The 176467-nt window shown below is 60.6% G+C and carries 172 protein-coding genes and 1 pseudogene; 106 read left to right on the plus strand and 67 right to left on the minus strand.

Annotation, left to right across the window (positions count from 1 at the left end; all coding sequences use genetic code 11):
- A partial coding sequence (locus tag ACODSV_RS07635; RefSeq protein WP_489045879.1) for a response regulator transcription factor occupies window positions 1-334 on the plus strand: 334 nt, incomplete at its 5' end.
- Between the two features lie 73 nt (window positions 335-407).
- On the opposite strand, the gene ACODSV_RS07640 is transcribed toward ACODSV_RS07635, so the two are convergent.
- The 8 genes and pseudogenes from ACODSV_RS07640 to metG all read right to left on the minus strand — a co-directional run bounded on the left by ACODSV_RS07640 (window position 408) and on the right by metG (window position 7062).
- Window positions 408-590 carry a PA3496 family putative envelope integrity protein gene (locus ACODSV_RS07640; protein ID WP_024073719.1) on the minus strand — a complete coding sequence of 61 codons (183 nt, stop codon included), beginning with the start codon at window positions 588-590 and terminating at the stop codon, window positions 408-410.
- Window positions 591-697: 107 nt separating this feature from the next.
- Complete coding sequence (nth, locus tag ACODSV_RS07645; RefSeq protein ID WP_024073720.1) at window positions 698-1336, minus strand: endonuclease III; 639 nt, start codon at window positions 1334-1336, stop codon at window positions 698-700.
- A 25-nt stretch (window positions 1337-1361) separates the two neighbouring features.
- Window positions 1362-1856, minus strand: a complete 495-nt coding sequence (locus tag ACODSV_RS07650) for an Rnf-Nqr domain containing protein (RefSeq protein ID WP_024073721.1) — start codon at window positions 1854-1856, stop codon at window positions 1362-1364.
- Entirely contained in the window at window positions 1849-2433 is a 585-nt protein-coding gene (locus tag ACODSV_RS07655; RefSeq protein ID WP_150054020.1) for an RnfABCDGE type electron transport complex subunit G, read from the minus strand. The genes ACODSV_RS07650 and ACODSV_RS07655 overlap by 8 nt, the downstream gene beginning before the upstream one ends.
- Window positions 2430-3389: an RnfABCDGE type electron transport complex subunit D gene (locus ACODSV_RS07660; protein WP_081329155.1), complete on the minus strand. Its 960-nt coding sequence runs from the start codon at window positions 3387-3389 to the stop codon at window positions 2430-2432. The genes ACODSV_RS07655 and ACODSV_RS07660 overlap by 4 nt, the downstream gene beginning before the upstream one ends.
- 556 nt (window positions 3390-3945) lie before the next feature.
- Window positions 3946-4317: pseudogene (gene rsxB, locus ACODSV_RS07665) on the minus strand (electron transport complex subunit RsxB); the annotation flags it as partial.
- 17 nt (window positions 4318-4334) lie between these two features.
- A complete protein-coding gene (locus ACODSV_RS07670) occupies window positions 4335-4907 on the minus strand; it encodes an Rnf-Nqr domain containing protein (RefSeq protein WP_150054023.1) in 573 nt (190 codons plus the stop codon).
- Window positions 4908-5010: 103 nt separating this feature from the next.
- Window positions 5011-7062, minus strand: a complete 2052-nt coding sequence (gene metG / locus ACODSV_RS07675; protein WP_069075357.1) for a methionine--tRNA ligase — start codon at window positions 7060-7062, stop codon at window positions 5011-5013.
- 172 nt (window positions 7063-7234) lie between these two features.
- On the opposite strand from metG, the gene apbC reads away from it, so the two are divergent.
- Window positions 7235-8329, plus strand: a complete 1095-nt coding sequence (apbC, locus tag ACODSV_RS07680) for an iron-sulfur cluster carrier protein ApbC (RefSeq protein WP_024073727.1) — start codon at window positions 7235-7237, stop codon at window positions 8327-8329.
- Between the two features lie 465 nt (window positions 8330-8794).
- Here apbC and fdxA read toward each other — a convergent pair whose 3' ends face one another.
- Together fdxA and mutS are read right to left on the minus strand one after the other, a co-directional pair.
- Window positions 8795-9118 carry a ferredoxin FdxA gene (fdxA, locus tag ACODSV_RS07685; protein WP_024073728.1) on the minus strand — a complete coding sequence of 108 codons (324 nt, stop codon included), beginning with the start codon at window positions 9116-9118 and terminating at the stop codon, window positions 8795-8797.
- 142 nt (window positions 9119-9260) lie between these two features.
- On the minus strand, window positions 9261-11852 hold the full coding sequence (gene mutS, locus ACODSV_RS07690) for a DNA mismatch repair protein MutS (protein ID WP_150054024.1): 2592 nt from the start codon (window positions 11850-11852) through the stop codon (window positions 9261-9263).
- Window positions 11853-12050: 198 nt separating this feature from the next.
- Here mutS and ACODSV_RS07695 point away from each other — a divergent pair, with 198 nt between their 5' ends.
- The 23 genes from ACODSV_RS07695 to recX all read left to right on the plus strand — a co-directional run bounded on the left by ACODSV_RS07695 (window position 12051) and on the right by recX (window position 27968).
- Window positions 12051-12785 carry a LexA family transcriptional regulator gene (locus ACODSV_RS07695; RefSeq protein WP_024073730.1) on the plus strand — a complete coding sequence of 245 codons (735 nt, stop codon included), beginning with the start codon at window positions 12051-12053 and terminating at the stop codon, window positions 12783-12785.
- 594 nt (window positions 12786-13379) lie between these two features.
- Window positions 13380-13724, plus strand: coding sequence for a phage holin family protein (locus ACODSV_RS07700; protein ID WP_024073732.1), 345 nt, complete (start codon window positions 13380-13382; stop codon window positions 13722-13724).
- A gap of 21 nt (window positions 13725-13745) precedes the next feature.
- On the plus strand, window positions 13746-14261 hold the full coding sequence (locus ACODSV_RS07705) for a hypothetical protein (protein WP_024073733.1): 516 nt from the start codon (window positions 13746-13748) through the stop codon (window positions 14259-14261).
- A gap of 3 nt (window positions 14262-14264) precedes the next feature.
- Entirely contained in the window at window positions 14265-14876 is a 612-nt protein-coding gene (locus tag ACODSV_RS07710; protein WP_024073734.1) for a phage baseplate assembly protein V, read from the plus strand.
- 9 nt (window positions 14877-14885) lie between these two features.
- Window positions 14886-15218 carry a phage baseplate protein gene (locus tag ACODSV_RS07715; protein WP_024073735.1) on the plus strand — a complete coding sequence of 111 codons (333 nt, stop codon included), beginning with the start codon at window positions 14886-14888 and terminating at the stop codon, window positions 15216-15218.
- Window positions 15215-16210: a baseplate J/gp47 family protein gene (locus ACODSV_RS07720; RefSeq protein ID WP_150054025.1), complete on the plus strand. Its 996-nt coding sequence runs from the start codon at window positions 15215-15217 to the stop codon at window positions 16208-16210. Before ACODSV_RS07715 ends, ACODSV_RS07720 begins: the two co-directional genes overlap by 4 nt.
- Window positions 16207-16836: a phage tail protein I gene (locus tag ACODSV_RS07725; protein ID WP_102624420.1), complete on the plus strand. Its 630-nt coding sequence runs from the start codon at window positions 16207-16209 to the stop codon at window positions 16834-16836. The genes ACODSV_RS07720 and ACODSV_RS07725 overlap by 4 nt, the downstream gene beginning before the upstream one ends.
- Window positions 16837-18783, plus strand: coding sequence for a phage tail protein (locus ACODSV_RS07730; RefSeq protein ID WP_150054026.1), 1947 nt, complete (start codon window positions 16837-16839; stop codon window positions 18781-18783).
- Between the two features lie 15 nt (window positions 18784-18798).
- Window positions 18799-19224 (plus strand): phage tail assembly chaperone, encoded by a 426-nt coding sequence (locus ACODSV_RS07735; RefSeq protein WP_102624418.1) that lies wholly within the window; start codon window positions 18799-18801, stop codon window positions 19222-19224.
- Window positions 19225-19320: 96 nt separating this feature from the next.
- Window positions 19321-19521 carry a hypothetical protein gene (locus ACODSV_RS07740; RefSeq protein ID WP_102624417.1) on the plus strand — a complete coding sequence of 67 codons (201 nt, stop codon included), beginning with the start codon at window positions 19321-19323 and terminating at the stop codon, window positions 19519-19521.
- 2 nt (window positions 19522-19523) lie between these two features.
- Window positions 19524-20690 carry a phage tail sheath protein gene (locus ACODSV_RS07745; protein WP_024073741.1) on the plus strand — a complete coding sequence of 389 codons (1167 nt, stop codon included), beginning with the start codon at window positions 19524-19526 and terminating at the stop codon, window positions 20688-20690.
- Window positions 20690-21196, plus strand: a complete 507-nt coding sequence (locus ACODSV_RS07750; RefSeq protein WP_024073742.1) for a phage major tail tube protein — start codon at window positions 20690-20692, stop codon at window positions 21194-21196. The genes ACODSV_RS07745 and ACODSV_RS07750 overlap by 1 nt, the downstream gene beginning before the upstream one ends.
- A gap of 49 nt (window positions 21197-21245) precedes the next feature.
- Window positions 21246-21818: a phage tail assembly protein gene (locus ACODSV_RS07755; RefSeq protein WP_150054027.1), complete on the plus strand. Its 573-nt coding sequence runs from the start codon at window positions 21246-21248 to the stop codon at window positions 21816-21818.
- Window positions 21815-21940, plus strand: a complete 126-nt coding sequence (locus tag ACODSV_RS07760) for a hypothetical protein (RefSeq protein WP_024073744.1) — start codon at window positions 21815-21817, stop codon at window positions 21938-21940. Before ACODSV_RS07755 ends, ACODSV_RS07760 begins: the two co-directional genes overlap by 4 nt.
- 6 nt (window positions 21941-21946) lie before the next feature.
- Window positions 21947-23092 (plus strand): hypothetical protein, encoded by a 1146-nt coding sequence (locus ACODSV_RS07765; protein WP_150054028.1) that lies wholly within the window; start codon window positions 21947-21949, stop codon window positions 23090-23092.
- Window positions 23092-23475, plus strand: a complete 384-nt coding sequence (locus ACODSV_RS07770; RefSeq protein ID WP_024073746.1) for a phage tail protein — start codon at window positions 23092-23094, stop codon at window positions 23473-23475. Before ACODSV_RS07765 ends, ACODSV_RS07770 begins: the two co-directional genes overlap by 1 nt.
- Window positions 23468-23680 (plus strand): tail protein X, encoded by a 213-nt coding sequence (locus tag ACODSV_RS07775; protein WP_024073747.1) that lies wholly within the window; start codon window positions 23468-23470, stop codon window positions 23678-23680. The genes ACODSV_RS07770 and ACODSV_RS07775 overlap by 8 nt, the downstream gene beginning before the upstream one ends.
- A 9-nt stretch (window positions 23681-23689) precedes the next feature.
- Window positions 23690-24700: a contractile injection system protein, VgrG/Pvc8 family gene (locus ACODSV_RS07780; RefSeq protein WP_069075368.1), complete on the plus strand. Its 1011-nt coding sequence runs from the start codon at window positions 23690-23692 to the stop codon at window positions 24698-24700.
- A 22-nt stretch (window positions 24701-24722) separates the two neighbouring features.
- Window positions 24723-25280 carry a glycoside hydrolase family 19 protein gene (locus ACODSV_RS07785; protein WP_024073749.1) on the plus strand — a complete coding sequence of 186 codons (558 nt, stop codon included), beginning with the start codon at window positions 24723-24725 and terminating at the stop codon, window positions 25278-25280.
- On the plus strand, window positions 25268-25768 hold the full coding sequence (locus tag ACODSV_RS07790) for a lysis system i-spanin subunit Rz (protein ID WP_069075370.1): 501 nt from the start codon (window positions 25268-25270) through the stop codon (window positions 25766-25768). The genes ACODSV_RS07785 and ACODSV_RS07790 overlap by 13 nt, the downstream gene beginning before the upstream one ends.
- Window positions 25769-25849: 81 nt before the next feature.
- Window positions 25850-26350, plus strand: a complete 501-nt coding sequence (locus ACODSV_RS07795) for a CinA family protein (RefSeq protein ID WP_024073751.1) — start codon at window positions 25850-25852, stop codon at window positions 26348-26350.
- Window positions 26351-26433: 83 nt separating this feature from the next.
- Entirely contained in the window at window positions 26434-27492 is a 1059-nt protein-coding gene (gene recA / locus ACODSV_RS07800) for a recombinase RecA (RefSeq protein ID WP_024073752.1), read from the plus strand.
- 8 nt (window positions 27493-27500) lie between these two features.
- Complete coding sequence (gene recX, locus ACODSV_RS07805) at window positions 27501-27968, plus strand: recombination regulator RecX (protein WP_024073753.1); 468 nt, start codon at window positions 27501-27503, stop codon at window positions 27966-27968.
- 191 nt (window positions 27969-28159) lie between these two features.
- Here recX and ACODSV_RS07810 read toward each other — a convergent pair whose 3' ends face one another.
- Window positions 28160-29272, minus strand: coding sequence for an LOG family protein (locus ACODSV_RS07810; protein ID WP_024073754.1), 1113 nt, complete (start codon window positions 29270-29272; stop codon window positions 28160-28162).
- 78 nt (window positions 29273-29350) lie between these two features.
- Between ACODSV_RS07810 and ACODSV_RS07815 the strand changes: the two genes are divergently transcribed.
- A complete protein-coding gene (locus tag ACODSV_RS07815; RefSeq protein ID WP_155766381.1) occupies window positions 29351-29515 on the plus strand; it encodes a hypothetical protein in 165 nt (54 codons plus the stop codon).
- Between the two features lie 135 nt (window positions 29516-29650).
- Here the strand turns inward: ACODSV_RS07815 and ACODSV_RS07820 are convergent, their stop codons facing one another.
- Window positions 29651-30091: a PA3611 family quorum-sensing-regulated virulence factor gene (locus tag ACODSV_RS07820; protein ID WP_024073755.1), complete on the minus strand. Its 441-nt coding sequence runs from the start codon at window positions 30089-30091 to the stop codon at window positions 29651-29653.
- 198 nt (window positions 30092-30289) lie between these two features.
- On the opposite strand from ACODSV_RS07820, the gene ACODSV_RS07825 reads away from it, so the two are divergent.
- The 3 genes from ACODSV_RS07825 to ACODSV_RS07835 all read left to right on the plus strand — a co-directional run bounded on the left by ACODSV_RS07825 (window position 30290) and on the right by ACODSV_RS07835 (window position 32349).
- Window positions 30290-31009 carry a tRNA-uridine aminocarboxypropyltransferase gene (locus tag ACODSV_RS07825; protein WP_024073756.1) on the plus strand — a complete coding sequence of 240 codons (720 nt, stop codon included), beginning with the start codon at window positions 30290-30292 and terminating at the stop codon, window positions 31007-31009.
- Between the two features lie 251 nt (window positions 31010-31260).
- A complete protein-coding gene (gene erdR / locus ACODSV_RS07830) occupies window positions 31261-31911 on the plus strand; it encodes a response regulator transcription factor ErdR (RefSeq protein ID WP_024073758.1) in 651 nt (216 codons plus the stop codon).
- Window positions 31912-31986: 75 nt separating this feature from the next.
- A complete protein-coding gene (locus tag ACODSV_RS07835; protein ID WP_017137081.1) occupies window positions 31987-32349 on the plus strand; it encodes a diacylglycerol kinase in 363 nt (120 codons plus the stop codon).
- A gap of 3 nt (window positions 32350-32352) precedes the next feature.
- Here ACODSV_RS07835 and ACODSV_RS07840 read toward each other — a convergent pair whose 3' ends face one another.
- A complete protein-coding gene (locus ACODSV_RS07840) occupies window positions 32353-33279 on the minus strand; it encodes a LysR family transcriptional regulator (RefSeq protein ID WP_024073759.1) in 927 nt (308 codons plus the stop codon).
- Between the two features lie 124 nt (window positions 33280-33403).
- Between ACODSV_RS07840 and fpr the strand changes: the two genes are divergently transcribed.
- Window positions 33404-34183, plus strand: a complete 780-nt coding sequence (gene fpr, locus ACODSV_RS07845) for a ferredoxin-NADP reductase (RefSeq protein ID WP_024073760.1) — start codon at window positions 33404-33406, stop codon at window positions 34181-34183.
- 120 nt (window positions 34184-34303) lie between these two features.
- Here the strand turns inward: fpr and tsaA are convergent, their stop codons facing one another.
- From tsaA to rimO, 5 genes are all read right to left on the minus strand, one after another.
- Window positions 34304-34999: a tRNA (N6-threonylcarbamoyladenosine(37)-N6)-methyltransferase TrmO gene (tsaA, locus tag ACODSV_RS07850; RefSeq protein WP_150054277.1), complete on the minus strand. Its 696-nt coding sequence runs from the start codon at window positions 34997-34999 to the stop codon at window positions 34304-34306.
- Window positions 35000-35002: 3 nt separating this feature from the next.
- On the minus strand, window positions 35003-35464 hold the full coding sequence (locus tag ACODSV_RS07855; protein WP_024073762.1) for a YehS family protein: 462 nt from the start codon (window positions 35462-35464) through the stop codon (window positions 35003-35005).
- A gap of 68 nt (window positions 35465-35532) precedes the next feature.
- Window positions 35533-36243, minus strand: coding sequence for an rRNA pseudouridine synthase (locus ACODSV_RS07860; protein ID WP_024073763.1), 711 nt, complete (start codon window positions 36241-36243; stop codon window positions 35533-35535).
- 71 nt (window positions 36244-36314) lie between these two features.
- Window positions 36315-36788 (minus strand): GNAT family N-acetyltransferase, encoded by a 474-nt coding sequence (locus ACODSV_RS07865; protein ID WP_150054278.1) that lies wholly within the window; start codon window positions 36786-36788, stop codon window positions 36315-36317.
- A gap of 113 nt (window positions 36789-36901) precedes the next feature.
- Entirely contained in the window at window positions 36902-38242 is a 1341-nt protein-coding gene (rimO, locus tag ACODSV_RS07870) for a 30S ribosomal protein S12 methylthiotransferase RimO (protein ID WP_024073765.1), read from the minus strand.
- Between the two features lie 288 nt (window positions 38243-38530).
- Here rimO and ACODSV_RS07875 point away from each other — a divergent pair, with 288 nt between their 5' ends.
- The 3 genes from ACODSV_RS07875 to ACODSV_RS07885 all read left to right on the plus strand — a co-directional run bounded on the left by ACODSV_RS07875 (window position 38531) and on the right by ACODSV_RS07885 (window position 42219).
- The gene (locus ACODSV_RS07875; RefSeq protein ID WP_024073766.1) at window positions 38531-40432 is read left to right on the plus strand and encodes a potassium transporter Kup; all 1902 of its coding nucleotides are present in this window, start codon (window positions 38531-38533) and stop codon (window positions 40430-40432) included.
- Between the two features lie 224 nt (window positions 40433-40656).
- Window positions 40657-41763, plus strand: a complete 1107-nt coding sequence (locus tag ACODSV_RS07880; RefSeq protein ID WP_024073767.1) for an NADH:flavin oxidoreductase/NADH oxidase — start codon at window positions 40657-40659, stop codon at window positions 41761-41763.
- 270 nt (window positions 41764-42033) lie between these two features.
- Entirely contained in the window at window positions 42034-42219 is a 186-nt protein-coding gene (locus tag ACODSV_RS07885) for a hypothetical protein (protein WP_150054280.1), read from the plus strand.
- Between the two features lie 89 nt (window positions 42220-42308).
- Here ACODSV_RS07885 and ACODSV_RS07890 read toward each other — a convergent pair whose 3' ends face one another.
- The 8 genes from ACODSV_RS07890 to ACODSV_RS07925 form a co-directional block, all read right to left on the minus strand.
- Complete coding sequence (locus ACODSV_RS07890; RefSeq protein WP_150054281.1) at window positions 42309-43934, minus strand: glucan biosynthesis protein D; 1626 nt, start codon at window positions 43932-43934, stop codon at window positions 42309-42311.
- A gap of 538 nt (window positions 43935-44472) precedes the next feature.
- The gene (locus tag ACODSV_RS07895; protein WP_024073771.1) at window positions 44473-45897 is read right to left on the minus strand and encodes a gamma-aminobutyraldehyde dehydrogenase; all 1425 of its coding nucleotides are present in this window, start codon (window positions 45895-45897) and stop codon (window positions 44473-44475) included.
- A 169-nt stretch (window positions 45898-46066) separates the two neighbouring features.
- A complete protein-coding gene (locus ACODSV_RS07900) occupies window positions 46067-46876 on the minus strand; it encodes an ABC transporter permease (protein ID WP_024073772.1) in 810 nt (269 codons plus the stop codon).
- The gene (locus ACODSV_RS07905; RefSeq protein WP_150055122.1) at window positions 46866-47795 is read right to left on the minus strand and encodes an ABC transporter permease; all 930 of its coding nucleotides are present in this window, start codon (window positions 47793-47795) and stop codon (window positions 46866-46868) included. The genes ACODSV_RS07900 and ACODSV_RS07905 overlap by 11 nt, the downstream gene beginning before the upstream one ends.
- Before the next feature lies 1 nt (window position 47796).
- On the minus strand, window positions 47797-48831 hold the full coding sequence (locus ACODSV_RS07910; protein ID WP_024073774.1) for an ABC transporter ATP-binding protein: 1035 nt from the start codon (window positions 48829-48831) through the stop codon (window positions 47797-47799).
- Between the two features lie 199 nt (window positions 48832-49030).
- A complete protein-coding gene (ydcS, locus tag ACODSV_RS07915; RefSeq protein ID WP_150055042.1) occupies window positions 49031-50182 on the minus strand; it encodes a putative ABC transporter substrate-binding protein YdcS in 1152 nt (383 codons plus the stop codon).
- Between the two features lie 73 nt (window positions 50183-50255).
- Window positions 50256-51713 (minus strand): gamma-aminobutyraldehyde dehydrogenase, encoded by a 1458-nt coding sequence (locus ACODSV_RS07920; RefSeq protein WP_190300960.1) that lies wholly within the window; start codon window positions 51711-51713, stop codon window positions 50256-50258.
- 133 nt (window positions 51714-51846) lie between these two features.
- A complete protein-coding gene (locus ACODSV_RS07925) occupies window positions 51847-52758 on the minus strand; it encodes a LysR family transcriptional regulator (RefSeq protein ID WP_024073777.1) in 912 nt (303 codons plus the stop codon).
- A gap of 191 nt (window positions 52759-52949) precedes the next feature.
- On the opposite strand from ACODSV_RS07925, the gene ACODSV_RS07930 reads away from it, so the two are divergent.
- The gene (locus ACODSV_RS07930) at window positions 52950-53657 is read left to right on the plus strand and encodes a tellurite resistance TerB family protein (RefSeq protein WP_150055044.1); all 708 of its coding nucleotides are present in this window, start codon (window positions 52950-52952) and stop codon (window positions 53655-53657) included.
- 295 nt (window positions 53658-53952) lie between these two features.
- Here the strand turns inward: ACODSV_RS07930 and ACODSV_RS07935 are convergent, their stop codons facing one another.
- Both ACODSV_RS07935 and ACODSV_RS07940 read right to left on the minus strand, forming a co-directional pair.
- The gene (locus ACODSV_RS07935) at window positions 53953-54564 is read right to left on the minus strand and encodes a hypothetical protein (protein WP_150055046.1); all 612 of its coding nucleotides are present in this window, start codon (window positions 54562-54564) and stop codon (window positions 53953-53955) included.
- Window positions 54561-56024 carry a PAAR domain-containing protein gene (locus tag ACODSV_RS07940; RefSeq protein WP_150055047.1) on the minus strand — a complete coding sequence of 488 codons (1464 nt, stop codon included), beginning with the start codon at window positions 56022-56024 and terminating at the stop codon, window positions 54561-54563. The genes ACODSV_RS07935 and ACODSV_RS07940 overlap by 4 nt, the downstream gene beginning before the upstream one ends.
- A 217-nt stretch (window positions 56025-56241) precedes the next feature.
- On the opposite strand from ACODSV_RS07940, the gene ACODSV_RS07945 reads away from it, so the two are divergent.
- From ACODSV_RS07945 to ACODSV_RS08015, 15 genes are all read left to right on the plus strand, one after another.
- Complete coding sequence (locus ACODSV_RS07945) at window positions 56242-57864, plus strand: methyl-accepting chemotaxis protein (RefSeq protein WP_024073779.1); 1623 nt, start codon at window positions 56242-56244, stop codon at window positions 57862-57864.
- A complete protein-coding gene (locus ACODSV_RS07950; RefSeq protein WP_024073780.1) occupies window positions 57864-58376 on the plus strand; it encodes a chemotaxis protein CheW in 513 nt (170 codons plus the stop codon). Before ACODSV_RS07945 ends, ACODSV_RS07950 begins: the two co-directional genes overlap by 1 nt.
- Complete coding sequence (locus ACODSV_RS07955) at window positions 58373-59632, plus strand: CheR family methyltransferase (RefSeq protein ID WP_150055183.1); 1260 nt, start codon at window positions 58373-58375, stop codon at window positions 59630-59632. Before ACODSV_RS07950 ends, ACODSV_RS07955 begins: the two co-directional genes overlap by 4 nt.
- Window positions 59629-60327 (plus strand): chemotaxis protein CheW, encoded by a 699-nt coding sequence (locus ACODSV_RS07960; protein WP_024073782.1) that lies wholly within the window; start codon window positions 59629-59631, stop codon window positions 60325-60327. Before ACODSV_RS07955 ends, ACODSV_RS07960 begins: the two co-directional genes overlap by 4 nt.
- Window positions 60324-62603, plus strand: coding sequence for a hybrid sensor histidine kinase/response regulator (locus tag ACODSV_RS07965; RefSeq protein WP_150055185.1), 2280 nt, complete (start codon window positions 60324-60326; stop codon window positions 62601-62603). Before ACODSV_RS07960 ends, ACODSV_RS07965 begins: the two co-directional genes overlap by 4 nt.
- Entirely contained in the window at window positions 62600-63610 is a 1011-nt protein-coding gene (locus ACODSV_RS07970; protein ID WP_150055186.1) for a chemotaxis response regulator protein-glutamate methylesterase, read from the plus strand. The genes ACODSV_RS07965 and ACODSV_RS07970 overlap by 4 nt, the downstream gene beginning before the upstream one ends.
- A 49-nt stretch (window positions 63611-63659) precedes the next feature.
- Window positions 63660-64661 (plus strand): response regulator, encoded by a 1002-nt coding sequence (locus ACODSV_RS07975; RefSeq protein ID WP_150055187.1) that lies wholly within the window; start codon window positions 63660-63662, stop codon window positions 64659-64661.
- Between the two features lie 156 nt (window positions 64662-64817).
- Window positions 64818-65913 (plus strand): peptide chain release factor 2 gene (gene prfB, locus ACODSV_RS07980; protein WP_102625207.1). Its coding sequence is split into 2 segments (ribosomal slippage): window positions 64818-64889 and window positions 64891-65913, totalling 1095 coding nucleotides; the frame shifts between segments, so codons are not numbered across the junction.
- A gap of 70 nt (window positions 65914-65983) precedes the next feature.
- The gene (gene lysS, locus ACODSV_RS07985) at window positions 65984-67486 is read left to right on the plus strand and encodes a lysine--tRNA ligase (RefSeq protein WP_150055188.1); all 1503 of its coding nucleotides are present in this window, start codon (window positions 65984-65986) and stop codon (window positions 67484-67486) included.
- A gap of 107 nt (window positions 67487-67593) precedes the next feature.
- On the plus strand, window positions 67594-68310 hold the full coding sequence (locus tag ACODSV_RS07990; RefSeq protein ID WP_024073788.1) for a TetR/AcrR family transcriptional regulator: 717 nt from the start codon (window positions 67594-67596) through the stop codon (window positions 68308-68310).
- Window positions 68311-68326: 16 nt separating this feature from the next.
- Window positions 68327-68875, plus strand: a complete 549-nt coding sequence (locus tag ACODSV_RS07995) for a hypothetical protein (RefSeq protein WP_150055189.1) — start codon at window positions 68327-68329, stop codon at window positions 68873-68875.
- A gap of 21 nt (window positions 68876-68896) precedes the next feature.
- Window positions 68897-70174: a flavohemoglobin expression-modulating QEGLA motif protein gene (locus ACODSV_RS08000; protein ID WP_024073790.1), complete on the plus strand. Its 1278-nt coding sequence runs from the start codon at window positions 68897-68899 to the stop codon at window positions 70172-70174.
- Between the two features lie 77 nt (window positions 70175-70251).
- Entirely contained in the window at window positions 70252-71157 is a 906-nt protein-coding gene (locus tag ACODSV_RS08005; RefSeq protein WP_150055190.1) for an alpha/beta hydrolase, read from the plus strand.
- Window positions 71154-71480, plus strand: a complete 327-nt coding sequence (locus tag ACODSV_RS08010) for a PA3694 family proteiin (RefSeq protein ID WP_024073792.1) — start codon at window positions 71154-71156, stop codon at window positions 71478-71480. The genes ACODSV_RS08005 and ACODSV_RS08010 overlap by 4 nt, the downstream gene beginning before the upstream one ends.
- A gap of 199 nt (window positions 71481-71679) precedes the next feature.
- Window positions 71680-72006, plus strand: coding sequence for a hypothetical protein (locus ACODSV_RS08015; RefSeq protein ID WP_150055191.1), 327 nt, complete (start codon window positions 71680-71682; stop codon window positions 72004-72006).
- Window positions 72007-72067: 61 nt separating this feature from the next.
- On the opposite strand, the gene lptF is transcribed toward ACODSV_RS08015, so the two are convergent.
- The 3 genes from lptF to ACODSV_RS08030 form a co-directional block, all read right to left on the minus strand.
- Window positions 72068-72853, minus strand: a complete 786-nt coding sequence (lptF, locus tag ACODSV_RS08020) for a lipotoxin F family OmpA-related lipoprotein LptF (RefSeq protein ID WP_024073794.1) — start codon at window positions 72851-72853, stop codon at window positions 72068-72070.
- Window positions 72854-72908: 55 nt separating this feature from the next.
- Entirely contained in the window at window positions 72909-73334 is a 426-nt protein-coding gene (locus tag ACODSV_RS08025; protein ID WP_041160854.1) for a DUF4398 domain-containing protein, read from the minus strand.
- A 285-nt stretch (window positions 73335-73619) separates the two neighbouring features.
- The gene (locus ACODSV_RS08030; protein WP_024073796.1) at window positions 73620-73964 is read right to left on the minus strand and encodes a hypothetical protein; all 345 of its coding nucleotides are present in this window, start codon (window positions 73962-73964) and stop codon (window positions 73620-73622) included.
- A gap of 183 nt (window positions 73965-74147) precedes the next feature.
- Here ACODSV_RS08030 and ppc point away from each other — a divergent pair, with 183 nt between their 5' ends.
- The 6 genes from ppc to ACODSV_RS08060 all read left to right on the plus strand — a co-directional run bounded on the left by ppc (window position 74148) and on the right by ACODSV_RS08060 (window position 80690).
- Window positions 74148-76793 carry a phosphoenolpyruvate carboxylase gene (ppc, locus tag ACODSV_RS08035; RefSeq protein WP_024073797.1) on the plus strand — a complete coding sequence of 882 codons (2646 nt, stop codon included), beginning with the start codon at window positions 74148-74150 and terminating at the stop codon, window positions 76791-76793.
- 294 nt (window positions 76794-77087) lie between these two features.
- A complete protein-coding gene (adk, locus tag ACODSV_RS08040) occupies window positions 77088-77735 on the plus strand; it encodes an adenylate kinase (RefSeq protein ID WP_024073798.1) in 648 nt (215 codons plus the stop codon).
- Window positions 77736-77825: 90 nt separating this feature from the next.
- Window positions 77826-78512 (plus strand): tRNA (adenosine(37)-N6)-threonylcarbamoyltransferase complex dimerization subunit type 1 TsaB, encoded by a 687-nt coding sequence (tsaB, locus tag ACODSV_RS08045; protein WP_150055192.1) that lies wholly within the window; start codon window positions 77826-77828, stop codon window positions 78510-78512.
- Window positions 78513-78672: 160 nt separating this feature from the next.
- A complete protein-coding gene (locus tag ACODSV_RS08050; protein ID WP_024073800.1) occupies window positions 78673-78975 on the plus strand; it encodes a hypothetical protein in 303 nt (100 codons plus the stop codon).
- On the plus strand, window positions 78975-79835 hold the full coding sequence (locus ACODSV_RS08055) for a DUF72 domain-containing protein (RefSeq protein WP_024073801.1): 861 nt from the start codon (window positions 78975-78977) through the stop codon (window positions 79833-79835). Before ACODSV_RS08050 ends, ACODSV_RS08055 begins: the two co-directional genes overlap by 1 nt.
- Window positions 79836-79862: 27 nt before the next feature.
- A complete protein-coding gene (locus ACODSV_RS08060) occupies window positions 79863-80690 on the plus strand; it encodes an isocitrate lyase/PEP mutase family protein (protein ID WP_102625206.1) in 828 nt (275 codons plus the stop codon).
- Window positions 80691-80753: 63 nt separating this feature from the next.
- On the opposite strand, the gene ACODSV_RS08065 is transcribed toward ACODSV_RS08060, so the two are convergent.
- Complete coding sequence (locus ACODSV_RS08065; protein WP_024073803.1) at window positions 80754-81374, minus strand: hypothetical protein; 621 nt, start codon at window positions 81372-81374, stop codon at window positions 80754-80756.
- Window positions 81375-81470: 96 nt separating this feature from the next.
- Here ACODSV_RS08065 and ACODSV_RS08070 point away from each other — a divergent pair, with 96 nt between their 5' ends.
- Window positions 81471-82253: a class I SAM-dependent methyltransferase gene (locus tag ACODSV_RS08070; RefSeq protein ID WP_024073804.1), complete on the plus strand. Its 783-nt coding sequence runs from the start codon at window positions 81471-81473 to the stop codon at window positions 82251-82253.
- Window positions 82254-82441: 188 nt separating this feature from the next.
- Here ACODSV_RS08070 and ACODSV_RS08075 read toward each other — a convergent pair whose 3' ends face one another.
- Window positions 82442-83077, minus strand: coding sequence for a TetR/AcrR family transcriptional regulator (locus ACODSV_RS08075; RefSeq protein WP_024073805.1), 636 nt, complete (start codon window positions 83075-83077; stop codon window positions 82442-82444).
- A 93-nt stretch (window positions 83078-83170) separates the two neighbouring features.
- Here ACODSV_RS08075 and ACODSV_RS08080 point away from each other — a divergent pair, with 93 nt between their 5' ends.
- Genes ACODSV_RS08080 through ACODSV_RS08090 form a run of 3 tightly spaced genes read left to right on the plus strand, consistent with a single transcriptional unit; the run spans window position 83171 to window position 87942 of the window.
- Window positions 83171-84274: an efflux RND transporter periplasmic adaptor subunit gene (locus ACODSV_RS08080; RefSeq protein WP_102625511.1), complete on the plus strand. Its 1104-nt coding sequence runs from the start codon at window positions 83171-83173 to the stop codon at window positions 84272-84274.
- A 6-nt stretch (window positions 84275-84280) separates the two neighbouring features.
- Window positions 84281-87346, plus strand: a complete 3066-nt coding sequence (locus ACODSV_RS08085; protein ID WP_024073807.1) for an efflux RND transporter permease subunit — start codon at window positions 84281-84283, stop codon at window positions 87344-87346.
- A gap of 2 nt (window positions 87347-87348) precedes the next feature.
- The gene (locus ACODSV_RS08090; protein WP_024073808.1) at window positions 87349-87942 is read left to right on the plus strand and encodes a LysE family translocator; all 594 of its coding nucleotides are present in this window, start codon (window positions 87349-87351) and stop codon (window positions 87940-87942) included.
- Window positions 87943-87979: 37 nt separating this feature from the next.
- Here the strand turns inward: ACODSV_RS08090 and ACODSV_RS08095 are convergent, their stop codons facing one another.
- From ACODSV_RS08095 to plsB, 3 genes are read right to left on the minus strand one after another with little or no spacing between them, the layout of a single operon-like run.
- Complete coding sequence (locus ACODSV_RS08095; RefSeq protein WP_024073809.1) at window positions 87980-88669, minus strand: DUF4197 domain-containing protein; 690 nt, start codon at window positions 88667-88669, stop codon at window positions 87980-87982.
- 25 nt (window positions 88670-88694) lie between these two features.
- On the minus strand, window positions 88695-89096 hold the full coding sequence (locus tag ACODSV_RS08100) for a YbaY family lipoprotein (protein WP_150095526.1): 402 nt from the start codon (window positions 89094-89096) through the stop codon (window positions 88695-88697).
- Window positions 89097-89147: 51 nt separating this feature from the next.
- Window positions 89148-91667, minus strand: a complete 2520-nt coding sequence (gene plsB / locus ACODSV_RS08105) for a glycerol-3-phosphate 1-O-acyltransferase PlsB (protein ID WP_150054448.1) — start codon at window positions 91665-91667, stop codon at window positions 89148-89150.
- A 180-nt stretch (window positions 91668-91847) separates the two neighbouring features.
- Here plsB and ACODSV_RS08110 point away from each other — a divergent pair, with 180 nt between their 5' ends.
- A complete protein-coding gene (locus ACODSV_RS08110; RefSeq protein ID WP_024073812.1) occupies window positions 91848-92057 on the plus strand; it encodes a cold-shock protein in 210 nt (69 codons plus the stop codon).
- 143 nt (window positions 92058-92200) lie between these two features.
- Here the strand turns inward: ACODSV_RS08110 and ACODSV_RS08115 are convergent, their stop codons facing one another.
- From ACODSV_RS08115 to ACODSV_RS08130, 4 genes are all read right to left on the minus strand, one after another.
- Window positions 92201-92578, minus strand: a complete 378-nt coding sequence (locus tag ACODSV_RS08115) for a hypothetical protein (RefSeq protein ID WP_024073813.1) — start codon at window positions 92576-92578, stop codon at window positions 92201-92203.
- A 74-nt stretch (window positions 92579-92652) separates the two neighbouring features.
- Entirely contained in the window at window positions 92653-93462 is an 810-nt protein-coding gene (locus ACODSV_RS08120; protein ID WP_024073814.1) for a putative RNA methyltransferase, read from the minus strand.
- Complete coding sequence (dapE, locus tag ACODSV_RS08125; RefSeq protein ID WP_024073815.1) at window positions 93462-94613, minus strand: succinyl-diaminopimelate desuccinylase; 1152 nt, start codon at window positions 94611-94613, stop codon at window positions 93462-93464. The genes ACODSV_RS08120 and dapE overlap by 1 nt, the downstream gene beginning before the upstream one ends.
- Before the next feature lie 240 nt (window positions 94614-94853).
- Window positions 94854-97445, minus strand: coding sequence for a glycosyltransferase (locus ACODSV_RS08130; RefSeq protein WP_024073816.1), 2592 nt, complete (start codon window positions 97443-97445; stop codon window positions 94854-94856).
- A gap of 218 nt (window positions 97446-97663) precedes the next feature.
- Here ACODSV_RS08130 and tcdA point away from each other — a divergent pair, with 218 nt between their 5' ends.
- Window positions 97664-98473, plus strand: coding sequence for a tRNA cyclic N6-threonylcarbamoyladenosine(37) synthase TcdA (tcdA, locus tag ACODSV_RS08135; protein ID WP_411736730.1), 810 nt, complete (start codon window positions 97664-97666; stop codon window positions 98471-98473).
- Window positions 98474-98528: 55 nt separating this feature from the next.
- Here tcdA and ACODSV_RS08140 read toward each other — a convergent pair whose 3' ends face one another.
- The 4 genes from ACODSV_RS08140 to ACODSV_RS08155 all read right to left on the minus strand — a co-directional run bounded on the left by ACODSV_RS08140 (window position 98529) and on the right by ACODSV_RS08155 (window position 101588).
- A complete protein-coding gene (locus tag ACODSV_RS08140; RefSeq protein WP_150055961.1) occupies window positions 98529-98942 on the minus strand; it encodes a SufE family protein in 414 nt (137 codons plus the stop codon).
- Window positions 98939-100144, minus strand: coding sequence for an aminotransferase class V-fold PLP-dependent enzyme (locus ACODSV_RS08145; RefSeq protein WP_150055960.1), 1206 nt, complete (start codon window positions 100142-100144; stop codon window positions 98939-98941). The genes ACODSV_RS08140 and ACODSV_RS08145 overlap by 4 nt, the downstream gene beginning before the upstream one ends.
- A 68-nt stretch (window positions 100145-100212) precedes the next feature.
- Entirely contained in the window at window positions 100213-101247 is a 1035-nt protein-coding gene (gene dapD / locus ACODSV_RS08150; protein WP_024073820.1) for a 2,3,4,5-tetrahydropyridine-2,6-dicarboxylate N-succinyltransferase, read from the minus strand.
- Between the two features lie 32 nt (window positions 101248-101279).
- Window positions 101280-101588 carry an arsenate reductase gene (locus ACODSV_RS08155; protein WP_229999207.1) on the minus strand — a complete coding sequence of 103 codons (309 nt, stop codon included), beginning with the start codon at window positions 101586-101588 and terminating at the stop codon, window positions 101280-101282.
- A gap of 267 nt (window positions 101589-101855) precedes the next feature.
- On the opposite strand from ACODSV_RS08155, the gene ACODSV_RS08160 reads away from it, so the two are divergent.
- Window positions 101856-103499 carry a Na+/H+ antiporter gene (locus tag ACODSV_RS08160; protein WP_041160857.1) on the plus strand — a complete coding sequence of 548 codons (1644 nt, stop codon included), beginning with the start codon at window positions 101856-101858 and terminating at the stop codon, window positions 103497-103499.
- Window positions 103500-103511: 12 nt separating this feature from the next.
- Here the strand turns inward: ACODSV_RS08160 and dapC are convergent, their stop codons facing one another.
- From dapC to map, 3 genes are all read right to left on the minus strand, one after another.
- Complete coding sequence (gene dapC, locus ACODSV_RS08165; protein ID WP_150055958.1) at window positions 103512-104711, minus strand: succinyldiaminopimelate transaminase; 1200 nt, start codon at window positions 104709-104711, stop codon at window positions 103512-103514.
- Between the two features lie 44 nt (window positions 104712-104755).
- Window positions 104756-107458 carry a [protein-PII] uridylyltransferase gene (locus ACODSV_RS08170; protein WP_150055957.1) on the minus strand — a complete coding sequence of 901 codons (2703 nt, stop codon included), beginning with the start codon at window positions 107456-107458 and terminating at the stop codon, window positions 104756-104758.
- Window positions 107459-107522: 64 nt separating this feature from the next.
- Window positions 107523-108317, minus strand: coding sequence for a type I methionyl aminopeptidase (gene map / locus ACODSV_RS08175; RefSeq protein ID WP_024073824.1), 795 nt, complete (start codon window positions 108315-108317; stop codon window positions 107523-107525).
- Between the two features lie 386 nt (window positions 108318-108703).
- Between map and rpsB the strand changes: the two genes are divergently transcribed.
- The 23 genes from rpsB to ispD all read left to right on the plus strand — a co-directional run bounded on the left by rpsB (window position 108704) and on the right by ispD (window position 134876).
- Window positions 108704-109441: a 30S ribosomal protein S2 gene (gene rpsB, locus ACODSV_RS08180; RefSeq protein WP_003219330.1), complete on the plus strand. Its 738-nt coding sequence runs from the start codon at window positions 108704-108706 to the stop codon at window positions 109439-109441.
- Window positions 109442-109632: 191 nt separating this feature from the next.
- The gene (tsf, locus tag ACODSV_RS08185; RefSeq protein ID WP_150055956.1) at window positions 109633-110496 is read left to right on the plus strand and encodes a translation elongation factor Ts; all 864 of its coding nucleotides are present in this window, start codon (window positions 109633-109635) and stop codon (window positions 110494-110496) included.
- Window positions 110497-110707: 211 nt separating this feature from the next.
- Complete coding sequence (gene pyrH, locus ACODSV_RS08190; RefSeq protein ID WP_003189161.1) at window positions 110708-111451, plus strand: UMP kinase; 744 nt, start codon at window positions 110708-110710, stop codon at window positions 111449-111451.
- Entirely contained in the window at window positions 111448-112005 is a 558-nt protein-coding gene (frr, locus tag ACODSV_RS08195) for a ribosome recycling factor (protein WP_150055834.1), read from the plus strand. The genes pyrH and frr overlap by 4 nt, the downstream gene beginning before the upstream one ends.
- A 17-nt stretch (window positions 112006-112022) precedes the next feature.
- On the plus strand, window positions 112023-112778 hold the full coding sequence (uppS, locus tag ACODSV_RS08200; RefSeq protein ID WP_024073827.1) for a polyprenyl diphosphate synthase: 756 nt from the start codon (window positions 112023-112025) through the stop codon (window positions 112776-112778).
- Complete coding sequence (locus tag ACODSV_RS08205; RefSeq protein WP_024073828.1) at window positions 112779-113585, plus strand: phosphatidate cytidylyltransferase; 807 nt, start codon at window positions 112779-112781, stop codon at window positions 113583-113585.
- Window positions 113582-114772, plus strand: coding sequence for a 1-deoxy-D-xylulose-5-phosphate reductoisomerase (gene ispC / locus ACODSV_RS08210; RefSeq protein WP_150055835.1), 1191 nt, complete (start codon window positions 113582-113584; stop codon window positions 114770-114772). Before ACODSV_RS08205 ends, ispC begins: the two co-directional genes overlap by 4 nt.
- 53 nt (window positions 114773-114825) lie before the next feature.
- Window positions 114826-116178, plus strand: coding sequence for a sigma E protease regulator RseP (gene rseP / locus ACODSV_RS08215; protein ID WP_024073830.1), 1353 nt, complete (start codon window positions 114826-114828; stop codon window positions 116176-116178).
- Between the two features lie 74 nt (window positions 116179-116252).
- On the plus strand, window positions 116253-118640 hold the full coding sequence (gene bamA / locus ACODSV_RS08220) for an outer membrane protein assembly factor BamA (RefSeq protein WP_102624160.1): 2388 nt from the start codon (window positions 116253-116255) through the stop codon (window positions 118638-118640).
- Between the two features lie 45 nt (window positions 118641-118685).
- Complete coding sequence (locus tag ACODSV_RS08225) at window positions 118686-119189, plus strand: OmpH/Skp family outer membrane protein (protein WP_003219314.1); 504 nt, start codon at window positions 118686-118688, stop codon at window positions 119187-119189.
- Between the two features lie 3 nt (window positions 119190-119192).
- Window positions 119193-120248, plus strand: a complete 1056-nt coding sequence (gene lpxD / locus ACODSV_RS08230; protein ID WP_150053703.1) for a UDP-3-O-(3-hydroxymyristoyl)glucosamine N-acyltransferase — start codon at window positions 119193-119195, stop codon at window positions 120246-120248.
- 111 nt (window positions 120249-120359) lie between these two features.
- Complete coding sequence (gene fabZ, locus ACODSV_RS08235) at window positions 120360-120800, plus strand: 3-hydroxyacyl-ACP dehydratase FabZ (RefSeq protein WP_016976866.1); 441 nt, start codon at window positions 120360-120362, stop codon at window positions 120798-120800.
- Window positions 120797-121573: an acyl-ACP--UDP-N-acetylglucosamine O-acyltransferase gene (gene lpxA, locus ACODSV_RS08240; RefSeq protein WP_024073833.1), complete on the plus strand. Its 777-nt coding sequence runs from the start codon at window positions 120797-120799 to the stop codon at window positions 121571-121573. Before fabZ ends, lpxA begins: the two co-directional genes overlap by 4 nt.
- Window positions 121574-121575: 2 nt before the next feature.
- Entirely contained in the window at window positions 121576-122715 is a 1140-nt protein-coding gene (lpxB, locus tag ACODSV_RS08245) for a lipid-A-disaccharide synthase (RefSeq protein ID WP_150053704.1), read from the plus strand.
- The gene (gene rnhB, locus ACODSV_RS08250; RefSeq protein ID WP_024073835.1) at window positions 122712-123344 is read left to right on the plus strand and encodes a ribonuclease HII; all 633 of its coding nucleotides are present in this window, start codon (window positions 122712-122714) and stop codon (window positions 123342-123344) included. Before lpxB ends, rnhB begins: the two co-directional genes overlap by 4 nt.
- 77 nt (window positions 123345-123421) lie before the next feature.
- The gene (gene dnaE, locus ACODSV_RS08255; protein ID WP_069075391.1) at window positions 123422-126943 is read left to right on the plus strand and encodes a DNA polymerase III subunit alpha; all 3522 of its coding nucleotides are present in this window, start codon (window positions 123422-123424) and stop codon (window positions 126941-126943) included.
- 148 nt (window positions 126944-127091) lie between these two features.
- Window positions 127092-128039 (plus strand): acetyl-CoA carboxylase carboxyl transferase subunit alpha, encoded by a 948-nt coding sequence (accA, locus tag ACODSV_RS08260; RefSeq protein ID WP_024073837.1) that lies wholly within the window; start codon window positions 127092-127094, stop codon window positions 128037-128039.
- A 162-nt stretch (window positions 128040-128201) separates the two neighbouring features.
- Window positions 128202-129521 (plus strand): tRNA lysidine(34) synthetase TilS, encoded by a 1320-nt coding sequence (tilS, locus tag ACODSV_RS08265; protein ID WP_150053707.1) that lies wholly within the window; start codon window positions 128202-128204, stop codon window positions 129519-129521.
- 273 nt (window positions 129522-129794) lie between these two features.
- Window positions 129795-131426 carry a CTP synthase gene (gene pyrG / locus ACODSV_RS08270; protein WP_024073839.1) on the plus strand — a complete coding sequence of 544 codons (1632 nt, stop codon included), beginning with the start codon at window positions 129795-129797 and terminating at the stop codon, window positions 131424-131426.
- 5 nt (window positions 131427-131431) lie between these two features.
- Complete coding sequence (kdsA, locus tag ACODSV_RS08275; protein ID WP_024073840.1) at window positions 131432-132277, plus strand: 3-deoxy-8-phosphooctulonate synthase; 846 nt, start codon at window positions 131432-131434, stop codon at window positions 132275-132277.
- 152 nt (window positions 132278-132429) lie between these two features.
- The gene (gene eno / locus ACODSV_RS08280) at window positions 132430-133719 is read left to right on the plus strand and encodes a phosphopyruvate hydratase (protein ID WP_024073841.1); all 1290 of its coding nucleotides are present in this window, start codon (window positions 132430-132432) and stop codon (window positions 133717-133719) included.
- Between the two features lie 171 nt (window positions 133720-133890).
- The gene (ftsB, locus tag ACODSV_RS08285) at window positions 133891-134169 is read left to right on the plus strand and encodes a cell division protein FtsB (RefSeq protein WP_003172294.1); all 279 of its coding nucleotides are present in this window, start codon (window positions 133891-133893) and stop codon (window positions 134167-134169) included.
- On the plus strand, window positions 134166-134876 hold the full coding sequence (ispD, locus tag ACODSV_RS08290; RefSeq protein ID WP_150053708.1) for a 2-C-methyl-D-erythritol 4-phosphate cytidylyltransferase: 711 nt from the start codon (window positions 134166-134168) through the stop codon (window positions 134874-134876). The genes ftsB and ispD overlap by 4 nt, the downstream gene beginning before the upstream one ends.
- A gap of 103 nt (window positions 134877-134979) precedes the next feature.
- Here the strand turns inward: ispD and ACODSV_RS08295 are convergent, their stop codons facing one another.
- Entirely contained in the window at window positions 134980-135882 is a 903-nt protein-coding gene (locus tag ACODSV_RS08295; protein WP_069075389.1) for a LysR family transcriptional regulator, read from the minus strand.
- Between the two features lie 109 nt (window positions 135883-135991).
- On the opposite strand from ACODSV_RS08295, the gene ACODSV_RS08300 reads away from it, so the two are divergent.
- The 8 genes from ACODSV_RS08300 (at window position 135992) to rpoS (ending at window position 143111) form a co-directional block, all read left to right on the plus strand.
- Complete coding sequence (locus ACODSV_RS08300; RefSeq protein ID WP_017137160.1) at window positions 135992-137104, plus strand: S-(hydroxymethyl)glutathione dehydrogenase/class III alcohol dehydrogenase; 1113 nt, start codon at window positions 135992-135994, stop codon at window positions 137102-137104.
- An 8-nt stretch (window positions 137105-137112) separates the two neighbouring features.
- On the plus strand, window positions 137113-137958 hold the full coding sequence (fghA, locus tag ACODSV_RS08305) for an S-formylglutathione hydrolase (protein WP_150054407.1): 846 nt from the start codon (window positions 137113-137115) through the stop codon (window positions 137956-137958).
- A 54-nt stretch (window positions 137959-138012) separates the two neighbouring features.
- Window positions 138013-138486, plus strand: coding sequence for a 2-C-methyl-D-erythritol 2,4-cyclodiphosphate synthase (ispF, locus tag ACODSV_RS08310; RefSeq protein WP_024073845.1), 474 nt, complete (start codon window positions 138013-138015; stop codon window positions 138484-138486).
- Window positions 138483-139541, plus strand: a complete 1059-nt coding sequence (gene truD / locus ACODSV_RS08315; protein ID WP_150054408.1) for a tRNA pseudouridine(13) synthase TruD — start codon at window positions 138483-138485, stop codon at window positions 139539-139541. The genes ispF and truD overlap by 4 nt, the downstream gene beginning before the upstream one ends.
- Complete coding sequence (gene surE / locus ACODSV_RS08320) at window positions 139529-140278, plus strand: 5'/3'-nucleotidase SurE (protein ID WP_024073847.1); 750 nt, start codon at window positions 139529-139531, stop codon at window positions 140276-140278. The genes truD and surE overlap by 13 nt, the downstream gene beginning before the upstream one ends.
- 41 nt (window positions 140279-140319) lie before the next feature.
- Complete coding sequence (locus ACODSV_RS08325; protein WP_169850588.1) at window positions 140320-140955, plus strand: protein-L-isoaspartate(D-aspartate) O-methyltransferase; 636 nt, start codon at window positions 140320-140322, stop codon at window positions 140953-140955.
- A 208-nt stretch (window positions 140956-141163) separates the two neighbouring features.
- The gene (locus tag ACODSV_RS08330; protein ID WP_024073848.1) at window positions 141164-142000 is read left to right on the plus strand and encodes a peptidoglycan DD-metalloendopeptidase family protein; all 837 of its coding nucleotides are present in this window, start codon (window positions 141164-141166) and stop codon (window positions 141998-142000) included.
- A gap of 106 nt (window positions 142001-142106) precedes the next feature.
- Window positions 142107-143111 (plus strand): RNA polymerase sigma factor RpoS, encoded by a 1005-nt coding sequence (gene rpoS / locus ACODSV_RS08335; RefSeq protein ID WP_024073849.1) that lies wholly within the window; start codon window positions 142107-142109, stop codon window positions 143109-143111.
- 234 nt (window positions 143112-143345) lie between these two features.
- Here the strand turns inward: rpoS and ACODSV_RS08340 are convergent, their stop codons facing one another.
- Window positions 143346-143555 carry a cold-shock protein gene (locus ACODSV_RS08340; protein WP_002554837.1) on the minus strand — a complete coding sequence of 70 codons (210 nt, stop codon included), beginning with the start codon at window positions 143553-143555 and terminating at the stop codon, window positions 143346-143348.
- Window positions 143556-143943: 388 nt separating this feature from the next.
- On the opposite strand from ACODSV_RS08340, the gene dcd reads away from it, so the two are divergent.
- Both dcd and ACODSV_RS08350 read left to right on the plus strand, forming a co-directional pair.
- Complete coding sequence (gene dcd, locus ACODSV_RS08345) at window positions 143944-144510, plus strand: dCTP deaminase (protein ID WP_003189215.1); 567 nt, start codon at window positions 143944-143946, stop codon at window positions 144508-144510.
- Window positions 144511-144617: 107 nt separating this feature from the next.
- A complete protein-coding gene (locus tag ACODSV_RS08350) occupies window positions 144618-144815 on the plus strand; it encodes a hypothetical protein (RefSeq protein ID WP_024073850.1) in 198 nt (65 codons plus the stop codon).
- Between the two features lie 3 nt (window positions 144816-144818).
- Here the strand turns inward: ACODSV_RS08350 and pdeM are convergent, their stop codons facing one another.
- The 10 genes from pdeM to ACODSV_RS08400 form a co-directional block, all read right to left on the minus strand.
- Window positions 144819-145469, minus strand: a complete 651-nt coding sequence (gene pdeM / locus ACODSV_RS08355; RefSeq protein ID WP_024073851.1) for a ligase-associated DNA damage response endonuclease PdeM — start codon at window positions 145467-145469, stop codon at window positions 144819-144821.
- The gene (locus tag ACODSV_RS08360; protein ID WP_150055018.1) at window positions 145469-147949 is read right to left on the minus strand and encodes a ligase-associated DNA damage response DEXH box helicase; all 2481 of its coding nucleotides are present in this window, start codon (window positions 147947-147949) and stop codon (window positions 145469-145471) included. The genes pdeM and ACODSV_RS08360 overlap by 1 nt, the downstream gene beginning before the upstream one ends.
- Before the next feature lie 58 nt (window positions 147950-148007).
- The gene (locus tag ACODSV_RS08365; protein WP_454843884.1) at window positions 148008-148772 is read right to left on the minus strand and encodes an ABC transporter ATP-binding protein; all 765 of its coding nucleotides are present in this window, start codon (window positions 148770-148772) and stop codon (window positions 148008-148010) included.
- 13 nt (window positions 148773-148785) lie between these two features.
- Entirely contained in the window at window positions 148786-149904 is a 1119-nt protein-coding gene (locus ACODSV_RS08370) for a succinylglutamate desuccinylase/aspartoacylase family protein (RefSeq protein ID WP_069075385.1), read from the minus strand.
- A 9-nt stretch (window positions 149905-149913) separates the two neighbouring features.
- Window positions 149914-150624, minus strand: a complete 711-nt coding sequence (locus tag ACODSV_RS08375) for an ABC transporter permease (RefSeq protein ID WP_024073855.1) — start codon at window positions 150622-150624, stop codon at window positions 149914-149916.
- On the minus strand, window positions 150621-151349 hold the full coding sequence (locus ACODSV_RS08380; RefSeq protein WP_024073856.1) for an ABC transporter permease: 729 nt from the start codon (window positions 151347-151349) through the stop codon (window positions 150621-150623). The genes ACODSV_RS08375 and ACODSV_RS08380 overlap by 4 nt, the downstream gene beginning before the upstream one ends.
- Before the next feature lie 57 nt (window positions 151350-151406).
- Window positions 151407-152186 (minus strand): transporter substrate-binding domain-containing protein, encoded by a 780-nt coding sequence (locus ACODSV_RS08385; protein ID WP_024073857.1) that lies wholly within the window; start codon window positions 152184-152186, stop codon window positions 151407-151409.
- A 245-nt stretch (window positions 152187-152431) separates the two neighbouring features.
- Window positions 152432-154066: an ATP-dependent DNA ligase gene (locus ACODSV_RS08390; RefSeq protein WP_024073858.1), complete on the minus strand. Its 1635-nt coding sequence runs from the start codon at window positions 154064-154066 to the stop codon at window positions 152432-152434.
- The gene (locus tag ACODSV_RS08395) at window positions 154063-155067 is read right to left on the minus strand and encodes a ligase-associated DNA damage response exonuclease (protein ID WP_024073859.1); all 1005 of its coding nucleotides are present in this window, start codon (window positions 155065-155067) and stop codon (window positions 154063-154065) included. The genes ACODSV_RS08390 and ACODSV_RS08395 overlap by 4 nt, the downstream gene beginning before the upstream one ends.
- A gap of 135 nt (window positions 155068-155202) precedes the next feature.
- On the minus strand, window positions 155203-157644 hold the full coding sequence (locus ACODSV_RS08400; protein WP_150095552.1) for a penicillin acylase family protein: 2442 nt from the start codon (window positions 157642-157644) through the stop codon (window positions 155203-155205).
- A 602-nt stretch (window positions 157645-158246) separates the two neighbouring features.
- On the opposite strand from ACODSV_RS08400, the gene ACODSV_RS08405 reads away from it, so the two are divergent.
- Together ACODSV_RS08405 and ACODSV_RS08410 are read left to right on the plus strand one after the other, a co-directional pair.
- The gene (locus ACODSV_RS08405) at window positions 158247-158786 is read left to right on the plus strand and encodes a kinase inhibitor (protein WP_150054374.1); all 540 of its coding nucleotides are present in this window, start codon (window positions 158247-158249) and stop codon (window positions 158784-158786) included.
- Window positions 158787-158791: 5 nt separating this feature from the next.
- Window positions 158792-159610 carry a helix-turn-helix transcriptional regulator gene (locus ACODSV_RS08410; protein ID WP_024073862.1) on the plus strand — a complete coding sequence of 273 codons (819 nt, stop codon included), beginning with the start codon at window positions 158792-158794 and terminating at the stop codon, window positions 159608-159610.
- A gap of 226 nt (window positions 159611-159836) precedes the next feature.
- Here the strand turns inward: ACODSV_RS08410 and ACODSV_RS08415 are convergent, their stop codons facing one another.
- The 5 genes from ACODSV_RS08415 to ACODSV_RS08435 all read right to left on the minus strand — a co-directional run bounded on the left by ACODSV_RS08415 (window position 159837) and on the right by ACODSV_RS08435 (window position 162515).
- Window positions 159837-160481 (minus strand): glutathione S-transferase N-terminal domain-containing protein, encoded by a 645-nt coding sequence (locus tag ACODSV_RS08415; protein WP_489046057.1) that lies wholly within the window; start codon window positions 160479-160481, stop codon window positions 159837-159839.
- Between the two features lie 361 nt (window positions 160482-160842).
- Window positions 160843-161043: an SEC-C metal-binding domain-containing protein gene (locus tag ACODSV_RS08420; RefSeq protein ID WP_003189235.1), complete on the minus strand. Its 201-nt coding sequence runs from the start codon at window positions 161041-161043 to the stop codon at window positions 160843-160845.
- On the minus strand, window positions 161040-161522 hold the full coding sequence (locus ACODSV_RS08425) for an LEA/WHy family protein (RefSeq protein WP_024073865.1): 483 nt from the start codon (window positions 161520-161522) through the stop codon (window positions 161040-161042). The genes ACODSV_RS08420 and ACODSV_RS08425 overlap by 4 nt, the downstream gene beginning before the upstream one ends.
- A gap of 20 nt (window positions 161523-161542) precedes the next feature.
- Window positions 161543-162013 carry a YchJ family protein gene (locus tag ACODSV_RS08430; RefSeq protein WP_024073866.1) on the minus strand — a complete coding sequence of 157 codons (471 nt, stop codon included), beginning with the start codon at window positions 162011-162013 and terminating at the stop codon, window positions 161543-161545.
- Window positions 162014-162017: 4 nt separating this feature from the next.
- Window positions 162018-162515, minus strand: a complete 498-nt coding sequence (locus tag ACODSV_RS08435) for a DUF6231 family protein (protein ID WP_024073867.1) — start codon at window positions 162513-162515, stop codon at window positions 162018-162020.
- Window positions 162516-162704: 189 nt separating this feature from the next.
- Here ACODSV_RS08435 and ACODSV_RS08440 point away from each other — a divergent pair, with 189 nt between their 5' ends.
- Together ACODSV_RS08440 and ACODSV_RS08445 are read left to right on the plus strand one after the other, a co-directional pair.
- Entirely contained in the window at window positions 162705-163400 is a 696-nt protein-coding gene (locus ACODSV_RS08440) for a PA1041 family peptidoglycan-binding anchor lipoprotein (protein WP_024073868.1), read from the plus strand.
- Window positions 163401-163557: 157 nt separating this feature from the next.
- Window positions 163558-164316 (plus strand): hypothetical protein, encoded by a 759-nt coding sequence (locus ACODSV_RS08445; RefSeq protein WP_041160858.1) that lies wholly within the window; start codon window positions 163558-163560, stop codon window positions 164314-164316.
- A gap of 68 nt (window positions 164317-164384) precedes the next feature.
- Here the strand turns inward: ACODSV_RS08445 and ACODSV_RS08450 are convergent, their stop codons facing one another.
- Window positions 164385-164849, minus strand: a complete 465-nt coding sequence (locus ACODSV_RS08450) for a CopD family protein (RefSeq protein WP_150054373.1) — start codon at window positions 164847-164849, stop codon at window positions 164385-164387.
- A 99-nt stretch (window positions 164850-164948) separates the two neighbouring features.
- Between ACODSV_RS08450 and dinG the strand changes: the two genes are divergently transcribed.
- The 5 genes from dinG (at window position 164949) to pdxH (ending at window position 172693) form a co-directional block, all read left to right on the plus strand.
- Window positions 164949-167093, plus strand: coding sequence for an ATP-dependent DNA helicase DinG (dinG, locus tag ACODSV_RS08455; RefSeq protein WP_024073871.1), 2145 nt, complete (start codon window positions 164949-164951; stop codon window positions 167091-167093).
- Between the two features lie 98 nt (window positions 167094-167191).
- Window positions 167192-169486: a beta-galactosidase gene (locus ACODSV_RS08460; RefSeq protein ID WP_024073872.1), complete on the plus strand. Its 2295-nt coding sequence runs from the start codon at window positions 167192-167194 to the stop codon at window positions 169484-169486.
- Window positions 169487-169568: 82 nt separating this feature from the next.
- Window positions 169569-170714, plus strand: coding sequence for an EstA family serine hydrolase (locus ACODSV_RS08465; protein WP_024073873.1), 1146 nt, complete (start codon window positions 169569-169571; stop codon window positions 170712-170714).
- 143 nt (window positions 170715-170857) lie between these two features.
- Window positions 170858-172018 (plus strand): OmpA family protein, encoded by a 1161-nt coding sequence (locus tag ACODSV_RS08470; protein ID WP_150054371.1) that lies wholly within the window; start codon window positions 170858-170860, stop codon window positions 172016-172018.
- A 27-nt stretch (window positions 172019-172045) separates the two neighbouring features.
- Window positions 172046-172693, plus strand: a complete 648-nt coding sequence (gene pdxH, locus ACODSV_RS08475; RefSeq protein WP_024073875.1) for a pyridoxamine 5'-phosphate oxidase — start codon at window positions 172046-172048, stop codon at window positions 172691-172693.
- A gap of 62 nt (window positions 172694-172755) precedes the next feature.
- Here the strand turns inward: pdxH and ACODSV_RS08480 are convergent, their stop codons facing one another.
- Entirely contained in the window at window positions 172756-172998 is a 243-nt protein-coding gene (locus tag ACODSV_RS08480; protein ID WP_024073876.1) for a hypothetical protein, read from the minus strand.
- A gap of 157 nt (window positions 172999-173155) precedes the next feature.
- On the opposite strand from ACODSV_RS08480, the gene ACODSV_RS08485 reads away from it, so the two are divergent.
- Window positions 173156-173620 (plus strand): outer membrane lipoprotein, encoded by a 465-nt coding sequence (locus ACODSV_RS08485; protein ID WP_003189251.1) that lies wholly within the window; start codon window positions 173156-173158, stop codon window positions 173618-173620.
- Window positions 173621-173779: 159 nt separating this feature from the next.
- Here the strand turns inward: ACODSV_RS08485 and nhaA are convergent, their stop codons facing one another.
- Window positions 173780-174955 carry a Na+/H+ antiporter NhaA gene (gene nhaA, locus ACODSV_RS08490; protein ID WP_024073877.1) on the minus strand — a complete coding sequence of 392 codons (1176 nt, stop codon included), beginning with the start codon at window positions 174953-174955 and terminating at the stop codon, window positions 173780-173782.
- 217 nt (window positions 174956-175172) lie between these two features.
- Here nhaA and ACODSV_RS08495 point away from each other — a divergent pair, with 217 nt between their 5' ends.
- Entirely contained in the window at window positions 175173-176267 is a 1095-nt protein-coding gene (locus tag ACODSV_RS08495) for a PLP-dependent cysteine synthase family protein (protein ID WP_150054367.1), read from the plus strand.
- Window positions 176268-176467: the final 200 nt, after the last annotated feature.

Below are 176467 nucleotides of genomic sequence, written 5' to 3' on the forward strand. Positions count from 1 at the left end.
CCACTTTAAAACGCAAAACCCCACCAGCGGGAGGTGGGGTTTATGGAGCGCTTACGTGCTCTCCGGCTACAGTTACTTCCCGAATCAGGCGCTGAACTCGGTACGTTCCACCATGGGCAACGCCAGTGAGGCGGACATGGTCGAGCGTCTCTCCGGCCGGGAGATGATGGTATTGCAGCAATTGGCGCGTGGTAAAACCAACAAGGAGATTGCCGATGGCATGTTCCTCAGCAACAAGACCGTGAGTACTTACAAAACGCGCTTGCTGCTCAAGCTCAATGCACGCTCCCTGGTCGACTTGATCGAGTTGGCCCAGCGCAACGGGCTGGTATAGGGGAGGGCGTCATCAAGGTAGATCGGCAGAAAAAAGCCTCCGCAAGGGAGGCTTCCGGCCGTCATCGGCTCTATCAGAGGTCGAAATCGTAGTCGGCCAGCTGTTTTTGCAAGCGTCGCTCTTCCAGGAGATTGTCGATAGTGCGGCGTTTGCTTAGATTGGTCTTGGCCACCTCTACTACAGGTGTTTCTGCCCCGTCGTCATCCGACTCAACGAGGTCGTCATCCACTTCCAGTTGTTCTTTGCCAGTGCTCATAAGGTTAACTCCGGGCTAAGACTGCCGTTGGCGCTCCTTATAACGATAATCGATGGATGGGTAAAAAAGATTTTTTCAATCGACTGATCGTAAAAATCAATGATTCCTCAATCGTCGGAGGTTTTTTCCTTGTACTCGCACAGGTCCTCGATGCGACAGCTGCCGCAGCGTGGCTTGCGCGCCTGGCAGACATAACGCCCGTGCAGGATCAGCCAATGATGCGAATCGAGCAGATAGGGCTTGGGAACAAACTTCATCAGCTGCTTTTCCACTTCCACCACATTCTTCCCACGTGCAATGCCGGTGCGGTTGCTGACACGAAAAATATGTGTGTCCACGGCCATTGTCAGCTGGCGAAACGCCGTATTGAGCACCACATTGGCCGTCTTGCGGCCCACGCCGGGCAGCGCTTCCAAGGCTTCGCGTGTTTGCGGTACTTCACCGCCATGCCGCTCCACCAGCAGGCGGCAGGTCTCGATGACATTCTTGGCCTTGCTGTTGTACAGGCCGATGGTCTTGATGTACTCGGACAAACCCTCAACGCCCAGGGCATAAATCGCCGCGGGTGTGTTCGCCACAGGAAATAGCTTGGCCGTGGCCTTGTTGACGCCCACATCGGTCGATTGGGCCGAGAGAATCACGGCAATCAGCAACTCGAATGGCGATGAGTAGGCCAGTTCGGTCTTGGGTTCCGGATTGTCTTCGTGAAGCCTGCGAAAAATTTCCAATCGTTTTGCGGCGTTCATGGGGCGGGCGGCTCCTTGCTGGCGGTCAGCGTGATTTCGAGTAGTGGGCCCAGGCTTGGCACCCTGCGAGCAGTAACCCGAGCAGGATAAACCCGGCAGGCATGAATGTGGTGGCGGTACCGGCGCGTAGCAACCCCAGCAGTATCAGCAGGGCGGCGAAAAGGCCAAACAGCCGCAGGCGTGCCTTGTGCTGGCCGGCCGCGAAGAAGCCGCCGTGTTCCAGTACTACGCATTGCACGCTGATCATGGCGAGATAGAGGCCCAGTTGCTGATAGGTCGTGAGTGCAAATGCCTGCAACAGTAACTGCACGACACTGACCAGGGTCGCGGCCAGCATCAGGCTGGCAATCAACCGTAAGGGGGCGCTGAGACGGGATCGCACGCCTGCCATGACCAGGCCGTACAGCGTCACGACTAGCACGGACAGCCCCAGGAAACTCAGGGCCTTGGGCAGCGTGTCACTCACTCCGATCAACGGTGTCAGCATCAGCGTATTGGCCAGGCCAAAGGCTTTAGTCATGGGCCGCGTGCTCCAGCAATGCAGATCGATGTTCGTCGAAAAAACGCAGCGCATCGTGGGCGGCATTGGACACCGCACGGGAAGTCAGGGTCGCGCCTGCCATCTGATCGAATGTCGGGTCTTTCAGGTCGCTGCGGGTGCGGCCTTTGAAGGCGGCCAGCCAAGGGTTGCCGGGCTCACTGATATGGCCACCAAGGCTTGGGGTTTCCGAGTGCGCCAGCGGTTTGATTGCCAGCAGTTTACCGTCGCGGTCGATGGCCACCAGCAGTTCAATCGGCCCGCCGTAGCCGTTGGCTTGTAACCGCAGGATCACGGCGCTTGCCTGGCCGGCCAGGGTTGCCAGGTAGCCACCTTGAAGCTGGCTGTTTGACAGGGGTTGGGGAGCGATCGCCAGCGCCTGGTCCAAGAGCTGGTTGTCGTAGCGGTCCGCGGGTAGCAGGTCGAGCAGGGCCTGACGCTGTTGCGCCTGGGCTTGGAGCGCCGCATGGCCGGCGGTCAGGTGCTGCAGCCCCAAGGTCAAGGCGATGCCGCCCATGCTAATCAGCAGCGCCAACAGCAGGCCTCGGGTGACTCTCATGCATTCACCTGCGGCTGTTTCGGTGCCACCAGGCGCTCCAGCGCGGGCACGGCCAGGTTCATCAGCAATACTGCGAAGGCTACCCCGTCCGGGTAACCGCCCCACGTGCGAATCAGATAGGTCAGCGCGCCTACGCCCGCGCCAAAGAGCAGGCGTGCCCGCGGGCTCCTGGGGCCCGACACCGGCTCGGTGATGATGAAAAAGGCGCCGAGAAGGGTGGCGCCGGTCAGCAGATGAAACAGCGGCGAGCCATGGGAATCCGAACCCGACCCGTTCCAGCACAGCAGGCTGATCACAAATAGGCTGCCCAGCATGCCAACGGGTGCATGCCAGCTGAACACGCGCTGCCATAACAGCCAGAGGCCACCCATGAGATAGGCCAGGCCGACCCACTCGCTGGCCCTGCCGCCGAAATGCCCAAATGCCGGGCTGCGCGCGAACAGCTCGTCGATGGTCAGGCTCTTGTTGATTCGCAGGGCATCCAAGGCGGTGGCCTGGGCCCAGGCATCCGGCGCCGCGCCGTGCAGGCCCAGAACCTGATTGACGCCGGCCAGCAGGTCCAGGCCATGGGGCGCCGGCCAGTGGCTCATGGGTTGGGGAAAGGCCACCAGCATCAGGGCGTACCCGACCATGGCCGGATTGAATGGGTTTCGATTGCCACCATACAAGTGCTTGCCCAGCAGCAACCCTCCGGTGACAGCGGCTACACACAGCCACCATGGACAATAGGGTGGCAGGGCCAGGGCCAACAGTGTGGCGCTGACCAGGCTGCTCAGGTCACGAACGCGCCGTCCTCGCAGGCGGTCGACACCCGCGTCCACGAGCAGCGCGCATCCCCCAGCCAAGATCAAATTGATCAACACCCCCCATCCGTACCACCAGCACAGCGCCACGACGCCCGGCAGCGTTGCGAGTAACACGCGCTGCAAGGCCTGCTGCGGATCAGGCGTTGTCATGGGCGTCCACCAGGCGCTGTGCCTCATCCAGCTTGCCTTGCGCCTCGGCCAATTGCTGCGGGTCGGCCTTCTGATCCTGGGCTCTCTTCAGCTCTGCGCGGCGCATGGCCAGTTGGATCTTGGCGCGCTTGAGTTCGGCGGTATTGCTGGGGGCTGCAGCCTTGGGGGTGCTGTTCAACTCCAGCGCGGCAAGTGCCTGCTCTGCGGCCTCGAACTGCTGTTGCAGGACGATCAATTGCGACTGCTGCTCAAACGTCGGTGGATGCCCGAACGCCTTCAAGGATTTGTGCAGTTGGGCGCGACTCATGGCCACGCTGATTTTCGCTTGCTTGACCGCTGCCTCCCTCGCCGCCTGGGCTTTATCGACCTGCACTGGCTCCGGCGCAGCGGTGTGCCTGGTCCGGGCCAGGCGTTCGGCGATCTTGAGCGCTTCTTCCCGTCGCAGACGTGCATTGCGTTGCTCAAAGCGCCGTCGTGCACGATCACGCTTGAGGCTGCGCTGACGGCGTTGGTCTTCGTTGGTGGCGAGGCCTCCGACGATGGGTAGCGCCGTGAGCAACGGGTGCATTTCGATGCAATCGACCGGGCAGGGCGCGACGCACAGGTCACAACCCGTGCATTCGTCGATGATCACCGTGTGCATCAGCTTGGCGGCGCCGACGATGGCGTCCACCGGGCATGCCTGGATGCACTTGGTGCAACCGATGCACTCGGCTTCGCGGATATACGCAACCTGCGCGGGTGCCTCGCCCCGCGTGGCGTCCAGTTCCAGCACCGGCACTTTCAGCAACAGTGCCAGCCCGGCGATGGTTTCCTGCCCACCCGGCGGGCACTTGTTAATTGCCTCGCCCTGGGCAATGCCTTCGGCGTAAGGCTTGCAGCCTGGGTGGCCGCACTTGCCGCATTGAGTCTGCGGCAGCAGCGCGTCGATACGTTGAATCAGGTTCATGCTTTGAACATTGCGTTGAAGCCGAGGAAAGCCACTGCCATCAGCCCGACGCTGATCAGTTCGACCGGCAGGCCGCGAAAAGGCAGGGGGATGTCGTTGTCGGCGATGCGTTGGCGCAAGTCGCTGAACAGGCTCAGCACCAGCCAGAAACCGAGCCCGGCGCCCAGGCTCAATGCGGCCATGTGCACCACGCCTTTATCATTTTGTGTACCCATCACGACCACGGCCAGTACGCCGGCGTTACCCAGCAGCAGTGGCCACAAACCGTTGGTTACCAGGGCGGGGCGCACGCGCGTCAGCAGGCTGAGCACCGGGTGGATCAACAGCGCGGTCAGCGGCAAAAACACAAATAGCCGCAGTGTCGTCAATGCGAACGGCTGCAACAGATAGTGGTCCAGCAGATAACCCAGCACGCCGCTGAGCACCATCAATAGGGTGGTGGCGATCCCGAGCGCATGCAGCCGTTGGCGTGAGGCCAGGGCCAGCACCGGGTCGACCGCCAGCGGCATCTGCAACACGAAGTTGCTGATCAGGGCGGCGCTGACAAGGGTGAGGAACATATCGGTCATGGTCATGCCGGTTAAGCAAACAGGGCCTGATTATCCGGCAAGCGAGAAGGGGGTACTAGCTGAAAAGCCCCGTCGCCGTAACGACAGGGCTGTTTCGCCGGGCTTACTTGATGCGTTGACCCGGCTTGGCGCCGCTGTCAGGGCTCAGCAGGTAGATTTCTTCGCCGCCAGGGCCAGCCGCCATCACCATGCCTTCGGAAATACCGAACTTCATTTTCCGCGGCTTGAGGTTGGCGATCATCATGGTCAGGCGACCATTGAGCTTGGAAGGGTCCGGATAGGCGCTCTTGATCCCGGAGAACACGTTGCGTTGCTCGTCACCGATATCCAAGGTCAGGCGCAGCAGCTTGTCGGCACCTTCAACGGCTTCGGCCTTGACGATCAGCGCAACGCGCAGGTCCACGGCGGCAAAGGCGTCGAACTCGATCTCCGGGGAGAGGGGGTCCTTGGCCAGTTCACCGTTACCCGCTGGCGTCGATTCGCCGGTATCGGTCTGGCTGGCGACCAGGTCTTCTTTCGATGCGTCGGTCATGGCCTGGACTTTTACCGGGTCGATGCGGGTCATCAGCGGCTTGAACTCGTTCAGCGGGTGGTTGCCGAGCAGGGTGGCGTGGTCATTCCAGGTCAGCGGCGCGACGTTGAGGAACGCCTCGGCGTCGGCGGCCAGCAATGGCAGCACGGGCTTGAGGAAGATCACCAACTGGCGGAACAGGTTGACGCCGGTGGCGCAGATCGCCTGGACTTCAGCCTGCTTGCCTTCCTGCTTGTTCAGCGACCACGGTGCCTTGTCGGCGATCCAGGCGTTGGCACGGTCGGCCAGGCCCATGATCTCGCGCATCGCGCGGGCAAAGTCGCGGGCCTCATAGGCATCGGCAATGCTTGGCGCGGCGGCCAGGAAGGCCTCGGTCAGTTCCGGCGCGGCATTTTCCGCCACCATCACACCGGCGTTGCCCTTGTGGATGAACCCGGCGCAACGGCTGGCGATGTTGACGACTTTGCCCACCAGGTCGGAGTTGACCTTCTGTACGAAGTCTTCCAGGTTCAGGTCGAGGTCGTCGACGCCACGGCCCAGCTTGGAGGCGTAGTAGTAGCGCAGGTATTCCGGTGACAGGTGGTCCAGGTAGGTGCGCGCCTTGATAAAGGTGCCACGGGACTTGGACATCTTCTGGCCATTGACCGTCAGGTAACCGTGTACGGCGATGCCGGTTGGCTTGCGGTAGCCCGAACCTTCGAGCATGGCTGGCCAGAACAGGGCGTGGAAGTTGACGATGTCCTTGCCGATGAAGTGGTACAGCTCGGCGGTGGAGTCCTTGCCCCAGAAAGCGTCGAAGTCCAGCTCCGGCGTGCGGGCGCAGAGGTTCTTGAAGCTGGCCATGTAGCCGATCGGCGCGTCCAGCCACACGTAGAAGTACTTGCCTGGCTCGTCGGGGATTTCGAAGCCGAAGTACGGCGCATCGCGGGAGATGTCCCACTGTTGCAGGCCGGCGTCCAGCCATTCGGCGATCTTGTTCGCCACGGCGTCCTGCAGGGTGCCGCTGCGGGTCCAGGTTTGCAGCATCTGCTGGAAATCCGGGAGCTTGAAGAAGAAGTGCTGGGAATCCTTGAGCACCGGGATGGCGCCGGAGATAGCCGAACGCGGGTTCTTCAGGTCAGTGGGTGCGTAGGTGGCACCGCATTTTTCGCAGTTGTCGCCGTACTGGTCTTCGGTGCCGCATTTTGGGCAGGTGCCCTTGATGAAACGGTCGGCCAGGAACATTTTCTTTTCCGGGTCGAAATACTGCGTGATCGAACGCGTGGCAATGTGCCCGGCGTCGCGCAAGCGCTTATAGATCTGGCTCGACAGCTCGCGGTTTTCGTCGGAGTGGGTCGAGTGGAAGTTGTCGAAGTCCACCAGGAAGTCGGCAAAGTCGGCGCTGTGTTCAGCCTGCACATTGGCGATCAGTTGTTCCGGGGTGATCCCTTCCTTTTCGGCGCGCAACATGATGGCCGAGCCGTGGGCGTCGTCCGCGCAGACATAGATGCATTGATTGCCGCGATGCTTCTGGAAGCGCACCCACATATCGGTCTGGATGTACTCAAGCATATGGCCAAGATGGATGGAACCATTGGCATAGGGCAGGGCGCTGGTGACGAGGATCTTGCGTGGCTCGGACATGGGGCTCGGCTACTTGATGAAACGGAGGTCGGCCACTATAAAGCGCCGGGAAATTTATTTCACCCCGTGGCGTTGTTTCAGCATCTTCCCTGTCTTCGAAAGCATGCCGTTAAGCCGCTGGAACGGTTAGGATAGCCGCCTGTTTCAGTCAGTCTTTTTTCGGGAGTAGCCCATGAGCGCCGTCAATCGCGCAGCGGTGGAAGCCGTTCTTCGCCAATACACCGACCCCTATTTGAACCAGGACCCGGTCAGTGCCGGCTGTGTACGCGCCATCGAGGTCCAGGGCGATCAGGTGTCGGTCCAGATGGAACTGGGTTATGCCGCCGGCCTGTTCAAGAGCGGCTGGGCGCAGATGCTGCAAATGGCCATCGAAGGCCTGGACGGCGTGGGGGCGGCCAAGGTCGACATTCGGTGCGTGATCGCGCCGCACAAGGCCCAGGCGCAGATCCCAGGCCTGGCCAACGTCAAGAACGTGGTCGCAGTGGCGTCCGGCAAGGGCGGTGTGGGTAAGTCCACCACGGCGGCCAACCTGGCCCTGGCCCTGGCCCGTGAAGGTGCGCGGGTGGGCATTCTTGACGCCGATATCTACGGCCCGAGCCAAGGCGTGATGTTCGGCATTGCCGAGGGCACGCGGCCGAAGGTCAAGGACCAGAAATGGTTCGTGCCGATTGAGTCCATGGGCGTGGAAGTGATGTCCATGGCCTTCCTCACCGATGACAACACGCCGATGGTCTGGCGCGGGCCGATGGTGTCCGGCGCACTGCTGCAACTGGTCACGCAGACTGCCTGGGGCGACCTGGACTACCTGGTGATCGATATGCCGCCGGGCACGGGCGATATCCAACTGACCCTGGCGCAAAAAGTCCCGGTGGCTGGCTCGGTGATCGTGACCACGCCCCAGGACCTGGCGCTGCTCGACGCGAAGAAAGGCGTCGAGATGTTCCGCAAGGTCAATATCCCGGTGCTGGGCGTGGTGGAGAACATGGCGGTGCACATCTGCTCCAACTGCGGCCATGCCGAGCACTTGTTCGGTGAAGGGGGAGGCGAGAAGCTGGCGACCCAGTATGGCGTCGAACTGCTGGCCTCATTGCCGTTGTCGATGGGTATTCGCGAGCAGGCCGACGGCGGCAAGCCTACCGTGGCGGCCGAGCCCGATGGCCAGATCGCGATGATCTATCAGGAGCTGGCCCGCCATGTCGGCGCACGAATCGTGCTGCAAGAGGCTGCGACGCAGGCCATGCCGACTATCACTGTCAGTGAAGATTGAGGGGGGGGGCGGACTCGAGTCGGGACTGCCAAAGCGGCGAATTGCGCTTTTACGCAATGGCGCGTGTAAGCATTCGCTTACTTTTACGTAAGTGTTTGGTTTTTTTGCCCGCCCGTAGCGCCTCTAAATACCGGAGTGTTTTTCTATCTGATTGAAATATAACAACTATTTATTGTGTCTCGAGCAATGATAGCTGTCAGTCCAGCGGTTGGATCGCGTTGAACTTCGCCGGGAACTCTCTAAGATCAGCCCTGTGTCCACGGATTGACACGGCCATCAAGGAACGATGGTTTGAAGGAACGTCGCAGGATGCGATTCATCAGGATGATGAAAAGGAATAAAGGGACTAGGGAAAAAATGTGGGCGGGTCATACCGCCCCTTTTTTTTGCCTGAAGAAAAGTGAGCGTCTACCCCTGAACGCAAAAAAGGCCCGGAAGGGCCTTTTTTTTTGGACTGCGACGCTGTCAGCGCTCGAGTTCTTTGATCTTGCCTTTTTTGCCATCCCACTCTTCCGCGTCCGGCAGCGGTTCTTTCTTCTCGGTGATGTTCGGCCAGATTTCAGCCAGCTCGACGTTCAACTGGATAAATTCCTGCATGTCTTCCGGGACTTCGTCCTCGGAGAAAATAGCGACGGCCGGGCATTCAGGCTCACACAGGGCGCAGTCAATGCACTCGTCCGGGTGGATGACCAGGAAATTCGGGCCTTCGTAGAAGCAGTCCACCGGACACACTTCTACGCAGTCGGTGTACTTGCACTTGATGCAGTTGTCGGTGACGACGAAGGTCATTTCTAATTTTCTCCTCAGGCGGCGGCAGCGAAACCCCTTATGGTGGGGCTCGCGAGGTTCGAGAGCGATAGTCTGCGGACCAGGCTAAAAGCCCGCAGCATCCCAAACCGCGCGAGATAATATCAGCTTGCAAGCGTCTGCGTTAGACCCGTGTCTTCAGTGTATAGAGCATTTCCAGCGCTTTTCTCGGCGTCAAGTCGTCCAGGTCAAGCTTTGCCAACTCCTCCAGTACCGGATGGGGCAGGGTGGCGAACATATCACTCTGGTGTGGCGCGCTGGTTTTGCTGTTGGTTTTTTTCGGGCTCGCGACCACGGTTTCGTGGGGCAGGGCCGTGGCCTCCAGGCGGCTGAGGTGCTCGCGGGCGCGGGCGATTACGTCGTTGGGCACGCCCGCCAGTTGCGCCACGGCCAGGCCGTAACTCTGGCTGGCCGGCCCTGGCAGCACATGGTGCAGGAACACGATGCGCTCGTTGTGCTCGGTGGCATTGAGATGCACGTTGGCCACCAATGGCTCGCTTTCCGGCAACACGGTCAGTTCGAAATAGTGGGTGGCGAACAGCGTATAGGCGCGCAGGTGCGCCAGGCGTTCGGCCGCCGCCCAAGCCAGGGACAGGCCGTCGAAGGTACTGGTGCCGCGACCGACTTCGTCCATCAGCACCAGGCTGCGGTCGGTGGCGTTGTGCAGGATATTCGCGGTTTCGCTCATTTCCACCATAAAGGTCGAACGGCCACCGGCCAGGTCATCGCTGGAGCCGATCCGCGTGAAGATGCGGTCCACCAGGGACAGTTCGCAACTGGCCGCCGGTACGAAGCTGCCAATATGCGCCAGCAGCACGATCAGGGCGGTTTGGCGCATGTAGGTGGATTTACCGCCCATGTTCGGACCGGTGATGACCAGCATGCGCGTATCGTCATCCAGCGACAGGTCGTTGGCGACGAACGGCGTGGTGAGCACCTGCTCCACCACCGGGTGGCGACCTTGCACGATGCGCATGCAGGGCTCGCTGACAAACCGCGGGCAGTTCAAGTCGAGGTTCAGCGCGCGTTCGGCAAGGTTGCTCAGTACATCCAGCTCTGCCAGAGCGGCGGCGGTGTCCTGAAGCGGCGCCAGTTGGCTGATCAGGTCTTCAAGCAGGTTTTCATAGAGCATCTTTTCCCGGGCCAGGGCGCGACTCTTGGCCGACAGCGCCTTGTCTTCGAATTCTTTCAGCTCTGGCGTGATAAAGCGCTCAGCGCCTTTGAGGGTCTGGCGACGCTGGTAATCGATGGGCGCCGACTCGGCCTGCTTGCTCGGCAACTCGATAAAGTAGCCATGCACGCGGTTGTAGCCGACCTTGAGGTTGGCCAGGCCGGTGCGCGCTTTTTCGCGGGCTTCCAGGTCGATCAGGAACTGCCCGGCGTTTTCGCTCAGGGACTGCAATTCATCCAGTTCGCTGTCGTAACCGGTCTTGAGTACGCCGCCATCGCGGATAATTGCCGGCGGGTTGTCGATAATGGCCTTTTCCAGCAACGCCGCGAGTGCCGGGTAGGTGCCGGCTGTGACGGCGAGTTGTTGCAGGTGGGGCGTGTCCAGCTCGGTCATTGCCACTTGCAACTGCGGCAGCGCGCTGAGCGCGTCGCGCAGGCGTGCCAGGTCACGGGGCCGCGCATTACGCAGGCCGATCCGCGCCAGGATGCGCTCGATATCGCCGATTTCCTTGAGCTGCGGTTGCAGCTTTTCAAAGCGATAGCCGTCCAGCAGGCAAGTAATCGACGTCTGGCGCGCTTGCAGGACGGTCAGGTCGCGTAGCGGGCGGTTCAGCCAGCGGGTCAGCAGGCGGCTGCCCATGGCGGTCTGGCAGCGGTCCACTACCGATTGCAACGTGTTGTCGCGGCCACCGGCCAGGTTGGTGTCCAGCTCCAGGTTGCGACGGCTCGCGCCATCGAGCACCACGGTGTCGTCCAGTCGCTCATGACGCAGGCTGCGCAAGTGCGGCAGGGCGGTGCGCTGGGTTTCCTTGGCGTAGCTGAGCAGGCAACCGGCGGCGCCGATGGCCAGGGTCAGGGTTTCGCAGCCAAAGCCCTTGAGGTCTTGCACCGAGAATTGCTGGCACAGGCTTTTCAACGCCGAATCACGTTCGAAATCCCACGGCGCGCGACGCTTGGTCCCACGACGCTTTTCTGCCGGCAAGTCTTTTGGCCAGTCATCCGGGATCAACAACTCCACCGGGTTGATGCGCTCCAGCTCCGCCAGCAGGTTCTCCCAACCCTTGATCTCCAGCACGCTGAAGTTGCCGCTGGTGATATCCAGTACGGAAAGGCCGAACAAACGCTCATCGCCCAGGACGGCGGCGATCAGGTTGTCACGTCGCTCATCCAGCAGCGCCTCATCACTCACCGTCCCCGGCGTAATAATGCGCACCACCTGACGTTCAACCGGCCCCTTGCTGGTGGCCGGGTCACCGATCTGCTCGCAGATCACCACCGACTCGCCCAGCTTCACCAGTTTGACGAGGTAGCCTTCCAGCGAGTGGTAAGGAATCCCACACATCGGAATCGACTGCCCTGCCGACTGCCCGCGCGCGGTCAGGGTGATGTCCAGCAATTTGGCCGCCTTCTTCGCGTCTTCATAGAAGATCTCGTAGAAGTCGCCCATGCGATAGAACATCAACTGATCAGGGTGCTGGTTTTTCAGGCGCCAGTACTGCTGCATCATCGGCGTGTGGGAGGACAGATCGGACGTGTTTTTACTCATTGGATAGTAGGCAAATTCGTTGAAAGTGATGGGGCAAAGGGGGCGCTCGGCCCAGCATTTTTTGCGATGGGCGCAAGGTTAACACGCGAGGTCGGGGGTTCGCAGGTCGCAAGCGGGTAGGCGCGGCGGCATGGCATGTGCATAAAATATGCAAATTAGCATTTGCAAACCCAAAAAACTCCCGTCACTATCCGCGTTATGCAAAAACGCAACGTTTCTATCGTCTTAAGAGAGCTGCTGGACCGCGACCGGATCTCCCCCACGGAGCTTCACCGGCGTACCGGCGTGCCTCAATCCACACTGTCCCGGATCCTCAGCGGCAAGATCGTTGATCCGTCGGACAAGCATATTTCCCGCATCGCCGAGTATTTTCGCGTCAGCACCGACCAACTGCGCGGGCGCGCAGCCGTGGGTGCTTTGCGTGATGATGGACGCGACCCGATGCATTCGGAACTCAAGGACATAAGCCTGTGGGATGACGACACCCCTGTGAATGACGACGAGGTGTCGATCCCCTTTCTGCGCGAGGTTGAATTGGCTGCTGGATCAGGAAGATTCGTCATCGAAGAAAGTGAGAAGGCCAGCCTGCGTTTTGGAAAGCGCAGCCTGCGGCATAACGGTGTGCAGTTCGACCAGGCCAAATGCGTGACGGTACGCGGCAACAGTATGTTGCCGGTGTTGCGCGATGGCGCGACGGTGGGGGTGAATGCGGGCAAGAGCGCCATTGGAGACATCGTTGATGGCGACTTGTACGCCATCAATCACAACGGCCAACTGCGGGTGAAACAGCTCTACCGCCTGCCTTCCGGGATTCGCCTGCGCAGTTTCAACCGCGATGAGCACCCGGACGAGGACTACAGCTTCCAGGACATCCAGGATGAGCAAATCAGCATCCTGGGTCATGTGTTCTGGTGGGGCATGTACGCCCGTTAACCACCTTGTGTAAGACAAAGCCCGCTATCTAGCGGGCTTTTTTTCGCCTGCACAAAATCGTCAAACCCTTTGCCCATAAGGCTGAAAATGCATCTATGCATTTCTTTGCTGAAAATAAATGCATTTGTGCATTGACTGTATATGCATACATGCATATTCTTTGTTCCAAGCCAGCCAACAAGGCCTGGTGGAGGCGGCAAGGATGCTGCCAAGGAAGACAAGGAAGGCACGCAACATCGGCAAGGACGCCATCAGAGCGATGGCAAGGATGCCAGGCAACACCGGCAAGGATGCCGACGCTCTTTAGTGACACCGCTTCAACGAACAGGCAGCGATGAATCGGCCTCAACGGTTCAGAGGGTTGGCAACTGACCCGGGTGTGCAGCGTAAAGCACCAGAAGCAGTTATCCGGCAGACAGGGATCGTGGTCGGAAAAACATCGAGGAAAGGTCCGTACCGCGCCAGTAGCGCCGAAAGACCGAGGACCGCATTACTGAAAAGCCCGGGTAACCGGGCTTTTTGGAATGCCTACCTACACATGGAATTACCCAAGCGCCGGCACTCTGCCGGCATTGTTCAGCCAGGAGGCGTGACATGACAAACGAGCAGCAAGCGTTAGCGGAAATGCCTATCTGGCTGGTGATCGTACTGGCCCTGGTCGGCGGGGTCTCCGGCGAAATGTGGCGCGCCGACAAGGAGGGCGCGCGGGGCTGGTCGCTGGTGCGGCGCCTGGCCCTGCGGTCGGGAGCATGCATGGTCTGCGGGGTGTCGGCATTGATGCTGTGCTACGCCGCGGGGATGTCGATCTGGACTGCCGGCGCCATTGGTTGCCTGACCGCCATGGCGGGGGCCGACGTTGCCATCGGCCTCTATGAACGCTGGGCGGCCAAGCGCATCGGGGTCAACGAGACCCCGCCTTCCCGCCCGGATCAGCCGTAACCGTTGCAAGGACGCGACTACATGACACTTATCGAAAAACCTTCCCAGCTCCCCGTGGCGATTGGGGAAGCGCTCAAGCGCGCCTTTCCACTATTGCGCGTCGGCAATCATCAAGACTTCCAGGGTGCCAGCGACCGAACCGGTGTGCTGATTACCGTGGAGCGCAACGGCCCCGACGTTCGCTCCTTTGAAGGGCGCAAGGCCCACGCCTTGGCGGTTTCACTCCGCGTCACGGTTGCCAGCGGGGCTACTGCTTTTGACGCCTGTGACCTGGCCAGCCAATTGATGGACCTGGCGTTGGATAACCGCTGGGGCCTGCCGCCTGATCAGTGCGACCTGCCCACGGCCATCGTCGCGGCACCGACGGTACTCACCGGTAACGAAACGGACTACGACAGCTGGACCGTGTCCTTCACCCAAAACCTCTATTTCGGCCCGTCGCTGCTCGAAGATCCCACAGGTACGCCGTTGTTTGCCTGCACCTGGGAAGTCTCGGACATCGACGATCCGGATCAATATCGCCCGTTGCAGGAGTAGGCCATGTTCGACGCATTGTTACGCATGCAACTGGGGCCGATTATCGAGCGCCTGGCGGAAATGGAAGCCCAGCTCGAAGACCTGTATCGACGCGCGGATAGTTTCTGTCGCATTGGCGTGTGCCAGGAGGTCGACGCCGCCGGCAATACCTGCAAGGTCAGCCACGGTGAGCTGCTCAGCCCGGCGATCCGCTTCTTCAACCCCAGTGCCGGGGCGCAGAGCGAAACCCGCATTCCTTCCGTGGGGGAGCAATGTCTGTTGCTCAACTATGGCGGTGGAGAGGGCGGTGCGCAGTCTGTAGCCCTCTTCGGCCTCAACAGTAGCTTGTTTCCGCCGGTCTCCAGCGTTGCGTCATTGACCCGACGCCGTTATCAGGACGGTACCCAGAGCGATTACGACGACGCCAGCCACACCTTCAACTGGGCCAACGGCCCCACGACCCTCAGCGGTTCCCGCGAACAGGTCGAGGTGAAAGTCGGCCCCGCCACCCTGCAAATGACGGCCGATCACATCGCTGTGCAACTCGGTGCCGTCGGCCTGCTGCTGGACGCTGGCGGTGTGCACTTGAGCGGCCCACTGGTGGATCACCAGGGCCGTGTGATCAGCAGCGCATAAGGATTTGCCATGATCGGAATCGATAGGAACACCGGGGCAGCGGTCGATGACTGGCTGCAATTTGTACAGCGTGCCACCCGAGCGCTGACCACCCCCGTGGGCACTCGCCAGAAGCGCCCGTTGTACGGCTCGCTGATCCCGCAATTGCTCGGCCAGAACCTCGGTGACGATCTGCTGATCCTCGCCCAAAGCCACGCCGCGCAAGCGTTCTACACCACCCAGAACGGCATCGCCGATTTCCAACCCCAGGTCATTGTCGCCACGCGCCAGGGCGCAGGTTTATTGCTGCGTTTTGCCGGTACCTGGAAAAACCGCCAACAATCCTTCGAGGTCGTGACATGAGCATGCTGATCCCTGGCCAGAACCAACTGGCGGAGCCGGCGATTATCGCGGTCGATGAATTCGAACCGCTGCTGGCGGAGTTCAAGGCGTTCGTCGTCGACTACGTCGCCACCCGCGCGCCGCAAACCGCAGCCAAGCTCAAGGTCAGCCTCGATAACGAAAGCGAGCTGCTGACCCTGGCCCTGGAAGCGTTTTGCGTTCGGCTGCAAACTCATGAGCGCAAATACAACGCCCGTATCAAGCAGATGCTGGCGTGGTGGGCCACCGGCAGCAACCTGGATGCGCGCCTGGCCGACATGGGCCTGGAGCGCCAGGTGCTCGACCCCGGCGACCCGGCCGCCTTCCCGCCGGTGCCACCCACCCTGGAAAGCGACGACGATGCGCGCCTGCGCTATTACCTGGCACCCCATGCGCCAGCAGCGGGTTCGCGCATGCAGTACCGCCGCGAAGTGTTCACCCTCGGCGAGCGGCCGTCGGTCAAGGTGCAGAGCGCCACGCCGGGCGTGGTGACCGTCAGCTACACCTTCGACCCGGACGGCTACGCAGCCCAGGTCAAGGATGGCAACGGGCGACGTACGGCTCCTGGCGAAGTGATGGTCACCGTACTGTCCAGGCAAGGGGATGGCACACCTTCCGCCGATTTACTTGACGGTGTGCGGCGACATTTCGCACGGCCGGATGTACGACCGGAAACCGATCTGGTCACCGTGCAGGCTGCGCAGATTCAACGTTACAAAATTCGTGTGGTGGCCAAGATCAATGCCGGACCGGATTCGGGCCTGACTCAAGTGGCTGCGCAGCAACTGCTGCAAACCTACGCCGACTCCTGTCATCGCCTGGAAGGCCGGGTCGACCCAAGCTGGATCGACTACGCCATCCACAGCGCCGGCGCCGCGCAACTGCACATCCTCGAACCGCTGGAGCCGATCATCAGCACGGCGTTCCAGGCCCCGTATTGCACGGGTGTCGAGGTGGAGGTGCGCACGCTATGAGGGATCCCAAAGCAAGCCTGTTGCCGGTCAACAGTTCGCCGCTGGAAAAGGCGTTGGATCAAGGCTTTAGCCAGCTGCTTGAGCGAGTAACTCCGCCATTTCCCGAACTGATGGACCCGATGCAAACACCCGCGGAGTTTTTACCTTATCTCGCGGCTGATCGAGGGGTAATCGAATGGAGTGCCACCGCTGTCGAGGCTGAAAAACGCGCAACGGTAAGTTTCGCCTGGCCCACCGCTCGACAGGCCGGTACCCGCAAGGCACTCGAGAACGCAGCCAAAGGTCTGCAACTGATCCCCGAAGTGCGCGCCTGGTATCAACAGAGCCCACGAGGCAAACCCTACAGCTTTTCCATCAGGGCTTATTCCGAGCTGCCCTACAGCGAAGAACTCGACGCTCGGCTGGACAGGCGTCTGGCGGAAGCCAAGAGCGAACGTGATGTTTTCACTGTCACGTTGGGGTTGAGCGCATTTGGAAACCACTCCATCGGCGCCGCGACCGTCTGCGGTGAACTGACCACTATCTATCCGATGGTTATCGAGGGGCTTGAAGCATCCGGCATGGTCTTTATGGCTGCGGGGCTCTACACCATCGAAACCGTCACTATTTATCCACAGGGGTCCTAAATGGCCGACTTTTATACCCTGCTGACCAATGCAGGTATTGCTTATGAAACTGCCTGCAAGGCTGCTGGCGTACCGATCAAACTCGCGCAAATTTCGGTGGGTGATGGTAACGGTGCCGTCTACAACCCCGACGCCACCGCCAAAGCGCTGAAACGTGAGGTGTGGCGCGGGCCATTGAACGCGCTTTTTCAAGATGAGAGGAATCCGAGCTGGTTGTTGGCTGAGGTGACTATTCCGCCTGAGGTCGGTGGCTGGTATGTGCGGGAGGCTGGGCTTTGGACGGACACGGGGGTTCTTTATGCGATCGTCAAATACCCGGAGTCATTCAAGCCAGTGTTGGCGATGTCGGGTTCGGGTAAAGAGTTTTATATCCGCTCGGTTTTCGAGACTAGTAACGCGTCGCAGGTGACGTTGTTGATTGACGACACGGTGGTCAAGGCTACGCGGGCTTGGGTGATGGATTATGTGGCTGATGAGTTGGCCAAACTGGATGCGAAACAATCGGTGCGCGTGGCGACCACGACAAGTATCACCCTGAGTGCAGCACAAGTAATTGATGGTGTGGCTGTTGTTGCAGGTGACCGGGTTCTTGTTAAAAACCAGACCGCTGCGAAAGATAACGGGCTGTATATGGTGGCGAACACAGCATGGGTTCGGGCTAAAGATGCAGACTTAAATGCCAAAGTGACATCAGCGATGACGGTGTCAGTTGAGCAGGGGGTGACGCTCGCAGATACGATCTGGCAGTTGGTCACGGATGGAGCCATCGTACTGGGTACCACGCCTTTGTCGTTTCAGAATGTGACGCAAGGGTTTGCACCGCTCAATTCGCCAGCATTTCAGGGGTTGGCAACGGCGCCATCGGCTCCGCGATTCGATAACTCTTCCTTGCTGGCAACGACTGAGTGGACGCGGCGGCTGGGTAAGCAGTATTCAGGAAGTACTTCTATAAGTAATAGCGGTTCGATTCCTGCCGCCGCGGTGGGTCAGATGACTGTATTGTTTGGTGACACAGTCAGCACTGTAGATCTCCCCGTCTCGTCAGACCTCCCGAATGGTGCGACTGTCACGGTAATTTGTTACAACACTGTTTCGGCAGCGGTAACTCGGGCTGGGACTGATCTTATATACGGGGCAGATCCGGGTCAGTCGGTTAGTGTGAAAAGTATACGCATGATTTATGGCGATATTCTTGAACTGACGCTGCTGAATAACGTTACTGGTGCAGGGGCATGGTATGTCAGCGGCGGAAATATGTTTGCCAGTGCCGTAGTTCCGCAGTTTGATATCAGCCAGCGGCCCGCGTCTACTCAGTTCGTGCAGCGGGCTTTGGGAAACTATAATGACGTCTCCGTGCTTTCAGTTAGTGCAAGTTTAACGTCGCAATATTTCGGGAGAGTATTGCTGCTGAATTCAAGCACCGAATTAACGGTAACACTACCGCCCTCTAGCACCGGGCCGGTAGGAAGTGTGATTTCTGTGAGAAACGTAGGTTCGGTAAACGCAAAGTTGGTTCCTGCTGGCACCGATACTATAGCAGTCATAGCGACGAGGCCTCAAACCAGTCTGGTCATCCCTCCTGGCTCGTCAGTCGATTTAGTGTTGCAGGGAACTAATTATTTTTTGTCGGGCGCAGCGGCATTGAAGTTAGCTGGCGAGTTTGCTTCGTCGATAGACTACCACGGTTATCAGAAACTCCCCAATGGGCTGATTATTCAGTGGGGAACTGCCGTTTCCAATGGGACTGGATTTGGAAATTGGTCGGCAACCTTACCAATAACGTTCCCAACTGCGTGTTTCAGCGGGTCTATTCTGGGAAACGGAGGGGCGACGGTTTTCTCTCTGACGTCGATGACTACCAACGCATTGAGTGCTACTGCGATGCTCTCTACGACGGGGGCTGCTACTTCTAAACTTGGTGGTTTTTTTATCGTGATCGGCTACTGATATAAGGAGATATCAATGTTTGCTTCAAAATCTACTCGCGGGTTTTATGACCCTGAAATAAACAGTTTTATGCCGAGTGATGCACTTGAGATCTCGACTGAAAGATACGCCGAATTATTGGTCGGTCAGTCTGAAGGTAAAGTCATCGCTTGGAATAATGATGGTTTTCCAATTTTGGCTGAACCGCCGCCACCCAGTGACGAAGAGTTGATTGCTGCTGAGCGAGCTTGGCGCGATGTTCATTTGTCTCCGACGGATGGAATTATTTCAAGGCATCGTGATGAGCTAGAGAGTGGTGGTCCAACGACCCTCACGCCTGCTCAGTATTCCGAGTTGCAAGAATATCGACGCCTCTTGCGTAATTGGCCGCAACAAACCGAATTTCCGTTGGCGAACCATCGTCCGACGAGCCCTTCCTGGCTAGAACCTCAACTTCACTAAACACTCCTGCACCATTGGGGGGCTTTCCCGTACCACAATCCATCTGAAACGAAAGAAAGCCGCATTGCGGCCTTTTTTATGCCCGGAGATTCACCTATGGCAAACCGCCAAACCTACACCGTCCTCATCCCATTCCCCACCCACGCCGGCCATTGGTCCGTCGTCGGCCAGGAATTGGACCTGCTGGACATCGAAGCATCCGCCCTGCGCACCGCTGGCCGCTTGGAACTGACCAGCGTGCTCGCCGCGAAGGACACCACCCCGGCCAAAAAGGCCACCACCAAGAAGGCTGACTAATCATGGCTGAGGTTTTGAACTTCGAGCACAACGGCATCACCGTGAATGCCACTGAATCCCCCGAGGCCATGGGTGGCCTGGGTGACAACGTAATCGGCCTGGTCGGCACCGCGCCGAATGCCCATGCGTCGATCCCGAAAAACGCGCCGTTTCGCATCAACAGCTTCACCACCCAGGCGCTGCTGGACCCGACCGGTGCCGAGACCGGCACGCTGTTCCATGCCGTGTACCAGATCCTCAAAGTGGTGAAGGTGCCGGTCTATGTAGTGATCGTGGAGGAGGGCGCGACCCCGGCCGATACCGTCAACAATGTGATCGGCGGCAACGAGCCGGTCACCGGTCGCAAGTTGGGCCTGGCGGCACTGGCCAGCGTGCCGGAAGACTTGACCATCATCGGCGCCCCAGGCTTCACCGGCACCAAGGCGGTGGCCGGTGAGTTCGCCGCGTTCGGCAAGCGCATCAAGGCCCGCGTGGTGCTGGATGGCAAGGACGCCTCGGTGGCCGACCAGGTGACCTACAGCGGCGAACTGGGCGGTGCCGACCTCGGTTTCGACCGTTGCCTGCTGGTGCATAACATGCCGTCGGTGTACTCCAAGGCGGCGAAGAAGAATGTGTTCCTGTCGCCGTCGTCCCTGGCCATTGCGGCGTTGGCCAAGGTCAAGCAATGGGAAAGCCCAGGCAACCAGGTGACGTTCGCCGAGGACGTTTCCCGCGTGGTCGAGTACAACATCCTCGACACCTCCACCGAAGGCGACCTGCTCAACCGCTACGGCGTGAGCTACTACGCCCGCACCATCCTGGGCGGTTTTTCGCTGCTGGGTAACCGCTCCATCACCGGCAAGTTCATCAGCTACGTCGGCCTGGAAGATGCGATCAGCCGCAAGCTGGTCAAGGCCGGCCAGAAAGCCATGGCCAAGAACCTCACCAAGTCCTTCATGGACCAGGAGGTCAAGCGCATCAACGACTGGCTGCAAACCCTGGTCGCCGACGAAACCATCCCTGGTGGCAGCGTGTACCTGCATCCGGAATTGAACAGTGTCGAGAAGTACAAGAACGGCACCTGGTTCATCGTCATCGACTACGGCCGCTACGCGCCGAATGAACACATGATTTATCAACTCAATGCCCGCGATGAAATCATCGAGCAGTTCCTGGAGGACGTTCTCTAATGTTTACCAACCGAGTCAGACAGGCCATCGCGGCCACCCTTCAAGGCCTGCCGTTGTCCGCGACGGTGGAGGAGTTCACTCCGCCGAAGATCGAGTTCGACATGGAGCCCATGTCCGGCGGGCGCTTTATCGCCGAGGAAATGGCCAAGAGCGGCAAGGTGCTCGGCGCCACGCTGGTGCTGCAAGGCGCCGGCCCGGAAGTCATGCTGGCCCTGGGCGTGCGCCTGGGTGACGACATCCTGCTGAACGTGCGCGAAGCCGGCCAGGACCAGGACGGCAAGACCTACTTCACCTATCACACCGTTGGCGGCAAGCTCAAATCCCTGGCCGAGGCGAAGCTGAAGATGGGCGACAAGCCCACCACCACCCTGGAGCTGTCCTGCCGCACCTACAACCGCTTGGAAAACGGCATTCCGGTGATCGACATCGATGTGCGCACCCAGAAGTTCGTGCTCAACGGCGTCGACATTCTCGGTGATGCGCGCCGTGCTGTGCTGATGCCTTAACCCTTGGGGGCGGGAGTGCTCGCCCCCTATTTCACCAAGGAAGAGCCCCATGGCCTGGATGCCACCGCTGCACCTGCTGCTGTCCCCGATCACCGCCGATACCGGCGCGGTGATCGACAAGATTCAACTCAAGCCGCTGTTCTACGCTGCGCAAAAAGAAGCGCTGGCCCGGGCCGGTGACGACGAGGACGACCAGTTTTTTGAGCTGGCGAAACTCGCCACCGGCCTGTCGGAAAAAGAGCTCGACCAGCTCAAGCGCCCGGACTACGTCAGCATCGCTCAGTACGTACACGAAATGTCGACGCGCCCTGCGTCGTTCTTTCTGGATGAGCGCCGGGAAGTAAGTCACGACGAGCCTGTCCATTTGCTGCTGCCTTTCGAGGCCGCCGGTCGCACCCTGACCGAGTTGCCTCTGGAAATGCCTGCGCTGCGCGCCACCAAGGTGATGAAAAAACTCGCCACCAACAAAGAGCGCGCCGAGTTCATCACCGCTCACTGCACCGGCCTGATGATCCCTGACCTTGCCGGCCTGACCGTGCCCGATTGGACCGAATTGCAGGAGCGCATCGACGATTTTTTAAATCAACCGGCGGCCTTCTTTCGCAACGCGACATCGACGTGATCCTCGATGTGGTGCCGCTGGTGTACTCGGTCAATGAAGCGGAGATCCTGGAGTGGGACGCCGCCAAAGCATTGCGCCGCTACGACATTGCGATCACTCGCCTTGGCGTTAAACAGGAGTAGAGCGGGATGCAAGAGACTAAATATGGGATCAAGCTCGCCCAGGAAGACTACCGCTGGATGATCGGCGACGCGGATCTAGGCAATGTGCTTGCACCGTTTTCCACAAGCGCTGTGGCACCCGTGAGCCTGGATGCCGCAGCGCAGCCGCCGTTGGAGCTGCGCTCTGCGTTGGTCACACTCAGTGTGGATATCAACGCATTGACCCAGGAGCAGGTGCGGCTGCGTGAGGCGTTGGAGGCGCTCAACAGCACATTGTTCATCAATGGAAATTCCCTGGCGCCCAAGCAGGCCGACGTCACCGCGAGCGCGGCGGAAGAGAAGGCGAAGGAGCCCGCCGATGGTCCTGTGATGAGCGCGATCAAGGAGTCTGGAGACGAATTGTGGGACGCGTTCAAAAGCAAGCTCGCCGAAAAAGCCATTGATTTTGTCGCAGGTTCCCTTGGCAAGGTGTTCAAAGGGCGCAAAAACATCAGCGGGCGTAATACAAGATTACGTCGCCTGTTCGAGCAACCCGGCCAGGCTTTGGGCGGCTCGCCAATGGGTTTTCATTCGGGAGCGCCCTCACAAAACTATCCAGCTTTTGCCATGGCTAACCCGCCAGCGTCCGCGGCCAACCTGCCCTCGGGGGCCTTGACCGATGCCCTTGGCAAATTCGAATCCCTCGGCATCCGGCGGCTTGGGCCATTTAGGGTCGCCGAAGCCTCCCTGGACGTGATCCAAGGTGTACGCAACGGCGATGCACATGCCATCGGCTCAGGCCTGAGCACCGCCGGTGGCGCCTGGGCCGGCGCCTCCGCAGGTGCGGCCATTGGCACGATGGTTTTCCCCGGCGTTGGCACCGCTGTCGGCGGCGCAATCGGCGGCCTGCTGGGCAGCGAGGCAGGCGCTTGGATCGGAGGCAAATTGTTCGGGTCAAGTGATCGCCTGCCAACACCCGGTGCGGTGAGTAAGGAACTCAGCAGTGCGCGCACGGACAACGTGCAAGTGACCCTCGCCCCGAGTATCCAGATCACCGGCGTCAACCCCGCCGATGCCCAGCAGGTCGTCAACCAGGTGATCCAGGCGCTGCAGTTTCAGTGTCTGCCGATGTTCAGCGACGCCCTCGGCATCCGACGCAATGCAGCACTGGCCGATTCTCCTGGAGGTGATTGATGCGACAACAAATGGTGCTCGGCGACTTTATTTTCGGTTTGTCTCGAGGATTTGCCTATTCCTCGTTGGTCCGTAACAGCGACGGCGGCTGGAGTGACCTGGCTATTATTGCCAGCAAGTCGCAGTCGCGGCAGAGCGGTCAGAAACTGGAAAAACTCACATTCAGCGGCACGGCCATGTACGGCGTAGGCATGCAGCGCCTGGACGAATTGCGCGCGCTGCAAAATGCGCGGGCGCCGTTGCCCCTGGTTGATGGCATCGGCCGTAACTGGGGCTTGTGGCGGATCAATTCGATCGTGGAAACGCAGAGCAATGTGATCGATGACGGCACCGCCATGGTCATGGCCTGGACGCTGGAATTGGAGGAATTCGTCAATGCGTAGAGTGCGAAGTATCGCCGGTGATTCGGTCAACCTGTTGCTTTATCGGGAGTTGGGCCGTTGCGATGACGCGGCGGAAGAAACCCTTTGGCGCCTGAACCCCGAGCTTGCCGAATATGGCCCGGTGTTACCGGCCGGCGTGTGGGTGATCGTGCCTGAAATGCACGCGCGGCCGGTGGCGGTGCGCCCCGTTTTGGCCTGGGATTAAGGAGGCTGCATGGCACAGGGATTTACGCCTATCGTGGAGTTTTATGGCGCCAATGCGGCGCTGCTCAATCAGCGCTTGATGCGCTGGAGCCACACCGACGCAGCGGGCATTGAGACTGACCGGCTGGAGCTGACCCTCAATATCGAGGGCTTGGACGGCCTGCCCACTCTGAACGGCAAGATTGGCCTGCGTGTCGGTTACCTGGAGTCGGGGTTGGTGGAGAAGGGCGAGTTTGTCGTCACCCAACGCACCCCGGTGCTGTTTCCAATGCGCTTGATGATCGTGGCCACGGCAGCGCCCTTCAGCGTGGTCGATGCAACGGGTTACCGTCAGCGTCGATCCGCCAGTTACGGCCCGACAACCCTTGGCGCGCTGTTTCGCCAACTGGTCAGTCGTCACGGCTATTCACCGCGAGTGGCGCCCGCGCTGGAGGGGATTGCGATCGCGCACATCGACCAATCCAACGAAAGTGACATGGCGTTCATTTCGCGCCTTGCCCGCCTCTATAGTGCGGTCACCAAACCGTTTAACGAGCTCTATGTGTTGGCCGAAGCCGGCCGAGCCAAGTCGCTCTCCGGCCAGTTGCTGCCGGAAGTGAAGCTGTCGGTGACTGAGGATAACCGCCCCGGTGAACAGAGCTTTATCACCGCCAAACTCGACGAAAAATCCCGCTCGAAATACGAAGGTTGCCGCGCCAGTTGGTGGGATGCCGCCGCCGGCAGGCAGCGTGTGGTTCAGGTGGGGAATGCTCCGTTCAAAACCTTGCGCCAACGCTACCAGAACGAAGCCGAAGCCCGCGCCGTTGCCGAAGGCGAACTACGCCGTGTGGGGCGTGAAAATTTGAAGTTGGTGATCGATTGCCCGGGCAATCCATTGTTGGCCGCGGAAGGGCTGTTGGTGCTGGATGAGAGCTGGCCGTCTTATATGCAGGGACGATGGTCGATAAAGCAGGTGGTGCATGTCGGCGATCCGGCGACGGGATACCGCAGTTCGATCACGGCGGGTGGGTTGTCGATATAGAGACTTTTCGAGAGTAAAACCAATGGTGATAACACTCCCCCAGCTGCTTGGCGTTATGCCGGATGCCCGCCTGAGAGCGGGCGTTTTTTTAACGCCCTTGAATGCGGCTTTCGTTCGCTTCGAGATTGACCGTGCGAAGCGCATCGCCGCCTTCCTCGCTCAGATCGGCCACGAATCCGGCGAGCTGCGTTACGTCCGTGAACTGGGCAGCGATCAATACCTGAGCAAATACGATACCGGCGGCCTGGCCGTACGCCTGGGCAATAGCCCCGAAGCGGATGGCGATGGTCAGCTGTACCGGGGCAGGGGGCTGATCCAAATTACCGGCCGGCGCAATTACCTGGCCTGTAGCCAGGCCTTGTTTGGCGATGATCGTTTGTTGCGTCAACCGCAACTGCTGGAGCAACCGCAATGGGCTGCCGAGTCGGCCGCCTGGTTCTGGCAGAGCAACGGCCTGAATGAGCTGGCCGACAAGGACCAGTTCACCACTATCACCCGGCGCATAAACGGTGGGCTCAATGGGCTGGAAAACCGCTTGCAGCTATGGGCGCGGGCGAAGGCGGTCTTATGCGTTACCTGACGGTTTGCCGGCTGATCGGCGCTTGCCTGTTGATCGCGCTGACTTGGCAGGTGCAGGCCTGGCGCTATGGTGCGCAGCTTGAGCGCGAGGCGTCTGCCCAGGCGCGGGCGTTGAGCCAGCAGCATCTAGTGGCTTTGCGTCAACAACAGGCGGAGAACGACAAACGGCAGGCGTTGGAACAACAGCTCAGCGCCAGCGATCAACAACACGCTCGGGAGTTAAGCGATGCCCAACGTACTCAAGCAGCTCTGCGCGACCGCCTGGCCACTGCTGATGTGCGGTTGTCAGTCCTTCTCGACGCCAGCGACCCCGCCAGAGGCAGTACAATGCCCGCCACCCCCGCCTCCGGCGGCGTGGTTCATGCAGCCCCGCGAGCCCGACTTGACCCGGCGCATGCTCAGCGAATTATCGCCATCACCGACGACGGTGATAACGCCGTGATCGCCTTGCGTGCCTGCCAGGCCTATGTGCGTGCCGTTGCGCGTTAGCCTCTGGATACATGCTGCAACTTGCATGGTCGATAGGCTCCTGTAGGGTAGGCAAACGCCCGCCCACTCCAGGAGACGACCGTGAAAGAAATCACCCAACTTGCCGCTGAACTGGGTCGCCGTTTACAGGTGCTCAATGCCCACGTCACCACGGCTGAATCCTGTACCGGTGGCGGTATTGCCGAGGCTATTACGCGGATTCCAGGGAGTTCGGCGTGGTTCGAGGCCGGCTATGTCACCTATTCCAACCGGCAAAAGACCCGTCAGTTGAACGTGCCTGAGGCGCTGTTCGCCAAAGTCGGCGCGGTCAGCCAGGAAGTGGTGGAGGCGATGGTCCGCGGCGCACAGGAAAAAAGCCTGGCGCGTTTTGCCGTGGCGGTCAGTGGCGTGGCGGGGCCCGATGGCGGTTCGCCGGAAAAACCGGTGGGCACGGTGTGGCTGGCCTTCGGCGTCGGGGACGAGGTCACCGCTGAGCTTGCGCACTTCCCGGGTAACCGCGACGAGGTCCGCCGACAAACGGTAAAGGCCGCGCTGGAGGGCTTGTTGCGACGAGCTGCAGCAGAAATAGAAAATCAGGGGTAGGCGATCTCTGATCTTTGTGGAACAATACTGTCTACTTATACAGGTGTTGGCCGCCAGGCCTTATTGATTACGTGAGGACTTTAATGGACGACAACAAGAAGAAAGCCTTGGCTGCGGCCCTGGGTCAGATCGAACGTCAATTCGGCAAGGGTGCCGTAATGCGTATGGGCGATCATGACCGTCAGGCGATCCCGGCTATCTCCACTGGCTCTCTGGGTCTGGACATCGCGCTCGGCATTGGCGGCCTGCCAAAAGGCCGTATCGTTGAAATCTACGGTCCTGAATCTTCCGGTAAAACCACCCTGACCTTGTCGGTGATTGCCCAGGCGCAAAAAATGGGCGCCACTTGCGCGTTCGTCGACGCCGAGCACGCCCTTGACCCTGAATATGCCGGCAAGCTGGGCGTCAACGTTGACGACCTGCTGGTTTCCCAACCGGACACCGGTGAGCAAGCCCTCGAAATCACCGACATGCTGGTGCGCTCCAACGCCATCGACGTGATCGTGGTCGACTCCGTGGCTGCCCTGGTACCGAAAGCTGAAATCGAAGGCGAAATGGGTGATATGCACGTGGGCCTGCAAGCCCGCCTCATGTCCCAGGCGCTGCGTAAAATCACCGGTAACATCAAGAATGCCAACTGCCTGGTGATCTTCATCAACCAGATCCGGATGAAGATCGGCGTCATGTTCGGCAGCCCGGAAACCACTACCGGTGGTAACGCGCTGAAGTTCTACGCTTCGGTTCGTCTGGACATCCGTCGTACTGGCGCGGTGAAGGAAGGTGACGAGGTTGTCGGTAGCGAAACCCGCGTCAAGGTCGTGAAGAATAAAGTGGCCCCGCCATTCCGTCAGGCCGAGTTCCAGATTCTCTACGGCAAGGGTATCTACCTGAACGGCGAGATGATCGACCTGGGCGTGCTGCACGGTTTTGTCGAGAAGTCCGGTGCCTGGTATGCCTACAACGGCAGCAAAATCGGCCAGGGCAAGGCTAACTCGGCCAAGTTCCTGCAAGACAACCCGGATATCGCGGCGACCCTTGAGAAGCAGATTCGCGACAAGCTGCTGACCCCTACGCCAGACGTGAAAGCGGCCGCCAATCGCGAGCCGGTTGAAGAAGTAGAAGAAGTCGACACTGACATCTGAAGCAAACGATGACTGTTGTACTGGATACACTTGTCGCCGTTCGGCGCACCGCAATGGACCTGCTTGCTCGCCGCGAGCATGGTCGAGTCGAGCTGACGCGTAAACTGCGTCAGCGCGGCGCGGAGCCTGAGATGATCGAGACCGCCCTTGACCGTTTGACGGAAGAAGGGCTGCTGTCGGAGTCCCGCTACCTCGAAAGCTTTGTCTCCTACCGAGCCCGTTCCGGCTACGGCCCCGCGCGGATTCGCGAAGAGCTGAGCCAACGCGGTTTGCAGCGCGCCGATATAGACATTGCCCTACGTGAGTGCGGTATCAGTTGGCAGTCGCAACTGGAGGACACCTGGCGCCGCAAGTTTGCCGGTCACCTTCCAATTGATGCCAGGGAACGCGCGAAGCAGGGGCGCTTCTTGAGTTATCGCGGTTTTTCGATGGAAATGATCAGCCGCTTACTCAGTGGCCGAGACATGGACGACTGAGTACCTTGCTGTGTGTTGAACAGGCTTGTTGTGTGGCGAGCGGGCTTGCCCCGCGTTGGGCTGCGAAGCAGCCCCAATAGCCTCACCCTCAATCTAAACCTGAACCACCAAAAACTGCCCCAAAAAAAGGCCCGCTATGAAAATAGCCGGGCCTTTTTGCGTTTCTGGATTCTGCGTCGCGTTTCTGGATTTCACGCCGGCTGCGGCGCTACTCGCTGTTGCGTCTTCCCCTGGGACTGCGCCCAGTTCTCCGGCAAGTTGATGTAGTCCACCAACTCCCGCAGCCGGCCCTGATCGCGTCCGTTGAAGTTGAACACCAGTCGCGTCAAATGGCTGAACCTCGGTTCATCATGCTCCTCGCCGGTATAGGCAAGCTGCTGGAACTCTCCACTCAACCGTAGGCTGGCGAACTCGTTCTGCAAATGAGCCAGCGCACGCTCGCTGAGCGGGTGATTCATGCGCACCACGAATTCACGCTTCAACCAACGTGTGGAATGGAAGTTGGCATAGAACTGATTGATCTCTTCGACGGCCTCTTCAGCGCTGTACACCAGGCGTATCAGCTTGAGGTCAGTGGGGAGGATATAGCGATTGGCCTCCAGTTGATTGCGGATAAAGTCCAGGGCGCCCTGCCAGAAACCGCCTCCAGGTGCGTCCAGCAGTACCACGGGTACCAGTGGGCTTTTGCCGGTCTGGATCAACGTCAGCACTTCCAGCGCTTCATCCAGCGTGCCGAAACCGCCCGGGCACAGCACCAACGCGTCGGCTTCCTTGACGAAGAACAGCTTACGGGTGAAGAAAAAGTGGAAGGACAGCAGGTTCTCGGTACCATCGATGGTCGGGTTGGCGTGCTGTTCAAATGGCAGGGTGATGTTGAACCCAAGGCTATGTTCCAGGCCTGCGCCTTCGTGAGCCGCCGCCATGATGCCGCCGCCGCCACCGGTGATCACCATCAAGTCTGATCGGGCCAGCGCTGCACCGACTTCACGGGCCAGGGCATACAACGGGCTCTCGACAGGCGTGCGTGCCGAGCCGAACACCGTGACCTTGCGCCGGCCCTTGAACTGCTCCAGTACACGGAAAGCGTGGTCCAGCTCGCGGATCGCCTGCAAGGTGATCTTGGCGTTCCAGCGGCTACTGTCGTCCTGGGCCATGCGCAGAACGGTCAGGATCATGTCGCGATAAAGGGGGATGTTAGGGCTGTCAGGCGCAATCAGCTGGAGTTGAGCGTCGACCTGCTGTGTAAGGTCAGCTCCGTTTGCTTCAAAATGCTGAAGCAGGCGGTCATTCGGTTCGTAAGGCATTCAACGTCTCCTTCTTCACAGAGGCCAGGTCAACGACGAGATATTCGTCCGTCGCCACGACACTGCATGTGTCGCTGCATGCCCAAGGCAATGAACAATGTTCGCCAAGCGGCAAAGCGGGCTCTGTATGTTCCTTGTGATGTAAAAACCTTTGCACTGCAAGTTGCAGGAGGGCAACCCTCTTTTGCCCTGAAAATGTTACAGGACGGCGTGAAGACCGCTGTAGAAGGGCTGCTGGGATGACTTGATCATGGGCCGAAAAACCCTTGGCTGGCAACCGCTTATTGGTCGCTCATCACGGTAGTTTGACTGCCGCTGGAAACGGAATCGGGGAAATCGGCGCGCCGCTGGACAGCCGCGCGCGAGGGCCAAGCCACATTACTTTTTCTTTTTCGCCGCAGCCGGTGCCGGGCAATCCGCTTCCACGAACTTCACTGATGCCACAGGACGGTTGGTCTTGTTCTCGGTGATTTCGTAGCGCATCACCGCGCCCTTGGCCATCAGCTCGCGGTAGCCCTTGTTCAGGCATACGCTCTGACCCAGCTGGAAATACACTGCCTTGGGGTTGGCGCGCATCTGTTCGGCGCGATCAGGCAGCACGCTGAGGTGGTCGATCAGTTGCATTCCCTCAACGGTGTAGGCCACTTCCAGGGTTTTTTCGTCAATTTCCCGGGGCAGCTCCTTGTTGCTTTCGGCCGCGACGCTTTGCAGCTTCTTGTTCATTTGCGCCTCCAGCAACGAGGCTGCCTGGGCGCCCACAGGCAGGACCAACGCGAGCGCGACGGATGGGGCAACAAGACGCAGCATGGAACGCAGCATGAAACTCTCCTGATTCGGTTACTGGTGCATAGACCAGCCACTGCGCTATGCGTTCAGTGGCGCGCAATTATAGTGGACCCCTTGCCATGACAGCCAGGCGTATCGATGGGAAGTACGACGGGCTCTGGTAAACTGCGGCCACTTAAGCCCTTCTCGAGTTCCCCCAGTGTCGATTTCCTCTTCCGTGCGGCGCATCCAATGAGCCATGCCGTCTCCCGCCTGCGCACCCAACGCCTGGCGCGGGCCGTCAGGCCTTTTGTCAACCGTGGCTCCCGCGCCGAGCGCTGCCCCGGCTGCCGGGTGATCCCGCAATATTGCCTGTGCGCCTGGCGGCCTCAGGTCGAGGCTCGGTCTGCAATGTGCCTGTTGATGCACGACGTCGAACCGATGAAACCGAGCAACACCGGCTGGCTGATCGCTGATGTCATCGACGACACCCGTGCATTTGCCTGGTCGCGCACCGAGGTCGATCCCGAACTGCTCATCTTGCTCGCGGATCCGCAATGGCAGCCGTATATCGTATTCCCTGGCGAATTTGTCGCACCTGAGCGAGTGGTCAGCGAAGTCGTCGTAGGGGAGGGCAAGCGCCCGCTGTTTATCCTGCTGGACGGCACTTGGAGCGAAGCGCGCAAGATGTTTCGCAAAAGCCCCTATCTGGAGCATCTGCCTGTCCTGAGCCTGGCCCCGGAGCAACTGTCGCGCTATAAACTGCGGCGTTCCAAGCGGGATGATCACTTCTGCACCGCCGAAGTGGCCGCGCTGTGCTTGGAGCTGGCCGCCGACCAGGCCGCGAGCGAAGTGCTGGATGCTTATCTCGACGTGTTCAGCACCCATTACCTGGCCGCCAAGTTCCAGTTACCGCTGGACTTGGCAGACATCGTCCATACTCGTCTTGCACCCTATATCCCGGCGGTATAACCAGACGACGTTTGCATGATGGCACTGCAGCCCCACAACTCGCTAAAATGCCACGGGCGTAGTGCTTGACCCCCCAGGCTGCGCTGGGCATGCTGGGCGCCGATCAGGGCGCAACCGTGAGTTTTCAACGTCGTTCCAGGTGTTTTTGACGTTGAGCCTGCCCTGTGGCGATGGCTGCCTGGCCGTCGCCTTGTGTACTGGCGAACCCTGAACCCATCAGGGCTGCCATAAAAAACAGGATCATTTAATCAATGGCCACATACGAAATCCTGATAGCCGATGACCACCCGCTGTTTCGCAGTGCATTGCATCAGGCGGTAACCCTGGGCCTGGGCCCCGATGTCCGCCTGGTCGAAGTGGCCAGCATTGCCGAGCTGGAAACCCGCCTCACCGAAAAATCCGACTGGGACCTGGTGCTGCTCGACCTGAACATGCCCGGCGCCTATGGTTTCTCTGGGTTGGTGCTGCTGCGCGGGCAATACCCGCAGATTCCGGTGGTGATGGTCTCGGCCCAGGAAGAGGCCGACGTGGTGGTGCGCTCCAAGGAGTTTGGCGCCAGTGGTTTCATTCCCAAGTCCAGTTCCATGGAAGCGATCCAGCGTGCCGTGCGCGCGGTGTTGGAGGGCGATGTGTCCTGGCCGCCGCAAGCGTTTGAAGAAATCAACGTGTCCGACGAGGCCAAGGCCGCCCGTGATGGCTTGGCCAGCCTGACACCCCAGCAGTTCCGGGTGTTGACCATGGTCTGCGAAGGCCTCTTGAACAAGCAGATCGCCTACGAGTTGAGCGTGTCGGAAGCGACCATCAAGGCCCACGTGACAGCCATCTTTCGCAAGCTGGGCGTGCGGACGCGTACCCAGGCAGCACTGCTCTTGCAACAACTTGAGTCAATTTCGCAGCATTAAGCGGTCATTGCTTCACGCTTTTTTGACTTTGCTTGATCTAGTTTCCCCACTCCTTTGGTTCAGTTGCCTACATCTATGTCGCCTTTCAAGGGTCAAACCGGTATCAAACGTATCTTCAATGCAGGGGGCTACTCCCTGGATGGCCTGCGCGCAGCTTTCACCGGCGAGGCGGCTTTCCGTCAGTTGGTGTTGTTGAACGTCATCCTGATCCCACTGAGCTTCTTCCTGCACGTCAGCCGCGTCGAGCGTGCGTTGCTGATTGCGGTATGCCTGCTGGCCTTGATCGTTGAATTGCTCAATTCGGCGGTAGAGGCGGCGATCGACCGCATTTCCCTGGACCGTCATCCCCTGTCGAAAAACGCCAAGGACATGGGCAGCGCCGCGCAATTCGTGGCCCTGACCATGATCACCCTGGTGTGGGCCGTGATCCTGATCTAAGGCTCAGGCAATGCTCGGCAGCACGATCTCGTCGCTGCGCTGTACCCCGGCGGTAAAGGCGCGGCACAGTTCGAGAAACTCGCGCATGGCCGAGGTCTGGTACTTCTGTTTATGCCAGATGAAGTAGAACTGCCGGGCCAGGTCCAGGTCCGGGGTTTCCACGGGCACCAGGCTGCCCCGGCGGAAGGCATCACGCAGCGCCAATCGGGAAATACAGCCAATCCCCAGCCCGGACTCCACTGCACGCTTGATCGCCTCGGTGTGTTCCAGCTCCAGGCGGATATTCAGCGCGCTGCGGTGATGGCGCATGGCCTGGTCGAAGGTCAGTCGTGTCCCTGAGCCTTGCTCCCGCAGGATCCAGGCTTCATGGGTCAACGCTTCCATGGTCGCTATGCCGCGTTTGGCCAGGTGGTGCTGCGGCGCGCAAAACACCACCAGTTCATCCTCTACCCAGGTTTGCACCTCGATATCCGGGTGGCTGCAATCGCCTTCGATTAGACCCAGGTCAATTTCATAGTGGGCCACCTGGTGCACGATATTGGCTGTGTTCTGTACATGCAGCTTCACCTGGCTTTCGGGGTGCTGCTGCATAAAGCTGCCGATCAGCAGGGTGGCCAGGTAATTGCCGATGGTCAGGGTTGCGCCGACCGCCAGGGAGCCGAAACCGGACTTGCCGTTGAGCAGGTCCTCGATTTCCTTGGCCTGGTCCAACAGGGCCACCGCCTGGGGTAACAGCTGGTGCCCGAGGGCGTTGAGGCTCAGGCGTTTACCGGCGCGGTCGAACAATTGGCAGCTGGATTGACGCTCCAGCTCGGTAATCGAAGTGCTGGCGGCGGATTGAGATAAGGCCAGGAGACCAGCAGCGCGGGATACGCTTTCCTGCTGGGCGACGGCGACGAAGACTTGCAGTTGACGGAGAGTAAATCGCATATCGATATAACCGATAACCCTTATCTTAATAATCCAGTTAACAGATATTGTCGCCGCCATTAGAATGCTGTGCAATTGCGCACCTATCATTTGGCGCAGACCCATTTCCAGGAGTCCCCCGTACATGAGCAACATGAACCACGAGCGTGTCCTCAGTGTTCATCACTGGAACGACACTCTGTTCAGCTTCAAGTGCACCCGCGATCCGGGCCTGCGCTTCGAGAACGGTCAGTTCGTGATGATCGGCCTGCAACAGCCCAACGGCCGCCCGCTCATGCGCGCATATTCCATTGCCAGCCCGAACTGGGAAGAGCATCTGGAATTCTTCAGCATCAAGGTGCCGGATGGCCCGCTGACTTCCCAATTGCAGCATTTGAAGGAAGGCGACGAGATCATCATCAGCAAGAAACCGACAGGCACCCTGGTGCTTGACGATCTGAAGCCGGGCAAACACCTGTACCTGCTCAGCACCGGTACTGGCCTGGCGCCGTTTATGAGCGTGATCCAGGATCCGGAAACCTACGAGCGTTTCGAAAAAGTGATCCTGTGCCACGGCGTGCGTTACGTCAACGAAGTCGCCTACCGCGAATTCATCACCGAGCACCTGCCGCAGAACGAATTCTTCGGCGAAGCCCTGCGTGAAAAGTTGATCTACTACCCGACCGTGACCCGTGAACCGTTCGAGAACGAAGGCCGCCTGACCGACCTGATGCGCAGTGGCAAGCTGTTCCGTGACATCGGCCTGCCACCGATCAACCCCGAGGACGACCGCGCCATGCTGTGCGGCAGCCCAAGCATGTTGGACGAGACCAGCGAAGTGCTGAACAGCTTCGGCCTGAAAGTTTCGCCGCGCATGCGTGAGCCGGGTGATTACCTGATCGAGCGCGCGTTCGTCGAGAAATAAACGCGTTCAAAAAATGTGGGAGGGGGCTTGCTCCCGATTGCGGTGTATCAGTCGCCTTATGTGGTGACTGACACCCTGCAATCGGGGGCAAGCCCCCTCCCACATTTGTTTCCGGTGTATTCAGTTAGCCGGCACCACTTCCAGCACACAAATCATCCCGGGCTCGGGATAGTGCCAGCGCACATCTACATCCCAGAACTGCGCTCCATATTCGCGCTCAGGCCCAGGTGTCTGGTACGCCGGCCGTGGATCCTGCGCCAGGCACTGATCGATCAACTCCACCAACGGCTCCCCAAGGCGCTGGGCGTGGCCTTGTGCCTGTTGCAGCGCCGTCTTCAGCCATTGCACCGGAATCAGTTGCGGCGCACCACTGGCGATGCTGTTGGTGGCCGTGTCGATGATGTCGGCGTAGGGCACATACGGCTTGATATCCAGCACCGGTGTGCCATCGAGCAAATCAATCCCGGAAATCCATAGTCGCCCCGGCTCCACCTTGTCCAGCTTCACCACCGACTGGCCAATCCCATTGGGCCGATGGGTGGCGCGGGTGGCAAATACGCCCATGGACGTGTTGCCGCCCAGGCGCGGCGGGCGCACTTTCAAGCGTGGCTTGTCTTCCAGGGCCTGGTGGAACAGAAACAACAGCCAAACATGGCTGACCTGCTCCAGGCCCTGCACCGCCTCGCCTTGGTCGAACGGCGCGACCAGCTCCAGCACGCCCCGTGCGGCAGGCGCCAGTTGCGGCTGGCGCGGAATGGCGAACTTCTCCTTGAAACAGGAGCGCACGAAGCCGACGGGCGAGACGTGGTAACTCATGGTTTACGCGCGAACCCGCAGCGTCAGGCCCTTGAGGAAGTTACGCAGCAACTGGTCGCCGCACGGACGGTAGTTAGTGTGGCCGGCCTTGCGGAACAGCGCGCTCAGCTCCGGCTTGGACACCGGGAACTCGGCGGCCTTGAGGATGGCATGCATGTCGTCTTCCTTGAGTTCGAAGGCCACGCGCAGTTTCTTGAGGATGATGTTGTTGGTCACCGGGGTTTCGATCGGCTGTGGCGGACGGCTTTCGTCCTTGCCACGCTTGAAAATCACCAGGCCATCGAGGAAATGCGCCATGACCTCATCCGGGCAGAACACGAAGCCTTCTTCCTCGTCTTTCTTGAGGTAAGTCAGCAGGTCTTCCTTGGTCACGTCCATGCCGCCGAGCTTGATGATCTCGACCATCTTGTTGTCGCTGATGTCGAGCATGTAGCGCACGCTGCGCAGTACGTCATTGTGAATCATGGTGGGCAATCCTGGTTTTCAACAGTGGGCGCCGCCGGGTGGGGCGGCGCCTGGAAAGGGGGAGTGGCTTAGAACTTCTCTTTGCCGGACAGGTAACGCCATTGACCTACCGGCACCTTGCCGATGGACACGCCGCCGATGCGGATGCGGCGGATGGCGATGACCTTCAAGCCAACCGCTTCGCAGAACAGGGCGATCACGCCCGGTTGCGGGTTTTTCATCGCAAAGCGCAGGCGGTTTTCGTTCTGCCAGCTGGCTTTCACCGCCGGCAGCTCTTTGCCTTTGTAGGTCAGGCCATGGTTGAGGCGGTTCAGGCCATGGGCAACCATGTCGCCCTCGACCTCGACCACGTATTCCTGCTCGATCTTGGCGGCATCGGCGGTCAACTTGCGCAGTATCTTCCAGTCCTGGGTGAACACCAGCAGGCCGCTGGCCTTGGCTTGCAGGTCGGCGCTGGCGGTCAGGCGCAGGAAATGCCCCTTGAGCGGGCGCTTGCTGAAGCGGTGCTCTTCGGACAGCGTTTCGGCGCTGATCGAAGCCATGGCTGTCTCGGCATCCACGCCAACCGGCGCGTGCAGGAGGATAGTCACCGGCTCCGGCGCGGTGGCCTTGGCGTCAGGGTCCAGTTCGACCTTTTGGGTCGTGACCTTGAACTGCGGCTCGTCGATCACTTCACCGTCCACCGAGACCCAGCCGCCTTCGATAAACAGCTCAGCCTCCCGACGGGAGCAACCGACCAGCTCGATAAGGCGTTTGGAGAGGCGTATGGGGTCAGTCATGACAAGGGCCGTAGCAAAAGGGGGCCGCTATTGTACCTGCCTGGAGCCGGTTAATCCCGGCCCCATTTCATTTAGCCCTGGCGCGCCTGCTGTGGCGCCTGGCGCAAACGCAAATGCAGCAACGGATAAGGCTGCCCCAGGCCATCATGCTCTGTGCGTCCGATCACCTCGAAGCCTTGTTTGAAGTAAAAGCCCAGGGCCTGGGGGTTCTGTTCGTTGACGTCCAGCTCATCGGCATTCATGCATTCGATCGCGTACCGCAGCAATTGCCGGCCCAGCCCCTGGCCACGGTATTGCGGGTCGATAAACAACATCTCGACCTTGCCTGCGGCCACCCCGGCAAACCCGGTAATGCGCTGGCGCGAGTCCTTGGTGCAGATCAGCATCACCGAGTCCAGGTAACGGGTCAGCACCAGGTTCTTCAGCTGTTCGATATAACTGTCCGGCAGGAAATCATGGGTGGCCCGCACCGAGGCCTCCCATATCCTTGCCAACTGCGCGTAGTCGCTGGTTCTGGGTGTATGGATAACCGAATGCTGACGCATGCCCGCTGCCCCTTGCCTAAATTGGCGTCGATGGGCAAAACGATAGACCTAAAAAAGCCCCGCATCTTGTCCAGAGGCAGGACTTTTGCACTTTTTTACAGGGGCTGATGCGATCAGTCGCGTTTTTCAGCCCACAGGTCGTATTCATCGGCGTCGGTCACGGTGCACCAGACCTTGTCACCCGGCTTCAAGCCTGTGGCGTCGTCGATAAACACGTTGCCGTCGATTTCCGGCGCATCGAAGAAGCAACGGCCAACCGCGCCTTGTTCGTCGACTTCGTCGATCAGCACTTCGATTTCCTTGCCGATGCGCAGTTGCAGGCGCGCCGAGCTGATCGCTTGCTGATGCGCCATGAAACGCTCCCAACGGTCCTGCTTGACGTCATCCGGCACCACGGCCAGGTCCAGCAGGTTGGCCGGGGCACCTTCCACCGGCGAATACTGGAAGCAGCCGACGCGGTCCAGCTGGGCTTCGGTCAGCCAGTCGAGCAGGTATTGGAAGTCTTCTTCGGTTTCGCCGGGGAAGCCCACGATAAAGGTCGAACGGATGATCAGGTCCGGGCAGATTTCGCGCCAGTTCTTGATGCGCGCCAGGGTCTTGTCCTCGAAGGCCGGGCGTTTCATGGCCTTGAGCACTTTCGGGCTGGCGTGCTGGAACGGGATGTCCAGGTACGGCAGGATCTTGCCGGCGGCCATCAGCGGGATCAACTCGTCCACGTGCGGGTACGGGTAAACGTAGTGCAGGCGCACCCACACACCCAGGCTGCTCAAGGCTTCGCACAGTTCGGTCATGCGGGTTTTCACCGGCGCGCCGTTCCAGAAGCCGGTGCGGTACTTCACGTCGACGCCGTAGGCGCTGGTGTCCTGGGAGATCACCAGCAGCTCTTTTACGCCGGATTTAACCAAGCGCTGGGCTTCGTCCAATACATCACCCACGGGGCGGCTGACCAGCTTGCCGCGCATCGACGGGATGATGCAGAAGCTGCAGCTGTGGTTGCAGCCTTCGGAAATCTTCAGGTACGCGTAGTGACGCGGGGTCAGCTTGATGCCTTGCGGCGGCACCAGGTCGATCAGCGGGTTGTGGTCCTGGCGCGGTGGCACGACGTCGTGCACGGCGTTGACCACCTGTTCGTACTGCTGCGGGCCGGTCACCGCCAACACGCTCGGGTGCACATTGCGGATATTGCCTTCTTCCACACCCATGCAGCCGGTCACGATGACCTTGCCGTTTTCCTTGATGGCTTCGCCGATCACTTCCAGCGACTCTGCCTTGGCCGAGTCGATGAAGCCGCAGGTATTGACCACCACCACGTCCGCGTCCTGGTAAGTGGACACCACGTCATAACCTTCCATGCGCAGTTGGGTCAGGATGCGTTCGGAGTCAACCAGGGCCTTCGGGCAACCCAGGGAAACAAAGCCAACCTTGGGGTTGGCCTTTGCGATGGTGGTGGACATGTCTAACCTCGGTATTGAATGACGCCGCCAGTCGGGCATGACAGGGCTGCGGACGGGCGCTTGCTGCGCCTCTGATCAAAAAGTGCGCAATTCTAGCGACGGGCAACGCACTTGACCAGCTTTATGCAGGGAAATGCGACGAGTGCTGCGCTATGCTTCGCGCCGTTGCTCGCGGGGAAAGCCCTGGGTCAATAAAACGTCTGTTACGAGAAGTAAAACAGCGCATGCTAGGGTCAGCTTAGGCGCGTTGTTTATAAAAGACCTCAGGTCAAAGGGCAGGAGTGGTTGATGGGTCAGGCAAGTAGTCAGGCAGCGGGTGCCGAGCATTCAAACGCCAAGCCGATAGGCATGCTGGTGGCGGCGGTCGGGGTGGTGTACGGCGATATTGGTACCAGCCCGCTCTATACCCTTAAAGAGGTGTTTGCCGGGGGGTATGGGGTTTCAGTCAATCATGACGGGGTCTTCGGCATTCTGGCGTTGATTTTCTGGTCGCTGGTCTGGGTGGTGTCGATCAAGTACGTGCTGTTTATCCTGCGCGCCGACAACCAGGGCGAGGGCGGCATCATGGCCCTGACGGCGCTGGCGCGGCGGGCGGCGTCGCCGTATCCCAAGTTGCGGTCGGTGCTGGTGATTCTCGGCCTGATCGGTGCCGCGCTGTTCTACGGCGATAGCATGATCACCCCGGCAATCTCGGTACTCTCGGCGGTAGAGGGCCTTGAACTGGCCTTTGATGGGCTTGAGCGCTGGGTCGTGCCGTTGTCGCTGGTGGTGCTGGTGGGCCTGTTCCTGATCCAGAAACACGGCACCGACCGTATCGGCAAGCTGTTCGGCCCGGTCATGGTGTTGTGGTTCCTGGTGCTGGCGGGCCTGGGGGTGCATGGCATCAGCCAGCATCCGGAAGTGCTCAACGCGCTGAACCCGGTCTGGGGTGTGCGCTTCTTTGTCGTCCACCCCGGCATGGGCGTGGCGATTCTCGGCGCTGTGGTGCTTGCCTTGACCGGTGCCGAGGCGCTGTACGCTGACATGGGCCACTTCGGGCGCAAGCCCATCGCCCGTGCCTGGTTCGCCCTCGTGCTGCCGGCGCTGGTGCTCAACTATTTCGGCCAGGGCGCGTTGTTGCTGGAAAACCCCGAAGCGGCGCGCAACCCGTTCTACCTGCTGGCGCCGAGCTGGGCGTTGATTCCGCTGGTGGTGCTGTCGACCCTGGCGACGGTGATTGCGTCCCAGGCCGTGATTTCCGGTGCGTTCTCCCTGACTCGCCAGGCGATCCAGCTGGGCTACATCCCCCGTATGCACATCCAGCACACCTCCAGCGCCGAGCAAGGCCAGATCTACATTGGTGCTGTGAACTGGTCGTTGATGGTGGGCGTGATCCTGCTGGTACTGGGCTTCGAGTCCTCCAATGCCCTGGCTTCCGCCTACGGTGTCGCGGTGACTGGCACCATGCTGATCACCAGTATCCTGGTGTCGGCGGTGATGCTGTTGCTGTGGAAGTGGCCACCGCTGCTGGCGATTCCGGTATTGATCGGTTTCCTGCTGGTGGACGGCCTGTTCTTCGCCGCCAACGTGCCGAAAATCGTCCAGGGCGGTGCGTTCCCGGTGTTGGCGGGGATCGTGTTGTTTATCCTGATGACGACGTGGAAACGCGGCAAGGAACTGCTGATGGATCGCCTCGACGAAGGCGGCCTGCCACTGCCGATCTTTATCGGCAGCATCCGTGTGCAACCGCCCCATCGTGTGCAGGGCACCGCGGTGTTCCTCACCGCACGGCCCGACGCCGTGCCCCACGCGCTGTTGCACAACCTGCTGCATAACCAGGTGCTGCACGAGCAGGTGGTGTTGCTGACGGTGGTCTATGAGGATATTCCGCGGGTGCCGGCCGCACGGCGCTTCGAGGTGGATGCCTACGGGGAAGGTTTCTTCCGCGTGATCCTGCACTTCGGCTTTACCGATGAGCCGGACGTGCCTGAAGCGTTGAAACTGTGCCATCTGGACGAGCTGGATTTCAGCCCGATGCGCACCACGTACTTCCTCAGCCGCGAAACGGTCATCGCCTCGCGGATCAAAGGCATGGCGCGCTGGCGCGAGGGCTTGTTCGCGTTCATGTTGAAGAACGCCAACGGCAACCTGCGTTTCTTCAAGCTCCCGGTCAACCGGGTGATCGAGCTGGGCACCCAGGTCGAAATGTAAGAGGCCGCACCACGGGAGCCGGCAATCGGCTCCCGTTTTCGTTTCTGAACCCTGTGCAATCCAGCGTTGTCGACTAGGCTCTAAGCACTGTTGTGTAGGAGCGGGCTTGCCCGCGAAAAACGTTAACGGTAACGCCTCGCTCCTCGATAAACGCGGTGTCTATGAGGCTTTCGCGAGCCAGCTCGCTCCTACAGAAGTGCCCAAAAGCCAAGAAGAGGTGCGCCATGAGTCAGCTGCTCGAACCCTATACCCTGCGCCAATTGACCCTGCTCAATCGCATTGCCGTGTCGCCGATGTGCCAATACTCCTGTGTCGATGGCCTGGCTAATGACTGGCACCTCGTCCACCTTGGCAGTCGTGCCGTCGGCGGCGCCGGGCTGATTTTTACCGAAGCCACCGCGGTCACCGCCGATGGCCGTATCACCGCCCAAGACCTGGGCCTGTGGAACGATGAACAGATCGCACCCTTGCAACGCATCACCCGCTTTATCGCCGCCCAGGGCGCGGTGGCCGGCATTCAACTGGCCCACGCCGGGCGCAAGGCCAGCACCCATCGGCCGTGGATCGGCAAGCATGGCAGCGTCAAGCCGGAAGACGGCGGCTGGGTGCCGGTGGGGCCGTCGCCGATTGCCTTTGACCCGAACCACACGCAACCCCGGCAACTGGATGACGCTCAGATCCAGCAAGTGATCAGCGACTTTGTCGCCGCCGCCAAGCGTGCGTTGACCGCGGGTTTCGAGGTGGTGGAAATCCACGCGGCGCATGGTTACCTGTTACATCAATTCCTGTCGCCCATCAGCAACCAGCGTCAGGACCAATACGGCGGGTCCTTTGAAAACCGTATCCGCCTGGTGCTGCAAGTGACCGAAGCGGTGCGCGAAGCCTGGCCCCAGGAGCTGCCGTTGTTTGTGCGGGTATCGGCCACCGACTGGGTGGAAGACGGCTGGAACCCGGATGAAACCGTGGAACTGGCGCGTCGCCTCAAAGACCTGGGCGTGGACCTGATCGACGTGTCCTCCGGTGGCACCGCCGCCAATGCCGAGATCCCCACGGGGCCGGGCTACCAGACACGCTTCGCCGAGCGTGTGCGCAAAGAGTCGGGCATCGCCACCGGCACCGTCGGCATGATCACCGAACCGGCCCAGGCCGAGCACATCCTGCGCACCTGCCAGGCCGATATCATCTTCCTCGCCCGTGAACTGCTGCGTGACCCGTACTGGCCGCTGCATGCCGACGATGATCTCGGTGGGCGCAAGGCAATCTGGCCGGCCCAGTACCAACGGGCGACTCATCGGGACCAGCCGATTCATGAGTCTGATCTCAGGGATTGAGCCTTCATCCGCGCTCACAAAACCCACCCTGGCCCGGTGGGTTTTTTTTGCCCGCAACTGTGGGACAGGGCTGTAGGTATTTATTCCTGACCCAATTATTTAAGTGAATACTCTAAAAAAATCCCACACGTCACGAGATTGTTTCTACGCTTAGGGTAAGTCTGATTTCTGGCCCAGGAAGTCAGTCGGTTTGTCTGCCGAAGCATTGCGCTTCACGGGAGGCGGGTAATGGGCACACGGAGTTTTGATCGATATCAGGAGAAACAGTCCATGGCCAAGTCCTATGGTGTAGCGGGTGTGGTGGCGTCTTTTCTGACCCGCAGGGTGTACTTGCGCACCCGAAGGTTGAGTTCCGATGAAGCTGAATTACTGGCGCAGTATCGCGCCCTGACCGAAAGCGATCAGGTGGCGATGCGGTATCTGATTGGCGCGATGAAGAGCGTGTCGCGGTTCTGAGTCGCCGCTGAACATTGTGGGGACGGGCTTGCTGTGGTGAGCAAGCTTCCTCGCCACACCAAGCCCGCGCCCATGTTCAGGTCAGTGCATCATGTGTACTTACGTTGGTCCGGTGCCGGCGGGAAGTACTGGTACAGCCAGGTTTCGCTCAAGGTGCGGTCCTGGGTGCGGATAAACAAGCGCAGTTCCACCGGCTCCACGCTGTCGCTGGTCGGGTACCAGTCGAACAGAATGCGGTAGCCCTTGATGTTGTCGAGCACCAGCACGCTGAAGTCTTTCACTTCACCATGGGAACAGGTGACCACGGGCTCGATACCGGTGCCGGGTGGCAGGCGATCCAGGCCGCCGCCCTTGAAGTCCACGGCGAAACGGCGTGCCCAAACTGGCGGGTAATGCTCGCCCGGTGCCCACCCTTCGATGAAGCCGCCCATGCCGGAACGAGTCGCATCGACTTGCGCCAACGGCGTGCTCACTGGGGGCAGGGCACTCCAGTACAGTTTGTAGCCATAATTGAGCGAATCGCCGGCCGCCACGGGTTTTTTCGGCGTCCAGAAGGCCACGATATTGTCGAGGGTTTCGCCGGTGGTCGGGATTTCCAGCAGGTCGATCGAGCCTTCGCCCCAGGCGGTGGTGGGTTCGACCCACAGGCTTGGGCGCTTGCTGTACCAGTCCACGGTGTCCTGGTAGCTGGCGAACTCATGGTCGGTCTGCACCAGGCCGAAACCTTTCGGGTCGGTGTCGGCGAAGGCGTTGAATTGCAGCTTGGCCGGGTTGTTCAATGGGCGGCAAATCCACTCGCCATTGCCACGCCACATCGCCAGGCGGTCCGAGTCGTGGATTTGCGGGTGGATGGTGTCGCACATGCGCCGTTCGTGGGTGCCGCAACTGAACATACTGGTCATCGGCGCGATACCCAGTTGTTCGATGGCGGTGCGCGCATTGATATTGGCGTCGATGGCCATCACCACCTGGTTGGCCTGGCAGTCGATATCAAAGCGATAGGCGCCGGTGGCACTCGGCGAGTCGAGCAGGGCGTAGACCACGAAACGCGTGGCGTCCTTGTCCGGGGTTTCGAACCAGAACTGCGTAAAGTCGGGGAACTCCTCGCGCTTTTTCGCGTAGGTATCAATCGCCAGGCCTCGTGCGGAAAGGCCGTACTGGCCGGTGGAATCCACCGCGCGGAAGTAGCTGGCGCCGAGAAACGACAGCACGTCGTGGCGATCCAGTTCCGGTGCCTTGAACAGCTTGAAGCCAGAGAAGCCCAGGTCGCCGGTCAGTTGCTGAGTGTCGACCGTGGTTTTTTCATAGTTGAACAGCGAAGGGCGGAAATGCACTTCGCGGGCTTCCCGGGTCTTCGGGTCGACACTGTGCATGCGCACCGGCGTCTTGAAGCCCATGCCAACGTGGAAGAACTGCACGTCCAATTGGCCGTTCAACTCCTTCCACAGCGAATGCTTGCCGTCGTAGCCGATGGCATTGAAATTCTGCGGGGTCATGGTCGCCAGTGTCGGCGGCAGCACCTGTTTGGTGTCTTTATATGCGGTCCCGGCGAGCTGTTTGGCCTGGGCCTTCAGCGTTTCGAAATCGAACGCCACGGCCTTGCCGTCGGCGGCACGGTTCCCGGCCCAGGCCTGCGCGGCCAGCAGGCCACTGGCTGACAATCCGGTGTAAGCCGCAATGGCCATGGATGCTTTAAGCAAATTCCTGCGGTGCATAGACACAACCTGTCGTGAGCAAATCCAGCGCCGTTCCTGGCACGTAACGGATCAAAAATAACGGTTCGGACATGCCTTCGACCAAACGCAACGGACATTAAACAGACGCCGGATAGCTTAAGCGGTTCTATGACGTAGGAAAAATGATTGATGTCGGGGTGATGGCGCCGCATATGAAACAAGACATTTCCGGGCTGTGAGTGAACACATTACCCAACCATTATGAAGATCCAAAGGTGGGAGGGAGCAACCGGTATAAACCGGGGACATCGTTTACATCTCTAACCGGGGAAGGGAGATGGCGACGTCGTTGAGGACGTCGCGGTGGGTGATGTCCATGGGGGAAACCTGGGTTTTATCGCTGTAGGTGTTTCAACTGTAGGAGCGAGCTTGCTCGCGAAGAACGTCAACGATAACGCGGACATTCTGATTGACCGCGGTGCTCTTGCGTTCTTCGCGAGCAAGCTCGCTCCTACAATTAAAGCGTTAAAGCGTTAAAGCGTTAAAGCGTTAAAGCGTTAAAGCGTTTGGGCGTGGATCAGTGCTTGAACATCACATGGCGAACCGTGGTGTAGTCCTCCAACCCATACATGGACATGTCTTTGCCATACCCCGACAGCTTCTGGCCGCCGTGGGGCATTTCGCTGACGAGCATGAAGTGGGTGTTCACCCAGGTGCAGCCGTATTGCAAACGAGCGGCCAGGCGATGGGCGCGCCCCACATCGGCCGTCCATACGGATGACGCCAGACCGTAGTCCGAATCATTGGCCCAGCCCAGCACCTGCGCCTCATCGGTGAACTTGGTCACCGACACCACCGGCCCGAACACTTCGCGGCGCACGATCTCGTCATCCTGCTGCGCATCAGCCAACACCGTCGGCTCAAAGAAGAAACCGTTGCCTTCGACCGCCTTGCCGCCGGTGACCAGGCGAATATGCGGCTGCGCCATGGCGCGTTCGACAAACCCGGCGACACGGTCGCGGTGCTGTGCGGTGATCAGCGGCCCCAGCTCGGTGCTGGGGTCATCCTGCAAGCCGTACTTGATGCTGGCGACGGCGGCGCCGAGCTTTTCGACAAAGGCGTCGTAGATATCGGCCTGCGCATAAATGCGGCAGGCGGCCGTGCAATCCTGGCCCGCGTTATAGAAACCGAAGGTGCGAATGCCCTCGACGGCGGCATCGATATCGGCGTCATTGAAGATGATCACCGGGGCCTTGCCCCCCAGTTCCATGTGCATGCGCTTCACGTTGTCAGCAGTGCTGGCGATGATATTCGCACCGGTGGCGATGGAGCCGGTCAACGACACCATGCGCACTTTCGGGTGAGTCACCAGGGGGTTGCCCACGGTAGGCCCACGACCGAAAACCAGGTTGAGTACGCCGGCCGGGAATATCTCCGACGCGAGCTCGACCAGGCGCAGCGCGGTCAGCGGGGTTTGTTCCGATGGCTTGAGCACTACGGTATTACCCGCAGCGAGGGCTGGAGCGATCTTCCAGGCGACCATCATCAGCGGGTAGTTCCACGGCGCGATGGAGGCGATCACGCCCACCGGGTCGCGGCGGATCATCGAGGTGTGGCCGGGCAGGTATTCGCCGCCGGCCGAACCGCTCATGCAGCGGCTGGCGCCGGCGAAGAAACGAAACACGTCGGCAATCGCCGGGATCTCGTCGTTCAGCGCCGCGCTGTAAGGCTTGCCGCAGTTGTCCGATTCCAGCTTGGCCAGCTCTTCGCCATGGGCTTCGATCACGTCCGCCAGTTTGAGCAGCAACAGCGAACGATCCTTGGGCGCGGTCTGCGACCAGCTTTCAAAGGCCGCATCGGCGGCGCGCACGGCGGCGTCGACCTGGGCTTCGCTGGCTTCCTTGATTTCCACCAGCACGCGGCCGAGTGCCGGGTTGAAGATGGCTTGGATCGGGCCTTCGCCTTCGACCAGGTGGCCGTTGATCAAGAGTTTGGTTTGCATGGTTCAATCCTCCTCAACACTATTGTTATGTCACTGAAAGAACCGGGTTCACATGTGGGAGGGGGCTTGCCCCCGATAACAGTGTGTCAGTCAACACATGGGGGGCTGATGTACCGCCATCGGAGCAAGCCCCCTCCCACATTTGAGCGCGGTGCCTTCAATAAAAAAGTTATTTACCGCCACTACCGGCCACGCTTTCACCGCCGCGCGTCAGGTAATAGGCCCCCAGAATCGGGAACATCGTCACGATCATCACCAGCATCGCCACCACGTTGGTCACCGGTACATCCCGTGGGCGACTGAGCTGGTTGAGCAGCCACAGCGGCAAGGTGCGCTCGTGCCCGGCGGTGAAGGTGGTGACGATGATTTCGTCGAACGACAGCGCAAACGCCAGCATGCCGCCGGCCAGCAGCGCCGAACCGAGGTTGGGCATGATGATGTAGCGGAAGGTCTGCCAGCCGTCGGCGCCCAGGTCCATCGATGCTTCGATCAGGCTGTGGGAGGTGCGGCGCAGGCGGGCGATGACGTTGTTGTAGACGATCACCACGCAGAAGGTCGCATGGCCGACGATGATGGTGAACATCCCCGGCTCGATGCCCAGGGTCTTGAACGTTGCCAGCAGGGCGATACCGGTGATGATCCCCGGCAGTGCAATCGGCAGGATCAGCATCAACGACACGCCTTGCTTGCCAAAGAACTCACGGCGATACAGGGCGGCCGACGCGAGCGTGCCGAGCACCATGGCGATCAGGGTGGCGATGCCTGCAATTTGCAGCGACAGCTTGATCGCTTCCAGCACGTCGGGCCGGGCGAAGGCCACGCTGAACCACTTCAGGGTAAAGCCCTGGGGCGGGAAGCTGAACGCGGCTTCTTCGGTGTTGAAGGCGTAAAGGAAGATGATCAGGATCGGAAAGTGCAGGAACACCAGGCCGCCCCAGGCTGCAATCTTCAAGCCGAGTGATGATTTTTCAGAGTGCATCGAAGGCCCCCAGGCGTTTGACGATGGACAAGTACACCGCGATCAGCACGATCGGCACCAGGGTGAACGCCGCGGCCATGGGCATATTGCCGATGGCGCCTTGCTGGGCATACACCATGCCGCCGACGAAGTAACCCGGTGGGCCGACCAGTTGCGGCACGATGAAATCGCCCAGGGTCAGCGAAAAAGTGAAGATCGAACCGGCGGCAATCCCCGGCACCGACAGCGGCAAGATCACCTGCATGAACGTCTGGCGCGGCTTGGCGCCCAGATCGGCCGAGGCTTGCAGCAGCGACGGTGGCAAACGCTCCAGCGAGGCCTGGATCGGCAGGATCATGAACGGCAACCAGATATAGACAAACACCATGAACCGCCCCAGGTGTGAGGTGCTCAAGGTGCTGCCGCCCACGCCGGGAATGCCCAGCACGAACTGCAACACCGGCTCCAGGCCCAGGTGCTGCACGAACCACTGCGCCACACCGCCCTTGGCCAGCAGCAAGGTCCAGGCATAGGCCTTGACGATATAGCTGGCCCACATCGGCATCATCACCGCGATGTAGAAGAACGCCTTGGTCTTGCCCGTGGTGTAGCGCGCCATGTAGTAGGCAATCGGGAAGGCCACTATCGCGCTGGCGATCGACACCACGATCGCCATGCTCAGGGTGCGCAGGATGATGTCGAAGTTCGACGGCTGGAACAGCGCGGCGAAGTTGGCCAGGGTCAGGTCCGGGGTGACCGCCATGGTGAAATCGTCAAAGGTATAGAAGCCTTGCCACAGCAGGGTCAGCAACGAACCCAGGTAGATCGCGCCGAACCAGATCAGTGGCGGCACCAGCAGCATCGCCAGGTAAAGGTTGGGCTTGCGGTACAGCAGGTTGGAAAACCTGCGCATCGGTGGTTGGGAAAGGGCCTGGCTCATGTCAGACCTCGCCTGCGATATCGGTCAGCGGAGTCATGGCTCCCCGCGCCCAACGGGCGGTGATGGGCTGGCCGACCTGATGGCCGCTGCTGATGTCCAGCCACTGGTTGTTGGCCTGGCTGATGTTCAGCGCCTGGCCGTTTTCCAGTTTCAATTCATAGCGGGTGGCGCTGCCCTGGTACTGAATGTCATGCAACAGGCCGCTGATCTCCACGTCGCCAGCCCCCAACGGGCCTTCGGCGAACCGCACGTGTTCCGGGCGGATCGAGAACGGCTGCGCACTGCCGCTGAGGCGCTGGGCCAGTTCACCGCGAATCACGTTGGAGGTGCCGACGAACTCGGCGACGAACACGGTGGCCGGCTTCATATAGAGATTGCGCGGCGTATCCACCTGCTCGATGCGACCCTTATTGAACACGGCCACGCGGTCCGACATCGACAGGGCTTCGGTCTGGTCGTGGGTGACGAAGATAAAGGTGATGCCCAGTTGGCGTTGCAGCTTTTTCAGCTCGCTTTGCATCTGCTCGCGCAGCTTGAGGTCGAGCGCGCCCAGGGGTTCGTCCAGCAGCAATACGCGCGGGCGATTGACCAGGGCGCGGGCAAGGGCCACGCGCTGGCGTTGCCCGCCGGAGAGTTGCACCGGTTTGCGCTCGCCATAGCCACCGAGGGCGACCATGGCCAGGGCTTCTTCGGCGCGCTCGAGGCGTTCGGGCTTGCCCACGCCTTTGACTTTCAGGCCATAGGCCACGTTGTCGAGCACGTTCATATGGGGGAACAGCGCGTAATCCTGGAACACGGTATTGACGTCGCGCTGATACGGCGGCAAGCCCGCGGCTTCCTCGCCGTGAATACGGATCGAGCCTGCGCTCGGCTGCTCGAACCCGGCAATCAGGCGCAGGCAAGTGGTCTTGCCGGAGCCGGAAGGGCCGAGCATGGAAAAGAACTCGCCGTCCTGGATATCGATGGAAACCCGGTCAACGGCTTTCACTTCGCCGAACTGCCGGGAGACGTGGGTGAATTGGACTGCAAGCGTCATGGTGCGGTGCTCCCAAAAGGCGCGGGTCGTCGCAGCGGCCCGGCCTGGACTTCTGAAAAATCAAAACATCTATGAATGCGGTCAATGTGGGAGGGGGCTTGCCCCCGATAGCGGTGGTTCAGTGACAGATAGGTTGGCTGACACATCGCAATCGGGGGCAAGCCCCCTCCCACAGGAGGCCTATGTTGTCTGGGAAGCCTCAGCGGCCGCCCATGATCGCGATGTAGTCCTGGGTCCAGCGGCTGTACGGCACGAACTTGCCGCCTTCAGCCTGCGGGGTTTTCCAGAAGGCGATCTTGTCGAACTGGTCGAAGCCGTTGGTCTTGCAACCCTCGGCACCCAGCAGTTCGCTGCCGGTGCAGGCCGCCGGCACCGCCGGCAGCGAGCCGAACCAGGCCGCGACATCGCCCTGGACCTTCGGCTGCAGCGACCAGTCCATCCACTTGTAGGCGCAGTTCGGGTGCTTGGCCTCGCTGTGCAACATGGTGGTGTCGGCCCAGCCGGTGGCGCCTTCCTTGGGAATAGTCGAGGCGATCGGCTGCTTCTCGTTGACCAGGCCGTTGACCTGATAAGGCCAGGCGCTGGAGGCCACCACGCCTTCGTTCTTGAAGTCACTCATCTGCACGGTGGTGTCGTGCCAGTAGCGGTGGATCAGCGGTTGCTGGGCGCGTAACAGCTCAAGCACCGCCTTGTACTGGGTTTCGGTCAGCTCATACGGGCTCTGGATGCCCAGTTCCGGCTTGGTCGACTTGAGGTACAGCGCCGCATCGGCGATGTAGATCGGGCCGTCATACGCCTGCACGCGACCTTTGTTCGGCTTGCCGTCCGGCAGGTTCTGCGCCTCGAAGAGCACGCTCCAACTGGTGGGTGCGGTCTTGAACACGTTGGTGTTGTACATCAACACGTTCGGGCCCCATTGGTACGGCGTGCCGTAGGTTTGCTGGCCGACCACGTACCAAGGCGCATCTTTCAGGCGCGGGTCGATGCTCTTCCAGTTGGGGATCAATGCGGTGTTGATTGGCTGCACACGCTTGCCGACGATCAACCGCAGCGACGCATCGCCCGACGCGGTGACCAGGTCGTAACCGCCCTTGGCCATCAAACTGACCATTTCGTCAGAGGTGGCGGCGGTTTTCACATTGACCTTGCAGCCGGTTTCTTTCTCGAAACCTGTGACCCAATCGTAGGCTTTATCGCTCTCGCCACGTTCGATATAGCCGGGCCAGGCGACGATATCCAACTGGCCTTCACCAGCGCCCACCGCCTTGAGCGGCTCGGCGGCGTGGAGACTGACGCTCGCCAGCAGCGCGGTGGTCAGGGCACTGAGCAGTGCGGTCTTGTGCGCGGACATGGGGGTTCCCTCTTCTTTAATTATGGTCGGGGCAGTTTTGTGCAACCGGTGACGCATGAGCTTAGTTGTTGTTTTAAAGGTGCTGGCCGTGGCGCGCCATGATGTGGCGCACCACGCTGTAGTCCTGTAGCGAATCACTGGACAGATCTTTCCCATACCCCGAGCGCTTCAAGCCGCCGTGGGGCATTTCGCTGACCAGCATGAAATGGCTGTTGATCCAGGTGCAGCCGTATTGCAGGCGCGCCGCCACTTGCATGGCCTTGTCCAGGTTCTGGGTCCACACGGAGGAGGCCAGGCCGTATTCCGAATCATTGGCCCAATCCACCGCCTGTTCCAGCTCCTCGAAGCGCGTCACCGTGACCACGGGGCCGAACACTTCGCGCTGGACGATTTCATCGTGCTGCTTACAGCCGGCGAGCAAGGTCGGCTGGTAATAAAAGCCTGCGCCGGAATGCACGGCGGCGCCGGTGATCCGCTCGATATGCGGTTGGCCGAGGGCGCGTTCGACAAAACTGGCGACGCGGTCGCGCTGGCGCGTACTGATCAGCGGGCCGAGTTCGTTGTCGGCATCGCGCTTGCCCGCAAAGCGCAGGCTGCTGACGGCGGCGCCGAGGTCGGCGACCAGTTTGTCGTGAATGCCCGCCTGGGCGTAGATGCGGCATGCCGCAGTGCAATCCTGGCCAGCGTTGTAGTAACCGTAGGCGCGCACGCCCTCGACCACGGCTTGCAAGTCGGCGTCGTTGCACACGATCACCGGCGCCTTGCCGCCCAATTCCAGGTGCGTGCGTTTCAGGGTTTTGGACGCGGCTTGGAGGATTTTCTGCCCGGTGACGATGTCGCCGGTCAGTGACACCATGCGCACCTTCGGGTGGCTGACCAGATGGCTGCCCACCCCTTCGCCGCCGCCACACAGAATATTGATCACCCCGCGTGGCAGCAGCGCTTTAAGGACGGGGGCAAGGGCGAGGATCGACAGCGGCGTGTGTTCCGAGGGCTTGAATACCAATGTATTACCCGCGGCGAGCGCAGGGGCGATCTTCCATGCGGCCATCATCAGCGGGTAATTCCATGGCGCGATGGAGGCAACGACGCCAATCGGATCACGCCGCACCATGCTGGTGTAGCCCGGCAGGTATTCGCCGCTGAGCTGGCCGGTCTGGCACCGCACGGCCCCGGCGAAGAAGCGGAACACATCGACGGTGGCGCTCAAGTCATCCTGGCGCGCCAGGTGCAACGGCTTGCCGCAGTTCAGGGATTCGAGGCGGGCCAGGTAGTCGGCCTGTTTCTCGATGGCTTCGGCAATGCCCAGCAGGATGTTCGACCGCTGCTGCGGCGTGGTCCGCGACCAGCCGGCAAACGCCCAGTGGGCGGCGAGGATGGCGCTTTCGACCTGCTCGGCGCTGGCTTCGGCGATCTGGGTAAGGACTTCGCCGGTGGCCGGGTTGAGGATCGGCTCGGCAAAACCCTGGCCCTGGACCAGTTCGCCGTCGATCAGCAACGCAGTGAGCAGCGGGGTGGGCGCGCCGGACATTTTTCTCGATCTCTTTTCTTGTGTGGCCATGGGCGTTCTCTTACGAGGGCCTGACCTTTCTCTTAGGGGATGAACAGAGACTAGAGGTCAGACGCGAGGTCAACAAATACTAAATACTGAATGCCGCATTCGATTAAATAGATGGCTTGCGCGGGTGTGGCTGCTCACGCGCGACGGTCAGGAACGGGTCGACCAGCGCCGGTCGCGCCGTGCCGCGGCGCCAGGCCAGGCCGACATCGAGGGTCTGGCTGAGGTCGGCGATGGGCCGCGCTTCAATAATGTCGCCCTCCAGGGACCAGGGGCGGTACGTCATATCCGGCTGGATCGACACACCCAGGCCCGCCGCCACCAGGCTGCGCACCGCTTCGGTGGATGCCGTGCGCAGGGTCACGCGCGGATGCAGCCCGGCACCGGCCCACAGGCGTTGGGCGTTGTGGCCCATTTCATCGACGTTCAACTGAATCAACGGCTCGCGCGCGACATCGGCGAGGTTGATGCTGTCGTGCTCCAGCAGTGGATGTTGCGCCGGCAGCCACAGGCGGTGGGGCGAGTGGGTGAGCACTTCGGTCTGCAGGGCGTGGCGGTCTTCGAGGTTGGAGAGGATCAGCACCCCCACATCGATCTCGCCGCTGACCAGCAAATGCTCGATGTACGGGCGCTCGTCTTCCATTACGCGGATTTCCACATTGGGGTAGGCGCGTTGGAAACGGGTGAGCAGGTCGGCCAGGTAGTAGCCGGCCACCAGGCTGGTCACGCCGATGATCAATTGTCCGGCGACCTGGTCGGTGCTCTGTTGCAGGCTGCGCTTGGCGTTGTCGACGGTGGCCAGGATCAAGTGCGCCTGGCGCAGGAACTGATGACCCTGGTGGGTCAGGGTCATGCCCTTGGCGTGGCGGTTGAACAGGTTGACGCCGATTTCCTGCTCCAGTTGCTGGATCGCCAGGGTCAGTGTGGACTGGGAAATGAACGCGGTCTGCGCGGCGGCGGAGATCGAGCCGGTCTCGGCCACGGCGATGAAATGGCGGATTTGACGCAAGGTCATCATGCTGGAATTACCAGTGGGGTGTTTTTATCGATTTTCTCGAGTGTATATCGGTTTATGCGAACGGCAGTTGCAAGCTTCAAGCCGTAAGCACTGCGTTACATCTGGAAGCACTCTAGATCGGGGTTTTTTGGCGCTTAGTTTTACGCTGGGAGCCTATTGGTCCTACGAACCCTGGTGTCTGGAGGCTACGCATGAATACCCGTGGATTACTCGATCAACTGCTCAAGTCTGGTCAGGACATGTTGCAGAACAAGGCCGGTGGCCAGCGCAAATCCGACGACCAAGGTGCCCTCGGCGGGTTGCTCGGCAGTGGCGGGCTCGGCAGCTTGCTCGGCGGCGCCGGTGGTGGAGCCCTGGCGGCCGGGGCCATGGGCCTGCTGCTGGGCAATAAAAAAGCCCGCAAGTTTGGCGGCAAGGCCCTGACCTATGGCGGGTTGGCGGCATTGGGCGTGATCGCCTACAAAGCCTACGGTAACTGGCAGGCGCAACAGGCCGGCGCGCCCCAAGGCGAGCCGCAAACCATCGACCGCCTGCCGCCGGCCCAGGTCGAGCAACACAGCCAAGGCATCCTCAAGGCATTGGTGGCGGCGGCCAAGGCCGACGGGCATGTGGATGAGCGCGAGCGCGCGCTGATCGAAGGGGAGTTCACCAAGCTGGACAACGACCGCGAATTGCAAAGCTGGCTGCATGCCGAGCTGAACAAACCCCTGGACCCGGCCGATGTGGCCCGTGCCGCCAGTACCCCGGAAATGGCCGCCGAGATGTACATCGCCAGTGTGATGCTGGTGGATGAGGAAAACTTTATGGAGAAGACCTATCTGGATGAGTTGGCGCGGCAATTGAAGCTCGAGCCTGGCTTGAAGGTTGAGCTGGAAAAGCAGGTACGGCTTAACCCATAGCCACTGAGTGTATGCAAATCCAAATAATGTGAGAGGGAGTAAGCCCACTTCTCACATTTGCATTGGGAACTATCCAAGAAGTACGGTACTGAATTGCCCAATCAGGTTGCGTCGTCTCATCAGAGGCGGGGTAGTGGCAAACCCCCAGGTCTGGCCAATTCGAGTGTGATGAGGGAGCGCTCTTCTGCGGGATGCCGATAGTCTTTGAGACGACCCACCTCCAACATCACGTGGTATTTGTTTTCTACCCGCCACTCCGTCCCCAGCCCGCTGTGTCGCCTATGTTGGTATTTGATCATTGCGGTATCCAGGGTGCGGCCAGTTGCAACTTGATGAGATAGCGTTCTTCAGTGGGATTTCGAACGTCTCTGAAACGATTAACCACCAGCATTACTTGGTATTTTTTACCGGCCTGCCAAAAAGACGTACCACCCTGGTTCACGTTCCGCAAGCGGGCGCGCCATTCAGGGGTGTCGGCGAAGGGTGGACCGTCTTTTACATGAATGGGGATCCAGCCACCTTTGCGCCACTGCTCTTGCAGGTCCAGAACGACTTTGAGGGTGTCGTCGAGCAGTAGTGGTTCTACTTGAGGGGACAAGCTGAGATCCGCGACTCGCATATCGTTGTATCTAATCATAAAGAAACGAGCAGGCGGGCTTACGAATCCATACTGAGGGTCTATGAAGCGCAGGCGAGCATCAGATTTCGGTATCGCTCCCCAATAGTATCCAGCGACAGCAGGGCCGATGCTTACGTTAGATCGCTGACGCATATCCTCCCAGGGTTCGCCAAGTACCAATGCGATTTCTGGCGTACTGGTAAAGAAACGTATCATTCCCACCATTAGTGCCGAAGCAAGCAGTGTAAGGGCGGCATTCTGCCAATTCACTGTTGATAGCCTTTTCATCGGACACCCCGGCCTTCCGCGACATCTTCCAGCGCTTCTTCAATTCGATACCGTTCATCACTATTTAATAGTTTGTCGAACTGCGCCGCAGCCTTGAGCACGAAAGCCATGCGTTGATCGATATCGGCCAAGTTAGCGGCGGGGTTGTTACTGAACTCAATAGTTCGGTCATCATTAACAGCTCGGCATTGGCTTGCCAGCGTCAGTTCAATGGCTTGGGCGACACCGGACGGTATGCCTGTGACGTAGGAAAAATGGTTGCTACGCAGCAGGGCCACCAGCTTTTGGTCGGTATACATTGTCGGTTGGAGAATATTTCGTTGCTCGTGCCAAGCCAAATGCACAACACTTTCTTCAATATTGCCCGCGTCAATGGCTTCGAATGCTTGCAGGATTTCACCGTGGCTCGTACCAAACTCCAGTACGTCGTTGCCAATGGGCCACAGTACAGGCGGTTGACCATGTTCAAAAATGTTTTTGCGAGACCGTAGACAAGTCTCAAGCAACCCCAACCCCCGATCCCTATAAAACGCATGCAACGGAAATACATCCAAAAACAGTGTGGTATTCCCCATCGCCATCATCTCGTACACATGCTGATAAAGCTGCTGCACGCTCGATAACGATTCGCCCTCACCCCGCCAATCAACATTAGGCATTGGGTTATTGCGGGCGGCCTGCACGTATTCGCGCTGCCGTTGCTCGTACTCCCGCAGTTTTGCCCGCCGTTCACGCTCCTCGGCGCTGAACAACCCCCACACCCCTTTCCGGGCGCTCCTCCTCAACTGCTGCGCCGCTTCGTATTCCACCTGAATCTTCTCGATGGAGTCAGCCGCATGCAGCAAGCCACACCCCACTTGCTTGGACGCAAACGCCGCAAGGCCCGCCCACTGAAAACGGTTATCGAGCCGCCAGAGGTGGGCGTACGCGGAGTTGATAAGTCGATTGCGCAACCTGGGGTCGGCGATCAGCTTGCCGCCCGGCGCTACCACATCCTCTGCCTGCTTCTGGTAGAAGCGCCAATTGCGCTCGCAGGATGAATCGAGCACCTCGCTGAATGTCGGAGTAGTGGGCCTTGAGGCTGAGGTGGGCGTTGTTCGAGGCGTTGTCACCTGAACTTGCGAAGGACGCAATACAGGGGGCGCGGCTTTGCACTCTACCGAAGTATCTTCGGCGGTAAGGGTCTGATACCGCTCGAACTGGTCGGTGATCAGGTGAGGGGGCGGGTCGCATTTGCACAGGCAGATATCGTCCGAGAGCGCCACTTTTCGCCCCCGCGCGTACTGGCTCCGGCGCGGCCCGACACAGACGATGGTTCCCGTGGTTTTACAAGCCGGGCAAAGCACTTCGTGGCCCTCAAGTGCAATGTCGACCTGCTTGATCCTGAAGTTTTCCAAGCCGCCGACGACGGTACCGCCAGCTGTGGTCTTCGCTCCTCGGGTAATAAAATAGCGTCGCATGCCAGATATGTCCTTTTGTTAACTGGGACAAGCACGCTAGGGGAGCTAAGAAAAGCCTAATAGTCAGACGCTTCTTGGGCTGGTGTAGGTTGGTTCTGCAATAACTCACCCGGGATGTTTTTGTATTCTGTGCGCCCTCCATCAAAACCCATTGATAAATGAGGGCTTCTGCTCAGCTATACTCCCCTCCATTTGAATGGCCCTTCGAGGAAATACTGTGAAGAATTGGACCTTGCGCCAGCGAATTTTGGCGAGCTTTGCGGTCATTATCGCGATAATGCTGCTGATGGTCGTGGTGTCCTACTCACGGTTGCTGAAGATCGAAGCCAGCCAGGAATCGGTCCGCGACGATGCGGTCCCCGGGGTTTACCTCAGTTCGATGATTCGCAGCGCGTGGGTCGACAGCTATTTGCTGACTGTCGACATCATTGGCTTGCGCGACGAAAAGACCCTCACCAGTTCCGACAAGACCGACTACAAGTCTTTCGAAACGCGCATTGAACTGCTGATGGCCAGCTATGAAAAAACCGTTCATGGCCAGGCTGACCGCATGGAGTTCGATAACTTCAAGGCGTCGCACATCAACTACAACAAAGCGCTGGCCGAGGTGCTGGCTCGGATTGAGGCCAACGACCTGCCGGGGGCGAACGTGTTGCTTGAAGAGCAATTGACGCCGATCTGGACCGAAGGGCGCATGAAGCTCAACGACATCATCACTGAAAACAAGGACGTATCCGACCGGGCCACGGCGGCCATCGACGACGCGGTGCTGTCCGCCAAGATCAGCATGGCGGTGTCGCTGATCGTTGCCATCCTCGCCGCCGGCCTGTGTGGCCTGTTGTTGATGCGCGCGATCATGGCGCCGATGCATCGCATCGTCGAAATCCTCGGCGTCATGCGTACCGGTGACCTCAGCAAACGCCTGAACCTGGCGCGCAAGGACGAGTTCGGCGAGGTGGAGACCGGCTTCAACGACATGATGACCGAGCTGACTGCCCTGGTTGCCCAGGCACAGCGTTCGTCGGTGCAGGTCACCACCTCGGTCACCGAGATTGCCGCTACCTCCAAGCAGCAGCAGGCCACAGCCACTGAAACCGCGGCAACCACCACCGAAATCGGCGCCACTTCGCGGGAGATCGCGGCCACCTCCAAGGACCTGGTCCGTACCATGACCGAAGTGTCCACGGCTGCCGACCAGGCTTCGGTCGCCGCCGGTTCCGGCCAGCAGGGCCTGGCGCGCATGGAAGAGACCATGCACTCGGTGATGGGCGCCGCCGACCTGGTCAACGCCAAGCTGGCGATCCTCAATGAGAAGGCCGGCAACATCAACCAGGTGGTCGTGACGATCGTCAAGGTCGCCGACCAGACCAACCTGTTGTCCCTCAACGCGGCCATCGAGGCCGAGAAAGCCGGTGAGTACGGTCGGGGCTTTGCCGTGGTGGCCACCGAGGTACGGCGCCTGGCCGACCAGACCGCCGTGGCCACCTACGATATCGAACAGATGGTGCGCGAGATTCAGTCGGCGGTGTCCGCCGGGGTGATGGGCATGGACAAGTTCTCCGAAGAAGTGCGCCGGGGCATGTTCGAAGTGCAGCAAGTGGGCGAACAACTCTCGCAGATCATCCATCAGGTGCAGGCCCTGGCGCCGCGGGTGTTGATGGTCAACGAAGGCATGCAGGCCCAGGCCACGGGTGCCGAGCAGATCAACCACGCCCTGGTGCAACTGGGCGATGCCAGCAGCCAGACCGTCGAGTCCTTGCGCCAGGCCAGCTTTGCCATCGATGAGCTGAGCCAGGTGGCGGTCGGTCTGCGCAGCGGCGTGTCGCGTTTCAAAGTCTGATGAGCGACCTCGCGGCTAAACGCGGCGCCGTCCCGGCAGCGAAAAAGGCCTTGTTCCTGGTGTTCCACATCGGTGACGAGCGTTATGCCCTCAGGGCCACTGAGGTGGCCGAGGTGCTGCCGCGCCTGCTGCTCAAACCCATCGCCCATGCACCGCAGTGGGTCGCAGGCATCTTTGCCCATCGGGGCGCGATGGTGCCGGTTATCGACCTGAGCGCCCTGGCCTTCGGCAAACCGGCCCAGGTCCGCACCAGCACACGCTTGGTGCTGGTCAATTACCAGCCCGAACCCTGGCTCCAGGCGCGCTGGCTGGGGCTGATCCTGGAACAAGCCACGGACACCCTGCGTTGCGACCTGGGGGAGTTCAAGCCGTACGGCCTGGACAACCGCGCGGCGCCGTACCTGGGGCCGGTGCGTGAAGATGCCTTGGGCTTGATGCAGTGGATCGGCGTCAACGAATTGCTCACCGATGAAGTGCGCGCCTTGCTGTTTTCCGCCGAGCAAAGCCTATGAGCAACGACCCACGGTTTTTTGCGTTCCTGAAGCAACGCATCGGCCTGGACGTCGCTTCGGTCGGCGAGGCGATCATCGAGCGTGCCGTGCGCCAGCGTAGCCAGGTGAGCCAGGCGCAGACGGCGGATGAATATTGGCAGCACCTGCAACGTTCCCATGATGAACAGCAAGCGCTGATCGAAGCAGTGATCGTCCCCGAAACCTGGTTTTTCCGTTACCCCGAATCCTTCGCGACCCTGGCGCGGCTGGCGGTCGCCCGCCTGGCCGAGATCAAGCAAATGCGCGCATTGCGCATCCTCAGCCTGCCGTGTTCCACCGGCGAAGAGCCCTATTCGATCGCCATGGCCTTGCTCGACGCCGGGCTGGCACCGCACCAATTCAAGGTGCAAGGCATCGACGTCAGCCCGCTGTCGGTGGAGCGTGCCCGGCGCGGCGTATATGGCAAGAACTCCTTTCGGGGAGGGGACCTGACCTTTCGTGAGCGCCACTTCGTGGAGCACGCCGACGGGTTCCATATCGCCGACCGCGTACGCGAACAGGTACGCCTGCAAGTCGGTAACCTGCTCGACCCCGGATTGCTGGCGAATGAGCCCAGCTACGACTTTGTGTTCTGTCGCAACCTGCTGATCTATTTCGACCAGCCGACGCAAAAGCAAGTGTTCGACGTGCTCAAGGCCCTGACCCACGTGGACGGCGTGCTGTTTATCGGCCCGGCCGAGGGCAGCCTGCTGGGCCGCCATGGCATGCGCTCGATTGGGGTGCCGCAGTCGTTCGCCTTCAGTCGGCAGGGCGCGCCGGACCAACCGGAGCCGGCCTTTGTGCCAAGGCCCATGCCGGCGCCGCCGCGCAGTGCTGCACCGATTCCGCTCAAGCCACGCCCCTTCAGCACGGTTCGCCCCCATGGCGTGCCGATCAAGGCGCCGCCATCCGAGGCCGGTGACTTGCTCAGCCAGATCGCCACCCTGGCCAACGAGGGCAAAAGCGCCGAGGCCCGTGCGGCCTGTGAACGTTATTTGAATGCCCACCCACCGGTCGCCCAGGTGTTCTACTGGTTGGGGCTGCTCAGTGATGTGGCCGGCAGCGCCCTGGAAGCCCAGGGGTATTATCGAAAAGCCTTGTATCTGGAACCGCAGCACGCGCAGGCCTTGATGCACCTGGCTGCGTTACTCGAATCCCAGGGCGACAGCGCGGGGGCACGCCGCTTGCAGGCGCGTGCTGCCCGTAGTGAGCGAGCTGACAGTGAGTCCAAACGATGAGTAGCCCTGACGCACTCGACACCGCCGGCCTGGACCTGACCCTGGCCGACACCCAGGCCATCGATGATTGCTGGAACCGTATCGGCATCCATGGCGACAAGTCCTGCCCACTGCTGGCCGATCATATTCACTGCCGCAACTGCGCGGTGTACTCCGCCGCCGCCACGCGCTTGCTGGACCGCTACGCCCTGCAACAGGACGACCACCGCCGGGCAGCGGTCGAACTCGATCAGGATATCGTCACCCGTTCGTTGCTGATGTTCCGCCTCGGCGAAGAATGGCTGGGTATCGCCACCCGTTGCCTGGTGGAAGTGGCGCCGTTGCAACCGATTCACTCCCTGCCGCACCAGCGCTCCCGGGCGTTGCTCGGTGTGGCCAATGTGCGCGGCGCGCTGGTGGCGTGCCTGTCGCTGGTGGAACTGCTGGGCCTGGACGCCGCCGGCACCAGCGCCAGCAATGGGCGGAGCATGCCGCGCATGTTGATCATCGCCGCGCAGGATGGTCCGGTGGTGGTGCCGGTGGATGAAGTCGACGGCATCCACGCCATCGATGAGCGTACCTTGAAGGCAGCCTCGGCCTCCGGCACCCAGGCCAGCGCTCGCTTCACCCAAGGGGTGTTGCAGTGGAAAGGCCGCAGCCTGCGTTGGCTGGATGAGGCGCAATTGTTGTCTGCCGTGACCCGGAGCCTCACATGACCCCCGACCAGATGCGTGATGCCTCGCTGCTGGAACTGTTCAGCCTGGAAGCCGATGCGCAGACCCAGGTCTTGAACGCGGGCCTGCTGGCCCTGGAGCGCAACCCGACCCAAGCCGACCAGCTCGAGGCCTGCATGCGTGCCGCGCACTCGCTCAAGGGGGCCGCGCGGATTGTCGGTGTGGACGCCGGGGTCAGCGTGGCGCATGTCATGGAGGATTGCCTGGTCAGCGCCCAGGAAAGTCGCCTGTACCTGCAACCCGAGCATATCGATGCGCTGCTGCAAGGCACCGACCTGCTGATGCGCATCGCCACCCCGGGCAACACCGTGGGGCCGGCAGATATCGAGGCCTATGTGGCGTTGATGGAGCGCTTGCTCGATCCGTCGCAGCCCGTGGCGAAAGTCGCCCCACCGCCGGAGCCGGTACCGGTTCCCGCCCCTGTGGTCGAGGCGCTGCCGCCTGAACCCGAGCCCGCGCCGCCTGTTATCGGCGAGCCACCGCGCCACAACAAACGCATGACCGAAGGGGGCGAGCGGGTATTGCGGGTCACCGCCGAGCGCCTGAACAGCCTGTTGGACCTGTCCAGCAAATCCCTGGTGGAAACCCAGCGGCTCAAGCCTTACCTGGCCAGCCTGCAACGCCTCAAGCGGATCCAGAGCAACAGTGCGCGCGCCCTGGACCATCTCGATGGCCACCTCAAGCCCCTCGGCTTGCCCCTCGAAGCCCTGGAAGCCCTGGCTGACACCCGGCGCCTGTTGAGTGAAGCCCAGGCCCTGCTCGCAGAAAAAACCGCCGAGCTGGATGAGTTCGGCTGGCAGGCCGGGCAACGCGCCCAAGTGCTCTACGACACCGCGTTGGCCTGTCGCATGCGCCCGTTCGCCGATGTGCTGGCCGGGCAGGTGCGCATGGTGCGCGACCTCGGCCGCAGCCTGGGCAAGCAGGTGCGCCTGGAAATCGAGGGCGAAAAAACCCAGGTCGACCGCGACGTGCTGGAAAAGCTCGAAGCGCCGCTGACCCATCTGCTGCGCAATGCCGTCGACCATGGCATTGAACTGCCCGAACAGCGCCTGCTCGCGGGCAAGCCGGCAGAGGGCTTGATCCGCCTGCGCGCGTCCCATCAGGCTGGGCTGTTGGTGCTGGAGTTAAGCGACGACGGCAGTGGCGTCGACCTCGAGCGTCTGCGCGCCACCATCGTCGATCGGCACCTGGCCCCGCTGGACACCGCCCTGCGCCTAAGCGAAGAAGAACTGCTGACGTTCCTGTTCCTGCCGGGCTTCAGCCTGCGGGACAAGGTCACCGAGGTGTCCGGGCGCGGGGTCGGCCTGGACGCGGTGCAGCATATGGTGCGCCAATTGCGGGGTGCGGTGGTGCTGGAGCAGACGCCGGGGCAGGGCAGTCGTTTCCACCTCGAAGTGCCGTTGACCCTGTCGGTGGTGCGCAGCCTGGTGGTGGAAGTCGGCGAAGAAGCCTATGCCTTTCCGCTGGCCCACATCGAGCGCATGTGCGACCTGGCCCCCGACGACATTGTGCAACTGGAAGGGCGCCAGCACTTCTGGCACGAAGGCCGGCATGTCGGCCTGGTCGCGGCCAGCCAGTTGCTGCAGCGCCCGCCGGGGCAAAGCAATGACGAAACCCTGAAGGTGGTGGTGATTCGCGAGCGCGATGCGGTGTACGGCATTGCCGTGGAGCGTTTTGTCGGCGAGCGCACCCTGGTGGTGTTGCCGCTGGATGATCGCCTGGGCAAGGTCCAGGATATTTCTGCCGGCGCCTTGCTGGACGATGGCTCGGTCGTCTTGATCGTCGATGTCGAAGACATGCTGCGTTCGGTGGACAAACTGCTCAACACCGGCCGCCTGGAGCGTATCGCCCGGCGCAGCCAGCAGGCCACCGAAGCGCCACGCAAGCGGGTGCTGGTGGTCGACGACTCGCTCACCGTGCGCGAGTTGCAACGCAAATTGCTGCTCAATCGCGGTTATGAAGTGGCCGTGGCGGTCGATGGCATGGACGGCTGGAACGCCTTGCGCTCGGAAGACTTTGACCTGCTGATCACTGACATTGATATGCCTCGCATGGACGGTATTGAATTGGTCACACTCCTGCGGCGTGACACGCGCTTGCAATCGTTGCCGGTGATGGTGGTGTCGTACAAGGATCGCGAAGAGGACCGACGTCGGGGACTGGACGCTGGCGCCGACTATTATTTGGCCAAAGCCAGCTTTCACGACGACGCCCTGTTGGACGCCGTGGTGGAACTGATTGGAGGGGCCCGGGCATGAGGATTGCGATCGTCAATGACATGCCCATGGCCGTGGAAGCCCTGCGCCGTGCCTTGAGTTTCGAGCCCGCGCACCAGGTGGTGTGGGTTGCCAGCAATGGCCTCGAAGCGGTGCAGCGCTGCGCCGAACTGACGCCGGACCTGATCCTGATGGACCTGATCATGCCAGTGATGGACGGTGTGGAGGCCACCCGGCGGATCATGGCCGAGACCCCGTGCGCGATCGTGATCGTCACGGTCGACCGCCAGGCCAATGTCAGTCGTGTGTTCGAGGCCATGGGCCATGGTGCCCTGGATGTGGTGGATACACCGGCGCTCGGCGTGGGCAACCCCAAGGACGCGGCGGCGCCGTTGTTGCGCAAGATCCTCAATATTGGCTGGCTGATTGGCCAGCGTGGCAGCCGCGTACGCGCCGAAACCGCAGCCCCGCGCAGCACCGGCAAACGCCAGAGCCTGGTGGCGATCGGTTCCTCGGCCGGTGGGCCGGCTGCCCTGGAAATCCTCCTCAAGGGCTTGCCCCAGGACTTTCCCGCCGCCATTGTGCTGGTGCAGCATGTGGACCAGGTGTTCGCCGCCGGTATGGCCGAGTGGTTGAGCAGCGCCTCCGGCCTGCCGGTGCGCCTGGCACGCGAAGGCGAGCCGCCACAAAGCGGCGTGGTGCTGCTGGCCGGCACCAACCACCATATACGCCTGTTGAAAAATGGCACGCTGGCCTATACCGCAGAGCCGGTGAACGAAATTTACCGGCCGTCCATCGACGTGTTTTTCGAAAGCGTCGCCAGCCACTGGAATGGTGATGCCGTCGGCGTATTGCTGACCGGCATGGGCCGTGACGGAGCCCAGGGCCTCAAATTGATGCGTGAACAAGGATATTTGACCATCGCCCAGGACCAGCAGAGTTCGGCGGTGTATGGCATGCCCAAAGCGGCGGCGGCGATTGATGCTGCTGTTGAAATTCGCCCATTGGATAGAATTGCGCCCCGATTGCTGGAGGTGTTTGCAAAATGATCCGTACCTCCGGCTGCTGGTTTGCAGGCAGTAATTCAGGTGACTGCACATGAATGACTTACAGATCGACGACATCAAGACCGACGAAAACGCCGCCATGGTGTTGCTGGTCGACGACCAGGCGATGATCGGTGAAGCCGTACGACGCGGCCTGGCCCACGAAGAAAACATCGACTTCCACTTCTGTGCCGATCCGCACCAGGCGATTGCCCAGGCGATCCGCATCAAGCCCACGGTGATCCTGCAGGACCTGGTGATGCCCGGCCTGGATGGCCTGACCCTGGTGCGCGAATACCGCAACCACCCGGCCACGCAAAACATTCCGATCATTGTGCTTTCCACCAAGGAAGACCCCCTGATCAAGAGCGCGGCGTTCTCGGCCGGGGCCAATGATTACCTGGTCAAGCTGCCGGACAATATCGAACTGGTGGCGCGTATTCGCTACCACTCGCGCTCGTACATGACGTTGCTGCAGCGTGATGCGGCGTACCGCGCACTGCGGGTCAGCCAGCAACAGTTGCTGGACACCAACCTGGTGTTGCAGCGCCTGATGAACTCCGACGGCCTCACCGGCCTGTCCAACCGCCGCCACTTCGACGAATACCTGGAACTGGAGTGGCGTCGCGCCTTGCGCGACCAGACCCAGTTGTCACTGCTGATGATCGATGTGGATTTCTTCAAGACCTACAACGACAGCTTTGGCCACGTCGAAGGCGACGAAGCCTTGCGCAAGGTCGCCGCCAGCATCCGCGAGGCCAGCAGCCGCCCTTCGGACTTGCCGGCGCGCTATGGTGGTGAAGAATTCGCCCTGGTGCTGCCCAACACCTCGCCCGGTGGTGCGCGGTTAGTAGCAGAAAAGCTACGCATGGCCGTCGCTGCCCTGAAAATCCCCCATATCGCTCCGACTGAAGGCTCCAGCCTGACCATCAGCATCGGTCTGTCGACCATGACGCCCGTGCAAGGCACCGATTGCCGACAACTGATCATGGCGGCGGACAAGGGGTTGTATACGGCCAAGCATAACGGGCGTAACCAGGTGTGCATCGAGTGACCTGAGGCCGCAACCGATCAAAATGTGTGAGAGGGCGCGCGCCCTCCCACATTTAACCCTGCGTAGTCTGCCTTTTCGCCAAGCGGACTGCCGTTTGCACCCGTTTGCCGTTATACTCGCCGGCTTTCAAAAGTTCGCCAACGAGTGCTGCCCGCCATGGAAATCAACCCGATCCTTAACACCATCAAGGACCTGTCCGAGCGCTCCGAAACTATTCGGGGGTATCTTTGACTACGATCAAAAGCATGAGCGTCTGACCGAAGTCAATCGCGAGCTTGAAGATCCGAGTGTCTGGAACAAACCTGAATACGCCCAGGAACTGGGCCGCGAGCGTTCTGCGCTGGCGCAGATCGTCGATACCCTCGACGAGTTGAACACCGGTCTGGCCGATTGCCGCGACCTGCTGGACATGGCCGTCGAAGAGAACGACGAAGGCGCAGTGGGCGATGTCGTCGCCGAGCTGGCCCGTCTCGAGGAAAACCTCGCCAAGCTTGAATTCCGCCGCATGTTCAGCCACGAGATGGACCCGAACAACGCCTACCTGGATATCCAGGCCGGTTCCGGCGGCACCGAAGCCCAGGACTGGGCCAACATCCTGTTGCGCATGTACCTGCGCTGGGCCGACAAGCGCGGTTTCGACGCCACCATCATGGAACTGTCGGCCGGTGAAGTCGCGGGTATCAAGGGCGCGACCGTGCACATCAAGGGTGAATACGCCTTTGGCTGGCTGCGTACCGAGATCGGCGTACACCGCCTGGTGCGCAAGAGCCCGTTCGACTCCGGCAACCGTCGCCACACCTCGTTCTGCGCAGTGTTCGTCTCGCCCGAGATCGATGACAAGGTGGAAATCGAGATCAACCCGGCCGACCTGCGGATCGACACCTACCGCTCCTCCGGTGCCGGTGGCCAGCACGTAAACACCACCGACTCGGCTGTCCGTATTACCCACGTCCCGACCAACACCGTGGTCAGTTGCCAGAACGAACGTTCCCAGCACGCGAACAAGGACACCGCCATGAAAATGCTGCGGGCCAAGTTGTACGAGCAGGAAATGCAGAAGCGCAACGCCGCTTCCCAGGCGCTGGAAGACACCAAGTCGGATATCGGCTGGGGCCACCAGATCCGTTCTTATGTGCTTGATGCGTCGCGGATCAAGGATTTGCGCACTAACATCGAACGCAGTGACTGCGACAAGGTGCTCGACGGCGATATCGACGAATACCTGGAAGCCAGCCTGAAATCGGGGCTGTAAACCGTCAGCCCGACCTCAAGTCCCCCGTCATTGGCGGGGGCAACGAACCTGTGATGGAAAATCTAAAGACATGAGCGACCAACAACTCGACCCGCAAGCCCTGCAACAGGAAGAAAACTCCCTGATCGCCCTGCGCAAGGAAAAGCTTGCTGCCGAGCGCGCCAAGGGCAACGCCTTCCCCAACGACTTCCGTCGCGATGCCTACTGCGAAGACTTGCAGAAGCAATACGCGGACAAGACCAAGGAAGAGCTGGCAGAGGCTGCGATCCCGGTCAAGGTGGCAGGTCGCATCATGCTCAACCGCGGCTCGTTCATGGTGATCCAGGACATGTCCGGGCGCATCCAGGTCTACGTCAACCGCAAGACACTGTCGGAAGAAACCCTGGCCGCCGTGAAAACCTGGGATCTGGGCGACATCATCGCCGCCGAAGGCACCCTGGCCCGTTCCGGCAAGGGCGACCTGTACGTTGAAATGACCAGCGTGCGCCTGCTGACCAAATCCCTGCGCCCGCTGCCGGACAAGCACCACGGTCTGTCCGACACCGAGCAGCGTTACCGCCAGCGCTACGTTGACCTGATCGTCAACGAAGATGTGCGCCATACCTTCCGCGTGCGTTCGCAAGTGATTGCCCACACCCGCGCCTTCCTGATGAAGCGTGACTTCCTGGAAGTGGAAACCCCGATGCTGCAAACCATCCCCGGTGGTGCCGCAGCCAAGCCGTTCGAAACCCACCACAACGCGCTGGACATGGAAATGTTCCTGCGCATTGCGCCTGAGCTGTACCTCAAGCGGCTTGTTGTTGGCGGGTTCGAAAAGGTGTTCGAGATCAACCGCAACTTCCGTAACGAAGGCGTCTCGACGCGTCACAACCCTGAATTCACCATGTTGGAGTTCTACCAGGCCTACGCCGACTACGAAGACAACATGGACCTGACCGAAGAGCTGTTCCGCGAGCTGGCGCAACTGGTCCTGGGCAGCACCGACGTGCCATACGGCGACAAGGTGTTCCATTTCGGCGAGCCGTTCGTGCGCCTGTCGGTATTCGATTCGATCCTCAAGTACAACCCTGAGCTGACCGCCGACGACCTGACCGACATTGACAAGGCCCGTGCCATCGCCAAGAAAGCCGGGGCCAAGGTGCTGGGCTTCGAAGGCCTGGGCAAGCTGCAGGTAATGATTTTCGAAGAGCTGGTGGAGCACAAGCTGGAACAGCCGCACTTCATTACCCAGTACCCGTTCGAAGTGTCGCCGTTGGCCCGTCGCAACGATGACAACCCGAACGTCACGGACCGTTTCGAACTGTTCATCGGCGGTCGCGAAATCGCCAACGCCTATTCCGAGCTCAATGACGCGGAAGACCAGGCCGAGCGCTTCATGGCGCAGGTGGCCGACAAGGATGCCGGTGACGACGAAGCCATGCACTACGACGCAGACTTCGTGCGTGCCCTGGAATACGGCATGCCGCCAACGGCCGGTGAAGGCATTGGGATCGACCGCCTGGTGATGTTGTTGACCAACTCGCCGTCGATCCGCGATGTGATCCTGTTCCCGCATATGCGGCCACAAGCGTAACCGTAGCGAAATCCGAAGCCGCCTTTTATAAGGCGGCTTTTTTATGGGGCGTCTATAAGCGTCAAGCAAACAGCGCCAGGTTTTTGAACTGTTCAAGGATGTGTGTCGTGAACCGCGTAACCGCTCAAGAAGGCGCCGCCGGCATTGCCGCTGCCGTGGCTGAAAGCGTCCAGTACCAGGGCCGCAAGGCCAGCCGTCGGGGCAGCGAGCAACGCAGGCAAGACATTCTCGATGCGGCCATGCGCATCGTGGTGCGTGAGGGCGTGCGTGCCGTGCGTCACCGCGCGGTGGCGGCGGAGGCGGGCGTGCCGCTGTCGGCCACCACTTACTACTTCAAGGATATCGACGACCTGCTCACCGATACCTTCGCTCAATACGTTGAACGCAGTGCCGCCTTCATGGGCAAGCTGTGGGTACGTAACGAAGGTTTGTTGCGCGAGATGGTTGCCTACGGCGATGGCAGCCCGCAGTCACGCTCGCAACTGGCGGACGACATCGCGCGGTTGACTGCCGACTACGTGCAGCGCCAACTGACCAACCGTCGTGAGTACCTGATGGCCGAGCAGGCGTTTCGCCAGGAGGCCCTGCTCAACCCGCGCCTGGCTGAGCTGGTGCGTTCCCACCAGCAGATCCTGTTGCAGGGCACCGGGCAGTTTTTTCAGGTATTGGGCTCGCGTGAGCCGCAACAGGATGCCAAAGTGTTGACGGCGATAATCGGTCGGATGGAATATCAGGGCCTGCTTGGCGGGCCAGAGCCTCTGGCCGCTGAAGAGATGCTTGAGATTCTCAAGCGTTACATGCATTTGGTGTTGGCCTCGGTCTGACACCGGGGGATGTTTGATGAATGCCTGGCGTGTCGCGGTAATCGCCTTGTCCTTCCTGCTGCTCAGCGGTTGCCTGGTGACCTTCAAGGATCCGCTGCCGACCCGTGAGGCGGCACCGGAGGCCCTGTTGGGCCAGTGGGCCAGCAAGAACGCCTGGGGCGAACCTCTCAACCTGCGCATCACCCGTGCCGGCGAACACCGTTACAAGGCCGTGAGCTACCCTACAGCCAAGCCCGGCCAGCGTGATGAATACCTGTTCAGCGTGTCGCGCCATGGCAATCGTTGGTACCTGTCGGCACCGTTGCCCGCCAAGTTCGGTGGGCATTACTTCCTGGCAGGGTTCGAGTTCGACGAAAAGCACGAATTGGTGGTCTATAACCTCGACCTTGAGCAAATTCACCAAGCGATAGGCCAGCATGCCTTGCATGGCAGCACCGTGGACACCGTCGAGGGCCCCGGCGTGCAGGTGGACAGCCCCATGGACCAGGTATTTGCGTACCTGGATGACCCGGCCAATGCCGATGTGTTTGTGGAAGCCGTGCGCTACCGGCGCGTGGGCAAATAACGTTTAAAGGGGAAGCACCGGGTGGACGATTACCAGCAGACGATACGCACCTTGTCTGATCGCATTGTGCTGGCGCAAACACCGATCCGCGTCCTCGACGCCGTGAAATGGGACGAGAACATTCGCCAGGGGTTCCTCAAGGCCAAGGGCAAGGCCATGCCCGCCGTGGACCGCGACTACTACCTGAATCGCCCGCTGTCGTTCGATTCCAGCGCGGTCAAGCTGGAGTTCCAGAACATCGAGCGCGATATCACCCGCCGCCTCGGCCAGTTCAGCCCGGTGGGGCAGATCATGCGTCGCATGTGCCGCGAATACCGCATGGTGGTGCGTATGCTCGAGGCCCGTGGCACCGAGGATTTCGGCCTGATTTCCCAGGAACTGTACGGTGCCGCTTCCGATGCCTTCCATGCCGGTGACCCGACCCTGGCCGACCTGGGCCTGATGCTCTCCGACTACCTGAACAATATCGATGGCCGTGGCGACCTCAAGGACGAGGCCAAGACCCTTACCGCCAAGGATGCCGTGGCGTTGCTGCAAACGCGCTTGAACAAGGTGTTTGGCGAGGCCGAAGAAACCATCCGCGTCTTCGAGTCCGACGGGATCGTCGCCGACGCGGCGGCAGGCGCCGACTACATCAAGATCCGCGCCGATGCGATGTTCAATGAGCGTGATGTGCGTGCCCTCGAAGTGCATGAGGGCCTGGTGCACGTCGGCACCACCCTCAATGGCCAGAACCAGCCGATCTGCACCTTCCTGTCCAAGGGCCCGCCGTCTTCCACCGTGACCCAGGAAGGCCTGGCGATCCTGATGGAGATCATCACGTTTGCCTCCTACCCGAGCCGCCTGCGCAAACTGACCAACCGCACCCGCGCCATCCATATGGTGGAGGAGGGCGCCGATTTCCTGCAGGTGTTCGAGTTCTTCCGCGAGCAAGGCTTTGAAATGGCTGAGAGCTATGGCAACGCCAGCCGGGTGTTCCGTGGTTCGGTGCCTGATGGCCTGCCGTTTACCAAGGATTTGTCCTACCTCAAGGGCTTTATCATGGTCTACAACTACATCCAGCTGGCCGTGCGCAAAGGCAAGCTGGAACAAGTGCCGCTGCTGTTCTGCGGCAAGACCACCCTGGAAGACATGCGTACCTTGCGCCAACTGGTCGACGAAGGCCTGGTGGTGCCACCCAAGTACCTGCCCGAGCAGTTCCGCGACATGAACGCGCTGGCGGCGTGGATGTGCTTCTCCAACTTCCTCAACCACCTGAGCCTGGACCGGATCGAGGCGGATTACTCGAATATCCTGTAAAGGATGTACTGACGAAGCCGGCTCGAGAATCTGTGAGGGGCGGTGCGACGATTCGACTATCAGCGAGGCTTCAACGGATGAGAATCCTCGGCATTCTTTGCCTGCTACTCACATTGAGCGGTTGCAGCTCCTTGTTGTTCTATCCCGAGCCCGGCCTGCCGTTCACGCCGGAAAAAGCTCATCTGCCATATCGCGACGTCACCCTCACCACGGCCGACGGGGTCAAGCTGCACGCCTGGTGGCTGCCGGCCAAGCCCGGTGTGCCGCTCAAGGGCACCGTGCTACACCTGCACGGCAATGGCGGCAACCTGGCCTGGCACCTCGGTGGCAGTTGGTGGTTACCCGAGCAGGGCTATCAAGTGCTGCTGCTGGACTATCGCGGCTATGGGCTGTCCGAAGGCAAGCCCTCGTTGCCGGCGATCTATCAGGACCTGGATGCCGCCTTCGGTTGGATCGACAAGGCGCCCGAAACCCAGGCCCAACCCTTGATCGTCCTTGGCCAAAGCTTGGGCGGCGCACTGGCGGTGCATTACCTGGCTGTCCACCCGGAGCGTCAGGCCCGGCTCAAGGCCCTGGTACTGGATGGCGTGCCGGCCAGTTATCGTGACGTAGGACAATTCGCCCTGAGCACCTCCTGGTTAACATGGCCGTTTCAGGTGCCGTTGTCCTGGCTGGTGCCAGACGGCGATAGCGCGATCCATGCGATGCCCAAGCTGACCGGTGTACCGAAATTGCTATTCCACAGCCTGGATGACCCGATCGTGCCGCTGTCCAATGGCATCCGCCTGTATCAGGCCGCGCCGCCGCCGAGGGTGCTGCAACTGACCCGAGGTGGGCATGTGCAGACCTTTGCCGACAAGACCTGGCAAACCGTGATGCTGCGCTACCTGGATGACCCGCAGCACTTCAATGGCCTGCGGCGCCTCGGCGAAATTCCGAACTACCCCATTCCTAAAGTTGACTCATCAGAGAGCCCGCAATGAGCGAAGAACGCAACATGATCCCGCTGATTCTCACTGGCATCGGCACTATCATCGGCACCGTCGGCTGCCTGTGGTACTACGGCTACCTGCACTTCGCCAAGCCGGAAGATGCGTTGCTGCTCAGTGACTTCACCATGCTCAAGACCGTGCCGGGCGAGGACTACAAGATCTCCCTGACCCCGGCCGCCCAGGTGGCGCAGTGCGTCGATGGCGTGTTGGTACTGTTTGATACCGAACAAAAAGGCCTGACGGGTGTATTGGTGAATAGCAAGAAACAGGCGGTGCGTTGCATGGGCCAGGAAACGCCACAGTTGCAGGAGTAGGGCCGAAATCTGCTGCCACCGTGTGAGAAACCGGCTTGGAGCGCTAGGAGCAAGAGCCCAAGTAAACCGCAGGTTTATAGTTCAAGGCATGTCAGAACCGAGAGTCGCTGGAACCATTTACAGTCGATTACCACAGATTTCGGACTGATCAGCGTCGCTGAATCGGTTCGTTCTAATTCATTAATCCGGAGTCGACTATATGAGCATAGGTGGTGTTGGCGGCAATTCTCCAATGGACGGTGTCGGTTCCCAGGGCAGTGGTTCGGGCCAAAATGAACTCGGCGCGCTCAAACAGCAGGCTGAGGCACTGAAAAAGCAGATTGAAGCGATGCAAAGCCAGGGAGGTGGGGGCGCCGAAGGAGGTGGCGAACTTGATGAACTGAAGAAACTGCTCAAGGAGCTGATGGAAAAGATCGAGAAGCTGCAAGGCGGCCAAGGCGCCGATGGAAACAAGTCTGGTGCAGAGGGTGATTCAGGGAAAGTCCAGGCGACGGTTGAGCAGAGTAAAGTGTCGATCGATTTCTGATAAATGTATCGTCACCAAGAACCCCGCCTATTGGCGGGGTTCTTTATGCTGCGTCAGACGATCAGTAGGCGACGGACGAGCGCGGCTTGACCGGCTGGTTATCGTTGGAGATGGTCACTTCAACGCGGCGGTTCATGGCGCGGCCCGACACGCTGCCGTTATCGGCAACCGGGTATTCCTTTCCGTAGCCGGTGGTCACGATGCGGCGTGGGTCAACGCCCATCTTGATCAGCGCAACCTGCACCGAAGCGGCACGGCGCTCCGACAGGCTCTGGTTGTAGGCATCACTGCCGGTGCTGTCTGTATAACCTTCGACGATCACCTGGCGATCCGGGTTTTCCTGAAGGAACTGAGCCAGCTTGTTGATGTTGACCAGGCCGCTGGCCTTCAGGTCGGCCTTGTTGGTAGCGAACAGCACATCACCAAAGGTCACCAGGGTGCCGCGCTCGGTTTGCTTGGCGTTCAAGCTGTCCTGAAGTTGCTTGATCTGTGCATCACGGGCTTCGAGCAGTGCACGGGCACGTTCGTCTCCAGCGTTTTTCAGCTTGGCTTCGGATTCGCGCAGCGCGATGGTGTCTTTGGCCACTTCAACGCGCTGGTTGGTCAGGTAGGCCAGTTGGTCAACTTTCTTTTGGTCTTCCTTGTCGCGGTAAGCCTTGTCGGCTTTGTCCAGCCAATCCTGGGCGTCCTTGGTTTCCAGGGCCGCTACTTTGGTGGCATTCGGGTTGGCTTGCAGGGCCGAGAAATTGGTCCGTGCGTTTTCCAGGTTCGCGTTTGGCGGGGTGGAGCAGGCCGCCAGGGCAACGCTCATCGCCAGCAGGGCAGGGATCATCAATTGTTTACGCATAGTCGTGTCGTCCTTTCAATTCGATATCGGGTGCAATGCAATCAGGTGCGGCGCTTTATTTCTGCTGGATAGCAGCCGGGCGCATGCCTTCCTGACGCAGCTCCTGAACAGCTTTCTGGGAATCCTTCACAGCCTGTTCGGCCTTGGCGGCCTGGGCTTTACGCTCGGCGACGCGAGCGTCCCACTCAGCTTGTTCGGCCAGGCGACGGGCTTCGTCGTAGTTTTTGTCGTGCATAGCGATCTCGGCTTGCTTGAGCTTGTCCTGGGCCGATTTCATTTCAACTGCTGCGTACTCGGTGCCGCCGGCGCTGACTGCGCTGTTTACCGCGGACTGAGTCACCGCGTATTGCTCGGTTGGCGGGTTGCCGGCGCAGCCAGCCAGAACGAAGCTGGTGCCGATCGCCAGCGCGGCCAATTTAAGCCCGCGCAGGTGGTTAAACGAGGATTTGGCTGTGCTGGTCTTCATCGTCTTCAACTCCATTGGATAACTCCTGAAAAACATCAAAATCCATGTCACTGGTCAGTGGTTGCGGCGGCTGGCGGTAAAGCAACCAGCGCCCTTTCAAACGACTGTTCCAAGTGATGGCTTACTGGTTGTGACCGGAGGCTTTTTTCAAAAGTTCAGACGAGATGGCTATTTGCCTAAAAATAAATCTGACCGATTGGTCAGCGAATAAAAGATGGAACTTTTGCCGCGCGCAGGGGTACGCCGAGCCTCTGAGAGGCCCGGAATACCGGGGTTAAACGGGGGCGGAAAGGAGGGAGCTCAGTGCTTCTGCTCGTCGGTACTGGCCGACAAATCGTGCAGATAGCGTCGCGATAGACTCAGGAAGCGCGGGGTCGGGCCGACGTCTTCGTACAGCGGATCGCCCTCTTCATCGGTGGCAATCACATGCTGGCCCTTGATGTAGGGAAAGCTGGCTTCCAGCTCTTCGAGGGCGGCACCGATCAGCTCGCCGAGCAGTTCTTCGGTGTTGCGCTTGGGGTACATTTCGGCAATGGCCGCCAGCCTTGCGGCGGCCTCCACATCCAGATGGATCGCATATTCGGTCTTGGTCAAGCGACCCTTGGCGTTCTCTTCCCAATGCTGGGCCAGTTCTCGAATTTTCATGGCAACCTCAATAAAGCCTGCGGTAGCGGGCGGTGATGAGTGACCAGTCGCTCGCATGGATAACGCGACGACTCACAGTTGAGACTAGCTGCAAGTCACAAGGTTTAAAGTCTTGTCATAAAACCAGGCTGGCGGCACTCTGACAGATCTGCGCGTCCCGGATTTCTGGCTGGAGATTGGCTGATGAGTGATATCGATGCACGCTTGCGCGAGGATGTTCACCTGCTGGGTGAGCTGTTGGGCAATACCATTCGAGAGCAGTACGGCGATGATTTTCTCGCCAAGATCGAGCAGATCCGCAAAGGAGCCAAGGCTGACCGGCGCGGCGCCGTCTCGGATAAAACGGCTGGCGATGAACTGAGCAGCAGCTTGAACCAGTTGCAGGAAGACGAACTGCTGCCCGTCGCCCGGGCCTTCAACCAGTTCCTCAACCTGGCCAATATTGCCGAGCAGTACCAATTGATTCATCGGCGCGATGAGTCGCAACCGGCGCCCTTCGAAGCACGCGTATTGCCGGAGTTGCTGGCCCGCCTGCAACGCGAAGGCCACAGCAACGAGTCGCTGGCCCGCCAATTGGGGCGCCTGGAAATCGAGCTGGTGCTCACCGCCCACCCCACTGAAGTGGCGCGGCGCACCCTGATCCAGAAATACGATGCGATCGCCGCGCAACTGGCGCTGCAGGATCACCGCGACCTCACCACGGCCGAGCGCGAGCAGATTCGCGAGCGCCTGCAGCGGTTGATCGCCGAAGCCTGGCACACCGAAGAAATCCGCCGCACCCGGCCCACTCCGGTGGACGAGGCCAAATGGGGTTTTGCGGTGATCGAGCATTCGCTTTGGCATGCGATCCCCAATTACCTGCGCAAGGCCGACCATGCGCTGCATGCGGCTACAGGCCTGCACTTGCCACTGGAAGCCGCGCCGATCCGCTTTGCGTCCTGGATGGGCGGCGACCGTGACGGCAACCCGAATGTCACCGCGCCGGTCACCCGTGAAGTGCTATTGCTGGCCCGCTGGATGGCCGCCGACCTGTATCTGCGCGATATCGATCAATTGGCCTCGGAACTGTCGATGCAGCACGCCAGCCCGGCGTTGCAAGCCAAGGTCGGTGACAGCGTCGAACCCTATCGGGCGTTGCTCAAGCAACTGCGTGACCGCTTGCGCGCGACCCGCAGTTGGGCCCAGGCCTCGCTGACTGTCGCCACCCCGGCGAGCGCAGACGTGTTGCAACACAACCGTGACCTGCTCGAGCCGCTGGAGCTTTGTTACCAGTCGCTGCATGAATGCGGCATGGGCGTGATTGCTGATGGCCCATTGCTCGATTGCCTGCGTCGTGCGGTCACCTTCGGCCTGTTCCTGGTCCGCCTGGACGTGCGCCAGGACTCCAGTCGGCATACGGCGGCCATGACCGAGATCACCGATTACCTTGGCCTGGGTCGTTACGAAGACTGGAATGAGGAGATGCGCATCAGCTTCCTCATGAAAGAGCTGGCCAACCGTCGCCCCCTGTTGCCGGGCTATTTCAAGCCGTCGGCGGACACGGCCGAAGTGTTGAATACCTGCAAGGAGGTCGCCGCCGCACCGGCCGCCTCCCTGGGTTCGTACGTCATCTCCATGGCAGGGGCCGCCTCGGATGTGCTGGCGGTGCAACTGTTGCTTAAAGAGTCGGGCGTGCAACGGCCGATGCGGGTGGTGCCGCTGTTCGAAACCCTGGCCGACCTGGATAACGCGGGCCCGGTGATCGAGCAACTGTTGCTGTTGCCGGGTTACCGCGCACGGTTGCAGGGCCCGCAGGAAGTCATGATCGGTTACTCGGACTCAGCCAAGGATGCCGGCACCACTGCCGCTGCCTGGGCGCAGTACCGTGCCCAGGAACGCTTGGTGGATATCTGCCGTGAGCAACAGGTGGAACTGCTGTTGTTCCACGGTCGCGGTGGCACCGTGGGCCGTGGCGGCGGCCCGGCCCACGCGGCGATCCTGTCGCAGCCACCGGGGTCGGTGGCGGGGCGTTTCCGTACCACCGAACAAGGGGAAATGATCCGTTTCAAATTCGGCCTCCCAGACATTGCCGAGCAGAACCTCAATCTCTATCTGGCTGCCGTGTTGGAAGCGACACTGCTGCCACCGCCGCCACCGGAGCCGGCGTGGCGGCATTTGATGGATGAATTGGCGGCAGACGGTGTCAGCGCCTATCGCGCCGTAGTGCGGGAAAATCCGCAGTTCGTCGAGTACTTCCGCCAGTCGACGCCGGAGCAGGAACTCGGTCGCTTGCCTCTGGGCAGCCGCCCGGCCAAGCGCCGTGCCGGTGGTATTGAAAGCCTGCGGGCGATTCCGTGGATCTTTGGCTGGACCCAGACCCGCCTGATGTTGCCCGCCTGGCTGGGCTGGGAAGCGGCCCTGAGCAAGGCGCTGGAGCGTGGCGAAGGCGAACTGCTGGGGCAAATGCGCGAGCAGTGGCCGTTCTTCCGCACCCGCATCGATATGTTGGAAATGGTGCTGGCCAAGGCCGATGCCGACATCGCGCGGCTGTATGACGAGCGCCTGGTGCAGCCGGACCTGCTGCCATTGGGTGCGCATTTACGCGACCTATTGTCGCAGGCGTGCCAGGTGGTACTTGGCCTGACTGGCCAGTCGCAACTGCTGGCGCATAGCCCCGACACCCTGGAGTTCATCCGCCTGCGCAATACCTACCTGGACCCTTTGCACCTGTTGCAGGCCGAACTGCTGGCACGCTCCCGTCAACAGGAAGCGGCGCAGGACAGCCCTCTGGAACAAGCGCTGCTGGTGTCCGTGGCCGGTATCGCCGCCGGGTTGCGTAACACCGGCTGAGGTTTTTTGCGCGTTCTCGACGCCTTGCCGGTAAACCGTGACGACCGCCCTGAACGGGCGGTCGTTGTTTGAGCGGCCGGGTTGCACCCAGGCACACCCTACCTATGACGTATGCGCGGCGCGGGTTCCTCCGACTTTTGGCGGCTTGTGTGGTTAGGGCCTGCTGTGTATCTTGATCAGCCTTTGGCCGTTTGGGCGGCTTGGGCCCATATTTTTATGAGCCATATTTTTACGAGATTGGCCCCACGCGGCGAATCCGAGCGTCATCTCTATAAAAAATTGAGGAGCACATCGATGCGCGTCATTCTGCTGGGAGCTCCCGGGGCCGGTAAAGGTACTCAGGCAAAGTTCATCACTGAAAAATTTGGCATTCCACAAATCTCCACCGGTGACATGCTGCGCGCTGCGGTAAAAGCAGGCACCGAGCTGGGCGTTAAAGCCAAAAGCATCATGGATGCCGGTGGCCTGGTGTCCGATGACCTGATCATCGCATTGGTCAAGGACCGTATCGCGCAACCTGACTGCGCCAAGGGTTTCCTGTTCGACGGCTTCCCGCGCACCATTCCCCAGGCTGAAGCCCTGGTGACGGCTGGTGTCGAGTTGGACGCCGTGGTCGAAATCGCGGTTGAAGATGAAGAAATCGTCCAGCGTATTGCTGGTCGTCGCGTTCACGAAGCCTCGGGGCGCGTGTACCACACCGTCTACAACCCGCCGAAAGTGGCAGGCAAGGACGATGTCACCGGTGAAGACCTGGTGCAGCGCAAGGACGACACCGAAGAAACCGTGCGTCATCGCCTGTCCGTCTACCATTCCCAGACCAAGCCGCTGGTGGATTTTTACCAGAAGCTGTCGGCTGCCCAAGGCAAGCCGAAGTACAGCCATATCCCTGGCGTTGGCTCGGTTGAAGCCATCACCGCCAAGGTGCTGCAAGCACTGAGCTGATCAAGTGATCGGCTTCATCGACAACGGCCCGCTTGCGGGCCGTTGTTGTTTATACTGGCGCACTTTTTTTCGACTTGGACACCGACACCGATGAGCACCCTGCTGGCCCTGGACACCGCGACTGAAGCTTGCTCCGTTGCCTTGCTGCACGATGGCAAAGTTACAAGCCACTACGAGGTGATCCCGCGTCTGCATGCGCAGAAGCTGTTGCCGATGATCAAGCAATTGCTTGAAGAGGCGGGCATTACCCTGTCTGCCGTGGATGCCATTGCCTTCGGCCGTGGCCCGGGGGCCTTTACCGGTGTGCGTATCGCCATCGGCGTGGTCCAGGGCCTGGCCTTTGCGCTGGAGCGCCCGGTATTGCCGGTGTCCAACCTTGCGGTGCTGGCACAGCGCGCCTTGCGTGAACACGGCGCGCAGCAGGTCGCGGCGGCCATCGATGCCCGCATGGATGAAGTGTATTGGGGCTGCTACCGCCAAACCGCTGGCGAAATGCGCCTGGTGGGGGTGGAAGCCGTACAGCCACCGGAGGCGGCGGTTTTGCCGGAGGATGTCAGCGGTGATTGGTTCGGTGCTGGCACCGGTTGGGGGTATGGCGAGCGCATGGGTGTGCCGCTGGTGGCCCAGGATGCCACCATGTTGCCCCACGCCGAAGACCTGCTGACCCTGGCGCGCTTTGCATTCGAGCGTGGCGAGGCGATTCCGGCCGATCAAGCCGCGCCTGTGTACCTGCGCGACAAGGTGGCGCAAACCAAGGCTGAGCGCGGGATAATTTGACGCCAAAAATGATGGCAATTTGGGGCAAAAGTCGCCAATCGTCAGAATTTGCCCGCGTTTTTAAACCTTTTTCAAATTATGTGTTCTAGTTATCACCAGAGCATTTGCGCGCCACGGATCGCGCCACTAAAATGCCATCACCGATACCGAGTTCGCATGTATGCGCATAGACGGCTTTTCCTCACAGTCCTACCCCCTCAAGCGTAAGCCACGTAAGGCGAACGTCACGGTAGACGATTCCGTTGAGGACTCGCCGGACTTCATCGATGTCCAGTCTGAGGCATCGTCCAGCGCCCAAGGCTCCGCCAGCGCCCGTACCAGCGGTCTTCCCGCCCGTCAGCAAGATATGGTCTTCCCTCGCTCCATGAGCAAAAGCGTTGCCACCGCACTGGCCAGCTACCTGACCACCGCCGGTTTTGTTGAATGGGATATGGAAGTGCTGGGCCTCGATATTCATATCTGATGCGCCTGCCTTACTACATTGGCTGCCCGTCCTGGAGCGAAAACGCCTGGCGCGAGTACCTGTACCCTGTCGATGCGCGTTCCAGCGATTACCTCGCCCTGTATTCCCAGGTCTTCAACGCCGTTGAAGGCAATACCACGTTTTATGCTCGCCCCTCGGCCGCCACTGTGCAGCGCTGGGCCGAAATCATGCCTGGGGATTTTCGTTTCACCGCTAAATTCCCGGGTGATATCAGCCATGGCGGCGACCTGCGTGAGCAGTTGCCGGCGGCGGAAAGTTTTGTCGGCCTGATGAGCCCGCTGGGTGAGCGCGTCGCGCCACTGTGGCTGCAACTGTCGGCGAGTTTTTCACCGCAACGCCTGGGCGAACTGGCCGGGTTTATCGATGGTTTGGAGCGGCCCATGGCGGTGGAAGTGCGGCATCCGGAGTTCTTCGCCAAGGGCGATGCCGAGCGCATGCTCAACCGCCTGCTGCGTGACCGTGGTGTCGAGCGGATCTGCCTCGACCCGCGCGCCTTGTTCAGTTGCACATCCACCTCGGCTGCGGTGCTGCACGCACAATCGAAAAAACCCAAGGTGCCACCACGCCCGGCGGCACTGACGCTGTTTCCCCAGGTACGGTTTATCGGTCATCCGGAGCTTGAGGCCAACGACCCGTTCCTGCTCCCGTGGGTGGAAAAAATCGCCGGTTGGATTGAAGAAGGGCGCACGCCCTACATGTTCCTGCACACCTCCGATAACCGCCTCGCCGCGCAGTTGGCCCTGCGTTTTCACGACCAGCTGATGGCGCGCTTGCCGGGCCTGCCAGGCTTGCCGACCTTGTATCGGGAACCCGCGGCGGAGCAACTGGGGTTACTCTAGGGCTCCTTTCCCCGCCAGGAGTCAGTCATGGATGCCCAAACCCTTCGCGCCGAAACCTTCAAGGCCCTGCACGAGCGCGATCGCGCGTTCGTGATGCCCAACCCGTGGGACGCCGGCTCGGCGATCATGCTCGCCAGCCTCGGCTTTGAAGCCCTCGCCACCACCAGTGCGGGGTACGCGTTCAGCCTGGGCCGCCCGGATGCCGAGGGTGCATTGTCATTGGACGACACCCTGGTGAATGCCGGCATGATTGCCCGGGCCACAGCGTTGCCAGTGGCAGCCGACCTCGAAAACGGTTTCAGCGACACGCCCGAAGGCTGTGCCCAGACCATCCTGCGTGCGGCGGCGACCGGTATCGTCGGCGGCTCTATCGAAGATGCCACGGGCATTGCCGTCGACCCGATCTACCCTTTTGATTTGTCTGTCGAGCGTGTGGAAGCGGCTGTTGCCGCGGCCCGTAGCCTGCCGTTTCCCTTCATGCTGACGGCGCGCGCAGAAAACCTGCTGCATGGCCGCCTGGATCTGCCCGATACCCTGCGCCGCCTGCAAGCCTACGCCGAGGCCGGCGCCGACGTGTTGTACGCACCGGGCCTGCGCAGTGCCGAGGAGGTGCTGGCGGTGGTCAAGGCCGTTGCGCCCAAGCCGGTGAATGTGCTGATGTCCGGCGGCCTGAAACTCAGCGTGGCGCAACTGAGCGAGATGGGCGTCAAGCGCATCAGCGTTGGCTCCGCCATGGCGTTGGCGGCCTATGGTGAGTTCTACCGGGCGGCGCAGGAGGTGTTTGAGTCGGGCACTTTTACCTTCACCGAGCGTTCGATGTCGTATAGCCAGGCCAGCCAATTCTTCAAGAAATGATCGGTGCGTTGTTTCAAGTTCACGCGTGGGCTGCTGTTGCTGGCGGCTGCCTGCGCGTTGGGCTTACGCCGCCAGGCGCAGGTTCTGGGTGACCAGTGGGCGCGCCCAGTAGTAGTCGAAGTCCAGGGCCTTCTGCTGGGCCGCGAGTTCTTCGCTCGGGTACGGCGTGGCCGGTGGTGGCAGCAGGTCCAGTTCGAACTCGGCAATCGGCAGGTGCAGTGGACGCGGTTCCGGCGCTGGGCCTGGCTCGGGTAGCGGCTGGCCTGCGGTCAGGACAAGCGGGCGTACCCAGCTGCTTTCAAAGTCTTGCTGGCGCTGCTGGGCGACGATTTCTTCCGCTGGAAACGGGCTGGCCGGCGGGGGCAGCAAGTCGGTTTCGAATTCCGCGATCGGCAGGAACAGTGGCTCAGGTGGGGCGATTTCGGTGTCTTTTACATCGCATTCACGCTGGGTGAGGATTTGCGACAACAGGTCCGCGCCTTCGCTGGGTTCAACCGCAGGATCCACCGGAGCCGGCGCCTTGGCGGCGAGCGCGTCCGGCGTATCGCCGAGCTGCTCGGCCAACGCTCGGGCGAAGAAGTCCTGCCACACATGACTCACCCCGGCCAGCGCTTGAGTATTGCGCAGGCCGTAGTGGTTATGGGTCGGCAGTACACCGATGGTTAGGGGAAGAATGTCTGACATTTTTCTCGGTCGACGCTCAGCTCTGGCAAAATACCTGACTGTTGTTTTTATCGGCCGTTGTTTGCCGATCCTTAATATTTTTGAGCGTAGCGATTGATGAGCGAACAACCAGCGGCCAGCCGCATTCGGGTCGAGGCCTTGGCCGAGGGTTTCCAGGCCCGCGCCGAGCAGTGGGCTGAGCAGCTTGGCTTGCCTCTGCAACTGACGGAGGCGGATTTCTCCCTGCAAGTGGGTGAGCATGGCCTGCAATTGCAACAGCTCGGGCCCGAGGCGCCGGGGCCGGTGCGTGTGGATTTTGTCGAAGGGGGAGCGGCCCATCGGCGCTTATACGGCGGGGGCAGCGGGCAAATGATCGCCAAGGCCGTGGGCGTTGCCCAAGGCGTGCGCCCACGGGTGCTGGATGCTACGGCGGGGCTGGGCAAGGACGCGTTCGTACTCGCCAGCCTGGGTTGTACCATGAGCCTGATCGAGCGCCAGCCGCTGATCGGCGCCTTGCTCGAAGATGGCCTGGCGCGCGGTGCGCAGGACTTTGAAGTAGCACCGATCGTGGCACGCATGGCGTTGCTCAAGGGCAACTCCATCGATGTAATGCTCAATTGGCAGGGCGAGCCGCCTCAGGTGATCTATCTCGATCCGATGTTCCCACACCGTGAGAAAACTGCCCTGGTTAAGAAGGAAATGCGCTTGTTCCGGCCATTGGTGGGGGATGATCCGGATGCGCCGGCCTTGCTCGCGGCGGCGCTGGCGCTGGCCAGCCATCGGGTGGTGGTCAAGCGCCCGCGCAAGGCTCCATGTATCGAAGGACCGAAGCCGAGCCATGCGTTGGATGGCAAGTCCAGCCGGTATGACATTTATCCCAAGAAAGCGCTCAAGCCTTAAACGTATCCAGAGTGTCTTTGTGGCGAGCGGGCTTGGTGGCGAGCGGGCTTGCCCCGCGTTGGGCTGCGCAGCAGCCCCAGTAAGAACACCACGTTTACTCAGGTAGACCTAGGCGTAGGGTTTTGGGGCTGCTGCGCAGCCCAACGCGGGACAAGCCCGCTCGCCACAACAAGCCCGCTCAAGCCCACTCAAACTCTATAGGCCCGCATAAACAACCCCACTACCTCCTGCACATGGGCTTCGGCCGCTTCTTCGCTCAGCCGGTCACCACAGCCATACAGCAAACAGAAATTCGCCGCGCCCTTGAGCAGGCAGAAGAAGTGCTCGGCCGCGACCAGCGGTTTATCGATGTTCAGGGCACCGCTCTGATCAATCCGGCTGAGCAGGCGCTCCATGCCCTGCAACATGCGCATGGGCCCGGCTTCAAAGAAAATCTGTGAGAGTTTCACGTCCTGGTTGCCGGTGGTCATCATCAGGCGATGCAGGTTCACCGACTCCTCGCTGTTGATCAGTCGATGGAACCCGCGCGCGATATTCAGCAGCACCGTCTGCACAGGCACGCCCTCCGGCAGCTCGAAATACATTACCGGCAACTGTTCTTCGCACTTGGCCACCACGGCCGCGGTGAACAAGGTCTCTTTGTCGGTGAAGTGGCTGTAGACGGTCAGTTTCGACACGCCGGCCTCAAGGGCCACGGCATCCATGCTGGTGTTGGCGTAGCCATTGCTCAAAAACAGGATTTTCGCTGCTTCGAGGATTGCCTGGCGTTTTGCCATGTCCTTGGGACGCCCAGGGCTATTGGTGGATACAGGATTGTCGGACATTTTTACCTTTAATACTGGACTGGCGAGTTTGGTATTAATAACATACCGGCAAGTATAATTATTCCTAGCTCCATTTGCGAAAGGTCCTTCAGCATGCGCAGCTCTTTCCTGCCTCTTGCGTTGCCAGCCAGCCTGGTCTTCCTATTGGCCGCCTGTGGCCATGAAGAAGCGACCCCAACGTCCATTCGCCCGGCCATGGTGGTGCAACCGCAGCCATCGGCGCAGGCGATGGACAGCTATCCCGGGGAGGTGCGCGCCCGTTATGAGCCTGACCTGGCCTTTCGAATCGGCGGCAAAGTCAGCAAGCGGCTGGTGGAGGAGGGCGAGCGCGTCAAGGCCAACCAGGCGCTGGCGGAACTCGATCCCCAGGATGTGCGCCTGCAATTGGAGGCCACCCGTGCCCAAGTCGCGGCCGCCGAGGCCAACCTGAGCCTGGTGCGTGCCGAACGTGATCGCTACAAGACCCTGATGGACCGTCAGATGGTCAGTCGCTCCCAGTACGACAATTCGGAAAATCTCTACCGCTCAGGTGTTGCACGCCTCAAGCAGATCAAGGCCGAGTTCGACGTGGCCAATAACCAGGCCGGCTACGCCGTGTTGCGTGCGCCACAGGACGGTGTGGTCGCCAAGCGCGTGGTGGAAGTCGGCCAAGTGGTATCCGCCGGCCAGACCGTGTTTACCCTGGCCACCGACGGTGAGCGAGAAGTGCTGATCAGCCTGCCCGAACAAGGCTTTGGTCGGTTCAAGGTCGGCCAACCGGTAGCGGTCGAGTTGTGGAGCCAGCCAGACCAGCGGTTTGCCGGACGTATACGTGAACTGTCCCCCGCCGCCGATCCAAAATCACGCACCTTTGCCGCCCGAGTCGCGTTCACCAGCGGCAAAGTCCCGGCCGAACTGGGCCAGAGTGCTCGCGTATTCATACAGGCCGACGGCGTTGTTCCGCTGTCGGTCCCGCTGTCTGCCCTCAGCGCGGAAAACGGTGCTTCCTACGTCTGGCGCGTACTGGCGGACAACTCCCTTAAGCGCACCCCGGTTCGTATCGGCGCCTTCGGTGAAAAAACCGTGCCGGTTCTGGAAGGGCTGAGCCCCTCTGACTGGGTGATTGCCGCCGGCGTGCACGTGCTCCATGAGGGCCAGCAAGTGCGCCCGGTGGATCGCTCCAACCGTGTCGTGAACCTGGCGGCCAACAAGGAGTAGTCCCCGATGGGTTTCAATCTTTCCGAATGGGCGTTGCGTAATCGCCAGATCGTACTGTTCCTGATGATACTTCTGGCAGTGGTCGGCACCTTGTCCTACACCAAGCTGGGGCAAAGCGAAGACCCGCCGTTTACCTTCAAGGCCATGGTGATCAAAACCAATTGGCCAGGGGCCACCGCCCAGGAAGTCTCGCGCCAGGTTACCGAGCGCATCGAGAAAAAGCTGATGGAGACCGGCGAGTACGAACGCATCGTTTCGTTCTCGCGCCCCGGTGAGTCCCAGGTCACTTTTATCGCCCGTGACGCCATGCGCTCGGCGCAGATTCCCGAGCTGTGGTACCAGGTGCGCAAGAAGATCAGCGATATTCGCCAGACCTTGCCGCCGGATATCCAGGGGCCGTTTTTCAACGACGAGTTCGGTACCACGTTCGGCAATATCTACGCCCTGACTGGCGACGGCTTCGACTACGCCGTGCTCAAGGACTACGCCGACCGCATCCAGATTCAGCTGCAACGCGTACCCGATGTGGGCAAGGTGGAGCTGCTGGGCCTGCAGGACGAGAAGATCTGGATTGAACTGTCCAACCTCAAGCTTGCCACCCTCGGCTTGCCCCTGGCGGCGGTGCAACAGGCGTTGCAGGAACAGAATGCGGTCTCCACCGCCGGTTTCTTTGAAACACCGAGTGAACGTGTGCAGCTGCGGGTCTCCGGCAACTTCAAGACGGTCGAAGAGATCCGTGATTTCCCGATTCGGGTGGGTGATCGGACCTTCCGTATTGGCGATGTCGCCGAGATCCACCGCGGCTTCAACGACCCACCGGCACCGCGCATGCGCTTTATGGGCGACGACGCCATCGGCCTGGCGGTGGCGATGCGCGACGGTGGCGACATCCTGGTGCTGGGCAAGGCGCTGGAAGGGGAATTCGCACGCTTGCAGAAGAATCTCCCGGCAGGCATGCAGTTGCGCAAGGTGTCGGACCAGCCGGCGGCGGTGAAAACCGGTGTCGGAGAATTCGTTCAGGTGCTGGCCGAAGCGTTGGCCATTGTATTGCTGGTGAGTTTCTTCTCCCTCGGCGTACGCACTGGCATGGTGGTCGCCCTGGCGATTCCGTTGGTGCTGGCGATGACCTTTGCCACCATGTATTACCTCGGCATCGGCTTGCACAAGATTTCCCTCGGCGCCTTGGTATTGGCCCTGGGCTTGCTGGTGGATGATGCAATTATCGCCGTGGAAATGATGGCGATCAAAATGGAGCAGGGCTACGACCGGCTCAAGGCCGCCAGTTTCGCCTGGACCAGCACCGCATTCCCGATGCTCACCGGTACGTTGATCACGGCGGCCGGCTTCCTGCCCATTGCTACGGCGCAATCGAGTACCGGCGAATACACCCGCTCGATCTTCCAGGTGGTGACCATTGCGCTGCTGGCGTCATGGGTGGCGGCGGTGGTGTTTGTGCCGTATCTGGGGGAAAAACTCCTACCGGACCTGGCGAAGATTCATGCGGCCAAACACGGCGTCGACGGCCCGGATCCCTACGGCACGCCGTTCTACCAGCGCGTCAGGCGTTTGGTGGAGTGGTGCGTGCAGCGGCGTAAAACCGTCATTGTGCTGACCCTGCTGCTGTTTATCGGCTCGGTGGCGCTGTTCCGTTTTGTACCGCAACAGTTCTTCCCGGCTTCTGGCCGCCTGGAACTGATGGTCGACCTGAAACTCGCCGAAGGCGCTTCCCTGAGCAGCACCGCCGACCAGGTCAAACGGCTCGAAGCCTTGCTGAAGGAACATGCCGGCATCGACAACTACGTGGCCTATGTGGGCACCGGTTCGCCGCGGTTCTACCTGCCTCTGGACCAGCAATTACCCGCCGCCAGCTTTGCCCAATTTGTGGTGCTGGCCAAAACCATCGAAGAACGCGAAAGCCTGCGCACCTGGCTGATCGAAACCCTCAACGAACAATTCCCCGCCCTGCGCTCGCGCGTTACCCGCCTGGAGAACGGCCCTCCCGTGGGCTACCCGGTGCAGTTTCGCGTGACCGGTGAACATATCGAAGAGGTCCGCGCCCTGGCACGCAAGGTGGCGGCCAAGGTGCGCGAAAATCCCCACGTGGCCAATGTGCACCTGGACTGGGAAGAGCCGAGTAAAATCGTCTACCTCAATATCGACCAGGACCGCGCCCGTGCCCTTGGCGTGAGCACCGCCAACTTGTCGAAGTTCCTGCAGAGCTCCTTGACCGGCTCCAGCGTCAGCCAATTCCGGGAGGACAACGAGTTGATCGAAATCCTCCTGCGCGGCACCGTGCATGAACGTACAGAACTGTCGTTGTTGCCGAGCCTCGCCGTGCCCACCGACAACGGCAGGAGCGTGGCCCTGTCGCAGATCGCGACCCTCGAATATGGCTTCGAAGAAGGCATCATCTGGCACCGCAACCGCCTGCCGACGGTGACCGTGCGCGCGGACATCTACGGTAAGGAACAACCGGCGACCCTGGTCCAGCAGATCCTGCCGACCCTGGAAGGCGTACGTGCCGAGTTGCCGGACGGCTATCTGTTGGACGTCGGCGGTACCGTCGAAGACTCCGCCCGTGGGCAGAACTCGGTCAAGGCCGGCGTGCCGCTGTTCATCGTGGTGGTGCTGACCCTGCTGATGCTGCAATTGCGCAGTTTCTCACGCACGGCGATGGTATTTCTGACGGCGCCGTTGGGCTTGATCGGCGTGACATTGTTCCTGTTGGTATTCCGCCAACCCTTCGGTTTTGTGGCCATGCTCGGCACTATCGCGTTGTCGGGGATGATCATGCGTAACTCGGTGATCCTGGTGGATCAGATCGAACAGGACATCAAGGCTGGCCTGGCGCCGTGGCAGGCGATTATCGAAGCCACCGTCCGACGCTTCCGGCCGATCGTTCTCACAGCGCTGGCGGCGGTGCTGGCAATGATCCCGCTGTCTCGCAGTGTGTTCTTCGGGCCGATGGCGGTGGCGATCATGGGCGGGTTGATTGTGGCGACGGCGTTGACGCTATTGTTCCTGCCGGCCCTGTATGCTGCGTGGTTCCGAGTGAGGAAGGACGACGCGTAATCATGTTGGCCACCGTTTCAGCCTTGATGTTGCTACTGCTTGCCCCTGGCCCCACCAACACCCTGCTGTTCCGTGCCGGGGTGTTGTTCGGGTTCAGGGCGTCATGGCGGTTGGCGTTTATCGAATGCCTGGCTTACCTGCTGCAGGTCACGGTATGGGGCGTTGCATTGCTCTATCTGGCCGCCTATTCACCGTGGGCGCTGAAGGCGACACAACTGGCCGCGGCTTGCTACCTGCTGTATGTGTCTTGCAAGCTCTGGCAACGTAAAAGCAGTGACGTGGGTGCGGGCAAGGACCGCTTCACCGGGCTGTATTTCTTTGCCATGACGGTCATGAACCCAAAGGGTTTGCTGATGGTGTCGTTTATTGCGCCAGCCGACGCCTTTACTACTGCGCCAGGTTATGTCGCCTTCATGGGGACTTTGGCGTTGGTGGTGGTCCCGGTGGGGGCTGCGTGGGTGCTACTGGGAAGCCGATTCGAAGGGATGCCGAAGAGCTGGCTGACGCCATTGAAGATCAACCGTGCGACATCGGTTGCGATCGGTTGCTTCGCCACCCTGATGATGGGGCGACTGGCTGATTCGGTCATGCATTAGGATCGTTCCCCGTTGCAGGGAACGATCCTCTCGCAGCTTACAGCGCGCCAAACACCTTCTTCGCCAAACTGGTGGCCGCCGCCGCCGGGTTCTTGCGAATGGTTTCTTCCTGTTGCGCAATCATCTTGAACAAACCGTCCAGCGCCTGCTCGGTCACGTAGTTCTCGACATTGGCGCTCTTGGCGTCGACCGCACCGAAGGCCGCAGCCTTGCCAGCCAGGGCGTTGTACTGCTGGGCCACGCCGACCTTGTCGGTGGCGGCCTTGACGATCGGCAGGAACTTGGCGCGAATTTGTTCGCGGCTGCTTTTGTTCAAGTACTGGGTGGCCGAGTCCTGGCCGCCGGTGAGGATGCCCTTGGCGTCGGTCACGCTCATGTTTTTCACGGCGTTCACCAGGATTGGCTGGGCTTGGGTCACGGCCGTTTCAGCCGCTTTGTTCATGCTGTCTTCCAGTTGAGTGACCTGATCACCCAGCCCGAACATTTTCAGCTTGTCGGCGACTTTGCCCAGCTTGCCCGGCAAGCCGATCTTCACTTCGGGGTTGTTGCTGAAGCCACCGGGCACGCCCAGCTGTTTCACGGCAATCTGTGCGCCTTGGGTCAGTGCGTCCTTGAGGCCGCCGCTGGCGTCGCCCTGGGACAGGCTGCCAAGGTCCAAGGCCATGGCGTTGGCGCCGAGCAGCAGGCCGGCGCACAGGGCAGTGAGGCGAAGGGAGTTACGGAGCATGGGCGCTTCCTTATGTTCGATGAATTCAGTGAGCGACCGCATCAACCCGCAGGCGCAGCGGTTGTGGGTCTTGGCCGTTGAGCTGCACGGCGTGCCGTTCGGTGGTGATAAACAGTAGCTTGCCATCCAGTTCGATGCGAGCGCTGAGCGAATAACTGTGGCCCGGCTTGACCTGGGCGGGGTCGTAGCTCAGGTGAAACGGCAACGGCACCTGGCCTTTGACCGGGCCTTTTTGCTCGGCCAGGGTCACGGCGGGCGCATCCGCCAGGGACACGTCCTGCAGGCTGACACTCAAGGTCGCGGTCGGCGGCAGGGCGATGCGTTGCAGGTAGAAGACCTCGCCGTCGAGGCTGGCCTTGGGCGCAGGGTGCATGGATTGGCAGGCTCCGAGCAGGGCGGTGAGGCCCAGGAGAATGATTTTTTTCATGGTGCGGCTCCTTGTAAGCGGCACCGGAATCCTTCCGGTGCCTTATTCAATCTAGCGGCTTTCTTCAGGCTTGAGGGCGGCAGGTTCGACCGACGCTTCCCCTGCACCATCCACGCGATGCAAGGCCACTTGGCGGATCGACAAGCGAATTTCGGCCGGCAGCACGCGCTTGGCGGCGCCTTCAGCCAGTTCGCCGAGCAGGTCGTGATAGCTCAATTTGCCGGCTTCATCGCGGCGCAGCACATCCTGCTCCAGCAGCGTCTGGATAAAATGTCGGAAAAGGCTCTTGTCGAAGAACTCCGGAGCATTGAGGCCATGCAGGATCGACAAGCGCTGGGCCATGATCGTGCACAGGTCTTCCAGCTCTTCGGCGCTGATACTGTTCTGGCCACTGTTGAGCAACAGCGAGATCGCCATGTAGAAGCGTTGCAGGGTCTGGGCGATGCTCTTGGACAGCAGCGTCAGCAATACAAAGTGCCGTGAACTCGGTGCCGGGCGCAGGTATACGTCGTTTTCGAAGCGCAGCAGCCCTTGCTCGATGAACGCTTCCAGCCACTGGTCGATCACCGTATCCAACTCTTCCAGCGACCAGCGGATAAACAGCTCCGATTGCAGGTACGGATACAGCGCGTGGGTGTAGCGCAGGATCTGCTCGCGGCTCATGCGCGAACTGCTCTGGAAGAAGCTCGCCAGCAGCGCCGGCAGGGCGAAGATGTGCAGTACGTTGTTGCGGTAGTAGGTCATCAGGACAGCATTCTGCTCGTCCAGGTACAGGATTTTGCCCAGGGCATCGCTCTGTTCCGACAACAGGTCCATGTCCTTGACGTGCTTGATCAGCGCCATGCCGTCGCCTTCGGGCAGCGTGGTATGGGGCGAGTAGGGCACGCGGCGCAACAGCGCCAGGTACAGGTCCAACTGACGGGCCATGGCCTGTTCGTCCAGGGCCAGGCGCGTGGTGGACAGCAACGCCAGGGCCACCAGGTTCACCGGGTTGACTGCCGCGGCTTCGTTCAAATGCCGCGCTACCTGTTCGCCGAGGCGGTTGGTGGTTTCGTTGAGCCACGCCGGCTTGTAGTTCGGGCCCAGCTCCTGGGCGCGCCAGTCGGGTTGTTCGGCATCGAGGAATTCCGCCAGCTTGATCGGCTCGCCAAAGTTGACCGCGACTTGGCCAAAACGCTGCTTGAGCGCGCCGACCACTTTGAAAATATCGAAGATCGATTCTTTCTTTTTGCTCGCGCCACGCAGTTCGCCGAGGTAAGTGCGGCCTTCGAGTACGCGTTCATAGCCGATATACACCGGCACGAACACAATCGGCATGCGCGAGGAGCGCAGGAAGCTGCGCAGGGTGATTGCCAGCATGCCGGTTTTCGGTTGCAGCATGCGCCCGGTGCGCGAGCGCCCGCCTTCGACGAAGTACTCCACCGGGAAGCCCTTGGTGAACAGGGTGTGCAGGTATTCGTTGAACACCGAGGTGTACAGCGGGTTGCCCTTGAAGGTGCGGCGCATGAAAAACGCACCGCCACGGCGCAGCAGGCTGCCGATCACCGGCATGTTCAGGTTGATCCCGGCGGCGATGTGCGGCGGGGTCAGGCCATTCTTGAACAGCAGGTAGGACAGCAGCAGGTAGTCGATATGGCTGCGGTGGCATGGGACATAGATAACTTCGTAGCCCTGGGCAACTTTTTGCACGCCTTCGATGTTATTGACCTTGATGCCGTCGTAGATCTTGTTCCAGAACCAACTCAGCACCACTTCCAGGAAGCGGATCGCGGTGTAGGTGTAGTCCGAGGCAATCTCGTTGCCGTAGCGCAACGCCTGGGCCTTGGCCTTTTCGGGGCTGATCTTTTCGCGCTCGGCTTCGTCGGCGATGGCTTGGCGCACCAGCGGCATATTCACCAGGCCCTTCACCAGATTGCGGCGGTGGGACAGGTCGGGGCCGATGACAGCGGTTTTCAGGTTACGAAAGTGCACACGCAGGATGCGCTGGGCCATTCGCACGGTGCGTTCGTGACCTTTATTGTGCTCGATCAATTCACGCAGGTTGATGGGCGCGGAGAATTGCACGCGGGTCTTGCGCCCGAGGATCAGGATGCTCAACAAACGACGCAGACGCCCGGTGACGGCCCAACTGTCGGCAAACAGCAGTTTCCACGGGCTGGACTCGCTCTCGGGTGACTGCCCCCAGAACACGCTGACCGGAATGATTTGTGCATTCTCTTCGGCGTGCGCGGTGAGGGTGTCGACCAGGCGGGTCAGGGTTGGCGGCGCGCCGCGCTTGTCCTGGCGGCCGAGCCAATCGGGCTCGGGCGTGAGGTAGAAGAATGCCGCGGGCTCCATCAGCGGGCCCACCGACACCGGCAACACCGGGCGCGGCAGGCCGGCCTTGGTGCACTCGGCGTCGACTACGGCCAGTTCGGTCAGGGAGGGCGATTGCAGGACATAGAACACCGGTCGGCTGCGGTCGAGGTTAAGGGTTAGGGACGACTGGTTGATCGTCTCCGAGCGAACCCAGAGGTACAACAGTCGGCGCAAGGTGCCAAACACCAGACGGCGGAACGGGGAGCGGGTCATAGGCGAGCTGCTTCAAGTGGGAAAAACCGAGCAGGCGCTCGGGCGGGTAGTGTGCCGTATTCGCCGAAAATCGGCAAAAAAGCAGCGATGTAAACTTGAGTTGATCGTTTTGGAGCCTGTCTTATACTCGGCAGTTCAACGCGACCGACTCAACAATAACAATCAAGTGGGGGTGAACAGATGGCAACGCGTGAAACCGGTAATGTGAAGTGGTTCAACGACGCCAAGGGCTATGGCTTTATTCAGCGCGAGGACGGTAAGGATGTGTTTGTGCACTACCGCGCCATTCGTGGTGAGGGCCACCGTTCCCTGGCCGAGGGCCAGCAGGTGGAATACGCCGTGGTGAGCGGCGAGAAGGGCTTGCAGGCAGAGGATGTGGTCGGTTTGTAATGCGGATTTGTTACACCGCAGAACCCATGTGGGAGGGGGCTTGCCCCCGATTGCGGAGTGTCAGTCACTGAATACATTGGCTGATACACCGCTATCGGGGGCAAGCCCCCTCCCACATGTTGATTGTGGTTTACCGCTCAGGCTCAGGCAGTTTTCCAGGTGATCTGCTCTTCACCGTCTGTGCTGATGCGAATCCAGGTGTCGGCGCTTTCCTCACCTTCCTCCTCGACCCAGCTCCCTGGCGCGCAGCGCACTTCCACATTTAGCGCAGCAAACGCAGCGCGGGCGCAGGCAATGTCGTCTTCCCACGGCGTCTGGTCACTTTCCAGATACAGGCTGTTCCACTTGCCTACGGCTTTCGGCAGCCAGGTCACGGGCACGTTGCCGGCCTTGCACTTGTAGGTCTGACCCTTCTGCACCCAGTCGCTGCACGGGCCGAGGGCGGCGCCCAGCCAGGCGGCAATGGCCTTGTGGTCGACGTCGGCGTCCTTCAGGTAAATCTCGATATCGGGTTGGCGCATGGATGTTCCTCGTTGCGGGATTCGAAAATCCATTCGCGGATGCTTAGGGGGGGGCGCAGTGCCCGAAAAGTCGGTTATTGAAGCACGAAATAATCGTAACGCATCGATACGGTGACCCGCAGCGGTTCGACGGCCTCAATCACCTCGCTACGGCGCTCGGCACTGGCGCGCCAGCCGTGGGGCGTCATGGCCAGCAGGTTAGCGCGGTCCTTGGGCTCAGCCAGGCTCAGGGTGAACTCCAGGGTCTCGCTGTGCGCCAGGCTCATGCCGTCCGGTACCAGGGCCAGGTGCTTGTCGTCGGTGTATTCGCGCACTTCGTCGTACAGGCGCTCGCGCAGTTCCATCAGGTGGCCGCGGGTGGGGCCGACTTTCATCAAGCCGCCGCCGGGGCTGAGCAGGCGTTTGGCCTCTTGCCAGTCCAACGGGCTGAACACACTGGCGAGAAACTGGCAGCTGGCATCGGCCAAGGGTACGCGGGCCATGCTGGCGATCAACCAGGTCAGCGCCGGGTTGCGCTTGCACGCACGCTTGACCGCTTCCTTGGAGATATCCAGGGCGTAGCCGTCGGCGTGGGGCAGGGCGTCGGCGATCTGTGCGGTGTAGTAACCCTCGCCACAGCCGATATCCACCCAGCGTTGCGGCGCGCGTTCGGCGGCCAGTTCGGCCAGGCGCTTGGCCACCGGGGCGTAGTGCCCGGCGTTGAGGAAGTCGCGGCGCGCCTCGACCATCGCCAGGTTATCGCCCGGGTCGCGGCTGTTCTTGTGCTGCACCGGCAACAGGTTCAGATAACCCTGGCGCGCACGGTCAAAACGGTGCCCGGCGGGGCACGCCACGCCATTGTCCACCGCGTTGAGCGGTGCGCTGCAAATGGGGCAGGCCAGCATCAGGCGAGCAACTTGATCAGGGTCTGGTAGTAGATTTCGGTGAGCACGTCGAGGTCGCTGGCCAGGATGCGTTCGTTGACCTGGTGGATCGTCGCGTTCACCGGGCCCAGTTCGACCACCTGGGTACCCAGCGTGGCGATGAACCGTCCATCGGAGGTCCCGCCGCTGGTGGACGCCTGGGTCTCACGGCCGGTGATCGCCTTGATGCTCGCCGACACGGCGTCGAGCAGCGCGCCTGGCTCGGTGAGGAACGGCAGGCCCGACAGCGCCCATTCCACATGCCAGTCCAGGCCATGCTTGTCGAGAATCGCCGCGACCCGTTGTTGCAGGCCTTCGACGGTGGATTCGGTGGAGAAGCGGAAATTGAACACCGCCGTCAGGTCACCCGGGATCACGTTGGTGGCGCCAGTGCCGGAGTTGAGGTTGGAGATCTGGAAGCTGGTCGGCGGGAAGAATGCGTTGCCGTTGTCCCAATGCTCGGCGGCCAGTTCAGCCAGGGCTGGCGCGGCCAGGTGAATCGGGTTCTTTGCCAGGTGCGGGTAGGCCACGTGGCCTTGTACGCCGCGCACGGTCAGGGTGGCGCCGAGGGAGCCGCGACGGCCGTTCTTGACCACGTCGCCCACCAGAGCAGTGCTCGACGGTTCGCCGACGATGCACCAGTCCAGGCGTTCCTTGCGTGCCGCCAGGCGCTCGATCACGGCCTTGGTCCCGTGGTGCGCCGGGCCTTCTTCATCGCTGGTGATCAGGAAGGCGACCGAGCCCTTGTGGTCCGGGTAGTCCTTCACAAAGCGCTCGGAGGCAACCAGCATCGCGGCCAGGCTGCCTTTCATATCCGCCGCGCCGCGCCCGCAGAGCATGCCGTTTTCGTCGATCAGTGCGTCGAACGGGTCGTTTTGCCACGCCTGTACCGGGCCGGTCGGCACCACGTCGGTGTGGCCGGCAAAGCACAATACCGGGCCGTCATGCTTGCCGTGGGTGGCCCAGAAGTTGTCCACGTCTTCGATGCGCATCGGCTCCAGCGCAAAACCGGCGTCGCCCAGGCGCTGCATCATCAGCTTCTGGCAATCGGCGTCGATCGGCGTCACCGAGGGGCGACGGATCAGGTCGATGGCAAGTTGAAGGGTCGGCGAAAGATCGGCATGGGCCGTCATGGTAAAACTCCGGAAAGCGTGTAATGGGCGCAGGACGTAGGGTGGCGCAGATTCAGTGTGGGAGGGGGCTTGCCCCCGATGGCTGAGTGTCAGTCACTGCATCTGTTGACTGGCCCACCGCCATCGGGGGCAAGCCCCCTCCCACACAAAGCATTGGCCGAGGCCAAGACTCATAAAACGGCCGTTATCTTATAGCAAAACGGCGGCCAGAGGCCGCCGTTTAGTGCATTGCGCAAGTTTTTACGCGACGGTGACAGGCTCCACCTTCGGCGCCGGTTTCGGCAGCGACGACAGGAACGCCATGATCAATGCCGCCACGTACGGCAGCGATTGCACCAGCAGCATCACCACCCAGAAACGCATGTCATTGCTCGGCAGGCCCTGCACCAGGTAGATCCCCAGCGCCGCGCCCCACAACAGCAGCATGATGAACATTTCTTCGCGCGCTTCGGAAATCGCGACCCAAAAGCCGTGGTTATCCGCGTTTTTCGGTGTGCGAAAGAACGGAATGCTGGTGGTGAAGAAGCCATACAACACCGCCTTGGCGATGGTGTGGGACAACGCCAGGCCAGCCAGTGCGGCGCAGAACGCATCCTTGAGGTTCACCCCTACCGCACGGCGATACAGGAAAATGATCTTGCCAACCTTGAACACAAACAACGCCAACGGCGGGATCGCGAAAATCAACAGCGGCGGGTCGACCCGCGTCGGCACGATGATCATCGCCGCCGACCACAACAGCGCGCCGACGGTGAAGAAGATATTCATGCCATCTGCCACCCACGGCAACCAGCCCGCGAGGAAGTGGTAGCGCTGGCCACGGGTCAGCTCAGTGTCCTTGCCGCGCAACAGGCTGGCGGTGTGACGCTTGATGATCTGGATCGCGCCATAGGCCCAGCGGAAGCGCTGTTTCTTGAAGTCGATAAAGGTATCCGGCATCAGGCCCTTGCCGTAGCTGTCGTGGTAGTACGCCGCCGACAGGCCTTTCTCGAATACCCGCAGGCCCAGTTCGGCGTCTTCGCAGATGCACCAGTCGGCCCAGCCCAGTTCTTCGAGCACCGAGCGTCGGGTCATGGTCATGGTGCCGTGCTGGATGATCGCGTCGCGGTCGTTACGGGTGACCATGCCGATATGGAAGAAGCCTTTGTACTCGGCGTAGCAGAGCTTCTTGAAGGTGCTTTCGTTCTGGTCGCGGTAATCCTGCGGCGACTGCACCACGGCGATTTTCGGGTCAGCGAAGTGCGGCACCATGTGCTTGAGCCAGTTCGGCGACACGCAGTAGTCCGAGTCGATCACGGCGATCACTTCGGCATCCTTGGCGGTGTGCGGGATCAGGTAGTTCAGCGCGCCGCCCTTGAAGCCGGCCAGTGGGGCCACGTGGAAGAACTTGAAGCGCGGGCCGAGGGTGGCGCAATAGTCGCGCACCGGTTCCCACACGGCCGGGTCCTTGGTGTTGTTGTCGATGATCAGGACTTCGTAGTCCGGGTAATCGAGGGCGGCCAGGGCGTCGAGGGTCTGTTTGACCATATCCGGCGGCTCGTTGTAGCACGGCACATGGATCGACACTTTCGGGCGGTAGTCCGAATCCCCCACTACCGGCAGGAATTCACGCCGACGCTTGTGGGTCCATACCGCTTCTGCCAACTCGTGGGCTTCGGTCAGCAACACGATGAACACGCCCAGAGCGCCCAGGGCCAACAAGATGCCGACGGTCACGCTGAACCAGGTGCTGTATTGCTGGCTGTAGTCGTAGCCGATCCACACCAATACCGAACCGCAGAGGAACGCGATAAAGGTCAGGAAGGTGCGGCCACGCTGGCGCAGGGCCGAGCCGTCGATCATCAATAGGGTCAGGGACAGCAGTGCAAGCACCACCGATCCGATCGCCAGGACGCGCCATTGCGGGATCGCAACTACCGGCCCTTCGAAGTTGAACTTCTGCTGGCGCGCGGCGTTGTACACGCCCCAGTAAGCGCCGGCCGAACCTTCGTCGCTGACTTTCCAAGGCTGGTCGAAAGCCTCGATCACGAAGTAGTTATAGCCCTGGCGGTTCAGCTTGTTCACCAGCGTACGCAGGTAAATCGCCTGGTCTGCCGGGGACGATTCATTACCTCCGCGCATACGGCCGTTACTTGGCCAGCCAACTTCCGACAATAGCAGCGGTTTTTTCGGGAACAATTTCTTCAGATCCCTGGCGCGGTCGAGTACGTACTGGCCGGCCTTGTCCATCGGGATGTATTCCCAGAACGGCAGGATGTGCGCTGCAATCAGGTCGACGTGCTTGGCCAGTTGCGGGTTCTTTTCCCAGATATGCCATTGCTCGGAAGTGGTCACCGGTACTTTTACGGCGGCGCGCACCCGATCCAGCAGCACAATCAGCGCCTCGGGGGTGATCTCTTCACGGAACAACGCTTCGTTACCCACGACAACCCGCACGACGCTGCGCGAGCTGTTGGCGATCTCGATAGCCCGCTGGATTTCACGCTCGTTGCGTTCCAGGTCCGGGCTGATCCAGATCCCCAGGGTTACCCGCAGGCCGAACTCTTCCGCCAGCTTGGGGATGTCCCCCAGGGTGCCGTCGACCGAGTAGGTACGGATGTTGTCCGTCAGCTTGCTCATGATCTCCAGATCGCGACGCATCTGGTCGTCGGTCGGGTATTGGTCTTTCTGCGGGTACTGGCCTTGTTGAAACGGCGAGTAAGAAAAACCGGAGATCTGTTCAGGCCAGTTGGGGGTAGTGACCGGGCGGTTGATCAGCGCCCAGAAGCCGGTGAATAGCGCGGCAATTGCCAGCACCACCACCAGGTTGAGTCCAAATTTACGCGATGACATGGCGATTTCGGGTTCCAAAGGGTGTGGAACGAAAAGAGGTGTCGGCCTGCGCCGAACGGCGCGCATCCTACACCGGCGTCTCACTGAGCGTATAGCAGACAGCGAAAAGCCGGACGTTAGTCCGCGAATGTTCACCTAAGTTCTTTACTTGTAGCTTGAAGCTTAGAACTTGTCGCGGTGTGGCCCTATAATGCGCGCCGGTTTTTGGGGTAATGGTCATGAGCACAGAAGATCCGCGGTTTGCAGGCGTCGCCCGTTTGTATGGCATTGAAGGCCTGGACCGCTTGAAGGCGGCCCATGTGGCGATCGTCGGCGTCGGCGGTGTCGGCTCTTGGGCGGCGGAAGCCATCGCCCGTTGCGGCGTAGGAGAGATATCGCTGTTCGACCTGGACGATGTCTGCGTCAGCAACAGCAATCGCCAATTGCACGCTCTCGACAGTACCGTGGGCAAACCCAAGGTCGAGGTCATGGCCGAGCGCCTGCGCGGCATCAACCCGGACTGCACCGTGCATGCGGTAGCAGACTTCGTGACCCGTGACACCATGGCCGAGTACATCACGCCGAACATTGATTGCGTGATCGACTGCATCGACGCGGTCAACGCCAAGGCCGCACTGATTGCCTGGTGCAAGCGCCGCAAGATCCAGATCATCACTACCGGTGGCGCCGGCGGGCAGATCGACCCGACGCTGATCCAGGTGTGCGACTTGAACCGCACCTTCAACGATCCCCTGGCCTCGAAAGTGCGCTCGACCCTGCGCCGTGACTATGGTTTCTCGCGTACCGTGACTCGTCATTACAGCGTGCCGTGCGTGTTTTCCACCGAGCAACTGCGCTATCCGAAGCCGGACGGCAGCATTTGTTTGCAGAAGAGCTTTGTCGGTGATGGCGTGAAACTGGACTGCGCCGGCGGGTTTGGCGCGGTGATGATGGTGACCGCGACCTTCGGCATGGTCGCGGCGACCAAGGCGGTGGACAAGATCGTGGCCGGGGTGCGTAGACCCTCGGAGCGGGTCAAACCCACCTGAGTCTCAGAACTTTACACCGTTCAAAATGTGGGAGGGGGCAAGCCCCCTCCCACATTCAGTTGTGTGTATGGCTGAGTTCGCGCATGCGCTGCAAGACAGCATTGAGACCATTGCTGCGCGACGGCGACAGCTGGCGGGAAAGCCCCAGCTGATTGAACCAGTCGGGCAAGTCGACCGCCTGCAATTCAGCCGCCGATAATCCGTTGACCCGCGCCAGCAGCAACGCCACCAAGCCACGAATCATCCGCGCATCGCTGCTCGCGGCGAATTGCCAATGATCCTGCTCCAGGCGCCCCACCAACCACACCAGGCTCTCACAGCCCTGCACCAGGTTGGCATCGACCTTATCCTCATTCGCCAATGCGGGCAGACGTTCACCCCACTGCATCAACATTCGCGCGCGTTGTTCCCAGCTGCCGATCGACTGAAAGGCTTCCAGCGCAGCCAGCGCATCCACTGGCAGGCTCACCGCAACATATCCAGCGCCTGGTCCAGGGCTTCAAAGAAGCGTTCCAGGTCATCGGAGTCGTTATACAGCGCGAGGGATACACGGATCGCTCCCGACAAATGCATCGCCTTGAGCAGCGGCATTGCGCAATGATGGCCGGCGCGCACTGCAATGCCTTGCTCAGTCAGCAGGTGGGCAAGGTCGGCGTTGTGCACGCCTTCGACTACAAAGCTGACCAACGCCACCTGTGGCGCTCCCAGTACGCGTACGCCGTTGCGGGCTTTCAGCCCGCGCAGCAGGTAGTCATGCAGGGCCGCTTCATGGGCGACCACCGCCGGCAGATCCAGGGAGTTCAGGTAGTCCAGAGTCGCGCCCAGGCCAATCACGCCGGCAATCGGCGGGGTACCGGCCTCGAAACCCAACGGGGCAGGGCGAAAGCTGGCGCTGTGGTAGTCGGCCTGTTGCACCATCTCGCCGCCGAATTGCCAGTGGCGCAGGTGATGCAGGGCTTCGTTGCGGCCATACAGCACGCCGACGCCATCCGGGCCATACAGCTTGTGACTGGAAAATACATAGAAGTCGCAACCCAGGGCCTGCATATCATGCCGGCCATGGACGATGCCCTGTGCCCCGTCCACCACCGTCAGGGCACCGTGGGCGCGGGCCAGCGGTAGCAGGGCTTCCAGCGGCTGCCAGGCACCGAGGACGTTGGATAACTGGCTCACCGCCAGCAGTCGCGTGCGCGGGCCGATCAATGCGGCGGCGGCTTCAAGGTCAATCACGCCGTCATCGCCCAGCGGCAATACCAACAGTGTGAGCGCGCGGCGTTTGGCCAACTGCTGCCAGGGCAGCAGGTTGGCGTGGTGTTCCAGGGCGCTGATGACAATTTCATCGCCCGCGTTGAATAAGTGCTCAAGGCCATAGGCCAGGAGGTTCAGCGCCGAGGTTGCGCCGTGGGTAAAGATAATTTGCCCGCTGTCGCCTGCATTCAGCCATTGCGCGACCTTGCTGCGGCTGTCCTCGAACGCCTGTGTTGCATGGGCCCCCGGCAAATGCTGGGCACGGTGCACGTTGGCAGCGCCATTGACGTAGTAATGGCCGATGGCATCCAGCAGGGCTTGAGGTTTTTGCGTGGTGGCGGCGTTATCCAGATAGGTCTGGTCTTGCCGTTGCAGGGTGGCGATGGCCGGAAAGTCGGCGCGCCAGGGAGAGGGCACAAGCATGGGGTCAAGACTCGTATAAGCGAACCGCGCCTCGAAGGCGCGGCCCGCTAGTGGCATCGAGTGGCTGCTTAGTTGTGAGCGTGCAGCGCTTCGTTCAGTTCGATGGCCGATTTGTGGGTTTTGCATTCCACGGCACCGGTCTCGGAGTTACGGCGGAACAGCAGGTCCGGTTGGCCGGCCAGTTCGCGCGCCTTGACCACCTTGACCAGTTGGTTCTTCTCGTCGAGCAGCGCAACCTTGGTGCCGGCGGTCACGTACAGGCCAGATTCCACGGTATTACGGTCGCCCAACGGGATACCGATACCGGCGTTGGCGCCGATCAGGCAGCCTTCGCCGACCTTGATCACGATATTGCCGCCGCCCGACAGGGTGCCCATGGTGGAGCAACCGCCGCCCAGGTCCGAACCCTTGCCGACGAACACACCCGCCGACACACGGCCTTCGATCATGCCCGGGCCTTCGGTGCCGGCATTGAAGTTGACGAAACCTTCGTGCATCACGGTGGTGCCTTCGCCCACATAGGCGCCCAGGCGGATACGCGCGGCGTCAGCGATACGCACGCCGCTCGGCACTACGTAGTCGGTCATTTTCGGGAACTTGTCCACCGAGAACACTTCCAGCACTTCGCCGCGCAGGCGCGCTTCCAACTGGCGTTCGGCCAGTTCATTGATGTCGATTGCGCCCTGGCTGGTCCAGGCCACGTTCGGCAACTGTGGGAACACACCGGCCAGGCTCAGGCCGTGAGGCTTGACCAGGCGATGGGACAGCAGGTGCAGCTTGAGGTAGGCCTCAGGCGTGGAGGTCAACGCGGCGTCTTCGGCCAGCACGGTGGCGACCAGCGGGTTGTGGCTTTCCGCCAGGCGGCTCAGCAAGGCTGCCTGGGTGGCATCGACGCCTTTGAGCGCATCCGCCAGTTGCAGGGCCTGGGCGACGGTGAAGGTGATCGCCTGGTTGCCTTCGCTGTAGCCAAGGATCGGCGCGATGGCGGCAACGATTTCAGCCGATGGGTTGAGCAAGGGTTGTGCGTAAAACACTTCCAGCCAAGCACCTTGGCGGTTCTGAGTGCCGACGCCGAAGCCCAGGCTGAACAGGGAATTGGACATGCTGTTACCTCTACAAAAATGGAAGGGCTGGCCTACTTGAGGGCCGCCGAATAACTATCTGGCTTGAAGCCAATCAGGGTTCTGTCACCGAGATCAAGCACCGGGCGCTTGATCATCGAGGGTTGTGCGAGCATCAGTTCAATGGCTTTCGACTGATCGAGATCGGCTTTGCGTTCGTCTTCGAGTTTGCGAAAGGTGGTGCCCGCACGGTTCAAAACCACCTGCCAACCGTGCTCGTTGCACCATTGGGTCAAGTGTTCGCGGTCGATGCCGGCCGTTTTGTAGTCGTGGAACTCATAGCTGACACCGTGCTCATCGAGCCAGGTGCGCGCCTTTTTCATGGTGTCGCAGGCTTTGATGCCGAAAAGGTGCAACGTTTTGCTTGAAGCGGTCAAGGAATTGCCCCCTTTTGGACAAATGAAACTGAAAGGTCACGGATTATGCCACGACCAGCGGCTTTGGGTGCCGCTCGTCAGCACCGTGCGACTATTGTGCAAAAGCCAGCACGCAGCATAGGTGGGTAACATACCCAGGTAATATGGCACTTCAACGGCCAGTTGTTGCCTGATGTGTGTCGTTGCAAGTCGATCGTCCGGGAAACCCGCGTTATGCAAACCGCCTACACCGTTCTTATCCTGCTGATGCTGGTCAGCGTTTCGCGTCTGGTGGGGCGCATCATCCCGCTGCCGTTACCCCTGGTGCAGATTGCGGCGGGTGCCTTGCTGGCCTGGCCCACGCTGGGGCTGCATGTGGCGCTGGACCCGGAGTTGTTCCTGTTTCTGTTCCTGCCACCGTTGTTGTTCTCGGATGGCTGGCGCATGCCCAAGCGTGAGTTGTGGCGCCTGCGCGGCCCGATCCTGACGTTGGCGGTGGGGCTGGTGCTGTTCACCGTGGTCGGTGCTGGCTACTTCATTCACTGGCTGTTGCCTGCGATTCCGTTGCCGGTGGCCTTCGCCCTGGCGGCGGTGTTGTCGCCGACGGACGCCGTGGCGGTGTCGGCCATTTCCCAGAACCGTTTACCTACACCCCTGATGCATATGCTCCAGGGCGAGGCGCTGATGAATGATGCCTCGGGCCTGGTGACCTTCAAGTTCGCCCTGGCGGCAGCGTTGACCGGCGTGTTTTCACTGGCGGATGCCAGCCTCACCTTTGTCCTTGTGGCCATGGGTGGGCTGGCGGTCGGGGTGGCGTTGAGCTGGCTGGTTGGCCGATTGCGCGCCTGGATGATCGCCCGCGGTTGGGATGATCCGGCCACCCACGTGGTTTTCATGCTGCTGCTACCGTTTGCCGCGTATGTGCTGGCCGAACGCTTGGGGGCTTCGGGGATTTTGTCGGCGGTGGCGGCGGGCATGATGCAAAGCTGGCTTGATCTGCTGCCGCGCCAGACCAGCACGCGCTTGCTCAACCGCAGTGTGTGGTCGTTGCTGGAATTTGCCTTCAACGGCCTGATCTTCCTGCTGCTCGGCCTGCAACTGCCAGACATCATCAAGGCCGTGGTAAGCCATGAAGCCACGCTCTGGCCGACGTTGTTGTACCGCTGCCTGGACGTGATCGCGATTTTCCTGGTGCTGCTGGTGCTGCGATTTATCTGGGTACAGAGCATATGGCGGTTGTCGGGCCTGTTGCGGCGGCTACGGGGGAAAAGCGAGCTGACGTTGGTGCCTACTGCCCGTTCCTGTTGGCTGTTGACCATCGGCGGTGTGCGCGGGGCGGTGACCTTGGCCGGTGTGATGTCGGTGCCTTTGCTGTTGGCGCCGGGGCATGACTTCCCGGAGCGTGACCTGCTGATTTTCATCGCCGCCGGGGTGATCCTGCTCTCGCTGATTGCCGCCTGCATCGCCTTGCCGCTGTTGCTGCGCGGCATCGAAAAGAGCCCGGATGAAAAGCGCCACAACGAAGTGCGTGAGGCCTGGAAAAAAACCGCCGTCGCGGCCATCCATGCCCTGGAGGCAGATGAACCCTCTGAAACCGAAACCCAGGATGCCGCCCAGGCCGCGCTCGCCACTGAACTCAAGGCGCGGTTGATGTCGGAATACCGTCATCAATTGGAGGTGTTCAACGATTCGGCCGAGGCCCAGGCGCTCGCTCAGCAGATGGATCTGCTTGAGCGCAAGCTTCGGCTCAAGGCGCTGCGTGCGCAGCGCTTGGAGTTGTACAGCTTGAGCCGTCATCACCAGATTGGTGATGACGTCTTGAGGGAGGTATTGGCGGATCTGGATATGAGTGAGGCAAACCTGGGTCAAGTGAAATGACCCGTGAGGGGCTTACCGGCGACGCTGAATGAAATCCCGAATCCGCTCGGCCGCTTCCACGCACTCGGCCAATGGCGCAACCAGCGCCAGGCGCACACGGCCGGCGCCGGGGTTGAAGCCATCCACTTCGCGTGACAGGTACGAGCCCGGCACCACGGTGACGTGTTCTTCCACGAACAGGTCGCGGCAGAATGCAGCATCGTCGCCTTCCACGTTCGGCCACAGGTAGAAACCACCGTCCGGGCTTTGCACGTCCAGTACCGGCTTGAGGATTGCCAGCACCGCGTCGAATTTTTCGCGGTACAGGTCACGGTTGGCCTTTACGTGGGCTTCGTCGTGCCAGGCGGCAATGCTGGCCAATTGGGTCTGCACCGGCATTGCACAGCCGTGGTAGGTGCGGTAAAGCAGGAATGCCTTGAGGATATTGGCGTCGCCGGCGACAAAGCCGGAGCGCAGGCCTGGCAGGTTGGAGCGTTTGGACAAGCTGTGGAACACCACGCAACGCTTGAAGTCCTCGCGGCCCAGTTCCACGCAGGCGCTGAGCAGGCCTGGCGGCGGGGTTTGTTCGTCGAAGTAGAGCTCGCTGTAGCATTCGTCGGCGGCAATGAGGAAGTCATACTCGTCGGCCAGCGCGATCAGTTTTTTCAGGGTTTCAACCGGGATCAGCGCGCCGGTCGGGTTGCCGGGGGAGCACAGGAACAGGATCTGGCAGCGTTTCCAGATGTCCGGCGACACGGCGTCGAAATCCGGGTTGAAACCGTTCGCATCCAGGCATGGCAGGTAGTGCGGCTTGGCCCCGGCCAGGAAGGCGGCGCCTTCGTAGATCTGATAGAACGGGTTGGGGCTGACCACCAGGGCATCGTCGCCGCGGTTGACCACGGTCTGGGTGAAGGCGAACAGTGCTTCGCGGGTGCCGTTGACCGGCAGGATATTGCGCGCCGGGTCGAGCCAGCCCTTGGGTACATTGAAGCGACGTTCGCACCAGGCACCGATGGCCTCGCGCAATGCCGGGAGGCCCAGGGTGGTTGGGTAGACCGCCATCTGGTCGAGGTTATCTGCCAGCGCCTTGGCCACGAATTCCGGGGATTTATGCTTCGGTTCGCCGATGGACAGCGCGATCGGGCGTTTGCCTGGGTTGGGCGTGACGCTGCCGAGCAGGGCGCGCAGTTTCTCGAACGGGTAGGGCTGCAGCTGGTTCAGGGCGTTGTTCATCGGTGGATCTCGTGCAAGGCGTTAAAAACTGGGGGCGGCGCTGATTAAATGGTCAGTCGTGTCAGTTCGACACCGGGTTCCTGGGTCACGCTCAGCTGCTGGACGATCGCGTCCTGCAGGCGGCGGCACAGCTCCGGGTCGGACAGTGGCTGGTTATCGGCGTCGGTGATGAAGAACACGTCTTCCACGCGCTCGCCCAGGGTCGCAATCTTGGCATTCTGCAACGACAGGTCGAACTCCAAAAAGATGCCGCCGATCCGTGCCAACAGGCCCGGACGGTCCGGCGCGCTGAGCTCCAGCACGGTCACCGGACGCTGTGCATCGTTGGAGATGGTCACCTGGGGGGCGAAGGCAAAATGCTTGAGCTGGCGAGGTACCCGGCGCTGGATGATGGTCGGGTAGTCATCCGGGTTGCGCAGCGCTTCGGTGAGCCCTTCGCGAATCTTTTTGACCCGCGCCGGGTTGTCGCCAATCGACTCGCCTTCGGTGTCGAGCACGATGTAGGTGTCGAGGGTGAACTGGCTGCTGGAGGTGATCACGCGGGCGTCATGGATGTTCAGGTTGAGCTGGTCCATGGCGGCCACGGTCACGGCGAAGAAGTCGTGCTGGTCGGGCGCGTAGATGAAGATCTGCGTGCCGCCCTCGAATTCGCGCTGGGTGGTTTCCTTGATCAAGACCAGCGGGCCGCCATCGGCGGGTTGCTGGAGGATGGCGTCGCTGTGCCAGGCCACATCGCCGGCAGTGTGGCGCAGGAAGTAATCATCACCCAGTTGCGACCAGAGCTGTTCGACGTCGTCCGGGTCGTTGCCGCCGCGCACCAGGATATCCAGGGCCGCGCTTTGGGTACGACGGATCTGCTCTTCGCGGTCCACCGGGTTTTCCAGGCCGCGACGCAAGGCGCGCTTGGTCTCGGTGTAGAGTTGGCGCAACAGGCTGGCGCGCCAGGAGTTCCACAGCGTCGGGTTGGTGGCGTTGATGTCGGAGACGGTCAGTACGTACAGGTAGTCGAGGCGGGTTTCATCGCCGACGATCTGTGCGAAATCGTGGATCACCTGCGGGTCGGATAAGTCCTTGCGCTGGGCGGTGGTCGACATTATCAGGTGGTTCTGCACCAGCCAGACAATCAGGCGGCTGTCCCACAACGGCAACTGATGGCGCTGGCAGAAGGCCTCGGCGTCAACCGCACCGATTTCCGAGTGGTCGCCATGCCGGCCTTTGCCAATGTCGTGATACAGGCCGGCCAGGTAGATCAGCTCGGGCTTGGGCAGCTTGGCCATGAGCTTGCTGGCCAGCGGGAATTTTTCGGAGACCTGGGTGTACTGCAACTTACGCAGGTGCTTGATCAGGTTCAGGGTGTGGGCGTCCACCGTGTAGATGTGGAAGAGGTCGTGTTGCATCTGCCCGACGATAAAGCCGAACTCCGGTAGGTAACGCCCGAGGATCCCGTAGCGGTTCATCCGCCGCAGATTGCGGTGGATGCCGATCTTGCATTTGAACAGTTCGATAAACAGGCTGGTGTTGCGGATGTCATTGCGAAAATCATCGTCGATCAGGTGACGGTTTTCCCGCAACAGGCGAATCGTATCGGCACGCACGCCTTTGATTTCCGGCTGCTGGGCCATCAGCACGAAGATTTCCAGCATGGCGAACGGGGTGCGGCGGAACACGTTGTCGTTACGCGCCTCGATATAGCCGTCGTGCAGCTGGAAACGCGCGTTGATCGGCTGCGGTGGTGCTTCGTCTTCCGGGGCCAGGATCACTTCTTCGAAGTGCTGGATGATCAGGTCGCTGAGCTGGGCAATGCTCATGACCACCCGGTAGTACTGCTGCATGAAGCTTTCGATGCTGGTCTTCGCGTCTTCGCCTTCAAAACCGAGCAGGGTGGCGATGGACCGCTGGTGGTCGAACAGCAGGCGGTCTTCGGAGCGCCCGGCGAGCATGTGCAGGGCGTAGCGCACTTTCCACAGGAATTCCTGGGACGAGGCCAGCAGGGCGTTTTCGCTCTCCACCAGAAAACCCTCGCCGGCCAGGGCGCGCAGGTTCAGGGTGCCGTACTGGCGGCGGGCGACCCACAGGATGGTCTGGATGTCCCGCAGCCCGCCCGGCGAGCCTTTGACGTTGGGTTCCAGGTTGTATTCGGTGTCGTTGTACTTGTGGTGCCGGGCTTTCTGCTCGGCACGCTTGGCCAGGAAGAAATCCTTGCTGGGCCACATGTGTGCGGTGCTCGTGACTTCGAGCATGCGCTGGCGCAGGCGCTCGGGGCCGGCGATGGTGCGGCTTTCCATCAGGTTGGTGATGACGGTCAGGTCGGCACGGGCTTCTTCGGCGCATTCGTCGACCGAGCGCACGCTCTGGCCGACCTCAAGGCCGATATCCCACAACAGCGTCAGAAAACGCTCGATGGAATCGCGAAAGATCTCATGATCGGCACTGTCCAGCAGGATCAGCAAATCGATGTCGGAGTAGGGGTGCAGTTCACCACGGCCATAGCCGCCGACCGCGACCAGGGCGATATCGGCGTCTTCGCTCCAGGTGAACTGTTCCCAGGCCTTTTGCAGGATGTTATCGATGAACCAGGCGCGGTCCTCGATCAGCCGGCGAATGTCCCGGCCGCTGCGAAAGCGCTCGTCGAGCACCTCGCGGGCCTGGCGGATAGCCTTCTTGAAGGCGGCGATAGGGCTCGCCTTCAGCGCCAGTTCGGCCTGGAACTGGCCACGGTCGAAGAGTTCGGGATCCACCTGGGGCATTGATCGGCTTTCCTTTCTATCTATCAGTCAGTCAGAACACAGTGGGGGAAAACCTGGGCAGCCGTTACGCCGAAGCCGCACCCGAAATGCGTGGGATCGTGTCGTCCGCACGCAGGGTGAAGATTTCGTAGCCGGTGTCGGTGACCAGCAGGGTGTGTTCCCACTGGGCCGAGAGCTTGCGGTCCTTGGTGATGGCGGTCCAGCCGTCGCCCAGAACCTTGGTGTCGGCCTTGCCCTGGTTGATCATCGGCTCGATGGTGAAGGTCATGCCTGCCTTGAGTTCCATGCCGGTGCCGGCGCGGCCGTAGTGCAGGATCTGCGGTTCTTCGTGGAACACCTTGCCGATACCGTGGCCGCAGAATTCGCGGACGACCGAGAAACCGTTCTTTTCCGCGTGCTTCTGGATCACTTCACCGATGTCGCCCAGGCGGCAGCCAGGCTTGACGATCTCGATGGCCTTGTACATGCATTCCTGGGTGACCTGGGACAGGCGCTCAGCCCAGACCGGTACGGTGCCGACGTGGAACATGCGGCTGGTGTCGCCGTGGTAGCCATCCTTGATCACGGTGACGTCGATGTTCAGGGTGTCGCCGTCCTTCAACGGTTTGTCACCGGGAATCCCGTGGCATACCACATGGTTGATCGAGGTGCAGATCGACTTGGGGAAACCCTTGTAGTTCAGCGGCGCAGGGATGGCCTTTTGCACGTTGACTATATAGTCGTGGCAGATACGGTCCAGCGCTTCAGTAGTGACACCTGGCTTGACGTGTTCGGCGATCATTTCCAGCACGTCGGCCGCCAGTTTGCCAGCAACGCGCATGCCTGCGATGTCTTCGGCGGTTTTCAAAGTAACGGTCATACAGGCTCTCTCTAGCGCGACGCGCTGAAATCAATACGGTTTGCGGGCGTGCGACAAAAGGTTACAGAATTCGCACAAGCCCAAAAAACGCGATTCTACCAGACGCGGGTGGCAAATCATGAGCGTCTGGTGATCGGTTCTCTCTATAAGGTGGGGCTATATTGGCTCTATTCAAAGGCTTGCGCAAAAGACGTGGTTGGCAAATGTGATTGCGGGTTTCGTTTTCGCCCTTGCTGTGGTATAAAATGCGCCGCTTTCCGGGGATACCCCGCGAAGCTTAAATCCACACACGTGTCGACACGATGACCTGGGTGCCGGAGGCCTTGATGCCGCTGGTTGGTCATTGGGATACGTGGAGGCCAAACCCGACTTATTAAGGAACTATCATGTCCCAAGTCAACATGCGCGATATGCTGAAGGCCGGTGTGCACTTCGGTCACCAGACCCGTTACTGGAACCCGAAAATGGGTAAGTACATTTTCGGCGCGCGTAACAAGATCCACATCATCAACCTTGAAAAAACCCTGCCAATGTTCAACGAAGCGCTGACTTTCGTAGAGCGCCTGGCCCAGGGCAAAAACAAGATTCTGTTCGTCGGCACCAAGCGTTCCGCTGGCAAGATCGTTGCTGAAGAAGCAGCACGTTGCGGTTCGCCGTACGTCGATCACCGCTGGTTGGGCGGCATGCTGACCAACTTCAAAACCATCCGTGCTTCCATCAAGCGTCTGCGTGACCTTGAAGTGCAAGCCGAAGACGGTACTTTCGCCAAGCTGACCAAGAAAGAGGCGCTGATGCGCACTCGCGACCTGGAAAAGCTCGATCGTTCCCTGGGTGGTATCAAGGACATGGGCGGTCTGCCTGACGCACTGTTCGTTATCGACGTTGATCACGAGCGCATCGCGATCACCGAAGCCAACAAGCTGGGCATCCCTGTTATCGGCGTAGTCGATACCAACAGCAGCCCGGAAGGCGTTGACTACATCATCCCAGGCAACGATGACGCCATCCGCGCTATCCAGCTGTACATGGGTTCGATGGCTGACGCTGTTATCCGTGGTCGCAACCACGTTGCTGGTGGCACCGAGCAGTTCGTTGAAGAAGCTCCGGTAGCCGCAGCTGAGTAATTGACGCCCTGGCGTTGACTCAGTAAGCAAAAAGGGGGCTTGGCCCCCTTTTTGCCACCTCGAAAACCATTTGTCGGCAGCGCAGCTACATCATCTGTAACGTGCGGCGGCCTACAAGGGAGATTCGGGAAGAATTGATCGCCCGTTTGATCGGGTGGAATGGTTGAAAACCTATCCAAGAGGATTTTGAAATGGCAGAGATTACTGCAGCGTTGGTCAAAGAACTGCGTGAGCGTACCGGCGAAGGCATGATGGATTGCAAAAAGGCCTTGACCAAGGCCGGCGGCGACATCGAAAAAGCCATTGATGACATGCGTGCTTCCGGCGCCATCAAGGCTGCCAAGAAAGCAGGCAACGTTGCTGCTGAAGGCGCTATCGCCCTGAAGGAAGACGGTAAATCCGCAGTCCTGCTGGAAGTGAACTCGCAGACTGACTTCCTGGCCCTGCAGGACGACTTCAAGGCATTTGTTGCTGCCAGCGTTGAGAAAGCGTTCGCCGACAAACTGACTGACGCCGCTCCGCTGATCGAAGCTCAAGAAGCAGACCGTCTGGTACTGGTCGGCAAGGTTGGCGAAAACGTCAACATTCGTCGCCTGGTTCGCGTTGACGGTGATGTTGTTGGTGGTTACCTGCACGGCAACAAGATCGGTGTCGCGGTTGTTCTGAAGGGCGGCACTGTTGAGCTGGCCAAAGACATCGCTATGCACGTAGCGGCCAGCAACCCTGAGTTCCTGCTGCCATCGGAAGTGTCTGCTGACGCGATCGAGCGCGAAAAAGCTGTGTTCCTGAGCCTCAACGCTGACAAAATCGCTGGCAAGCCAGAGAATATCGTTGAAAACATGATCAAAGGCCGTATTAGCAAGTTCCTGGCTGAAGCAAGCCTGGTTGAGCAGGCGTTCGTCAAGAACCCTGAAGTCAAGGTTGGCGAACTGGCCAAGAAAGCCGGTGCTGAAATCGTTTCCTTCACTTACTTCAAAGTAGGCGAAGGCATCGAGAAGCCGGTCGACAACTTCGCTGAAGAAGTTGCTGCCCAGCTGGCTGCCGCCAAGCAATAAGACAGTTTCCAACTGTCGCCCGAAAGAGGCTGCCCGCTCACGCGCGCAGCCTCTTTTCAAATGGGAAGGCTAATTTTATTTGGCTTCCCCTTGGAACTGGCTTACAAAGCCGTGATCCGATGGCGCTGTGACAGCGTCCAGCTAGAGTGAACGCAAGCCGTAAACGGCTCGCCAAGAATTTTTAAAAAATACGCCGCAGGAGAGATTCGCAATGGCTCAGCAGGGCAGTGGTTATCAGGCTCGCTATAAACGCATTCTACTCAAGCTTAGCGGCGAGGCCCTGATGGGCTCGGAAGAGTTCGGGATCGATCCCAAGGTGCTCGATCGCATGGCGCTGGAAGTCGGCCAACTGGTCGGCATCGGTGTCCAGGTCGGCCTGGTGATCGGGGGGGGTAACCTGTTCCGTGGCGCGGCACTGAGTGCGGCCGGTATGGATCGGGTCACGGGTGACCACATGGGCATGCTGGCCACTGTGATGAACGCCCTGGCCATGCGCGACGCCCTGGAGCGTGCCAATATCTCGGCAATCGTGATGTCGGCTATTTCCATGGTTGGTGTGACCGATCACTATGATCGCCGCAAAGCCATGCGTCACTTGAACTCCAAAGAAGTGGTGATCTTCGCTGCCGGTACTGGCAATCCATTCTTTACCACGGATTCGGCTGCTTGCTTGCGCGCCATCGAAATTGATGCTGACGTAGTGCTCAAGGCCACCAAGGTGGATGGCGTATACACCGCAGACCCATTCAAAGACCCGCATGCCGAGAAGTTCGATCATCTGACCTACGATGAAGTGCTGGATCGCAAGCTGGGCGTGATGGACCTGACGGCTATTTGCCTGTGCCGCGACCACAAGATGCCACTGCGCGTATTTAACATGAACAAGCCCGGCGCCCTGCTGAATATCGTACACGGCGGCGCGGAAGGGACTCTGATCGAGGAAGGCCAACAATGATCAATGAAATCAAGAAAGACGCCCAAGCGCGTATGCAGAAATCCCTGGAGTCTCTGAGCCACGCATTCGGCCAGATTCGTACCGGCAAGGCGCACCCGAGCATCCTGGGTAGCGTGATGGTGCCGTATTACGGCGCCGACACCCCGCTGAGCGGTGTGGCCAACGTAACCGTAAAAGATTCGCGCACCCTGCAAGTCGTGGCCTTCGAGCGCAACATGCTCGCGGCCGTCGACAAAGCCATCCAAAGTGCCGGCCTGAACCTCAACCCGACCAACCTGGGCGAGTTGTTGTTGATCTCCATGCCGGCGCTGACCGAAGAAACCCGCAAGGGCTTCACCAAGCAGGCGCGCAGTGCAGCTGAAGACGCGCGTGTTGCCGTGCGCAACATCCGTCGTGATGCATTGGGTGATCTGAAGAAGCTGGTCAAGGACAAGGAAATCAGCGAAGACGAAGAGCGTCGTGCTATTGCCGATATCGATAAGCTGACTAAAGAAGCCGAGGCTCAGATTACCAAGGCTACCGAAGAAAAAGAAAAGGACCTGATGGCCGTATAAGGGGTCAGGACGCCTTCATGGAAAAGACCAAGCAGACTGTGCCCTCTGTGGTGCCGCGCCATGTCGCGATCATCATGGATGGGAATAATCGCTGGGCGAAGAAACGCTTTCTGCCTGGTGTCGCCGGGCATAAAGCGGGTGTCGATGCGGTGCGGGCGGTGATTGAGGTGTGTGCCGAGGCCAAGGTCGAAGTGTTGACCCTGTTCGCCTTCTCCAGTGAAAACTGGCAGCGGCCTGCCGAGGAAGTCAGTGCCCTGATGGACCTGTTCTTCAAGGCCTTGCGTCGTGAGGCCAAGCGTCTCAACGACAATAAAATCAGCCTGCGCATCATCGGTGATCGTTCGCGATTCCATCCGGATTTGCAGGCCGCCATGCGCGAAGCCGAGGCGATCACAGCTGGCAGCGACCGCTTTGTACTGCAGATCGCCGCCAACTATGGCGGCCAGTGGGATATCGCCCAGGCTGCGCAGCGGCTGGCTCGCGAAGTGCAGGCCGGCCATCTGCGCCCGGACGACATCACGCCCGAACTGTTGCAAACCTGCCTGGTGACCGGCGACCTGCCGTTGCCGGACCTGTGTATCCGCACCGGTGGTGAGCACCGCATCAGTAACTTTCTATTGTGGCAATTGGCCTACACCGAGTTGTACTTCTCCGACCTGTTCTGGCCGGACTTCAAACACGATGCCATGCGTAAAGCGCTGGCCGATTTCGCTTCCCGTCAGCGTCGCTTCGGTAAAACGAGCGAGCAGATCGAAGCTGGAGCCCGGGTTTAAATGCTTAAACAACGAATCATCACAGCACTGATCCTGCTGCCGATTGCCTTGTGTGGATTTTTCCTGCTCGACGGTTCCGGCTTTGCGCTGTTTATTGGCCTGGTTGTAATCCTCGGGGCCTGGGAATGGGCGCGCCTGGCAGGGTTCAGTACGCAGTTGCCACGCCTGGTCTATGCGGCGGTGGTAGCGCTGTTGCTGTTCCTGATGTACATCCTGCCGGACATCGCGCCCTGGGTATTGGGGGCGGCGGTATTGTGGTGGGCGCTGGCGACGTTCCTGGTGCTGACCTATCCGCGCACCAGTGCCCAGTGGTCCAGTGTCGCCTGCAAATTGGTGATTGGCTTGCTGATCCTGCTGCCGGCCTGGCAAGGGCTGGTGGAGATCAAGCGCTACCCGATTGGTAATGAGCTGATCCTCGCGGTAATGGTGCTGGTCTGGGGGGCTGATATTGGCGCCTACTTTTCCGGCCGGGCCTTTGGCAAGCGCAAGCTGGCACCCGCCGTCAGCCCGGGCAAAAGCTGGGAAGGCGTGTATGGCGGCCTGGCGTTGACACTGGTGATCACGCTTGTTGTTGGTGTCGTGCGCGAATGGTCGATGAAGGAAGTCTTCCTGGCCCTGCTGGGTACGGCCATTGTCGTATTCATCTCGGTGGTGGGTGACCTCACTGAAAGTATGTTCAAGCGCCAGGCCGGGATCAAGGACAGCAGCAACCTGCTGCCGGGCCATGGTGGCGTGCTGGATCGCATCGACAGCCTCACGGCCGCGATCCCGATCTTTGCCGTACTGTTGTGGATGAGCGCCTCGTGAGCCGCCTGCAACAGGTCACCGTGCTGGGCGCGACCGGTTCGGTAGGGTTGAGCGCCCTGGACGTGATTGCTCGTCACCCGGAACGCTATCAAGTCTTCGCGCTGACCGGCTTCAGCCGCTTGAGTGAGTTGCTGGCCCTGTGCGTGCGTCATGCGCCGCGCTTTGCCGTCGTACCCGAGGCTACGGCTGCGCGGGGTTTGCAGGATGATCTGCGCGCCGCGGGTTTGGCTACCCAGGTGCTGGTGGGGGAGGAAGGTTTGTGCCAGGTCTCGGCCGATGCCGAGGTGGATACCGTTGTCGCTGCTATCGTCGGTGCTGCTGGCTTGCGCCCGACCTTGGCGGCTGTCGACGCCGGCAAGAAGATCCTGCTGGCTAATAAAGAGGCGCTGGTGATGTCCGGCGCGTTATTTATGCAGGCGGTGCGTAAGAGCGGCGCGGTGCTGCTGCCCCTCGACAGTGAGCACAACGCAATCTTCCAATGCATGCCGGGCGACTTCGCTCGCGGCTTGAGCCAGGTCGGTGTGCGTCGGATCTTGCTGACGGCCTCAGGTGGTCCTTTTCGGCAGACGCCGGTGACTGAGCTGGAGCATGTGTCTCCGGACCAGGCTTGCGCCCATCCGAACTGGTCCATGGGGCGCAAAATTTCCGTGGACTCGGCAAGCATGATGAACAAAGGCCTGGAGTTGATCGAGGCCTGCTGGCTGTTCGATGCGCGGCCTGAGCAGGTCGAGGTGGTGATTCACCCGCAAAGTGTGATTCATTCCCTGGTCGACTATGTGGACGGTTCGGTATTGGCGCAGTTGGGCAACCCCGATATGCGTACGCCGATCGCCAACGCCCTGGCTTGGCCGGAGCGCATCGACTCCGGTGTCGCGCCTCTGGACCTGTTCGCCATTGCCCGCCTGGATTTCGAGGCGCCGGACGAGCAGCGCTTTCCCTGCCTGCGCCTGGCGCGGCTGGCAGCCGAGGCGGGTAACAGCGCACCGGCAATGCTCAATGCAGCCAATGAAGTTGCTGTGGCGGCGTTTCTCGAACGGCGCATCCGCTTTCCGCAGATCGCGAGTATCATCGAGGATGTTCTAAGTCTTGAACCCGTGGTGGCAGTGAATGATTTGGGGGCGGTGTTCGAGGCGGATACCAAGGCCCGGACCCTGGCCAAACAATGGTTGAACCGCAACGCGCGTTAGTCTTTGGGCGCGTTTGAGCCTTCAGGCACTGGATTGGAATGCGGAGAAATTAGATGAGTGCGCTTTACATGATTGTCGGCACCCTGGTTGCTCTGGGTGTGCTGGTTACCTTCCACGAATTCGGCCACTTCTGGGTGGCGCGTCGTTGCGGCGTCAAGGTACTGCGCTTTTCCGTTGGTTTCGGTATGCCGCTGCTGCGCTGGCACGACCGTCGTGGCACCGAATTCGTGATTGCGGCGATTCCCCTGGGTGGTTACGTCAAGATGCTCGATGAGCGCGAAGGCGAAGTGCCGGCGGATCAGCTCGATCAATCCTTCAATCGCAAGACGGTTCGTCAGCGTATTGCGATTGTCGCTGCTGGCCCGATCGCCAATTTCCTGCTGGCCATGGTGTTCTTCTGGGTCCTGGCCATGCTCGGTAGCGAGCAGATTCGCCCGGTCATCGGTGCGGTTGAGTCGGACAGCATCGCCGCCAAGGCTGGATTGGTCGCCGGGCAGGAAATAGTTTCCATTGATGGCGAGCCGACCACTGGTTGGGGCGCGGTCAATTTGCAGCTGGTGCGTCGCTTGGGTGAGAGCGGCACCGTCAAGGTGGTGGTACGCGAGCAGGATTCCACTGCCGAGTCCCCGCGTGAGCTGGCCCTGGACCATTGGCTCAAGGGGGCCGACGAGCCGGATCCGATCAAGTCCCTGGGGATTCGACCCTGGCGCCCGGCCTTGCCGCCGGTCCTGGCCGAGCTGGACCCGAAAGGTCCCGCCCAGGCCGCAGGTCTGAAAACCGGTGATCGCCTGTTGGCCCTTGATGGTCAGGCGCTGGGTGAATGGCAGCAAGTGGTCGACCTGGTACGTGTACGCCCTGATACCAAAATTGTGCTGAAAATTGAGCGCGATGGTGCTCAAATCGACGTCCCTGTCACCCTGGCGGTGCGGGGCGAAGCCAAGGCGGCCGGGGGTTACCTCGGTGCCGGCGTGAAAAGTCCGGACTGGCCGCCATCGATGGTGCGCGAGGTCAGTTTCGGGCCAGTGGCCGCGATTGGCGAGGGTGCAAAACGTACTTGGACCATGAGTGTGCTGACCCTCGAGTCCCTCAAGAAAATGTTGTTCGGCGAGCTCTCGGTAAAAAACTTGAGTGGGCCGATAACCATTGCTAAAGTGGCGGGCGCTTCTGCCCAGTCGGGTGTCGCGGATTTCCTGAATTTCCTGGCTTATCTGAGTATTAGTCTTGGGGTTCTGAATTTGCTGCCCATTCCGGTATTGGATGGGGGGCATCTGTTGTTTTATCTGGTCGAGTGGGCGCGTGGTCGCCCCTTGTCGGATCGGGTGCAGGGTTGGGGGATACAGATTGGTATCAGTTTGGTGGTCGGGGTGATGTTGTTAGCCTTGGTCAACGATCTGGGACGTCTGTAACGCTTCGCTGAATTGCGAATCTGCCGCATTTTGCGGCAGTTTGTTTATTGCCAGTTGGAATAAGAAAGGACTTCATGAAACGTCTGCTGCTAACTGCGGTTCTCACCGTATTGATGATCGCCGAAGTTCACGCCGAGTCCTTCACCATCTCCGATATTCGCGTCAACGGCCTCCAGCGGGTTTCCGCGGGTAGTGTCTTTGGTGCCTTGCCGTTGAACGTCGGGGAACAGGCTGATGACCGTCGCCTGGTGGAATCCACTCGTGCGCTGTTCAAAACCGGGTTCTTTCAAGACATCCAACTGGGTCGCGAAGGCAACGTCCTGGTCATCACCGTCGTCGAGCGACCCTCTGTCGCCAGTATCGAGATCGAAGGCAACAAGGCGATCTCCACTGAAGACCTGATGAAGGGGCTCAAGCAATCCGGCCTGGCCGAGGGCGAGATCTTCCAGCGCGCGACGCTTGAAGGTGTGCGTAACGAACTGCAACGCCAGTACGTTGCCCAGGGTCGCTACTCAGCAACCGTTGAAACCGAAGTGATCCCGCAGCCTCGTAACCGTGTCGGCCTGAAGGTCAACATTAACGAAGGCACCGTGGCGGCCATTCAGCACATCAACGTGGTGGGCAACACCAAGTTCGCTGATGAAGACCTGATCGACCTGTTCGAACTCAAGACCACCAACTGGTTGTCGTTCTTCAAGAACGATGACAAGTACGCCCGTGAAAAACTCTCCGGTGACCTGGAGCGCCTGCGTTCCTACTACCTGGACCGCGGCTATATCAACATGGATATCGCTTCGACCCAGGTGTCCATCACCCCGGACAAGAAGCACGTCTACATCACAGTCAACGTCAACGAAGGCGAGAAGTACAAGGTTCGTGACGTCAAGCTCAGCGGCGACTTGAAAGTGCCTGAAGATCAGGTCAAGGCGCTGTTGCTGGTGCAGAAGGACCAGGTGTTCTCGCGCAAGCTGATGACCACCACCTCCGAGCTGATCACCCGTCGTCTGGGTAACGAAGGCTATACCTTCGCCAACGTCAACGGTGTACCGACCCCGCACGATGATGACCACACCGTGGATATCACCTTCGTGGTCGATCCGGGCAAGCGTGCCTATGTGAATCGCATCAACTTCCGTGGCAATACCAAGTCCGCGGACGAAGTGCTGCGTCGTGAAATGCGCCAGATGGAAGGTGGCTGGGCGTCGACTTACCTGATCGACCAGTCCAAGACCCGTCTTGAGCGCCTGGGCTTCTTCAAGGAAGTGAACGTTGAAACCCCGGCCGTACCGGGTGTAGACGACCAGGTTGACGTGAACTACGCCGTAGAAGAACAAGCATCGGGCTCGATTACCGCCAGTGTCGGTTTTGCACAGAGTGCCGGTCTGATCCTGGGCGGTTCGATCACTCAGAACAACTTCCTCGGTACCGGTAACAAGGTTTCCATCGGCCTGACCCGAAGCGAATACCAGAGCCGCTATAACTTCGGTTATGTCGACCCCTACTGGACTGCTGACGGTGTGAGCCTGGGCTACAACGCCTTCTATCGCACCACCGACTACAAAGACCTCGACGTTAACGTAGCAAGCTATGCGATCGACAGCCTGGGTGCAGGTGTCAACATCGGTTACCCGATCAGCGAGACCTCGCGCCTGACGTTCGGCCTCACCGCGCAGCAGGATGAGATCAAGACCGGTGTGTACACCGTGGATGAGATCTTTGACTTTACCCGTCGTGAAGGCGATAAGTTCCTGAACTTCAAGGCCTCTGCCGGCTGGTCCGAGTCGACCCTGAACAAAGGCGTACTGGCAACCCGAGGTCACTCCCAGAGCCTGACCCTGGAAACCACCACGCCGGGCAGCGATCTCTCGTTCTTCAAGCTCGACTACCGTGGCCAGTTGTTCCAGCCGCTGAGCGATAACTACACCATGCGCCTGCACACTGAATTGGGTTATGGCGACGGTTATGGTTCGACCAACGGCTTGCCGTTCTATGAGAACTACTATGCCGGTGGTTTCAACTCGGTGCGTGGCTTCAAGGACAGCACGCTGGGCCCGCGTGGTACCCCGAGCCGTGGCGCTGGCGTGACCGGTAACACCGGAACCGTGGCGGACACCGATACTAGTGCGCTGCCATTCGGTGGTAACGTGTTGATCCAGGGTGGTGCGGAAATTCTCTTCCCTCTGCCGTTCGTCAAAGATCAGCGGTCCCTGCGTACTTCGGTTTTCTGGGATGTGGGTAACGTGTTCGACTCCAAGTGCGAACAGGTCACCAACCCAACGGGCGTGAAGTCCAACACCCAATGTAACGATGTGAGCCTGAGCAATATGGCGAGCTCCGTGGGTGTCGGCGTGACGTGGGTGACTGCGCTTGGTCCGTTGAGCTTTGCTCTGGCCATGCCGATCAAGAAACCGGATAACGCTGAAACCCAGATTTTCCAATTCTCCCTCGGCCAGACGTTCTAAGCGTCTGACCCAAGATAACGACAACGGATTCTGTAGGAGTACATCGTGCGTAAGTTGACTCAATTGGTTCTGCTGGCAACTGTGCTGGTAGCCACCCCGGCCTTCGCCGAAATGAAAATTGCCGTCCTGAACTATCAGATGGCCCTCCTGGAATCCGATGCGGCCAAGAAGTACGCAGTGGATGCAGAGAAAAAATTCGGTCCACAACTGACCAAGCTGAAAACGTTGGAAAGCAGCGCCAAGGGCATCCAGGATCGTCTGGTAGCCGGCGGTGACAAAATGCAGCAAGGCGAGCGCGAGCGTCTGGAGCTTGAGTTCAAGCAAAAGGCTCGTGACTACCAGTTCCAGTCCAAGGAGCTGAACGAAGCCAAGGCTGTTGCCGACCGCGAAATGCTCAAGCAGCTCAAGCCGAAGCTCGACAGCGCCGTGGAAGAAGTCATCAAGAAAGGTGCCTTTGACCTGGTGTTCGAGCGTGGCGCCGTGATTGACGTCAAGCCTCAATACGACATCACCCGCCAGGTGATCGAGCGCATGAACCAGCTGAAGTAAGCCATGACCGCGACTATCAAGCTCGGCGAGTTGGCCGAGTTCCTGGGGGCTACCTTGCGTGGCTCCCCGGAGAAAGAAATCACTGGGCTAGCCACCTTGCAGGAGGCTGGCCCAGCTCAGTTGAGCTTCCTCGCAAATCCCCAATACCGTAAATACCTGGTCGACTGCCAGGCCGCAGCCGTGTTGCTGAAGGCCGCTGACGCCGAGGGTTACGCCGGGGATGCGCTGGTAGTTGCAGACCCATACCTGTCGTACGCGAAAGCATCGCACCTGTTCGATCCGAAGCCCAAGGCTGCTGGCGGTATCCATCCGTCGGCGGTGATCGCCGATGATGCCCAAGTCGACCCTGCCGCCAATATTGGCGCGTTTGCAGTGATCGAGAGTGGTGCACGCATCGCTGCCGGGGTGACGGTCGGCGCACACTGCTTTATCGGTGCGCGCTGCGAAATCGGCGCCGATGGCTGGCTGGCTCCCCGCGTTACCCTGTACCACGATGTGCGTATCGGGCAGCGCGTAGTGATCCAGTCGGGCGCCGTGATCGGTGGCGAAGGTTTTGGCTTTGCCAATTCCAAAGGCGTCTGGCACAAGATTGCCCAGGTTGGCGGTGTATTGATCGGTGATGACGTGGAAATCGGCGTCAACACGGCTGTCGATCGCGGGGCCCTGGCCGATACCGTGATCGGTAACGGCGTGAAGCTCGACAACCAGATCCAGATTGCCCACAACGTGCAGATTGGCGATCACACCGCGATGGCAGCCTGCGTGGGGATTTCCGGTAGCACCAAGATCGGCAAGCATTGCATGCTCGCCGGTGGTGTAGGGCTGGTGGGGCATATCGATATTTGCGACAACGTCTTTATCACCGGCATGACCATGGTTACCCACTCGATTACCGAGCCCGGTGCCTATTCTTCCGGTACCGCCATGCAGCCTGCGGCTGAATGGCGCAAGAGTGCAGCACGCTTGAGGCAGCTCGACGACATGGCTCGACGCCTCAAGCAGCTGGAAAAGCGTGTTGGGGACGTGACCCCTGGCGGTAATGCTTCATCAGAAGGCTGATACCATTTCCATATCAAGTGTGCACAGCCGCTAGACTGCCTCCTTGATTTGCTAGCGGGGCGTGCGTTTAGTTCGCTCGCCCCCAATCTTTATTACAGGCTTCCCCCCGAAATGATGGACATCAACGAGATTCGCGAATACCTGCCTCACCGTTACCCGTTCCTGCTGGTGGACCGTGTAGTGGACCTGAACATTGAGGAAAAGCGCATTCGTGCCTACAAGAATGTCAGCATCAACGAACCGTTCTTCAATGGTCACTTTCCCGCGCATCCGATCATGCCCGGCGTGTTGATCATCGAAGCAATGGCCCAGGCTGCCGGTATCCTTGGTTTTAAAATGCTCGACCTCAAGCCTGCCGATGGCACGCTTTACTATTTCGTGGGCTCCGACAAGTTGCGTTTCCGCAACCCGGTCACGCCGGGCGACCAGTTGATCCTGGAAGCCAAGTTCATCAGCTGCAAGCGCCAGATCTGGAAGTTCGAATGCCAGGCCTCGGTGGATGGCAAGCCGGTGTGCTCCGCAGAGATCATCTGTGCGGAACGCAAACTATGAGTTTGATTGACCCTCGCGCAATCATCGATCCGTCGGCCGTTCTGGCCGCCGACGTTGAGGTCGGCCCCTGGTCGATCATCGGCGCAGGTGTGGAAATCGGCGAGGGGACTGTCATCGGGCCGCACGTGATCCTCAAAGGTCCGACCCGCATTGGCAAACACAATCGCATCTACCAGTTCTCCTCGGTAGGCGAAGACACCCCGGACATGAAGTACAAAGGCGAAGAGACGCGCCTGGTAATCGGTGATCACAACATCATCCGTGAAGGCGTGACCATTCACCGTGGCACCGTGCAGGATCGTGCCGAAACCACGCTGGGTGATCACAACCTGGTCATGGCCTATGCCCACATCGGCCATGACAGCGTTATCGGCAACCACTGCATCCTGGTCAACAACACTGCGTTGGCGGGCCATGTGCATGTTGATGACTGGGCGATCCTGTCCGGCTTCACCCTGGTGCATCAGTACTGCCATATCGGCGCCCACAGCTTTTCCGGCATGGGCACTGCCATTGGCAAGGACGTCCCGGCATTCGTCACGGTCTTCGGCAACCCGGCCGAAGCCCGCAGCATGAACTTCGAAGGCATGCGCCGTCGTGGTTTCAGCGAGGAGGCGATCCACGCCCTGCGTCGCGCCTACAAGGTGGTTTACCGCCAGGGGTTGACGGTCGAACAGGCCTTGAATGAACTGACCGAGCCGGCTGCGTTATTCCCGGAAGTCGCGGTGTTCCGTGACTCGATCCAGGCGTCGACTCGCGGCATTACCCGCTGATCATGGCCAATCTGCGTATTGCGTTGGTCGCCGGAGAAGCTTCCGGCGACATCTTGGGTGCAGGCCTTATGCGGGCGTTGAAGGCCCAGCATCCGGCGGTGGAGTTCATCGGTGTGGGAGGCCCGCTGATGCAGGCCGAAGGGCTCACGTCATACTTCCCCATGGAGCGCCTGTCGGTCATGGGGTTGGTGGAAGTGCTGGGCCGTCTGCGCGAGCTGCTGGCTCGACGCAAGCTGTTGATTCAGACGCTGATCGAAGAAAAGCCCGACGTCTTTATCGGTATCGATGCGCCGGACTTCACCCTCAATATCGAACTCAAGCTGCGTCAGGCCGGGATCAAGACCGTGCATTACGTCAGTCCGTCGGTGTGGGCGTGGCGGCAGAAACGTGTACTGAAGATCCGTGAAGGCTGCGACCTGATGTTGACCTTGCTACCGTTCGAAGCCAGGTTCTACGAAGAGAAGGGCGTGCCGGTACGGTTTGTTGGCCATACGTTGGCCGATACCATCCCCCTGCAGGCAGATCGCGCCGCAGCGCGTGCCGAACTGGGCTTGGCCGACGGTCCGCTCGTTGCCTTGATGCCCGGCAGTCGCGGTGGCGAAGTCGGTCGCCTGGCCAGTGTGTTTTTCGATGCGGCCGAGCGCCTTCAGGCACTGAAGCCTGGCATACGCTTCGTATTGCCGTGTGCCAGCCCGCAACGTCGTGCGCAGATCGAAACACTGCTGGAGGGGCGCAACCTGCCGCTGACGCTGCTTGACGGCCAGTCGCACCTGGCCCTTGCGGCGTGTGACGCGGTGCTGATTGCCTCGGGCACCGCGACCCTGGAAGCCTTGCTCTACAAGCGCCCGATGGTCGTGGCCTATCGCCTGGCGCCGCTGACCTATTGGATTCTCAAGCGCATGGTCAAGAGCCCCTATATCTCCTTGCCCAACCTCCTGGCCCAGCGCCTGTTGGTGCCGGAGTTGTTGCAGGACGATGCAACGCCCGAGGCGTTGGCACAAACGCTACTACCCTTGATCGACGGCGGCGAAGAGCAGACCCGTGGTTTCGATGATATCCACCGCACCCTGCGCGGTGATGCTTCGAACCAGGCGGCTGATGCCGTGCTGACCTTGATTGGCCAACAACAGGAAGCCTTATGAGCACGCAAATGGGCCTGGATTTCAGTCTGGTTGCCGAAGCCCATGCGCTGGTGGCTGGCGTTGATGAAGTCGGGCGTGGCCCGCTGTGTGGCGCGGTGGTCACCGCGGCGGTGATCCTTGATCCGAGTCGCCCGATCCTGGGTCTCAACGATTCGAAAAAGCTCACCGAAGCGCGCCGTGAAAAACTCTACGACGAGATCTGTGAAAAAGCCTTGAGCTGGCATATTGCCCGGGCCGAAGTCGAAGAGATCGACGAACTGAATATCCTCCACGCCACCATGCTTGCCATGCAGCGCGCTGTCGAGGGCCTGCATATCACGCCCAAGCTGGCGATGATCGACGGCAACCGCTGCCCGAAACTGGCGATGCCGGCCGAAGCGGTGGTCAAGGGGGATAGCAAGGTGCCGGCGATTGCCGCAGCTTCGATCCTGGCCAAGGTCAGCCGCGACCGTGAAATGGCCGCGTTCGAATTGATCTACCCCGGTTATGGCATCGGTGGTCATAAAGGCTACCCGACCCCCGTTCATCTGGAAGCCCTGGCTCGCCTCGGTCCCACCCCGATCCACCGGCGCTCGTTCGCCCCGGTGCGCCAGGCCTACGAGCTGCGCGAGAGCCCCAGCGAGGTTTAGTCGCGAGGCTGATGTTTTTGCCCAGGCCCGGTACAATCCCGGGCCTTGTTGTTTCTAAGTTTCTGGACAGGATCACTATGCCGGCTTCATTCGTTCACCTGCGCCTGCACACTGAATACTCCCTGGTCGACGGCCTGGTACGGATCAAACCCCTGGTCAAAACCCTGGTGGGCATGAATATGCCCGCGGTGGCGGTTACCGATCAGAACAACATGTGCTCCCTGGTCAAGTTCTACAAGAACGCCATGGGCGCTGGTATCAAGCCGATCTGCGGCGCCGACCTGTGGCTGTCCAACAAAGACCCGGATAACCCCCTGAGCCGCATCAGCCTGTTGGCGATGAATGGCGTGGGTTATCGCAACCTCACCGAATTGATCTCCCGCGGCTTTATCGACGGTCAGCGCAACGGCTCGATCATCATCGAGCGTGAGTGGGTAGCCGAAGCCAGCGAGGGCTTGATCATGCTCTCGGCGGCCAAAGAGGGCGAAATCGGTATCGCGCTGCTTGGCGGCAACCCGCAGGAAGCTGAAGTGCTGGCCCGCGAGTGGATGGCTGTCTTCCCCGACCGTTTCTACCTGGAAGTCCAGCGTACCAACCGCCCCAACGATGAAGAGCATCTGCACGCCGCCGTGGCGCTGGCCGATAAGCTGGGGGCACCGTTGGTGGCGACCAACGATGTGCGCTTTATCAAGAAGGAAGATTTCGAAGCCCACGAAACCCGTGTGTGCATCGGTGAAGGCCGGGCCCTGGATGACCCGCGTCGCTCGAAGAACTACAGCGAAGAGCAGTACCTCAAGAGCGCCGAGGAAATGGCCGAGCTGTTCAGCGACCTGCCCGAGGCCCTGGAAAACTCCGTCGAGATTGCCAAGCGCTGCAATATCGAGGTGAAGCTGGGCAAGCACTTCCTGCCCAACTTCCCGATTCCCGATGGCATGACCATCGACGAATACTTCCGCAAAGTCTCGTTCGATGGGCTTGAGGAGCGGCTCTCGGTCCTGTTGCCCAAGGACACCACCGAAGATTACGAAGCCAAGCGCCAGGTCTACGTCGACCGCCTGAATTTCGAGCTGGATATCATCATCCAGATGGGGTTCCCCGGTTACTTCCTGATCGTGATGGACTTTATCCAGTGGGCCAAGAACAACGGCGTGCCGGTAGGTCCGGGCCGGGGGTCAGGTGCCGGCTCGCTGGTGGCCTATGTGCAGAAGATCACCGACCTCGATCCGTTGGAGTATGACCTGCTGTTCGAGCGGTTCCTCAACCCGGAACGGGTCTCCATGCCCGACTTCGACGTCGACTTCTGCATGGACGGTCGCGACCGCGTGATCGAGTACGTGGCCGAAAAATACGGCCGCAACGCGGTCAGCCAGATCATCACCTTCGGTTCGATGGCCGCCAAGGCGGTAATCCGCGACGTTGCGCGGGTACAGGGCAAGTCCTACGGCCTGGCGGATCGCCTGTCCAAGATGATCCCGTTCGAAGTCGGCATGACCCTGGAAAAAGCCTACGAACAGGAAGAAATCCTGCGCGACTTCATCAAGGTCGATGAAGAGGCTGCCGAAATCTGGGAAATGGCGCGCAAGCTCGAAGGCGTCGTCCGTAACGTCGGTAAGCACGCCGGTGGTGTGGTGATCGCACCGACCAAGCTGACCGACTTTTCGCCGATCTATTGCGATGAAGAAGGCGGCGGCCTGGTCACCCAGTTCGACAAGGACGACGTCGAGGCTGCCGGCCTGGTGAAGTTCGACTTCCTCGGCCTGCGAACCCTGACGATCATCGACTGGGCGCTCAAGACCATCAACCGTGACCGTGCCAAGGTCGGTGAAGAACCGCTGGATATCGCGTTTATCCCGTTGGACGACAAACCGACCTATTCACTGCTGCAAAAAGCCGAAACCACGGCGGTATTCCAGCTGGAATCCCGTGGCATGAAGGAGCTGATCAAAAAGCTCAAGCCCGACTGCCTGGAAGACTTGATCGCACTGGTCGCCCTGTTCCGTCCGGGCCCGCTGCAATCGGGCATGGTGGATGACTTCATCAACCGTAAGCACGGTCGCGCCGAACTGGCCTACCCGCACTCCGACTACCAGTACGAAGGCCTCAAGCCGGTATTGGCGCCGACGTACGGCATCATCCTGTATCAGGAACAGGTGATGCAGATCGCCCAGGTGATGGCCGGCTACACCCTGGGTGGTGCGGACATGCTGCGTCGCGCCATGGGTAAGAAAAAACCCGAGGAAATGGCCAAGCAGCGCGGTGGTTTCATTGAAGGTTGCGCCACCAACAATATCGACGCGGACCTGGCCGGTAACATCTTCGACCTGGTGGAAAAATTCGCCGGTTACGGTTTTAACAAATCCCACTCCGCCGCCTACGGCCTGGTCTCATACCAGACCGCCTGGCTGAAAGCCCACTACCCGGCGCCCTTCATGGCGGCGGTACTCTCGGCGGATATGCACAACACCGACAAGGTCGTGACCTTGATCGAGGAAGTGCGCACCATGAAGCTGCGTCTCGACGCGCCGGACGTGAACGCCTCGGAGTTCAAGTTCACGGTCAACGACGAGGGCCGTATCATCTATGGCCTGGGCGCGATCAAGGGCGTCGGCGAAGGCCCGGTGGAAGCCATTACCGAAGCGCGCCAAGACGGCCCGTTCAAGGACCTGTTCGACTTCTGTGCCCGGGTCGACCTCAAGCGCATCAATAAACGTACCCTCGATGGCTTAATCCGCAGCGGCGCACTCGACCGTCTTGGCCCGTACTTCCATGATGAGCCGAAGGCCTACCAGGCCAATATCGACCGTAACCGCGCGGTGCTGTTGACCGCCATGGAAGAAGCGATCAAGGCCGCCGAGCAGACCGCCCGTACCCACGACAGCGGCCACGCCGACCTGTTTGGCGGGCTGTTCGTCGAAGAAGACGCGGATGTCTATGCCAACCATCGCAAGGCCAAGGAGCTGACCCTCAAGGAGCGCCTCAAGGGTGAAAAAGACACCCTGGGCCTGTACTTGACCGGTCACCCGATTGACGAATACGAAGGTGAAATCCGTCGTTTCGCCCGTCAGCGCATCATCGACCTGAAACCGGCGCGCGACACCCAGACCGTCGCCGGCATGATCATCGCGCTGCGCGTGATGAAAAATAAAAAGGGCGACAAGATGGGCTTTATCACCCTCGACGACCGCTCGGGCCGGATCGAAGCATCGCTGTTTGCCGATGCCTTCCACTCCGCCCAGTCGCTGTTGCAGACCGACGCCATGGTGGTGGTGGAAGGGGAGGTCAGCAACGATGACTTCTCCGGTGGCCTGCGCCTGCGGATCAAGCGGGTGATGAGCATGGAGGATGCGCGCACCAACCTGGCCGAAAGCCTGCGCCTGAAGGTGAAAACCGAGGCTCTCAAGGGCGATCAGCTACGCTGGTTGGGTGACCTGCTAAAACGTCACCGTGGCGCGTGCCCGGTGACCATGGAGTACACCGGTAACGACGCGAAGGCGATGTTGCAGTTCGGCGAGACCTGGCGAATTGATCCCGCCGATGGCTTGATTCAAGCTTTGCGTGACCAGTTTGGGCGAGACAACGTCTTCCTCCAATACCGTTGATGGCTCGGTAGATAGCCAGTTGCTGGCAATGAGCCTGATTGACGAAACATTTAATCTCGACCTAGACGCGCCTCTCCCTTAAGGTAGGGCGCGAATAGATAACCGGCTGGCCAGGCACCCCTTGGCCGTCGACCCAAGACGGACGCTTATGAACCCGAATTTTCTTGATTTCGAACAGCCGATCGCTGACCTGCAAGCCAAGATCGAAGAACTGCGCCTGGTCGGCAATGACAATTCGCTGAATATCGGCGATGAGATCGCTCGCCTGCAAGACAAGAGCAGCACGCTCACCGAAGACATCTTCGGCAAGCTGACCAGCTGGCAGATCGCGCGCCTGGCCCGCCACCCGCGCCGTCCCTACACCCTGGACTACATTCAGCACATCTTTACCGAATTCGACGAGCTGCATGGCGACCGCCACTTCTCCGACGACGCGGCCATCGTGGGCGGTATCGCCCGCCTGGACGGCCAGCCGGTGATGGTGATCGGTCACCAGAAAGGCCGTGAAGTGCGCGAGAAAGTGCGTCGCAACTTCGGTATGCCGCGTCCGGAGGGCTACCGCAAGGCCTGCCGCCTGATGGAAATGGCTGAACGCTTCAAGATGCCGATCCTGACCTTCATCGACACCCCGGGTGCCTACCCGGGTATTGACGCTGAAGAGCGCAACCAGAGTGAAGCGATCGCCTGGAACCTGCGGGTCATGGCCCGCCTGAAAACCCCGATCATTGCCACTGTGATTGGTGAAGGCGGTTCCGGCGGTGCGCTGGCCATTGGTGTCTGCGATCAGCTGAACATGCTGCAATATTCGACCTACGCGGTGATCTCGCCAGAAGGTTGCGCGTCGATCCTGTGGAAAACCGCCGAGAAAGCGCCGGACGCCGCTGAAGCGATGGGCATTACCGCTGATCGCCTCAAGGGCCTGGGGATTGTCGACAAAGTGATCGCCGAGCCATTGGGCGGTGCTCACCGTGACCCAGTTGCCGCTGCCGCGACCATCCGCGCCGAGCTGGGCTCGCAACTGGCGATGCTCAAGAAGCTGGATAACGAAGCGCTGCTGGCCCGTCGTTACGAGCGTTTGATGAGCTACGGTCTCTAAGACCGCCGCAATACCAACATGTGGGAGGGGGCTTGCCTCCGATTGCAGAGTGTCAGTCAATGTATCCAGTGACTGACTCACCGCTATCGGGGCAAGCCCTCTCCCACATTTGCTTTGTGTATGCTTGGCGAATGTATTCCAGATCAGAGGCGGTAACCTGTTATGAAGCCGGCTCTGCCCGCCAGACTCTTGCAAGCCCTGGCACCCTGGCGCAACGCTCCGGCCTGGCATATCGCATTCTCCGGTGGCCTTGATTCCACTGTCCTGCTGCACCTTTTGGCCACCCTGGCAAAATCCGAAACATTGCCGCCCCTCAACGCTATCCATGTCCACCATGGCCTGCAGGCTGTCGCCGGCGCCTGGCCAATTCATTGCCAGTCGGTGTGCGACAGCCTGGGCGTACCCTTGCGGGTCATGCGCGTGCAGGTGCAGTCCGGCGCCAGCCTTGAGCGTGCCGCCCGTGAGGCGCGTTACCAGGCGTTTACCGAGGTGACTGGGGTGGGGGAGGTGGTACTCACCGGCCAACATCGCGATGATCAAGCCGAAACGCTGCTGTTTCGCCTGCTGCGCGGCGCGGGGGTGCGAGGGCTTGCCGCAATGCCTGCGCATCGCCCGTTGGCAGGTGGTTATCTGGTGCGGCCATTGTTGGATGTCTCGCGCGCCGAGTTGGAAGCCTATGCCAGTGATCATCAGCTCAAGTGGATTGACGATCCTTCCAACGCCGACCCACGCTTCTCCCGTAATTACCTGCGTCACCGCGTGATCCCAACGCTGACCGAACGTTGGCCTCAAGCCGTCTCCAATCTGGCCCGCACGGCCGAACACCTCAGTGAAGCCCAGGCGTTGCTGGGCGAGTTGGCCTGCATGGACCTGCACGCCGCCGATCAGCCTTCAGCGTTTCCTTGGCTGGTTTTGCCGTCATTGGACCTCGGCCCACTGCGCGAACTTTCCGATGCCCGCCAGCGCAATGCCCTGCGCCACTGGCTGACACCGCTGACGCGCTTGCCAGACAGCGACCACTGGGCAAGTTGGTTCTCTCTGCGAGATGCCAAGGCCGACGCTCAGCCCCTTTGGCGCCTGGCCGACGGTGAATTACACCGTTGCGGCGAGCGCATTTGGTGGCTGCCCTCCACTTGGTCGGATTTTTCCGACGCATCGGTGAGCTGGTCGCTGCCGCAAAACCCGCTGGTGTTACCCGGCAATGGGAGGCTGGAATTTATCGGCAAGGCGCCCGACGGTCCTCTGGAGGTCCGTTATCGCCGCGGCGGTGAAATGCTTGAGGTGCCGGGGCGTGGCCGGCGTGACTTGAAGCGTCTGCTTAACGAAAGCGGGCTGCCAGGCTTTGTCCGTGGCAGATTGCCGCTGCTGTACCAGGGCGAGCAATTGCTGGGTGTGCCCAGCCTCGCGGGGCTCTGGCCAGTACCGAGTGATAGCTGGCAATTGCACTGGATGCCACAGACCTGCGATCAAGGTTTGAGCTGATAGAGCCTTTCCGGTAGACTACGCTCCCTTCTTGATACAACTTCTGTGGATTCGCCTGAATCGCAGCAGTTGCCGATTACCAAGCAGTCTTTGCTGGGCGATTCCAAAAAATGTGTAGCGATCAACGTACCGGTGTTTCATTGCTGGTCTGTCACCACGCGGCGGTTTTTTTGAAAGGTGCACTGTGATTAATGCAGGTGATCGGGGGCTTCGGCCTTCCTTCGCTTTCCCCGGCGGCTCGGACCGCTTTAACGCAGACTTCTAGGGTTTTTCATGACGCGCTACATATTCGTCACGGGCGGTGTTGTTTCTTCATTGGGGAAAGGCATTGCCTCCGCTTCATTGGCGGCCATCCTGGAGGCGCGGGGACTTAAGGTCACCATGCTCAAGCTGGACCCATACATCAACGTTGACCCGGGCACCATGAGCCCGTTCCAGCACGGTGAAGTGTTCGTCACCCACGACGGCGCCGAGACCGACCTGGACCTGGGCCACTACGAGCGGTTCATCCGCACGACCATGACCCAGAACAACAACTTCACCACCGGCCGTGTCTACGAACACGTGCTGCGCAAGGAGCGTCGTGGTGACTACCTGGGGGCAACCATCCAGGTGATCCCGCACATCACCGACGAAATCAAGCGCCGTATCATCAAGGGTGCGGGCGATGCCGACGTGGCGATGGTCGAGATCGGTGGCACCGTGGGTGACATCGAATCCCAACCGTTCCTCGAAGCCATCCGCCAGTTGCGTTTCGAAGTCGGCGCCAAGCGCGCGATGCTGATGCACCTGACCCTGGTGCCGTACATCGCCACCGCGGGCGAGACCAAAACCAAGCCAACCCAGCACTCGGTCAAGGAACTGCGTTCCATCGGCTTGCAGCCTGACGTGCTGGTGTGCCGCTCCGATCACCCGATCGATATCTCCTCGCGTCGCAAGATCGCGCAGTTCACCAACGTTGAAGAACGTGCGGTGATTGCCCTGGAAGACGCCGACACCATCTACAAGATCCCAGGCATCCTGCATTCCCAGGGCCTGGACGATTTTGTGGTCGAACGTTTCGGCCTGCAATGCAGCGGTGCTGACCTGTCCGAGTGGGAAGCCGTGGTCGACGCCAAGCTCAACCCTGAGCACGAAGTCACCATCGCCATGGTCGGCAAGTACATGGAGCTGCTGGATGCGTACAAGTCGCTGATCGAAGCGATGAGCCACGCCGGCATCAGTAACCGTACCAAGGTCAACCTGCGCTATATCGATTCCGAAGACATCGAGAACCAAGGCACCGCGCTGCTCGAAGGCGTTGATGCGATCCTCGTTCCCGGCGGTTTCGGCCTGCGTGGCGTGGAAGGCAAGATCACCGCCGTGCAGTACGCTCGTGAGAACAAGGTGCCGTACCTGGGGATCTGCCTGGGCATGCAGGTGGCCGTTATCGAGTTCGCCCGTAACGTGCTGGGCTGGAAAGACGCCAACTCCACCGAGTTCGATCACTCCAGCGGCCACCCGGTCGTGGGTCTGATCACCGAGTGGGAAGACGCCACCGGCGCCGTTGAAACCCGTACCGAAACCTCTGACCTGGGCGGCACCATGCGCCTTGGCGCACAGGACTGCCTGCTGGAAGCGGGTTCGTTGGTTCACGACTGCTACGGCAAGGATGTGATCGTCGAGCGTCACCGTCATCGCTACGAAGTGAACAACAACCTGCTGCCGCAGATCAAAGCCGCCGGCCTGAAAATCTCCGGTCGCTCGGGTGATGGCAAGCTGGTTGAAGTGGTCGAGGCGCCGGATCATCCGTGGTTCGTGGCCTGCCAGTTCCACCCTGAGTTCACCTCGACACCGCGCGACGGTCACCCGTTGTTCAGCGGTTTCGTCAAAGCAGCACTGACGCAACATCAGAAGAAGGCGTAAACCTGATGGCCCAGAAGATCATTCGCGTTGGCGATATCGAGATTGCCAACGACAAGCCCATGGTGCTGTTCGGCGGCATGAACGTGCTGGAAAGCCGCGACATGGCGATGCAGGTCTGTGAAGAGTACGTAAAGGTGACCCAGAAACTGGGTATCCCTTACGTGTTCAAGGCCAGCTTCGATAAGGCCAACCGCTCGTCCGTGACCTCCTACCGGGGCCCGGGCCTTGAAGAAGGCATGCGGATCTTCCAGGACATCAAGCAAGCCTTCGGCGTACCGATCATCACCGACGTCCACGAGCCTGAACAGGCTGCCGTGGTCGCCGAGGTGTGTGACATCATCCAGTTGCCGGCCTTCCTGTCGCGCCAGACCGACCTCGTGGTCGCCATGGCCAGGACCGGCGCGGTGATCAATATCAAGAAAGCCCAGTTCCTCGCGCCTCAGGAGATGAAACACATCCTGAACAAGTGCGTGGAAGCGGGTAACGACCAGTTGATCCTCTGTGAGCGCGGTTCGAGCTTCGGCTACAACAACCTCGTGGTGGACATGCTCGGTTTCGGCATCATGAAACAGTTTGAATACCCGGTGTTCTTCGACGTGACCCATGCGCTGCAAATGCCAGGTGGCCGCGCCGATTCCGCGGGTGGGCGTCGTGCCCAGGTATTGGACCTGGCCAAGGCGGGCATCAGCCAGTCCCTGGCCGGGCTGTTCCTGGAAGCCCACCCCGACCCGGACAACGCCAAGTGCGACGGCCCCTGCGCCCTGCGCCTGGACAAGCTGGAGCCATTCCTGGCCCAACTCAAGCAGTTGGACGAACTGGTCAAGAGTTTTCCGACGGTAGAGACCGCGTAAGCGCCATTTCTCCGTGTAGGAGCCGAGCTTGCTCGCGATGGGGCCCGATAGGGCACTATTACTGGCAAGTTTGTTCCAAGTCTTGCAATGTGCGCCACAAGTTAAATCGAGCGGTATAGAGCGTTTTCGTCAACTTTGGAGTGTTTACAACAATGGCAAAAATCGTCGACATCAAAGGTCGTGAAGTTCTCGACTCCCGTGGCAACCCCACCGTCGAAGCCGACGTGCTTCTCGATAACGGCATCATCGGCAGCGCCTGCGCGCCGTCCGGTGCTTCCACCGGTTCGCGCGAAGCGCTGGAACTGCGTGATGGCGACAAGAGCCGTTACCTGGGCAAAGGTGTACTGAAAGCGGTAGCCAACATCAACGGCCCGATCCGTGACCTGTTGCTGGGCAAGGACCCGCTGGACCAGAAAGCCCTGGACCACGCGATGATCAAGCTCGACGGCACTGAAAACAAAGGCAGCCTGGGCGCCAACGCCATCCTCGCCGTGTCCCTGGCCGCTGCCAAGGCCGCCGCCCAGGACCAGGACCTGCCGTTGTACGCCCACATCGCCAACCTCAACGGTACTCCAGGCGTGTACTCCATGCCGGTGCCGATGATGAACATCATCAACGGCGGCGAGCACGCGGATAACAACGTTGATATCCAGGAATTCATGGTGCAGCCGGTTGGCGCCAAGACCTTCTCCGAAGGCCTGCGCATGGGCACCGAGATTTTCCATCACCTCAAGGCTGTACTGAAGGCCCGTGGCCTGAGCACGGCGGTGGGTGACGAAGGTGGTTTCGCACCGAACCTGGCGTCCAACGAAGATGCACTCAAAGTGATCTCCGAAGCCGTGGCCAACGCAGGCTACAAGCTGGGCACCGACGTGACCCTGGCCCTGGACTGCGCGGCCAGTGAGTTCTATGAAGACGGCAAGTACAACCTGTCCGGCGAAGGCCAGGTGTTCAACTCCGAAGGTTTCGCTGAATACCTGAAGGGCCTGACCCAGCGCTACCCGATCATCTCGATCGAAGACGGCCTGGACGAGTCCGACTGGGATGGCTGGAAAATCCTCACCGACAAGATCGGCGAGAAAATCCAGCTGGTGGGCGACGACCTGTTCGTGACCAACACCAAGATCCTGAAAGAAGGCATCGACAAGAAGATCGCCAACTCGATCCTGATCAAGTTCAACCAGATCGGCACCCTGACCGAAACCCTGGAAGCCATCCAGATGGCCAAGGCTGCGGGCTACACCGCCGTGATCTCCCACCGCTCCGGCGAAACCGAAGACTCGACCATTGCCGACCTGGCCGTGGGCACCTCGGCGGGCCAGATCAAGACCGGTTCCCTGTGCCGTTCCGACCGCGTGTCCAAGTACAACCAATTGCTGCGTATCGAAGAGCAACTGGCAGGTAAAGCCAAGTACAACGGTCGCGGTGAGTTTCGCGGCTGATCAGTAAATGGTAAAAAGTCTTCGGGTTGCGTCGGAAAGATCACGACAGTGTGAATTTCAACGCTAATCTGGTGGCTATCAAGCACAAGCCTGGTTCTTCCAGGCTTCGTGCTATCAGTTGCTGCAAAAGTTTTGCATGGCGGTCTTTTTTCACTGGATACCCGATATTCGATGCGCAGTCCCAATTGGTTGTTCCTCGTCTTGCTCTTGTTGCTGGCTGGCCTGCAGTACCGCCTATGGGTGGGTAATGGCAGCTTTGCGCAGGTAAAAGACCTGACCCAGCAAATTGCCGACCAGCACGCCGAAAATGAACGCCTGCTGGAGCGTAATCGCGTGCTCGATGCCGAAGTGCTTGAGCTGAAAAAAGGCACGGAGACCGTTGAAGAGCGGGCTCGTCATGAATTGGGCATGGTCAAGGAGGGCGAAACCCTCTACCAGTTGGCCCAATGAACAACTGCTTGCCGGCCTTCTGGGCCGTGATTCCTGCCGCGGGCGTCGGTGCCCGTATGGCCGCGGACCGTCCCAAGCAATATCTGCAATTGGGCGGGCGCACTATTCTCGAACACAGCCTTGGCTGTTTTCTCGACCACCCATCGCTCAAGGGCCTGGTGGTCAGTCTTGCGGTTGATGACCCTTATTGGCCCAACCTGGCGTGTGCAGTCGACCCGCGTATTCATCGCGCGGACGGTGGTTCTGAGCGCTCGGGTTCGGTACTCAATGCACTGCTGCACCTCAATGCCCTGGGCGCCAGCGATGACGATTGGGTACTGGTGCACGATGCCGCGCGGCCCAACCTGAGCCGTGATGATCTCGACAAACTGCTGGGCGAGCTCGCGGACGATCCGGTGGGTGGCTTACTCGCCGTGCCAGCCCGCGACACCCTCAAGCGCGTGGATAAGCATGGCCGTGTGGTGGAAACCGTCGACCGCAGCCTGATCTGGCAAGCCTATACGCCACAGATGTTCCGTCTGGGGGCCTTGCACCGTGCGTTGGCTGACAGCCTGGTCGCCGATGCGCTGATCACCGACGAAGCCTCGGCCATGGAATGGTCCGGCCAGGCGCCGCGCCTGATCGAAGGGCGCTCGGACAATATCAAGGTGACCCGGCCGGAAGACCTGGAGTGGCTGCGGTTGCGGTGGATGAATCGCTCACTGTAGGAGCGAGCTTGCTCGCGAAAAACGCCAACGATAACGCAGGATGCCTGGATTAACGCGGCGCTCTCAGGATTTTCGCGAGCAAGCTCGCTCCTACAGGGTTTTGCTAAGCCTCTACGCTGTACTCCGGCCGCTCGGCCAGCCCCTCCTTCAAGAAATCCACCAGCTTCCTGACCTTCGGCGACAAATGCCGCTGCTGTGGATACAGCGCCCACACCGCCGTATTCGGCGGTTGATGCGCCTCCAGCAACGACACCAGCGCGCCGCTGTGCAGATGCTCCAGCACGTAATAATCCGGCAGTTGGCACAGCCCCGCCCCTTGCAGCGCCGCATCCAGCACTGCCTGGCCACTGTTGCAGCGCCAGTTGCCCTGCACGCGTTGGGAAAATTCCCGCCCATCCTGGGCCAGTTGCCAGATATCCGAGCTGCCAATCAGGCAGTTATGCCGACTCAATTCCGACAGGCTATGTGGCCGACCATACCGCGCCAGGTAAGACGGCGACGCGCACAGGTACATACGCCTCGGGGCCAGCCGGCTGGCGACCATGCGTGAGTCTTGCAGGCGTCCCAGGCGGATCGCCAGGTCAAGGCCCTCGTGCACCAGGTCCAGTTGCCGATTGCTCAATTCGATATCCACCCGCAGTTGCGGATAGAGCGCCATGAACCGTGTCACCAGCGGCACGATAAAGCGTTCGCCATAGGCCACGGCGCACGTCATGCGCAGCATGCCCTTGGGTTCGCTACCCAGGTCGCCGACCGCGCGCAGGGCTTCTTCGCGACCGTCCTGCAAGCGCTGGCAATGTTGCAGGAAGGTCTGGCCGGCTTCGGTCAGGGTGACCTTGCGCGTGCTGCGGTACAGCAACCGCGTTTGCAGGCGTTCTTCCAGGCGCGCCACTTGCCGGCTGATATGGGACGAGGACACCCCCAGTCGCTCGGCTGCCGCAGTGAATTGGCTGCATTCAGCGACGGCGACGAACTCATCGATGCCTTCCCAGCGGTTCTCCAGCATGGTGATTGTCCCTGTACAGCAATAAAGTTTTGCTTTCGCTTGGATTATTAATCAGCGGAGCATGTTTTACACTCACCGTCTAAGTTTTTAACTCCCAGGAGAAACCCGGATGATCAAGTCCCGTGCCGCCGTGGCCTTCGAAGCCAAGAAACCCCTTGAGATCGTTGAAGTGGATGTCGCCATGCCCAAGGCCGGCGAAGTGCTGTTGCGCGTGGTCGCGTCCGGCGTTTGCCATACCGATGCCTACACCCTGTCGGGGGCCGACCCTGAAGGCATTTTCCCGTCGATCCTGGGGCACGAAGGTGGCGCGGTGGTTGAAGCCATCGGCGAGGGCGTCACCTCGGTCGCGGTCGGCGATCACGTGATCCCGCTGTACACCCCGGAATGCGGCAAATGCAAATTCTGCCTCTCGGGCAAGACCAACCTGTGCCAGGCCATCCGTTCGACCCAGGGCAAGGGCCTGATGCCCGATGGCACCACGCGTTTTTCCTACAAGGGCCAGCCGATTTTCCACTACATGGGCACCTCGACCTTCTCGGAGTACACCGTGCTGCCGGAAATTTCCGTGGCCAAGATTCCTAAAGAAGCACCGCTGGAAAAAGTTTGCCTGCTCGGTTGCGGCGTCACCACCGGCATTGGCGCGGTGATCAACACCGCCAAGGTCAAGCCGGGCGACACCGTGGCCATTTTCGGCCTGGGCGGTATTGGCCTGTCAGCGGTGATTGGTGCGGTAAAGGCCAAGGCCGGTCGTATCATTGCCATCGACATCAACCCCGCCAAATTCGAAATCGCCAAGCAATTGGGCGCCACCGACTGCATCAACCCGAAAGACTATGACCGCCCGATCCAGGACGTGATTGTCGATTTGACGGACGGCGGCGTGGACTTTTCCTTCGAGTGCATCGGCAATGTACAGCTGATGCGTGCCGCCCTTGAGTGCTGTCATAAAGGCTGGGGCGAGTCGGTGATCATCGGCGTGGCCGGTGCCGGCCAGGAAATTTCCACGCGTCCATTCCAGCTGGTGACCGGGCGCGTCTGGCGCGGTTCGGCCTTCGGTGGCGTGCGCGGTCGGACGGAATTGCCAAGCTACGTGGAAATGGCGCAGACCGGCGAGATCCCGCTGGACACGTTCATCACCCATACCATGGGCCTGGAAGACATCAACAAAGCGTTTGACCTGATGCATGAAGGCAAGAGCATTCGTACCGTCATCCACTTCTGAGGTCGGCCATGAGTCTGGAAAACCTGTCGTGCCAGAAAAGCTTCGGTGGCTGGCATAAACGCTACAAGCATCACTCCGATGTGCTCGGTTGCGACATGACCTTCGCCGTCTACCTGCCGCCGCAGGCGGAGCAGGGCGGCAAGCTGCCGGTGCTGTATTGGTTGTCTGGATTGACCTGCACCGATGAGAACTTCATGCAGAAAGCCGGCGCCCAGCGCATGGCGGCCGAGCTGGGGCTGATCATCGTTGCGCCCGACACCAGCCCTCGTGGCCCTGGGGTGCCGGGTGATCCGGACAACGCCTGGGATTTCGGCCTGGGCGCCGGCTTCTATCTGAATGCCACCCAGGAACCCTGGGCCAAGCACTATCGGATGCATGACTACGTGGTGGAGGAATTGCCCGCATTGGTTGAAACGCATTTCCCGGCTTCGGGCAAGCGCGGGATCAGCGGTCACTCCATGGGTGGCCACGGTGCGCTGGTGTGCGCCTTGCGCAACCCCGGGCGGTACCTGTCGGTGTCGGCGTTTTCGCCGATCAACAACCCAATGGATTGTCCGTGGGGGCAGAAAGCCTTTTCCCGCTACCTGGGCGAAGATCGCTCCAAGTGGCGCGAATGGGATGCCTGCGTACTGATCAGCGAAGCCTCGGAAAAGCTGCCTCTGCTGGTTGACCAGGGCGACCGCGACGACTTCCTCGAGGTGCAGCTCAAGCCTGAGGCCTTGATGCAGGCGGCGAAAGCGGCCAGCCACCCGCTCGAACTACGCCTGCAGCCCGGCTATGACCACAGCTACTTCTTTATCGCCAGCTTCATCGAAGATCATTTGCGACATCATGGTCGTGCTTTGCTCGGTTAATGTGAGGCAAAAGTAGGTAGAATCACGCCCTGAATTAAATCGGGGCGTTTTTTTATGCGTATTGGCCACGGCTACGATGTGCACCGTTTCGCTGAAGGCGATTTCATCACCCTGGGCGGCGTGCGCATCGCACACCACCATGGGTTGCTGGCTCATTCCGACGGCGATGTCGTGCTGCATGCCTTGAGCGATGCTTTGCTCGGCGCTGCTGCACTGGGCGATATCGGCAAGCATTTTCCGGACACCGACCCGACGTTCAAGGGCGCGGACAGCCGTGTCCTGTTGCGCCATGTGGTCGGACTGATCCATGCCAAGGGCTGGAAGGTCGGCAACGTCGATAACACCATCGTCGCCCAGGCGCCCAAAATGGCCCCCCACATTGAAGCGATGCGCGCACTGATTGCTGCGGATCTGCACATTGAACTGGATCAAGTGAACGTGAAAGCCACCACTACCGAGAAGCTCGGGTTTACCGGTCGTGAAGAGGGCATTGCGGTGCACTCCGTCGCCTTGTTGCTGCGCGCATGAATGACCTGCAACTGCTGGGCCCACGGGCCTACGGCGAGGCCTTGGGCAGCGCGGTACTGAAGGCGACGGCCGAAGATTTCCAGGTCGACGAAGTGCTGGATATCCCATTGACCGGCGAGGGTGAACACCTGTGGTTGTGGGTGGAGAAACGCGGCCTCAATACTGAAGAAGCTGCACGGCGTATCGCCAAGGCCGCTGGCGTCCCGTTGCGTACCGTCAGCTACGCCGGGCTCAAGGATCGCCAGGCGCTCACCCGCCAATGGTTCAGCGTGCAGTTGCCGGGCAAGGCCGATCCGGATATGAGCGCGGCGGAAAACGACACCCTCAAGATCCTGAAAACCGCTCGCCATAAACGCAAGCTGCAACGCGGTGCGCATTCGGCCAACGGCTTTACCCTGCGCCTGACGCAGTTGGCAGGTGATCACGCGGCTATCGACGCACGCTTGCAACTGATCGCCCAGCACGGCATTCCCAACTATTTCGGTGCGCAACGGTTTGGCCACAACGGGGGCAATGTGGTGGACGCGCGTGAGTGGGCGGCCCGCAAGGCCTTGCCGGAGCAGCGCAATGTGCGTTCGCGCCTGCTGTCCACTGCGCGCAGTTTCCTGTTCAACAAAGTGTTGGCTGCTCGTGTCGCGGATGGCTCCTGGCAGCGCGCCCAGGTGGGTGATTTGCTGGCCTTTACCGACAGCCGCAGTTTTTTTCCGGCGGGGGAGGCTGAATGCAGCGACCCGCGCCTGGCGATCCTCGACCTGCACCCGACAGGGCCACAGTGGGGCGAGGGCGACTCACCGACGACCGGAACAACCCATGAACTGGAACAGGCCGTCGCCGCCAGTGAGCCCGACCTGCGCGATTGGCTGGTGAATGCCGGCATGAGCCAGGAACGTCGCATTCTGCGACTGCCCATTGGCGGGTTGACGTGGCATTATCCCGGGCCTGACATTCTGCAATTGGAATTCGTCCTGCCGGCCGGATGCTTCGCCACTGTCTTGGTGCGCGAGCTTGTTGATCTGGTGCCGGTGGGGCAGACGGACAGCCCATGCGTATTCTGATATCAAACGATGACGGTGCCACCGCACCCGGTCTTGCCGCGCTTCATGCTGCGCTGGTGGATTATGCCGAGTGCGTGGTGGTCGCCCCCGACCAGGACAAGAGTGGCGCCAGCAGTTCGCTGACGCTCGATCGTCCGCTGCACCCGCAGATCCTGGCCAATGGCTTTATCAGCGTGAACGGTACCCCCACCGACTGCGTGCACCTGGCCATCAACAGCCTGTTGGAACAAGAGCCTGACCTGGTTGTGTCGGGCATCAACCTCGGTGCGAACCTGGGCGACGACGTGCTGTATTCCGGTACCGTGGCGGCGGCGCTTGAAGGCCGCTTCCTCGGGCGTACCTCGTTCGCATTCTCGTTGGCCTCGCGCCAACTGAGCAATTTGCCGACCGCGGCCTATTTCGCGCGCAAACTGGTGGAAGCCCACGGCTCCCTGGACTTGCCACCGCGTACGGTGCTCAACGTCAATATTCCCAACCTGCCCCTCGAGCATATTCGCGGCATCCAGCTGACGCGCCTGGGTCACCGCGCCCGCGCGGCGGCGCCGTTGAAAGTGGTCGACCCGCGTGGCAAGGAGGGGTACTGGATCGCCGCCGCAGGCGACGCCGAAGATGGCGGCCCCGGCACGGACTTTCATGCGGTGATGCAAGGCTATGTCTCGATTACCCCGTTGCAACTCGATCGCACCTTCAGTGATGCCTTCAGTAGTCTCGATGGCTGGCTGGAGGGCCTGCGCTGATGGCTCGTGAACAAGACGACCTGCTGCGTCGTGGCATCGGGATGACTTCCCAGCGTACTCGTGAGCGTTTGATCCAGCGTCTGTACGAAGAGGGCTTGTCCAACGCCCAGGTACTCGAAGTGATCCGGCGCACGCCTCGGCACCTGTTTGTCGATGAAGCCCTGGCCCATCGTGCTTATGAAGACACGGCGCTGCCGATCGGCCATAACCAGACGATCTCCCAGCCGTACATGGTCGCGCGCATGAGCGAACTGTTGCTGGCGGCGGGCCCGCTGGACAAGGTGCTGGAGATCGGCACCGGCTCCGGCTACCAGACGGCCGTGCTGTCACAGTTGGTGGAGCGCGTCTTCTCGGTGGAGCGGATCAAGGTGTTGCAGGATCGCGCCAAGGAGCGCCTGGTGGAACTCAACCTGCGCAATGTGGTGTTCCGCTGGGGCGATGGCTGGGAAGGTTGGCCGGCGCTGGCGCCTTACAACGGCATTATCGTCACGGCGGTGGCCACGGATGTGCCGCAGGCGTTGCTCGACCAGCTGGCTCCTGGCGGCCGCTTGGTGATCCCGGTGGGTTCCGGCGAAGTGCAACAATTGATGCTCATTATCCGTGAGGACGAAGGCTTCTCCCGGCATGTGCTCGGGGCGGTACGTTTTGTGCCGCTGCTCAATGGCCCGCTGGCCTGATCATTTGTGCGCGAGCAGTGAATTCTGTTGGCGGGGATGTGTCTTACGGCGGGGTCTATTGAGTCAACATCATCGGCAGCGGCCTTAAACATGATGCGTTTTTCGTTTCGGTCGTGTGCCGGTAAAAAGCCAATGCCCAGTTATACTTGCGTCATATTTCCAGCCTGATACAGGCGTTCATGTTCAGCCACCATAAAGGGAGCGGCGGGTGAGTCTCACAGGTCTTGCGCAGCGTATGAGTAAAACAAGCTTTCAGCGACTGGTGCTTGGCCTTGTCTTTAGTTCCTTATTGGCAGCCTGCTCGAGCGCGCCATCCGGTGGCGCGCGCGTGGTAGACCGTAATAACGCGGTGCCGCAAAAACCGACGGTTACCACTGGTCAGTATGTAGTACGAAAGGGGGACACGATGTTCTCGATCGCCTTTCGCTACGGCTGGGATTACAAGGCGCTTGCCGCCCGCAACAACATCCCTGTGCCCTACACGATACATCCGGGTCAGACCATTCGTTTCGATGGACGCACCGGTTCAACGCCTACGACAGTTGTGACAAGCTCCGGATCCTCGCCGTCGTCTTCGAGCAAAACCACGATCATCACTCGGCCTGCAGGCAGCGCCACGCCTACGGTTGCGAGCAAGCCGGCGCCCGCGCCGTTGCCGCCTGCGGGGCCTGCGCCGACCGGTTGGGGATGGCCCTCAAACGGAGTGTTAATTGGAAAATTCTCTTCAAACGGTAGTTTGAATAAAGGCATTGATATCGCCGGGGATTTGGGACAGCCTGTTTTAGCTGCGTCTGATGGGACAGTGGTGTACGCCGGGAGTGGTTTACGGGGCTACGGCGAGCTGGTCATCATCAAGCACAGCGATACCTACGTCAGTGCCTACGGTCACAACCGCAGGCTGTTGGTTCGGGAGGGGCAGCAGGTCAAAGTCGGACAGACAATTGCCGAAATGGGATCAACTGGTACGGACCGGGTGAAACTGCACTTTGAGATTCGCCGTCAAGGGAAGCCTGTAGATCCGCTGCAATTCCTACCCCGTCGTTGATATGTTGCACAGCCTGTTCCCTCACGTAGAAGGAACAGGCTCCAGCGTTGCCAAGGATAAAGGCGCCGCTTGAGCTTGAGGTCGAACTCACCAAAGGACTATAACAATGGCTCTCAGTAAAGAAGCGCCGGAGTTTGACATCGACGATGAGGTTCTCCTTATGGAGACCGGCATCGCTACGGAATCGATGTCGAATGAGGGACCTGCTGTACCTTCAGTTCGCACCAAATCCAAGAACTCCGCTGCGTTAAAGCAACACAAGTACATTGACTACACGCGGGCGCTAGACGCCACCCAGCTGTATCTCAATGAAATCGGCTTTTCCCCTTTGCTGACTCCCGAAGAAGAAGTCCATTTTGCGCGCTTGTCGCAAAAGGGTGATCCGGCTGGGCGCAAGCGCATGATTGAAAGCAACCTGCGTCTGGTGGTGAAAATCGCCCGACGCTACGTCAATCGTGGACTGTCCCTGTTGGACCTGATCGAGGAGGGCAACCTGGGCTTGATCCGGGCCGTGGAGAAGTTCGACCCTGAGCGGGGCTTCCGCTTTTCGACCTACGCCACCTGGTGGATTCGTCAGACCATCGAACGGGCGATCATGAATCAGACCCGAACGATCCGGTTGCCGATCCATGTGGTCAAGGAGCTCAACGTCTACCTTCGGGCGGCGCGTGAGCTCACACAAAAACTCGATCATGAACCTTCACCCGAAGAAATCGCCAACCTGCTGGAGAAGCCGGTAGGGGAGGTCAAGCGTATGCTCGGACTTAACGAGCGCGTGTCTTCGGTCGATGTCTCGCTGGGTCCGGATTCGGATAAAACCCTGCTGGATACCCTGACGGATGATCGTCCGACAGATCCTTGCGAACTGTTGCAGGACGATGATCTTTCCCAAAGCATTGACCAGTGGCTCTCTGAGCTCACGGACAAGCAGCGTGAAGTGGTGATACGTCGCTTCGGCCTGCGTGGTCATGAGAGCAGTACCCTGGAGGACGTAGGCCTGGAGATCGGCCTGACCCGTGAGCGGGTGCGGCAGATCCAGGTGGAAGGGCTCAAGCGCCTGCGTGAGATCCTGGAGAAGAATGGCTTGTCGAGTGAGTCGTTGTTTCAGTAACGACGCAGCTTGAATGCTTGAATGCTTGAATGCTTGAATGCTTGAATGTGGGAGAGGGCTTGCCCCCGATGGCGATGGTTCGGTCAACTCTGGATTGACTGGCACACTGCAATCGGGGCAAGCCCCCTCCCACATTTTTTTGTGCCAGGCATCAGGTTGGCGCCAGTACCAAATCCCAGGCATAAAAAAACCCCGCTTTTAAGGGCGGGGTTCTTTCGACTAAGTCAGTACAAGTTAGATAACTTGAACTTCTTCAGCTTGCATGCCTTTCTGACCGCGGGTAGCGATGAAAGAAACCTGTTGGCCTTCTTTCAGGCTTTTGAAGCCGTCGGATTGGATAGCTTTGAAGTGAACGAACAGGTCGTCACCGGATTGTGGAGTGATGAAGCCGAAGCCTTTTTCATCGTTGAACCACTTAACGGTACCAGTTTGGCGATTAGACATGGTGTATCTCCTTGGACAAAGTTAACTGCGACTCAGGAAAAGCCCTGGCCGAGACTGAGTGCAAAGAGCAGGAAAAATTCTTGGAGATGGTTGGATCGAAATTCAACATATCGTGTAGAGATTCTCAGTGACACAAGCAGCACAGTGGCGCCACCTTAACCCTTTTTCCGGAACGTGCCAATGGTATTTCCGAAGGTTTCTCTATTTTCGTGACTGGCGGTGGTATTTACAGTCGCCTGATGCGGTACGCCGGGCGCCGGCCCCGCGGGTTGCGGCTTATTGCAGGGCGCACATTCATCAACAAAAGCCCTGCGCCCTTTGAACCCCAACGCCGGCCCCGGTAAGATGCCCCACAGAATTTTTCCACCTCGCTATTCAGGACACCGCCATGAGCATCAAATCGGACAAGTGGATTCGCCGCATGGCGCAAGAGCACGGCATGATCGAACCGTTCGTTGAGCGCCAGATTCGCGGTGAAGGCGATGAGCGCGTGATTTCGTACGGTGTGTCCAGCTACGGCTACGATGTGCGCTGCGCCGATGAGTTCAAGGTGTTCACCAATATCAATTCGGCGATCGTCGATCCGAAGAACTTCGACGAAAAGAGCTTTGTCGACGTCAAGAGCGACGTATGCATCATCCCGCCAAACTCCTTCGCCCTGGCGCGCACCGTGGAGTTCTTCCGTATTCCCCGCGACGTGCTGACCATTTGCCTGGGTAAAAGTACCTACGCTCGCTGCGGCATTATCGTAAACGTGACGCCACTTGAGCCAGAGTGGGAAGGCCACGTGACCCTGGAGTTCTCCAACACCACCACCCTGCCTGCGAAGATCTACGCCAACGAAGGCGTGGCGCAGATGCTGTTCCTGCAGTCTGACGAGGCCTGTGAAGTGTCCTACAAAGACCGCGCCGGCAAGTACCAGGGCCAGCGTGGCGTCACCTTGCCACGCGCTTGATCGAAAGGTCTTACACGTCTAGGGAATTAGTCTGAGGGAAGTGACTCTATTGGGTGTACTGCCTCGGTACGTGCAAAACGTACCGAGCCACGCTTGAGGAGTACCTTATGAAGATCAATCCGCGAATCAGCGCCGAACTTGCCCGGCTTGAACCCAACCAGATTGGCGTTCTGGCCTGGTCCCTGATGGCCGATCCTGCTTATGCGGGCGGCATCCCCGGTCAACCCGATCCGGATTACCCGCAGCCCAGCGAACCCGGTGAACCGACACTGCCGGACGAGCCACCACCCGCGCCAGTTGCCTGAGATCTAACCGACTGGCCAGACCTCATGATCGCCGATAACAAATGTTCGGCGGTCATTCGCCCGTTCCACTGCAAAGCCACCGGTGAACGCGCCAAATGCCGGCAGCAGGCTGACGCGTGCGCCAAGCTGGAAGCACGGCAGGCGCAGACTCTGGCGGCCCTTGCCGCGCAAGCGATACACCGGATGCACATGCCCAGCCAACACGTGGTGGCTGGGGTGGGCGTGCGGTTCGTGTTGCAGGGCGAACGGACCCATCAGCAACGGCTCGGGGACCACCTCCATTCCCAGGTCGGCTGGCGGGTCGCCGGCGCGTTTGTCGTGATTGCCACGAATCAACGTCAGGCTCATACCCGCATGGCGCACGCGCCATGCCCTCAGCGCCTCCAGCGTGCCACTGGCGTGGGATCCGGGGCCGTGCAGGAAATCGCCAAGAAAGATTACTTGCACGCACGGTAGTGTTGATAGCAGTCGATCCAGGCGCCGCAGGTTCTCGGTGGTGGTTCCCTGCGGTACCGGCTGCCCCAGGCTGCGATAGGCTGAGGCTTTGCCGAAATGCGCATCGGCAATTAACAGGCACCGGTGTGCAGGCCAAAAGACAGCCCTGTCCGCCAGCAACCACAGTTCTTCTCCCTCAAGTGTCACCGAGCAAACCATCAGCGCTTCCCGTTATCCGCGACTTTTTCCAGGTCCTTGACCATCCGCGCAATGCGCTCCGAGAGTTTTTCCGAACTCAGGCTCTCGCGCATCCGTTCCACCAGCAGGGGAAAGGCCAGCGGCGTAGGCCGTTCGATCAGGTGCAGGTCCAGTTTCAGTGCCGACAGATGAAGCAACGTTTCTTCGAGTCGGCGAATATCCAACTCATCACGCAGGACTTCTTCCCCTGCCTGGGCCAGCAGCAGGTTTTGTGGGTCATATTGCTTGAACACTTCAAAAAACAAACCACTGGAAGCCTGGACCTGGCGCGTGCTTTTCGGCGCGCCGGGGTAACCTGCGAATACCAGCCCGGCGATGCGCGCGATTTCGCGAAAGCGGCGCAGAGCCAGTTCCCCGGCGTTCAGGCTGGCGATAACGTCCGTCAGTAAGTCCGCGGGGCTCAGTAATGCTTCGTTCAGCCTCAATGGCCAATCCACTTCAGTGGCGCTCAATAGCTCCAGCCCGTAATCATTGACGGCAATCGAAAACGTCACCGCCTGCTCTTGGCTGACCCGCCACGCCAGCAAGCTTGCCAATCCCAGGTGCACCTGACGCCCGGCAAACGGGTAAAGAAACAGGTGCCACCCCTCCCGCGACTTGAGGGCTTCGGCCAGCAGATGCTCACGGGTCGGCAGCCCGGACCAGCGCAACTGTGTCTGCAGCAGGGGGCGCACCGCCTGCATCTCCGGGCCTTGGAAGTGGCCCTGTGCCGCCGCATCAAAACGCTCGACGACGGCCTGCGCCAGCTCATTGGAGAGCGGCATGCGCCCGCCATTCCAGCGCGGCACAGCGGCTTTTTTCGCGGTGCCGCGGCGCACATAGGCGGTCATGTTTTCCACGCGCACCAGCTCCAGCAAGCGCCCGGCAAACAGGAAGCCATCACCCGGCTTGAGCCGCGCGATAAAACCTTCCTCGACACTGCCCAAGTGCTTGCCGCCGCCGCCCTTGCTCCAGAACTTCAGTTGGATACTGGCGTCGCTGACGATGGTACCTACGCTCATGCGGTGCCGACGCGCCAGCCGGGCATCCGGGACGCGCCAGATACCGTGCTCGTCCGGTTCGACACGGCGGTAATCCGGGTAGGCGGTCAGCGATAGGCCGCCATGGCGAACAAACCCCAGTGCCCACGCCCAATCGGCGTCCGTGAGGTCGCGATAGGCCCAGGCCCCGCGGACTTCCGCCAGCAGCGCGTCGGGCGTAAAACCACCGCCCAGGGCCATGCTCACCAGGTGCTGTACGAGGACATCCAATGGTTTGTACGGCGATTCGCGCGCTTCGATGCGTCGCTGGGCAATCGCATCCTGGGCCGCTGCCGCTTCTACCAATTCCAGGGTATGGGTCGGCACCAGTGTCACCCGTGATGGTCGCCCTGGCGCATGCCCCGAGCGTCCGGCGCGCTGCATCAGGCGCGCGACGCCTTTGGCGGAGCCAATCTGCAACACGCGCTCCACCGGCAGGAAATCCACGCCCAGGTCCAGGCTCGACGTGCACACCACGGCCTTTAGTTGCCCATCTTTCAGCGCGCGCTCCACCCAGTCTCGGGTTTCCCGTGCTAGCGAGCCGTGGTGCAGGGCAATCAAACCGGCCCAATTCGGACGCGCATCCAGAATGGCCTGATACCAGATTTCTGACTGCGCCCGCGTATTGGTAAACACCAGGCAACTGCTGCAGGCATCTACCTCGGCCACCACCTGCGGCAGCATCTTCAAGCCAATATGCCCGGCCCAGGGGAAGCGCTCAGCGACGGGCGGCAGCAAGGTGTCGACCTGCAAGGGCTTGCTGGTTTGCCCCTGGACGTTGATGCCACCGCCTTGTGGGACCAAGACCTCCAAGGCGTGGGCCTGGTTGCCCAGGGTCGCTGAAATCCCCCATACCATCAGCTCTGGGTGCCAGCGCCGCAACCGTGCCAACGCGAGTTGCAACTGCACGCCGCGCTTGTTGCCGATCAATTCATGCCATTCGTCCACCACCACCAGGCGCAACTGCGCCAGGCTCGCCTCGCTGTCGGCGCGCGCCAGCATGAGGGTCAGGCTTTCCGGGGTGGTGACCAGGGCGGTGGGCTGACGCCGCGTTTGGCGCGCGCGTTCGTTGCTGCTGGTGTCGCCGGTGCGCAGGCCAACGCTCCAGGGAATCTGCAACGCCTCCAGCGGTGCTTCCAGGGCACGCGCCGTGTCGGCGGCCAGGGCGCGCATGGGCGTGATCCACAACACCGTCAACGGTTCAGCCGGGGCTTTGCGCTTGCCGTTGGTTGGCGGGCGGGTGATGGCGAAGCGATTGAGCGCGGCAAACCACAGGGCGTAGGTTTTACCGGCACCGGTGCTGGCATGCAGCAGCCCCGACTGCCCATGCTTGACCGCCGCCCACACGTGTTTTTGAAAGTCGAACGGCTTCCAGCCTTTGGCGGCAAACCATTTCTTGGCGAAGTCGATGGGTTTTGCCATACGGCGGCTGATATTCCGGAGGGTCTATTTCCACAGACCCTCCAGGCATCGCAAAGGTTTACTTCAAATTGCCACTCAAGAACTGCTGCAGGCGCTCACTCTTTGGATTGCCCAGCACATCCTCCGGCGCGCCTTCCTCCTCCACCAGGCCCTTGTGCAGGAACAGCACCTGGCTCGACACCTTGCGCGCAAAGCTCATCTCGTGGGTGACCATGATCATGGTCCGGCCTTCCTCGGCCAGGCCCTGGATCACCTTCAGCACTTCGCCCACCAGCTCGGGGTCGAGGGCCGAGGTGGGTTCGTCGAACAGCATCACCTCCGGCTCCATCGCCAGCGCACGGGCGATCGCTACCCGCTGTTGCTGGCCGCCGGAGAGGAACGCCGGGTATTGATCGGCCACGCGCGCCGGCAGGCCGACTTTGTCCAGGTAGCGTCGGGCGCGGTCTTCGGCGTCCTTCTTGCTGCAACCCAGCACCCGGCGCGGGGCCATGGCGATGTTCTCCAGCACGCTCATATGGCTCCACAGGTTGAAGTGCTGGAACACCATTGCCAGCCGCGTGCGCAGGCGTTGCAGCTCAGCATCGTCGGCCACGCGCATGCCGTGGCGGTCGCTGACCATGCGGATTTGCTTGCCATCGAGGGTCATGGCGCCGTCGTTGGGGGTTTCCAGAAAGTTGATGCAGCGCAGGAAGGTGCTCTTGCCCGAGCCGCTGGCGCCGATCAGGCTGATCACGTCACCGGTCTTGGCCTTGAGCGAGACACCTTTGAGCACTTCATTGTCGCCATAGCTTTTATGCAGGCCTTCAACGGTCAGTTTGTACATGGGGCATGCATCCTCAAGGCGAAAGTAGGTAGCCGCTGCGGTAGGCCTCTGAGCCTGCGACATGGCCGATGACCATCCCCGCAGTGGCCATGCGTCGCAGCGAACGGGCGTAAAGCAGGCCGGCCTGCTGGCAGTGCACCGGCGTTACGCGGTCAGTGATGGGGTCGATGATTTCGGCAATCAGTTGCCCGGCCTCCAGGTATTCGCCCGGCAAGGCACTGAACACCAGCAAGCCGCCCACCGGTGTCGCCACAGGCTCGACGCCCGCCAGCGGCGTGGCCGGGTAGGGCAGGTCGGGCAGCGGGGCGACGTCGCCGTCGATCGCACCGAAGTGAATCAGGTAGTCGATGATCGCCTGGCAATCGAGGCGGGCCAGGCCGTGGTTGACGTCACCTTGGCCGCGCAACTCGACCGTCACCGAAAAGCTGCCCATGGGAATCGGGAAGCGTTCGCCAAAGCGTTGCTGCAACTGCCACCACACCAGGGTGAAACACTCATCGAAGGACTGTCCGCCGGAGTCAGTGGCCAGCAAATTGGCTTCTGAGCCGATATAGCGCGCCAGCGGCTCCACCCGTGGCCAGGCTTCTGGCGTGGTGTACAGGTGCGCCACGGCTTCGAAGTCGCAATGCAGGTCCAGCACCATGTCCGCATCGCAGGCCAGGCGTTGCAGTGCGAGGCGCTGGGATTGCAATTGGGTCTCGGCGTTTTGCGCGGCCAACGCGGTGGACAGCGCAGTGCGGATCAGTTCGACGTTGTGCCGCGGGTCATCGCCCAGCAAGGCCTCGACCTGGTTGCCCACGTCTTCGCTGAGATCGACGAACAGGCGATTGAAGTTCTGCCCGCTTTCCAGTTCATAACGGCCCAGCGGGATATCCATCAGCACTTGTTCCAGGCCCACCGGGTTGGCGATGGGCACCAGTACGACTTCGCTGCGCAAGCGGCCGGCCGCCGCCAGCTGCGCCAGGCGCACCTTGAGGTGCCAGGCCACCAGCATGCCTGGCAGCTCGTCGGCATGCAGCGACGACTGAATGTAGATCTTGCCTTCGGCCTGCTCCGGGCCGAAATGAAAGCTGTGAATCTGCCGCGCCGTGCCGGGCACTGGCGCGATCAGCTCATGAATCTGATGACGCATGAAGGCTCCTTAGTGGCTCGGCCCGAGAAACGCCAGCCAGCGGCGCTCCGCCAGACGAAACAGACCGACCAGGGCAAAGGTCACGGTCAGGTAGATCAGCGCAGCGATGCCGAAAGATTGAAAGGTCATGAAGGTGGCCGAGTTGGCGTCCCGCGCGACTTTCAGGATGTCCGGGATCGTCGCGGTAAAGGCCACTGTGGTCGAGTGCAACATCAGGATCACTTCGTTGCTGTAGTAGGGCAGCGAGCGACGCAACGCCGACGGCATGATCACATAGGCGTACAGCTTCCAGCCGCTGAGGCCATAAGCCTTGGCCGCTTCGACTTCGCCGTGGGCCATGCTGCGGATCGCCCCGGCGAAGATCTCCGTGGTGTAGGCGCAGGTGTTCAGGGCGAAGGCCAGGACGGTGCAGTTCATTGCATCGCGAAAGAACGCATCGAGGACCGGTTGCGCGCGCACGGCGGCAATGCTGTAGATGCCGGTGTAGCAAATCAGCAGTTGGATATACAGCGGCGTGCCCCGAAACAGGTAGGTATAGAACTGCACCGGCCAGCGCACCAGCGGGTTGCGCGATACCCGGGCGATGGACAGCGGGATCGACACCAGGAAGCCGATGACCAGCGAGGCGCTGAGCAGCCACATGGTCATGGCCAGGCCGGTAATATGCTGGCCGTCGCTGTAAAGGAAGGGGCGCCAGTATTGCTGCAAGAGTTCGATCATCGCACGGCCTCCCGTGAGCCTGCGGAGTAGCGACGTTCAAGACGACGCAGGACAAAGTTCGACGCGCTGGTGATCAGCAAGTAGATCAGCGCAGCGAGCACCAGGAAGTAAAACAGTTGATAGGTGCTCTTGCCGGCATCCTGGGCAGCCTTGACCAGGTCGGCCAGGCCGATGATCGACACCAGCGCGGTGGCCTTGAGCATCACCATCCAGTTATTACCGATACCCGGCAGGGCAAAGCGCATCATCTGCGGGAAGGTCACATAGCGGAAACGTTGCCCGCGCTTGAGGCCATAAGCCGTGGCGGCTTCCAATTGGCCGCGGGGGACGGCGAGGATCGCACCGCGAAACGTCTCGGTGAAGTAGGCACCGTAGATAAAGCCCAGGGTGATCACCCCGGCGCTGAAAGGGTCGATCTCGATGTATTCCCATTCCATGAAGTCGGTAAGACCGGTCAGCCAGGTTTGCAGGCTGTAGAAAATCAGCAGCATCAGGACCAGGTCGGGTACACCGCGAATCAGGGTGGTGTAGAGCTGGGCGGGGATGCGCAGGAAGGGCAGGCTGGAGAGTTTGGCACTGGCACCGAGCAAGCCCAGCAACACGCTGACGGCCAACGACAGCACCGATAGCTTCAGGGTCATCCAGGTGCCTTGCAGCAACAGCGGGCCGAAACCCTTCAAGCTGAATGCGCTCAGCCCGAGGGTTTGCAACAGATCTTCGAACATAAATCAGGACCTATGGCGATAAAAAAGCGCCCCTTCAACGAAGGGGCGCCCCAGGCATTATTTGCCGCTGTACAGGTTCAGATCGCCAAAGTGTTTCTTCTGGATGGTGGCGTAGGTGCCATCATCGTGTAACGCTTTGATACCTTTATCCAAAAGGGCCTTCAGTTCAGTGTTACCTTTTTTGATACCGACCGCGGTTTTCGACGGCAGCAACGGGTCATCGATGGCTGCGCTGACTTCGTAGCCCGCCCCGGCTGGTGACTTCAGGAAGCCCAGTTCGGCTTGCAGCATGTCCTGCACGGACGCGTCGAGGCGACCGGAGGTCAGGTCGGCGTAAACCTGGTCCTGATTGGCGTAGGCCTTGGTGGTTACACCGGCTTTATCCAGCACGGCCTTGGCGTAGGCTTCCTGGATGGTGCCTTGCTCGTAGCCCACGGATTTGCCTTTGAGCGACTCTGGTGTCGAGTAGCCGGCGCCTTTCTTGAAGACCAGCGAAGTCGGGCCGGAGAACAGCTCGTTGGAGAAGTCGATGGCCTTCATACGGGCCTCGGTGACGGTCATCGAGGAAATCACACCGTCGAACTTGTTGGCTTTGAGGCCCGGAATCATGCCGTCGAAATCACTTTCGACCCACTTGCACTTCACTTTCAGTTCGGCGCAGATCGCGTTGCCCAGGTCGATATCGAAGCCCACCAGGCTGCCGTCGGCAGCTTTGGACTCGAACGGCGCGTAGGAAGGATCGACACCAAAACGCAGTTCCTTGTATTCCTTGGCCAGCGCGGTACCGGCGGCCATGCACAGAGCCAGTGCAGAAAGGGTCAGCAATGCTTTTTTCATTATGTAATCCCTGGAAACCAAGATAAGCGCTTGTGGCGCGTTTAGGACTGTTACTGAACGGTGTCAGACGGATCACAAGTAGCAATTTCTGCACCATAGTTCCGAATGATCGTTTTAAAAGGTGGGAAGAGGGAGTTATAAGTATAGGAAATGCCCGAAAATGGGCATTGAAAACTGAGCGCACCATTTCGGAACATTTGCAGATCCCATTGTGGGTGGGCGCTTGCTCCCACAGGTGTTCTGCGTCAGGCCAGTAAGTCCTGCAGGGTGGCTAGGTTATCCGCCTCATCCACCGCCTTGTCCTGGCGCCAGCGCAACATCCGCGGGAACCGCACCGCTATCCCGCTCTTATGCCGCTTGGACAGGGCAATGCCTTCGAACCCCAACTCGAACACCATGCTTGGCGTTACGCTGCTGACCGGGCCGAACTTCTCCACAGTGGTCTTGCGCACGATGGCGTCGACCTTGCGCATTTCTTCATCGGTCAATCCTGAATACGCCTTGGCGAACGGTACCAAGGTACGTTCGCTGCCGGCCGGGCCGTCCCATACTGCAAAGGTGTAGTCGCTGTACAGGCTGGCGCGTCGACCATGGCCGCGCTGGGCATAGATCAACACCGCATCGACGCTGAACGGGTCGACTTTCCACTTCCACCACACGCCCATGTCCTTGGTGCGGCCTACTCCGTACAGGCCTTCGCGCGCCTTGAGCATCATGCCTTCCACCCCAAGCTGGCGGGAGGCTTCGCGTTGCTGGGCGAGGTCCTGCCAGGTGGTACCCGTCAGCAAGGGCGATGCCAGCAGTACGGGTTGGTTGCACTGGGTAATCAGCCGTTCAAGTTGGGTGCGGCGTGCCGCCTGGGGTTGGTTGCGCCAGTCGTCGCCCTGATGCTCCAGCAGGTCGTAGGCCAGGACCGCGACCGGAGCATCGTCGAGCACTTTTTTGCTCAAGGTCTTGCGGCCAATGCGCTGTTGCAGCAGCGCGAACGGTTGCACCGCGTCCTTCCACACCACGATCTCACCATCGATCACCGTGCCATCGGGCAGGCCGCTGGCCAGGCTGTGCAGTTCGGGAAAACGCTCGGTCACCAGTTCTTCACCCCGGGACCAGATCCACAGGCGGCCCTCACGCTTGACCAGTTGCGCGCGAATGCCGTCCCACTTCCATTCCACCTGCCAGTCGGCGGGCGAACCGAGCAGGGTGTCGAATTGCTCGACCGGCTGCGACAGTCCGTGGGCGAGAAAAAACGGATAGGGCTGTCCGCCCCGTTGGGCATGTTCGTCGGACGATTCGGCGGCGATCAGCTTGAGGTAGCCTTCGGCCGTCGGCCGGTTGGACAGGTCGGTGTAGCCCACCAGGCGCTGGGCCACGCGCTTGCTGTCCAGATCAGCCAGGGCGGCGAGGGCGCGGGTGACCAGCAACTTGGACACCCCCACGCGAAAGCTGCCGGTGATCAACTTGACGCACACCATCAGGCTCGGTTGATCCAGTTGCGCCCACAACGCGGGTAAGCGTTCGGCCAGGTCCTGGGGCGAAAGGCCACGCAGCGGCAGGAGCTTTTCTTCGATCCACACCGCCAGGCCGTCATGGGAGGTGTAGGCCGATTCTGGCAATAACAGCGAAATCGTCTCGGCCAGGTCACCCACCGATTGGTAGCTTTCCTCAAACAGCCACGGGGCGATCCCTGAGGCTTCGGTGGCCATGTCTCGCAGCAGGCGGGTGGGTACCAATTGCCGAGGACGCCCGCCGGACAGGAAATACACCGCCCACGCGGCGTCTTCGGGCGGGGCCTGCAGGAAGTAGGCTTGTAATGCGGCAAGCTTGGCGTTGCTGGAGGTGGTGGCGTCGAGGTTGGCGTACAGCTCGGCAAAGGCTTTCATGGCGTGGTCTCTTCTTCGTCATCTCCGTATTCGGTGCTGAAGCTCTGGGCGTCCAGGCCTTTTTCCCGCAGGTGGCGCACCAGAACGCCGACGGAGCCATGGGTGACCATTACCCGTTCGGCGCCGGTTTGTTCAATGGCCCACAACAGTCCGGGCCAGTCGGCGTGGTCCGACAGCACAAAACCCCGGTCCACCCCGCGCCGCCGCCGTGTACCACGCAGGCGCATCCAACCGCTGGCGAAGGCATCGCTGTATTCGCCAAAACGGCGTATCCAGCTACTGCCGCCGGCGGAGGGCGGCGCGATGATCAGGGCTTGGCGCAGCAACGGGTCGGTCTTTTTGAAGTCGCCCGCGTAAAGGGTTTCGGGAATGTAGATACCGGCTTCGCGGTACACCCGGTTCAGCGGTTCGACTGCGCCGTGGCTGAGGATCGGACCGATGCTGGCGTCGATGCCGTGCAGGATGCGTTGGGCCTTGCCGAAGGAATAACAGAACAACACGCTGGCCTTGCCGGCCGCGATATTGGCCTGCCACCAATCATTGATGCCGGCAAAGATCTGCGCCTGGGGCTGCCAGCGGTAGATCGGCAGGCCAAAAGTGGATTCGGTGATAAAGGTGTGGCAGCGCACTGGCTCGAATGGCGCGCAGGTGCCATCGGGTTCGACTTTATAGTCGCCGGACGCCACCCAGACTTCGCCCTGGTATTCCAGGCGTACCTGGGCGGACCCAAGCACATGCCCGGCCGGGTGGAAGCTCAAGGTGACGCCGTGATGCACCAGTGGCTCGCCGTAGGCCAGGGTTTGCAGGTTGATGTCCTGGCCCAGGCGCGAGCGCAGGATGCCTTCGCCGGGACCTGCGGCGAGGTAGTGCTGGTTACCGGTTCGGGCGTGGTCGCCGTGGGCGTGGGTAATGACCGAGCGTTCCACCGGGCGCCACGGGTCGATGTAGAAATCACCGGCGGGGCAGTAGAGGCCTTCGGGCCGGGCGATGACAAGGTCCATGGAGCGTGCCGGGGGCAATGGGCTTATCAGTAGGAGGCAGGGGGCAGCGCAGAAGTTCTATCTGAATGCATGGGGGGCAAATGTGGGAGGGGGCAAGTCGCATCGTCGCACCGCCCCTCCCACATTTTGAAGCGTTTACTTGCCTGGGGTCAGGGTCAACCTGGCCTTCCCGTACACCTTATCGAAGTTCTGCGGCTGCATCGGGAAGCTCAGGTATTGCGCCTTGAGCGCGGCGTCGATGCCGTTGGCGTAGTGGGGGCTGGCGGGGTTGCCGGACTGGCCAATGCCACCCTGGCCCATCATCGGTTCCGCCTGGCCGAAATCGACGATCATGCGCAATGCCGGCACCTGGGTGGTGTTGAAATCCCGGCCCCAGCTGTACGGTGCCGGGTTCAAGGTGGTGTGGTCGCCACCGGACGCCAGTGGTCCGCGAATCACTTGGCCGCTGGTGTTTTTCCAGGTGGTGCTGTGCAGCTTGCCCCATTGCCAGGCCTTGTGATCGCTACCCAACTGGCTGTCGCCGGCCGTGATCGCGGCGGCCAGGCTGCGGGCGAGGATCGCCGGTTTGTCTTCTTTTTGCGCGGTGCGCACGTCATCCCAGAACGGGCTGTCTTCGCGGCCCAGCAGGTGGTCGGCCTGGGCGGCGTAGGACAAGCTGGCGTTACTGACAAAGGCTTTCCAGCTTGCGCTGTTTTCCGGGCCGAGTTCGTCGAGGAAGATCTGTTTGCTGCTTTCCTGCAGGAACAGCTCGTAGATCGCCGCGTCGGCGGAGGTGGGGGCCAGGCGACCGTCAAAGGCCATCAGGCGATTCAGCGCTTCCCGCGCCTTGGCCTGTTCAGCGGCTGGCAATGCATCGATCGCCTGTTTCAGGGGCTGGGCCATGCCCGGTGCCTGGAACATGTTCTTGAGCTTGGCGGCGAACGTGGTGGTCTGGTCGTATTGCATGGCAATCATGCTGCGGCTGTCATGCTTGCCGGCATTGGCCAGTTGCGCCAGGCGCTCGCTGCGCTCCGGCGCATCCCACGAGTTCGACAATTGCATGCCATAGCCACGCGGCGCGGTGCGCTGGTTGGCGGTGCCGATCCAGCCCTGGGCCGGATCCTGGTCGTACGGGTGCAGCATGGCGTCGGCGTAACCGTCCCAGTCGAAGCGCGCATCCCAGCCCGGCGAGGGCAACAGGCCTTCGCCTTCGCGACGGTTGGGGAAGCGGCCTGTGACCTGCCAGCCAATGTTGCTGGCGTCGGCGAACACGATGTTCAAGGCGATGGCGCGAATCTCGCGGGTCGCGTCCGAGGCTTTGCCGGCATTTTGTGCACGGGACAGGTCGAAGAACGCGTCCAGGCTTTTGTCGTCCTTGAAGTCGGCGGTTTGCAAGGCCAGGCCAAAACCACTGGTCAGTGCCTGGCTGCTGTTAAGCAGGGCGCCGTGGCGGGTTTCGTACACCACTTCGCGAATCGAACGTTGGCCCTTGATGAAGAAGGTTTCGTTACGCACCCCAGCCGGTAGCCATTTGCCGTTGTTCTCGTAGTACAGCGCGCTGCCTTGGCGTTTGACCTTCTCCAGGAACAGGTCCTGGGTGTCGCCCTTGACGGCGCTCATGCTCCACGCGACTTTGCCGTTGAACCCCGACAACAGAGTTGGCAGACCGGCGATCGATGCGCCGACCGCCTGGTATTTCGGGGCGCGGATCTGCACGTAGTTCCACGGCGAAGGCGCTTGCGGCTGGGCCGCGAGGTCGTTGGCCAGTAGGCTTTTACCGCTGCGGCTGCGTTGCGGGCCGATGGCCCAGTTGCTTGAAGTCGTCACCGCCAGGGAATTGAGTGTGCTCAATTGCTGGCTGACCGTGTCCAGCCCGGCCAGGCCGGTGATCTGGCTGAGGTTCACGCCCTTGAGCTTCTCCGCTTCGGCCAGGGGGATCGGTTCATCCGGTGCGCTTGGGGTGAGCCAGGCGAGTTTGTCGGCGCCGACTTTCTGCGCGAGTACCAGGGACGCCAGTTCTTCCTGCAGGTTGGTTGCCTCGCTGAAATTCAGCAGGCAGAACAACAGCGCCGAATCTTCCGGTTTCCAGTACTCGGGCTTGTAGCCGGTCTTGGCCAGGTCCGGCGGCAGCTTGTCGCGGTAGCGGAACAGGTAGGCGTTGACGCCACGGGCATACACTTCAAAGAAACGCTTGAGGCGCGGCGACGAGGCGTTATACAGCTCGCCCGCACTTTTCCTGAGGTTGACCGCGCGCATGAAGCGGTCGACATCCAGCACGTCTGCACCGGACATTTCCGCCAGGCGGCCTTGGGCCAGCAGGCGCAGCGTGACCATCTGGGTGATCCGGTCGCTGGCGTGTACATAGCCGAGGCTGAACAGTGCGTCGTGGAAGGTGTTGCTTTCAATCAGCGGCATGCCCTGGGCATTGCGGCGTATCGAAACGTTCTGCGCGAGGCCCTTGAGCGGCTGCACGCCGGCAACGGGGGGCAGGGTGTCCTGGGTGCTCTGGAGCTGGCAACCGGCCAGGCCCAAGGCACTGGCCACTGCCGCGGCAACGCCGAACCGGGGAAGAAAATGTGAGAGGGCTGGCGAGGCCATGGCAAAGCTCCTGCGGGGGGTAGCGTCAGTAAAGGCGCTACGTTAGTGAGCGCGGCGATACGACGCAAGCGGGAGTTTGGGGAAAGCGTCAGATCTTGAGTCTGTTCAAATCAAATGTGGGAGGGGCGGTGTGACGATTCGACTTGCACCCGATGGCGGCCTCTGGGCCGACCAGGATGTTGGGGGAATTGGGACATATCCATTGCTGCGGTAACGGCGACTTAGGGTTCCGCTCTTACAGCGGGTCACTTTTGGAAAAGAGCCCGGGATGCCGGCCCAGCCAAAAGTAACCAAAAGGGCTCTTGCCCCACCACTCGGCACCTCGCCTAGGCTCGGTGTGCCCGAACACAGGCTTGAATCCGTGGGCCGCCGTCATGGGCCATCCCTGGCCCAGGACGGCTAACCCGGCGTCCTGCCGGGTTACCCACGGATTCAAGCCTGCGTTCGGCCAGCGTGGTTTAACGGGGCGCCTAAGATCAAGATCAAAAGCCAAAGCCAGAGCAATTGAGCATTTCGGCACTGTTATCGAGCGTTTCGGCACAGTAACCACGCTTTGCTCAACCTAGACTCGAGCTTCACTTTAGGACTCAGATGGAGTTGCGATGAAAATCAGATTAATCCTGCCTGCACTTTCCATGGCAGTGACATTCAGTGGATACGCTGCCGATTTCGTACTGACCAGCCGGGATATTGCTGACAATCGTCCGCTGACCAGTCGCGAAGTGTTCCAGGGCTTCGGGTGCGAAGGTGGCAACACGTCTCCTGAGCTTTCCTGGCAAAACGCCCCCGCGGGGACTAAAAGCTACGCGATCACTGTTTACGATCCCGATGCACCCACCGGTAGCGGTTGGTGGCATTGGACGGTGGTTAACCTGCCAGCTTCCACCCATAGCTTGCCAAGAGGTGTAGGGGTGAACCTGCCCGCAGGTGCCGTACAAGGGCGAACCGATTATGGCCAGCCGGGGTTCGGTGGCGCTTGCCCACCTGTCGGAGATAAACCCCATCGCTATCAATTCACCGTATGGGCATTGAAAGCCGATAAGCTACCGCTCGACAACCAGGCCAGCGGAGCCTTGGTAGGTTACATGCTCAACGCCAACGTCCTGGCCAAAGCGACCATTACTTCAACGTACGGACGTTAAGAACGATGCGCCCTTGTGACGGCATACAGCACCGGGAAAACATTATCGATGCATGTGTCATACGGGCGCGACAACCCCTCACCTTGCCAAGGGTGCCGGTGTTCGTGACCACCTTGTGTCGAGTGCGACAGGGGGAAAAACTGTTGCAATGGGATGACCGGGAGATGCGCGCAGGGCCTCAGCATCTGATTCTGATGCCGGCCGGGCGCGAGCTTGGTATCTCCAACTTCCCTGGCCCTCACGGTCACTACATCGCCGATGCGGTGACCTTTCCCGTCTCGACATTACGTAACTTCAGCACCCGATATAGCCAGCAGATTATGAGCGGGCGCGGTGCACTGAAGACCGATCTATGCGTTCCTCTGGACAGGCACACAACCCAGGCATGGGAGCAGTTGTTGGCCGCCATCAATGGGAACGCCCCACAGGCACTATGCACACATTATGGGGAAGCGGTTCTTCTGAGCCTATGCCTTGGAGGCCAGGTCGGGCCTCTGCTGATGGGGCGCAACGATCCACTGTGTGAACGTGTGCAGCAACTGGTAATGGCCAGGCCGGAGAGAGACTGGACGGTCGCGAGCATCGCACAACACATGAACCTGGGTATGTCGACATTGCGCCGCCAACTGGCGAAAGAGGGTAATAGTTTCAGGAATATTTTGGAGGGTGTTCGACTGTCGACAGCATTACAACGGTTGCAAACAACTTCTCGCCCGATCGGTGAAATTGCCGGCGCCTGCGGTTATGCCTCGGCCTCACGTTTTGCTGTGCGCTTTCGCTCACACTATGGCCTGTCACCGCGTGAATTGCGGGCGGCGATTTGAGCATTTTCCTTCCCCTGCTTCGTACAGCCCGCCAATCGAGTGAAGCGCCTGCTCAGCTTGCCGTTCCAACTGCACCGATTCGTTGCCAGGGCAATCCAAGTACCCGTGCCTGAAGTGGCAAAACTTTGTAGCAGCTTACCGTCGGCTGCTACAAAGCTTTCGTGGATACCCATGGTTATCCGGGGCAGGCCCCCACATGTGACCGGGTGGGTTTCAAGAATAATGCTCAGGACTTGGGCGGGTTGACCTTTTGCACCAGTTCGTAAGCGCGCAGGGTTGCCGGGCGTTCCTTGATACTGTTGAACCAGCGATGAACGTGTGGGAAATCTTCCAACCGCTGGCTCTGCCACTTGTGGGAAACGATCCAGGGGTAAATGGCCATGTCGGCAATGCTGTAGGCCTCACCCGCCACGAACGGACGATCCGCCAGGCGTCGATCCAGTACCCCATACAAACGCGCGGTTTCATCCACATAACGCTTGATCGCGTAGGGGAGCTTCTCCGGTGCAAATTGGCTGAAGTGATGGTTCTGGCCCGCCATCGGCCCCAACCCGCCCATTTGCCAGAACAGCCATTGCAGTACTTCCTGGCGACCGCGCAGGTCCTGGGGAATGAACTGGCCGGTTTTTTCCGCGAGGTACAGCAGGATTGCACCGGATTCAAACAGTGAAATCGGCGCGCCGCCGTCGTTCGGGTTCTGGTCGACGATGGCCGGGATGCGGTTGTTGGGAGCGATCTTCAGGAAGCCAGGCTTGAACTGGTCGCCCTGGCCGATGTTGATCGGGTGCACCTTGTAGGGCAGCCCGGCTTCTTCCAGGAACAGCGATACTTTGTGACCGTTAGGGGTGGTCCAGTAATACAGGTCGATCATGAAGCTCTCCAAATGAGCGAATGCCTGCATGTATAGGTGATGATCGACGGGTCATAATTCAATGAAACATTTACGTCTAAGGTTAGAAGCCTTTCAGGCTGTGCTGTCTGCCCACACCCGCAGTGGCGGTTGCGCGCAGCACACCATAGCCTTCGGCTGAAAGCGTGGGGGCGCCTCCATTGCCTGGGCACATGGGGGGGAGCTTGATTCGTCGGGAGACGGGGGGAGGGGGTTGCAGTGCCAGCGCAAGTCCTGGACTTGGAGCGCCGTCAAGCATGTGGGAGTTTTGCTGCCCCTCGCAGGGAGTGACTCAATAAAGCCACCAGGACAGTTGCTCCCACATTAGGGGCTACCGCGCGGCTTACGCCCCGTGGCACTTCTTGAATTTTTTCTCACTGCCGCATGGGCACGGATCGTTGCGACCAACGTCCTTCAACGCATTGCGCACTGGCTCCTGGTGAGCGTGGCCGCAGTTCGGGCCGTGGACATGGCCGTGGTCGTGATCATGATGATCGTGATCGTGGTTGCAGTCAGGACCATGGACATGGGGTTGCTGAGTCATCGATGTCGCTCCGGAATAAAATCGCCGGGTATTATCTCGCCATTGTGGGCCACCTGCACGTCATACTCGATGAATAATCCGGTTTTCAGCTCGCCGTCCAGGCGATAAGGCACGGGCTGGTCGGGTTTTTTCAGCATCTGCACCACATCGCGTATCTGCGGCCATAGGTTGGTGCGCACCGACACCTTGAAGAACGCGTGGCCGCGCGGCGGTACGGTGAGCCACTCATTGGACTCGCCCTCGGTCAGCACAAAGTCGCCCAGGGTGACCTTGTAGATCAGGCCGCGCACGGTCAGGTCTGCGTCGTCGCGATTGTCCACGCGGAAATACAGCTTGAATTTCTGCTCAAGCAACTTGGCCCGTACTACCTCCACTTTCACCAGGGAGACGTGGGGCGGCGGTGAGTCGTCTTCAAACCAGGAGGCGCAGCCCGTCAGAGTGAGGGTCAACGCCAGCATTAAGCTGTACATCCGGTGCATGGCGCTGTCCTGTCATGGGGTTAGAGGTAGCTGGCGCAGCACTTCTTGAACTTCTGCCCGCTGCCGCACGGGCAGGCATCATTGCGCCCGGCCTTCACGTCCACGGTCGGGTCGATGAAGTACCAGCGCCCCTCATTCTGTACGAAAGAAGACTGCTCGCGGTGGCTATGTTCGCCGGTGCTGTCATGCCAGCGCGCGGTAAACGTCACAAAGGCGTGTTCCGGCTGGCCGCCGAATACCTCGGAGCTTTCGACCTCAAGGCCCAGCCAGGTGCTCTGCAAGCTCCAGGCACTGATGGCGTCGCGGTCCAGGCCGGCCTGTTGCGCAGGCAATGTGGTGCTCACCAGGTAGTCGACCAGGCCCAGCACGTAGGCGCTGTAGCGCGAGCGCATCAGGGCGCTCGCGCAGGGCGCCGGGTGGCCAGCGTGATAATGGCCGCAGCAGGCATCCAGCAGGTTACCGCTGCCGCAGGGACATATGGATGTACTCATCGGGTTACCACCAATACTTTCCGAAGTTTTCCGGGTTGGCCCAGAAGCGTGCGTTGAGCCAGTCCGGCACCTGTTTATAGTCAAGCAGATCATAGGTGAACAACGTCAGAACCTGATCAAGGCGCTGGAAGCGCTCGCCGGCCTGCAGGGCCAGGGAGAAGAAGTCGGTGTCCTTCCAGTCGCAGGCGGCCAGGTCTACCAGTACCGCGATGCGGCTTGCGTTGAGGTTACGAATGCCGCCAAGCAGGGTCAGTCCTTGAGGTTTTGACAGGTGCTCCAGGCAGTCGACCACCAGTGCCAGGTCAAAACGCTGCGCTGCCAGTTCCGCGGGCAATGCCCCAGGCTGTGCGATGAACACCTGGGTGTCTGGGTGCGCCGCCTCAAAGGCCTCCAGTGCCGGGAATTGGCTGGAGCCCAACAAAAGCAGGCGTTTGGGCTGGTGCAGATCGAGCAAAGCGGCCAGCGCTTGCTGGGGCGTACGGGAAGAAATACCAGCGGTCATCAGAGATCCTCACATCATGACCCTAGAGACTAGCGCGGCTGAGCGTGCGGGCCTAGAGCGGGCGGTAGCGAAAAGTCCTACGAGTACGGCGATCCTCAATGAATACGGGGGCGTGGCGTAGTGGCGCAGTTGAAAAGAGCCGTCTTTACTCCACCCATCGGCCCCCGCCGATCCCTCAGGAGAAATCAGATGAGCATCATGCGGACAGTTCTACCTTTGGTTCTGCTAACCGGAGTATTGACAGGTTGCGCAGGCTTGCAAAAAACCGATTGGCCCACCTGTGCCGCTGTCGGCGGCGTGACCGGCGCGGCGATTGGCGCGACGGAAAGCTCGGCCTACGCCGGTTATGGCGCGTTGCTGGTCGGCGGCATGGCCGGCGCGTATTGCTGGGTTCATGGCGACGCGGATGAAGACGGCGATGGCGTGCCGGACAGCCGTGACAAGTGCCCGGGTACTCCGAAGGGCGTGCAGGTCGACGCCAATGGCTGCCCACCTGCGCCGCCAGCGGCGGTGGTAGAGGAAGTGGTGGTGGCCAAGGAAGAAACCATCGTGATTCGCGATGTGCACTTCCAGTTCGACTCGGCCAAATTGACGGCTGCGGACAAGACCAAGCTCGACACCATCGCCACTCGCCTGAAAAAGGAGGCCCCAAGTGCCCAACTGCGGGTCAGCGGCCATACCGACAGCGTCGGCAAAGACGCCTACAACCAGAAACTCTCGGAAAAACGCGCGCGCTCGGTCACCGACTACCTGATCAGTGCCGGCGTGCCTCGCAGCAACTTTGTGTCCGTGACCGGCGCGGGTGAAAGCCACCCGGTGGCCGACAACAAAACCGCTGAAGGCCGCGCATTGAACCGCCGCGTGGAAATCCAGATCAACCGCTGACAGCCCTTGCCCCTGTGGGATTCCACAGGGGCATTGTTGGCGATCTTCGTTGAAATCGCTCCTTTCTCAAGTTTTTTGATCCTTCACTGGCAAATCGCCTGTAGAAGTCGTTACTGTGCGCCCAAAGAAAAATTTGAAAACACTCAGGAGCCCCATGATGCGTAAGGTTTTTCTGTTGGCCCTGTTGGTCAGCCCCGTTGCCCTGGCCCAGAGCGTCAGTGTTGAAACCAATTCGTTGATGCGCCTGCCTTCCAGCACCAGCGTGTTGCAACTGGAGCGCCTGGACGTGGCGGATTACGGCACCTTGCTGATCCCGGCCACGATCAGCCAGGTCACGGTGGATCAACTGCACCTGGGCCGTGAGGCGCGCATTACCATCGCGCCGGGCAACACAGGGTTGCAGTTGCAAGTGCGCCAGGCGCAGTTGGAACACGGCAGCCAGATCACCTCGCGCGGTGCCCCTGGCACTCATGAAAAACCGGCCAAGGCCGGGCGCGACCTGACCTTGCGTATCAATGCACTGGCCGCTGAAACATTGTCGGTGGATGCCCGTGGCGGCGCGGGTGCACAAGGGTATGCCGGCCTGGATGGTGCCAACGGTGAAGACCCGGGTTGTACCTGGGGTTCGGCCGGGCGGGGGGCCAATGGAGATAATGGCGGCGACGGCCTTCCCGGTGCAGCGGGAGCGCAAGTACGCCTCGAGCTGCCGCAGGACTTTCCGAGCGAGCGGATCAAGGTCTGGGTCGATGGTGGCCCGGGCGGCTTGGCCGGTACGGCGGGTAAACCTGGCAAGGGCGGGCAATCCAAGGGCTGCCTGGTGTACCGCGCTGATGGCGGCGAAAAAGGCCGCCCAGGTTTGGAAGGCCAGCCGGGGCCAGCTGGGCCTGCGGGCTCTGTGACCATCCAACGACTTTGAGTCGTCGGGTCTGACGCCCTCGGGAGCACGTCGCACCGACCTGCTCCCGAGCCAGGTTGAAGGTCGCCTCAGAACATCGGCCGCGCCGAAGCAATCGCCACCAGCAACAACCCCACGATCAAATTGATCCCTACCAACTTGCGAATCTGCCCCAGCGCCGCCGCGCCCGCCGGCCAGTCTTCAGCCGCTACCGCCGTGCGCAGTTCCGGGAACTTCAACGCCTGGATGCGGATAAACAGCGCGGTCATCACCACATACAAGCCCATCATCACCTGCACATAGCGCGGCGCGGTCTCGAACCCGCTGAAGCGCAGGTGCAGCAGGCCAACGCCGCTGATCGGCAAAACCAGCACCGCCACCCAGACCCACACGAAAAAACGTTGAAACACATTTGCCCACAACTTGAGTCGGGCAGGGCCCTCAAGGGCCGCCACAGCGGCGGGGCGCAGGATCATCCAGGCGAAAAACATGCCGCCGACCCAGATCAGGGCGGCCAATACATGCAGGGTGTAGGCGAGGCTGAAGACGGTCATTGTGGTACTCCGTTCTGCGCGGGATTAATTAGCGGGGTATGATAGCGGCCGATTCGAACCACTGAAAATTTATCCAGCGTTTTTTGCGCCCGACTATCCATGATCAGCACTGAACTCAAAACCACGATCCAGGGCGCCTATACGCGTTTTCTCGAAGCCAAGAGCTTGAAACCGCGCTATGGCCAACGCCTGATGATCGCCGAAGTGGCCAAGGTCCTCGGGGATATCGACACCGACGACGAAGGTCGCCGCGAAGGTGAGCCTGCGGTCGTGGCCGTCGAAGCCGGCACCGGTACCGGCAAGACCGTGGCCTACAGCCTGGCCGCGATCCCGACCGCCAAGGCCGCCGGCAAGCGCCTGGTGATCGCCACCGCCACCGTCGCCCTGCAGGAGCAGATTGTCTACAAAGACCTGCCCGACCTGATGCGCAACAGCGGCCTGAACTTCACCTTCGCCCTGGCCAAGGGGCGTGGCCGCTATATGTGCCTGTCCAAGCTCGACGTGCTGTTGCAGGAAGGCCATGCGCAAACCGCCACGGCGTCGCTGTTTGAAGAAGAAGGCTTCAAGATCGAGGTTGATGAAGTCAGCCAGAAGCTGTTTACCAGCATGATCGAGAAATTGGCTGGCAATAAATGGGACGGCGACCGCGACAGCTGGCCCACCGCCCTGGAAGATGCCGATTGGGCGCGCCTGACCACCGACCATAGCCAATGCACCAACCGCCATTGCCCGAACTTCGGCCAGTGCGCCTTCTATAAGGCACGGGAAGGCATGGGCAAGGTCGATGTGATCGTCACCAACCACGACATGGTCCTGGCCGACCTGGCCCTGGGCGGCGGCGCCGTACTGCCGGACCCACGCGACACGCTCTACGTATTCGACGAAGGCCACCACCTGCCCGATAAGGCCATCGGCCACTTCGCCCATTACACGCGCCTGCGCTCCACCGCCGACTGGCTGGAGACCACCGCCAAGAACCTCACCAAGTTGCTCGCCCAGCACCCCTTGCCCGGCGACCTGGGCAAGCTGATCGAACAGGTGCCGGAGCTGGCGCGCGAGATCAAGACCCAGCAGCAGTTCATGTTCAGCGCCTGTGAACAGGTGGCCGACTTTAAACCTGGCGAAGACGTGGAGGGCCGAGAGCGCCCGCGCCATCGTTTTGTGGGTGGGCTGATCCCCGAGCACATGCGCGAAATGGGCGTTGAGCTCAAGAAAGGCTTTTCGCGCCTGACCGACCTGTTCACCCGCCTGACCGACCTGCTCAAGGAGGGCATGGACGGCGAGGTGAATATCGGCATCGCCAGCAACCAGGCCGAGGAATGGTACCCGCTGTTCGGCAGCCTGCTGTCCCGTTCCCAGGGCAACTGGGAGTTGTGGACCGCGTTTACCGCCGAAGACCCGGAAGACAACCCGCCCATGGCGCGTTGGCTGACCCTGTCGGAAAGCGGCGCGCTGTTCGATATCGAGGTCAATGCCAGCCCGATCCTGGCTGCCGAAATGCTGCGCCGCAACTTGTGGAATGTCGCGTATGGCTGCCTGGTAACCTCGGCCACGCTGACCGCCCTGGGCACCTTCGACCGCTTCCGCATGCGCGCCGGCCTGCCGAAAAAGGCGGTGACTGCTGTGGTGCCGAGCCCGTTTCATCATGCCGACGCCGGCGTGCTGCGCGTGCCCGACCTCAAGGCCGACCCTCGGGATGCGCCGGCTCACACGGCCGCCATCATCCGTGACCTGCCGTCCCTGGTGGAGGGTTCACGCGGCACCCTGGTATTGTTTTCCTCACGCAAACAGATGCAGGACGTGTTCGATGGCCTCGACCGCGACTGGCGCAAGCAAGTGTTTATCCAGGGCAACCTGTCCAAGCAGGAAACCCTGAACAAGCACAAGGCGCGGGTCGATGGCGGGGATTCCAGCGTGCTGTTCGGCCTGGCCAGTTTTGCCGAAGGCGTGGACTTGCCCGGTGCCTACTGTGAGCACGTGGTCATCGCCAAGATTCCGTTCTCGGTGCCGGATGACCCGGTCGAGGCTGCCTTGGCCGAGTGGATCGAGGCGCGGGGCGGCAACCCGTTCATGGAAATCTCGGTACCGGATGCTTCACTGAAGCTGGTGCAGGCCTGCGGGCGCTTGCTGCGTACCGAAGAAGACCGCGGCACCATCACGTTGCTCGATCGGCGCCTGGTTACCCAGCGCTATGGCAAAGCCATCCTGAATGCGTTGCCGCCATTCAGGCGCGAAATTTCTTAAGCCACCGTGGGCGAATTCGCCCACTTCGTGGTCTATCTCACTGCTATCGCTTTATGTCATCAGGCCATTCACCGGCCGTTTGGGAGAACCTTGCTCGTATGATTCGCACGCTGCCCGCCCTTTTTGCCCTGCTGTTCGCCGCGCCCTTGATGGCCGCGCCCAGCGGGCAACAAACATTGTTCAACTTCGTCCGGCCTGCCGATGTGGTCAAGGTGGCGACCCAGGACGCCAGCCTGCCGCAATACAACGCCGAACAAACCCCGGAAGGCGAGGTGCTGCGCCGCATCACGTTCAACCCGGCCGCCGAACCGAGCCTGGTGCTGAGCCCGCAAAGCGGCGTGTGGGACTGGTCGCAGTCCGGCGCCATGAGCCTGCGTATCCAGAGTGCCATGGACTGGGCGTTGACCCTGTACGTCAAGGTGCAGAGCAACGACGGCAAGACCCTGGTCAGTCGCATCGACCTGCCTGCGGGCCCGGCCCAGACCCTACTGGTTCCGTTGCAAGCCAACTCGCCGCTGAGCCAGGGCATGAAGGCGGGCCCGCCGATGCCGATCACCGTCGACGGCCAGCGCGTGTTGCTGGCCAGCAGCGCCGGGGAGATCGACCGCAGCCAGGTGGTCTCGGTGACCCTGTCGATGATCAAGCCCAATGTTGCGCAAAGCATCCTGCTGGAGCGCTTCGGCGTGCAGGACAGCGAGCCAGCGTTCAAGGCTGCCTACAGCAACCTGGTGGACGCCTATGGTCAATCCACGCGTGCGCGCTGGCCGGAAAAGGTCAGCAGCGACGAACAACTCAAGGCCGCCGCTGCCAAGGAGCAGCAACAGCTCAAGACGTGGCTGGCCGAGCGGGATAAGTCCGCACTGGATCAATACGGCGGTTGGAACAAAGGGCCGGCGTTCGATGCCAGCGGCTTTTTCCGCACCGAGAAACGTGACGGTCGCTGGTACCTGGTGACGCCGGAAGGCCACCCGTTCTACTCCCTGGGCGTGAACACCGTGGCGTCGGATAACAACCAGACCTACGTGGCGGGGCGTGAATGGATGTTCGGGGCGTTGCCCCAGGCTGGTGAACCCTTCGACAAGTACTATGGCAGCAGCGATCATCGCACCGGCAATGGCGCGGGCGAAGGCCGCAGCTTTGCGGCGGGGCGCTGGTACGATTTCTACCGCGCCAACCTGCAGCGTACCTACGACACTGATGGTTACGACCAGAAGCGCTGGATCAGCCACACCCTCGACCGCCTGCAGGCCTGGGGCTTCAACACCATCGGCAACTGGAGCGCCGCGGACCTGGCCACCGCCGACCGCGTACCGTACACCTTGCCGCTATCGATCGTCGGCGATTACGCCAGCATCAGCACCGGTACCGATTGGTGGGGCGGCATGCCCGACCCGTTCGACCCTCGCTTCGCCATGGCCACTGAGCGCGCCGTAGCCATCGCTGCCCGCGATCACCGCGATGACCCGTGGCTGATCGGCTTCTTTGCCGACAACGAACTGGCCTGGGCCGGCCCCGGTGATGATCCCAAGTCACGCTATGCCCTGGCCTACGGCACGTTGCGCATGACCACCGACGTCCCGGCCAAACGTGCGTTCCTCAAGCAATTGCGCGACAAGTACCGCAATGAAGAAGGCCTCTCCAGGGCCTGGGGTATCCACCTGGCGGGCTGGGAGTTGATGGAAGACCCAGGCTTCGAACCGCCGATGCCGAGTCCTGAGCACCCGGAAATCGAAGCCGACTTCAAATATTTCCAGAAAACCTTCGCCGACACCTATTTCAAGACCATTTCCGATTCGTTGAAGTGGCATGCCCCCAACCAGTTGCTGCTGGGTGGCCGTTACGCCGTGAGTACGCCGGAAGCCGTGGCCTCCTGTGCGCAGTATTGCGACGTGTTGAGCTTCAACATGTACACGCTCAAGCCTCAGGACGGTTATGACTTCGCTGCGTTGCGCGCATTGGACAAGCCCGTGTTGATCACCGAATTCAACTTCGGCTCTGCAGACCGTGGCCCGTTCTGGGGCGGTGTGACGCAGTTGGCCAGGGAGGAAGACCGGGGGGCGGCGTATGCGACCTTCCTCAAGCAGGCCATGGCCGAGCCGTCGATCGTCGGCGTGCATTGGTTCCAGTACCTGGACCAACCGGTTACCGGTCGCCTGCTGGACGGTGAAAACGGCCACTTCGGCTTGGTTGGCATTACCGATATCCCATTCCAGGGGTTTGTCGACAGCGTGCGCAAGAGCAACCTGGCGGCGGTCGACCAACTGGGCAAGGAAGCCGAAAAGGCCAAGGCGGCCAGTGCAGTGCATGAGCACGAAGGCGGCAACGCGCATGATGGCAAAGGTGCGGGGCAGGGCGCTGGGCACGCCGGCGGGCACTCTGGAAATGGTCATTGATTCAGTGGTGACGGGTTCACAAATCCTACAAGGGCTGGAACAATGTCAGCCACTTTTTATGGCGTTTTCCGAGGGGGCTTAGGTGCAGGTTCAGGGTCATTACGAACTTCAGTTCGAAGCGGTACGTGAAGCGTTCGCCGCCTTGTTCGATGACCCGCAGGAGCGTGGTGCCGGGCTTTGCATCCAGATCGGCGGGGAAACGGTAGTCGACCTGTGGGCCGGTACCGCCGACAAGGATGGTGCCGAGGCCTGGCACAGCGACACCCTCGTCAACCTGTTCTCGTGCACCAAGACGTTTACTGCGGTCACGGCCCTGCAATTGGTCGCCGAAGGCAAACTGAAGCTGGATGCGCCAGTGGCCGATTATTGGCCAGCGTTTGCGGCGGCGGGGAAGGAAACCATCACCCTGCGCCAGTTGCTCTGCCACCAGGCCGGATTGCCGGCGATCCGCGAAATGCTGCCCGCCGAAGCGCTATACGACTGGCAACGCATGGTCGACACCCTGGCGGCCGAAGCGCCGTGGTGGACACCGGGCCAAGGCCATGGCTACGAGGCAATCACCTATGGTTGGCTGGTCGGCGAATTGCTGCGCCGTGCCGACGGGCGCGGCCCGGGTGAATCCATCGTGGCGCGGGTTGCGCGGCCGTTGGGACTGGACTTCCATGTAGGGCTGGCGGATGAAGAGTTTTATCGCGTGGCTCATATAGCGCGCAGTAAAGGCAATATGGGCGATGAAGCCGCACAACGTTTACTGCAAGTAATGATGCGTGAACCGAACGCCATGACGACGCGGGCATTTGCCAACCCACCTTCTATTCTGACCAGCACCAATAAACCCGAATGGCGACGCATGCAGCAGCCGGCGGCAAATGGTCACGGTAATGCGCGCAGCCTGGCGGGTTTTTATAGCGGTTTGTTGGACGGTAGTTTGCTGGAAAGCGACATGCTCGAACAATTGACTCGTGAACACAGTATTGGGCCGGATAAAACCTTATTGACTCAGACCCGTTTTGGCCTGGGCTGCATGTTGGATCAACCGCAGTTGCCCAATGCAACCTTCGGCCTTGGCCCGCGTGCGTTTGGGCACCCTGGCGCGGGTGGTTCGGTGGGGTTTGCCGACCCTGAACATGATGTTGCGTTCGGTTTTGTGACTAATACGTTGGGGCCGTATGTACTTATGGACCCTCGTGCGCAGAAGTTGGTCGGAATATTGGCCGGTTGTCTGTAAACCCCTTGCTGTTTCACGTTTTTTTGTTACAAATGCAAGTATAAGAAGACGCTGAGCGAAATGTTGTAACTTTAATGTTCTGGAAGCGTCTGTTTAACGGGTCATCCAGACCCCCGGTTTTTTTCTCATTTTGTGGATATCTCATGTTATCGAACAAGTCCTTGGCACTGGCGCTGTGCCTCACTATTACTGGTTGCGCACAAACTCCACAAAATGATGCCGAAGGGGGGCATTGGTGGTCATTTGGATCTGATAAGGCTGCCACCAAGGACGCAGTGAGCCAAACCGACGCCAAGCCGGACGCTAAACCTGCCGCTGGCGCCAAGCCTGCTGCCCCGGTCGCTGCTGCTGTTGCCCCAACCCCAGCCCCAGCCCCGGTTGCCAAGGCTGACACCGGCTCCAGCTGGTGGCCCTTCTCCTCCAAGAGTGCCGACGAAAAGGCCGCCGATGCCAAGGCTGACCTGACGGCCGACCTCAAGGCCGCGACGCCGGCACCCGCCGCCGCGCCAGCTGTCGCCAAGAATGACACCGAAACCCACTGGTGGTGGCCGTTCGAAAGCAAGCCCAAGCCACTGGCCAAGGTCGACGTGACCAACGTACCGATGCCCGACCCGAAAATCACCCAGGCCTGGCTGGACGACTATGAACCGCGCCTGCGCGCCGCTATCAAGGACAGCAACCTGCAACTGGAGCGCCGCGATAACGTATTGGTGGTGATTGCCCCGGTAGACGGCTCCTACAACCCGAAACGCCCGGCGATGTTGTTGCCGGTTACCCTGGGCCCGTTCACCCGCGTTGCCAAGGCTGTTGAAGCCGATCCGAAAACCGCCGTACTGGTGCTGGGCCACGTGGATGCCACCGGTTCCGCTCCGGCCAGCCAGGCGTTGACCAAGGAGCGCGCGCAGTCCATCGCTTCGATTTTCAGCCTCAGCGGCCTGAAGCAAGACCGCTTGATGCTGCGTGGCATGGGCGACCTTATGCCGCGTGCCGCCAACGACAGCAATCAGGGGCGTGCGCTGAATCGTCGCATGGAAATCATGTTCACTCAGCGTACAACGATGTTGGCCTTGCTGAGTAAGTACAACTCCGGCAAGACGCCACCTGTCGCTGAAATGGTTGCCGTGCAGGATGTTCCAGCGCCGGCACCGGTTGCCAAGACTGCGGCGAAAAAGGCGCCTGTCGCCAAGAAAGCCGCCGCCAAGCCAGCTGCCAAAAAGGCCCCAGCCAAGCCGGCTGCGAAGAAACCGGCTCCGGCCAAAGCCAAGGCTGCTACGCCGGCGGCGAACGACCAGGCGAAAAACTGATCCGTTGAACCAGAAGGATAAAGTCGCATGACCCAGGCACTGGCCGATATGCGCCGTGACTACACACGGGACGGTTTGAGCGAGGCCCAGGCCCCGGATGAGCCGTTTGCCTTGTTTCACCAGTGGTTTGCCGATGCGGTGAAAACCGAGCAGCCACCGGTGGAGGCCAATGCCATGACCCTGGCCACGGTAGACCAGGACGGTCGTCCGCACTGTCGCATCCTGTTGCTCAAGGGCCTGGATGCACAGGGCTTTACCTTCTTTACCAACTATCAGAGCGCCAAGGGCGAACAGCTCGCGGCGCGGCCGTTCGCGGCCATGACCTTTTTCTGGCCGACCCTGGAGCGCCAGGTGCGCATTGAAGGGCGGGTCGTCAAGGTGACGCCCGAAGAGTCGGACGCCTATTACCAGGTCCGCCCCCTGGGCAGTCGCCTGGGCGCGTGGGCTTCCCCGCAGAGCCAGGTCATTCGTGATCGCGAGGCGCTGCAGGAACTGCTCAAGGCTACCGAACAGCGTTTCAGCGACACCCAGCCCGACTGCCCCGAGCACTGGGGTGGCTACCGTTTGCTGCCCGAGCGTATCGAGTTCTGGCAAGGCCGCGCCAGCCGCCTGCATGACCGCCTGAACTATCGCCTGCAAGGCGCGGACTGGACCCGCGAGCGCCTGGCGCCCTGACGCCCTGAGCGGCGCCTTTCGTCATCTCTCCTGAATCAAGCCGATCACACCGAAGTCTCTGTTCAAGAGTCTTCGGGCGTGTAGTGCTGTGCGGCGTTCTTTAGCCAGAGCGGCAGGTCGTTCCGCTTGATCTTCAAGGCCCGGGCCTTCTCTAGCTGTTGCAGCATAAAGGCGCGCTTGTGCAGGTCGTTGCCCGCCAGGGACAGCGCCAGGTCGCGGTCTATCCAACGCCTGATGCGCACGTACAACCAACCATGGAAGTACAGACCAGCGGCGGTAATGACTACAATGATGAAATAATCCATGAAGTTCCTGGTTATGTTGAGCGTGCTACCGTTCGTCGGTATTTTGGGTACTGGCAGTCTGTACTCAGGCTGAATGAAAGCAATTTTCTGCCGGGCTTGCCGTGACAGGCGTCAAGCTGCAGCGTCTAATGAATACCTGTCCTTTGGAGTTGATGCTATGCGTAAGTCCGTTTTACTGGTTGCCTGCTTTACCACCCTGTCGCTGCTGCTGGGTGGCTGCGCTTCGAGTCTGACCGGCGACTCGTACTCCCGTGACGAAGCGCGTCGTGTGCAGACCGTTCGCATGGGGACCATTGAATCCCTGCGTCCGGTGAAAATCGAAGGCACCAAGACCCCAATCGGCGGCGCAGCGGGTGCAGTCATCGGCGGTGTCGGCGGCAGCGCCATCGGCGGCGGCCGTGGCAGTATCGTTACCGCAGTCATCGGCGCCGTTGCTGGCGGCCTGCTGGGTTCGGCCACTGAAGAAGGCCTGACCCGTACCCAGGGCGTGGAAATCACCGTTCGTGAAGACGACGGCAGCATGCGCGCCTACGTACAGGCCGTGCAGGAAAATGAAATCTTCCGCATCGGCGACCGCGTGCGCATCATGACCGTTGATGGCACCAGCCGCGTGACTCGCTAAACGTCAGTCGTAGAAACACAAAACCCCAACCGGGTGACTGGTTGGGGTTTTTTTATGGGGGCGGCCAGTGCGCGGCTGGCGTTGTGTCTGTCCAGGTACGCACGACCTGTGACGAGGGAGCAAGCTCCCTCGCTACAATGATGCGCGTCGCCGAACCTCTCAGGCCTTCTTGCGACTTGCCATCGCCGTCACGCCATACCCAATACATGCCGCCAATATCGACCCGGTCAGGATCCCCATTCGATCTTCCCCGGCAAACTCGCTGGCGCCCGGCACAAAGGCCAGTGAGCCGACAAACAGGCTCATGGTGAAGCCGATACCGCACAGGATCGCCACGCCAAATACCTGGCCCCAGTTGGCACCGCTGGGCAGGGCAGCGAGGCCGGTCTTGATGGCCAGCCAGGTGAGGCCGAACACGCCGATGGTCTTGCCGATCAGCAGGCCCAGGGCGATGCCCATGGGCACATGGTGGGTAAAGCTTTCCAGGCTGACGCCGTTGAGGGACACGCCGGCGTTGGCGAAGGCGAACAGCGGCAGGATGCCGTAGGCCACCCATGGGTGAAGCGCGTGTTCCAGGGTCAGCAGCGGCGAAGGTTCGGCATTCTTGGTACGCATCGGGATGCAGAACGCCAATGTCACGCCGGCCAAGGTGGCATGCACGCCACTTTTCAGCACGCACACCCATAGGATCAACCCGATGATCAGGTAAGGCGCGAGCTTGATCACACCTAGGCGGTTCATGGCAATCAAGGCGATCAAGCACATCCCCGCGCCGGCCAGGGCGGCACCGGAGAGGTCGGCGGAATAGAACACGGCAATCACGATGATCGCGCCAAGGTCGTCAATAATTGCCAGGGTCATCAGGAACAGCTTCAGCGACACCGGCACACGCTTGCCCAGCAGGGCCAGCACGCCCAATGCGAAAGCGATGTCGGTGGCCATGGGGATGGCCCAGCCGGAGAGCGCCGCCGGGTAATCCTTGTTGATCGCCCAGTAGATCAGCGCCGGTACCACCATGCCGCCGATGGCCGCAGCGCCCGGCAGGACCACTTGCGATGGCTTGGACAAGTGGCCGTCCAGCAGCTCGCGCTTGACCTCCAGGCCGATCAGCAGGAAAAACAAGGCCATCAGGCCGTCGTTGATCCACAACAGCGCGGGCTTGGCGATGTTCAGCGCGCCAATCTGGGCCACCACCGGTACCTCGAGAAAGGCCCCGTAGAGGTGGGACAGCGGTGAGTTGTTGATGATCAGCGCCAAGGCGGCCGCCGCGATCAATAACAGACCGCTGGCGGCTTCCAGCTGGAAGAAACGGGTAAAAGTGCTACGCAGAGCCAAGGGATGCTCTCCAATCCAGATTCAATAGGTGGGTACCCTAACCCGTACTGTTAGTTGTTAAAACAAAAGTTATATTCTTATTTGTTATAAGGGATGGGGTACCCTGGCATTGCGCCAAAGCCTAGCAATTGTGTGTCCAATTGAGTCGTCACTGTATCTGTGTGCAGTGTAGGAAACATCCTAAGATTGGGGCTGAAATTCTTAGAGATCTTCCCTCATGAGTGACCATCGTCCCTGGGCCCGCGAAGCCATTCGCATCATTGAAGCGGACTTCCAGCGCAGCGCTGACACGCACTTGATACCTCTGCCGCTGCCGGGCTTTCCGGGTATCGAGTTGTACTTCAAGGACGAGTCCAGCCATCCCACCGGGAGCCTGAAGCATCGCCTGGCGCGCTCGCTGTTTCTGTATGCGCTGTGCAATGGCTGGCTGAAGCCGGGAGCACCGGTGATCGAAGCATCCAGCGGTTCGACGGCGATTTCGGAAGCCTACTTTGCGCGCCTGCTCGGCCTGCCGTTTATTGCGGTGATGCCTGCCACCACCTCCCAGGAAAAGATCGCCCAGATCGCTTTCTATGGTGGCAAGAGCCATCTGGTACAGGATCCGACGCAGATCTATGCCGAGTCCGAACGCCTGGCGAAGGAAAGTGGTGGTCACTTCATGGACCAGTTCACCTACGCCGAGCGCGCGACCGATTGGCGGGCAAACAACAACATCGCCGAGTCGATCTTCCAGCAGCTGCGCTTTGAGCGACATCCGGAACCGAGCTGGCTGATTTCCAGCCCCGGCACTGGCGGTACCACTGCGACCCTAGGGCGCTACGTGCGCTATCGCCAGCATTGCACCCGCGTATTGTGTGCCGATGCCGAGCGCTCGGTGTTTTTTGACTACTACCTCAGCGGTGACGCCAGCCTGCGCCTGGACTGCGGCTCGCGGATCGAAGGGATTGGTCGCCCACGGGTCGAGGCGTCGTTCCTGCCCAAGGTGATTGATGCGATGGTCAAGGTGCCGGACGCACTGTCGTTGGCGGCCATGCATTACCTGGCCGAGCGTTTGGGGCGGCGGGTCGGGGGTTCCAGCGGGACCAACCTGATTGGCGCATTGGTGGCGGCGCAGCAGATGAAGGCGGCAGGGGAGTCAGGTTCGATCGTGGCGATCTTGTGTGATGGGGGCGAGCGCTATGCCACCACCTATTACGACCAGGCGTGGCTGCTGGGGCAGGGATATGAATTGGATGGCTTGATTACGGCCGTTGCGGCCAGTGTGGAGCGGGGCGAGCTGTTGCCGGCCAACATCCTGCGCGCAAATATTTGATCCGACGCAAAGCCTGATGTGGGAGGGGGTAGGTCCCTCCGGCATGAAATAAATTATTGATTATTAAGGATTAAATCTTTCCTTTAATGACCGATTTTTTGTGGTGATCGGGATTGTTGTGGGGGCTGGCTTGGTGTGGGGGGCTGGCTTGTTGTGGCGAGCGGGCTTGCCCCGCGTTGGGCTGCGAAGCGGCCCCAATA

Source organism: Pseudomonas sp. FG86, from assembly GCF_057808775.1.

Bases quoted from the DNA above. Each gene is read 5' to 3' on its own strand.
- fabZ (WP_016976866.1), top strand. From the start codon at position 120,360: ATGATGGACATCAACGAGATTCGCGAATACCTGCCTCACCGTTACCCG.
- ACODSV_RS07995 (WP_150055189.1), top strand. From the start codon at position 68,327: ATGAATGCCTGGCGTGTCGCGGTAATCGCCTTGTCCTTCCTGCTGCTC.
- ACODSV_RS08325 (WP_169850588.1), top strand. From the start codon at position 140,320: ATGACTTCCCAGCGTACTCGTGAGCGTTTGATCCAGCGTCTGTACGAA.
- ACODSV_RS08070 (WP_024073804.1), top strand. From the start codon at position 81,471: ATGAGCGAACAACCAGCGGCCAGCCGCATTCGGGTCGAGGCCTTGGCC.
- ACODSV_RS08145 (WP_150055960.1), bottom strand. From the start codon at position 100,144: ATGCTTGTGCCCTCTCCCTGGCGCGCCGACTTTCCGGCCATCGCCACC.
- ACODSV_RS08090 (WP_024073808.1), top strand. From the start codon at position 87,349: ATGTTGGCCACCGTTTCAGCCTTGATGTTGCTACTGCTTGCCCCTGGC.
- ACODSV_RS07660 (WP_081329155.1), bottom strand. From the start codon at position 3,389: ATGACAACGCCTGATCCGCAGCAGGCCTTGCAGCGCGTGTTACTCGCA.
- ACODSV_RS07765 (WP_150054028.1), top strand. From the start codon at position 21,947: ATGCAAGAGACTAAATATGGGATCAAGCTCGCCCAGGAAGACTACCGC.
- ACODSV_RS08420 (WP_003189235.1), bottom strand. From the start codon at position 161,043: ATGACTCAGCAACCCCATGTCCATGGTCCTGACTGCAACCACGATCAC.
- ACODSV_RS07960 (WP_024073782.1), top strand. From the start codon at position 59,629: ATGAGTAGCCCTGACGCACTCGACACCGCCGGCCTGGACCTGACCCTG.
- ACODSV_RS08350 (WP_024073850.1), top strand. From the start codon at position 144,618: ATGAAGATCAATCCGCGAATCAGCGCCGAACTTGCCCGGCTTGAACCC.
- ACODSV_RS07720 (WP_150054025.1), top strand. From the start codon at position 15,215: ATGAGCATGCTGATCCCTGGCCAGAACCAACTGGCGGAGCCGGCGATT.
- pdeM (WP_024073851.1), bottom strand. From the start codon at position 145,469: ATGGTTTGCTCGGTGACACTTGAGGGAGAAGAACTGTGGTTGCTGGCG.
- bamA (WP_102624160.1), top strand. From the start codon at position 116,253: ATGAAACGTCTGCTGCTAACTGCGGTTCTCACCGTATTGATGATCGCC.
- ACODSV_RS07780 (WP_069075368.1), top strand. From the start codon at position 23,690: ATGGCACAGGGATTTACGCCTATCGTGGAGTTTTATGGCGCCAATGCG.
- tilS (WP_150053707.1), top strand. From the start codon at position 128,202: ATGAAGCCGGCTCTGCCCGCCAGACTCTTGCAAGCCCTGGCACCCTGG.
- ACODSV_RS08050 (WP_024073800.1), top strand. From the start codon at position 78,673: ATGCGCATAGACGGCTTTTCCTCACAGTCCTACCCCCTCAAGCGTAAG.
- ACODSV_RS08410 (WP_024073862.1), top strand. From the start codon at position 158,792: ATGCGCCCTTGTGACGGCATACAGCACCGGGAAAACATTATCGATGCA.
- ACODSV_RS08360 (WP_150055018.1), bottom strand. From the start codon at position 147,949: ATGGCAAAACCCATCGACTTCGCCAAGAAATGGTTTGCCGCCAAAGGC.
- ACODSV_RS08095 (WP_024073809.1), bottom strand. From the start codon at position 88,669: ATGCTCCGTAACTCCCTTCGCCTCACTGCCCTGTGCGCCGGCCTGCTG.
- fghA (WP_150054407.1), top strand. From the start codon at position 137,113: ATGAGTCTGGAAAACCTGTCGTGCCAGAAAAGCTTCGGTGGCTGGCAT.
- ACODSV_RS07940 (WP_150055047.1), bottom strand. From the start codon at position 56,024: ATGCGACGCTATTTTATTACCCGAGGAGCGAAGACCACAGCTGGCGGT.
- ACODSV_RS07875 (WP_024073766.1), top strand. From the start codon at position 38,531: ATGGGTCAGGCAAGTAGTCAGGCAGCGGGTGCCGAGCATTCAAACGCC.
- ACODSV_RS07950 (WP_024073780.1), top strand. From the start codon at position 57,864: ATGAGCGACCTCGCGGCTAAACGCGGCGCCGTCCCGGCAGCGAAAAAG.
- ACODSV_RS08060 (WP_102625206.1), top strand. From the start codon at position 79,863: ATGGATGCCCAAACCCTTCGCGCCGAAACCTTCAAGGCCCTGCACGAG.
- ACODSV_RS07725 (WP_102624420.1), top strand. From the start codon at position 16,207: ATGAGGGATCCCAAAGCAAGCCTGTTGCCGGTCAACAGTTCGCCGCTG.
- dapE (WP_024073815.1), bottom strand. From the start codon at position 94,613: ATGACGGCCCATGCCGATCTTTCGCCGACCCTTCAACTTGCCATCGAC.
- dinG (WP_024073871.1), top strand. From the start codon at position 164,949: ATGATCAGCACTGAACTCAAAACCACGATCCAGGGCGCCTATACGCGT.
- kdsA (WP_024073840.1), top strand. From the start codon at position 131,432: ATGGCCCAGAAGATCATTCGCGTTGGCGATATCGAGATTGCCAACGAC.
- lysS (WP_150055188.1), top strand. From the start codon at position 65,984: ATGAGCGACCAACAACTCGACCCGCAAGCCCTGCAACAGGAAGAAAAC.
- ACODSV_RS07715 (WP_024073735.1), top strand. From the start codon at position 14,886: ATGATCGGAATCGATAGGAACACCGGGGCAGCGGTCGATGACTGGCTG.
- ACODSV_RS07750 (WP_024073742.1), top strand. From the start codon at position 20,690: ATGTTTACCAACCGAGTCAGACAGGCCATCGCGGCCACCCTTCAAGGC.
- ACODSV_RS08160 (WP_041160857.1), top strand. From the start codon at position 101,856: ATGCAAACCGCCTACACCGTTCTTATCCTGCTGATGCTGGTCAGCGTT.
- ACODSV_RS08485 (WP_003189251.1), top strand. From the start codon at position 173,156: ATGCGTAAGTCCGTTTTACTGGTTGCCTGCTTTACCACCCTGTCGCTG.
- ACODSV_RS08340 (WP_002554837.1), bottom strand. From the start codon at position 143,555: ATGTCTAATCGCCAAACTGGTACCGTTAAGTGGTTCAACGATGAAAAA.
- ACODSV_RS07910 (WP_024073774.1), bottom strand. From the start codon at position 48,831: ATGACGCTTGCAGTCCAATTCACCCACGTCTCCCGGCAGTTCGGCGAA.
- ACODSV_RS07785 (WP_024073749.1), top strand. From the start codon at position 24,723: ATGGTGATAACACTCCCCCAGCTGCTTGGCGTTATGCCGGATGCCCGC.
- apbC (WP_024073727.1), top strand. From the start codon at position 7,235: ATGAGCGCCGTCAATCGCGCAGCGGTGGAAGCCGTTCTTCGCCAATAC.
- ACODSV_RS08065 (WP_024073803.1), bottom strand. From the start codon at position 81,374: ATGTCAGACATTCTTCCCCTAACCATCGGTGTACTGCCGACCCATAAC.
- ACODSV_RS07825 (WP_024073756.1), top strand. From the start codon at position 30,290: ATGAGCCATGCCGTCTCCCGCCTGCGCACCCAACGCCTGGCGCGGGCC.
- dapD (WP_024073820.1), bottom strand. From the start codon at position 101,247: ATGTCCAATTCCCTGTTCAGCCTGGGCTTCGGCGTCGGCACTCAGAAC.
- ACODSV_RS08385 (WP_024073857.1), bottom strand. From the start codon at position 152,186: ATGAAAAAAGCATTGCTGACCCTTTCTGCACTGGCTCTGTGCATGGCC.
- ACODSV_RS07835 (WP_017137081.1), top strand. From the start codon at position 31,987: ATGTCGCCTTTCAAGGGTCAAACCGGTATCAAACGTATCTTCAATGCA.
- ACODSV_RS08205 (WP_024073828.1), top strand. From the start codon at position 112,779: ATGCTTAAACAACGAATCATCACAGCACTGATCCTGCTGCCGATTGCC.
- pyrH (WP_003189161.1), top strand. From the start codon at position 110,708: ATGGCTCAGCAGGGCAGTGGTTATCAGGCTCGCTATAAACGCATTCTA.
- ACODSV_RS08120 (WP_024073814.1), bottom strand. From the start codon at position 93,462: ATGCTGGCCTGCCCCATTTGCAGCGCACCGCTCAACGCGGTGGACAAT.
- ACODSV_RS07920 (WP_190300960.1), bottom strand. From the start codon at position 51,713: ATGTCCGGCGCGCCCACCCCGCTGCTCACTGCGTTGCTGATCGACGGC.
- ACODSV_RS07640 (WP_024073719.1), bottom strand. From the start codon at position 590: ATGAGCACTGGCAAAGAACAACTGGAAGTGGATGACGACCTCGTTGAG.
- rpoS (WP_024073849.1), top strand. From the start codon at position 142,107: ATGGCTCTCAGTAAAGAAGCGCCGGAGTTTGACATCGACGATGAGGTT.
- lptF (WP_024073794.1), bottom strand. From the start codon at position 72,853: ATGCGTAAACAATTGATGATCCCTGCCCTGCTGGCGATGAGCGTTGCC.
- ftsB (WP_003172294.1), top strand. From the start codon at position 133,891: ATGCGCAGTCCCAATTGGTTGTTCCTCGTCTTGCTCTTGTTGCTGGCT.
- ACODSV_RS08450 (WP_150054373.1), bottom strand. From the start codon at position 164,849: ATGACCGTCTTCAGCCTCGCCTACACCCTGCATGTATTGGCCGCCCTG.
- ACODSV_RS07790 (WP_069075370.1), top strand. From the start codon at position 25,268: ATGCGTTACCTGACGGTTTGCCGGCTGATCGGCGCTTGCCTGTTGATC.
- ACODSV_RS07730 (WP_150054026.1), top strand. From the start codon at position 16,837: ATGGCCGACTTTTATACCCTGCTGACCAATGCAGGTATTGCTTATGAA.
- ACODSV_RS08440 (WP_024073868.1), top strand. From the start codon at position 162,705: ATGAGCATCATGCGGACAGTTCTACCTTTGGTTCTGCTAACCGGAGTA.
- ACODSV_RS08365 (WP_454843884.1), bottom strand. From the start codon at position 148,772: ATGTACAAACTGACCGTTGAAGGCCTGCATAAAAGCTATGGCGACAAT.
- ACODSV_RS08155 (WP_229999207.1), bottom strand. From the start codon at position 101,588: ATGAAAAAGGCGCGCACCTGGCTCGATGAGCACGGTGTCAGCTATGAG.
- ACODSV_RS08470 (WP_150054371.1), top strand. From the start codon at position 170,858: ATGTTATCGAACAAGTCCTTGGCACTGGCGCTGTGCCTCACTATTACT.
- truD (WP_150054408.1), top strand. From the start codon at position 138,483: ATGAATGACCTGCAACTGCTGGGCCCACGGGCCTACGGCGAGGCCTTG.
- ACODSV_RS08100 (WP_150095526.1), bottom strand. From the start codon at position 89,096: ATGAAAAAAATCATTCTCCTGGGCCTCACCGCCCTGCTCGGAGCCTGC.
- fdxA (WP_024073728.1), bottom strand. From the start codon at position 9,118: ATGACCTTCGTCGTCACCGACAACTGCATCAAGTGCAAGTACACCGAC.
- ACODSV_RS08395 (WP_024073859.1), bottom strand. From the start codon at position 155,067: ATGGACCTTGTCATCGCCCGGCCCGAAGGCCTCTACTGCCCCGCCGGT.
- adk (WP_024073798.1), top strand. From the start codon at position 77,088: ATGCGCGTCATTCTGCTGGGAGCTCCCGGGGCCGGTAAAGGTACTCAG.
- ACODSV_RS07770 (WP_024073746.1), top strand. From the start codon at position 23,092: ATGCGACAACAAATGGTGCTCGGCGACTTTATTTTCGGTTTGTCTCGA.
- rpsB (WP_003219330.1), top strand. From the start codon at position 108,704: ATGTCCCAAGTCAACATGCGCGATATGCTGAAGGCCGGTGTGCACTTC.
- ACODSV_RS08025 (WP_041160854.1), bottom strand. From the start codon at position 73,334: ATGGAGTTGAAGACGATGAAGACCAGCACAGCCAAATCCTCGTTTAAC.
- mutS (WP_150054024.1), bottom strand. From the start codon at position 11,852: ATGAGTAAAAACACGTCCGATCTGTCCTCCCACACGCCGATGATGCAG.
- ACODSV_RS07955 (WP_150055183.1), top strand. From the start codon at position 58,373: ATGAGCAACGACCCACGGTTTTTTGCGTTCCTGAAGCAACGCATCGGC.
- ACODSV_RS08405 (WP_150054374.1), top strand. From the start codon at position 158,247: ATGAAAATCAGATTAATCCTGCCTGCACTTTCCATGGCAGTGACATTC.
- ACODSV_RS08415 (WP_489046057.1), bottom strand. From the start codon at position 160,481: ATGATCGACCTGTATTACTGGACCACCCCTAACGGTCACAAAGTATCG.
- ACODSV_RS08085 (WP_024073807.1), top strand. From the start codon at position 84,281: ATGGGTTTCAATCTTTCCGAATGGGCGTTGCGTAATCGCCAGATCGTA.
- ACODSV_RS07925 (WP_024073777.1), bottom strand. From the start codon at position 52,758: ATGATGACCTTGCGTCAAATCCGCCATTTCATCGCCGTGGCCGAGACC.
- rseP (WP_024073830.1), top strand. From the start codon at position 114,826: ATGAGTGCGCTTTACATGATTGTCGGCACCCTGGTTGCTCTGGGTGTG.
- ACODSV_RS07970 (WP_150055186.1), top strand. From the start codon at position 62,600: ATGAGGATTGCGATCGTCAATGACATGCCCATGGCCGTGGAAGCCCTG.
- pyrG (WP_024073839.1), top strand. From the start codon at position 129,795: ATGACGCGCTACATATTCGTCACGGGCGGTGTTGTTTCTTCATTGGGG.
- fpr (WP_024073760.1), top strand. From the start codon at position 33,404: ATGAGCAACATGAACCACGAGCGTGTCCTCAGTGTTCATCACTGGAAC.
- ACODSV_RS08015 (WP_150055191.1), top strand. From the start codon at position 71,680: ATGAGCATAGGTGGTGTTGGCGGCAATTCTCCAATGGACGGTGTCGGT.
- ACODSV_RS07885 (WP_150054280.1), top strand. From the start codon at position 42,034: ATGGCCAAGTCCTATGGTGTAGCGGGTGTGGTGGCGTCTTTTCTGACC.
- rnhB (WP_024073835.1), top strand. From the start codon at position 122,712: ATGAGCACGCAAATGGGCCTGGATTTCAGTCTGGTTGCCGAAGCCCAT.
- ACODSV_RS07710 (WP_024073734.1), top strand. From the start codon at position 14,265: ATGTTCGACGCATTGTTACGCATGCAACTGGGGCCGATTATCGAGCGC.
- ACODSV_RS08460 (WP_024073872.1), top strand. From the start codon at position 167,192: ATGATTCGCACGCTGCCCGCCCTTTTTGCCCTGCTGTTCGCCGCGCCC.
- frr (WP_150055834.1), top strand. From the start codon at position 111,448: ATGATCAATGAAATCAAGAAAGACGCCCAAGCGCGTATGCAGAAATCC.
- ACODSV_RS08030 (WP_024073796.1), bottom strand. From the start codon at position 73,964: ATGAAAATTCGAGAACTGGCCCAGCATTGGGAAGAGAACGCCAAGGGT.
- ACODSV_RS08370 (WP_069075385.1), bottom strand. From the start codon at position 149,904: ATGCGTCATCAGATTCATGAGCTGATCGCGCCAGTGCCCGGCACGGCG.
- lpxA (WP_024073833.1), top strand. From the start codon at position 120,797: ATGAGTTTGATTGACCCTCGCGCAATCATCGATCCGTCGGCCGTTCTG.
- lpxD (WP_150053703.1), top strand. From the start codon at position 119,193: ATGACCGCGACTATCAAGCTCGGCGAGTTGGCCGAGTTCCTGGGGGCT.
- ACODSV_RS07890 (WP_150054281.1), bottom strand. From the start codon at position 43,934: ATGCACCGCAGGAATTTGCTTAAAGCATCCATGGCCATTGCGGCTTAC.
- eno (WP_024073841.1), top strand. From the start codon at position 132,430: ATGGCAAAAATCGTCGACATCAAAGGTCGTGAAGTTCTCGACTCCCGT.
- ACODSV_RS08115 (WP_024073813.1), bottom strand. From the start codon at position 92,578: ATGCGCCAACCCGATATCGAGATTTACCTGAAGGACGCCGACGTCGAC.
- ACODSV_RS08005 (WP_150055190.1), top strand. From the start codon at position 70,252: ATGAGAATCCTCGGCATTCTTTGCCTGCTACTCACATTGAGCGGTTGC.
- ydcS (WP_150055042.1), bottom strand. From the start codon at position 50,182: ATGTCCGCGCACAAGACCGCACTGCTCAGTGCCCTGACCACCGCGCTG.
- ACODSV_RS07735 (WP_102624418.1), top strand. From the start codon at position 18,799: ATGTTTGCTTCAAAATCTACTCGCGGGTTTTATGACCCTGAAATAAAC.
- ACODSV_RS07880 (WP_024073767.1), top strand. From the start codon at position 40,657: ATGAGTCAGCTGCTCGAACCCTATACCCTGCGCCAATTGACCCTGCTC.
- pdxH (WP_024073875.1), top strand. From the start codon at position 172,046: ATGACCCAGGCACTGGCCGATATGCGCCGTGACTACACACGGGACGGT.
- ACODSV_RS08495 (WP_150054367.1), top strand. From the start codon at position 175,173: ATGAGTGACCATCGTCCCTGGGCCCGCGAAGCCATTCGCATCATTGAA.
- ACODSV_RS08010 (WP_024073792.1), top strand. From the start codon at position 71,154: ATGAGCGAAGAACGCAACATGATCCCGCTGATTCTCACTGGCATCGGC.
- ACODSV_RS07975 (WP_150055187.1), top strand. From the start codon at position 63,660: ATGAATGACTTACAGATCGACGACATCAAGACCGACGAAAACGCCGCC.
- ACODSV_RS08130 (WP_024073816.1), bottom strand. From the start codon at position 97,445: ATGTCATCGCGTAAATTTGGACTCAACCTGGTGGTGGTGCTGGCAATT.
- ACODSV_RS08435 (WP_024073867.1), bottom strand. From the start codon at position 162,515: ATGACCGCTGGTATTTCTTCCCGTACGCCCCAGCAAGCGCTGGCCGCT.
- accA (WP_024073837.1), top strand. From the start codon at position 127,092: ATGAACCCGAATTTTCTTGATTTCGAACAGCCGATCGCTGACCTGCAA.
- tsf (WP_150055956.1), top strand. From the start codon at position 109,633: ATGGCAGAGATTACTGCAGCGTTGGTCAAAGAACTGCGTGAGCGTACC.
- nth (WP_024073720.1), bottom strand. From the start codon at position 1,336: ATGAACGCCGCAAAACGATTGGAAATTTTTCGCAGGCTTCACGAAGAC.
- ppc (WP_024073797.1), top strand. From the start codon at position 74,148: ATGAGTGATATCGATGCACGCTTGCGCGAGGATGTTCACCTGCTGGGT.
- ACODSV_RS07965 (WP_150055185.1), top strand. From the start codon at position 60,324: ATGACCCCCGACCAGATGCGTGATGCCTCGCTGCTGGAACTGTTCAGC.
- ACODSV_RS08430 (WP_024073866.1), bottom strand. From the start codon at position 162,013: ATGAGTACATCCATATGTCCCTGCGGCAGCGGTAACCTGCTGGATGCC.
- ACODSV_RS08425 (WP_024073865.1), bottom strand. From the start codon at position 161,522: ATGCACCGGATGTACAGCTTAATGCTGGCGTTGACCCTCACTCTGACG.
- ACODSV_RS07900 (WP_024073772.1), bottom strand. From the start codon at position 46,876: ATGCACTCTGAAAAATCATCACTCGGCTTGAAGATTGCAGCCTGGGGC.
- lpxB (WP_150053704.1), top strand. From the start codon at position 121,576: ATGGCCAATCTGCGTATTGCGTTGGTCGCCGGAGAAGCTTCCGGCGAC.
- ACODSV_RS07840 (WP_024073759.1), bottom strand. From the start codon at position 33,279: ATGCGATTTACTCTCCGTCAACTGCAAGTCTTCGTCGCCGTCGCCCAG.
- ACODSV_RS08110 (WP_024073812.1), top strand. From the start codon at position 91,848: ATGGCAACGCGTGAAACCGGTAATGTGAAGTGGTTCAACGACGCCAAG.
- ACODSV_RS07820 (WP_024073755.1), bottom strand. From the start codon at position 30,091: ATGCTGCGTTCCATGCTGCGTCTTGTTGCCCCATCCGTCGCGCTCGCG.
- map (WP_024073824.1), bottom strand. From the start codon at position 108,317: ATGACCGTTACTTTGAAAACCGCCGAAGACATCGCAGGCATGCGCGTT.
- surE (WP_024073847.1), top strand. From the start codon at position 139,529: ATGCGTATTCTGATATCAAACGATGACGGTGCCACCGCACCCGGTCTT.
- ACODSV_RS08300 (WP_017137160.1), top strand. From the start codon at position 135,992: ATGATCAAGTCCCGTGCCGCCGTGGCCTTCGAAGCCAAGAAACCCCTT.
- ACODSV_RS08380 (WP_024073856.1), bottom strand. From the start codon at position 151,349: ATGTTCGAAGATCTGTTGCAAACCCTCGGGCTGAGCGCATTCAGCTTG.
- ACODSV_RS08480 (WP_024073876.1), bottom strand. From the start codon at position 172,998: ATGGATTATTTCATCATTGTAGTCATTACCGCCGCTGGTCTGTACTTC.
- ACODSV_RS07745 (WP_024073741.1), top strand. From the start codon at position 19,524: ATGGCTGAGGTTTTGAACTTCGAGCACAACGGCATCACCGTGAATGCC.
- tcdA (WP_411736730.1), top strand. From the start codon at position 97,664: ATGAGCACAGAAGATCCGCGGTTTGCAGGCGTCGCCCGTTTGTATGGC.
- ACODSV_RS07655 (WP_150054020.1), bottom strand. From the start codon at position 2,433: ATGAGAGTCACCCGAGGCCTGCTGTTGGCGCTGCTGATTAGCATGGGC.
- erdR (WP_024073758.1), top strand. From the start codon at position 31,261: ATGGCCACATACGAAATCCTGATAGCCGATGACCACCCGCTGTTTCGC.
- ACODSV_RS08075 (WP_024073805.1), bottom strand. From the start codon at position 83,077: ATGTCCGACAATCCTGTATCCACCAATAGCCCTGGGCGTCCCAAGGAC.
- ACODSV_RS07700 (WP_024073732.1), top strand. From the start codon at position 13,380: ATGACAAACGAGCAGCAAGCGTTAGCGGAAATGCCTATCTGGCTGGTG.
- ACODSV_RS08375 (WP_024073855.1), bottom strand. From the start codon at position 150,624: ATGATCGAACTCTTGCAGCAATACTGGCGCCCCTTCCTTTACAGCGAC.
- metG (WP_069075357.1), bottom strand. From the start codon at position 7,062: ATGTCCGAGCCACGCAAGATCCTCGTCACCAGCGCCCTGCCCTATGCC.
- rimO (WP_024073765.1), bottom strand. From the start codon at position 38,242: ATGTCCACCACCATCGCAAAGGCCAACCCCAAGGTTGGCTTTGTTTCC.
- ACODSV_RS07935 (WP_150055046.1), bottom strand. From the start codon at position 54,564: ATGAAAAGGCTATCAACAGTGAATTGGCAGAATGCCGCCCTTACACTG.
- recA (WP_024073752.1), top strand. From the start codon at position 26,434: ATGGACGACAACAAGAAGAAAGCCTTGGCTGCGGCCCTGGGTCAGATC.
- ACODSV_RS07895 (WP_024073771.1), bottom strand. From the start codon at position 45,897: ATGCAAACCAAACTCTTGATCAACGGCCACCTGGTCGAAGGCGAAGGC.
- ACODSV_RS07815 (WP_155766381.1), top strand. From the start codon at position 29,351: ATGCCCAAGGCAATGAACAATGTTCGCCAAGCGGCAAAGCGGGCTCTG.
- ACODSV_RS08080 (WP_102625511.1), top strand. From the start codon at position 83,171: ATGCGCAGCTCTTTCCTGCCTCTTGCGTTGCCAGCCAGCCTGGTCTTC.
- ACODSV_RS08295 (WP_069075389.1), bottom strand. From the start codon at position 135,882: ATGCTGGAGAACCGCTGGGAAGGCATCGATGAGTTCGTCGCCGTCGCT.
- ACODSV_RS07695 (WP_024073730.1), top strand. From the start codon at position 12,051: ATGCAAAAACGCAACGTTTCTATCGTCTTAAGAGAGCTGCTGGACCGC.
- ACODSV_RS07705 (WP_024073733.1), top strand. From the start codon at position 13,746: ATGACACTTATCGAAAAACCTTCCCAGCTCCCCGTGGCGATTGGGGAA.
- ispD (WP_150053708.1), top strand. From the start codon at position 134,166: ATGAACAACTGCTTGCCGGCCTTCTGGGCCGTGATTCCTGCCGCGGGC.
- recX (WP_024073753.1), top strand. From the start codon at position 27,501: ATGACTGTTGTACTGGATACACTTGTCGCCGTTCGGCGCACCGCAATG.
- ACODSV_RS08170 (WP_150055957.1), bottom strand. From the start codon at position 107,458: ATGCCCCAGGTGGATCCCGAACTCTTCGACCGTGGCCAGTTCCAGGCC.
- ACODSV_RS07755 (WP_150054027.1), top strand. From the start codon at position 21,246: ATGGCCTGGATGCCACCGCTGCACCTGCTGCTGTCCCCGATCACCGCC.
- ACODSV_RS07810 (WP_024073754.1), bottom strand. From the start codon at position 29,272: ATGCCTTACGAACCGAATGACCGCCTGCTTCAGCATTTTGAAGCAAAC.
- ACODSV_RS08390 (WP_024073858.1), bottom strand. From the start codon at position 154,066: ATGAAAGCCTTTGCCGAGCTGTACGCCAACCTCGACGCCACCACCTCC.
- dnaE (WP_069075391.1), top strand. From the start codon at position 123,422: ATGCCGGCTTCATTCGTTCACCTGCGCCTGCACACTGAATACTCCCTG.
- ACODSV_RS07775 (WP_024073747.1), top strand. From the start codon at position 23,468: ATGCGTAGAGTGCGAAGTATCGCCGGTGATTCGGTCAACCTGTTGCTT.
- uppS (WP_024073827.1), top strand. From the start codon at position 112,023: ATGGAAAAGACCAAGCAGACTGTGCCCTCTGTGGTGCCGCGCCATGTC.
- ACODSV_RS07650 (WP_024073721.1), bottom strand. From the start codon at position 1,856: ATGACTAAAGCCTTTGGCCTGGCCAATACGCTGATGCTGACACCGTTG.
- tsaA (WP_150054277.1), bottom strand. From the start codon at position 34,999: ATGAGTTACCACGTCTCGCCCGTCGGCTTCGTGCGCTCCTGTTTCAAG.
- tsaB (WP_150055192.1), top strand. From the start codon at position 77,826: ATGAGCACCCTGCTGGCCCTGGACACCGCGACTGAAGCTTGCTCCGTT.
- plsB (WP_150054448.1), bottom strand. From the start codon at position 91,667: ATGACCCGCTCCCCGTTCCGCCGTCTGGTGTTTGGCACCTTGCGCCGA.
- ACODSV_RS07670 (WP_150054023.1), bottom strand. From the start codon at position 4,907: ATGACCGATATGTTCCTCACCCTTGTCAGCGCCGCCCTGATCAGCAAC.
- ACODSV_RS08055 (WP_024073801.1), top strand. From the start codon at position 78,975: ATGCGCCTGCCTTACTACATTGGCTGCCCGTCCTGGAGCGAAAACGCC.
- ACODSV_RS07905 (WP_150055122.1), bottom strand. From the start codon at position 47,795: ATGAGCCAGGCCCTTTCCCAACCACCGATGCGCAGGTTTTCCAACCTG.
- ACODSV_RS07930 (WP_150055044.1), top strand. From the start codon at position 52,950: ATGAATACCCGTGGATTACTCGATCAACTGCTCAAGTCTGGTCAGGAC.
- ACODSV_RS07740 (WP_102624417.1), top strand. From the start codon at position 19,321: ATGGCAAACCGCCAAACCTACACCGTCCTCATCCCATTCCCCACCCAC.
- ACODSV_RS08445 (WP_041160858.1), top strand. From the start codon at position 163,558: ATGCGTAAGGTTTTTCTGTTGGCCCTGTTGGTCAGCCCCGTTGCCCTG.
- ACODSV_RS07865 (WP_150054278.1), bottom strand. From the start codon at position 36,788: ATGCGTCAGCATTCGGTTATCCATACACCCAGAACCAGCGACTACGCG.
- ACODSV_RS07860 (WP_024073763.1), bottom strand. From the start codon at position 36,243: ATGACTGACCCCATACGCCTCTCCAAACGCCTTATCGAGCTGGTCGGT.
- dcd (WP_003189215.1), top strand. From the start codon at position 143,944: ATGAGCATCAAATCGGACAAGTGGATTCGCCGCATGGCGCAAGAGCAC.
- dapC (WP_150055958.1), bottom strand. From the start codon at position 104,711: ATGAACAACGCCCTGAACCAGCTGCAGCCCTACCCGTTCGAGAAACTG.
- ACODSV_RS07855 (WP_024073762.1), bottom strand. From the start codon at position 35,464: ATGATTCACAATGACGTACTGCGCAGCGTGCGCTACATGCTCGACATC.
- ispF (WP_024073845.1), top strand. From the start codon at position 138,013: ATGCGTATTGGCCACGGCTACGATGTGCACCGTTTCGCTGAAGGCGAT.
- ACODSV_RS08400 (WP_150095552.1), bottom strand. From the start codon at position 157,644: ATGGCCTCGCCAGCCCTCTCACATTTTCTTCCCCGGTTCGGCGTTGCC.